The 230,686-nt window shown below is 45.5% G+C and carries 165 protein-coding genes, 2 tRNA genes, 10 pseudogenes and 1 riboswitch (2 of these 178 running past the window's edge); of the genes and pseudogenes, 106 read left to right on the forward strand and 71 right to left on the reverse strand.

All coding sequences use genetic code 11. From position 1 onward, the window contains the following. Positions 1-186 carry the beginning of a signal peptide peptidase SppA gene (gene sppA / locus NQ544_RS01665; protein WP_006846280.1) on the reverse strand. Its footprint begins 1,599 nt before the window's first position, so the window shows 186 of its 1,785 coding nt (coding positions 1-186); its start codon is at positions 184-186; the stop codon falls past the left edge of the window. Positions 187-437: 251 nt separating this feature from the next. Here sppA and NQ544_RS01670 point away from each other — a divergent pair, with 251 nt between their 5' ends. After that, positions 438-1,277, forward strand: a complete 840-nt coding sequence (locus tag NQ544_RS01670) for an alpha/beta hydrolase (RefSeq protein ID WP_006846282.1) — start codon at positions 438-440, stop codon at positions 1,275-1,277. 305 nt (positions 1,278-1,582) lie between these two features. Here NQ544_RS01670 and NQ544_RS01675 read toward each other — a convergent pair. From NQ544_RS01675 to NQ544_RS01685, 3 genes and pseudogenes are all read right to left on the reverse strand, one after another. Continuing rightward, positions 1,583-2,314, reverse strand: a pseudogene (locus tag NQ544_RS01675) (exopolysaccharide biosynthesis polyprenyl glycosylphosphotransferase); the annotation flags it as partial. A gap of 134 nt (positions 2,315-2,448) precedes the next feature. Then, positions 2,449-3,366 carry an IS982 family transposase gene (locus NQ544_RS01680; RefSeq protein ID WP_006848425.1) on the reverse strand — a complete coding sequence of 306 codons (918 nt, stop codon included), beginning with the start codon at positions 3,364-3,366 and terminating at the stop codon, positions 2,449-2,451. 78 nt (positions 3,367-3,444) lie between these two features. Then, positions 3,445-4,146: a Rossmann-fold NAD(P)-binding domain-containing protein gene (locus tag NQ544_RS01685; RefSeq protein ID WP_260113667.1), complete on the reverse strand. Its 702-nt coding sequence runs from the start codon at positions 4,144-4,146 to the stop codon at positions 3,445-3,447. Positions 4,147-4,632: 486 nt separating this feature from the next. Here NQ544_RS01685 and NQ544_RS01690 point away from each other — a divergent pair, with 486 nt between their 5' ends. From NQ544_RS01690 to NQ544_RS14050, 8 genes and pseudogenes are all read left to right on the forward strand, one after another. Then, the gene (locus NQ544_RS01690) at positions 4,633-5,976 is read left to right on the forward strand and encodes a sugar phosphate nucleotidyltransferase (RefSeq protein WP_153134065.1); all 1,344 of its coding nucleotides are present in this window, start codon (positions 4,633-4,635) and stop codon (positions 5,974-5,976) included. A 150-nt stretch (positions 5,977-6,126) separates the two neighbouring features. After that, entirely contained in the window at positions 6,127-6,399 is a 273-nt protein-coding gene (locus NQ544_RS01695; RefSeq protein ID WP_006846288.1) for a co-chaperone GroES, read from the forward strand. A 100-nt stretch (positions 6,400-6,499) separates the two neighbouring features. Continuing rightward, entirely contained in the window at positions 6,500-8,128 is a 1,629-nt protein-coding gene (gene groL / locus NQ544_RS01700; protein WP_006846289.1) for a chaperonin GroEL, read from the forward strand. A gap of 365 nt (positions 8,129-8,493) precedes the next feature. Further along, entirely contained in the window at positions 8,494-8,709 is a 216-nt protein-coding gene (locus NQ544_RS01705) for a hypothetical protein (protein WP_006846290.1), read from the forward strand. Continuing rightward, positions 8,693-10,234 carry a RapZ C-terminal domain-containing protein gene (locus NQ544_RS01710; RefSeq protein WP_040552670.1) on the forward strand — a complete coding sequence of 514 codons (1,542 nt, stop codon included), beginning with the start codon at positions 8,693-8,695 and terminating at the stop codon, positions 10,232-10,234. Before NQ544_RS01705 ends, NQ544_RS01710 begins: the two co-directional genes overlap by 17 nt. 79 nt (positions 10,235-10,313) lie before the next feature. Beyond that, entirely contained in the window at positions 10,314-11,063 is a 750-nt protein-coding gene (locus NQ544_RS01715; protein ID WP_006846292.1) for a nucleotidyltransferase family protein, read from the forward strand. A 74-nt stretch (positions 11,064-11,137) separates the two neighbouring features. Then, positions 11,138-12,383, forward strand: a pseudogene (guaA, locus tag NQ544_RS01720) (glutamine-hydrolyzing GMP synthase); the annotation flags it as partial. 98 nt (positions 12,384-12,481) lie between these two features. Then, a pseudogene (locus tag NQ544_RS14050) lies at positions 12,482-12,748 on the forward strand (GMP synthase (glutamine-hydrolyzing)); the annotation flags it as partial. A 45-nt stretch (positions 12,749-12,793) separates the two neighbouring features. Here NQ544_RS14050 and mscL read toward each other — a convergent pair. After that, positions 12,794-13,222 (reverse strand): large-conductance mechanosensitive channel protein MscL, encoded by a 429-nt coding sequence (mscL, locus tag NQ544_RS01725; RefSeq protein WP_006846294.1) that lies wholly within the window; start codon positions 13,220-13,222, stop codon positions 12,794-12,796. Between the two features lie 354 nt (positions 13,223-13,576). Here mscL and gap point away from each other — a divergent pair, with 354 nt between their 5' ends. The 3 genes from gap (at position 13,577) to NQ544_RS01740 (ending at position 16,746) form a co-directional block, all read left to right on the forward strand. Then, positions 13,577-14,608: a type I glyceraldehyde-3-phosphate dehydrogenase gene (gene gap, locus NQ544_RS01730; protein ID WP_006846296.1), complete on the forward strand. Its 1,032-nt coding sequence runs from the start codon at positions 13,577-13,579 to the stop codon at positions 14,606-14,608. Positions 14,609-14,753: 145 nt separating this feature from the next. Beyond that, positions 14,754-15,710: a tRNA (adenosine(37)-N6)-dimethylallyltransferase MiaA gene (gene miaA, locus NQ544_RS01735; protein WP_228023609.1), complete on the forward strand. Its 957-nt coding sequence runs from the start codon at positions 14,754-14,756 to the stop codon at positions 15,708-15,710. A gap of 106 nt (positions 15,711-15,816) precedes the next feature. Next, positions 15,817-16,746 carry a diacylglycerol/lipid kinase family protein gene (locus tag NQ544_RS01740; protein ID WP_006846298.1) on the forward strand — a complete coding sequence of 310 codons (930 nt, stop codon included), beginning with the start codon at positions 15,817-15,819 and terminating at the stop codon, positions 16,744-16,746. 77 nt (positions 16,747-16,823) lie between these two features. On the opposite strand, the gene NQ544_RS01745 is transcribed toward NQ544_RS01740, so the two are convergent. Then, positions 16,824-17,528 (reverse strand): Crp/Fnr family transcriptional regulator, encoded by a 705-nt coding sequence (locus NQ544_RS01745; RefSeq protein ID WP_006846299.1) that lies wholly within the window; start codon positions 17,526-17,528, stop codon positions 16,824-16,826. A 212-nt stretch (positions 17,529-17,740) separates the two neighbouring features. On the opposite strand from NQ544_RS01745, the gene NQ544_RS01750 reads away from it, so the two are divergent. The 3 genes from NQ544_RS01750 to NQ544_RS01760 all read left to right on the forward strand — a co-directional run bounded on the left by NQ544_RS01750 (position 17,741) and on the right by NQ544_RS01760 (position 22,490). Then, positions 17,741-19,684, forward strand: a complete 1,944-nt coding sequence (locus NQ544_RS01750; RefSeq protein ID WP_006846300.1) for a glycogen debranching enzyme N-terminal domain-containing protein — start codon at positions 17,741-17,743, stop codon at positions 19,682-19,684. An 18-nt stretch (positions 19,685-19,702) separates the two neighbouring features. Next, a complete protein-coding gene (locus NQ544_RS01755; RefSeq protein WP_006846301.1) occupies positions 19,703-20,971 on the forward strand; it encodes a glycosyltransferase family 4 protein in 1,269 nt (422 codons plus the stop codon). Positions 20,972-21,056: 85 nt separating this feature from the next. After that, complete coding sequence (locus NQ544_RS01760; RefSeq protein WP_006846302.1) at positions 21,057-22,490, forward strand: glycoside hydrolase family 57 protein; 1,434 nt, start codon at positions 21,057-21,059, stop codon at positions 22,488-22,490. A gap of 112 nt (positions 22,491-22,602) precedes the next feature. On the opposite strand, the gene NQ544_RS01765 is transcribed toward NQ544_RS01760, so the two are convergent. The 10 genes from NQ544_RS01765 to NQ544_RS01810 all read right to left on the reverse strand — a co-directional run bounded on the left by NQ544_RS01765 (position 22,603) and on the right by NQ544_RS01810 (position 48,134). Beyond that, the gene (locus NQ544_RS01765; protein WP_006846303.1) at positions 22,603-24,393 is read right to left on the reverse strand and encodes a glycoside hydrolase family 43 protein; all 1,791 of its coding nucleotides are present in this window, start codon (positions 24,391-24,393) and stop codon (positions 22,603-22,605) included. A gap of 21 nt (positions 24,394-24,414) precedes the next feature. After that, the gene (locus tag NQ544_RS01770; RefSeq protein WP_006846304.1) at positions 24,415-26,400 is read right to left on the reverse strand and encodes a glycoside hydrolase family 28 protein; all 1,986 of its coding nucleotides are present in this window, start codon (positions 26,398-26,400) and stop codon (positions 24,415-24,417) included. A 242-nt stretch (positions 26,401-26,642) separates the two neighbouring features. Next, positions 26,643-28,352 (reverse strand): RagB/SusD family nutrient uptake outer membrane protein, encoded by a 1,710-nt coding sequence (locus NQ544_RS01775; RefSeq protein ID WP_006846305.1) that lies wholly within the window; start codon positions 28,350-28,352, stop codon positions 26,643-26,645. Between the two features lie 24 nt (positions 28,353-28,376). Further along, the gene (locus NQ544_RS01780) at positions 28,377-31,652 is read right to left on the reverse strand and encodes a SusC/RagA family TonB-linked outer membrane protein (protein WP_006846306.1); all 3,276 of its coding nucleotides are present in this window, start codon (positions 31,650-31,652) and stop codon (positions 28,377-28,379) included. Between the two features lie 1,330 nt (positions 31,653-32,982). Then, positions 32,983-33,270, reverse strand: a complete 288-nt coding sequence (locus NQ544_RS01785; RefSeq protein WP_050758565.1) for a hypothetical protein — start codon at positions 33,268-33,270, stop codon at positions 32,983-32,985. A 221-nt stretch (positions 33,271-33,491) separates the two neighbouring features. After that, on the reverse strand, positions 33,492-35,090 hold the full coding sequence (locus NQ544_RS01790; RefSeq protein ID WP_006846308.1) for a DUF5123 domain-containing protein: 1,599 nt from the start codon (positions 35,088-35,090) through the stop codon (positions 33,492-33,494). Between the two features lie 64 nt (positions 35,091-35,154). After that, positions 35,155-37,092, reverse strand: a complete 1,938-nt coding sequence (locus NQ544_RS01795; protein ID WP_006846309.1) for a RagB/SusD family nutrient uptake outer membrane protein — start codon at positions 37,090-37,092, stop codon at positions 35,155-35,157. An 18-nt stretch (positions 37,093-37,110) separates the two neighbouring features. Then, complete coding sequence (locus NQ544_RS01800) at positions 37,111-40,347, reverse strand: SusC/RagA family TonB-linked outer membrane protein (protein WP_006846310.1); 3,237 nt, start codon at positions 40,345-40,347, stop codon at positions 37,111-37,113. Between the two features lie 431 nt (positions 40,348-40,778). Then, a complete protein-coding gene (locus NQ544_RS01805) occupies positions 40,779-44,171 on the reverse strand; it encodes an Ig-like domain-containing protein (RefSeq protein WP_006846312.1) in 3,393 nt (1,130 codons plus the stop codon). Between the two features lie 231 nt (positions 44,172-44,402). Further along, a complete protein-coding gene (locus NQ544_RS01810; RefSeq protein WP_050758566.1) occupies positions 44,403-48,134 on the reverse strand; it encodes a glycosyl hydrolase family 95 catalytic domain-containing protein in 3,732 nt (1,243 codons plus the stop codon). A gap of 161 nt (positions 48,135-48,295) precedes the next feature. On the opposite strand from NQ544_RS01810, the pseudogene NQ544_RS01815 reads away from it, so the two are divergent. Together NQ544_RS01815 and NQ544_RS01820 are read left to right on the forward strand one after the other, a co-directional pair. Beyond that, positions 48,296-48,625, forward strand: a pseudogene (locus tag NQ544_RS01815) (transposase); the annotation flags it as partial. A gap of 279 nt (positions 48,626-48,904) precedes the next feature. After that, entirely contained in the window at positions 48,905-49,606 is a 702-nt protein-coding gene (locus NQ544_RS01820) for a hypothetical protein (RefSeq protein ID WP_006846315.1), read from the forward strand. A 73-nt stretch (positions 49,607-49,679) separates the two neighbouring features. On the opposite strand, the gene NQ544_RS01825 is transcribed toward NQ544_RS01820, so the two are convergent. Then, positions 49,680-51,473: a pectate lyase gene (locus NQ544_RS01825; protein WP_040552676.1), complete on the reverse strand. Its 1,794-nt coding sequence runs from the start codon at positions 51,471-51,473 to the stop codon at positions 49,680-49,682. Positions 51,474-51,531: 58 nt separating this feature from the next. Continuing rightward, entirely contained in the window at positions 51,532-54,153 is a 2,622-nt protein-coding gene (locus NQ544_RS01830; RefSeq protein ID WP_006846317.1) for a glycoside hydrolase family 88 protein, read from the reverse strand. Between the two features lie 281 nt (positions 54,154-54,434). Here NQ544_RS01830 and NQ544_RS01835 point away from each other — a divergent pair, with 281 nt between their 5' ends. After that, positions 54,435-55,031, forward strand: coding sequence for a sigma-70 family RNA polymerase sigma factor (locus NQ544_RS01835; RefSeq protein ID WP_006846319.1), 597 nt, complete (start codon positions 54,435-54,437; stop codon positions 55,029-55,031). Here the strand turns inward: NQ544_RS01835 and rpe are convergent. Together rpe and NQ544_RS01845 are read right to left on the reverse strand one after the other, a co-directional pair. Continuing rightward, entirely contained in the window at positions 55,028-55,681 is a 654-nt protein-coding gene (rpe, locus tag NQ544_RS01840; protein ID WP_006846320.1) for a ribulose-phosphate 3-epimerase, read from the reverse strand. The genes NQ544_RS01835 and rpe overlap by 4 nt on opposite strands. A 13-nt stretch (positions 55,682-55,694) precedes the next feature. Next, positions 55,695-55,823 carry a hypothetical protein gene (locus NQ544_RS01845; protein ID WP_022120798.1) on the reverse strand — a complete coding sequence of 43 codons (129 nt, stop codon included), beginning with the start codon at positions 55,821-55,823 and terminating at the stop codon, positions 55,695-55,697. 568 nt (positions 55,824-56,391) lie between these two features. On the opposite strand from NQ544_RS01845, the gene trpD reads away from it, so the two are divergent. The 7 genes from trpD (at position 56,392) to NQ544_RS01880 (ending at position 63,342) form a co-directional block, all read left to right on the forward strand. Beyond that, positions 56,392-57,396, forward strand: coding sequence for an anthranilate phosphoribosyltransferase (trpD, locus tag NQ544_RS01850; protein WP_006846323.1), 1,005 nt, complete (start codon positions 56,392-56,394; stop codon positions 57,394-57,396). 148 nt (positions 57,397-57,544) lie between these two features. After that, positions 57,545-58,351 (forward strand): indole-3-glycerol phosphate synthase TrpC, encoded by an 807-nt coding sequence (gene trpC / locus NQ544_RS01855; protein WP_006846324.1) that lies wholly within the window; start codon positions 57,545-57,547, stop codon positions 58,349-58,351. Positions 58,352-58,479: 128 nt separating this feature from the next. Continuing rightward, a complete protein-coding gene (locus tag NQ544_RS01860; RefSeq protein ID WP_006846325.1) occupies positions 58,480-59,100 on the forward strand; it encodes a phosphoribosylanthranilate isomerase in 621 nt (206 codons plus the stop codon). 36 nt (positions 59,101-59,136) lie between these two features. Continuing rightward, positions 59,137-59,913, forward strand: a complete 777-nt coding sequence (trpA, locus tag NQ544_RS01865; RefSeq protein WP_006846326.1) for a tryptophan synthase subunit alpha — start codon at positions 59,137-59,139, stop codon at positions 59,911-59,913. Positions 59,914-59,990: 77 nt separating this feature from the next. Continuing rightward, positions 59,991-61,190, forward strand: coding sequence for a tryptophan synthase subunit beta (gene trpB / locus NQ544_RS01870; protein WP_006846327.1), 1,200 nt, complete (start codon positions 59,991-59,993; stop codon positions 61,188-61,190). Positions 61,191-61,300: 110 nt separating this feature from the next. Further along, on the forward strand, positions 61,301-62,737 hold the full coding sequence (locus NQ544_RS01875; RefSeq protein ID WP_006846328.1) for an anthranilate synthase component I family protein: 1,437 nt from the start codon (positions 61,301-61,303) through the stop codon (positions 62,735-62,737). A gap of 38 nt (positions 62,738-62,775) precedes the next feature. Continuing rightward, positions 62,776-63,342, forward strand: a complete 567-nt coding sequence (locus tag NQ544_RS01880; protein WP_006846329.1) for an anthranilate synthase component II — start codon at positions 62,776-62,778, stop codon at positions 63,340-63,342. 223 nt (positions 63,343-63,565) lie between these two features. Here NQ544_RS01880 and NQ544_RS01885 read toward each other — a convergent pair whose 3' ends face one another. Then, positions 63,566-64,546, reverse strand: a complete 981-nt coding sequence (locus tag NQ544_RS01885) for an ROK family protein (protein WP_006846330.1) — start codon at positions 64,544-64,546, stop codon at positions 63,566-63,568. 310 nt (positions 64,547-64,856) lie between these two features. On the opposite strand from NQ544_RS01885, the gene NQ544_RS01890 reads away from it, so the two are divergent. The 6 genes from NQ544_RS01890 (at position 64,857) to NQ544_RS01915 (ending at position 71,454) form a co-directional block, all read left to right on the forward strand. Further along, positions 64,857-65,534, forward strand: coding sequence for a LysE family translocator (locus tag NQ544_RS01890; protein WP_006846331.1), 678 nt, complete (start codon positions 64,857-64,859; stop codon positions 65,532-65,534). Between the two features lie 98 nt (positions 65,535-65,632). Further along, positions 65,633-66,187, forward strand: a complete 555-nt coding sequence (locus NQ544_RS01895; RefSeq protein WP_006846332.1) for a DUF4924 family protein — start codon at positions 65,633-65,635, stop codon at positions 66,185-66,187. A 65-nt stretch (positions 66,188-66,252) separates the two neighbouring features. After that, positions 66,253-67,839: a peptide chain release factor 3 gene (locus NQ544_RS01900; RefSeq protein WP_006846333.1), complete on the forward strand. Its 1,587-nt coding sequence runs from the start codon at positions 66,253-66,255 to the stop codon at positions 67,837-67,839. Between the two features lie 69 nt (positions 67,840-67,908). Next, entirely contained in the window at positions 67,909-69,669 is a 1,761-nt protein-coding gene (locus tag NQ544_RS01905; protein ID WP_228023740.1) for a chloride channel protein, read from the forward strand. Positions 69,670-69,749: 80 nt separating this feature from the next. Continuing rightward, positions 69,750-70,844, forward strand: coding sequence for a methionyl-tRNA formyltransferase (gene fmt, locus NQ544_RS01910; RefSeq protein ID WP_006846335.1), 1,095 nt, complete (start codon positions 69,750-69,752; stop codon positions 70,842-70,844). A 37-nt stretch (positions 70,845-70,881) separates the two neighbouring features. Further along, on the forward strand, positions 70,882-71,454 hold the full coding sequence (locus NQ544_RS01915) for an L-threonylcarbamoyladenylate synthase (RefSeq protein WP_006846336.1): 573 nt from the start codon (positions 70,882-70,884) through the stop codon (positions 71,452-71,454). Positions 71,455-71,648: 194 nt separating this feature from the next. Here the strand turns inward: NQ544_RS01915 and NQ544_RS01920 are convergent. The 9 genes from NQ544_RS01920 to rlmN all read right to left on the reverse strand — a co-directional run bounded on the left by NQ544_RS01920 (position 71,649) and on the right by rlmN (position 78,381). Continuing rightward, positions 71,649-71,724 (reverse strand) — tRNA-His (locus NQ544_RS01920). Between the two features lie 34 nt (positions 71,725-71,758). Next, positions 71,759-71,834 (reverse strand) — tRNA-His (locus NQ544_RS01925). A gap of 78 nt (positions 71,835-71,912) precedes the next feature. Then, positions 71,913-72,308 (reverse strand): preprotein translocase subunit SecG, encoded by a 396-nt coding sequence (gene secG / locus NQ544_RS01930; protein ID WP_006846337.1) that lies wholly within the window; start codon positions 72,306-72,308, stop codon positions 71,913-71,915. A gap of 36 nt (positions 72,309-72,344) precedes the next feature. Beyond that, positions 72,345-73,124 (reverse strand): DUF8458 domain-containing protein, encoded by a 780-nt coding sequence (locus NQ544_RS01935; RefSeq protein ID WP_022121009.1) that lies wholly within the window; start codon positions 73,122-73,124, stop codon positions 72,345-72,347. Between the two features lie 104 nt (positions 73,125-73,228). Further along, a complete protein-coding gene (locus tag NQ544_RS01940; protein WP_006846339.1) occupies positions 73,229-73,750 on the reverse strand; it encodes an LptE family protein in 522 nt (173 codons plus the stop codon). Next, positions 73,747-75,093 carry a sigma-54 interaction domain-containing protein gene (locus NQ544_RS01945; protein ID WP_006846340.1) on the reverse strand — a complete coding sequence of 449 codons (1,347 nt, stop codon included), beginning with the start codon at positions 75,091-75,093 and terminating at the stop codon, positions 73,747-73,749. Before NQ544_RS01945 ends, NQ544_RS01940 begins: the two co-directional genes overlap by 4 nt. 161 nt (positions 75,094-75,254) lie before the next feature. Continuing rightward, positions 75,255-76,352, reverse strand: a complete 1,098-nt coding sequence (locus NQ544_RS01950) for a PdxA family dehydrogenase (RefSeq protein WP_006846341.1) — start codon at positions 76,350-76,352, stop codon at positions 75,255-75,257. 8 nt (positions 76,353-76,360) lie between these two features. Beyond that, positions 76,361-77,296 carry a DUF4837 family protein gene (locus tag NQ544_RS01955; RefSeq protein WP_006846342.1) on the reverse strand — a complete coding sequence of 312 codons (936 nt, stop codon included), beginning with the start codon at positions 77,294-77,296 and terminating at the stop codon, positions 76,361-76,363. 17 nt (positions 77,297-77,313) lie between these two features. After that, a complete protein-coding gene (gene rlmN / locus NQ544_RS01960) occupies positions 77,314-78,381 on the reverse strand; it encodes a dual-specificity RNA methyltransferase RlmN (protein WP_006846343.1) in 1,068 nt (355 codons plus the stop codon). Between the two features lie 136 nt (positions 78,382-78,517). On the opposite strand from rlmN, the gene NQ544_RS01965 reads away from it, so the two are divergent. Further along, on the forward strand, positions 78,518-82,300 hold the full coding sequence (locus tag NQ544_RS01965; protein WP_006846344.1) for a DUF4922 domain-containing protein: 3,783 nt from the start codon (positions 78,518-78,520) through the stop codon (positions 82,298-82,300). 9 nt (positions 82,301-82,309) lie between these two features. Next, positions 82,310-83,635 (forward strand): MFS transporter, encoded by a 1,326-nt coding sequence (locus tag NQ544_RS01970; protein WP_006846345.1) that lies wholly within the window; start codon positions 82,310-82,312, stop codon positions 83,633-83,635. 53 nt (positions 83,636-83,688) lie between these two features. Here the strand turns inward: NQ544_RS01970 and NQ544_RS01975 are convergent, their stop codons facing one another. Continuing rightward, a complete protein-coding gene (locus tag NQ544_RS01975; RefSeq protein ID WP_006846346.1) occupies positions 83,689-84,102 on the reverse strand; it encodes a secondary thiamine-phosphate synthase enzyme YjbQ in 414 nt (137 codons plus the stop codon). Between the two features lie 43 nt (positions 84,103-84,145). Next, entirely contained in the window at positions 84,146-85,309 is a 1,164-nt protein-coding gene (locus tag NQ544_RS01980; protein WP_006846347.1) for an AAA family ATPase, read from the reverse strand. Between the two features lie 297 nt (positions 85,310-85,606). Continuing rightward, positions 85,607-85,718: riboswitch (SAM-I-IV-variant riboswitch) on the forward strand. Between NQ544_RS01980 and NQ544_RS01985 the strand changes: the two genes are divergently transcribed. Next, complete coding sequence (locus NQ544_RS01985; protein ID WP_006846349.1) at positions 85,718-85,999, forward strand: hypothetical protein; 282 nt, start codon at positions 85,718-85,720, stop codon at positions 85,997-85,999. (Overlaps the previous riboswitch by 1 nt.) A gap of 70 nt (positions 86,000-86,069) precedes the next feature. On the opposite strand, the gene NQ544_RS01990 is transcribed toward NQ544_RS01985, so the two are convergent. Together NQ544_RS01990 and NQ544_RS01995 are read right to left on the reverse strand one after the other, a co-directional pair. Continuing rightward, a complete protein-coding gene (locus NQ544_RS01990; protein WP_006846350.1) occupies positions 86,070-86,924 on the reverse strand; it encodes a TIGR02452 family protein in 855 nt (284 codons plus the stop codon). An 88-nt stretch (positions 86,925-87,012) separates the two neighbouring features. Then, complete coding sequence (locus NQ544_RS01995; RefSeq protein WP_006846351.1) at positions 87,013-87,186, reverse strand: hypothetical protein; 174 nt, start codon at positions 87,184-87,186, stop codon at positions 87,013-87,015. Between the two features lie 393 nt (positions 87,187-87,579). Here NQ544_RS01995 and NQ544_RS02000 point away from each other — a divergent pair, with 393 nt between their 5' ends. The 7 genes and pseudogenes from NQ544_RS02000 to NQ544_RS02025 all read left to right on the forward strand — a co-directional run bounded on the left by NQ544_RS02000 (position 87,580) and on the right by NQ544_RS02025 (position 99,466). Continuing rightward, positions 87,580-87,960 (forward strand): ISAon1 family transposase N-terminal region protein, encoded by a 381-nt coding sequence (locus NQ544_RS02000; RefSeq protein WP_006847878.1) that lies wholly within the window; start codon positions 87,580-87,582, stop codon positions 87,958-87,960. Continuing rightward, positions 87,926-88,972, forward strand: a pseudogene (locus NQ544_RS02005) (ISAon1 family transposase). Before NQ544_RS02000 ends, NQ544_RS02005 begins: the two are co-directional and overlap by 35 nt. Positions 88,973-88,989: 17 nt before the next feature. Then, a pseudogene (locus NQ544_RS14010) lies at positions 88,990-89,250 on the forward strand (DUF1016 N-terminal domain-containing protein); the annotation flags it as partial. Positions 89,251-89,349: 99 nt separating this feature from the next. After that, complete coding sequence (locus NQ544_RS14015; RefSeq protein WP_436286502.1) at positions 89,350-89,907, forward strand: PDDEXK nuclease domain-containing protein; 558 nt, start codon at positions 89,350-89,352, stop codon at positions 89,905-89,907. 477 nt (positions 89,908-90,384) lie between these two features. After that, on the forward strand, positions 90,385-93,285 hold the full coding sequence (locus tag NQ544_RS02015; RefSeq protein WP_006846412.1) for an SNF2-related protein: 2,901 nt from the start codon (positions 90,385-90,387) through the stop codon (positions 93,283-93,285). Between the two features lie 41 nt (positions 93,286-93,326). Then, positions 93,327-96,209 carry a DNA methyltransferase gene (locus tag NQ544_RS02020; RefSeq protein ID WP_006846413.1) on the forward strand — a complete coding sequence of 961 codons (2,883 nt, stop codon included), beginning with the start codon at positions 93,327-93,329 and terminating at the stop codon, positions 96,207-96,209. 8 nt (positions 96,210-96,217) lie between these two features. Next, entirely contained in the window at positions 96,218-99,466 is a 3,249-nt protein-coding gene (locus NQ544_RS02025) for a DEAD/DEAH box helicase family protein (RefSeq protein ID WP_006846414.1), read from the forward strand. A 134-nt stretch (positions 99,467-99,600) separates the two neighbouring features. On the opposite strand, the gene NQ544_RS02030 is transcribed toward NQ544_RS02025, so the two are convergent. Both NQ544_RS02030 and NQ544_RS02035 read right to left on the reverse strand, forming a co-directional pair. After that, on the reverse strand, positions 99,601-99,960 hold the full coding sequence (locus NQ544_RS02030) for a HepT-like ribonuclease domain-containing protein (RefSeq protein ID WP_006846415.1): 360 nt from the start codon (positions 99,958-99,960) through the stop codon (positions 99,601-99,603). Further along, a complete protein-coding gene (locus NQ544_RS02035) occupies positions 99,944-100,252 on the reverse strand; it encodes a nucleotidyltransferase family protein (RefSeq protein WP_006846416.1) in 309 nt (102 codons plus the stop codon). Before NQ544_RS02035 ends, NQ544_RS02030 begins: the two co-directional genes overlap by 17 nt. Positions 100,253-100,717: 465 nt before the next feature. Between NQ544_RS02035 and NQ544_RS02040 the strand changes: the two genes are divergently transcribed. After that, on the forward strand, positions 100,718-101,878 hold the full coding sequence (locus NQ544_RS02040; protein ID WP_040552695.1) for an MFS transporter: 1,161 nt from the start codon (positions 100,718-100,720) through the stop codon (positions 101,876-101,878). Positions 101,879-102,154: 276 nt separating this feature from the next. On the opposite strand, the gene feoB is transcribed toward NQ544_RS02040, so the two are convergent. From feoB to NQ544_RS02060, 4 genes are all read right to left on the reverse strand, one after another. Then, entirely contained in the window at positions 102,155-104,686 is a 2,532-nt protein-coding gene (gene feoB / locus NQ544_RS02045; RefSeq protein WP_006846419.1) for a ferrous iron transport protein B, read from the reverse strand. Positions 104,687-104,930: 244 nt separating this feature from the next. Then, entirely contained in the window at positions 104,931-108,269 is a 3,339-nt protein-coding gene (gene secA, locus NQ544_RS02050; protein WP_006846421.1) for a preprotein translocase subunit SecA, read from the reverse strand. Between the two features lie 223 nt (positions 108,270-108,492). Further along, positions 108,493-108,852: a hypothetical protein gene (locus tag NQ544_RS02055; protein ID WP_006846423.1), complete on the reverse strand. Its 360-nt coding sequence runs from the start codon at positions 108,850-108,852 to the stop codon at positions 108,493-108,495. 67 nt (positions 108,853-108,919) lie between these two features. Continuing rightward, positions 108,920-110,197, reverse strand: coding sequence for an Lnb N-terminal periplasmic domain-containing protein (locus NQ544_RS02060; protein WP_050758568.1), 1,278 nt, complete (start codon positions 110,195-110,197; stop codon positions 108,920-108,922). Positions 110,198-110,362: 165 nt separating this feature from the next. Here NQ544_RS02060 and bamG point away from each other — a divergent pair, with 165 nt between their 5' ends. The 4 genes from bamG (at position 110,363) to NQ544_RS02080 (ending at position 115,970) form a co-directional block, all read left to right on the forward strand. Continuing rightward, complete coding sequence (gene bamG, locus NQ544_RS02065) at positions 110,363-111,643, forward strand: BamG family beta-barrel-assembly machinery protein (RefSeq protein ID WP_006846425.1); 1,281 nt, start codon at positions 110,363-110,365, stop codon at positions 111,641-111,643. A 43-nt stretch (positions 111,644-111,686) separates the two neighbouring features. Next, a complete protein-coding gene (gene lptC / locus NQ544_RS02070) occupies positions 111,687-112,352 on the forward strand; it encodes an LPS export ABC transporter periplasmic protein LptC (protein ID WP_006846426.1) in 666 nt (221 codons plus the stop codon). Between the two features lie 19 nt (positions 112,353-112,371). Further along, the gene (locus NQ544_RS02075; RefSeq protein ID WP_006846427.1) at positions 112,372-113,643 is read left to right on the forward strand and encodes a hemolysin family protein; all 1,272 of its coding nucleotides are present in this window, start codon (positions 112,372-112,374) and stop codon (positions 113,641-113,643) included. A 176-nt stretch (positions 113,644-113,819) separates the two neighbouring features. Then, positions 113,820-115,970 carry a peptidylprolyl isomerase gene (locus NQ544_RS02080; RefSeq protein ID WP_006846428.1) on the forward strand — a complete coding sequence of 717 codons (2,151 nt, stop codon included), beginning with the start codon at positions 113,820-113,822 and terminating at the stop codon, positions 115,968-115,970. 121 nt (positions 115,971-116,091) lie between these two features. Here the strand turns inward: NQ544_RS02080 and NQ544_RS02085 are convergent, their stop codons facing one another. From NQ544_RS02085 to rfbA, 3 genes are all read right to left on the reverse strand, one after another. Next, a complete protein-coding gene (locus NQ544_RS02085; RefSeq protein ID WP_006846429.1) occupies positions 116,092-116,520 on the reverse strand; it encodes a BT0820 family HAD-type phosphatase in 429 nt (142 codons plus the stop codon). Positions 116,521-116,603: 83 nt separating this feature from the next. Then, a complete protein-coding gene (locus tag NQ544_RS02090) occupies positions 116,604-119,147 on the reverse strand; it encodes a GumC family protein (RefSeq protein WP_006846430.1) in 2,544 nt (847 codons plus the stop codon). Between the two features lie 64 nt (positions 119,148-119,211). After that, on the reverse strand, positions 119,212-120,087 hold the full coding sequence (rfbA, locus tag NQ544_RS02095) for a glucose-1-phosphate thymidylyltransferase RfbA (protein ID WP_006846431.1): 876 nt from the start codon (positions 120,085-120,087) through the stop codon (positions 119,212-119,214). 227 nt (positions 120,088-120,314) lie between these two features. On the opposite strand from rfbA, the gene NQ544_RS02100 reads away from it, so the two are divergent. The 5 genes from NQ544_RS02100 (at position 120,315) to NQ544_RS02120 (ending at position 124,043) form a co-directional block, all read left to right on the forward strand. Further along, complete coding sequence (locus NQ544_RS02100; protein WP_006846432.1) at positions 120,315-120,965, forward strand: DUF8491 family protein; 651 nt, start codon at positions 120,315-120,317, stop codon at positions 120,963-120,965. An 87-nt stretch (positions 120,966-121,052) separates the two neighbouring features. Then, complete coding sequence (locus tag NQ544_RS02105; RefSeq protein WP_006846433.1) at positions 121,053-121,346, forward strand: coiled-coil domain-containing protein; 294 nt, start codon at positions 121,053-121,055, stop codon at positions 121,344-121,346. An 11-nt stretch (positions 121,347-121,357) separates the two neighbouring features. Further along, positions 121,358-121,657 (forward strand): cell division protein ZapA, encoded by a 300-nt coding sequence (locus NQ544_RS02110; protein WP_006846434.1) that lies wholly within the window; start codon positions 121,358-121,360, stop codon positions 121,655-121,657. 34 nt (positions 121,658-121,691) lie between these two features. Further along, the gene (gene rny, locus NQ544_RS02115) at positions 121,692-123,227 is read left to right on the forward strand and encodes a ribonuclease Y (RefSeq protein WP_006846435.1); all 1,536 of its coding nucleotides are present in this window, start codon (positions 121,692-121,694) and stop codon (positions 123,225-123,227) included. 54 nt (positions 123,228-123,281) lie between these two features. Continuing rightward, the gene (locus NQ544_RS02120; RefSeq protein ID WP_006846436.1) at positions 123,282-124,043 is read left to right on the forward strand and encodes a tRNA 2-thiocytidine biosynthesis TtcA family protein; all 762 of its coding nucleotides are present in this window, start codon (positions 123,282-123,284) and stop codon (positions 124,041-124,043) included. 202 nt (positions 124,044-124,245) lie between these two features. Here NQ544_RS02120 and NQ544_RS02125 read toward each other — a convergent pair whose 3' ends face one another. Together NQ544_RS02125 and NQ544_RS02130 are read right to left on the reverse strand one after the other, a co-directional pair. Further along, positions 124,246-125,454: a cytochrome c biogenesis protein CcsA gene (locus NQ544_RS02125; protein WP_006846392.1), complete on the reverse strand. Its 1,209-nt coding sequence runs from the start codon at positions 125,452-125,454 to the stop codon at positions 124,246-124,248. Between the two features lie 41 nt (positions 125,455-125,495). After that, positions 125,496-125,810: a hypothetical protein gene (locus NQ544_RS02130; RefSeq protein ID WP_006846391.1), complete on the reverse strand. Its 315-nt coding sequence runs from the start codon at positions 125,808-125,810 to the stop codon at positions 125,496-125,498. A gap of 134 nt (positions 125,811-125,944) precedes the next feature. Between NQ544_RS02130 and NQ544_RS02135 the strand changes: the two genes are divergently transcribed. After that, positions 125,945-126,901: a LuxR C-terminal-related transcriptional regulator gene (locus NQ544_RS02135; protein WP_006846389.1), complete on the forward strand. Its 957-nt coding sequence runs from the start codon at positions 125,945-125,947 to the stop codon at positions 126,899-126,901. Between the two features lie 131 nt (positions 126,902-127,032). Here NQ544_RS02135 and NQ544_RS02140 read toward each other — a convergent pair whose 3' ends face one another. The 5 genes from NQ544_RS02140 to NQ544_RS02160 all read right to left on the reverse strand — a co-directional run bounded on the left by NQ544_RS02140 (position 127,033) and on the right by NQ544_RS02160 (position 133,269). Beyond that, positions 127,033-127,662, reverse strand: a complete 630-nt coding sequence (locus NQ544_RS02140) for a response regulator transcription factor (protein ID WP_006846388.1) — start codon at positions 127,660-127,662, stop codon at positions 127,033-127,035. A 53-nt stretch (positions 127,663-127,715) separates the two neighbouring features. Further along, positions 127,716-128,981, reverse strand: a complete 1,266-nt coding sequence (locus tag NQ544_RS02145; protein ID WP_040552494.1) for a phospholipase D-like domain-containing protein — start codon at positions 128,979-128,981, stop codon at positions 127,716-127,718. Positions 128,982-129,041: 60 nt separating this feature from the next. Continuing rightward, positions 129,042-130,022, reverse strand: coding sequence for a KpsF/GutQ family sugar-phosphate isomerase (locus tag NQ544_RS02150; RefSeq protein WP_006846386.1), 981 nt, complete (start codon positions 130,020-130,022; stop codon positions 129,042-129,044). Between the two features lie 61 nt (positions 130,023-130,083). Further along, positions 130,084-130,833, reverse strand: coding sequence for a 3-deoxy-8-phosphooctulonate synthase (kdsA, locus tag NQ544_RS02155; RefSeq protein ID WP_006846385.1), 750 nt, complete (start codon positions 130,831-130,833; stop codon positions 130,084-130,086). Between the two features lie 75 nt (positions 130,834-130,908). After that, the gene (locus tag NQ544_RS02160; protein ID WP_040552492.1) at positions 130,909-133,269 is read right to left on the reverse strand and encodes a mechanosensitive ion channel family protein; all 2,361 of its coding nucleotides are present in this window, start codon (positions 133,267-133,269) and stop codon (positions 130,909-130,911) included. A gap of 176 nt (positions 133,270-133,445) precedes the next feature. Between NQ544_RS02160 and NQ544_RS02165 the strand changes: the two genes are divergently transcribed. The 10 genes from NQ544_RS02165 (at position 133,446) to NQ544_RS02210 (ending at position 150,584) form a co-directional block, all read left to right on the forward strand. After that, positions 133,446-134,396 carry a hypothetical protein gene (locus NQ544_RS02165; RefSeq protein ID WP_006846383.1) on the forward strand — a complete coding sequence of 317 codons (951 nt, stop codon included), beginning with the start codon at positions 133,446-133,448 and terminating at the stop codon, positions 134,394-134,396. 289 nt (positions 134,397-134,685) lie between these two features. Further along, positions 134,686-137,850, forward strand: coding sequence for a SusC/RagA family TonB-linked outer membrane protein (locus NQ544_RS02170; protein WP_006846382.1), 3,165 nt, complete (start codon positions 134,686-134,688; stop codon positions 137,848-137,850). A 19-nt stretch (positions 137,851-137,869) separates the two neighbouring features. Further along, entirely contained in the window at positions 137,870-139,546 is a 1,677-nt protein-coding gene (locus tag NQ544_RS02175) for a RagB/SusD family nutrient uptake outer membrane protein (protein ID WP_006846381.1), read from the forward strand. A gap of 42 nt (positions 139,547-139,588) precedes the next feature. Next, complete coding sequence (locus tag NQ544_RS02180) at positions 139,589-141,622, forward strand: hypothetical protein (protein ID WP_006846380.1); 2,034 nt, start codon at positions 139,589-139,591, stop codon at positions 141,620-141,622. 18 nt (positions 141,623-141,640) lie between these two features. Then, positions 141,641-144,316, forward strand: a complete 2,676-nt coding sequence (locus NQ544_RS02185) for a hypothetical protein (RefSeq protein WP_006846379.1) — start codon at positions 141,641-141,643, stop codon at positions 144,314-144,316. A 74-nt stretch (positions 144,317-144,390) separates the two neighbouring features. Continuing rightward, the gene (locus tag NQ544_RS02190; protein ID WP_006846378.1) at positions 144,391-145,941 is read left to right on the forward strand and encodes a cellulase family glycosylhydrolase; all 1,551 of its coding nucleotides are present in this window, start codon (positions 144,391-144,393) and stop codon (positions 145,939-145,941) included. Between the two features lie 216 nt (positions 145,942-146,157). Next, positions 146,158-147,471, forward strand: a complete 1,314-nt coding sequence (locus NQ544_RS02195; RefSeq protein ID WP_006846377.1) for a glycoside hydrolase family 5 protein — start codon at positions 146,158-146,160, stop codon at positions 147,469-147,471. 141 nt (positions 147,472-147,612) lie between these two features. Continuing rightward, positions 147,613-148,899: a glycoside hydrolase 5 family protein gene (locus tag NQ544_RS02200; protein WP_006846376.1), complete on the forward strand. Its 1,287-nt coding sequence runs from the start codon at positions 147,613-147,615 to the stop codon at positions 148,897-148,899. Between the two features lie 318 nt (positions 148,900-149,217). Continuing rightward, entirely contained in the window at positions 149,218-149,853 is a 636-nt protein-coding gene (locus NQ544_RS02205) for an ATP-binding protein (protein ID WP_006846375.1), read from the forward strand. Further along, entirely contained in the window at positions 149,844-150,584 is a 741-nt protein-coding gene (locus NQ544_RS02210) for a DUF8612 domain-containing protein (protein ID WP_006846374.1), read from the forward strand. Before NQ544_RS02205 ends, NQ544_RS02210 begins: the two co-directional genes overlap by 10 nt. Positions 150,585-151,654: 1,070 nt before the next feature. On the opposite strand, the gene NQ544_RS02215 is transcribed toward NQ544_RS02210, so the two are convergent. Next, on the reverse strand, positions 151,655-153,343 hold the full coding sequence (locus tag NQ544_RS02215; RefSeq protein WP_228023607.1) for a transposase: 1,689 nt from the start codon (positions 153,341-153,343) through the stop codon (positions 151,655-151,657). 292 nt (positions 153,344-153,635) lie between these two features. Between NQ544_RS02215 and NQ544_RS02220 the strand changes: the two genes are divergently transcribed. Next, a complete protein-coding gene (locus NQ544_RS02220; protein WP_153134049.1) occupies positions 153,636-154,925 on the forward strand; it encodes a hypothetical protein in 1,290 nt (429 codons plus the stop codon). Between the two features lie 88 nt (positions 154,926-155,013). Here NQ544_RS02220 and NQ544_RS02225 read toward each other — a convergent pair whose 3' ends face one another. The 3 genes from NQ544_RS02225 to NQ544_RS02235 are packed head-to-tail and all read right to left on the reverse strand — an operon-like array spanning position 155,014 to position 157,871. After that, on the reverse strand, positions 155,014-156,078 hold the full coding sequence (locus NQ544_RS02225; RefSeq protein ID WP_006846370.1) for a hypothetical protein: 1,065 nt from the start codon (positions 156,076-156,078) through the stop codon (positions 155,014-155,016). Positions 156,079-156,084: 6 nt separating this feature from the next. After that, entirely contained in the window at positions 156,085-157,419 is a 1,335-nt protein-coding gene (locus NQ544_RS02230; RefSeq protein ID WP_006846369.1) for a glycoside hydrolase family 5 protein, read from the reverse strand. Further along, a complete protein-coding gene (locus NQ544_RS02235; protein ID WP_006846368.1) occupies positions 157,416-157,871 on the reverse strand; it encodes a T9SS type A sorting domain-containing protein in 456 nt (151 codons plus the stop codon). The genes NQ544_RS02230 and NQ544_RS02235 overlap by 4 nt, the downstream gene beginning before the upstream one ends. 271 nt (positions 157,872-158,142) lie before the next feature. Between NQ544_RS02235 and NQ544_RS02240 the strand changes: the two genes are divergently transcribed. The 17 genes from NQ544_RS02240 (at position 158,143) to NQ544_RS02320 (ending at position 176,653) form a co-directional block, all read left to right on the forward strand. Continuing rightward, on the forward strand, positions 158,143-159,486 hold the full coding sequence (locus tag NQ544_RS02240) for an MFS transporter (RefSeq protein WP_006846367.1): 1,344 nt from the start codon (positions 158,143-158,145) through the stop codon (positions 159,484-159,486). A 26-nt stretch (positions 159,487-159,512) separates the two neighbouring features. Further along, on the forward strand, positions 159,513-160,136 hold the full coding sequence (locus tag NQ544_RS02245; RefSeq protein ID WP_006846366.1) for a deoxynucleoside kinase: 624 nt from the start codon (positions 159,513-159,515) through the stop codon (positions 160,134-160,136). A 124-nt stretch (positions 160,137-160,260) separates the two neighbouring features. After that, positions 160,261-160,887, forward strand: a complete 627-nt coding sequence (locus NQ544_RS02250) for a deoxynucleoside kinase (protein ID WP_006846365.1) — start codon at positions 160,261-160,263, stop codon at positions 160,885-160,887. 1,177 nt (positions 160,888-162,064) lie between these two features. Continuing rightward, positions 162,065-162,415 (forward strand): NADH-quinone oxidoreductase subunit A, encoded by a 351-nt coding sequence (locus tag NQ544_RS02255; protein ID WP_006846362.1) that lies wholly within the window; start codon positions 162,065-162,067, stop codon positions 162,413-162,415. Next, positions 162,406-163,131 carry an NADH-quinone oxidoreductase subunit B gene (locus NQ544_RS02260; RefSeq protein ID WP_006846361.1) on the forward strand — a complete coding sequence of 242 codons (726 nt, stop codon included), beginning with the start codon at positions 162,406-162,408 and terminating at the stop codon, positions 163,129-163,131. The genes NQ544_RS02255 and NQ544_RS02260 overlap by 10 nt, the downstream gene beginning before the upstream one ends. A 19-nt stretch (positions 163,132-163,150) precedes the next feature. Beyond that, entirely contained in the window at positions 163,151-164,722 is a 1,572-nt protein-coding gene (locus tag NQ544_RS02265; protein WP_006846360.1) for an NADH-quinone oxidoreductase subunit D-related protein, read from the forward strand. 2 nt (positions 164,723-164,724) lie between these two features. Further along, complete coding sequence (gene nuoH / locus NQ544_RS02270; protein ID WP_006846359.1) at positions 164,725-165,810, forward strand: NADH-quinone oxidoreductase subunit NuoH; 1,086 nt, start codon at positions 164,725-164,727, stop codon at positions 165,808-165,810. A gap of 105 nt (positions 165,811-165,915) precedes the next feature. Further along, positions 165,916-166,446 carry a NuoI/complex I 23 kDa subunit family protein gene (locus NQ544_RS02275; RefSeq protein WP_006846358.1) on the forward strand — a complete coding sequence of 177 codons (531 nt, stop codon included), beginning with the start codon at positions 165,916-165,918 and terminating at the stop codon, positions 166,444-166,446. 15 nt (positions 166,447-166,461) lie between these two features. After that, complete coding sequence (locus NQ544_RS02280; protein ID WP_006846357.1) at positions 166,462-166,989, forward strand: NADH-quinone oxidoreductase subunit J family protein; 528 nt, start codon at positions 166,462-166,464, stop codon at positions 166,987-166,989. After that, positions 166,986-167,294: an NADH-quinone oxidoreductase subunit NuoK gene (nuoK, locus tag NQ544_RS02285; RefSeq protein WP_006846356.1), complete on the forward strand. Its 309-nt coding sequence runs from the start codon at positions 166,986-166,988 to the stop codon at positions 167,292-167,294. The genes NQ544_RS02280 and nuoK overlap by 4 nt, the downstream gene beginning before the upstream one ends. Positions 167,295-167,300: 6 nt before the next feature. After that, a complete protein-coding gene (nuoL, locus tag NQ544_RS02290; protein WP_006846355.1) occupies positions 167,301-169,256 on the forward strand; it encodes an NADH-quinone oxidoreductase subunit L in 1,956 nt (651 codons plus the stop codon). A gap of 33 nt (positions 169,257-169,289) precedes the next feature. Beyond that, positions 169,290-170,789 (forward strand): complex I subunit 4 family protein, encoded by a 1,500-nt coding sequence (locus NQ544_RS02295; RefSeq protein ID WP_006846354.1) that lies wholly within the window; start codon positions 169,290-169,292, stop codon positions 170,787-170,789. Positions 170,790-170,804: 15 nt separating this feature from the next. Continuing rightward, entirely contained in the window at positions 170,805-172,256 is a 1,452-nt protein-coding gene (locus tag NQ544_RS02300) for an NADH-quinone oxidoreductase subunit N (RefSeq protein ID WP_006846353.1), read from the forward strand. A 153-nt stretch (positions 172,257-172,409) separates the two neighbouring features. Next, the gene (locus tag NQ544_RS02305) at positions 172,410-172,595 is read left to right on the forward strand and encodes a DUF4250 domain-containing protein (protein WP_006847041.1); all 186 of its coding nucleotides are present in this window, start codon (positions 172,410-172,412) and stop codon (positions 172,593-172,595) included. Positions 172,596-172,772: 177 nt separating this feature from the next. Further along, positions 172,773-173,666 carry a YitT family protein gene (locus NQ544_RS02310; protein ID WP_006847040.1) on the forward strand — a complete coding sequence of 298 codons (894 nt, stop codon included), beginning with the start codon at positions 172,773-172,775 and terminating at the stop codon, positions 173,664-173,666. 211 nt (positions 173,667-173,877) lie between these two features. Beyond that, positions 173,878-175,635, forward strand: coding sequence for an ATP-binding protein (locus tag NQ544_RS02315; protein WP_006847039.1), 1,758 nt, complete (start codon positions 173,878-173,880; stop codon positions 175,633-175,635). An 868-nt stretch (positions 175,636-176,503) separates the two neighbouring features. Beyond that, entirely contained in the window at positions 176,504-176,653 is a 150-nt protein-coding gene (locus tag NQ544_RS02320; RefSeq protein WP_006847038.1) for a hypothetical protein, read from the forward strand. A 43-nt stretch (positions 176,654-176,696) separates the two neighbouring features. Here NQ544_RS02320 and NQ544_RS02325 read toward each other — a convergent pair whose 3' ends face one another. After that, complete coding sequence (locus NQ544_RS02325; RefSeq protein WP_006847037.1) at positions 176,697-176,840, reverse strand: hypothetical protein; 144 nt, start codon at positions 176,838-176,840, stop codon at positions 176,697-176,699. Positions 176,841-177,664: 824 nt separating this feature from the next. Between NQ544_RS02325 and NQ544_RS02330 the strand changes: the two genes are divergently transcribed. Genes NQ544_RS02330 through NQ544_RS02340 form a run of 3 tightly spaced genes read left to right on the forward strand, consistent with a single transcriptional unit; the run spans position 177,665 to position 180,429 of the window. Next, entirely contained in the window at positions 177,665-178,840 is a 1,176-nt protein-coding gene (locus NQ544_RS02330) for an adenine-specific methyltransferase EcoRI family protein (RefSeq protein ID WP_006847035.1), read from the forward strand. Positions 178,841-178,845: 5 nt separating this feature from the next. Then, positions 178,846-180,012, forward strand: a complete 1,167-nt coding sequence (locus tag NQ544_RS02335) for a GmrSD restriction endonuclease domain-containing protein (RefSeq protein ID WP_006847034.1) — start codon at positions 178,846-178,848, stop codon at positions 180,010-180,012. Between the two features lie 36 nt (positions 180,013-180,048). Beyond that, a complete protein-coding gene (locus NQ544_RS02340) occupies positions 180,049-180,429 on the forward strand; it encodes a DUF5640 domain-containing protein (RefSeq protein WP_006847033.1) in 381 nt (126 codons plus the stop codon). 346 nt (positions 180,430-180,775) lie between these two features. Here NQ544_RS02340 and NQ544_RS02345 read toward each other — a convergent pair whose 3' ends face one another. From NQ544_RS02345 to NQ544_RS02355, 3 genes and pseudogenes are all read right to left on the reverse strand, one after another. After that, the gene (locus NQ544_RS02345) at positions 180,776-180,991 is read right to left on the reverse strand and encodes a hypothetical protein (protein ID WP_006847032.1); all 216 of its coding nucleotides are present in this window, start codon (positions 180,989-180,991) and stop codon (positions 180,776-180,778) included. A gap of 112 nt (positions 180,992-181,103) precedes the next feature. Next, positions 181,104-183,944: an excinuclease ABC subunit UvrA gene (gene uvrA, locus NQ544_RS02350; protein WP_006847031.1), complete on the reverse strand. Its 2,841-nt coding sequence runs from the start codon at positions 183,942-183,944 to the stop codon at positions 181,104-181,106. 27 nt (positions 183,945-183,971) lie between these two features. Then, positions 183,972-184,280: pseudogene (locus NQ544_RS02355) on the reverse strand (T9SS C-terminal target domain-containing protein); the annotation flags it as partial. 239 nt (positions 184,281-184,519) lie between these two features. Here NQ544_RS02355 and NQ544_RS02360 point away from each other — a divergent pair. The 6 genes and pseudogenes from NQ544_RS02360 to NQ544_RS02385 all read left to right on the forward strand — a co-directional run bounded on the left by NQ544_RS02360 (position 184,520) and on the right by NQ544_RS02385 (position 190,125). Next, positions 184,520-185,914 carry a PBP1 and LysM peptidoglycan-binding domain-containing protein gene (locus NQ544_RS02360; RefSeq protein ID WP_040552656.1) on the forward strand — a complete coding sequence of 465 codons (1,395 nt, stop codon included), beginning with the start codon at positions 184,520-184,522 and terminating at the stop codon, positions 185,912-185,914. A 41-nt stretch (positions 185,915-185,955) separates the two neighbouring features. Continuing rightward, a complete protein-coding gene (locus tag NQ544_RS02365; protein ID WP_006847028.1) occupies positions 185,956-186,717 on the forward strand; it encodes a porin family protein in 762 nt (253 codons plus the stop codon). A 69-nt stretch (positions 186,718-186,786) separates the two neighbouring features. Next, positions 186,787-187,425: pseudogene (locus NQ544_RS02370) on the forward strand (MFS transporter); the annotation flags it as partial. A 108-nt stretch (positions 187,426-187,533) separates the two neighbouring features. Then, positions 187,534-188,451: an IS982 family transposase gene (locus tag NQ544_RS02375; protein ID WP_006848425.1), complete on the forward strand. Its 918-nt coding sequence runs from the start codon at positions 187,534-187,536 to the stop codon at positions 188,449-188,451. Positions 188,452-188,581: 130 nt separating this feature from the next. Then, a pseudogene (locus NQ544_RS02380) lies at positions 188,582-189,328 on the forward strand (MFS transporter); the annotation flags it as partial. A gap of 122 nt (positions 189,329-189,450) precedes the next feature. Continuing rightward, entirely contained in the window at positions 189,451-190,125 is a 675-nt protein-coding gene (locus NQ544_RS02385) for a hypothetical protein (protein WP_006847026.1), read from the forward strand. Between the two features lie 181 nt (positions 190,126-190,306). On the opposite strand, the gene NQ544_RS02390 is transcribed toward NQ544_RS02385, so the two are convergent. Continuing rightward, the gene (locus NQ544_RS02390) at positions 190,307-191,182 is read right to left on the reverse strand and encodes a sigma-70 family RNA polymerase sigma factor (protein ID WP_006847025.1); all 876 of its coding nucleotides are present in this window, start codon (positions 191,180-191,182) and stop codon (positions 190,307-190,309) included. Positions 191,183-191,484: 302 nt separating this feature from the next. Here NQ544_RS02390 and NQ544_RS02395 point away from each other — a divergent pair, with 302 nt between their 5' ends. Further along, complete coding sequence (locus NQ544_RS02395; protein ID WP_006847024.1) at positions 191,485-193,011, forward strand: peptide MFS transporter; 1,527 nt, start codon at positions 191,485-191,487, stop codon at positions 193,009-193,011. Between the two features lie 64 nt (positions 193,012-193,075). On the opposite strand, the gene dpp5 is transcribed toward NQ544_RS02395, so the two are convergent. Then, positions 193,076-195,238 (reverse strand): dipeptidyl-peptidase Dpp5, encoded by a 2,163-nt coding sequence (dpp5, locus tag NQ544_RS02400; RefSeq protein WP_006847023.1) that lies wholly within the window; start codon positions 195,236-195,238, stop codon positions 193,076-193,078. A gap of 53 nt (positions 195,239-195,291) precedes the next feature. Further along, complete coding sequence (locus tag NQ544_RS02405) at positions 195,292-196,575, reverse strand: O-acetylhomoserine aminocarboxypropyltransferase/cysteine synthase family protein (protein WP_040552816.1); 1,284 nt, start codon at positions 196,573-196,575, stop codon at positions 195,292-195,294. 198 nt (positions 196,576-196,773) lie between these two features. On the opposite strand from NQ544_RS02405, the gene NQ544_RS02410 reads away from it, so the two are divergent. After that, the gene (locus tag NQ544_RS02410) at positions 196,774-198,237 is read left to right on the forward strand and encodes a DUF1846 domain-containing protein (RefSeq protein WP_006847020.1); all 1,464 of its coding nucleotides are present in this window, start codon (positions 196,774-196,776) and stop codon (positions 198,235-198,237) included. Positions 198,238-198,328: 91 nt separating this feature from the next. On the opposite strand, the gene NQ544_RS02415 is transcribed toward NQ544_RS02410, so the two are convergent. From NQ544_RS02415 to pyrG, 4 genes are all read right to left on the reverse strand, one after another. Continuing rightward, on the reverse strand, positions 198,329-198,694 hold the full coding sequence (locus tag NQ544_RS02415; protein WP_006847019.1) for a HepT-like ribonuclease domain-containing protein: 366 nt from the start codon (positions 198,692-198,694) through the stop codon (positions 198,329-198,331). Then, positions 198,687-198,980, reverse strand: a complete 294-nt coding sequence (locus NQ544_RS02420) for a nucleotidyltransferase family protein (RefSeq protein WP_006847018.1) — start codon at positions 198,978-198,980, stop codon at positions 198,687-198,689. Before NQ544_RS02420 ends, NQ544_RS02415 begins: the two co-directional genes overlap by 8 nt. Positions 198,981-199,237: 257 nt before the next feature. Then, the gene (yidC, locus tag NQ544_RS02425) at positions 199,238-201,175 is read right to left on the reverse strand and encodes a membrane protein insertase YidC (protein WP_006847017.1); all 1,938 of its coding nucleotides are present in this window, start codon (positions 201,173-201,175) and stop codon (positions 199,238-199,240) included. Positions 201,176-201,230: 55 nt separating this feature from the next. Next, positions 201,231-202,835: a CTP synthase gene (gene pyrG, locus NQ544_RS02430; protein ID WP_006847016.1), complete on the reverse strand. Its 1,605-nt coding sequence runs from the start codon at positions 202,833-202,835 to the stop codon at positions 201,231-201,233. A 138-nt stretch (positions 202,836-202,973) separates the two neighbouring features. Here pyrG and NQ544_RS02435 point away from each other — a divergent pair, with 138 nt between their 5' ends. Both NQ544_RS02435 and ltrA read left to right on the forward strand, forming a co-directional pair. After that, positions 202,974-204,257, forward strand: coding sequence for a DUF3078 domain-containing protein (locus tag NQ544_RS02435; protein WP_006847015.1), 1,284 nt, complete (start codon positions 202,974-202,976; stop codon positions 204,255-204,257). A gap of 485 nt (positions 204,258-204,742) precedes the next feature. Next, positions 204,743-206,149: a group II intron reverse transcriptase/maturase gene (gene ltrA / locus NQ544_RS02440; RefSeq protein ID WP_228023605.1), complete on the forward strand. Its 1,407-nt coding sequence runs from the start codon at positions 204,743-204,745 to the stop codon at positions 206,147-206,149. Positions 206,150-206,245: 96 nt separating this feature from the next. Here ltrA and NQ544_RS02445 read toward each other — a convergent pair whose 3' ends face one another. Continuing rightward, on the reverse strand, positions 206,246-207,415 hold the full coding sequence (locus NQ544_RS02445; RefSeq protein WP_006847013.1) for a porin: 1,170 nt from the start codon (positions 207,413-207,415) through the stop codon (positions 206,246-206,248). A gap of 25 nt (positions 207,416-207,440) precedes the next feature. Continuing rightward, positions 207,441-208,892: a 23S rRNA (uracil(1939)-C(5))-methyltransferase RlmD gene (gene rlmD / locus NQ544_RS02450; protein WP_006847012.1), complete on the reverse strand. Its 1,452-nt coding sequence runs from the start codon at positions 208,890-208,892 to the stop codon at positions 207,441-207,443. Positions 208,893-209,798: 906 nt separating this feature from the next. On the opposite strand from rlmD, the gene ppdK reads away from it, so the two are divergent. Both ppdK and NQ544_RS02460 read left to right on the forward strand, forming a co-directional pair. Next, positions 209,799-212,519 carry a pyruvate, phosphate dikinase gene (gene ppdK, locus NQ544_RS02455; protein WP_006847010.1) on the forward strand — a complete coding sequence of 907 codons (2,721 nt, stop codon included), beginning with the start codon at positions 209,799-209,801 and terminating at the stop codon, positions 212,517-212,519. A 568-nt stretch (positions 212,520-213,087) separates the two neighbouring features. Beyond that, positions 213,088-213,735, forward strand: a complete 648-nt coding sequence (locus NQ544_RS02460; protein WP_006847007.1) for a DUF3256 family protein — start codon at positions 213,088-213,090, stop codon at positions 213,733-213,735. 206 nt (positions 213,736-213,941) lie between these two features. On the opposite strand, the gene NQ544_RS02465 is transcribed toward NQ544_RS02460, so the two are convergent. Together NQ544_RS02465 and NQ544_RS02470 are read right to left on the reverse strand one after the other, a co-directional pair. Continuing rightward, a complete protein-coding gene (locus tag NQ544_RS02465) occupies positions 213,942-214,514 on the reverse strand; it encodes a chromate transporter (protein ID WP_022121159.1) in 573 nt (190 codons plus the stop codon). A gap of 29 nt (positions 214,515-214,543) precedes the next feature. Continuing rightward, a complete protein-coding gene (locus NQ544_RS02470; RefSeq protein WP_006847005.1) occupies positions 214,544-215,071 on the reverse strand; it encodes a chromate transporter in 528 nt (175 codons plus the stop codon). A 173-nt stretch (positions 215,072-215,244) separates the two neighbouring features. Here NQ544_RS02470 and NQ544_RS02475 point away from each other — a divergent pair, with 173 nt between their 5' ends. The 7 genes and pseudogenes from NQ544_RS02475 to NQ544_RS02505 all read left to right on the forward strand — a co-directional run. Continuing rightward, positions 215,245-216,546 carry an MFS transporter gene (locus NQ544_RS02475; RefSeq protein WP_006847004.1) on the forward strand — a complete coding sequence of 434 codons (1,302 nt, stop codon included), beginning with the start codon at positions 215,245-215,247 and terminating at the stop codon, positions 216,544-216,546. 91 nt (positions 216,547-216,637) lie between these two features. Next, positions 216,638-217,201, forward strand: coding sequence for a UvrB/UvrC motif-containing protein (locus NQ544_RS02480; RefSeq protein ID WP_006847003.1), 564 nt, complete (start codon positions 216,638-216,640; stop codon positions 217,199-217,201). 60 nt (positions 217,202-217,261) lie between these two features. Further along, complete coding sequence (locus NQ544_RS02485; RefSeq protein ID WP_006847002.1) at positions 217,262-218,017, forward strand: 16S rRNA (uracil(1498)-N(3))-methyltransferase; 756 nt, start codon at positions 217,262-217,264, stop codon at positions 218,015-218,017. Positions 218,018-218,031: 14 nt separating this feature from the next. Beyond that, on the forward strand, positions 218,032-219,429 hold the full coding sequence (locus NQ544_RS02490) for a DUF4836 family protein (protein ID WP_006847001.1): 1,398 nt from the start codon (positions 218,032-218,034) through the stop codon (positions 219,427-219,429). A 140-nt stretch (positions 219,430-219,569) separates the two neighbouring features. After that, on the forward strand, positions 219,570-220,214 hold the full coding sequence (locus tag NQ544_RS02495; protein ID WP_006847000.1) for an ATP-binding cassette domain-containing protein: 645 nt from the start codon (positions 219,570-219,572) through the stop codon (positions 220,212-220,214). An 82-nt stretch (positions 220,215-220,296) separates the two neighbouring features. Continuing rightward, positions 220,297-221,496: a transporter gene (locus tag NQ544_RS02500; protein ID WP_006846999.1), complete on the forward strand. Its 1,200-nt coding sequence runs from the start codon at positions 220,297-220,299 to the stop codon at positions 221,494-221,496. A 140-nt stretch (positions 221,497-221,636) separates the two neighbouring features. After that, positions 221,637-221,981 (forward strand): annotated as a pseudogene (locus tag NQ544_RS02505) (TonB-dependent receptor); the annotation flags it as partial. 389 nt (positions 221,982-222,370) lie between these two features. Here NQ544_RS02505 and NQ544_RS02510 read toward each other — a convergent pair. Next, complete coding sequence (locus tag NQ544_RS02510) at positions 222,371-223,684, reverse strand: serine hydrolase domain-containing protein (RefSeq protein WP_006846997.1); 1,314 nt, start codon at positions 223,682-223,684, stop codon at positions 222,371-222,373. Positions 223,685-223,814: 130 nt separating this feature from the next. On the opposite strand from NQ544_RS02510, the gene NQ544_RS02515 reads away from it, so the two are divergent. Both NQ544_RS02515 and NQ544_RS02520 read left to right on the forward strand, forming a co-directional pair. Next, positions 223,815-224,948: a metallophosphoesterase gene (locus NQ544_RS02515; protein WP_006846995.1), complete on the forward strand. Its 1,134-nt coding sequence runs from the start codon at positions 223,815-223,817 to the stop codon at positions 224,946-224,948. Positions 224,949-225,209: 261 nt separating this feature from the next. Beyond that, complete coding sequence (locus tag NQ544_RS02520; protein WP_040552652.1) at positions 225,210-225,815, forward strand: epoxyqueuosine reductase QueH; 606 nt, start codon at positions 225,210-225,212, stop codon at positions 225,813-225,815. 128 nt (positions 225,816-225,943) lie between these two features. Here NQ544_RS02520 and NQ544_RS02525 read toward each other — a convergent pair whose 3' ends face one another. Beyond that, the gene (locus tag NQ544_RS02525) at positions 225,944-227,608 is read right to left on the reverse strand and encodes a formate--tetrahydrofolate ligase (RefSeq protein WP_006846993.1); all 1,665 of its coding nucleotides are present in this window, start codon (positions 227,606-227,608) and stop codon (positions 225,944-225,946) included. A 199-nt stretch (positions 227,609-227,807) separates the two neighbouring features. Between NQ544_RS02525 and NQ544_RS02530 the strand changes: the two genes are divergently transcribed. Both NQ544_RS02530 and pflB read left to right on the forward strand, forming a co-directional pair. Next, a complete protein-coding gene (locus tag NQ544_RS02530; protein WP_006846992.1) occupies positions 227,808-228,497 on the forward strand; it encodes a thiamine phosphate synthase in 690 nt (229 codons plus the stop codon). Positions 228,498-228,870: 373 nt separating this feature from the next. Beyond that, positions 228,871-230,686 carry the 5' portion of a formate C-acetyltransferase gene (gene pflB / locus NQ544_RS02535; protein WP_040552808.1) on the forward strand. The gene runs 431 nt beyond the window's last position, so only the first 1,816 of its 2,247 coding nucleotides appear in the window; it begins with the start codon at positions 228,871-228,873; its stop codon lies beyond the right edge, outside the window.

Genomic DNA, 230,686 nt, shown 5'->3' on the forward strand with positions numbered 1-230,686 from the left:
TTCAGTACGGTCTTCAATCTGTCCTTGTAGTTTCATCACCATCACCGAATTGTCTTTCAGTGCCGGTTTACTGTTGCTCGATGCCACCATTCCGATGATACAGATGAATCCCAGGATGGTCATGATCAGCCCGAAGGCAAACAGTCCTACGATAGTGGCTGCCACGTTCTTGAAAAAATCCTTCATTATTCTATGTCAATATTTTATAAGTGAGACTCCTAAATAAATGCCAGCGGCAGAAGAGAGATGTTTTCTCCGATTGCCGTTTACAGCAATTTTTCTGCAAATATAGCAAAAAAGAACCAATAATCAAAGCGATTGGAACAAAAACACCAAAAAAAGAAGAAAAAATAACATAGGGTTAACGAAAAATGCCTATCTTTGCATTATCTTAGCAAAACAGAATAAAGATATAAACAACATAATAAAAAAGAAAAATGAAAAAGACAATGATTTCTTTTCTTCTGATGCTGACAGCAATTACAGCATCAGCTCAATCTACCGCTCGTAAGTTCGTATTGAAGAACAGTAGCGACGGACAGAGTGAACTCACCTGTTATCTTCCTAAGAATCCTTCAGGAAGAGCTGTAGTAGATTGTCCTGGAGGTGGGTATTCTCATCTTGCAATGGACCATGAGGGACATCAGTGGGCAGAATATTTCAACAAACAGGGTATCGCTTTCTTCGTCTTGAAATACCGTATGCCTAACGGAAACCGCAATATTCCGTTGAGTGATGCCTATCAGGCGATGCGTACCGTTCGTGACAGTTCTGCAGTATGGAGAATAAATAAGGAAGATGTTGGTATTATGGGCTTTTCTGCCGGTGGACATTTAGCTTCTTCCGTAAGTACTCATGCTGAGGCGGCTGTGCGACCTGATTTCTCGATTCTTTTCTATCCGGTGATTTCAATGGATGAGCGTATCTCTCATAAGGGATCATGTGTGAATTTCTTGGGTGAAGAGCGTAATACCAATAAGAAACTGGTAGAAGAGTGGTCTAACGACAAGGCTGTTCGTCCTAATCTTACCCCTCGTGCCATCATACTGATGTCTTTTGATGATAAGGTTGTTCCTCCTGTAACCAATGGCGTAGCCTATTATTCTGCCATGAGCAAGGCGGGCAACGAGTGTACCATGCACATCTATCCGACTGCCGGACATGGATGGGGATTCCGTGATGCTGCCCATGGTTTCCCATATCACGACCAAATGTTGAATGACCTTACCTGTTGGCTCAACAGGCTTCCGTCTAAAAGTTATCTAAGTAATAAGTAAAGAGAATACCTAAAAAGAGGATGTATCATAAGTTGATGATACATCCTCTTCTTTTTGTTGAAAGAGCTAGGATATGTTGTTGGAAGAGCTAGGTTATGTTGCTGGAAGAGCTAGGATATGTTGTTGGAAGAGCTAGTATATGTTGTTGAGACAGTTAGTATCTCCGGTCGCACAACAGCTGTTGTGCGCTTGCATAACAGCTGATATGCGCATGCACAACAGCTGATGTGCATGTGGTGACCAACTGTTGTGCGCCAACTATTTTCCAAACTTATGGCACATCCTCTTTTTCTTTTTATAGACTCCTAATAAGCATTCTTGTCAGGGCAGATAATGCTCTTGGCAGTCATGAAGATAATCTTGATATCAAGCCAGAACGACCAGTTCTCTATATACCAGATATCACGGCGGATACGTTCCTCCATCTGCCAGAGCTCCTTAGTCTCACCACGGAACCCGGTAACCTGAGCCCAACCTGTGATACCCGGCTTGGAGAAGTGGCGAACCATATACTTATCTATCAGGCTTCCATACACCTCTGTATGATGCAGCATGTGAGGGCGCGGACCCACAATACTCATGTCTCCCTTAAGAACATTGAAGAATTGAGGAAACTCATCTATGTTCGTCTTTCTCATAAAGTTGCCGAAAGCAAATTTACGTGGGTCGTTCTTTGTTGCCTGTGCCTTGTCTGCATCCTTGTTCACATGCATGGAACGGAATTTAAGACAGTAGAAGGTATCACCATTCAGACCCGTTCTTGCCTGTTTGAAGAAAATTGGACCAGGACTCTGAATCTTGATGATGAGAGCTATGAATGGAATGAATGGTAGAACGCACAAACATGCAAGCCCGCTCACCACGATGTCGAAGCTACGCTTGATAATGCGGTTTGACGTGCTTGTCAGTGGTTCTATGCGGTTTGAATATACCGTCCTTCCCATGAAATTCTGGGCATCAAGATGCAATTTGTACTCACCAAACACACGTGGCAGGTAGTAGAAGTGTATCACATTCTTATCACAGAAGTGTATGATATACCTCAGTTCGGGATAACGAGCTCTATCTAAAGGCTTTATAATGTTTTTATATAAGGGACACAGAGGCTTGGCAACCATCTATATATCTTGGATGGTTGCTGAGACAAAATCCTCCTGTAAAATATGCAATGTTAGAAAAGACTCAGCTGTTTCGTATCTTCGATAACGTATCCAGTAAGTGCCTTGGGCTTGTTGTCAAAGAAACAGTATGCCCCTAATGCAGAAATAATATTTATGATGAAATTCGCAACAGACCTGTGACGTGAATGTACTATCTGAGCCGTATTTTTCAACAGGTCATTAATCGTTTCAATGATGTATCTTTTGCGTAGCATCATCTTGTCATAGAACGGCATTAGTTTGTTCTTCATGTTCACTCTCAGTCCTGTAACCAACTGGATTCCTTCCTCAAAAAGCGAATCGAAGAGTTTTTGCGAGATATAGCCTTTATCTGCAAACAGCTTGCCATACAGACGTTTAGCCAATACATCGAATACCGCTGGATCTTTGTCGCTAACGTTTGCACCAGTGAGAACAAAAGCAATTATCTCACCTCTATCATTACAAGCCAGATGTAGCTTGAACCCATGACACCATCCCATTGTTCCCTTTCCGTCTGTGGCAATGCCTTTGAACACTTTGTTGGCATAACGCCTGAGATTGTGGCATATTGGTATCATGGTTGAATCAACAAAGGTTATACCTGTACATCTGCCAAAAGCACGGAGATTCAGGAAGAACATGAGAGGGAAGAATACGCGACTTTCAAGTTCTACAAAACGGTTATAAGACACCGCATTTGGAAAATATGACTTCAAAGTTCCTCTAATAAAGAATAGGTAATAATGCTTGAAGTTTCGGAACGAGCCGAAATGGAAATACAGCAAAATCGTCATGATTTCACTATCAGATAAAGAGGCTTTACGTCGTCTGCGCTTTACTCCATCTTCACTCAAAAGCAATTTTCCTGCATTTTCAGCATCAAAAACTTTGTAAAATTCATCAATAATACAAAATAATTCTGTAACTTTGTCCTTGGTAATCTCCATAATGATATCTTTTTATGTTTGTAACTAATTGGATTTCAACTACAAAGATACAAAAAATATCGGAGATTACCAACTTTTTTAGGCACTATTTCTTATCCCGAACTGAGGTATGATATTGATGATCTCAGGATCTTTATGCGACAGGCAGCAGAAAACCTCGTCAATATTGGAAGGTTCACCATTGATGGTATCATTCATGGTAGAAGAGATAATCTCTTTGAGCTGTTTCATGTTTCCTATTCTTTTCAACCCTTCCGGATTATCAGTGATGTCTTCATCTGCATAATATCCTTTTACGATATAACCTGCCGAGGGATCTTCTGTCATCGTCTTGTACATCTCGCTCACGGCAGGATCGTTACCTACAAAGACGACGGTGCGTGAGTTGCGGCCCTTAGAGCGGAAATACTTTAGTAATTTGAGCTCGCAGAGTCGGCTTATGATGAGAGACAGATAGAATGTTATGCCGAAGATAATGCTAAAGGAGAACATCTTTCCCCCGTGACCGAGTAGTCTTGAGAAGGTAAAGAAACAGAATGTTGTTGCTGCAGCCAGATATAAAGTACGCCTTGTAACCTGCGGGAACCCGATCTTTCTGACATGAATGATGGTGGAATAGAAGTATTCGCCTAGGAACAAGGCAGCATTGGCAACAAAAAAGGTAATCTTTGTTGCTTTGTCGAAATACGCAGGTATGAGTTCTTGACCATATTGGGTATAGAACAACAGTACGATGTTGAGAATAACGAAATCGGCACCGGTCACCAGTCTCCTTATCATTTCATTTCCTTTATAATGCTTGTTCGTCATTTGCTTATGTTTTTTATACTCCTAGTTGTTTATATATCTTTTTAAGTTATTTGAGGTATGCTTAAACTGATATTTGGTCGCAAAGGTAATAATAATAGTTGAAAATCGGAAATAAATCAGCAAAAAAATATTGAAATAGACCAACTTGAACCAACTTGAACCAGCTTTTCTTGTTTTTAATCTGTTTAAATGATGTTTTTTCTTCCTTTTTACTTTCTTGCGCATATCTAGGTATTTTTATATGAATATCTAGGTATTTTTATATGAATAGGTAGTTTTTTTAGAAATTGCTTGGTGGTCTCAAAAGAAAAACGTACTTTTGCAGCCGGATTATCACGGATGATTCTTCTTTGAGACCTGTTGGTACTGGGAGTAAACTCCTGATGTGATGCAGTCTCTCACTGTTCATTTGTGAAATCTTAAGTATGAACAATAAACGATTTAGATAGTAATAATATGCAATTAATTTTATTATCGGGTGGCTCGGGTAAAAGGCTCTGGCCACTTAGCAATAATGCTAGAAGCAAACAGTTCTTGCCATTGCTCGAAAAGGAGAATGGGGAGATGGAAAGTATGGTTCAGCGCGTGGTACGTCAGGCTCAGGAAGCAAATCTGACTAACGATATTACGCTTGCTACAAACGCCAGCCAGCTGGATATCATCCAGAACCAGCTGGGAGAGCGGGTTTCTGTGGTTACCGAACCGGAGAGGCGTGATACTTTCCCTGCTATCGCTTTAGCTGCAAGTTACCTGAAACTGAAGAAAAAATGTGAGGATGATGAGGTTGTGGTTATTATGCCTTGTGATCCTTATACCGAGTTGGAATATTTCCATACCATAGCCCGTATGGTGGAATGTGTGGAGAAAAACGTCGCCGACCTCGTGCTGATGGGTATCAAACCTACTTATCCAAGTGCAAAATATGGTTATGTGGTTCCTTTTGCTGAAGGAGAGAAGTATCAGATGGTGAAGAGATTTACCGAGAAACCGGATGTGCCTACAGCAGAGAAACTCCTGGAGGAGGGTGCTTACTGGAATGGTGGTGTCTTCGCTTTCCGTTTGGGCTATATGATGCAGATTGTACGTAAGTATATGCAGAGTGGGAACTTTGAAGATACTCGTGCAAGATATAGCGAATTTCCAAAAATCTCTTTCGACTACGAGGTGGCGGAGAAGGCTGAATCGGTAGCTGTAGTACCGTTTAATGGTGAATGGAAGGACCTGGGTACCTGGAACACACTCACTGATGAGCTGCATCATGCCAGCATCGGTAATGCGGTGATGGGAAGTCATTGCGAGAATACGCATGTCATCAACGAGCTCCAGTTGCCTCTGTATGTGGATGGCTTGAAGGATGCTGTTGTTGCAGCGAGTCCTGATGGCATCTTCGTCTGTGCAAAGAAATATTCCGAGGACATCAAGAAGGCGGTAGAACATCTTACTCCGCGTCCGATGTATGAGGAAAGAAGGTGGGGTACTTATCGGGTGATTGACGATTCTGAGTATGCTGACGGCAATCATTCGCTCACCAAGAGTATTACCTTGAAGCCAGGTAAGAATATCAGTTATCAGCTTCATCACCATCGTTCAGAGGTGTGGACATTCGTAGAAGGTGATGGCATCTTTGTACTTGATGGTGAGGAGAAACATGTGAAGGCTGGTGATACCGTGGTGATTCCTCTGGAGCATTATCATGCCATCAAGGCGATTACACAGCTGACTTTCATCGAAGTACAGAATGGTAATCCGCTGGTTGAGGAGGATATTGAAAGATTCGATTATCAATGGAAAATGAAATAAAACACAAGTTTTTGTGATATATTGTCAGTATTTAAACGTGTCAAAGTGTCAGTATGGATGCTTTGGCACGTTTTTCGTATACTGGCGGAGTGACGGGTAGCAATACCTGTTGGCAAAATAAATGTATAACAATTAAAATATTATAGAATCATGAACATTAAACCATTAGCAGACAGAGTGCTGGTACTTCCTGCACCAGCTGAAGAAAAAGTAGGTGGAATTATTATCCCTGATACAGCAAAAGAGAAACCACAGCGTGGTAAGGTCGTTGCTACAGGTAAGGGTACGAAAGACGAAGAGATGATTCTCAAAGAAGGTGATACCGTACTCTATGGTAAGTACGCTGGCACAGAACTCGAATTCGATGGTACTAAATATATCATGATGCGTCAGAGCGATGTACTCGCTGTAGTAGAAGAGTAAGAATAAGTGAAGAGTGAAGAACGAAGAGTGAAGGATTCAATTGCTTTGTTTTAACTCAATATTCAACATTTAACATTCAACATTAAAAAGATAAAAGAAAATGGCTAAAGATATTAAATATAATATGGATGCCCGCGACCTCTTGAAGAAGGGTGTTGATCAGTTGGCAAATGCAGTAAAGGTAACTCTCGGTCCTAAGGGCCGCAACGTGGTAATCGAAAAGAAGTTTGGTGCTCCTCAGATTACTAAGGATGGTGTTACCGTGGCTAAGGAAGTAGAGTTGGAGAATAAATTCGAAAATACTGGTGCTCAGCTTGTTAAGAGCGTTGCCAGCAAGACTGGTGATGATGCCGGTGACGGTACAACAACTGCTACTATCCTGACTCAGGCTATCGTAACAGAGGGCTTGAAGAACGTTACTGCAGGTGCAAACCCAATGGACTTGAAGCGTGGTATCGACAAGGCTGTTGCTGCTGTTGTTGCCTTCATTAAGGAACATGCTGAGCAGGTAGACGACAACTACGATAAGATTGAGCAGGTGGCTACAGTTTCTGCCAACAACGATGCAGAGATTGGTAAGCTCTTGGCTGACGCTATGCGCAAGGTTTCTAAGGATGGTGTCATCACTATCGAGGAGAGCAAGAGCCGTGATACCAACATCGGTGTTGTTGAGGGTATGCAGTTTGACCGTGGTTATTTGAGCGGTTACTTCATGACTGATGCCGACAAGATGGAGTGTGTAATGGATAACCCATACATCCTTCTTTATGATAAGAAGATTTCTAACTTGAAGGAGTTCTTGCCAATTCTCCAGCCTGCTGCTGAGAGTGGTCGTCCTTTGTTGGTTATCGCTGAGGATGTTGATTCTGAGGCTTTGACTACTTTGGTAGTTAACCGTTTGCGTGGCGGTTTGAAGATTTGCGCTGTGAAGGCTCCAGGCTTCGGTGACCGTCGCAAGGCCATGTTGGAGGATATCGCAGTATTGACAGGCGGTGTTGTTATCTCTGAGGAGAAGGGCTTGAAGTTGGAGCAGGCAACTTTGGATATGCTGGGTTCAGCAGACAAGGTTACCGTCAACAAGGACAATACAACTATCGTTAATGGTCATGGCGAGAAGGCTAATATCCAGGATCGCGTAGCTCAGATCAAGAACGAAATTGAGAATACCAAGTCTTCATATGATAAGGAGAAACTTCAGGAGCGTCTGGCTAAGCTCGCCGGTGGTGTAGCTGTCCTTTATGTAGGTGCCAACTCTGAGGTTGAGATGAAGGAGAAGAAGGATCGTGTTGACGATGCACTCTGCGCTACCCGTGCTGCTATCGAGGAAGGTATCGTTGCTGGTGGTGGAACTACTTATATCCGTGCTCTCGAGGCATTGAAGGATATGAAGGGTGATAACGCTGACGAGACAACAGGTATCCGTATCGTAGAGCGTGCTATTGAGGAGCCTCTCCGTCAGATTGTTGCCAATGCCGGTGGCGAGGGTTCTGTAGTAGTAAATAAGGTACGCGAGGGCGAGGGTGACTTCGGTTACAATGCTCGCAAGGACGTTTACGAAGATATGCGTCAGGCTGGTATCGTAGATCCTGCCAAGGTAGAGCGTGTAGCTTTGGAGAATGCTGCTTCTATTGCAGGCTTGTTCCTGACAACAGAGTGTGTGTTGGTTGACAAACCAGAGCCTGCGCCAGCTGCACCAGCTGCAGCACCTGGTATGGGTGGCATGATGTAATTAGATGAATAATTTGAGCAAACAAAGCACATCGTAAGACTGCGAGTTTGCAAAGCGAAAATATCAAATAGGGGTGATTCTCAGCGAATTATCCCTATTTTTTTGTTTTTTTAGTCATAAAGATGCAAAAAATAGCAAAATTATTTGGTTCGAATAATCTTTTTTTGTAACTTTGCATCGTAAATAAAAGAAAGTATCATCCGAAGGGATGGCAAAGATATTTTTTTGATTTGTTTTAGTAGATTAGTTTTTAAGTAGTTTGTTTTTGGAAATCGGTTGTCGTGAGACATCCGATTTTTTTTTGTTTTTATTTTGTTTTCTCAATTTAATTGTGTAATTTTGCAGCATAATAGAAAATTCATAGCATGAACAATATTGATTGGAAAAAAGCAGTGGTCTTTCTGATTGTTATCGGAGGACTCATTTATATTACAAAGGCAGAGTTGGGAATGACTACTACAAACTCGTTCCTTACTACGCTGGGTATCTTATTGCTTCTCTTTATCGGAGATAACTTCGCACAGAAGATTGATGATGATCGGAAACGACGTAAACTGAATAATGATGGAAAAGCTGATTGATCTATATAAGAAATGGGCGGGTGAAGAACCGGCTGATGTCATAAAATTGGCAGGGCAGGGGAGTAACCGGCAGTATTTCCGTATCATTGGGCATGATGGTGATACGGTAATTGGTGTGATAGGAACCAGTCGTGATGAGGATCATGCCTTTGTATATCTGGCTCAGCATTTCCAGCTCAGACAGTTGCCTGTTCCCCAGATTCTGGCGGTGAGCGATGATGAACTCTGCTATCTTCAGACAGACCTTGGTGGTACTTCGCTTTTCGATGCCATCAAGGGCGGACGAGATGCGGGCGGACGTTACAATCAGAAAGAGAAGGAACTCCTTAAGAAAACCATTTGTGAACTTCCGAATATCCAGATTCGCGGTGCAAGAGGATTGGATTGGCAGAACTGCTATCCGCAGCCAGAATTCGATGTGGACAGTGTACTCTTCGACCTCAACTACTTCAAGTATTGTTTCCTGAAGCCTACCGATTTGGATTTTCACGAACTGAAGCTCGAAGCCAACTTCCGGCTTTTTGCCAAGGATCTGACATCAGAACCGATGGATTGTTTCCTTTATCGCGATTTTCAGGCGCGCAACATCATGCTGGATGATAAGGGAAATCCATACTTTATTGATTTTCAAGGTGGTAGGAAAGGACCGTTCTATTATGATCTCGCCTCATTCCTCTGGCAGGCATCTGCTAAGTATCCGTTCAAACTGCGCAGAGAACTGGTTTGGGAATACTACCAGTCATTGAAGCATTATACCGAGGTACCATCGGTGCGCCATTTTGTAAACCGGTTGAGTCTTTTTGTGCTCTTCCGTACCTTGCAGGTTTTGGGCGCCTACGGATTCCGCGGCTATTTCGAACGCAAGAAGCATTTCATCGACAGTATTCCGCCAGCTATCCAGAATCTGCGAGATCTTCTGAAGATGGGTGACAAGGTGTTCCCTTATCCTTATATGATGGATATGTTGAGAAGACTGACCGAATTGCCACAGTTCAAGGTGATAGAGAGTGTGGCGCTGAGTCGTGCAGACGGCTATAAGACTACCGACAACAATATCTATCGTGCGCATCCGCAGGACGGACCTGCCACCTATTCTAAATATGATGGTAAGGGACCGCTGGTGGTAAGAGTGTATAGTTTTTCTTTCCGTAAGGGCATTCCAGAGGATCCGTCGGGCAATGGTGGAGGTTATGTCTTCGACTGCAGAAGTACCCATAACCCTGGCAGATACGAGCCTTATAAGGAGTTGACGGGTCTGGATGAGCCTGTTATCCGATTCCTGGAGGATGATGGTGAGATATTGAAGTTCCTGGATCATGTCTATGCACTTGCCGACCATCATGTAAACCGCTACATACAGCGTGGTTTCACCTCTCTGATGTTCTGTTTCGGATGTACAGGCGGTCAGCATCGCAGTGTCTATTCTGCGCAGCATCTTGCCGAACATATTCACCGGAAGTTTGGTGTGGAAGTGCAAATCTGTCATCGTGAACAACAGATAGAGGAGGTTTTGCCTGCAAAATAAGAATAAATGGCGTGCAAATTTGGCTATCTCGCAAAAAGTTAGTAAATTTGCACGCACATTAAAATATAGCTATACAGCAATGATGCAAGCAATGATATTCGCAGCAGGTTTGGGCACTCGCCTTAAGCCACTTACCGACCGTATTCCGAAGGCATTGGTAAGTGTCGGTGGAGAACCTTTGCTCAAACGTGTCATCTTTCAGTTGAAGGATGCCGGTTTCACTCGCATTGTAGTGAACGTGCATCATTTCTCCAATCAAATCATCGATTATCTCAGAGAGAATGATAACTTCGGTATGGACATCCGTATCAGTGATGAGAGCGAAAAGCTGCTCGAAACGGGTGGAGGTATCCGGAAGGCATGGCCGCTCTTCAACCAGACAGAGCCTATTCTCATCCACAACGTGGATATTCTGAGTAATGTGGATCTGAAGAAGTTCTACCAGATGGAGAGTCAGGACATGATAGCAGCCCGACTGATGGTGAGCGAACGCAAGACCAAGCGCTATCTTCTCTTCGATGACAGCATGCGATTGGTAGGTTGGACGAATATTGAGACGGGCGAGGTAAAGAGTCCTTATCCAGATCTCAATCCTAAAGATTATAAGATGTATGCTTTCTCGGGCATCCACATGGTAGCCCCATTACTCTTCCCATTGATGGAGGAGGAACCGGACAAGTTCCCAATCATGGATTTCTATCTGAAACATTGCGACAAGGTGCGCATAGAGGGATATGTAAAGAACGACCTCAAGCTGATGGATGTGGGAAAGCAGGAGACGCTGAAAGAGGCGGAAGCATTCCTGAAATCGTTAGTTAATAGTTTATAGTTAATAGCGGCTATGCCGTATAGCAAGATTACTATAAACTATAAATTGTAAACTGTAAATTAAAATTAGATATTATGCAACAGAAGATTATTATTTTGGATTTCGGTTCACAGACCACACAGCTCATCGGCCGTCGTGTCCGTGAACTCGATACCTTCTGCGAGATCATGCCTTACAACAAGTTTCCAAAGGATGACCCATCTGTCATTGGTGTCATCTTGAGCGGTAGCCCTTATTCCGTTCATGATCCGGAAGCTTTCAAGGTAGATCTGAGCCAGTTTATTGGCCGTATTCCTGTACTCGGCATCTGCTACGGTGCTCAGTTCCTCTCTTACGCCCAGGGCGGTAAGGTGGAGGCTGCTGACAGCCGTGAGTATGGTCGTGCCAACTTGGAGCATTTCGATCAGGAGAATCCTTTGTTCAAGGGATTCATCGAGAACTCTCAGGTTTGGATGAGCCATGGTGATACCATCACTGCTATCCCTGATGATTACAAGTGCATCGCTTCTACTGCTAATGTGAAGTATGCTGCTTATGCTTCTACCAAACAGCCTGTATGGGCAGTACAGTTCCACCCAGAGGTGTTCCACTCTTTGCAGGGTACACAGCTCTTGAAGAACTTCGTGGTGGATATCTGCGGAAGTAAGCAGGACTGGAGTGCTGACTCTTTTGTTGAGACAACAGTTGCTGAGTTGAAGGAACAGTTGGGCGACGATAAGGTTATCCTCGGTCTTTCTGGCGGTGTTGACTCCAGTGTGGCTGCCGTTCTCCTGAACAAGGCTATCGGCAAGAACCTTACTTGTATCTTCGTTGACCACGGTATGCTCCGCAAGAACGAGTTCCGTGACGTGATGGAAGACTACAAGTGTTTGGGCTTGAATGTAATCGGCGTGGATGCATCAGAGAAGTTCTTTGCTGACCTGGCTGGTGTTACTGACCCTGAGAAGAAGCGTAAGATTATCGGTCGCGACTTCGTGGAGGTTTTCAATGCTGAGGCTAAAAAGCAGACTGGTGCCAAGTGGTTGGCTCAGGGTACCATCTATCCTGACCGTATCGAGAGCTTGAATATCACCGGTAAGGTGATCAAGAGTCATCACAACGTAGGTGGTCTTCCTAAGGAGATGAACCTTCAGTTGTGTGAGCCTTTGAAGTGGCTGTTCAAGGATGAGGTTCGCCGTGTAGGTCGCTCTATGGGTATGCCAGAGCACCTGATTACTCGTCACCCATTCCCAGGTCCTGGTTTGGCTGTCCGTATCTTGGGCGATATCACTCCTGAGAAGGTACGTATCCTTCAGGATGCTGACGATATCTATATCCGTGGCTTGCGTGAGTATAAGGTGAAGTTGAGTGGTGAGGAAGCTCGTCGCGTCCTGGCTGCCGGTGTTCCTGCTGACATGCAGAATGGCGAGATCGAGGTTTCTCTCTACGATCAGATCTGGCAGGCTGGTACAGTATTGCTTTCTACTGTCCGTTCAGTAGGTGTGATGGGTGATGAGCGTACATACGAGCACCCGGTTGCCTTGCGTGCTGTAACCAGTACTGATGCGATGACTGCTGACTGGGCACATCTTCCTTATGATTTCATGGCTAAGGTAAGTAATGAGATTATTAATAAGGTGAAGGGTGTAAACCGTGTATGTTATGACATCTCTTCAAAACCACCTTCGACAATTGAGTGGGAATAAACAGAATAAAAAAGTCGCCTTCAAAGAGGGCGACTTTTTTTATTCTTATTTCTGGTTCTTCAGGAGATCACGTATTTCCATGAGGAGTTTTTCTTCATTGCTTGGCTCCGGATCCTTAGGAGCTTCTGCCGGTTTTTCCTCTTCCTTCTTCTTGGAAATCTTGTTCACCACCTTGATGAGCATGAAGATACAGAAGGCAACGATGAGGAAGTCGAAACAGGTCTGGAGGAAGTTACCATAGTTGATGGTAGCCGCCTTCAGTTCCTCACCTCCTACATTGACGGTAGGGAGGGTGAATTTGAGGTCGGCGAAATTCACGCCGCCAATCAGCCATCCTATAGGAGGCATGATGACGTCATCAACAACAGAGCTTACGATTTTGCCAAAGGCACCACCGATGATAACACCGACAGCCATGTCGAGCACATTGCCACGCATGGCGAATTCCTTGAATTCATTCAAAAATTTACTCATACTTTTATCTTTTTAATTATAACTATAGTTTGATTGTTTTTCTTTTTCTCTTTTCTTATATATATAATAAGGTATAGAATGCTGAGTTTTTCCTTTGCTTTTTGCAATATGGAGTTGTCAGTATGGCATGTAAAGAGTGAAAATAATGCCAATATTAAAGCTCTACTATTCTTTTTTAACTTATTTAATACTCATTCTGGTTGCAAAGTTAGAAAAAAATTAGTAACTTTGCGCTCGAAAAGAAGAAAAAATGCTCTAAGGCGTAAAATTTTGAATGTTTCAGCATCGGATGAACGCTCGAAAGCAGTTAAAAAAGTAATTTTTATTAAACTTTTAATTTAAATATTAAGAACAATGATTAAGATTGGTATTAACGGATTTGGCCGTATCGGTCGTTTCGTATTCCGTTCTACAGTTGAGGCTGAGAACGCAAAGGAAGTACAGGTAGTAGCTATCAATGATTTGTGCCCTGTTGATTACATGGCTTACATGTTGAAGTATGATACAATGCACGGTCATTTCGACGGTACTATCGAGGCTGACGTTGAGAAGAGCGAGTTGATCGTTAACGGTAACCACATCCGTGTTACTGCTGAGCGTGATCCTGAGAACTTGAAGTGGGATGAGGTTGGTGCTGAGTACGTAGTTGAGTCTACAGGTCTCTTCCTCGCTTACGATAAGGCTGAGAAGCACTTGAAGGCTGGTGCTAAGTATGTAGTACTTTCTGCTCCTTCTAAGGCTGACGCTAACGGTAACCAGGCTGATATGTTCGTTTGCGGTGTTAACACAGACAAGTACAACGGTCAGAAGATCGTTTCTAACGCTTCTTGTACAACAAACTGCTTGGCTCCTATTGCTAAGGTATTGAACGATAACTTCGGTATCGAGACAGGTTTGATGACAACTGTTCACTCTACAACTGCTACACAGAAGACTGTTGACGGTCCATCTATGAAGGACTGGCGTGGTGGCCGTGCAGCTGCTGGCAACATCATCCCTTCTTCTACAGGTGCTGCTAAGGCTGTAGGTAAGGTTATCCCTGAGTTGAACGGTAAGTTGACAGGTATCTCTATGCGTGTTCCTACTTTGGACGTATCTGTTGTTGACTTGACAGTTAACTTGAAGAAGGCTGCTTCTAAGGAGGCTATCTGCGCTGCTATGAAGGCTGCTTCTGAGGGTGAGTTGAAGGGTGTACTCGGTTACACAGAGGATGCTGTTGTTTCTTCTGACTTCTTGGGTTGCGCTTTGACATCTATCTTCGACGCTAACGCAGGTGTTTACTTGACAGACAACTTCGTTAAGGTTGTTTCTTGGTATGACAACGAGATTGGTTACTCACACAAGGTTGTTGAGTTGATCAAGATCATGAAGAAGCACAACGGTTAATTCGTTGTCTCTTAACGATTAAGTATATGGCCGTCCAGCATTTTTTCAATGCTGGACGGCTTTTTGTTTTTATAAGTGAGAATTTCTTTTCATTTTATTTTGTTTTCTCAATAATTTCATTTAACTTTGCGGCATGAAATATTCGATGATAACCATATTGGGACCTACGGCGAGTGGTAAGACGAGTCTTGCTGCCGCTCTTGCAGCCAGGATCAATAGCCTGGGTGCCCATTTGTCGGGTACCCCTGCCAAGGGCGCTGAAATCATTAGTGCTGACAGCCGACAGGTATATCGCGGCATGGATATAGGTACGGGTAAGGATCTGGCTGACTATACCATCCATGGCAAGCAGATACCTTATCACCTCATTGACATCTGTGAGCCTGGTACGAAATATAATCTCTTTGAATATCAGCAGGATTTTTATGATGCCTATCAGGATATTCAGAAGAGAGGGGCATTTCCGATATTATGTGGAGGTACAGGACTCTATATTGAGTCGGTGCTGAAAGGTTATCATCTCTCACCTGTTCCGCAGAACCCGGAACTCCGTGAGTCATTGGCTCATAAGAGTTTAGAGGAACTTACGCTGATACTGAAAGAGCTGAAGGCGAAAACGGGTTCTAATATGCACAATCGCACAGACGTGGATACAGCACAGCGAGCTATCCGGGCGATAGAGATTGAAAGCTATAATCTGGAGCATCCGATGCCCGAACGTAAACTCCCTGCGGTTGATTCGCTGATTATCGGTGTCAGCATAGACCGGGACGCAAGAAGGGAGAAAATTTCACGGAGACTGAAACAGCGATTGAATGAGGGAATGGTAGATGAAATCAAGGGACTGCTAGATCGTGGTATTCCTGCCGAAAATCTCATCTATTATGGTTTGGAATATAAGTTTATTACAGAATATTTGATTGGTAAGACTTCATACGATGAGATGTATCGTGGTCTGGAACTAGCAATCCATCAGTTTGCCAAAAGGCAGATGACGTGGTTCAGAGGTATGGAGCGCAGAGGCTTTACTATCCATTGGGTAGATGCATTGCAGCCATTGGAGAAAAAGGTGGAGACGGTTTTGGAGCTGATGAGGAGCTAGGCTGCGGCCTGGAATCTGGCTAGGGCTGGCATCCGATGGAATCGGATGCAACGGTGGCTAGGCGGAAGTAATATTTCTACAACTTTCAAATTACAAAGAAGAGACAATGGTAAACGAGAATAAATGGGGGCTGCTTTATTGCCCTAGAGGAGGCTGGCGAAGTAACAAGCGCTGGGAAAAAATAGAGAAGGTGCTCAAGCAGCAGGGCGTGGATTACGACTTTGTGCAGAGCGAGAATCAGAAGAGCGTAGAAAGGCTCATCAGAATGTTTATCAACAATGGCTATAAGACCATTGTCATCGTTGGTGGAGATTCTGCGCTCAATGATGCCGTAAACTGTCTGATGCAGATAGATCCGAAAGAAAGAGAAGAGGTGGCACTGGGTGTTATTCCTAACGGACTGATGAACGACTTTGCCCACTTCTGGGGATTCAGCGACAGCGATATCGAGAAGACGGTGGCGTCGCTGAAAAAACGTCGTATCAGAAAGATTGACCTCGGTTGTATCCGCTATGTGAACAAGAAGGGGGAGAAATGCCGTCGCTATTTCCTCAACTGTATCAATATCGGATTCATCGCTGCCATTATGAACCTGAGACGAAAAACCCATCATATCTTCGGTTCACGTACCCTGTCGTTTCTCTGTTCCTTCATCCTGATGATATTGCAGCGTCTGGACTATAAGATGCATGTGAAAATCAATTCGGATGTTATCAAGCGTAGAGTGATGACGATGTGTATAGGCAATGGAACAGGATATGGACAGACTCCGAATGCTGTGCCATATAACGGACTGCTCGATGTGTCGGTGGTATCTCATCCTAAGACAACCCAGCTCTTCGAGGGAATCTATCTTTTTGTGAAAGGTAAGTTCCTCAACCATAAAAGTGTGCATCCTTACCGTACCCGAGAGGTAGAGGTGCTCGATGCCCAGCATGCCCTGATAGGTATTGATGGCAGATTGATGAATACACCGGTAGGCCCATTCCAGATTACTGTAATTCAGGAGGTTATCAACTTCCTGATACCCGTATGACCAGTATGCCCGTAATAAGGGAAATGTATCAAGAAAAACGTATAATGTAAAACATATAAATAAAAAATAGCAGAACTTTATCCGAGTTCTGCTATTTTTATGATTTCTTCTTCCTGTAAGATTTTGATTTTCCTTCCTTCAGTATTGATGAGTCCTTCTGCCGTAAAGGCTGAGAGCGTACGGATGGCATTGCTCGTTGTCATATTACAGAGATTTGCCAGATCTTCACGACTCAATCGGATGTCAAGAGTTTTTCCGTCTTTTTCTAACCCGTAAGAGTCTTTCAGAAATATCAGTCCCTCGGCAAGTCGGGCACGGATATGTTTCTGGGTGAGGTTCACGGTACGGTCGTCCGATTTACCTATTTCCACACTGAGATATTTGATAAAGAAGAAGCCGATGTTGAAACTCTTGGAGATCAGTTTCATGAGAACAGCCAGCGGGAACTGGGCAACGACGCAGTTTTCCAGCGACATGGCTGCCGTCTTGTATATCTCATCCGCAAAATAGGCTCTGAAACCAAAAAATTCAATCGGTTTGATAACACGGATAATCTGGCTCTTGCCACCGATACCTTCTTTGTATATCTTCACTTTTCCCGCTATGAGACATAGTGCACATTCAGGAGTGCCCTCGTTCTTGTAGATGATTTCGTTCTTCTTATACTTCTTGATTTCCAGATGTTCTTTCAGTAAATCGAACTGGTCATCAGTGATGCCTCCCCATAGCTTAGCAATCAGCATTGCTATATTTTCTTTATCGTATTTTTCTCTAGCTGCCATGTGTACAAATCTTTTAAACTGAAAACTGAGTGCAAAAGTAATGCTTTTTCTCGAAATAATCAAGCATTTTTGTCTAAAAATATGTTTTAAAACATAAAAAGGCAATTTTTTCTAAAAATGGCATACAAAAAACTTTGTTATACCACAAAAAAGTGTTACCTTTGAAAGCAATTAATTTAGTCAACAAAAATTTAGAACCTTAATGTAGATCTATGAGTTATCTAAAATTCGAAAAGGCCCTTATGACGAATCTTCAAGAGTCGTTGCCTAAGGAGTTGTTGAGGACAAATCGATCGGGTGCATATTCGTGCTCTACGATTGTAGACTGTAATACCCGCAAGTATCACGGATTACTTGTCGTGCCGGTTCCTGAACTGGACGATGAGAATCATGTGCTCTTGAGTTCGCTGGATGTTACGGTGATTCAGCATGGAGCAGAGTTTAACCTCGGCTTGCACAAGTACCAGGGCAACAACTACAGTCCGATGGGTCACAAGTACATTCGTGAGTTTGATTGTGATAAAGTGCCAACTACCCTTTATCGCGTAGGTGGTGTTATCCTGAAAAAGGAAGTTGTATTCCAGCATTATGAGAATCGCATTCTGATTCGCTATACGCTGGTAGACGGTCATTCGGCTACAACCCTTCGTTTCCGTCCTTTTCTGGCTTTCCGCAGTGTCCGTCAGTTTACTCATGAGAATGCTACCGCATCTCGTGATTATGCTGAGGTAGATCATGGCATCAAGACCTGTATGTATGCAGGTTATCCTGATCTCTACATGCAGTTCTCCAAGAAGAACGAGTTTAAATTCTGTCCAGATTGGTATCGAGGCGTGGAATATCCAAAGGAGCAGGAGAGAGGTTATGCTTCTAACGAAGACCTCTATGTTCCTGGCTATTTTGAAATGGATATCAAGAAAGGCGAAACCATCGTCTTTGCTGCTTCTACATCAGAAATCAAGGCGGTCAGCCTGAAGAAGCTCTTCGACAAGGAAGTGGATGAGCGTTCGCCTCGTGACAATTTCTTCCACTGTCTGGTCAATGCAGCTCATCAGTTCCATCGTCGTGAAAAGAACGATGACCGTTACATCCTGGCAGGTTACCCTTGGTTCAAGTGCAGAGCCCGCGATACATTCATCGCTCTTCCGGGTCTCACCCTCTCTATCGAGGAAGATGACTACTTCGAACTGGTGATGAAGACTGCCATGAAGGGATACTACGAGTTTATGGAAGGCAAGCCGGTCAGCGTTCATATTGCTGAGATAGAGCAGCCTGACGTGCCATTGTGGGCTATCTGGGCTTTGCAGCAGTATGCCAAGGAAACCAGCAAGGAAGAATGCTTCAAGAAGTATGGACAGTTTATCAAGGATGTTATCAACTTTATCCAGAATAACAAGCATCCGAACCTGAAGCTCGAAGAGAACGGATTGCTCTATACCGATGGTAAGGACAAGGCTGTTACCTGGATGAACTCTACTGCCAACGGCAGACCAGTGGTTCCACGTACCGGATATATCGTAGAGTTTAATGCTTTGTGGTATAACGCTTTGTGCTTCTGTGCTTCTCTCGCTGGAATAGTTGGCGAAGAAGACAGCCAGCAGAAACTCCTGGCTCAGGCTGATCAGACCAAGCAGGCATTCCTCGATACCTTCCTCAATGAATATGGCTATCTCTACGATTATGTTGATGGAAATATGATGGACTGGAGCGTTCGCCCGAACATGATATTTGCAGTGGCTTTCGACTATTCTCCATTGTCGCAAGACCAGAAGAAGCAGGTCCTTGATATCTGTACACGCGAACTCCTTACTCCTAAGGGATTGCGTTCACTCTCGCCAAAGAGTGGTGGATATAATCCTGTTTATGTAGGTCCGCAGACCCAGCGCGACTATGCTTACCATCAGGGTACGGCATGGCCTTGGCTCGGTGGCTTCTATATGGAGGCAAGTCTGAAACTCTATAAGCGTACCCGTTTGAGCTTTATCGAACGCCAGATGGTAGGTTATGAGAACGAAATGTCTTCCCACTGTCTCGGTACCATCAGCGAACTCTTCGATGGAAACCCTCCTTTCGCAGGTCGTGGTGCCATCTCTTTCGCCATGAATGTGGCTGAGATTCTGCGTGCGCTCGAGTTACTTGAAAAATATCAATATTAATAATAGGAGGACTGCTATATGAAAGTTTTAATGTTTGGATGGGAGTATCCTCCTCACGTATTTGGTGGTTTGGCAACTGCCAACTTTGGTATCTCCCAAGGACTTCATGCCCAGGGCGATGTTGATATCACATTGTGTCTGCCTCATCCTTTCGGTGATGAGGACCGCAGTGCCTGCAAGATTGTGGCAATGAACAGTGTGCCTATCGCCTGGCGAGATGTAAATCACGACTATGTGCAGCAGCGCGTAGGCAATATCATGAATCCGGACGATTATTTCCGCTACCGTGACCACATCTATGCCGATTTTAACTATATGCATGTAAATGACCTCGGCTGTATGGAATTTGCCGGTGGTTATCCGTCAAATCTTCATGACGAGATCAATAACTATAGCATCATTGCCGGAGTTGTAGCCCGTTCAGAAGAATTTGATATTATCCATGCTCACGACTGGCTTACATTCCCTGCCGGAATTCATGCCAAGCGCGTGAGTGGCAAACCACTGTGCATCCACGTTCATGCTACTGATTTCGACCGTAGCCGTGGAAAGGTGAACCCTACCGTTTATGCTATTGAGAAAGACGGTATGGATAATGCCGACTGCATCATGTGTGTATCCGAACTGACGCGCCAGACGGTGATTCACCAGTATCACCAGGATCCACGCAAGTGTTTCGCCATGCACAATGCCGTATACCCATTGAAGCAGGAGTGGCAGGATATTCCACGCCCAAATCATAAGGGCAAGGAGAAGGTAGTAACCTTCCTGGGACGTCTTACCATGCAGAAGGGACCTGAATATTTCGTAGAGGCTGCCAACATGGTATTGCACCGTACCCGCAATGTGCGTTTCTGTATGGCAGGTTCGGGCGATATGATGGATCAGATGATTTATCTCGCTGCCGAAAGAGGCATTGCCGACCGGTTCCACTTCCCTGGCTTTATGCGCGGCAAACAGGTTTACGAATGTCTGAAAGACAGTGATGTCTACGTGATGCCATCTGTGAGCGAGCCGTTCGGTATCTCACCTTTGGAAGCTATGCAGTGCGGCACACCAACCATTATCTCCAAGCAGAGTGGATGTGGAGAAATCCTGTCCAACTGTATCAAGGTAGACTACTGGGATATCCATGCCCTTGCCGATGCCATCTACAGCATCTGTCACAACGAGAGTCTTTTCGATTATCTCTCAGAGGAAGGCAAGAAAGAAGTAGACCAGATTACCTGGGAGAAAGTGGGTGCCCGCATCAAAGACCTGTACCTCAAGACCTTAGGGTGGAAGTAGGTTAAGTGAAGAGTGAAGAACGAAGAATGAATAATTTTGAGGCTTTACTCATCTTACAAGTTAAACGTTCAAATTTCAAATTTTTATGAAAACAATTTGTTTATATTTCGAGATACATCAGATTACCCATCTGAAACGCTACCGCTTCTTTGACATCGGTACCGACCATTATTACTATGATGACTACGAGAACGACCGTAGCATCAACGAGATTGCTGAGCGCTCTTATATGCCAGCCTTGAATGCCCTTCAGGAGATGATTGAAAAGAACGGCAAGTATTTCAAGGTAGCTTTCTCGCTTTCGGGTGTGGGTATGGAGCAGTTGGAACTTCATGCTCCTCAGGTACTGGAGAAGCTTCAGCAGCTCAACAATACGGGTTGTGTAGAGTTCCTGGCTGAGCCTTACTCTCACGGACTTGCTTCTCTGGTTAATGAGGCAAGTTTCAAGGATGAGGTGATGCGCCAGTGTACTAAGATTGAGGAATATTTCGGAAAGAAACCTACCGTATTGCGCAACTCTTCGCTCATCTACAGCGATGATATCGGTAACGATGTTGCCAACATGGGTTTCATTGGTATGCTCACCGAGGGTGCCAAGCACGTGCTCGGCTGGAAATCTCCTCACTATGTTTACCATTGCGCCCTGAACCCTAAGTTAAAGCTCCTGTTGCGCGATGTGAACCTGAGCGATGATATCTCTCTGCGCTTCAGCAACAGTGATTGGGACGGTTATCCACTCTTTGCCGACAACTATATGAACCAGATTGCTGCCTTCCCAGAGGAGGAGCAGGTTATCAATATCTTCATGGAGCTTTCTGCTCTTGGTATTGCCCAGCCTCTGTCAAGCAACATCCTCGAGTTTATGAAGGCTTTGCCTCAGTGTGCCAAGGACCGTGGCATCACCTTCTCTACACCTAGTGAAATCTGCAAGAAAATCAAGTCGGTAGGCGAGGTGAATGTGCCTGATACCTTGAGTTGGGTAGACGAGGAGCGTGATGTAAGTTCATGGTTGGGTAACCCGATGCAGCGTGAGGCTTTCAACAAGCTTTACAGTGTGGCAGACCGTGTACGTATCGCCAACGATCCACGTATAAATCAGGACTGGGATTACCTGCAGGCAAGTAACAACTTCCGCTTCATGACTACCAAGCCAAGCAATGTGGGTCTTGACAGAGGTATCTATTCAAGTCCTTTCGATGCTTTCACTAACTATATGAACATTCTTGGCGACTTCATCACCAGAGTAAACGACCTCTATCCAACTGATGTTGATAACGATCAGCTTGAAAGCCTGCTTACTACCATCAAGAATCAGGATGAAGAGCTTGAGATGAAGGACAAGGAGATTGTCCGTCTTCAGGCTAAGATTGAAAAGATAGAGAAGGAGGCAGAGAAGCAACATGGCGAGAAGCCTGCTAAGGCTGCTCCTGCCAAGAAGGCCGCAGCTAAGCCTGCAGCCAAGAAGGCTCCTGCCAAGAAAACAACAAAGGTAGAGCCTGCAGAAGAAAAGAAAGATTAAAATTTTTAGATTACTCATAATGATTAATCCCCCTCGCTGCATTGATTTGCAATGAGGGGGATTTTTTTGTTTCCCAAAATTTTCTCTGAAATAACGCGTTAGCTGGAAAGCGTTATTTTTCGAAATGAATCCAGTCTACGTCGAAGAAGGCAGCATCGTTCTTCTTGGCTGTGCGGGTGTTGAAGAAACCGAGCTTGGCACCAATCCACTTGCCTTCACGCACAGTGAAAGGATTGCCTATCTTGGTGAATTTCTTACCATCCAGACTGTAGCTCCATTCAGCGATAGCCTGTATCTGGTTGGCGATGCCTTCGCTATGAACCTTCACGCGGAGCCATACGTCCTGGGTGGCGATGCGGGAAGAAGGAATATCATCTACGGCATACTTCACGGTGTAAGGTTGAGGCTGCTTGCTGGTCTTGATGGCCACTTGCTTTACCACCTTCTCAGCCTTTCCCTTCTCAGCCTTCTCGCAGGTTACATATTGCAATACAACACCCTCTTCCTTGGTATCAACAAACTTGAGTGCCGCATAGTCCATGCCTTGCATAATCATGCCGGCGCTTTCGCCCAATACCTTATCATTTTCCTTGTAAGCCTCGGTGCGGTTAGGTATGAACTTCACCTTGGCAGTAGCAGTAAAGTTCTCGGTAGGGAGTTTCTGGAGCAGAAGGTTTGGCAAATCATACAGGTTCTTTACATCTTCAGCCTGCTGCACACCATAGAGACGCAACTTGGAGTTCTTGGCATCACAGAAGTACCAGTACTGACTGTAAGGACCGTTCCACTGCCATTGCAGACCTAAATCTACGCTGTTGAAATCATCCGATTCCTTAGGCTGGAAGTTACCGCTTGATGGCAGGTTTGGCTTCTTCCATTGCTGAACAGGGTCACCGCAGCCATCACCATCCTTGTCGTCACCGATAACGAGCCAGTCGTTCACCCATTTGGCTGGTTGCAGATGAACCACACGACCATAAGCGTGCTTATCCTGGAAGTGGAGAAACCAGTCTTCGCCGTTCTGGGTATCTACCCATGCACCCTGGTGAGGGCCGTTTACCTTCTTGTTCTTTCCCTGTGCCATACCCACATACTCCTCGTAAGGACCGTATGGATTCTTGGAACGCAGTTCTACCTGCCAGCCATACTTTACTCCGCCCGCAGGACTCATGATATAATAATATCCGTTGCGCTTGTAGAATTTGGTTCCCTCGATGGTTGGCTGGTCTTCATGGCCATCATATACGATGCGTGAAGGACCGATAACCTTGGTGCCGTCAGGTGACATCGGGGCTACGAAGAGTACCGACTTGATACCGGCTCTTGAACCGGCGCATCCATGCGAAAGATAAGCCTTGCCGTCTTCATCCCAGAGAGGGCAGCAGTCGATAAGACCTTTTCCCTTCATCACCCAGGTGATAGGTTCCCAAGGGCCGCGTGGATCTTGTGTCTTGGTCATGAAGAGTCCCTGGTCAGGATCGCCACAGTAGATATAGAACCATCCGTCATGATAGCGGATGGAGGGTGCCCATACGTAATTACCATGCTGAACCTTCTTGCGCCAATCCAGTTCGGTGCCCTGGTATTCAGGCAAAACCGGATAGTCATCGAGTAGGGCAGCGCCTATAATCTCCCAGTTTACCAGGTCGGTGCTGTGCAGAATCTGCAAGCCTGGGAAACACTGGAAGGAAGAGGAGGTCATATAGTAGTCATTGCCCACACGGCATACGTCAGGGTCTGAGTAGTCGGCGTCAATAACCGGGTTGCGGTACATTCCGTTCTTCAGGTTCGGATTCCATGTCTTGGATACCGCCTTCTGAGCATTCACGCTCAGTGCAGAGAGCGGAGAACTCAATGCGATGGTGGCGAGAATGCACAGGAGTGAATGCGATTTTATTTTCATTGTTACCGATGTTAAAATGAATTATTTAGCTACGTATTTCTTGTTGTTGTAGATATAGATACCTTTTTTGAGACCTTGCAGGTCTTCTGCCTTGGCATTGAGTTTCACCATGCGACCGCTGAGGTCGTAAATGTTGTTGTTGTTTACCTTGGCGATGGCAGCAATTGGCTGAATGCCTGTAGAAGTCTCTGTATAGAGAGTGAACTGCAAGATGCACTGCTTTACCTTTGGAGTGAAAGTAAGCGTGTGCTCTACAGGTGAATCAAACTCTACTGTATATTTTTTCAGACTTTTGTCTTTTGGAAAAACATAGGTAGAAGCATCATAGCTTGTGCCGTTAATCTCGCCGAGATAGGCATCTGCATCTGTGTAATTGTCTTTTCCCTCGATATCCATTTTGACAATCTTTATGCCGTCAGGAATGATGATGGTGTATTGATTTGCGCTATACTTGATATAGTTGGTACCAGAACCAGTATCGTATGTCTTTCCCTTCTCATTGCTGATAGCGAAGCCATTGTTGAAAGAACCGGCTGTCTTATCTGTCAAAGTCTTTGAGTTTAATGTGAAAGGACCCTTGGTATCAGTAACGGTTGAACCTGTAGACGTAGCATCACACTCGTCTGTCCAAGTAGAATCAAACTTCTTGAGCCAGATAGAACCGCTGCTGACGGTAATCTTAGAGTTGTTCTTGAACACGAGATTATCTACGAAGCGGATGTCGATGCCCTTTTTGGCTGAAATCTGCACGTTGTCGAGAGTCACGTTCTTGATATGGCTCTCAGGGCGGCCAATCAGGAAGATAGCGTTACCATCGCAAACATCTGTTGTCTTCACGTTCTGGAGCAGGATGCCATTGTAGGTTGGGGTAGTACTATCAAGAGCTCTGGCATTTGCCTTGTCTACGGCAGGATCGCTGTTGTAGTTCTTGTCGTAGTAGCAGTCGATAGAGAATGGGTTCTTCACCTTGGTCATGGTGAAGTTGGTGAACTTCCAGTCCTCCTCGCCACCGCCACGCAGTGTACCATTGCTATTGATACCCGTCTTCATGCGGATACCGGCAGTTGTGCCGTTCATGGTGATGTTGTCGAACCATACATGCTTGATGTTTTTGGTGAAACTACCGATAGAAGCACCATGTCCTGTACCAAAGTCGCAGTTCCAAACATGGATATACTGTGCATTGTCATCGCAAACTACGTTATCATCACCTGTACTGATGTTGCAGTTATAGATGTTCATGTGATGTCCCCAGATAGAGATACCGTCTGTGTTATGAGAAGGCTGTTCAGTCTTGGTTTCAGAAGAAGGGTTATAGATGGTTACATCATGAACAGTACCATTGCTGGCACCATTGCTGTTACTCAAGGTGATGTTGACACCCGGAGTATTCTGAACCTTGAGATTGCGAATCAGGAATCGGCTGCCTTTCTCGAATCGGATCATGGCTCCAGGATTGAAAGCCTCCTTGTTGTCGCGAGCCTTCCACCAGCGGGTACCCTGACCATCGATAATAGAAGTTTCACCTTCGCCCTCTATAACAATGTCGCTCTGGTTCTTGTTCTTGCAACCGATAAAGAGCGTTTTGTTGTTAGGTGCCTTACCATATTCAACGAGTTTCAGAGTTGCTCCTGCGCAAAGGTGGAGTACAGTCTTTGACTTGATGCTGAGTACCTCGGTCTTGCTTGTCATCTGGTCTGTACTACCAAACATCCATGTACCGGCAGGAATCACGACCATACCACCGGTAGAAGGCACAGCATCAAGTGCTTTTTGGATAGCCTTGGTGTTGTCTTCTGCCGTAGTAGAAGCACCATAATCCTTGATATTAAATGTGTTTGCCGAAGTGATGGTAGGCAACTGTGGTAGTTCTACGGCAGTCCATCCTTCAGGAGTGTTCTGTGCGTTCTGCTCGGCTGTGATACCAGCGAAAGTTTGTGCTTTAGTGAACATTGGCAGAGCCATGAGCGCAGCAAGCACGACTGACTTAATGATTGATTTCTTCATTTTTTCTTAGGTTTATCTATTTTATTATTTTCTTTTCTATAAGATTTTCTGCAAAGTTACGACATTTTTGCTTATCACATGCAGATTGTGAATAAAAAAGTACGAAAACGATTACGTATACCTTACCGATAGAACCAAAAGAAAGACCGTATCCATCAGGAATTATCTCCCTAGAATACGGTCTTAAACCTAATGATTAACGTATGTCCTGATAGGTTTTCTTTTCAACATAATGACTTTGATTAGTAACCAGGATTCTGGTCGGCTAATGTCAGTTGGTCATTGGCATCAATTGCAGCCTGTGGGATAGGGCGAAGAAGCTTCTTGCCGATATACTGGGCAGCCTTGTCTCCCATCTCATGGTTATACTTGGTGCAACGCTCTACCAGAGTCTGGGTTCTGCGAAGATCCATCCAACGAGCCTCATTACCGAAGTTCTCGCAGGCATTCTCATCAAGGATGTCATCGATAGAGATAGTTCCTGTAAGTGCAGAAAGACCAGCGCGCTGGTGAACCTCATTGAGTCGTGCCAATGCCTTAGGATTATCACCAGCCTTCAGATAAGCCTCAGCTGCTACGAGATACATCTCTGGCAAAGTGATGATATGGATGTCGCGATAGCAGGTGTTCTTCTCTGTCTTAGCAGTCTTGCTGTCGTCAAACTTCTTGCATGGACTGGAACCATATACCAGTTGCTGGTTATCGTAATATTCCATATCTCTGCCGTCCATATTCTGTGCTTCCTTGCTCTGTGAATCCATCGGAATGCGATAGGTGTTTGCTCTGTTTGCAGGATCTATAGCCTTCCATGCTTCAAAGTCGGCATCTGTTTCATACCATGCAGAATAGTATCGCGTTACTGGCTTACCTACCAGACTCTCACCATTCTTGTACCAGGTCCAGTAACCGGTATTTGCAGCATTTCCCTTGTTTATATCTGGCAATTCCTTCATGAAGGTAGCATCGTAACGCTGGTCTCCCTTCTTGAAACAATGCAAGGCATAGAGGGTTGGTACATAGCTGGAGGTTGTAGCCTTGATGTTATCCTCGTTTCCACCCAGATAGTTGCAGTAGTAACCGCTCCATTCTGTACCACCTGATGTTGTATTGTTGGCTGTAGCCAAATCATATTCCACATCCCAAAGGAACTCTTCGTTGTCATCGCCCGATCCGTCTGCCTTCCAGAGCTTGGCAAATGGGGTAGTCAGTCTTCTGCCTGCAATTACTTCATCGGCAAGAGCTGCTGCCTTGGAGAAGTATTCCTGCTTGTTGAGGTCCCATGCAGCAGAAAGGTAGGTCTTGGCAAGGATAGCCTTGGCTGTTTCCTGGCTGATTCTGCCGCCACCCTTGGTAGCTGTAGAAGCTTGGAGCACATTCTTGCTGATAACATCTTCGAGTTCGCTGATGATATAGGCATATACATCTGCAGCAGAAGACTTAGGATATCCTGTGTCTGCTGTGGTGAGGAAGTCCTTCATGATAGGGACACCACCGAAGTTGTTTACCAGAAGATAATACTCGTAGGCTGCCAATACACGGGCTTCGCCTACAAGCTGCCCCTTAGTCTTTTCATCAACTTGGGCTGTCTGTGCATAATATGACACAGAGTTGGCTGCACGTATACCTGAATAGAGGTAAGTATAGAGATTCTTGATATCCGTATTTTCTGGAGTCAAGGTCTCGTAAGTGTTCAATGCCTCGTTCATCTTGTTACGGGCATCGGCATACATGTCTGTACCTGCTGAGAAACAGCTAGTGAACAGAGGAGCTGCATAAACGTTTTGCAGATGCTGATAGGCATTATTGACGAGGTTGTTTAATCCCTCTTTTGTCGCAAAACTCTGTTTGGCAGTTACATTCGACTTGTTGCTGGCATCCAGGAAGTCGCTGCAACTTGTCATGGTTCCCATGCAGCAGGCCGCCAATGCTACGCTATATAATATCTTTTTCATAATTGTTTACTTCATTTAATGAGATTAGAACTTAAGATTTACACCAAACTGGTAGGTTACAGATGATGGACCGCCATTCTGCAGATTCTGTGATGCCCACTCTGGGTCGAAGCCCTTGTAGTTGGTGAAGCAGAATGGGTTCAGAACGTTTACATAAACACGGAGATTTCTTATACCTACCTTGTTTACTACGCTCTTAGGTAATGTGTAACCCAGGGTAATGTTCTTAACCTTGGTGAAAGAGGTCTTCTGATACTGGAAGCCTTCTCCCTTGGCTGAACCCTTGTCGCCGAAGTAACCACCAAAGGATGTATCGCTGTTGTTTGGATAAGGATACTTTCCGTAGTGGGTCTCTGTGGCGGTTGTAATCTCACCTGTTGCATGATCGATGATTGGTGCTCCCTTTGGTATGTAGTAATCCAGTTGCATGTGGGCATTACCACGGTCGCTAAACTTCATATACTTCTCATGGAAGTAGCTGCGTGACCAGAATCCGCTCTTTGTATAGAACATGATAGAGAAGTCGAAACCCTTGAAGTAAACATTGGTAGTGAAACTACCTGTCCAGCGAGGATCTGTGCAGCCATAAATCTGCTTATCGTTGTCGTCAATCTTACCGTCATCGTTCCAGTCGTTTACTGCCATCTGACCTTCATACCACTTATACTTAGTGCCATACTTCTCGTAGAATTCCTTCAGGGTATAGTGCTTGTCACCATTCATGGTGTGCATGGTTACACCCTTGTCGGTGATGACATCGGTATGGGTATAGTCACGGAGTACATTCAGTGGCTCGCCGATAAACCAATTGTTGGCTACCTCATCAACTTTACCATTACTCAACTCCTTAATCTTGTTCCAGTTGCGGGCGAAGTTTACATTCGCACTCCAGGAGAAGTCTTTCTTGTTGATGATGTTAAAGTTCAAACCGAGTTCAATACCTCTGTTCTGGACAGAACCTACATTGAAGGTTGAAGTCTTCTCACCAGTTTCGATAGGCACTGAACGTGACATAATCTGACCATCAGAAAGACGGTTGTAGAAGTCGGCTGTTACATTGATGCGGTTTTTCAGGAAACTCAGGTCGAGACCGAGGTCAAACTCTTTAACCTTCTCCCAGATGAGTTCTGTATTTATCAATCCGTTAGGATAATAACCCTGTACCTCTTTGCCGTCAATGGTTACATAAGATGGACCTGTAGCAGAAGCGATAGTTACATAGTCACCCACATTGTTGTTACCGGTAACACCGTATGAAAGACGGAGTTTAGCATTGTCTAACCAGTTGTTGAACTGCTTCATCCAAGCTTCATCTGAGATACGCCATGCTGCAGCTACAGAAGGGAACCAGCCCCATCGGTTGCCGTCTGCGAAGCGTGAACTGCCATCGGTACGGAGTGTAGCTGTAGCCATGTAACGGCCCTTATAAGAATAGTTGGCACGGAAAGCGAATGACTCCAGTGATGACTCAGTATAAGAACTTGAGAGCGTCTTGTCGCCGCTGGCTGTTCCCAGATTGTGGAATGTAGTGTGGTCGCTGGCGATACCCTTGCCTTCTTCGTACTGATATTCTGTGTTACTCTTGTACAGTGAGAACAGTGCCATGGCGCCAACGGTGTGGTCGCCAAATGTGCGGTTGTAGTCAAACTGGTTGTCCCACGTCCAGTCTACACGGGTTGTATTGGCAACAGAGCCGAAGTTGGTCTTGTTCTTCTGGTAGTAAGTTGAACCTACGTCGTTACCCTCGTTCAGACCTGTTGCATAGAAGATACCCTGGCGCTTGTGAGAGTAGTTTGGGGAGAAGGTGGTTGTAAACTTCAATCCCTTGATGATGTTGGCACGCAGGTAGAAGTTACCCATCAATCGGTACATCTTAGTCTCATTGGTATAGTTGCCGTCATTCAAATCGATGAGTGGGTTATATGTAGATGTAAACTGTGCATCTGAACCAAAGGCTGCCTTTGCTCCCGGGTTAGGAATCAGGTTGCCATCTGCATCTGTTGGAGAAACGAATGGGTTAAAATAGAATGCATTCACGTATGGAGAATAAGTACCATCAGTACATACATCCTGGGTGCGGCTCATTGACATGTTAGTAGAGAAACCTGCCTCGAATATCTTGGAGAGCTTGGCATCCATTGCTCCCTTGAAGTTAAAACGCTCATAGTCGTTGCCTTTGAATACGTTCTCTTCTCCCTGATAACCCATACCTACACGGTAGTTGATCTTATCTGTAGCACCGGCAGCACTGATAAAGTGGTTCTGCTGGGCGGCAGTGCGGGTAACCATCTTCTTCCAGTCGTAACCGTCGAAACTTGGATCCATCATCAGGTCATAAAGTTTGGAGTCTTTGTAGCTGGTTGCTCCCTTGCGGGCAAGGAAGGCAGAATTCAAGTCGGTATTCTTGATGATGTAGTGTGGATGTCCTTCGGCATCTACACCCTTGCGGCTAGAGCCATCGTAGCTCTTACCATCGAGCGTGGTATATCTGGCAAAACGATAATCCATAAACTCGTTGGCATCCATAAACTCAGGCATGCGCGCCAACTTCTTGATACCATAATATCCGTCATAAGAGATGGTTGCCTTCTGTGCCTTGTCTGCACCCTTGCTGCCCTTGGTGGTAATCATGATGACACCGGCAGAGGCACGGGAACCATAGATGGCGGTAGAAGATGCATCTTTCAATACATCGATGCGGTCGATATCATCAGGATTGAGGAAGTCCATGTTGTCGCAAACTACACCATCGATAACATACAATGGCTGTGCCTGCTTGTTGATAGAAGCCTGTCCACGAACCTGAATATTGAAGCCTGCACCTGCGCGGCTACCAGACTGGGTGATGTTGACACCAGGAACAGAACCCTGCAGAGACTCTGCAAGATTGGTAGTACCACGAGCGGCTATCTTTTCAGAGTTGACAGATGCAATAGAGCCGGTTACGTCGCGTTTACGCATAGTACCATAACCAACGACAACGACCTCGTCAAGAGCTGCATTGTCATCTTCAAGTACGATGTTCCATGTTTTCTGACTTCCTACTTTTACTTTCTTAGGCTTGCAGCCGATGTAGCTGAAAGTCAAGACCGTATTAGGGTCTGCGTTCTGAATGGTAAACTTACCGTCAAGGTCGGTGATGCCACCTGCCTTACCATTCTGGTCAGTAATGGTTACACCAATCATTGGGTCGCCATTAGCATCCTTAACGGTACCTTGGATTGTTTTCTGTGCAAAGGCGAGGAAACAAACCGAACTCAAGGTCAGTGCCATGCTGGCACGTTTCAGTTGTTGATACATAACGATGTTTGTTTTGTAGGTTATTATTAATCTTGTTAAGTTTCTCTGGTCTAATTGAACTTACTAGCGATTAGTTGTTGTCGTGTTTGATTCTCAATAGATCATAAGGAATCTTCGATTTTTGGTTATAATCTTAGATTTCTGCTACAAAGGTAATTAAAATTTTTAAATGTTGAATAAAATAAACGAAAAATCTAACGTAAACGTTTTCGGAAGTGTTGTTTCTACAATATAGCCTTTAATGGTGTTGATTCTGGCTTGCAAGTGAGGCTTATTTGATGGGGCAGGAGGTAGCCGGAATTACGTCACGACGTAGCATTTGCTGCGTCGCGACGCACTGGTTATTACGTCGGGACGCAGCAAATGCTACGTCGTGACGTAATTTCAGCAGCCCATGGTAAGCGGAGCCGCTTACCATGGGGCGTGGCAATAGGTGACAATAGGTGATAATAAAAATACCGCTTATTGCAACCCGTTATTCATTTATAATCAGAGAGTTATAGCACGAGTGGCAGATGTGACAACAAAATCGAAGAAAAAAAACGGTTCAATAAATTCGGGCTTTGAAGTAAGCTGATGAAACCATGCACTTCATAGCATGAGTTCTTACGTTTCATAGAGTCGCTACATACCGCTGTGCTGGCACCCAAATATGGCTGTGCTGGCTTGTAGATTCGACTGCGTTGGCTTGTAGATTCGACTGCGTTGGCTTGTAGATTCGACTGCGTTGGCTTGAAGAGGTGTATTCGTAGCTCGAATGAGGCACTTTATTTGATAGAATGTAGCGGCTGAGTTCGCTGAATGAAACGTCTCTTTGGGTTCAAGGAGACGTCTCTTTTAGTTTAAAGAGATAGTTTCTTAGGTTGAAGGAGACAGCTTCTCGAAGGTTGCCACTAGGCTCAGCAGCTCTGCCGAGCCTAGTCAGCAGCTTTGCCGACTGCAGTCAGCAGGTCTGCTGAGCCTAGTGACAACACCTTTTAATCGTACAACTACAACCCTTATAGTCGTACAACCATACACCCTATAGTTGTACGACCATACACCCTTTAGTTGTACAACTATAACCCTTTCAGTCGTACAACCATACACCCTATAGTTGTACGACCATAACCCATTTAGTTGTACAACTATAACCCTTTCAGTCGTACAACCATAACCTATTTAGTTGTACAACCATAAACGCAAGCCCGCCAGGCGTACTTTTTACGCCTAGCGGGCTTGCGTTTTTTTTACTTTCAGAACTTTCGCATGTGGTTCAAGAACGGGCTGAAGGCCCAAAAGCTTCTAGCCCAGAGCATGTGGGGCAAAATTTGCGAAAGTTTTGTTAATTTTATTGTTTCAATTTCTTAATCTCATCAATAGATAAGCCAGTTGATTTTGCAATGACGTCTATTGGAGTATTGTAGGTTAATAGGTTCAAAGCAATCTCTTTGCTTACCTTTTTGGCTTCTTTCTCCATAGCATGCTTATATACCGCATAATTGTCCCACATGACCATCATGCTGTTGTCGTATTTCTCCTGTTCCTCTTTGGTCAGAGTCTTGGAGTCGGCGATTTCTGCCAGTCTCTTGAATATCTTATGCTGAGCCTCGAAAGGCATTTTTTCCAAAGTCTCCATATGCTTCAAATTATAAATCCAACAATCTAAAAACGTAGTACACTCTTCCTTAGGTACTATCGCTGCAAAGATACGCTTTTTATTCGTAACTTCCAAGAAATTAGCTGTAAAAATGAGATAGAGAATAGGAGAAAGTAAAAAAAGGTGCAATGCCCGATTTTTGATGAGGACATTGCACCTTTAATTATATTAATTTATTTATCTGTCGGATGTAAGTACTATTACTGTACAATCCAACGTGGGTCACCGAAATTACCATACTTACTCTGGTATTTGTCTTTGATGGTGAAATCACCTGTTGAAGGTGATACCCAAAGATCTGCAGATGAAATATCTACAGGATCTCCAATATGCAACTTTGACTTCCAAGTGTATTCTTTGGTATAATATACATCAACGAATGGAGCGTTCTTGTAACTTGTTGCTGTTGCATCTGCCAACGCTGCACTCTGACCGATGAGGGTGTTGCTAAAGTTAGGAACAATATTGTTGTTCTTGTTGGTATCGATGAGATACTTGCCGCCCACAACTGCGTCATACAATGTACAGTGATCTACATTTACCTTTGTCATGCTGTTGGCTACAGCAATCATAGGACCTGCAGAGAGATTAGCGATGGTAGAGTTGGTGAGGTTTACTGTTTCCAACTGTGCCTCTGGAGCATCTTTACCTGCTGCCAACACACCATAAGAACCAATCTTATTGATTAAGCAGTTGTTGAAGTTGATGCTACCGATGGTAGGTTTTATTCCCTTCTGCAGACGGATGATACCACGGGTATTTTTGATATTACACTTGTCGAACTGAATAGAACCGATGTTATCGTTCGTGTTCAAGTTGAGGATGTAGTCTGCGCTGTTGTCCTTATTCTCCAAGTTGAGGTTGTAGAAACGGATGAGATCTTTCTCGCCCTCAATCTTGATTTCCTTTACCTTCCATATAGAAACGGCGCCAGATTCTCCCCAGAAGTATATGCTCTTGATGTTGGCAGGGATGATGAGTCCCTTCTGTTCGCCAGTATCAGAACTTGTCATCTGGTAAGTTGCATTCTTAGGCATTACAATGACAACCTTGTCTGATGTTGCTTCCTTCAAGATGGTACCCAGATCCTCGCCCTCGGCAAGAGTCATGACATCAAAGCCTTCAGGGTAAGCTTCTGTAGTCTTGAAAGAGTAAGTTCCTCTCAGGTTCTCCTTGTTCCACAACTTCACCTTGTATGAAGAGTTAGCCTTCAAGCCAGTGATAGTCAGCTTACCTGCTGCTACGGCCTCGGCAGTGAAGTCAACTTTGGTAGAATCTTCTGAACTCTTGTAATAGTAAACAGCATCGATGGTCTTGCCTGCAATGAAGCTTACGGTAGCAGTGCTTGATGTTACATCAACACCTGTGATAATCTGTTCAGCCTTGGTTTTGAACTTAAACTTATCCAAGTATCTCCAGTTAGAAGACTTTCCGTCTAAACTGCGGCCCTTTATACGGATGTAGTACTCTGTGTTTCCATCCAGATTGTAGATGCTGTCAGGAGTATCTACAAATGAAGAGTCAACAACGCTATGTTCGGTGCCGCCCATAGGAATATCGTTGTAGAGAGAGTCTGTACTGTACTCAACGATGTAATAGTCAGTGTTTGGCATCTTCTTGAAGCTCACCTCAGCACGGTCGTCCAGAGGAGTAACCGAAAGTTCGATAGAGTGGAACAAGCGGTCGTAGCTAGCGTCAACACTCCAGTCATTGTCATCGGTACAAGATGTCAATGAGGCAAATCCCAGGAGCATGAATGCTCCGGAGATTGCGCTTTTATTTATTTTAGATAAATTCATGATTATTCAAATTTTATCTTTGATTAGAATGGTTGATGAATTGCTTTTCTGTAGCAATCGCTTATTAATAACCATAAGAATTACTCAACTTGCCCTGTGAATCGGCGATACTTGATGTCGCAATAGGGAAGAGGTAGCGATTCTTTACAGTTGTATTGAGATATGAACTGATGAATGGCAGTTTGCCTTTCAGATTCTTCTGGTCTTTATCGGTTACCTCAGCGCCCCACCAGGTTACATACTCGTAATCGGCAGTATTTTCAGGAGCCTCATACCAGCATACAGAATTCATATCAATCTTTACATCTGTAGCAGTCTTGATGGTCTTGTAATAGAGTTTGGCAGGATACTCATTAATCTGAGCCTCATAGTCTGCCTTAAACTGGTCTATCTTCTTGCTCAGGAGGTTCCAGCGCTCCAACTCATATTTACGTACACACTCACCTGCAAACTCCCAGGCATTCTCGTCAACGATGGCATTGAAAAATGCATCCTTGTCAGAAGAAATGCCAGCTACGTATGCCTTGGCATCAGCCTTGTTGGCATCAGCGAATGCACGCTCATGTACCAAGCCTAGAGCGTCGCGGGCACTCAATCCGTTTACGCCGCCTGTAGTCGCGTCAGGATTGCCGTTAAGCTCATTCATTACTTCTGCATACATCAGGAGAACCTGTGAGTAGCGCAGGGTAATGAAGTTGATACCTGTACATACCTTTTCTGTACTTCCCAAGGCAGCCTGGCGCCATTCCTCGCTCATCTTACGGATATCCCACTTACCGCAGTAGATACCGAATGGTGAGTTCTTGTCGAATGACTCTTTCATTACGCCATCAGTCTCTTTCAGGGTGTAAGGAACACAGGTGATGTCACGACGCTGGTCCTTGTGGTCGTATGACCAGAAGAGAGGAGCTGTCATCTTAACCTTACCTGATGAGTTACCCTTCTTACCATAGCGTGAAGAAGATCCATTGATGCGGACACCGATGGTGTAGCCTAACTCACCACTTCTGTTAACACCCAGTGCTACCTCAAAGAGGTTCTCGTAGTACTTGTCATCAAGTTTGTTCTGGTTGATGAGATACCACTCGTTCTCATAGCTTGGGTTCAACTGGTGAATACCCTTGCTGATGATTTCATTGAGATGAGTCTGTGCCAACAGATAATACTTGGTACGCTCAGCTGCACCTGGACGCTGTGTAGGATAGGTTGGGTCGCTGTTCTCTGTAGCAGTCTCATATCCGTCTTTCTGACTTTCGCGGATAGCCCATCCAGCACGCTGCAAGGCAATCTGTGCGAGCAAGCCATGAGCATAGCCCTTGGTGATGCGCTCTGTGGTATATGAGTTCTCGCCTACCCAGCAAAGGTCTGGGATAGCTCGCTCCAACTCTACGATCATGCTGTCCATGATTTCATCACGGTCGGTCTTGCCTACGTAGATGTTGCTCAAGTCTGTCTTAGTTCCTTCCAACTTCATTGGCACGTCACCGAAGTTTCTTACCAGGTTGAAGTAGAGGAGTGCTCTTACTGTGATAGCCTCAGCACGGTAGCGATGCATCAGTTTGATGTTGCTCTTGGTTTCATTGCCACTCTGTGTGTCGAAGTTGTTTACGAGCTCGATTACATTGTTGCTGTATTCGATACCCTCGTAAAGCTTGTCCCAGGTGGTCTGAATCTTAGACCAGCTACCAGCTACCATGTTGAAGTTGCAGGCACCACGCTCACTGTTGGTCTGTGAAGTGGCAGATGCGTCCTGACCATCTATCAGCTCAATATCTGAGTTGGTACCGAGGGTGATACCCATCAACTGTCCGTAGATACCCTCTTCTGTCAGTTCACCGTATGCCTTGTTCAAAACAAGACTTGTATAGTATGGTGAAGTTGCTACCGCATCAGGAGTGTGCTCCGAGGGTGACTGCTGGTCGAGGAAGTCACTGCATGATGTTGTTGTACCGAGCAACAATCCGCTTATCAATAATGCTTTAAAAATATTCTTATTCTTCATTGTTATATCCTCCTTGAATTAGAATGAAACGTTCACACCAAATACGAATGAGCGGCTCTTTGGATAAGCTGCATAGTCGATACCTGGGCACATTGGATTCTTCTTAGAACTTGTATCTGTCTCTGGATCAGAGCCTGAATAGCCTGTGATGGTTAACAGGTTGTAGGCTGTTGCATAGAAACGTACATTGCTCAAATATACCTTCTTGATAAGGTTCTTTGGCAAGGTGTAGCCCAATGTCAATGTCTGCAAACGGAGGAACGAACCATCCTCTACAGCATAGTCTGTGATAGCCATTGTACCTGTTATACAAGGATTGAATATACTTGCGTTAGCATTGATTGCATTCAGGGTGTTATAGATGTTCTCGATACTACCATACTGAGCAATGACAGTTGAAGAAGGCTTTGTCAGATTGACACCTGTGGCTGGATCAACGCATGTATAGCGGTTGATGAAGTCGTTGTTCAGGTTATAGCCCTTGCGAGAACCCTGGTAGAAGCTAGATGCCAGCTTGGTACCATTCACAATCTTGTTGCCGAATGAGTAGTTGCAGAATACAGATGCATCGAAGCCATGGAAGGTTGCGTTGAAACCGAAACCACCTGTCCAAGGTGCGATGGTGTTACCCAAGCGCTGCTTGATAGCCTTGCCGTTCTCGTCTGCCTCCAACTTGATGGAACCTGGAGCCAATGTTCCACCGATGGTACCTACGGTATTTGCGATGCTGGCATCTGCCAACTCCCATGCATTACCATTCCACTTCAAGTCGCCTGTACCTGTCTCTGGGTTGTAAACAGTATAGAAACCGTTCATCTTGTAACCCCAAACCTCGCCGAGTCGGCCACCTTCTACGATTCGGAAGTTCTGGTTGTCATTGCAGAGAGAACCTGCCCACTTATACTCTTGGAATTCAGCCTGGCTGTTCAGCTTGTCAATTTTGTTGCGGTTGTAAGAGATGTTGCCAGTGAAACTGAATGTGAAGTCCTTCTTGTTGATGATGTCAGCATTGATGGTGAACTCGAAACCCTTGTTGGATGTCTGACCGAAGTTCTGATACTGATAAGCATATCCCGAAATAGATGGGATATTGGTCTGCATCAGCAAGTCCTTGGTTGTATTCCAGTAGAAGTCAAGGGTACCATTGATACGGCTGTTGAAGAAGCCGAAGTCGAGACCGAGGTCACGGGTGATGGTTGTCTCCCACTTCAAGTTTGGATTAGATAAAGTCTTGTGCTCCAGCATAGTAGAGAAATTGCCATCGAAGAATGGCAACTTTGCTGTTGCATCAGACAATGAATAGGTTGCATCAATCAAACCGCTCTTGATACGGTTGTTTCCTGCAGTACCGTAAGAGAGACGGAACTTCAAGTTTGACAACCAGCTGGCTGTACTCTTCATGAACTCCTCCTCGCTTACACGCCATGCGAAAGCTGCTGAAGGGAAGTAACCCCAACGGTTGCCTGCAGCAAACTTAGAAGATGCATCGGCACGGAGAGTAGCTGTGAAGAGATATTTCTCAGCGTAAGAATAGTTGATACGGCCGAAGTAAGACAAGAGGTTGTCCTTACGGCCGATGGTGTTAACGTTAGGGAGAGCTGTACCGGCAGCCTGGTTAGCCAAAGCTTCCTTGACACTGAAGGTGATAGGGAAGGCTACGGTTGTAGATGTGTAGCTCTCATCCTGTGATGACGACCACTCCTGACCTACGAGTACATTGAGTTTATCACCTCTCAGGAGGGCGTTCTTTGTATCGTATGTCAAGGTATTGGCATTACGCCAGTTCTTGTTGTCCTTGCGGATAATCTGTGTCTGTGGCTGACCTGAATAACCGAACTTAGAGTTGCGTGAAGCGTATGTACCCCAAGCCTGGTTTGTCTTCTCGTAGCTCCATGAATAACCGAATTCAGAACGGAAGGTGATGCCCTTGAATGGCTTCCAGTTCAAGCCGGCATTGTAGTTCTGACGGAAACGGCGCTGCTGCTTGTAGGTATCGTCCATACGCTGTGTAGGACTAGCCTCTGTGCTGTTTGAGCTTTCATCATCGTCATCGCCGCTGATGAACAAAGGATCTACTGGGCGGAATGTAACAGTCTTGGCTACGATAGAGTTAGAGGCGTTGCTCTCGTTGGTATCAGCACCTGAACCCAAACCGTTAATCTTGGTATAAGCCAAGCGGGCATTGAAGTCCAATGTCAACCACTTGTTCAACTTGCTGTTGAGCTTAGCGTTGATGTTGTCCTTGGTATAGTCAGAAGCCTTCATGATGCTCTTGTCATCAGTGCGGGCATAGCTGATGTTGTACTTGGTCTCCTTGGTACCACCGTTTACAGCTACGTTGTAAATCTGCTGCAAGCCAGTGCGGCCGAAGAGGTCGTCCTGCCAGTTGTTACCCTTTACAGACTTCCAGATCTCCATATCATCGTAGTCACCATACTCAGTGTTACCTACTTCATACTGATAGAGAGCGTAGTTGTAAGGATCCATAACCTTGGTCTCCTTGGCCATCTTCTTGAAACCTAAAGATGCACCAAAGCTTACCTGGGTCTTACCCTCCTTACCACTCTTGGTAGTAACGATGATAACACCATTGGCACCACGGGCACCATAGATAGCTGTTGAAGAGGCATCCTTCAACACGTCGATAGTCTCGATTTCGCTTGGAGCGATATCGCTGATAGAACTTACAGGGAAGCCGTCAACGATGTAGAGAGGTGAGTTGTCCTGCGAAAGAGAACCACCACCGCGCACGCGGATCTTGATGTCTGCATCAGGCGAACCTTCTGTAGTTGTGATGTTTACACCGGCAAGCTTACCAGTCATGGCCTCGCCCACGCTTGAGACAGGGATGTCAGCAAGCTCCTTGGAACCGATGGAAGCCACAGAACCGGTAAGGTCCTTCTTCTTCATCGTACCATAACCGATTACTACGACATCGTTGAGGGTGGTGTTGTCATCCTCAAGCTTTACATCGATTGATTCTTTACCTGCAACGCTTACTTCCTTAGCTTTCATACCAATGTATGAAATCTTCAGTTTCTTGCTCTTGCCTTTTAAGTTTACTGTGAAGTTACCGTCAATGTCGGTCACGCCACCATTGCCAGCTACACCTACCTCCATGACAGATGCGCCGATGATTGGCTCGCCCGTATTGTCAGTAACAACGCCTTTTACTGTTTGTGCAGATACACTTGTTACTACGAACATCAGTGCGCCCGCCAAAGCAATTTTCTTTTTTCTAAAATTACCAGACATACACTTTAGGTTTAGATAAAACTTATTCTAAATTACTAATTTTCTAATGTTTTTGAAATGTTTTTAAGTAAAAATCCAGTCCTGAGCAGTTGCTTTATCATGGCTGTTCCTCTTGGCTCCCGAAGGCTCCAGTGGGGCAACCTTGATGCATAGCGTTAGCTAAGTCTTGGTTTTCTTGATGCAAAAGTATATAAAAAATATGAGAATATAGGTATATTTTGAGAAAAAAAATACGTAAACGTTTACAGATTTTTGCGTAAATACTCTGTTTTTTACATTTCGATGGTCCGTTTTTCTCTGTTTTCATTTCTGCTGTTTCGGGTGTTGAGGGAACAAAAAAAGTGCAATATCCGGCACCCTTCTGAACGAGGATGGGGATATTGCACTCCGAATGTTATCTGTCAATCTATTTACTTAATGTCTCTGTTTCTTTACTTTACGATGACCTTGCTTGTCTTCTTGCTGCCATCTGCCAGGGTCTTAACTACGATGTTGATACCCTTCTGAAGATTTGAGAGCTGTGTGCCGTCGGCTGCATAGATGGCGGTCTTGATGACTGCTGCATCTGTAGCTGAGGCGATGTTGTGGATGCCGGTGCCCAGGACTGCTGCTGTTGCTTCGCTCAGTCCGCCCATCTCGTTGGCTGCACGAACACTCCATGTTGCTGAAGCATCATCTACGAGGTAGGTTGGTTTGATGGTGAAGTCAACTACCTTGCCGTTCTTGCATACTGCCCATAGAAGAGCGTAGTCGTTGTTGTCCCAAGCGAGGGTTGTACCGTTCAGCTTAACGTTGCTAGGTGCTGATGCCTGCTCGGTAGCTGCAGTTGGATCCCAGTCATCATCCTGACCCATTACTGTTTCAATGGTGTAGGTTGCAGCTTCCTCTGCTGCGAGGATAGGGTCTCCTGCTGTTTCATTACGACGGTTTACATAATTGTCACCATCCTTTGAATCGTAGGCATCGTAAACTTTCTTTCTGTCCTTGAGGTCTACTACGCTACCTGTTGATGTGTATGAGTTGTATTCAGCGAAACGCTTAGGGTAACCGCCACTCATCTCGTTCCATCCTGCTGCTGATGGGATAGCTTCCATCTTGGTGTCGATGTAGAGTGCAATAGGTGTGCCTTTGCCCCATGGACGTCCCAAGGTGTAGTTGCCGTTTAGGTCTTTTGCCGCAGTAGCATCCTTGATAGTACAGTCTTTGAAGATGTAGCCATACTTCTTAGGCTGAGAAGGAACTGCGAGATAGCCTCCCTTTTCACAGATCCAGAGTTCTACATTATTATAATATACATCACCCTTACCGCAGAGGTAGTCGGTACGACCACGAAGGATTCCGTCTTCGAAGTAGAATTTACCGTTCTGGTTGTTTGATACGTAGGTGTCCTGGTAAGCCCAGAGGTTTACGTTCTTACAGATGGTCTTGTTGCTCTGGTCGTTGAGTACGATGTCGCGACCTTTGGCATCACCCATACTGCTGTACATCTTCAGATCCTGGAAATAGGTGTTTGTTGCTCCCTTCTGCAAGCAGAGTACGTCACCCTTGCCGATACCTTCCAATACGTTGGCTGATTGGCCTGAGTTTGGAACGGTGTTGGTCAGTGAGGTGTTGTCCATGCCTTCACCAATGATTGATACGTTTGGCGTATTCATATAGGTGGTTGGGTTAGCATAACTCTTGCCGTCGCTACCTGTTACCTTACTCTTCTCGTCAGCAGGAATCTTGTAGTCGCCCTGCTTGATGAAGATGCGGAAACGCTTGCTAGTATCTGTACGCTTAGCTGCTGCATCAAGTGCTGCCTTGAAGTCGCCGTCGGTTGGTACGATGAAGTCGTAGAGTGCTTTGGTTACAGCTGGCTTGGTCTTGGTAGTGAAGTTCAGAACGATTGCCTGGTCTGTGGCATTGTCTGTCAGGTCGGCTACCGAACCTGCAGCGAGTTTGAAGGTATAAGCCGTAGCGTAGTTCAAGCCTTTGTATGCGAAGGTGATGGTCTTGCCTGATACAGTTCCTTCTATCTTTGCTGTTCCGAGAGTGGCTGCAGCGTTGTCGGTGAGTTTTACCTTCTCATCAAAAGTCAGTACAATCTTGCCGTTGGCAGATGCGTTGGTTGCGCCTTCTGTTGGTATGGTGCTTACGAGTACAGGGGCCTTGCCGTCGTTTACGAGCTGGGCAGTACCTGTGATGTAGATATTTGTGATAGCGATTCCGTCGTTGTCGCCTGTTGCTCCCTTGATGGAAGAAGTCTTGTCGGCAATCCAGCGGATGTATACTTCTGATTTGTTGTTTGCATCGGCTGGGAGAGTGAACTCGCCATCGGTCCAGGCTTTGGTTCCTGGCATCTTGATGGCGCCTACCTTGGTCCAGTCGGTGCCGTTGAGAGAGTATTCCACATTATATGTTTCGTATGCATTATAATTGTAGAGCATACTGCTCTTTACCTTGATATCGGTGAAGGCTGTTGCGTTGACCTTGGTCTGCCAATAGGTTTCGCCCAGTGCCTTGGTTTTCTTGGAGGTCCAGTTTACAGCTGCATTCTTTCCTTCGTAGCCGCCAGCACTGTTGCTCTTGTCGAGCCATGCGTATGTATTTCCGTCTGCATCGCGCAGGATGAGCTGGTCTACATCGTTGTCTTCTGCAGCGAAGTCTGCTGTACGACCTTCTCTTGCTGACTTATAGAAGTCCCAGCCTGCGATGAAGTCTTTTGCAGAATATGCAGCAGTGTATGATTGGTCGACATTCATCTTTATTTTGCGTTCTGCTCCTGTTTCACCATCATTCCAGTTGGTAAAGGTGAGGATGTCGTTGCTGCTGGCTGTGAGGGTTACTTCTGTTCCCTCTTCATACATATTCTTTCCGTTAACAACGGTTGGGGCAGGAGTTGCGCTTACCATATAATCGTTGGCACCACCTTCTACCTTGTAATCCAAAGCGTAGGTGTTTATCTTTTCAAAGTTTGCCTTCAATGCTGTGTTGGCAGAGATAGAGAAGGTATATTCTTCATCTGTAGATACTACCTTATTATTGGCATCTGTCCAGTTGACAAACTTGTAGCCGAAATTCTTTGTTGCAGTTACGGTGATTGGTGTTTCTGCATCAAATACTGTTCCTGCAGGAGATACCTTGACGGTTCCTGCTCCTACAGTTGATACAACAGCTGACAGTGTATACTGTTCTACCTGTTGAATGGTTCCGTTCAAGAGACCGTTGATGTGTACATCGGCAAAGCCTTGCTGCTTAGCAGCGCCAACGCCGACGGTGCAACTCAGCGTGAAGCCTTCAGCTGATGTCAGTTTGGCTTGCTGGTCGGCAGTGAGCTGGATGACGATGTGGTCGGTCAGGTTTTCATTTTTCGAAAACTTGTCAGTCTCTGTTGTCTTGTTATCTCTTAATGCAGTGAAATTACCCAAGTCTACAGAAGTTCCGTCGCTGAGTTTGGCGGTTACGGTTACTCCATTTTCTGCATCTGTACCGAATCGTTTTACGTAGGTACTGATAGAGGTTGGGGTAAATGTAAGTCCCTTGCTAGGTTTAACGGTCCATTCTACGGCTTTTGTTGTACCAACAGGACCGAAACCAGCCATGGCCATCATGTTTCCGTCTTTGTCTTTTGTAGTCTTGAGAGAATACTTCAAGTCACCGGTGTTTACGGAAACCAGACTGAAACCATTTTCTGGTGATTTAGTGTACTGCGTAGCGTAGTTGTCGTCATTAAACGGCCATGAAACGCTAGCTTCTTCGTTCTGGTAGGTTTGCGCATTTGCCACTACCATAACAAACAGGGCAATGAGTGAGAGCCCAAATCTGAGTAGATTCTTTTTCATTTGTTTGCCTTTTTAGGTTGTTGTACTTATTATTTTTATTCACTACCGTCCCGTTAAAGTGGACTAATCGTTCTTTGAAATCATTGAAATAAGTCTTTTATGAGCAGTTTCCATTGACGGACAAAACACCGCTCAGGGAACTGTTCGATAAGACTTATTCCAATGATGTCAAAGAGCAATTTGGTCCCCTCATTCCGGGGCTATTTGATTAATATTAAACTCGTCCCAATTTTAACGGGACTCTAATGATTTAACATATTTCTTTCCCTTAACGACAACTACGCCATGATAACCTTCTCCAACACGCTGACCGTTAAGATTATATATAGCATTATCTTTTTCAGATTCTCTGGAAAGACCTAATACCGGAACAATAGTAGCAAGGCCTCCAACAAGCGTTATCTCCTCACCTGCATTAGTTGGAATATCATAGAGATAAGTATCCGGAAGCGTAGTGGCAGGAATCTTACTTGCATCCTTGACTATAGGCTCCGGCATGCCGTAAGGCTGCATCAAAGAATTGGTATTATTGCCTTCTGCTACAGAAAGAGCTGTACCATCGGCATTTGTCAATGGTGTTGCAGTACGCAGACGTAAGTTTCCGCCGACAGTAGACTTCACTGCAAGCTTCTCTATCTTGCCGTCAACCCATTTCATATCTGTCACCACAAATCCGCCACGGGCACACAGTCCTTTCACTTCGCCACCGGCTTTCCATTCCGTAGGCAATGCAGGAAGAACATGCAAGAAGCCGGCATGTGACTGCACAAGCATCTCTGCTATAGCTGCAGTAGCTCCGAAGTTTCCGTCAATCTGGAATGGAGGATGGGCATCAAACATATTTGCATACGAGCCGCCGTCGGAAGAAGCGATTGTCACATTAGGGTCGAGCAGGACAAGCTGGTTCTTAAGAATCTTCATGGCATGGTCTCCATCAAGCATACGTGCCCACATGGCTTCCTTCCATCCCATCGACCATCCGCGGGCAGCATCGCCACGTCCGACAAGACTCTTGTGTACTGCCTGATAAAGTGTAGCGTTTTCGTATGGAGAAACCTGATTGCCAGGATAAGCGCCCCAGAGATGAGACAGATGACGATGAGACGAATTCTCTTTATCCCAGTCTTCCTGCCATTCCTGTACCTGTCCGTATTGACCAATCTTCCATGGAGTAATCTGTGCCTTCAGAGCATCAAGAGCATCTGCGAAATCCGCATCCTTATCAAGAGCACGAGCTGCAAGAGCTGTATTCTTCAACAAGTCATAGACCATCTCGTTATCCATGGCAACTCCTCCGAAAAGGGCAATGTTTGCAGTTTTACCGTCAGGCTTGGTATAAGAGCCTATACCAGGATGATTCTCCGGTGAGTTGCTCGGACAAACAACCATATACCCTGTATTCGGATCCTTCACAAGAAAATCCTGGAAGAATTCTGCCGCTCCCTTCATTATAGGATAGACCTCTGCAAGATATGTCTTGTCGCCAGAGAAGAGATAACGCTCCCAAAGGTGAGAGCAGAACCATGCGTTACATGTAGGCCATACTCCTACGGTGCCATTGTCTACCGCACCTGTCGTACGCCAAATATCTGTATTATGATGTAAAGCCCATCCACGTGCGCCATACATCTTCTTAGCTGTTTCCGCACCTGTAACACTTACATCCTTGACCATCTCGACAAACGGCTCATGGCATTCTGCAAGATTTGTGACTTCTGCAGGCCAGTAGTTCATCTCAACATTGATATTTGATGTGTATTTCGAATCCCAAGCCGGATACTGACGCGCATCAGGATTCCAGATGCCCTGCAGATTAGCTGGCTGTGTGCCTGGTTGTGAAGAAGATATGAGCAGGTAACGTCCAAACTGGAAGTAGTTGGCTGCCAACTGAGGATCAGAAGTCTTATGGAACTCCTTTATACGCTGTTCCGTGTTCTTGGACTCCTGTGTAGCATTACCTGCAAGAGTCAGGTCCACACGGTCAAACTGTGCCCTGTAGACAGATTCATGATCCGAAAGCGTTGTAACATAATCTTTCTTGCTGTTCTCGTAAGCTTCCAGATAGGCAAGAGCTGATGCACTTGCATCACCGCTTACATCATCATATTTCTTGAAATTAGTGGCTTGCGAAATAATGATTGTAGCGTATGTAGCACCTGTCACATTAAGACGCGGAGCATTTGTAGCGGCTCCCACTGTTCCCTGAGCATAGATATTGACATTGTCGTTTGTAATAGTGCCGTCAGTGTCCACAATACGCAGATAAGTACAAAGGTTGAGCTTGTTTTCCACATTCTCACACTTGTCACGTGCCGGTCCCATCGTTGCCTTGACAGTATGCTCGTCATAGAGGACGTTAGACGTGAGCTTCTCTATATTCGACTTATTACAACCGGCATAAGCCACATTGAAGTCGAGTTTACCTTTCTGGTCCGCTTCAAGACGCACCACTGTGACATTATCCTTGAAAGAAGTGAATACTGTACGCTTATACCCTACACCTTTCACATGATACTCCACATTGCTTGTTGCTGTATTCATATCAAGATAGCGAACATAGCCTTGTGCATCAACAGCATCCGAAGTCTGTGCACTTTCCATATCATCGAAACGCTGTCCCGGGAAGCCAAGCAAGACAACACCTGCTGCACGATAACTTGCTCCATGCGAGCCTTGCGACATCCAGTTCGTAACTGCAAGATTCTGTACCGAAGCATAATCTTTATTGAAGATGCCTTGCTGTACTTCTCTGAGTACTCCAAAAGCATTTGCATTATAGTTCGTGTTCGGTCCCTGGTCCCAGAATGTATCTTCGTTGAGCTGGAGCGTATCGCATGCGACACTACCGGAGTGCATAACACCAAGACGACCGTTTCCCAACGGTAGAGCTTCTTCCCAATAGCCTGCTGGCTTGTTGTACCACAAATGATTCTTGCTTTCTATTGTAGGAGCAGGTATCGGATTGGTATCGGCGGTGATGAAACTGAACGTCAAGGCTTTCGCAAGCACATTTCCAGAAAGGTCACTTACTGTATTTGCCGGTAGCTCAAAGTTATACTTCGCACTTTTGTCAAGAGCAGAATAGCTGAAACGAATTACATTGCCGTTTACTGTTGGAGCAAGCTTGACAACACTGTTTGTATTTGCATTCGTAAGCGTTGCCTCTGCCCCATCCGCCACATGCACACTCTCGTCAAAGTTCAAAGCAATGGTTCCTGTTGTCACGACATTATCCTCATTATCCTTTGGACGGCTTGATACGAATGCCGGTGCTTCATTGTCGTCAGCAAGCACCTTTACATATTTCAGATTGTAATTGCTATTCTTCGTGGCACTGACAATAAAGAGTCTCACTATGACATTCTCCTTATTGTCGGCATCAAGAGAGTAAACAGCATCATTATATTTATTCCAATGACTGCCGCTGACATAGTCATCAAGTGTTGTCCATGTCGTCCCTCCATCAACGGAATACGCCACACCAAAATGTGTGGAGCTACTTGAGCCGTCGCCTATAGCGAAATTAAGTTTCACGTTGTTCAGGTTTACAGTAGGGAAATTCACTTCGAAATATTGGTCATGTGTTGAGGCATCACCATAGTTTTCCTTTTGTGTAAATTTATCTATCGAAGCTGTGTTCAGACGCAAGACATAGCTGTCCTTACTTTGCTTTACCTCCCACTTACCGTCACTTGTCTTCAGCGAAAGCTTATAGTTGGTCCGTACTCCAGAACATGTGTTCGGCAGAAACACCGGTTGTTTACTTTTCCATGCGGTATTGCTTATCGCCTGCCATCCGCTGCCATCCGGAGTGTAGGTCACAACAGTTCCGCTGCTTGAGCTTTCCCATCCCTCTGAGAACACCCATGACGCAACAGCTGTCTGTTGCGCATGGCTGATAACAGGATTCGCAAAGGTAAAAGCCAAAAGCATCAGAGCCACATGGAATAAATGACTCATCATTCTTTTCATAATTTTACTTTTTAATTGTTTTTAGATTACACTACCGTCCCGTTAAAGTGGACTAATCGTTCTTTGAAATCGTTGAAAATAAGTCTTTTATGAGCAGTTTCTAGAGTCAACGGACTTGAATTCGTAACTTTGCAGCCAAATACACGGCTGCGTTGACAGCCCAGCAGATAGCCGACCTCTACAAGAACCGTTGGCAGATAGAGCTGTTCTTCAAGTGGCTCAAGCAGCACCTCAAGATCAAAAAGTTCTGGGGAACTACCGAGAACGCTGTCAGAATACAGATAGCGGCTGCTATTACTGCCTACTGCCTTGTGGCGATTGTCCAGCACGATATGAAGTTGAAACGCTCGGCCTACGAGGTCTTGCAAATCCTCAGCATATCATTGACGGACAAAACACCGCTCAGGGAACTGTTCGATAAGACTTATTCCAATGATGTCAAAGAGCAATTTGGTCCCCTCATTCCGGGGCTATTTGATTAATATTAAACTCGTCCCAATTTTAACGGGACACTAATGATTACATTTTTAAGTTTGTTGGTGCAAAAATACACTTATTATTTTTATTTAAGGTATTTTTGTTTCGGTTTCGGTGCAAAAGTTACGTAATCGTTTTCGTAGTTTTAGTTCATTTTGGTTCATGTTTTTCTGAGATTCTCAAAATGATTTATTATTTTTGCCACCGAAATAAACTAGCAAATGAATCAAACTAAAATAAAGTTATTCAACAACTATAATATATAAACTTAAAATAAAACGATTATGAAGAAATTCTTTACTCTTATTGCAGCCGTAGCTTTGGCTGCTAGTGTTAATGCTCAGGGAACTTATGCTGTGCAGGTAGGTGACAAGGTAAATGCTGGTGATAAGATTACGTCAGTAAAAAATGTCACTTTGACTTATATGGAGAATGCTGGTACTGCTTTTGCAGATGGTAAGGCTATCGGTAATTGGGCTGATGGTGATTTCGGTGCTTATGTTTGTGGTAAGAACAGCGGTAAGTTGGTTTCTGGTGCTGAGCCTACTGGCTGCGCTTACAAGTTTGAGACCACAAAAGCTGGTTCTTTAACAGTAGCAGTTCAATTGAATGCAACCAAGGGCTTCCATATCTTGGATGCAAATTTTGCAGAGGTAGCTCCTGCTTCTTATAATTTGCCTGCTGCTAAGGATGGTGCTTCTCAGGAGTTCACACTGAACGAGAAAAATGAAAATATTATTGCCGAAAAGTCTAATGGTATAGTAACCTTCAACGTTGCTGCTGGTGGTACATACTATGTGCTTGCTGCAGGTACTAAAATGGGCTTCTTTGGCTTTAAGTATACGATAGGCACTGGCACCGGCATCTCTTCAGTAAATGCTGCTGCAGCCAAGAAGAATGGTAAGACCTATAATATGGCTGGTCAGGAGGTTTCTTCTTCTGCAAAGGGCTTGATTATCAAGAACGGTAAGAAGTATGTAAAGTAACAGATTGTATAAATAGATAAAACAAAAGGGCATTCCCAAACATGGGGATGCCCTTTTTGTTTTATAAGAAGTTTTATTCCTTTATTACCTTATCCACTACGGTCTTTCCGTTCTTAAACAACATCTTGCGGACGTTGATTCCTTTTTGAGGAGCAGAAAGGAGGGTGCCGTTGAGGCTGTAATACTTTACTTCGGTTAATTCACTGGGATTGGAGGTGATGATCTGCGAGATGCCTGTAGGATTCTTCCATGCAGGATAGTATTCATCTACCTTGTTCTCTGCATCAGTATTGCCCTGCTTCATGATGTCCTCAACCAGTGAATTGGCGTAAACCTCAAGGTTGGTGTAGTACTCCTTGCTGTCAAGCGAGTAGGTGAGGGCATCTGAGGCATCGTTTGGATCTAAGCCGTTGGCAGTCTCCCATGCATCTGGAATGCCGTCCTTATCGGTGTCGAAGTCAGCAGGGCGAGTGCCCTTTCCGAAGTTTGCCTCGGTGTAGCCGTTTACATCTGATACCTTGTCGATGATGCCAGGTGAATTGGTGATGCTTCCCTTGTACTTGGCTGTACCAGTCTTTGCCTCTTCCATGTAACGTGCATCAATCTCATCGCGGTAGAGAGAGGCACCGCTGTATGCCAGTACTTTACTGAATGATTCGGCAGCAGAGTGGGTGGTAACCTCTCCTGTTGGAGCAGGAACGTCCATCTTAATCTTGACACAAGACTTGCCGCTGATGGTTACATGGGCAACATTGTCACCATAAAAGTTTTTTGCATCCGGACTGTAATATTCTCCGTTCAGGCTTGGAATGCCTTTGTCGTAGCTTATACCTTTCCAATCCTGATTCTTGGTAACAGAACCCTTGGTGGTTTCGGTGGTGTTTCCGTTGATGAAGTAACGGCTGGTCATGTCGTATAACTCAGGATGATTCTTGTCGGAATTACTACTGGTAGATAAGGTAACCAGGGTGATACGTTCCTGGCTGCCACGTTCCTTGCCTGTGCTTACATCTACCTTGAGACCATTCAGAGTTGTTCCTGTAAGTCCCTGGCTAGGTCCAGCCTTGTAGTAATTGTTCACGATGTTGATCTGTCCACCGCCCGGACCTCCGTAGCAGGTACCTTGCGCATTGTACATCACGCAGTTGCGGAAGTCTACGTTTTCTGCCTGCACGGTGTTCTTCCACTGGTAGGTATCGTAATCCTTGTTGCTGGTGTAGTCTGTCCATCCGTATCTTGCACCATTAAAACGTGGACCGCGGTTCATGAGATGACCTACGAAGTTGTGGTGGAAGCTGGCGAGCTTACCGCCCCAGATGCCTCCATAACCATGTGCTCCCTTAGAGTGACCCGGATTGGTGAGACTCTCGGCAACGGTACACCACTGCATGGTGAAATTGTTGTTGTCGTAGAATGAAGCTACCTCATCGATACTCCAGCTGAAGGAACAGTGGTCGAAGATGATGCCGGTCTTGTTGCGCTGCCAGGTAGCATCTGCACCGTCATTGATGTTCTTTTCCTCTCCGCGGCGTATGCGGAGGAAACGGATGATGTTGTTGTTGCCCGGTTGAACGGTGTAATATCTGAGGGTGATGCCCGGAGATGGGGCAGTCTGTCCGAGGATGGTGATGTTGTCACCTATCTTGAGATCAGACTTCAGGGCGATAACGCCAGCCACATCGAAGACAATGATTCTATTACCCGTTTTGACAGCCTCTCTGAAAGAACCAGTTCCGCTGTCATTGAGATTGGTTACGTGTACTACTTTTCCGCCTCTTCCGCCGGTTACGTATCTTCCGTGACCTTCTGCGCCCGGAAAGGCAGGAGCTTGTGCCAAAGCAGCAGCACTCATGAGTGCTGCTGCCATTGTTGTGAATATTTTCTTGTTATTCATTTTTAAAATGATGTATTCAAATCTTAGCAGTTTACTTATTCAGTCCCTGCATTTCCATTTCCAGACTAGCCCAGATGAAAGGACCTACGCCCTTGGCATCATTGTCGCGGATTGGCTCGCTCATGTAATAGTCGAAGCTGCCGTCGCGCTTGAAGTTTGGCTTCTTGACGTATGGACCAGGGCCAGGACCGAGTCCGCTGACAGCACAGCAGCGGGTAAGGCTGATGGTCTTGTCAGGATTTACCTGGATGAAGTTGTTCAGGATTCCCTCATAAGCCTTGATACCTGCTTCCTGATATTCCTTGCCGAGGTATCCCTTGCGGTAACCCTTGAGGAGAACATAGGCAAACATGCTTGAAGCGGTGCTCTCGAGGTAGTTGCGAGGATCCTTTACGTCCATTACATCGTACCATACCCCCGTCTTCTTATCCTGATATTTCACCACGCTCTTCATTGCCTTATTTAATAAGGTGATGATTTCGCCGCGGCGAGCATAATCTTCTGGAATGGCATCGAGGCATTCGGTCATTGCCATGACGTACCATCCGAGGGCTCTTGCCCAGGTATGCTGGCTCTTTCCGTCTTCCTTGTTTGCCCAGAACTGGCTGTGGGTCTCGTCCCATGCATGTTTCCAGAGTTGGGTCTTCTCATCGTAGGTACGCAGGTCGGTCTTCACAATCTGGTCTACCGCATCGTCGAGAATCTTCTTCGCCTTCTTTGGCTTGAGGTTCTGTACAGCGTAGTTGCAGTAGAAAGGCAGACCCATGAAGATGCCGTCGAGCCATACCTGGTTGGCGTAAATAGCCTTGTGCCAGTAAACGCCTTCCTTGGTGCGAGGCTGGTTCTGCAGCTGCTTGAAGAGCGTCTTCAGCGCCAGTTCGCTGCTCTTGCTAGGGAAGAGGTTGTGCATGCGGAGGATGAACTTCGCTGTGCGCACATTGTCGAGGTTGAAGTCCTCATATTTGTAGCCTGTGATGTTTCCCTTCTCGTCAATCATCTTGGCAGGATATTCTTTCAGGTAGTTGATGATTGCCTCGTTGTTGGCTTCGGCATCAGCTCCCTTGAAGGTGCTCTTTCCGCCTTTGTAATGGAGGTAGGTGTCGAGCATACCTTCCATCTCAATGCCCATTACGTAGCTCCACTTTGGCTTCTTGCTGAAGTCGAGCAGGTAAGACTGAGGCACGCGCTGCATCTCGCTGTGGGTGAGCCACTCTGAGTAGGTCTGGTAAGGACGGTCTTCCTTGTTGAGAACCAGTGAACCATTGATGATGAGGTTGTCGAACTTCACGTTTCTTGTCTTGCCGGTAACCTTGGTAGGCTGCTTGATGACACCGTCGAACTTACAGTTTTTTACATGGATGTCGTATACGTTTTCTACTTTGTTTCCACCGATGATGAGCACACCGTAGTTGCTCTTCTGGCAGGTAACATCTTCCATGCTCACGTTGCGCACGGTAGGTTCAAATCCGCGGTAGCAAGCCTCTCTTGGCTCATAGTCGAGGTTGATTTTGAGTACGGCTTCCTTACACTGTCCTACGGTAACCTTGCGCATGTGGATGTTCTGGATGAGTCCGCCGCGGCAGTTGTTGGTCTTGATGCGGAGGATGCGCTCCAGATGAGGAGAGTCCATCTCGCAGTTCTCGGCGTATACATTCTCGCATCCGCCTGAAATCTCAGAACCGATGACTACGCCACCGTGTCCGTCTTCCATGCGACAGTTGCGGATGATGATATTCTTAGATGGTTTGTTCCAAAGACGACCGTCGTTGTTTCGTCCGCTCTTGATGGCGATGCAGTCGTCGCCGGTGTGGAAGATACAGTTCTGAATGAGTACATTCTCGCATGCTTCAGGGTCGCATCCGTCTCCGTTAGGTCCTTCGTTCCAAACGGTTACGCCGTCTACCGTGATGTCCTTGCAGAGCAGAGGGTGCATCACCCAGAAAGGCGAATTGATCATCTTTACGTCCTTGATGAGAATGCGCTCAGAGCGTACGAAGTTGACGAGCTGAGGGCGGAGACCCTGTCCCATACCGAACTTGCGCTCATCGAAAGGCACACCGTTTTCTGCCATTTTCTGCAGTCTGGCGCGGGAGCCCATCTTCTGGTGTTCCTTGGTTACGCCCTCCTTGTATCCGAAGTAAGGATTGCCGTTCCACTGCCACCATGTATCATTGTTGCCGCCTCCGTCGATGGTACCTTTACCGGTAATGGCGATGTCGGAAACCTTGTAGGCGTAGATGCATGGAGAGTAGTTCCAGCATGCCAATCCTTCCCATGCGGTGCGAACTAGCGGATAGAGTTTTGGCTCAAAGGCAAACTGCAGTACGGCACCTTCTTCGAGGTTCAGTTCTACGAAGCTCTTCATCTCAATGGCTCCTGTGCGCCAGGTACCCTTCGGTATGACGATGGTACCGCCACCTTTCTTAGAGACGAGGGCGATGAGTTTGTTGATTGCCTTCTGGTTCTGTGCAGCCGAAGCGTTCTGCTTGGCTCCATAGGCAGAAATTACATACTTCTTGGTTGCCTGCTTGATATTAGGCAACTGTATGCTCTGTTCAATGCGCTGATATTCAGCATCGTTCCATCCGTCGGCCCAAGCGCAGGCTGGGATGAGAAGCAGAGCAACGAGTAAGGTCTTAAAGAATTTCTTCATTGTCTTTGTTCTAGTTTTATGATTATTTGTATTTATTTATTTGTATGAATCTGTTTATTCGTTTGTTTGTTTGGGTTTGATGTTTAACACATCGGTGCAAAGTTACGAATTTTATTTGGAAAACAGGTACTGGTAATGTTAAAATTAAATGTTTTTGCAAAAAAAAGTTTGGTGTTTTCAAAATAAATTGTTATCTTTGCAACGATATTTAACATTATTAACGCAATAAATACTGGGTAGCCTATTGGATAGACATTTACTTAATAAATAAGATTAAGAAAATGAGAAAACTCAATAATATGACAGACGAAGAGTTGGCCCTGGCTTATGTCGGGGGCGACAACAGAGCCTTTGACCTGTTGCTTTCACGCAACGAGGTGAAACTGTTCTCTTACATCCTTTTCGTGGTTCACGATGAGGATCTGGCGAATGATATCTTCCAGGAGACATTCGTGAAGGCAATCAGTCGTTTACATGCTGGCCAGTATTCCAGTTCGGGCAAATTTATTTCGTGGTTAATGCGCATAGCGCATAATGTCATCATCGACGGTTATCGCAGTCAGTGTGTGTTCCGCATGGTAGAACAGGGGAACGGTAATGATCTTTCCTGTCTGCAAGGCGAAGATTTTCAGGCAGACTGTGCTGAGCAGGAGATGGTACGCAAACAGGTGCTCCGTGATGTGAAGAAACTGGTAGACTTTCTGCCGGCTCCACAACGCGAAGTGGTTTATATGCGTTTTTATCAGCAGATGTCTTTCAAGGACATAGCCGAGTGTACCAATGTGAGCATCAATACGAGTCTGGGAAGAATGCGTTATGCGCTCCTTAACCTCCGCAAGATGGCTAAGGAGCACAATATCTATCTGAATCTTGATTAGTGGAGTTCTTTCAAGGCATGGATGGTAGCATAAGGGTCTGTGCTCTTGAATACATAACTTCCGCTTACCAGCACGTCTACTCCGGCTTTCACCAGTCTTGGAGCAGTTTCTGCCTGCACACCGCCATCTACCTCGATGAGTGCCTGGCTTCCGCTCTCTTTGATGAGCTGGCGCAGACGGCCTATCTTCTTGATGGTGTTCTCGATGAATTTCTGTCCGCCGAAGCCTGGGTTAACGCTCATCAAAAGTACCATGTCTACATCGCAGATGATGTCTTCCAGCACACATACCGGGGTAGAAGGGTTGAGGGTAACTCCTGCCTTCATGCCTGCTGCATGAATCTGCTGGATGGTGCGGTGCAGATGGGTGCAGGTCTCGTAGTGCACGTTCATCATCATGGCACCGAGCTTGGCAGTCTGCTCAATGTAATTTTCCGGGTGCTGTATCATAAAGTGGACGTCGAGGGGCTTGGTGCACACCTTGCTCACGGCTTCTATCACAGGGAAGCCGAACGAGATGTTGGGCACGAAGACACCATCCATCACATCGAGGTGGAGCCAGTCGGCCTCACTCTTGTTAATCATCTCTATATCACTCTTCAGGTCAATGAAGTTGGCTGAGAGCAATGAAGGGGATACCATTGTTTTCATCTTTCTTCTTCTTTTAGTTAGGATAGCACACCTTTAGCTTCCCATTTTGCACCATAGTATGATAGGAGTAGGCTATCTGCTTGATGAAGTAGATGGTCTGAGCCGAAGGTCTCATTTTCTTTGGTGTAAATACTTGCTTCATAGGCGTGAATCTTTTTATTTGAATAATACTTCTTGTTATTTGTTTTTAGAACGGGCATGTCTTGAGGATAAGTTTTCCTCTTTCCGTAACCTGTTCTCTAAATAAATAACGGCGTATTGGGAAATTTATTACATTCCGGCGAATTTTTTTTTCTTTCTCCCTATATATAATAATGTATAGTGGAGAAAACGTGAGACGAAAGTGGGGAAAAAGGGGCTCTGGATGATAAAATAGTGTTAAATCTCAAAATTTCTCGACAAAAAGTTTGTAGTTTAAAAGAAAAACTGTACTTTTGCAGTAGAAATGAAGAACGAAGGAGAATCTTTTCGTTAAAAAGAAAGAAATGTCTCGTTTTTGGTAGTAACAAACAATTAAAAGAAAAAGCAATATGAATACATTCGTATCTACATCATGGTGGTGGCGTAACTCAAGATTCCAGAAGTCGTGAGTCGAGACGCCGTATGTGGATGTGAACAACATAATATACTAGGGGCCTGCCGTAACTTACGACAGGCTCCTTTTCTTTTACAACGAAAAATAAAAACAAAAAATATAGGAGATATTAACTATGGAAATGAAGGACATTTTGAACAGAATGTTGAACCACGAGGAACTTTCCCGTGAGGAAACCCGAGACATCATTGTAGGAATCACCAAGAGTGAATTTCCTGAGGAACAGATTACAGCCCTGCTCACCGGTTTGCAGATGAGAGGCGTAACGGTAGATGAACTGCTCGGTTTCCGTGACGGAATTCTTGCCACAGGCGTGCCAGCCATCCTGGATTGCGACCGCTACATTGACGTGGTGGGAACCGGTGGCGACCGCAAGAACACCTTTAACATTTCTACTACTTCCTGCTTCGTTATTGCGGGTGCGGGTTACAAGGTGGCAAAGCACGGCAACTATGCGGCTACTTCGGTGAGCGGTGCCAGCAACGTCATCAAGAACCATGGTGTTCAGTTTACCGATGATATAGATAAGCTGAACCGCAGCATCAACGAGGCAGGCATCGTTTATCTTCATGCCCAGCTCTTCGCCAAGGCAATGAAGTTTGTAGGTCCTATCCGCAAGGTTTTGCAGTTTCCTACCGTGTTCAACTTGTTAGGTCCTCTTGTTAATCCTAGTCAGCCTAAGTGCCAGTTGCTGGGTGTTGCCAATCTCGACCAGATGCGCCTTTACAATCAGGTTTACCAGAAACTAGGCATTGATTTCGGCATTGTTAACAGCATCGACGGATATGATGAAATTTCACTCACCAGCGACTTCAAGGTAACCACCAACAACTATGAGAAGATCTTCAAGCCTCAGGATCTCGGTTTCGAGATAGCCAAACCGGAAGAGGTACGAGGCGGAGCAACCGAGGAAGAGGCTAAGGACATCTTTGATGCAGTGCTTGAAAACCGTGCCCTCCCAGCCCAGAAGAACATCGTTCTCGCCAATGCAGCCTTCGGCATCCAGGTGATGGAGAAGGGTCAGAAGAGCATTGAGGAATGCGTGGAGATAGCAAGAGAGAGCATTGACTCGGGTAAGGCGCTCGCTACCTTCAAGAAGTTCGTAGAGATCAACAGTTAAAGGTAAAAAGGGCTTTTAAAAGTAAAAAGGTAAAAGGGTAAAAAGGTAAAAAGAGCCTTAACCCCTTTTTCCCCCTTTGTCCCCCCGTTCCCAGCGATTCCATCGCTGGTCTCCCAAGTCTTTGTCTTAAATAAAAAAAAAGAAAAAAATGGCTGATATTTTAGAGGAAATTGTGGCTCATAAAAGAATCGAGATTGAGCAGCGCAAGCGCTTTATCCAGCCACGGCAGATGATAACCCTCACCGAGCAGAAAATGCAGGAAGATGGGGGAAAGGTGCCGGGCGGAAGCATGAAGGAGTCGTTGATGAACTCGGAGACGGGAATCATCGCTGAATTCAAGCGCAAATCGCCTTCCAAGGGCTGGATCAAACAGGAAGGTAAGCCGAGCATCATCCCGTTCGCCTACCAGCAGAACGGAGCCTCGGCGCTCAGCATCCTCACCGACATTGATTACTTCGGAGGATATGATGAGTATATTCAGGAGGCGCGCCATGTGGGCGTTACCCTACCTATCTTATATAAGAACTTCGTGGTAGAGGAATACCAGCTGCTGCAGGCGAGATACTGCGGAGCTTCTGCCGTGCTGCTCATTGCGGCCTGCCTGACCAAGGAGGAGTGTAAGCAACTCATGAACATGGCACACCAGCTGGGCATGGAGGTACTGCTCGAGATGCATAATGAGCGCGACTTCGAGTATGCTGAACTGGAACCGGATATGTACGGCATCAACAACCGAAATCTCGGAACCTTCTTTACGGATGTGGAGAACAGCTTCAGATTGGCAGAGAAACTTCCGAAGGATGTGTGCAGGGTGAGCGAGAGTGGCATCTCCAACCCGCAGACGGTTCTCCGGTTGAGAGAAGAAGGCGGCTTCAGAGGTTTCCTGATGGGCGAACAGTTCATGAAACAGACAGACCCGGGCGTAGCGCTTGCAGAATTTATTTCTAAATTATAGGATTGTTTGCTCCTAACGCCCTGAAAGGGCAGAAGCTCCTAGCCCAGGGCATCGCCCTGGGTATAAAGGCAATCAGCAAGGCGCCCTGTAAGGGCAAAAGCTTTAATGAAGAATAAACAATAAAGAAAATGTTAGTAAAGGTTTGTGGAATGCGTGAACCTGGTAATGTAAAGCAGGTTGCGCAACTCGGCGTTGATATGATGGGATTTATCTTCTATCCTAAGTCTCCACGGTATGCCAGTCATGTGGTGGCTCGCTCTGATGCTGACCGCAATGTGTGCCGAGTGGGAGTCTTCGTGAATGATTCCATTTCCAATATGTTGGATAAGATTCATTCATTCTCTCTGAATGCGGTGCAGATGCATGGAAGCGAGAGCAGGGAACTGTGTGAGCAGCTGCGTGCAGCAAAGGGGAATATGAAGATAATCAAAGCCATTAGTGTTTCCACTGCTGGGGACATTCAGAAATATAAGGAGTATGTAGGCGCTGTTGACTACTTCCTTTTCGACACCAAATGTAAGACGGTGGGCGGAAGTGGTCAGCAGTTTGACTGGCAGGTACTGGATGAATATGATGGCGATGTTCCATTCCTGTTGAGTGGCGGCATCGGTCCGGAAGATGCTTCCCGCATCCTGTCTTTCCATCATCCCCGATGCGTAGGAATCGACCTCAACTCCAGGTTTGAGATAGAACCGGGACTGAAGGATGTAGAGAAACTCAAGGAATTCCTTTTAAAGGTAAAAAGGTAAAAAAGTAAAAAGGTAAAAAATAAAAAAGTAAAAAAAATGAATAAGATAAATGCATTATTTGCAAACAATAAAGACCGCAAGCTTTTGAGCTTGTATTTCTGCGCCGGATGCCCAACTTTGGAAGGTACCGGAGATGTAATTAAGGCGATGGAGCGCAAGGGGATAGATATGATTGAGGTAGGAATCCCTTTCAGTGATCCGTTGGCTGATGGTCCTGTTATCCAGAGTGCCGGAACCGTGGCTCTGAAGAACGGAATGACGGTGAAGAAACTCTTCGCTCAGTTGAAGGAAATCAAGAATGAAGTGCAGCTTCCACTCGTGCTGATGGGATACCTGAACCCTATCATGCACTACGGCATTGAGGCTTTCTTCAAGAGCTGCGTAGAGAGCGGAGTGAGCGGTACCATCATCCCAGACCTTCCTTTTGATGATTATCTGAAGGTGGTGAACCCCATTGCCGACAAGTATGACATCCGTGTCATCATGATGATTACCCCTGAAACCAGTGAGGAGCGCATCCGTTTCATCGATGAGCATACCGATGGATTCATCTACATGGTCAGTTCGGCAAGTATCACGGGCGCCCAGAGCAGTTTCGGCGATGCCAAGCTGGCTTATTTCAACCACATCAACGGCATGAACCTGCGCAACCCACGCATGATTGGTTTCGGCATCAGCAACAAGCAGACCCTTACCAGTGCGCAGGATAATGCGGCGGGAGCCATCATCGGTAGCAAGTTTGTAACCCTGCTCAATGAAACCGGTGATCCGGATAAGGCTTTAGATGGGCTTTTTGAGTGCCTCGAAAAGTAGTTGATAGTTAACAGCGGCTTCGCTGTATAGCAGGCTTGCTCTATAAACTATAAATAATAAATTATAAACTAAGTATTATGTATCAAGTTGACGAAAAAGGATTTTTTGGAAAATTCGGAGGAGCGTATGTTCCTGAGATATTATATAAATGTGTAACCGAGTTGCAGCAGGCTTACAAGCCAATCATTGAGAGCGAGGAGTTCAAGAAGGAATACCGTGCGCTGCTGAAAGATTATGTGGGCCGTCCTTCACCTCTTTATTATGCCAAGCGCATGAGCGAGAAGTACGGATGCCAGCTCTATCTGAAGCGCGAGGACCTGAACCATACCGGTGCACACAAAATTAACAACACCATCGGTCAGATTCTCATGGCCAAGAAGATGGGCAAGACCCGCATCATTGCCGAAACCGGAGCCGGACAGCACGGTGTGGCTACAGCTACGGTATGCGCTCTGATGAACATGAAGTGTGAGATTTTCATGGGTGCCACCGATGTGGAACGCCAGCATACCAACGTAGAGCGTATGAAGATGCTGGGAGCCAAGGTGAACCCTGTGCGCACCGGCAACATGACGCTGAGCGATGCCTGCTCTGAGGCCATACGCGACTGGTGCTGCCACCCACAGGATACCTTCTACATCGTAGGTTCTACCATGGGTCCGCACCCTTATCCAGACATTGTTGCCAAGATGCAGAGCGTAATAAGCGAAGAACTGAAATGGCAGCTTGAGGAGAAGATAGGCCGCAACTATCCTGATTACCTCATCGCCTGCGTGGGTGGCGGAAGCAACGCTGCCGGAACCATCTACCACTACATTGATGATGACCGCGTGAAGATATATCTGGCTGAGGCTGCCGGACACGGAATAGATACCGATTATACCGCTGCCACCATGCACTGCGGCACAGAAGGCATCATCCACGGAGCACGCACCCTCGTGATGCAGACCGAGGACGGACAGATTGAGGAAGCCTTCACCATCAGTGCCGGTCTCGACTATCCGGGCATCGGCCCTATGCACGCCGACCTTGCCACATCGGGCAGGAGCCATGTGCTCGCCATTAAGGACGATGAGGCCATCTACGCCGGTTACGAGCTCACCCGCATGGAGGGCATCATTCCGGCTATTGAGAGTGCACACGCCGTGGCAGCCCTGAAGAAGATGAAGTTCAAGAAGGATGATGTGGTGGTGCTCACCGTATCAGGCCGTGGCGACAAGGATGTAGAAACCTATCTCGCGCACAAGGAAATGGCGGGAGAGTACGGAAATTTTTAAATAGTTAATAGTTTATAGTTAACAGAGACTGCGCCGTTGAGCACGATTGTTAAAGTGGTTCATGCTATAAACTGTAAGCTGTAAACTATATACAGTAAATTATAAATTAAATGAAGTTTAATTACAAGACAGTTACCCGCAAGATTCTCGCCGACCTCTATACGCCGGTGGGAGTCTACATGCGACTGAGAGATATTTATCCGCAGTCGGCTTTGATGGAGAGTTCCGACTATCATGGCTCCGAGAATTCGCGCTCCTTCATCGGTGTGCATCCGCTGGCAAGCATCGCCGTGAGTCATGGTGAGGTCATCAAGACCTATCCCGACGGAAGAGTAGAGAAAGAGCTGCTTCCTGCCTTCGGCGCCGGTCAGGGCGAGGAGTGCAAACTCGCCATCTCAAAGAGTATCAACGACTTCATCTCTTCCTTCCATGTAGAGGGCGAGAGCAAGGAGTTCTGCGGACTCTACGGATTCACCACCTTCAATGCGGTGAGATATTTTGAGAACATCCCTGTCAAGGATACTACCATGGAGAAGAATGATGCGCCCGATATCTATTACATCATGTATAAGGACATCATCGTCTTCGACCATTTCAACAACACCATGGAGCTCATTGCGCTCCAGGAAAGTGAAGATCCTCACTCTTCACTTCCAGAGCTCGACGAACTGCTCAAGGCGGTGAACAAGGCAAATGTGAAGCCTTACGATTTCCACCCGGTAGGCGATACCACCTCTACGCTCACCGATGAGGAGCACAAGGCGAATATACGCCGTTGCATACAGCACTGTTTGCGCGGAGATGTATTCCAGATTGTGGTGAGCCGCCGCTTCGTACAGAAATATGAGGGCGATGATTTCAAACTCTACCGTGCGTTGCGCAGCATCAACCCTTCGCCTTACCTCTTCTATTTCGACTTCGGCGGTTTCCGCATCTTCGGTTCTTCGCCTGAAACCCATAACCGCATCGTGGGCAACAAGGCGTTCATTGACCCGATTGCCGGAACCACCCGACGCACAGGAGATATGGAGCAGGACCGCAAGGCTGCCGAATTCCTGCGCAACGACCCGAAGGAGAATGCCGAGCACGTTATGCTGGTAGACCTGGCGCGCAATGATCTGAGCCGCAATTGTCATGGGGTGAAAGTAGATTTCTACAAGGACATGCAGTTCTACAGTCATGTTATCCATCTCGTGAGCCGTGTGAGTGGAGAGTTGGATGAGCATGCCGACCACATCAAGGAGTTTATTGATACCTTCCCTGCCGGCACGCTGAGCGGTGCGCCTAAGGTGAGAGCGATGCAGATTATATCAAAGCTGGAGCCTCACAACCGCGGTGCCTACGGAGGCTGTATCGGCTTCATCGGTCTGAACGGCGACCTGAATCAGGCCATCGTGATACGTACCTTCATTAGCCGAAACGGCGAGCTCTGGTTCCAGGCGGGTAGTGGAGTAGTGGCAAAGAGCAATGATGAGTATGAGCTAGAAGAGTGTAACAACAAGCTCGGTGCACTGACCAAGGCGATTCACATTGCAGAGAAGCTCTAATTTAACATTTAACACTTAACATTTAACATTGACAAAAGATGAAAGTAGTAATCATAGATAATTACGATTCCTTTACCTATAATCTTGCCCATCTGGTAAAGGAGTTGGGAGCTGCCGTTACGGTGTTCCGCAACGACCAGTTCCAGTTGCCGGAGCTGGAGCGCTTCGACAAGATCATTCTGAGTCCGGGTCCGGGCATTCCGTCGGAGGCGGGACTGCTGATGGATGTTATCCGCAAGTATGCAGGCCGCAAGCCGATGCTGGGCGTATGCCTGGGTCATCAGGCTATAGGCGAGGCGTTTGGAGCCAAGCTTACCAATCTTTCTGAGGTGTATCATGGAGTGGCAACCCCTTGCACCCAGTTTGGCAACGATGTTATTTTCGACGGGTTGGACAAGCGCATAGAGATTGGCAGATACCACTCTTGGGTGGTAGACCGCTCGGGATTCCCTGACTGCCTGGACGTTACGGCGGTAAGCGATGATGGTTGCATCATGGGTCTGAAGCATAAGAACTATGATATTCATGGTATCCAGTTTCATCCGGAAAGCGTGCTGACGCCAGACGGCAAGAAGATGGTGAAAAACTGGTTGGAAAAAGCTTAATGACCTTAATGACCAATGACCTTAATGACCACCATGACCGCATGGTGGTTATTGAGGTTTTTTGTTTTATGATAAGAAAAAGCAAAGCCTGACGCTCTCTCGAGTGCCAGGCTTTTCTGATAACCCTCGCTACATACCTCTCACGAGGTTTCACGAGAAATACTAACCTAAAACCAAATCATTTCCCATAAAGGAAAATGAAAGTATTTTTTTTATTAATCATTTACATATCCCAAGCCACTGCACTCGCACCGAGTACGGCAGCAGAACTGCCATCAAGGGTAGAAACAAGGAATTTAGCCTTACCCTTGAAGGTGCGGAGCACGTGCTCATCATAAGCCTTCTGGATAGGTTTCATGATGAGGTCGCCTGCCTTGGTCAGACCACCGAAGAAGACGAAAGCCTCTGGTGAAGAGAAGGCTGCGAAATCAGCACAAGCCTCACCGAGCATCTTGCCGGTAAACTCGTATACACGCAGTGCCAGCTTGTCGCCCTTGCCTGCAGCAACGCTCACATCATAAGATGTAATATCCTCAGGGTTCATCTCGCGGAGTAATGAAGGCTCATCGCTTTTCTCGAGGAACTCGCGTGCTGTGCGAGCCACACCAGTGGCAGAGCAGTAAGCTTCGAGACATCCTGTACGGCCACATCCGCAGATACGACCCTCTTTGCCACGTACCATGGTAACATGACCCAATTCGCCTGCGAATCCGTCGCAGCCGTAAACCATCTGTCCGTTGATGACGATACCAGAGCCAACGCCTGTACCGAGCGTAACGTCGATGAAGTTTTTCATGCCTCTTGCTACACCGTATGTCATCTCGCCGAGCGCAGCAGCGTTGGCATCATTGGTCATACCTACAGGCAAGCCGCCGAGGGCTTTGCTGAACAAGTCGGCCAATGGTACCACTCCGTCGTGTGCCCAAGGAAGATTTGGAGCGAATTCAATGGTTCCATTATAATAGTTTGCGTTTGGCGCACCGATACCCATTGCCTTAATCTTGTCAATGCCGCCTACCGTATCAATGATAGGCTGGAGAGCTTCTACGGCTGCCTTCACATAGTCTTCAACTTTTTCGTAACCGCCTGTCTTGATGGCAGTTGTTGCTTTGATTTCTCCGCGAGCATCTACGATGCCGAAAACAGAATTTGTACCGCCGAGGTCAAGGCCTATTACGTACGGTTTAAGTGTATTATCTGTCATGTTAATTATTTAAAATTAGTTAGAATTATTTTATTTCTCGGCAAAGATACTGAAAACTTTTGAATCTCGTTTATTTTTAAATATAAAAAATTTTAATTTTCTTTTTTTTCTGCTAGATGATTTGCTGTCCGAAGTTTCTCTGTTGCCCTAAATCCTGTTTATATTCATGCAGAACATCCGCGTAATCCTTGTAATCCATGCCCGAAAATATAAAAAACGGATATAAAATGAACTTTTAGGCGAAAAAATTGTGCTTTGTGCCCAAAATTTTGTAACTTTGCCGACTGTTAGAAATTGTAACGATACTAAGATGAATTTAGCATTTCCAATTGAGATAAACATCCTTGACTTCATTTTCAAAGGAATTGTCATCGGTGTTCTTGCCTCAGCCCCTATGGGTCCGGTAGGCATCCTTTGCATCCAGCGTACACTCAACAAGGGTCGCTGGTATGGGTTTGTAACAGGTGTGGGTGCCGCATTCAGCGACATTGTATATGCTTTGTTTACAGGCTTGGGCATGAGTTTTGTGATGGATTTTGTGAGTAACTCCGAGAACAAGTTTTATCTTCAGATTTTCGGCAGTCTGATGCTCCTCGTATTCGGAATCTACTGCTTCAAGAGCGATCCGATGAAGAACATGCACAAGTCGAGCAACAAGCAGGGTACCCTGATGCACAATGGCATCACGGCGTTCCTCGTAACACTCTCCAATCCGCTCATCGTGTTCCTCTTCATGGCCACCTTCGCGCAGTTTGCCTTCGTCGTACCGGATATGCCGGTAGAAATGGGAGTAGGGTATCTCAGCATCGTCTTCGGAGCCCTGCTGTGGTGGTTCGGACTCACCTGGCTCGTCGACAAGATTAGGAACAAGTTTGATACCAACGGCATCGTCATTATCAATAAGGTAATAGGCAGCGTGGTCATCATCTTCTCCATCATCGCTCTCTTCGGCACGATTTTTAATCTGTATCATCTGCCGGAATTTTAAAGAGTTTATAGTTAATAGTTTATTGTTTATAGGAGCTTTAGCCGCTTTAGAGTTTATAGTTAATAGGGCTTAAGCTCGTTTCTTCTTATACAGAAAAAATGTTTGTAGCACAAGAATTAAGAAAGAAAAGTATCGCAGAATACTTATTATATATGTGGCAGATTGAGGACATCATCCGAGCTTACGGATGCTCGCTGCCTGTCATCAAGAAAAATTATGTAGACCGGTTCGACTTTACACCTGAGCAGCGCGAGGAAGAACTCGACTGGTTTGGCAACCTGATTCGCATGATGAACGAGGAGGGAAAGCGCGAGGGAGGACACCTTAATATTAATAAGGTGATACTCAAGGACGTCATTGACCTGCACGGCATGCTGCTGCAGAGCACCAAGTTTCCTATCTACAATGCCGAATATTATAAGGTGCTGCCTTTCATCGTAGAGCTGCGCCAGCGGGGCGACAAGGATCTCAACGAGATTGAAACCTGCCTCGATGCCCTCTATGGTGTGATGATGCTGCGCCTGCAGAAGAAGGAAATTACGCCCGAAACCGAAAGGGCCATCAAGGAGATTACCGTCTTCATAGGTCTGCTCAGTGATTATTACATCAAAGACCGAACCGAGGGACTCAAGTTTGATGATGACGACATGTAGTGATTAGTTATTAGTGATTAGTTATTACTTTTTAAGAATATACATTATTATATATTTACAACAGGATGAACGAAATAGAAAGAAGAAGAACATTTGCCATTATCTCTCACCCGGATGCTGGTAAGACAACATTGACCGAGAAGTTTCTGCTTTTCGGTGGACAGATTCAGGTGGCAGGTGCCGTAAAAAATAACAAGATTCGCAAAACTGCGACTTCTGACTGGATGGATATTGAGAAACAGCGTGGTATCTCGGTCTCTACATCTGTAATGGAATTTGATTATCTCCCTGCCGGACAGGAGGGAGAACCTTATAAGGTGAATATCCTGGATACTCCAGGTCACCAGGACTTCTGCGAGGATACCTACCGCACACTTACAGCCGTAGATTCAGCCATCATCGTGGTTGACTCTGCCAAGGGTGTGGAGGCACAGACCCGCAAACTCATGGAGGTGTGCCGTATGAGAAATACCCCGGTAATCATCTTCATCAACAAGATGGACCGTGAGGGACGCGACCCGTTTGATGTGCTCGACGAGTTGGAAGAAGAGCTCAAAATCAAGGTTCGCCCGCTGAGTTGGCCTATTGGTCAGGGCGTCCGTTTCAAGGGCGTTTACAACATCTACGAGCATCAGCTGAACCTCTTTACCCCTAACAAACAGCGAGTTACCGAGAAGGTAGAGGTAGATATCCAAAGTTCAGAACTCGACGAGCGGGTTGGTGAACGTGAGGCTGCACAGCTGCGTGAGGAACTGGAACTGGTAGATGGTGTTTACCCTGAGTTTGAGGAAGAAACCTACCGTTCGGCCGAGGTAGCACCTGTGTTCTTCGGTTCGGCACTGAACAATTTTGGTGTTCAGGAACTCCTCGACTGTTTTGTTCATATTGCTCCATCTCCTAGACCCACCCAGGCAGAGGAGCGACTGGTGAAGCCTGAAGAACCTAAGTTCAGTGGTTTCATCTTCAAGATTACAGCCAATATTGATCCAAACCACCGCTCCTGCATCGCATTCTGTAAGATATGCTCGGGTAAGTTTGTGAGAAATCAGCCATATTACCACGTGCGCTTGGATAAGAACGTGCGTTTCTCTTCGCCTACCCAGTTCATGGCACAGCGCAAGAGTACCATTGACGAGGCTTATCCGGGTGACATTGTAGGTTTGCCAGACAACGGTATTTTCAAGATAGGAGATACGTTGACGGAGGGAGAGAAGATGCATTTTCGCGGTTTGCCAAGCTTCTCTCCACTCCTTTTCAAGTACATCGAGAATGATGACCCGATGAAGAGCAAGCAGTTCCAAAAGGGATTGGAGCAGCTCATGAATGAGGGTGTGGCGCAGCTCTTCGTCAACCAGTTCAACGGCCGCCGCATCGTGGGCACCGTGGGTCAGCTGCAGTTCGAGGTTATCCAGTACCGTCTGGAGAACGAGTACAACGCCAAGTGCCGTTGGGAGCCCGTGCATCTTCACAAGGCTTGCTGGATAGAGGCAGATGACGAGAAGGAACTCGAGAACTTCAAGAAGCGCAAGTACCAGTACATGGCCAAGGATATTGAGGGGCGCGATGTCTTTCTTGCCGATTCGGGCTACGTGTTGAGCATGGCGCAGCAGGATTTTGAACACATCAAGTTCCATTTCACATCGGAATTCTAAATCAATGTAAAAAAGATGGATGAAGAAATTCTAGATTACAACGAGCAGAAAGAGGGATGGGGCAGTAAGATGGTGGATTGGCAGAAAAAACATATTTCTGACCGCCAGATGACCCTTATCCTAGCTTTTATCATCGGCCTTCTGGCGTCGGTGGCAGGATATTTCCTGCACGGCATTGTGCACGAAATACAGTTGCTGCTCACTTCGGGATTCAACCAGAGCACCTACAATCTGCTCTTCCTGCTCTTCCCGATTGTGGGCATTTACCTCACCATGCTCTTTATTAAATATGTGGTCAGAGATAATATTTCCCACGGTATCACCCGTGTGCTTTACGCCATCTCTACCAAAAATTCCAAGCTCAAGGCCCATAACTGCTGGTCATCGGTGGTGGCATCAGGTATCACCATCGGTTTCGGTGGTTCCGTGGGAGCCGAGGCTCCTATTGTGCTCACGGGTTCGGCCATTGGCTCAAACCTGGGACAAATCTTCCGCATGGACAAGAAAACCATGATTCTGCTGGTGGGCTGTGGCGCCTCTGCAGCCATTGCTGGAATCTTTAAGGCGCCTATTGCCGGACTCGTGTTTACGCTTGAGGTGCTGATGGTAGACTTGAGCATGGCTTCCTTGCTGCCTATCCTTATCAGTTGTGTAACAGCTACTTGCTTTACCTACATCCTGATGGGCTCCAAGAGTCTTTTCGATTTTACGCTTACTAATCCGTGGGCGCTCGACCGCGTGCCTGCCTGCCTGTTATTGGGCATCTTTTGCGGTTTGGTGAGCCTTTATTTCATGCGCACCATGTCGGCATGCGAGGGCTTCTTTGCCAAGCTTTCGCCTTATCCATACGTAAAGCTGCTCTTTGGTGGACTGATTCTGAGTTCGCTCATCTTCCTCTTCCCTTCGCTCTACGGCGAGGGCTATTCGGCAGTCAACGTGCTGCTGAAAGGACAGAATGTGGAAGACTGGGGGCAGGTGATGAGTCGTTCGCTCTTCTACGGGCACAACCAGCTGCTCATCCTCTACATCGCCTTGGTAACCTTTACCAAGGTTTTTGCCACCTCGGCCACCAATGGTAGTGGCGGATGCGGTGGTACCTTTGCTCCTTCGCTCATCATTGGCGGTTTTGCCGGTTTCCTCTTTGCGCGTCTTTGGAATGTGAATCAGGTAGGTGTCTATGTTCCTGAGCAGAACTTTACACTGATGGGTATGGCGGGCCTCATTACGGGCGTGATGCATGCACCGCTTACGGGCATCTTCCTCATCGCCGAACTCACAGGCGGCTACCAGCTCTTCATGCCGCTGATGATAGTGTGCATCTCTTCGCTGCTCACCATCAGCATCTTTGAGAGTCACAGCATCTACGCCCTGCGTCTGGCTAGAGAGGGCAAGCTGCTCACCCACCATATTGACAAGGCTGCGCTCACCCTGCTGGGCATGCAGGATGTCATTGAGAAAGATTATCATCCGGTAGGTCCGGATCTGCCGATGAGCAAGCTGGTGAGTGAGATAAGTCGCAGTAACAACAACTTTCTGCCTGTTTTGGATCAGGCGGGTGTGCTGTTGGGAGTAATAGATATTACGAAGATTCGCCACATCATCTTCCGCACCGAACTGTATCAGCATTTCACTGTGCGTCAGCTGATGATGCAGCCTTCTGCAGTTCTTACCGAACATGACAGTATGGACGAGGTGATGCAGAAATTTGATAAAACCGATGCCGCCCAACTGCCAGTGGTTGATGTGGCAGGCGTACTGAAGGGTTACATCAGCCGTACTAGAATCTATTCCATGTACAGGCAGATTGTAGCGGATATGTCGGCAGAGTAGGAGTTTTAAGTGAAGAGTGAAGAACGAAGAGTGAAGAATTCAACGGCTTTGCTGGTTTTATTTTAAAATATTAGTGTTTTATGGAGAAGAAGGATTTGAGAATTGTTTTTATGGGAACACCAGAGTTTGCGGTGGAATCCCTCAAGCGCCTGGTAGAGGGCGGTTACAACGTGGTGGCTGTGGTTACGCAGCCTGATAAACCGGTGGGCAGACATCAGGATACGCTGCAACCTTCGCAGGTTAAGCAGTATGCCGTAGAGCATGGTTTACCGGTGCTGCAGCCTGTAAAGATGAAGGACCCTGACTTTGTGGAGCAGTTGCGTTCTTATCAGGCTGACTTGCAGGTGGTAGTTGCTTTCCGCATGCTGCCAGAGGTGGTTTGGGCGATGCCGAAATATGGTACATTTAATGTACATGCAGCCCTCCTTCCGCAGTATCGCGGTGCGGCGCCTATCAACTGGGCAGTGATTAATGGCGAGAAGGAGACGGGTGTTACCACCTTCTTCCTCGACCACGATATTGATACCGGTCGCATCATCCTGCAGAAACGTTTTCCTATTCCGGAGACGGCAAATGTGGAGTATGTTTATGACGGGTTGATGCATCTTGGTGCTGAATTGGCGCTGGAAACCATTGATGCGCTCATCGCTGCCGATGGCAATATCGGTTCCATTCCTCAGAGCGAAATGATAGGACAGGGTGCCGAACTTAAGCCGGCTCCGAAAATCTTCAAGGATACCTGCCGCATCGACTTCCACAAGCCTGCCAAGCAGGTGTATGATTTCATCCGCGGTCTTTCTCCATACCCTGGTGCATGGACTGAAATTAAGAAGAAGGAGACAGTAGTATTCTTTGACGATCCTAAGGGAGATGATGATTACGTGAGGTTCCCTGAGCCTACTGCTCATCCATCCCATAAGCAAAGTACACAGAAAATTCAGGTACTTAAGATTTTTTCTACCCATCTTTCATGTATGAAGCGTGGTGATGCGCCTGTGGGATCGCTCCGCGTTGAGGGGAAGTCGTTACAAGTAGCCTGCCTTGACGAATGGCTCATTATTCAGGAGTTGCAGCTCAGTGGCAAGAAACGCATGGATGCTTCTGCTTTTCTCAATGGTATGAAGGACATAGCTTATTATGAGTGTTTGAAGAAAGATGTTAATGACGATTTTTAAGATTCAAAAGATTTTTGATTTTTAGTTTTATAGTATTATGACTGTAGAAGAAGACATCAAGCATGCTGTAGAGTGCATGCGAAAGGGTGGAGTGATACTCTATCCTACAGATACCGTATGGGGCATAGGATGCGACGCCACCAACCCTGAAGCGGTAAAGAAAGTTTATGAAATAAAGAAACGTGACGATTCTAAGGCGCTTATCTGCCTGATAGATTCTGCTGACCGCATGGCGCGTTATTTCCGCAATGTGCCACAGGTAGCATGGGATTTCATCGATGCTGCCATGCCTGTAAAGCCTACTACGGTTATTCTTGATGATGCGAGTGGTGTGGCTAATAATTTGGTAGCAGAGGATGGAAGTCTGGCGATGCGTATAACCTATGAGCCTTTCTCCAAACAACTCTGTTACCGTTTTCAGAAGCCTATTGTAAGTACAAGTGCTAATGTGAGTGGTGAGCCTGCTGCACAGAATTATCGCGACATCTCCGAGGAAATCCTCAATGCTGTAGATTATGTTTGCTGGAGCCGCCGTCAGGAGCATAAACCTCATCAGCCTTCCAGCATCGTTAAGATTGCTAAGGATGGTGAAGTGAAAGTAATCAGATAAGTTTTCAATTCATCCTTATATGAATGCCTGCTAGAGGAATATTTTCTTCCCTTAGCAGGCTTTTTTGTAAGTTTTCAGTTTATAATATTTAAGAAGTACTATTGCAATTCGTTTATATGACAAAAAAGAATTTCCGCTCAATACGGATATATAACAAGAAACCCTGCAAGAAAGAATCTTGCAGGGTTTATCTTGGGTGGAAGGTGGGACTCGAACCCACGACATTCAGAACCACAATCTGACGCTCTAACCAACTGAACTACGTCCACCATATTGGTTATGTTTTGCTTTTTCAAAAATAGTTGGGTGGAAGGTGGGACTCGAACCCACGACATTCAGAACCACAATCTGACGCTCTAACCAACTGAACTACGTCCACCATATTCTTGTTAAGCGGGTGCAAAGGTACGAAAAAAAAATGGTTCTACCAAATTTTTTCGTACCTTTTTTCTTATTTTTTATTTTGCAGGGCTTGTTGGAACAACTGGAGCTGCCTTCTGGGCATCTGCACCAGCTGCAGGAACAGCCTTCTGAGCACCTGCTGCTGCATCCTTGCTAGCACCTGGCATAGCAGGAAGAGCGGTCTGCTCCTGAGTGGCTCCCTCCAAAACACTGCTTTCGCCAGCTGCCTGAGGGGCTACATAAGCACATGCCACGCTGATGACAACCAAGGCTGCAGCGAGGCCCCATGTTAATTTCTCAACAATGTCAGTGGTCTTGCGAACACCCATGATTGAGTTGGTTGAAGAGAAGTTACTTGCAAGTCCACCTCCCTTTGATTCCTGGATGAGCACGATGAAAATCATCAGGATAGCTACCAGGACGATTAATACTACTAATAATGTGTAAGCCATTTTTTAAAACTAGTTTTATTTATTTATTATTCTTCTTTATTTCTTCTTGCTGTTCAGCATCAGTTTCTCAAGGAATCTGAGCTGGTCAACATAATATCCGTTCTTGTCAGGATGCTGCTGATGCAGGCGGCTGATGATTTCGTAAGCCCTCTGATACTTGCCCTGCTTGATGTAGATGCGGGCGAGGGTTTCGGTGAATACACCGCTGTTTTCCTCTTCGCCATCCTTGCCGGAATCGGTCTGAAGTTCGGGAGTAAATTCTGGTTTGTAATCTTCGTCCTGCTGGATTTTAGGCAGTTTGAAACCGCCATCCTCCATAAAGTCGTCGATGAGACTCATGGTGCGCGAAGTATCTTCTGGCTCCTGCTGGTCTTCGGTCTCCATGAGATAAGCCACATAGTCTACAGCCGCGTCAGCAGGTGTAGGCTTACGTTTCTCCTTCTTCTCTTCTTCGTCTTCTTCCATAGGAATGGATCCCAGGAAGTGGTCAATGAGGTCGCTAGTACGGTCTCCGTGTTTTTCTGCTCCTATTCCTCTTACGCCTTGCTGTTTGTTGGATTCAGCCTCTTCAGGGGCGTTTTTTATCTGATAGTGGGCTGCCTCTACCATCTCAAAGATAATCTTACGGTCGGTGATGTAGATGGCTGCACGGCGCAGTTCTTCGTCGAAACTCGGGTCGTGGAGCAGGTACAGATTCTTCAACATCAGTAGGCGTGCCGTCTGATAATACGGATATAAGGCCAAGAGGGCGCGCAAGTCGTAGAGCGTCTCTCGGTTCATTTCCTCCGGGTGTTGTATCAATCTGCTTAATTCCACGATATTTTACTTTATTTTATTTTACTTTGAACATTGAGTTTTGAACTTTATAATCAGTAAAGCCGTTGAATTCTTCACTCTTCACTTTTCGTTCTTCACTTACTTTACCAGTTAGCTACCGTAGCGTTGAATATCTGGTCTACCAGGTCTTTGATAATCTGGGTTACCAGTTCTTCCTGCACCGAGGCAAGGCTCTGAGTGGTGTCGTAGGTCTTGGCAGATGTAAACTGCTTTTCGAAGTCCTCGGCATGGTTCTTGGTGTTGGTGAAACGTACGTTTACGGTGATACTGAGCTCGGTCTGTGCTGAGTATCCCTCAGAACTAACCGACTTGTTGCGCTGAGAATATTGGGTGATTTCGCCCTCTATCTTCAGGTCTCCGTTGCGTGACACCTGTATGAGCTGGGTGTTGCTGGCAAACTTATCCTTGAGTTCGTTGTTGAACATCGGACCCATCGGACCCCACACATACGAACTTCTGATAGGGAAGTCGGCTATCTGTATGGTCTTGGTTTTGGTGTAGTCGATGCTGGCACCGTTGAACTTGTAGCTCACGGAGCATGCTGCCATGACCGCCACCATCAGTGTGACTCCTATTATATATAGGTACGCGCGTATATGCTTCATAACTTATATTTGTTAATCTTTCTGTACAGAGTTCTGTCGGAGATTCCCAGTTCTTCTGCCGCTTTCTTGCGGTTTCCGTTGTTTCTCTCCAATGCCTTTTCTATCATCTGCTTGCTAAGGTCGCTGAGGTTCAGATTCTCGTTTTCTTCCTTGATCTCCTCTATCTCAGCATCCTCGGCTTCGGGTTTGTAAGTGCCCCTAATGCCTCTTGTAGCTATTTCCTGACGGATGTGTTGTAGCTCATCGAGATCGGTAATCGGAGGTACGGACGATACCGGAGAAACCGATGGAACGGATGATACGGCCGGAACCGGAGATACGGATGATACTGGAGCTACCTGGGTATTCGGCTGAACCGGAGAAACATATCCGCCTGTACCGCCCAACTGGCGTGCCTTATCGAGTTGCTTGCGCAGGCTGTTCATCTCTCGTCTCAGGTCGCTCACGTTGCCCCTCAGTTCGTAGAGAATCTTGTATAGCAGTTCGCGCTCGCTGGAGTAGCTATGGTCGTCCTTGCCATCCTTCTGTATGGTGGCGAGCTGTGTAGACTCCTCATCTCTCGGAATAAACTGAGTGAGAGTCTGTGCATCGATTTCTCTTTCTCGGCTCAGCACTGACATCTGTTCGGTAATGTTCTTGAGCTGTCTCACATTTCCCGGCCACTTGTATTTCAGCATGATCTGCTTGGCCTCATCTGAGAGTGAAATCTTAGGCAGACGGTATTTTTCGGCCATCTGCATGGCGAAGAGGCGGAAGAGCAGGAGGATGTCGTCGCCACGCTCTCTCAATGCAGGCATCTGTATCGGGATGGTGTTGAGGCGGTAGTAGAGGTCCTCGCGAAAGCGTCCTTCGCTCACAGCCTTGCGCATGTTTACGTTGGTGGCTGCCACGATGCGGACATCCGTTTTCCTTATCTCAGTTCCACCCACGCGGATGTATTCTCCCGTTTCGAGCACGCGCAGCAGTCTTGCCTGCGTCTGAATCGGGAGTTCGCCCACCTCGTCGAGGAAGATGGTACCCTTGTTGGCAATACCGAAGTATCCTTCGCTTTCGCCTATGGCTCCAGTGAAGGAACCCTTCTCATGTCCGAAGAGTTCGCTGTCAATGGTTCCCTCCGGAATGCTTCCACAGTTGATGGCGAAATATTTCTCTCTGCGGCGTGGCGAATTGTCGTGAATCACCCTTGGAATGATTTCCTTACCCACACCGCTCTCGCCAATGATGAGCACGGAGAGATCGGTCGGCGCTACCTGTAGGGCTACGTCGAGCGCATGGTTCAATCCGTCGCTGTTACCGACGATATTGTAGCGTTGTTTTATCTTTTGTAGTTCGGAAGTATCCATTTAGCTGCCAAAATTACTCATTTTTTCTGAATTATCTGCATTTTTTTTTAATTTTAACGTTCGGGAGGTCTGATTACAGGGCAGATTTGCCTTTTTTGCGTCATCTGCCCTCCCGAATCTTTCTTTATTCCGCTTTTTCTCGGGAATAGGGAATCTTTCTCTTATCCCTTTTTCTTAGGGATGGAGAATCTTACCTTCTCGCTCTCGTCACGCTTCTCGTGGTAGAGTTTAGGCAGTGGATTCTCGTAGGCCTCATCATAGTCTTCGCGGTTGCAGAAGGCATCCAGCGCCAAGTAGATGGCGTGGCGGAAGGAGATTGCATCGGCTTCGTTGCAGCCCGTGATGCTGTAGCTAGGAGTGGTGTTGGCGGCGGTGTGCACGAGTGGCAGGCCGGCAGTAAAGAGTACGCCATCCTCGGTGTAGAGAGAATGGAACGGGGTAGTAGCCTGATCATGATACATGGCCATGATGCCGTCGAACTCTACGAAATGGCCGTTGCCGAAGAACTCGTCAGTAGGGTAAGGACCAAAAGCTTGTATTTTCTGCTCGGCAAGCTGGTCAATGGCTGGGATGATGATGCTGGCTTCCTCTGGTCCGCAGCTCTCCTCACCGTTGTTGCTAGGATTCAGGGCGAGCACGGCGATGCGCGGGTTGGTAATCATGAAGTCTCGCTTCAGTGATGTGTGCATCTGCTTCACCTTCTCGATGATGAGCTCCTGGGTGATAGCTGTCGGCACGTCCTTGAGCGGAGTCTTTCCGGTTACGGATGCGATGCGAAGGTCGCCGCCGCAGAGGATGGAAAGGCCCTTGGCACCTTCGCCCAGGCAAGTTTCTATGTATTCCTTGTGACCCTTGAACTGGAAGCCCTCAAATTGTGCGTTCTGGTTGTTTACCGGTGCGGTAACGAGCACGTCGAAGAGTTCGTCGCGGTAGTCGGTCATGGCTCGGTCAAGTGCCTTGATGGCTGCCGTACCCGATTCCTGAGTAGGCATGCCCATGTCAACCTTTACCTCCTCGTCTACGGCTGGCAGGAGGTTGATTCTTCCGTCTTCAGCATCTTCTGCTTTCTGGATGATGGAGAACTGGGCAGGCAGATTCATCGCCTTGCGGTAATAAGCTGCCACTTTAGGCGAACCGTAGATGATAGGGGTACAATACTCCAACATCTCTGGCTCACTGAATGCCTTAAAAATGAGTTCGTATCCGATACCGTTGGTATCTCCGTGAGTGATGGCCACTCTAATCTTTTTGCTGTCCATTTATCGTTTTATTTTATAGTAGAAATCGCAGCTTCTAGCTGCTTGATTAATATTTTCTTTTTCATTTCGGGCGCATAGACGAAGCCGATGATGATGATTTCATCCCCCGTTTTTCTCAGGCGGATGCGCCTCATCACGTAGGGACCTCCCATGGCGTCGCCCTTCATCTCCCAGAGTCCTTTTTCTGAAAGGACCGGGATTATCATGTACATGCTGTCGGTTTCGCCGGGCATGTTTGTGCGGAGCATGCTGTCAATCTGCTGCTTCTCTTGAGCAGGAAAAGCATCAGAATTGGCTTTCCCTCTTCGTTCTTCCCTCTTCACTTTCATGAGGATGAGGTTCTTCATGCCCGAACTGGCGTTGTTTGAAATCCAGATGAAGTTCCCGGCCTTCTTGCTTGCTTGCATTTCGGCAGGGATGATCATGCTGATGCCGAAGTTCTTCTTTACCAGCTGCTGCATCTCGCGGTTCTGCTTGCTCGGGTTGGTGGAGATGATGGAGGCGAGGTGCTCCAGTTCAGTCTCATCTACGAACTGGCGCAGTTTCTCGGGGTTGAGTTTCTCTCTGAGTTGTTGCAGCGAGCGGGCAGAGATGCGGATGACGGTCTGCGGTGAAGCATTCTCGTTGCGGCTCAGCCTGACTGAGAATTCCGCTGCCGGGATGTTCACTACGATGCGAGTTCTTACGAGCAGGTAGCTGCCGTGGATCTTGCCCTTCTTAACCTGGATGAGCCGGCAGAGCGGTTCGGGTTGGGGCAGGGCAGGCACCTCTTCCGTCAGTATCTTCGTAACGATGCTGTCGGTATCTCCCTCGAGTACCACCTCGTAAGGCTGTCCTGTGCTCTTGGGCAGTTTTCTGTTTCTTCCTCCTCCCGGGCTGCAACTTGCCAGAAAAAGGAACAAAAGACAGCCGGCAAGTAGGATCTTTAAAGATTCTCTAACCATTTTTCCCCCACCTTTCCTTACTTATTCATCTTCTCTTCATCCTCGTGCTCACGGATTTCTCCGATTTTCTTCGAGGTGCTGAGCAGACCGCAGGCGGCGTAGATGTCTTGGCCGCGGCTGGCACGGATGGTGGTGAAGACACCATGCTGGGTGAGGTAATCACGGAACTGCTCCATCTTCTCATCATCCACACCTTGCAGAGGAATGTCTGGAATTTGGTGGAAACGGATCAGGTTGAAGCGGCAGTCAAGTCCCTTCACCAGTTTGATGATGGCCTTGGCATGCTGCATACTGTCGTTTACGCCCTTAAAGACGATGTATTCGAAACTCAGGCGGCGTTGATGAGAGAAATCATAGTTCCTCAGCAGTTCTACTACCTGCTCAATGCCCATGCCCCTTTCGGCAGGCATCAGTTCAGCGCGCTCAGAAGGGATAGGGTCGTGCATACTGATGGCCACATGGCAGTCGCTCTCTTCCAGGAACCGCTTCAGCTTGTTCTTCACGCCCACCGAACTTACCGTGATGCGCTTCGGGCTCCATGCCCAGCCGTAGTTGGCGGTGAGAATCTCTGTGGCGCGCAGCACATTGTCGAGATTATCCATCGGCTCGCCCTGGCCCATGAACACGATGTTGGTAAGCTTGTCCACCTCCGGCAGCGAGTAAACCTGGTTCAGAATGTCGCCTGCAGGCAAGCTGCCCTCAAACCCCTGCTTGCCGGTCTGGCAGAACAGGCAGTTCATCTTGCATCCCACCTGCGAAGAAACGCAAAGCGTGGCGCGGTCTTTGTCGGGGATGTAAACCGTCTCGACAAATTTGCCGCTCCGGGTAGGGAAGAGGTACTTGATGGTACCATCCACCGAATGTTGTGCATCGGAATATCCGAAGCATCCTATTTCGTATTCGGCAGCGAGTTTGGCACGGTTCGCCTTAGAGATGTTGGTCATCTCGTCAATGCTCTTCACATGCTGCTCATAGAGCCACTTCGCCATCTGCCCACCGGTGAAGGCGGGCATGCCTAAGTCCTTTGCCACCTGCTTCAATTCGGCAAGTGTAAGGCCCAAAAGATATTTTTTTTCATTATTCATACTGCAAAGATAGTGTTTTTTGCCGAAAAATTAGTATCTTTGCCACATATTTTAATATAATAAGATAAAATAAAGATAAAAAACACAGATTTAGCCCCCCGAAAAGGGCTGAAGTGAACAAAAATAACGTAAGAAAATGAGAGAAAAAATAGACCTTTTCTTGCCTTGCGAATACATCGACGATGCGCAGAATGCCTTGTCGGTGCTTCATGAGTACAAGACTGTACAGCATATCCACTTCCTGGTGAGTGCTGATTTTGCTGCTCATCATCAGGTGCCCGAAGGATGTACGTTTGTCATCACCGACCGCCTGGAAAGCAGTAACACCATTGCCAGCATCGCTGAAAATACAGATGCTGACTACGTGATGATCTGTACCCGCCACACCACCATAGGATGGGGAAACAACACGCTGGAGCGATTCCTCAGAGTGGCAGATGATACGGATGCCGTCATGGTTTACGCCGACCACTACAAGATGGTGGAAGGCAAAATGGAGAAACATCCGGTAATTGACTACCAGTCAGGTTCTTTGCGAGATGACTTCGACTTTGGAAGCCTCTGGTGCATCAAGGCACAGGCGCTGGCCGACTACATCGCCCAACCCGACCGCGAAGAGTATCAGTTTGCCGCCCTCTACGACCTCCGTCTCTATCTGAGCCGCGTGGGTGAAATCTTCCATCTCAACGAATTCCTCTATTCAGAAGCCGAACTCGACACTCGTAAGAGCGGCGAGAAGCAGTTTGACTATGTAAACCCGCGCAACCACGAGGTTCAGATTGAGATGGAAAAGGTATGCACCCAGCATCTGGGCAAGGTGGGCGCCCTGATAGACACCACCTTCTACCGCCAGCCCGACTTCGGTGAGCAGGATTTTGAATACGAGGCATCTGTCATCATCCCCGTCTTCAACCGCGAAAAGACGGTAGCTGATGCCGTGAAGAGTGCGCTGGGACAGAAGGCCAACTTCAAGTTTAACGTCATCGTGGTAAACAACCATTCTACCGACCGCACCGGCGAAATACTGGATGAACTTAAAGCCGACAACCTGATACAGATTGTGCCGGAGAGAACCGACCTGGGAATAGGCGGATGCTGGAACGAAGCCATCAACAGCAGTTTCTGCGGAAAGTTTGCCGTACAGCTTGACAGCGATGACCTCTATTCTTCACCAAAGACACTCCAGAAGATAGTAGATGCCTTCTACAAGCAGAAGGCAGCCATGATTATCGGCTCGTACCGCATGTGCGACTTCGACCTCAACACCCTGCCACCGGGACTGATAGACCACAAGGAGTGGACCGATGAAAACGGATGCAACAATGCACTGCGTATCAACGGATTGGGTGCTCCGCGCGCCTTCTTCACTCCGCTGGTCAGACAGATCCAGTTTCCTAACACCTCGTATGGTGAGGATTATGCGCTAGGCTTGGCATTTTCGCGCCGTTACCGCATCGGCAGAATCTACGACGAACTCTACCTCTGCCGCCGCTGGGGAGGTAACAGCGATGCAGCCCTCAGCGTAGAGAAGGTGAACGCCAACAACCTGTATAAGGACCGCCTGCGCACCATGGAACTGAAGGCACGCCAGCACCTGCTGCAGGGCAAGGCCGACATTATGGAAGACAGCAGCATCTCGCGTTTCTTCAACCGTCAGCTGGAGGTTTGGACCGATGCGCGCCACCGCTTCCGCGACCTCAAGCATGTAGAAACCCGTCAGTTCTCCGACCAGCTGAAACTGCAGTGGAACCCAGCCCGCATCGTAAGTACGGGCGCCAAGATAGATAAGAAAACCCTGGGCGAGCGCCCTTGTTTCCTTTGCGACAAGAACCGTCCTAAGGAACAGATGTCGAAGCAGATAGACGAGAAATTCCATCTTCTGGTGAATCCGTTCCCGATTCTGCCAGTCCACTTCACCATTCCGGCACGCAAGCATCAGCCTCAGCTCATCTACAAGAATTACGGCGAGATGCACCGCTTCATCAGTCTGCACAGCGACCTGATGGTGTTCTACAACGGTCCGAAGTGTGGTGCATCGGCTCCAGACCATCTTCATTTCCAGGCAGGAACCAACGGCATCCTTCCTCTTCAGACCAACTGGCAGCGTCTCTCCCGCAACCTGACCGACATCATCTCTCTCAATGATGAGGAGAAAATCTCAGTGGTTCGCGACTTCATCGTTCCCGCCTTCGTCATCATCTCGAAGAGTGCTGAGAGCGATGAGGCCCTCTTCCGCCGTCTCTACAAGGCAATGCCTCAGCGTGGCGACGAAACCGAACCGATGATGAACATCATCTCCTGGCGCAAGGGCGAGGAATTCATCAGCGTGGTCATTCCGAGAGAAAAGCACCGTCCGGAAGCCTATTTTGCCGAAGGCGACGCCCAGTTTGTGGTTTCACCGGGAGCACTGGATATGAGCGGACTCATCATCACCCCTCGTGAGGAAGATTTCCGAAAGCTGACCGAGGAGAAAGCCCTCTCGCTGCTGCAGGAATGTGGCGTTTCGGAAGAAAAGATGAACGCCATCATCGCCAAACTGAAAGCATCTAAGGATGCCGAGGATGCAGCCGAAGCCTCTTCCACCTTATATAATAAAGGTAAGCAGCCCGACGTAACGGTGGGCATCGTGAGTGCGCAGAAGATTCATTTCTCGCTCAACAAACCTTATCTTGCCAAGGGCGAAAAGGTGCTGGGCGAACAGGTGGTAGAATTCTCAGAAGGCGGTGTGCTCTGGAACGGCAACCAGTACAGCCAGCTCACCTTCCATCCGCAGAGTGCCGACGCCTCGTTTTCGCTGAGCGATGTAACCATCGGTGTCAATTTCCACTGGGAGCGCAAGGAAACCCAAACTTTCCTGGGCACGCTCCGCTTTGTGGTAGAATCGGATAAGATTGTGGCAATCAATGAGTTGCCTGTAGAGAAATATCTGGAGAGCGTCATCAGCAGTGAGATGAGTGCCACTTCGAGTCTCGAACTCCTGAAGGCGCACGCCGTCATCTCCCGTTCATGGCTCCTGGCACAGATGAAGAAGCGCCGAGAGGTGGCTGAGAACGGCAACAACTTCTTCTCCTTCACCAAGAAGGAAGATACGCTCATCCGCTGGTACGACCGCGAAGACCACACCCTCTTTGATGTATGTGCCGACGACCACTGCCAGCGCTACCAGGGCATCACCAAGGAAACATCGCCCCATGTAGCTGAAGCTATCCGCCAGACCAAGGGACAGATTCTGATGGACGGCGAAGAAATCTGCGATGCAAGATTCTCGAAATGCTGCGGCGGAATAACCGAGGAATTCCAGTATTGCTGGGAGGACACGCCGAAGACTTATCTCACGGCTGTTCGCGACATCGCCCTGGGCGTGGAACATACACTGCCTAATCTGACCAATGAGGAGGAGGCTGAGAAATGGATCCGCTTCAATCGGCCAGCTTTCTGCAACACGCAGGACAAGAAAATCCTGTCAGAAGTGCTCAACGACTATGATCAGGAAACCGTCAATTTCTACCGCTGGAAGGAAACGCTCAGCCAGGAGAAGTTGCAGCAGCTCATCGCCGACAAACTGAAGATGGACCTGGGTGCCATCCTTGACATGAAGGCCGTGGAGCGCGGAAAGAGTGGAAGAATCAGCAAACTCCAGCTCATCGGAACAGAGAAGACCTTTACCATCGGTAAGGAACTCGAAATCCGCCGTATGCTGAGCGACAGTCATCTGCTGAGTTCAGCCTTCGTGGTGGATAAATATGATAAGGATGAAATGGGAGTGCCTCAGCGTTTCGAACTCATCGGAGCCGGTTGGGGGCACGGAGTAGGCCTCTGCCAGATTGGTGCTGCCGTGATGGGCGAGCAGGGTTATCATTATGATGCTATCCTGCTGCACTACTATCAGGGTGCTGAAATTAAGAAACTTTATAAATAGTGATGTAAAATGGTAACAAAGAAAAACAGTCGGAGTCCATGGGCATGGATTCCGACCCTCTATTTTGCCGAAGGACTCCCCAACGTCATCGTAACCGCCCTCTCTGTGGTGATGTACATGCAGTTGGGGCTGACCGATGCTGAGGTGGGTCTCTATACCGGATGGCTCGCCCTTCCCTGGGTCATCAAGCCCTTGTGGAGTCCGTTCATAGATTTGCTGAAGACTAAGCGCTGGTGGGTGCTTACCATGCAGGCTCTCATCGGAGCTGCCCTTGCCGGCATCGCCTTCTCGCTGCCTACCGCCTTCTGGTTCCAGGCAACGATGTGCTTCTTCTTCCTCATCGCCTTCTGTAGTGCCACCTACGACATTTCGGCAGATGGTTTCTACATGATTGAGCTGGATGAACATACGCAGACTAAGTTTGTAGGCTTGCGAAATACCTTCTACCGCCTCGCCATCATTTTTGTGAATGGCTTTCTGGTGATGCTGGCAGGTGTGCTTCAGGTTCTCTTCCGCAACCAGATTCGCTTCTCATGGGCGCTTATCTTTTACGGACTGGCAGGTATCTTCATCGGTTTGTGGCTCTACCACAGCCACTTCATGCCGCGCCCGAAGGATGATGTGCAGACCGACCGAACGGTGGGTGAAGTGGCTCATGAACTGAAGAACATGTTCCGCACCTTCTTCGTGAAGTTCGGATTGGGGGAAACCGTCTGCGTGATGCTCTTTCTCTTGCTCTACCGATTCCCTGAAGCGCTTCTGAACACCATGACCAAGACATTCATCCTCCGTCCTAATTCGCAGGGTGGACTGGGCTTGTCACCTCAGGAATATGGTTTTGCCAACGGTACTGTGGGATTGATAGGTTTGTTGCTGGGTGGAATTCTTGGTGGTATTCTGGTGAGCAGGGATGGAATGAAGAAATGGCTCTGGCCTCTGGTTTGCGCCATCACCTTGCCTGATGTGGTTTACATCTATCTGAGTTATTCGCTCAACAGCAACCTCATCGTGGTTTCCAGCTGTCTTTTTGTAGAGCAGTTGGGTTATGGTCTGGGCTTCACGGTTCTTACCCTCTACATGCTGTTCTACAGTCAGGGAAAGTTCAAGACCTCCCATTATTCCATCTGTACGGGCATCTCCTATCTCGGATTAATGCTGCCGGGCATGGTTTCTGGATATCTGAAGGATATGGTAGGTTACCGTATGTTCTTCATCATCGTGATGGCATGTTGCGCCATCACTTTCCTGGTTACTGCTTTCCTGAAGATTGATCCTAATTTCGGAAAGAAAGAGGAGAAGGAAGAGGATGAAGCGGAATTGGACGCGATAGAATAAATGATGATGTTAACGTAAAAACGAGGATGTGCGAACATCCTCGTTTTTTATCTTTATTCCCCGATAATCGTTGCGATGAGGTGTCGGCTTCCGCCTCCCTCTCTGAATTCACAGAGGTAAATCCCCTGCCATGTTCCGAGGTTTAATCTGCCGTTGGTAATGGGAATGGTGAGCGATACACCCACCATGCTCGATTTGGCATGAGCCGACATATCCGTCGGTCCTTCATCCTGGTGCAGGTATCTTGGGTCGCCATCCGGAACCAGTCTTTCGAAGATACCCTTCAAGTCATGTCTCACATCCGGGTCGAAGTTCTCGTTCAGCGACAATCCGCAACTGGTATGTCTTACGAAGAGATTCAGAATCCCTGTCTTAGGCAGCGCTGGCAGGTTCCTCATCACCTCGTTGGTTACGAGGTGAAAGCCGCGAGGAAGCGGGCGCAATGAAAATTCTACTTGCTGTATCATATCATTCTTTGTTTTTATATTCTTATACTTCTATCTTTATACTTTATAATTCCTTCTTCAGCCATTCACCGAAGAACTTATCGTATAGTTCGTAAGTTCCATCCGTCTCCGTAACAAAATCTTTCTCCAATAATCCCTTGATACCACCTTGTACAAAACTGGCGGAAGGAAGATTGTGCTTCTTGATGAATGCCGATGACATGATGTTTTGAGCCTTGCCAGCGTTGCAGATGGCTAAGAGAAGTTCCTTTTGCTTGGCTGGCAACTGGAAAAGAAGGGCTTCATAGGCAAAAGCACTTTCGTCTATAATCGAGTTGAGCGCCAGTTCCATCATCTTATCATCAGCCAGTTCCCTCGTCTTGTCATCAGCCTTTTCCATCATCTTGTCATTAGCCTTTTCCGTGAGCGAGAAAATCTTATTGAGCATCCTTTGCAGATACCAGGTGATGCCGTCAAAACGGTCGTATATTCGATAAATGGTTTCTCGTTTGATATGCTTCTGTCTTTCCTCGAAAAGACGAGTAGCAAAGTCGGCATACACATCTCTATCAATAGCTTTCAGTGTTTTTATGGAGGTGCTCTGGTAGAAAGGACGGGCATGGCTCAAGAACATTTCCGACATCATATTGCGCTGAGATCCGGCAAAGATGAAACTGGCATTATGGCAGTGCTGGATGTAGGTGCGCAGTATGGCTTCCACATTAGCTTCTCTATAGCTGCTGATGGTTTGGAATTCATCAATGGCCACGATGCAAGGCTTATCTGCGCTCTCTAGATAAAGGAAAATTTCATCGAGCGTTGTGGTTGGACTGGTGATTTCTCCCAAATCTACTCCCCACGAAGGTACGCCATTCATATCGAAGCTGATGGATGAACGGAGTGAGTGGAGGCAGTTAAGAAAATGTTCCACTACTTTGGTGCCTTTAGGTTTCAGACTTTGCAGAATACTTCTGCCTAGTTCCTGAATGAAGTCGGCTAGGGTTTTCGTGGCATAAATATCTACAAGAAATGTATAGTATTTATCCTTGATGCCTTCCTGGGCATAGACGTGCTGCACCAACCCTGTCTTGCCGATTCTTCTAGGTGCAATCAGGGTGATATTATTGCCATTCTTGATTTCTCTTATCAAGTCGATGGTTTCCTTTTCTCTATCACAGAAGTAAGCGTCGGATATGTATCCTCGCAGAATAAACGGATTCTCTATCATTGTATATTATCTTCTTTATTGTCTTTGAATAGTCTTATATCTTTCTGATAATCATGGTGCAAAGATAATTATAATTTTATTATTATAATACTATTATAATGCAAATATAGGAAAGTTTAACCATTTAAGGGAATCTCCTTCAATCAAGTCGAGTATATCTCTTCTAATCAAGTCGGGTATTTTCTTGCTATTTGCTTCCCCGAAAATCTTCTTCTTTAGAAGAAGGAAAAAAAACAAGAAAAATAATCCCGAAAAAATTTGGTGGTTTTAGAATAATGATGTACTTTTGCAACCGAAATCAAGCATTAAGAGTTGCCCAGTTGTGGCACACCAACCGAGTTTCGCATAGAGATAACCACGGTGGTAAAAGAATGTGTAAGTGTTTAACAACTTAAAATAATTATCTTTATGAATCCAAATTCAGATTTAAAGAACAATGAGAATGTAATGGCAGCTAATGCCGAGTCTTCAACAATTAAGGCAGTTAATGCCGAGTCATCAACTGTTGATGCAGGTTATGCCGAGTCAAGAATTTCAGAGTATGCTGCCCGCTTTGCTGCATACAGCGATGAGCGCTTGAAGCAGACCATAGATCACGAGCGCAAGGTTCGTGGTTGGGGCAGCGAGCGCAGCTACTTCCTCGCCGCCCTGCGAGGAGAGTGTGAGAAACGAGGCATTGATTACTGCTAATCAAGCCCCATCTGTGTGAATCTGTGAATTGAAAATCGGCGGCCGAAGGGAAAGCCAAATCTGTGGGAGTTTATGACTTGAATTCCTCGATGAAGGGTTGCAGGTTTCCACCTCTTGGCGAGTTATGGTCTTCAAGGATGGCGAAGGCGATGAGCTTGTACTTGTCCATGAACTCCTTCTCGTCGATGACTTCGTGAAACAGTCTTGCGATATGTTTCGGAGGATTGTGGAAGGCACCGCAACCGAATGCACCTAGCACGATGCTGTCGTGTCCGTTCAGCAAACCGATACGCAGCATCGTCCTCATTTTGTTCTTTGTCAATGCGGCATCTTCTTCACAGATGTTCCCATCTCTATCTAAATCAGGATGATTGATGGCGGCTACTGCTACGAACGACATATAGTAAGGAGTATCGAGCAAGGCAAAGTTATCCTTGGCTCCAGCCCTGAATACGGTAGCGTCTGGCACATAGATGCCTCCGAATCTCACAGGCATCGGATATTGGAACTTGCTTTTCTCCAGACCGTAATCCTCGGCATATTCCGCATAACGATACATTGAGAGAAAGAGGTTGGTGCTGCGGAAGAGGCTCTCCTCCTGAGCCCGGCTTCCGTTCTTCACTCCACCGCCCGGGTTGCGACGGCTTGCCAGGTTGAGAACCACGGGATTGTATCCTTCCTGTTGCAACAGATGACCGCAATGAATGCTGTCGTCATTCTTCACGATAATCTTGGTGGAACCATCTGCAAGGGTAGGTATGTTTGAAGCATCCAGCGGTTTGGTATAGAATCTGCTTCCCTTCAGCATCTTCGTGTTGTCGGGCAGTTTCACTTCCTCCCCATTCTCAGATGTGTAATGTCCCTTCAGTACAATATCTATAGTTTGCTGATACACGTCAGCCAGTTGCCTTCTGTCGTTTATCATGATTTCTTCTGTTTTAAGCTAAGTATCTTTAAATACTTCATTAATCTTCTGCCAATAAGTCACAATACATGAGTTTGGTATTTCTTAATTATCTTAATCCTGATTTGCGTAACATTTCTCTCATTTTTATAATAAAGGGGTCTTTATTTCTATCCCTTTTCGATCTTGAAAGAAATGCTCTTTCGTTTGCTTCCATTTCCTCACGAAAGCGGATTGCATCTTCGCCATGTAAAGTAGGGATTGCTTTTATTGCTGTTGCCATATTTATGTCCTCCTATTAATCAATTTATTATATGTGCTGCAAAATTACAAGTTTTCTTTGTATTCTCCAAACTTTTATATATAAAAAATGTGGTATTCTCGATATTTCTTTGTAAATTTGCCCACATATAAGAATGTAATTTTTTGTATATGAAGAAAATGAATTTGAAATTATGTAACAATAGTGACAATCTGTTGGCTGATGCTCAAAGCATAATAGATTTCGCACGGCAAGAGGCATTCCGCTCTATCAATATTACGATGGTTCAACGCAATTGGTTGCTTGGCAAACGTATTAGCGAGGAAATCTTGGGGTCACTTGCAAAAGCGTGTGGATAGCATAGCACAATAAAAGCAAGCAGGTGTACGTTTATAGAGTAAACGTTAGAAGAAAATGGAACAGTATAGACTCTTAGCGGAATGCCTATTGCCAGCCCGCATGCTTGACTGGTTTGACTTGAAGACTGTACGTGTCGAGAAGAAAGGTGACACACAGGTGATTCACCTTTATCTCGATGAGAACGAGCAGAAACCTGACGACGGAGAAGACCTGCGCCCCAATGGATTTACACGCGAAAGTGTGTTTCACGACTTTCCGATTAGAGGTCAGGAAGTACTGCTTCACGTGCGCCGTCGCAGATGGCTTGATGCAGATGGTCACAACGTGATGACCGAATGCAATCTCATTCAGGAGTCCACCCGCTGCTCAACCGAGTTGGCGGATTTTTTAAAAGAAGCGTTTGGAGACGCGCCCTATAACGGCCCGTTCGTTTGAGGATGACTATCACATAGACGGTGATGAGTATGGCAGAGCCTACAAGGACCACCTAAGCGGCTATCGTGAATGGTCTGAACTAGGCCATGCTGACGAGTGGCTCATCTTCCCGGAGAACATAAGTCCTCACGTCAGCATAGATGAGACATGCTTGTCCACGGGAGAGGTATACACAATAGCCTCGAACAAGGATGCACATGGTCGCAAGGGATGCCTTATTGCTGTAGTCAAGGGCACTAAGGCAAAGGATGTCATAAAGGCATTGATGAAGATACCGTAAGCGTTGAGAATGAGCGTGGAAGAGGTTACTCTCGACTTCTCTGAGAGTATGCACAACATAGTAGAGACATGCTTTCCGAAGGCTATGCGTACGCTCGACCGGTTCCATCATCAGCAGTTTTGTCTTGAAGCCTTGCAAGAGGTACGCAGAGAGTATAGGCGTGAGCAGATGACACTTGATGCCAATGCTAGGGAAGAGCACCGTCTGATGATGCGCCAGCTGCAGGAGAACGATGGTCCATTTGTGGATGAGGAGGGCAATGCCATAAGGCGCAATGCAAGGTACTATCCCGAAAGACTTGAGAACGGAGAGACTCGTGCAGAACTCCTTGCACGCAGTAAGGGGCTACTTATGATGTCACCCGAGAAATGGACAGGCACACAGAAGGAACGTGCAGAAATACTGTTCCGTGAGTTTCCGGACATAAAGACGGCTTTCTCGCTTACCCACTCTCTTCGAATGATATTCTCGCAGAGGTGTACTAAGGAGCAAGGTGCTGTCAGCCTGCATTCATGGTACTCGAAGGTCGGTGATTTCGGCAACAAATCGTTCAATGATATTGCTGCCGCCATGTACGACCGTGAGGATGAGATCCTTAACTATTTTGTCAATCGCTCTACCAATGCATCAGCAGAATCCCTCAATGCAAAGATCAAGCATTTCAGAGCACAACTCAGAGGTATTATTGACCGTAAGTTCTTTCTCTTCAGACTAATGAAGATCTATGCCTAATCCACACACTTTTACTGGTGACCCAAATCTTGTTGGGGGAAAATCGTGCAGAATATGGGCGTGAAGTCATAAAGAATCTCTCGAAGGAGCTTACTAGTATATATGGTAAGGGATTTACTAAGAGTTATTTATATAACTTTACAAGATTCTATAAGACTTTCCCAAACATTTTCCAATCACCGATTGGAAAATCTGAGCTTCTTTCTTGGACCCATTACTGTCAGCTTCTGGATATAGATGATGAGGCTGCTCGTAATTGGTATGCCCACGAGGCATTTGTGGGGACTTGGAGTGTGAGAACGCTTCGTCGAAACATTGCTTCGCAATATTATTACCGTCTATTGCAATCGCAGAATAAAATTGTAGTGGAGAATGAGATGAAAGAAATTACTGCTCCTATGCAAAAGGACAAATTGGAATTTATCAAGAATCCAGTAGTGGCAGAATTTTTGGGACTTGCACCTAATTCTGATTTTTCAGAGTCGCAGTTGGAAGGAAGTATCATTACTCATCTTCAGAAGTTCATCATGGAAATGGGTAAAGGTTATGCCTTTGTTGCTCGCCAACAGCATATTCATACTGATATGGGAGATTTCTATATAGACCTTGTGTTTTATAACTATATCTTGAAATGCTTTTTGTTGATTGACTTGAAGACTACCCAGATATCTCATCAAGATGTTGGGCAGATGGATATGTATGTCAGAATGTATGATGAGTTGAAAAGAACGGATGGTGATAATCCGACGATAGGCTTGATTTTGTGTTCGAAGACAAGTGAGGATATGGCAAAGTATTCTATCTTGAAGGAGAATAAGCAATTGTTTCAAGCTAAGTATTTGACTTATCTGCCAACCGAAGAGCAGCTTCGACACGAAATAGAGCGGCAAAAAGAGATTTTTATGCAACAACAAGCCAATAAGGAGCAGGACTGATAATGTTGTAAATATAAAGATTCTCTTTTGATGCTTCAAGTAAAATTTACTCGGTAAAAGATATTTTGAGGTATTAAGTTGCATATTTCATTTATTTTTTGTAACTTTGCCCTCGAAAGGGGAGAGGTTGCCGCAGGTGGCTGCTCCCTTGTAACATAAGTTGAACAAATAAAATAGAATAATAAGAAACAGAAAGAATAAACTTTAGACATATAACATATTAATATACAAAGCGTTTACGATATTCGGAATACTCTCGAAATTTGGCGATTAACAGATGTATTTCCCAACAATAGAATAAGTGAATGCCTGCGCTATAGCGTGGGCTGAACTTATCTGTTGGGAGGGCCACGCCAAATGCCTGAGAGTATGATAAGTGAAGCTCACGCTTCTTTTGTATCATGCTCTCAGGTATTTTTTGCTTGTGGCTCGTACTTCCAGAATAAAGTTCAACGCTCATAGTTTTCTATAGCGACGATGAAACAGGAAATCCCTTATTCATCTGCGCAGCTCTTGTATTATGCCTGGCAGTTGTCACGCAATAGGGGCGGTGCAGATGATGATAAGTTGACGGGTGTCTTGTCGGAGGCACGTGTCGATCTGAACCCCCATCAGGTGATGGCGGCTCTTTTTGCATTCCAGTCTCCTTTCTCCAAAGGTGTTATCCTTGCCGACGAGGTGGGATTGGGAAAAACGATAGAGGCTGGTATTGTTATCAGCCAGTTTTGGGCTGAACGTAAGCGTCGTATCCTCATCGTTGCTCCAGCTACCCTTCGCCGACAGTGGAGCATGGAGCTGGAGGAAAAGTTCTTTCTGGATTCTTTTATTCTCGAAAAGAAAAAGGGGATTTCTTTGGACCATCTTTCCGATGGCAAGCAAATCTATATCTGCTCTTATCAGTTTGCTTCCAGACAAGCCGAAATCTTGTCGCGCACTCATTGGGACCTGGTGGTTTATGATGAGGCTCATAAACTACGCAACGTTTATAAGGCAACCCCTTCGATGGCTTCCCGTCTGAAATCCGCTTTTTCTGATAGTCATAAACTCCTCCTTACCGCCACTCCGCTTCAGAATAACATTGAGGAATTATATGGTCTGGTAAGTATCATCGATGACCATTACTTTGGTGACTTGAAGAGTTTCAAGGCTCAGTATTGCTATAGTAACAAAAACGATGATATTGCTTTTGGTGATCTTCGCAGGCGTCTTCGCCCCATCGTGCATCGCACGCTTCGCAAACAGGTTACGGAGTATGTAAAATATACTTCCCGTATCCCGATGGCGCAGGAATATTATCCTGCTGTTGAAGAGCAGAAACTCTATAATCAAATCAGCGAGTATCTTCGCCGTGATGATACTTACGGATTACCAACCAGTCAACGTCAGTTGATTACGCTGATATTCCGCAAACTCATGTCTTCCTCAACCTTTGCCATCGGCTATACGCTCAAAACGCTTATCGACCGTTTGCAGACCAAGATTGCTCCATATTCTGCCGATAAACCGCAAGGCTGGTATGGGGAAGATGGAAAAATAGCTATGGTTGCCGAAGATATGTTGGGCGATGATTGGGATGAATGGAATGAGCAGGATGAGAACGAACAGGAAGGAGAAATCCTTACTTCCGATGAGATAGAAGGTATCAAGGATGAAATCAAGGAACTCCAACGTCTATATGATCTTGCCAATAGTATCAGTAGTAATAAAAAAGGTGATTGCCTCTTGTCGGCACTCCATACCGGCTTTCAGAAGATGGAAGAGTTGGGAGCCAACCGCAAAGCATTGATATTCACGGAAAGTGCCCGTACCCAGCTCTATCTGAAACAGCTTTTAGAGGAGAATGGTTATATGGGCAAGATAGTCCTCTTCAATGGTTCCAACAATGATGAAACTTCCCGGAAGATATATAAGGCATGGAAAGAGCGGAATATAGGCACATCAGCCTTTACCCCTTCTTTGTCGGCAAACAAGCGCCAGGCTATTGTAGATTATTTCAGAGACGAAGCCGAAATCATGATTGCTACCGAGGCGGCATCCGAAGGTATCAACCTTCAGTTTTGTTCACTTATAGTGAATTATGATTTGCCGTGGAATCCTCAGCGGGTGGAACAGCGCATAGGTAGATGCCATCGTTATGGACAGAAGAATGATGTGGTGGTTTTCAACTTCATTAACAAGGCAAATGCAGCTGATGTGCGTGTGTTCCAACTGCTTTCTGAGAAATTCCATCTCTTTGATGGTGTCTTCGGTTCGAGTGATGAGGTGTTGGGTAGCATCGAGTCGGGGGTTGACTTCGAGAAGCGGATGCTCAACATCTATCAGCAGTGCCGTACTCCTGAAGAAATCAATGCTGCCTTCGACCTGATTCAGCAAGAGATGGATGCGAGTATCAAGGCAACGATGCAAGATACGCGCAAGCAACTGCTTGAAAACTTTGATGAGGATGTGGTGGGACTGCTGAAGATTCGCCAAGGCAAGGATATGGGAAATCTGAATAAGTTCCATCGCTGGCTTTGGACGATAACCATTGCTACGCTTGGTAAGGAGAATGTAGAAGTGGTAGATGAAACTAATCTCGTTTTTCGCTTGAAGCACAATCCTTATCCTGATGTGGCAGCAGAATGTGGCATGTATCAGATAACTACGCTGCAATCGCAATACATCAATTATCGTTTGTCGCATCCTTTGGCTCAAAAGGTCATTGCTTTGTGTAAGCAGAATGAGCAAAGTCTGCAGAATCTCCTCTTCGATTATAGCCTATATCGTTATAAGGTGGCAGATATAGAACAATGTGCTTATGAAAGTGGATGGCTACAGGCTCATCTTGTTTCTTTTATATCCGAAGGACAACAGGAACAGCACATTGTGCTGACGGCACTTGCGGAAGATGGAACGGCTTTAGGTCAGGAGTTTGCAGAAAAACTATTGAATGTTCCAACGATAAGTACCGGAAATGTTCGTGTGCAGGAGGAAGCAAGCCAGAAGCTGGCTTCCCTGTATGATAACCGGCGAGCAGCCTTGACCGTTCAGATAGAAGAACGAAACAAGGCTTTGCTTGATGCTGAAATCCATCATATCGAGAAATGGGCAGAAGACCAGCAGCTCACTTTGGAGAATGAACTGAAAGACATCAAGGCTAAAATCAAGGAGAAGAAAAGACTTTTGAGTCGTTCGGAGAATGCACAGCAAACATTGACCCTGGAAAAGGAATTGAATACCCTTACTCGTCAGCAGAAGCGTAAGCGAGCCGAAATCTTTAATCTGGAAGATGAGATAGAGGAGAAGCGAGACGGAATGATAGACAAAGTGAAGGCATTTATCCAGCAGCATATTACGGAAGAAGAACTCTTCTGCGTGCATTGGACTTTAAAGAAATGAAACGGAATCAAAGCAAAAATAATATAACTAAGAAATAAACAATGACACAATACGAACAGAAATTTAGAGATATACTTGCAGAAATACTGCAACTCGACCAAGCCGAACTCGACTTTGGTATATATCGCATTATGAATCAGAAGCGTAAGGATATCGAGGCGTTCTTGAACAATCGCCTTGTTCCTGAAGTTACAAAGATTTTGAAGGCTCAAACTGCTGCAGGAACTGATATTTCTGCCATGGAGAATGAGGTATTTTCTCATTTGGCTAAATTCTTTAGCCGTTATTATGAGGGTGGCGATTTTATCTCTAAACGTCGCTATAAGGACGATGCCTATGCCATTCCTTATAGCGGTGAGGAAGTGAAGTTGTATTGGGCAAATGCCGACCAGTATTACATCAAGACTTCTGAGTATTTCAAGAATTACTCGTTCGTGTTGCCGACCAGCCGTCGTAAGGTACACTTTGTTCTTCGTGATGCGGATACTGAGCAGAACAACAACAAGGCTGCCAACAATATGGAGCGCCGTTTCCAACTTTGTGAAGAGGACTGTATCGCAGAGGAAAATGATGAGTTAAATATTTTCTTTACTTATGAATTGATGCCGAAGACTACCAAGCAGGATGCACTTGTCAAGGATGCTGAGGCTAAGATTATTTCTTCGTTTACAGAAGGAAAATATGCTGACTTTGCGGAGTTGGTTAATGAAAAGATGCCAACAGAAAAGAATAAGGAACGCACTTTGCTGATGAAGCATCTGCAAGACTATACGGCAAAGAACAATTTTGATTATTTCATCCACAAAGACTTGGGCGTTTTCCTGCGTAGAGAACTTGATTTCTATATCAAAAATGAGGTGATGTTCTTGGATGATTTGGATGCCACTCATATCATGGAGCATTTGGCACAAGTGAAAGCCATCAAGTTGGTAGGAGAGAAGATTATCACCTTCCTTGCCCAGCTCGAAGACTTCCAAAAGAAGTTGTGGCTCAAGAAAAAGTTTGTAGTCGGTTGTGATTATTGTATCACACTCGACCGAATTCCTCGTACCCTTTACCCAGAGATTATTGCTAATGATGAGCAGCGTAAAGAATGGGTTCGCCTCTTTGCCATCGATGAAATCAAAGGGGATATGATGACCGAGGGCTATAGTGAGCCATTAACAGAAAAGTTCCTGGAAGACAATCCGTTCCTTGTGCTTGACACTAAGTTCTTTAGTGCCGAGTTCAAGCATAAACTTGTGGGAAGTATGGAGAAAGTAGATGAGGAGTGTAATGGATTGCTGATTAATAGTGAGAACTTCCAGGCTTTGGATTTGTTGCAGGAGAAGTATAGAGGAAAAATAGGTGCAGTTATTACCGATCCTCCATACAATACAGGTGGTGACGATTTCTTGTATAAAGACAATTACGCCGATTCCTCTTGGTTGTCTTTAATGTCAGAAAGATTAAAACTTTCATACTCTTTGATGCGAGATAACGCATGGATTTCTCTTAACATAAATGATATTGAATTATATAATTTAGTGAATATGATGTCAATGCAAGATTGGAGCAATATTAACCAAATTTGCGTAAAGATGTCGCATCTTAGTGGAATGAAGATGTCACATATTGACAAAAAAATACCAAAGATAAAAGAACAAATAGTTACTGCAACAAAAGGGAGTGAATCTACATTGAATCCTATATATGAACCTTGTAGTTGGGATGATGTTTTTAGTCGTTATGTATCTTGGATGGAATTTAATAATTCTGATAATCCTAAAGATTGGACAAAAACTACAGTCCGTGCAAAAGCTAAAGAGTTTGGAGTGGACTGTAATGATAAAGCTAGTTTTGACAAATTTAGAATAGATAATGCTTCTTGTATCTTTAGAACCGCTGTAGATGATGCTGTTGCAAATACCCCCAAAGATGGTTTAGTTAGAAGAATTACAACAGCGCAAGGACTGCAAAAATATATTCTAAATGGTGAAGATGTGTTGTTTGCCTCATCTTATATGAAACCTATTGAAGAGCATCTTATGCCAGTCCAACCTAAAGGAGATATTTGGACCGACATAGGTATTAACAATGTGCATAATGAGGGTGGAGTTCAACTTCCTAATGGAAAAAAGCCAGTTAAGTTATTTGAAAGATTAATTAAAATGCTTTCTAATGATGGCGATTATATTCTTGATATTTTTGCGGGATCTGCTACTATTGTTCATGCTTGTTTAAATTCAAAGTCTAGCCATAAGTATATAGCTATTCAAAGTGACTATTCATATTTTAATGAGAAGACGTTACGACGAGCAGAAAATGTTATCTATTCTTCTGAATGGAAATTAGACAAGCCTGTTTCCCGTAAAGGCATTTCTCAATGCTTCAAGTACATCCGTCTGGAGCAATATGAGGATACCCTAAATAATTTGCAGCCGAAGAACCAGCGACTCGACTTCGATAACGGGAATGGCAAGGGAGATTTCGAGGAAACCTATTTCCTCCGTTATATGCTCGATACTGAAACCAAGGGAGATCTCTTTAACCTGGAATGGTTTAAGAATCCGTTTGCCATGTCTATCAAGACAACCAAGGATAATGAGTTGGTAGATACCCATGTTGATATGGTGGAAACCTTCAACTACCTTATCGGTCTGAATGTAGAGACGCTCCGTTATCCTAAGGATGGCTACTGTGTGGTAGAGGGAACTACCCATATCGGCAACGAGCGAACCTTGGTGATTTGGCGAGATTGCGAGAAGGTGAGCAACGAAGACTTGAATGAATTCTTCCGTAAGCAAGCCTACTGCACCACAGACTCAGAGTTCGATAAGATTTATGTAAATGGTGATAATACATTACCGAATATCAAGACGGATGAGGAGCATTGGAAAGTAGTACTCATTGAGGAAGAATTTAAGAAGAGAATGTTTGAATAGGTCTTATTATGGCTAAGAAAATACAGAAGAAAGGAAAACTGCAGCAGGCACTGGTCCTGTTTCATTATATCTTGCAGCTGTTTGGCTGTAAGGACTTGGAGGCTTTGTCTCGTGACCTCAAGGATCCTGCATACGAAGGATTGAATGATGACCACGAGTCAAAACTCTATCATGAGCTTTGTCATAAGCTCTATGCTACAGGTCCTTTGTCCATAGAACAGTTGTACTTTTACGACCAGCATATCGTGAAGTTTACTGATGAGATTAACGAGAAGCGAAGTGAACCAATCAAGTGGAAGTACTTCCAGTATCTATCCCTCTTGTTCACGGAAATCTATCTCGACCAGTATTTCAGTAATCCGCAGGCTCTTTGCGACAACCTGAATCGTTTTCTGCATGATGACTTCAATCATCGTGCAGAAACCTGGCACGAGTTGCCCGACTTTACGGTTGATGACTTGAATAAGTTGGCTTATTGGAATGCTACCGGTTCGGGCAAGACTCTGCTGATGCATGTCAACATCAAGCAATATCAGGAGTATGCCAGGATTCATCATGCCAAGAAACTCAACCGCATCATCGTATTGACTCCGAATGAAGGATTGAGTCGTCAGCATTATGAAGAGTTGAAGGCTTCTAATATGGATGTTGCTATGTTCAGCAAGCAGGGTGTTGGTGGTTTGTTTCAAGGCAAGGCTGTAGAAATCATCGACATCAATAAATTGGCAGATAAGGATGGAGATAAAACTGTAGCTGTTGAGGCTTTCGAGGGCAACAACCTAGTATTGGTAGATGAAGGTCACAAAGGTTCCAGTGGTGATGTCTGGATGGGGTATCGCCAGAAGTTGACCGAGGAAGGCTTCTCTTTTGAGTATTCCGCTACCTTTGGTCAAGCCATTTCTGCAAAAAGTAATGCCAAAGACCGGAAGGCGATGTTCGACCAATATGGTAAGGCAACACTTTTTGATTATTCCTATCGTTATTTCTATGCCGATGGATATGGCAAGGATTATCGTATCATGAATATGAACGACTGGAATGATGATGATTTGCTCAATATGTATCTCACGGCATATTTGCTATGTCTTTATGAACAGACTAAAATCTATCAGAGTGATGTGCGGATTCATAACAGGTTTCTGGTGGAAAAGCCATTGGGAATATTTGTGGGAAGTAGCGTAAAGGCTGTGAGCAAGGAAAATAAGAATCAGGTATCGGATGTAACTCAGATACTCTTGTTCTTGCAGGATTTTATCCGGAATCGTACAGAGTTTTCAGGTTATATCCGTCGTTTGCTCAGTTCGGAAGATGGATTGAAAACAAAGAATGGTTATTCTGTATTTGGCAACTCTTTCCTGGCGCTTAAAGGTGGTTATCTCGTAGAAGATGACAAACAGAAGTTTGCCGAGAACATCTACGATGCTATCCTGCGGAATCTTTTCCACTCCAATATCCATGGTGCCCAACTTCATATCGATCTTCAAAAAGGAGGTTTTGAGGAGATTGGATTGAGAGTAGGAAGTACTAAGGATTATTTCGGGGTCATCAATGTGGGTGATGGTAAGGAATTGTTGAAACTCTTGCAGGATAAAGGATTCCTTTGCGAAACGAAAGCATTCGGAACTTCCAGCCTCTTCAATAATATCAATTCTCAAGATTCAACTGTCAACATCCTGATTGGTTCCAAGAAGTTTACTGAGGGATGGAGCAGTTGGCGAGTTTCCGTGATGGGTCTGATGAATGTGGGACGCAGCGAAGGTTCTGAGATTATTCAGCTTTTCGGTCGTGGTGTTCGTCTGAAGGGATACAGATATTCCCTGAAGCGAAGCAAGATGCTGGATGCCTGCTATCAGGACGAGATGATTCCAAAGAATTTGTCAACCATAGAGACTCTGAATATCTTTGGCGTGCGGGCTGATTATATGGAAGCCTTCAAGGCATATTTGGAGGATGAAGGTTTGCCAACCAATGAGATAGACTATGAGAAGATTGTCATTAAAACCATTAAGTCTGTTGATTTAGATGCTCTTCATCTTTCATTGCCGAAAGTCGTAGATGGCTATAACTTCAAGAAGTCTGCCGTGGTGGAACCTGCCGATGAAAGCCTGATGAAAAAGGTGAATGTAAAACTGGACAAATATCCAAAGGTGGATTTGTTGAGAAGCAAGAATGTTCAAACTGCTAATGCTGCAAGTCGCTATATAGGTATTTTGGGACAGGAGCATCTGAATTGGATAGACTGGACGGAAGTGTTCTTTGCCTTGCAGGGTATGAAGGCAGAGCGAGGTTGGTATAATCTGGAATTGCGATTGGAAGACTTGAAGTATCTGATGGCAAATCCTTCCTGGTACGAATTGTCAATTCCTGAAGACCGTTTGAACTTTCATGATTTTGGAAAGAATGTGGAGTTGTGGCAGGATGTTACAATCAGTCTGCTCCGTGGCTATATGGATATGGCTTACAAGAAGGCCAAGTCGAAGGAAGAGCAAAAGCATCTGAAGGAGACACGCGTTACCTATTATAATATAGGTATGCCTGATGAATATGAAATAGAGGTTCGTAACGACCTGCTTAATGTGATGAATCATTTGAAAACATTGCAGGAGCAGGTGGAGGCCAATGAATTTGGTAAAGACTTGGTTCTTGATCCTCCTTATTTCAAGGCTTTGAATGTGGAGGAACATCTGTATAAGCCTTTGGTCTTTCTTGCAGAGAAAAATACCAATGGTAATCGTCCTTATGTAGATGTTGTAACTGGTGAGCCAAAGTTGAAGGTGTCTCCTGTGGCATTAAACTTGGGAGAACAGAACTTTGTTACTTCTTTCCATGAATATTGTAAGGCTCGTCAAGACGATGTGCTGGCTGGTAAGCAGGTTTATCTGCTTCGCAATGAGAGTAAGAGGGGGTTGGGTTTCTTTGAAGCAAACAACTTCTATCCTGATTTTATCTTATGGATATTGGATGGAGAGAAGCAATATATCACCTTCATCGACCCGAAAGGTATTCGCAATCTTAAAGGATTGGAGGATGATAAGATTCAACTCTTCAAGTATTTACAGACAGAAGTGGCTTCTCAGTTGGGCAACGCTCATCTGATGTTGAACAGTTTCATTATCAGCAATACGCCAATGGAGCAGGTTGAGTTTTGGTTGAAGAATCCATTTGAAAAAGGTGAATTCCAAAAGAATCATGTGCTGTTTAAGGATGATAAAGGCTATCTGGAAACGATGGTTGATATGATTTTGCAGTATATGTAGGAAAAAGTTTTTCTATTTTATTGTCACATCTGCCACGCAGATTGTAAATAATTGATACACAGAAAGAAATGGGTGGCAATAAGACGTGTTCTTGTTGTCACCTATTGCCACCTATTGCCACGCCTTGTTCTTGCTTATTCTTCTGTAAACTTCTCAGAATCAAGAAGTTGCTTGATTTGCGGCATCAAAACAGGAATATCCTTCTCTATGATATTCCAAAGCTGTTTTGGTTTAATAGTATAGTATCCATGCACCAAAACATGCCTTAAACCTATCATTTGCTCCCAAGGAATCTCTGTATGTTTCGCTCGAAATTCCTTTGTAAGCATATAAGAGGCTTCACCTATGATTTCTGCTAACTTGACGAAACCATAAAAGATAATAGGATCGTCTTTAACTGCATCAAATGTGTACTTGTCTTTTGAGGCAAGTAAATCATTGCAAGCTTGGAGAATATGTTCAAGCCTTCCTTTGTCTTTAACTTTTTCTCTCATAAATCAATATTTTATCTCGGTTTGCTGATTTTGATGCAAAAGGAAGAAGACAGTCCTCTTCTATTAAATCTACAGGGCGCTTGATAATCTTTTTGAGATTTACCATGATTCCAGAGATATCGAACAGAGACATGGAGTCACTGTCTTGGTATCTTACCAACAAGTCAACATCGCTCTTCGGAGTTTCTTCACCACGAGAGCATGAACCAAACAGCCAAGCCTTTTCTATGGGCTGGCTAGCAAGATACTGCTGTATCTTGGGTATCATTTCTTGTACATTCTTGCTAAGCATAAGCGATACAGTTTGATTTATGTTGCAAATATAATCTTTTTTATCGGCTTTTCCAAACTTTTTATAAAAAAAGTGAACTTTTTAAGCCTTATTGCTAAGTAAAGGCAGAGTGTCTACTATTTCAGTTTTATGAAAGTGATGGTGTCTACCTTTCTAGTTTATAAAGTAAAAAGTGTCTACTGAAATCAGGAACAGTCACGATAAGGTAATGCCCGCTAGTGCCCAAGGCGTTGGGCAAATTTACCCAACTACCTTGGGCATCTTTGCTCATCGCCTTCTGGGCGAAGGCGGGTAGGGTTGGCATCGCCAGAGTGAGGGCAAGTGCGAAGGTATGGCAAAAAACTCAAACGGCGCAACATTTATTGTTCAAATATCAGTCTTTTTCTGTTTTTTTTTTGTAATTTTGCAGCCGCTAATAGAAAAGAGTATTTATAATAGGTATTATTATTAAGGATGACAGTCAGTTTGAGTAATTTAAGTGATTTGGCGCGCAAGCGAGTGGCGGTTGCGGCTTATTATTTTGTGCCGGGAGTGGTGTTTGCCAGTTGGGCAAGCCGTATTCCGGATGTAAAACAGATGTTGCATCTGAGCAACGGCCAGTTGGGAACGGTGCTTTTCGCCATTCCTATCGGCCAACTTCTGATGATGGCTTTCTCGGGTATCCTGGTGAGTAGATTTGGCAGCAAGAAGATGCTGGTTCTCTCTGAGGTGCTCTATGTCCTGGTTCTTTTCTGCATCGGTAGCAGTACTACGGTTTTTCATCTGATTTTGAGTCTTATTGCTTTCGGAATGATGGCGAATCTGATGAACATTGCCACCAATACGCAGGCATGTCTGGTAGAGAAGATGTATGGGCGCAACATCATGTCATCGTTTCATGGTCTGTGGAGTCTGGGTGGATTCTCCGGTGGTATCATCGGTGCCATCTTTGCCAACACTTTGCTCCCGATAGATGTCCACTTTGGAACTATCCTGGCTCTGAGTATTCTCATCATTGCTGTCGGTTTCCGCTTTCTGATTAATGATGCCATGGCGAAAGCAGAAGAGGAGGATGTTCCGAAGTTTTCTTTCAAGACCATCGACCCGATTCTGTTCCTTTTGGGACTGATGGGATTTGCAGGCATGTTCTGTGAAGGTACCGTTTACGATTGGAGTAGCGTATATTTTTCATCAGTAGTAAAACCCGATGAGGCTTTTATCCGTGCGGGCTATGTGGCTGGTATGGGTGCGATGACGTTGGGTAGATTCATGGCTGATGGGTTTGTTACGAAATACGGTCCAGCCAGAGTATTGAAGGTTTGTGGTGGTTTGATATTGGGCGGTTTGTGGCTGGCTGCTGCCTTGCCTTATCTCATTCCTGCCACCTTGGGTTTCCTGCTGGTAGGTTTCGGCATCTCTTCGTCGGTTCCTATCTGTTACAGTATCGCCGGAAAATTGGGAACCATCAAGGCGAGCATCGCCATTACCATCGTTTCGAGCATCAGTTTCTTCGGTTTCCTGGTAGGACCTCCGGTTATCGGATGGCTTGCTGAGGCTACCGGTCTCCGCATTGCCATCAGCATTGCCGCCTGCCTGGGTCTGATGATAGCATTTGTTGCCGCAAAGGTAGGAAAGAGATTATCCTGAATAAGGATACGGTTGATGTCTTCTAATGATATGATTGATGTCGTTCAGGTATATGACTGATAACGTTCTAGTATATGACAAAAGTCTTCCGAACAGTTACTTGTAGTCTTTCAGATATATAGAATAAGTCTTCTGGAGATATTATATAGTAAGCCGCACAACAGCTGATGTGCGCTTGCACAACAGGTGTTGTGCGAGCGTCGCTCAGGTGTTGTGCGGCTGTCGTTCAGGTGTTGTGCGCTCTCTTTGTTTGTTTTCTTAACGCAGACACCTTTATTAGATAAACAAACTTCCTATCTGGAAGACCAGGGCTGATACTACCCATGCCAATAGCGTGGTGTAGCCGGCGGCGAAGCCTGCCCATTTCCAACTGCCCGTCTCGCCCTTGATGGCGGCGATGGTGGCGATGCAAGGGAAGTAGAGCAATACAAAGAGGAGGAAACAGTAGGCGGTGAGCGTTGCCTTCGCTGCTGCCTCGGCATCGCTGTAACCGTAGGTCTTTTTCAGGTCGGAAGTCATCTGCTTCTTCAAGACTTCGTATTTTCCGTCTTCATCGTTGTAATCCTGATCATCAGAGAAACTGTCGTTGTTGCTGTAGAGCACGCCCATTGTTGAGGCTACAATCTCCTTGGCACCCACACCGGAAACCAAGCCCACATCCAGTTTCCAGTCGAAACCCTGTGGGGTGAAGATAGGCTCGATGGTCTTACCGATTCTGCCGATATAGCTCTGCTCCTGCTGTGCCTGGGTATCAAGTTCCTCATTGTGAGGGAAGTAGCCCAAAGCCCAGACGATGATACTTGCCACAAGGATGATACCACTCATCTTCTTCAAGTACTGCTTACCCTTTTCCCAGGTATGTCGGCCTATCGCCTTCCAGGTAGGGAAGCGGTAAGGAGGCAGCTCCATAACGAATGGGGTATCTTCGCCCTTCACCACGAAACTGGCAAAGATGCGGCTCAGAATAACGGCTAGGAAGATGCCGATGAGATAGAGCGATACCATGATGAGCGAACTGTATTGGATGGCAAAGAACGTTCCGATGACCATGATGTAGATTGGCAGACGAGCAGAACAGCTCATCAATGGCAGAATCAGCATCGTAATCAGACGCGAACGGTGACTCTCGATGGTTCTTGTTGCCATCACGGCAGGTACGTTACATCCGAATCCCATAATCAGCGGAATGAATGATTTGCCATGCAGACCCATCTTGTGCATCAGCTTGTCCATGATGAAGGCGGCACGAGCCATATATCCCGAATCCTCCATATAGGAGATGAAGAAATACAGAATCAGAATCTGTGGCAGGAACACGATCACGGCACCTACACCACCAATCACACCATCTACCAGCATATCCTTCACTGGTCCATCCGGCATCGTATTGCTGATGAACTCGCCCAGCCATGCCACGCCGTCCTCAATCCATCCCTTAGGAATCTCGCCCAGTACGAAGGTGGCTGAGAACATGATGAACAGCAGGAGGACGAAGATCGGGAAGCCTACATATTTATTGGTCAGGATGCTGTCGATGAGGTGGGTTACCTGATAGGTATCCTTTGCCTTGCCCGGTTCATAGCCTGCTTCCTGCAATGCGCCATGGATAAAACCGTATTTGGCATCCATGATGGCGGTTTCGCTATCCTCCTGGCTCTCTTCCTTCACACGTTTGGCTGCCTCATCACGGGCTGCGAAGATTTCCTTTGCAGAGTTCAGATGGCTTACGTATTCCTCAGCATGCTTATCATTCTCCAACAACTTGATGGAGAGGTATCGGGTAGAGTAGCGTTGGCGGATGGAATCATCTGCCTTCAGATATTTCTGGATATGCTCGATACCATGTTCTATCTCATGTCCGTGGTTGATGTGGATATGGCGATAATGAGCGCTGGAATCTTCCTTGCCTTCGTAGAGTTCGATGATGGTCTCGAAGAGCTTGTCCACGCCTCGGCCATTGGTGAAGACGGTAGGAATCATCGAGATACCGAAGAGTTCGCCCAGTTTGTCGTAGTCGATGTTATCGCCACGCTTCTCGGTTTCATCAAACATATTGAGGGCGCAGACCATGCGGATGTGCATATCTATCAACTGTGTGGTGAGATAGAGATTGCGCTCCAGGTTGCTGGTGTCGATGACGTTGATGACGATATCCGGCGTATGCTCGATGAGCTGCTTGCGCACATAGAGTTCTTCTGGCGAATAAGCCGAGAGGGAATAGGTACCCGGCAAATCTACCAGATTGAAGTGGTAGCCGTTGAAATCGGCTTCGCCCACCTTGGCATCCACGGTTACACCGCTATAGTTGCCTACGCGTTCGTGAGCACCCGAAGCAAAGTTGAAGAGGGAAGTCTTGCCGCAGTTTGGATTTCCCACCAGTGCCACGTTGATGACGCGGTGGAGTCTTTCTGCTTCCTGTTCAGCCAGGGCTTCGTTGCTGGCATTGTCTTTTCTTTCAGCCACGAGCATCTTGTCGCCGAGCGCCTGCTCGTCGCTATCGTTGGAATCTACTACTTTAGAGGCAATTACCTGTTGGCGGTCTTCTTCTTCCGCCTTACTGAGCTTTGCATCGTTCTTGGCTTCATCAATGGAAACCACCTCGATATGGTCGGCTTCGCTGTGTCGGAGAGACACCTCGTAACCCATAATCTTGTATTTCACTGGGTCCTGGAGTGGGGCGTTAAGGAGTACATCTACCTTCTTGCCCTTGATGAATCCCATCTCGATGACTCTCTTTCTGAAGCCACCGTGTCCTGATACCTTGACGATAACGGCGCTTTCACCTGTTTTAAGTTCTGATAATTTCATATATCTTTCCTTGTTTTAATCTTGTTCTTTTTTGGGGGCATGACCTCATGGTCAGCTCTTTTTTCTTTTCGACTGCAAATATACTAATAATTTTTTGCAACTTGGTAGCAATCATGTAGTTTTAAAACAAAAATACCTAGAAATGATGAGAGTATCATCAAATCTAGGTATTCTTATCATTATTTCTGATGGTGAATGTTCTTATACCTTATTATATATATAAGAGCATCATCATTTTCTGTGATTACAGGTTTCTGCCGTGGCAGTTCTTAAACTTCTTGCCGCTTCCGCATGGACATGGGTCGTTAGGACGTGGCATGCGCTCTGCACGGTAAGGAGTGCGGTTTACCTGTGCGCCCTCTCGGGTATCCTGGTTAGCAGCTGCCTCCTGTGCCTCACGCTCTGCATCCAAATCTACCTTGCTCTCTACATAGTTCTGCTGAGTGTGCTGCTCAGGAGCTGCCTCCTGAACTGGCTGCTCTTGCTCCATTACTGGAATCTGACCACGCATCAGGATACTTGCAATACGGTCGTACATGTCATTGATCATGGCATCCCAAACCTTGGCACTCTCCAACTTGAAGATGAGGAGAGGATCCTTCTGCTCGTAGCTTGCATTCTGTACAGAGTGCTTCAGTTCGTCGAGTTTGCGGAGGTTCTCCTTCCAGTCGTCATCGATAATCTGGAGAACAATGCTCTTCTCAAACTCCTTCACTACGTTCTTAGCCTCGCTCTCGTATGCCTCCTTGAGGTTGCAAGGAATATTGTACATGCGCTTGCCGTCTGTGATAGGCACCATGATGCGCTCGTATATAGCACCCTGGTTTTCGTATACCTGCTTGATGATAGGCAAAGCTGTAGCCTGGATGCGGTCTGTCTTACGCTTGAATGTAGCCATAGCCTCCTGGAAAGCACGCTCTGCCAAATCCTCACGTCTGCCGTTCTCATACTCATCCTCGTTGAATGGAATCTCCATAGCGAGAACTTTCAGGAACTCTTCCTTGGCACCGAAGAAGTCGTTGTTGTTAACGATGTTCAATACGCGGTCCCAGATGATGTTGGCAATATCCATACCGATACGCTCACCCATGAGGGCGTGGCGACGCTTCTCGTAGATAACGGTACGCTGACGGTTCATCACGTCATCATACTCCAAGAGGTGTTTACGGATACCGAAGTTGTTTTCCTCAACCTTGCGCTGAGCACGCTCGATACTCTTGCTGATCATTGGGCTCTCGATACGCTCGCCATCCTCGAAACCGAGACGGTCCATTACCTTGGCGATACGCTCAGAAGCGAACAGACGCATCAGCTTATCCTCCAATGATACATAGAATACAGAAGAACCTGGGTCACCCTGACGACCGGCACGACCACGGAGCTGACGGTCTACACGGCGGCTCTCATGACGTTCTGTACCGATGATGGCAAGACCACCTGCAGCCTTTACCTCAGGAGTCAGCTTGATATCGGTACCACGACCTGCCATGTTGGTAGCGATGGTTACGGCACCCTTACCGTTTACTGAGCGACCTGCCTCGGCTACAATCTGAGCCTCCTGCTGGTGCAACTTAGCGTTCAATACATTATGAGGAATGTTGCGCATCTTCAACATCTTGCTCAACAACTCAGAAATCTCGACAGATGTCGTACCTACCAAGACTGGGCGGCCAGCATTACGTGTTTCCTCGATTTCGTCGATAACTGCACGATATTTCTCGCGGGCAGTCTTGTATACGCGGTCATCCAAGTCCTTACGCTGGATAGGGCGGTTGGTTGGAATCTCAACAACATCGAGTTTGTAGATATCCCAGAACTCACCAGACTCTGTACTTGCTGTACCGGTCATACCTGCGAGTTTGTGGTACATACGGAAGTAGTTCTGAAGTGTGATGGTAGCAAAGGTCTGTGTAGCAGCCTCTACCTTTACGTGCTCCTTAGCTTCAATAGCCTGGTGCAAACCATCGCTCCAGCGACGGCCTTCCATGATACGTCCTGTCTGCTCATCCACAATCTTCACCTGTCCGTCCATGACAACATATTCGTCGTCCTTATTGAACATGGTGTAACCCTTCAGGAGCTGCTGCAAGGTGTGAACACGTTCGCTCTGTACACCATAGTGAGCCAGCATCTCGTCTTTCTTGTCAAGACGCTCCTGGTCGGTAAGGTCTGTACGTGCCTCGAGTTCACTCATTTCTGTTGTGATATCAGGCAATACGAAGAGTTCCTTGTCGTTTACCTGCTTAGCCAACCAGTCGGTTCCCTTATCGGTAAGGTCGGCAGAATTCAGTTTCTCGTCTACTACGAAGTACAATGGCTCAGTAGCCTTAGGCATCTCACGGTTGTTGTTTGCCATGTAGTACTCCTCGGTCTTCAGCAGACCAGCCTTGATACCTTCCTCAGAAAGATACTTGATCAATGGCTTGTTCTTAGGCAATGCCTTGTAAGAACGGAAGAGTGCGAGGAAGCCTTCATCAAGGAGTTCCTGATTCTTAGCTTTTGTACCTTCGTTAATCTTCTGCTTAGCCTCGGCGAGCAATTCTGTAGCCTGCTTGCGCTGTACCTCATAAAGTTTCTCAACCAATGGCTGATACTGCTCAAACATCTGGTCGTCGCCCTTTGGAATAGGACCAGAGATGATCAATGGGGTACGGGCATCATCAATCAACACTGAGTCGACCTCATCGACGATGGCGTAGTTGTGCTGGCGCTGTACCAGATCGGCTGGGTTGGTAGCCATGTTATCACGAAGATAATCGAAACCGAACTCGTTGTTGGTACCGAAGGTGATATCTGCCAGGTATGCCTTGCGGCGCTCGTCGGAATTAGGACGGTGCTTGTCGATACAATCTACAGAGAGACCGTGGAACATATAGAGAGGTCCCATCCACTCAGAGTCACGCTTAGCCAAATAGTCGTTCACGGTAACGACGTGAACACCATTGCCAGTCAAGGCATTCAGGAAGATAGGTGTTGTACCTACAAGGGTCTTACCCTCACCGGTAGCCATCTCGGCAATCTTACCCTGATGGAGAACAACACCACCGAAGAGCTGTACATCGTAGTGAATCATTTCCCACTTCATATCATTACCGCCGGCTGTCCAGTGGTTGTGATAGATAGCCTTGTCGCCATCGATGGTAACGAAGTCGTTAGCTGGATTAGAAGCCAGCTCGCGGTCGAAGTCGGTAGCAGTAACTATTGTTTCCTCGTTCTCAGCGAAACGGCGAGCAGTATCCTTAACGATAGCGAAAACCTGAGGCAAAACCTCGTTGAGGGCTTCCTCATACTTGTCGAGTGCTTCCTGCTCTAACTTGTCGATCTGGTTGAAGATACCTTCACGCTCATCGATAGGAGTGTCTTCAATTTTTGCCTTGAGTTCAGCAATCTTAGCCTTCTCTTCCTTGGCGTACTCCTGTACGTACTTCTGAAGTTCTTTTGTTTTTGCACGAAGTTCGTCATTGCTTAAGGCCTGCATCTTAGGATACTCTGCCTTGATCTTTTCTACGATTGGCTGGATCAACTTCATATCGCGAGTTGACTTGTTGCCAAACAATGACTGGAGAATTTTGTTAAAGTTCATTGTATATTTATTTTTTATTATTATTCGAAATATAGGAGTTAAAGAAGTTAAGGAGTTAAGACAAATGCTGCTCTGTCAGTCCTTTTTTCCTCTTCTGCTTTTTCCTGTTGTTTATTACTAGCTTGCAAATTTACTAAAAATATCTGTAAATCTGCAAGGAATTGCCAATTATTACCTGTTTTTATGGCAAATCTTCTGAGTTTAGCTTACAGAAAGCATAAAATCAGCAGTCTGGACCTCGAATAACAATACTCCCATACGGAACTTTGTATCTATGCTCCGTAGGGGAATCATAATAAATATGTGAATGAATGCCTGTCAGAATGTCAGAAGAATGGGCGGCAAGTGTTGCCGACAGGATAGGATGATGCGTTGCGATGCTCTCATCTTCTGATGCCGCTTTGATGGCTTTGAGCACGCAGAGAATGTCCTCCTCCAATGCCTTCGCCTCCGGTTGCTGGATGAATTCATCGTAGGATATATCCGTAAGCGCAAACTTCAGCGCCTGCTGATAAGTCTGCGCCTCCATGCCGGTTGCCGCCAGAACGACCAAAAGGGCTGTGATATATCTGTTTACCATCATTGTTGTTTATCTTCTTCTGTTCGGAAACAATGTTGTGCCAATCGTTTCCTTACGTATATTTTAATGTCTATTTATTCTTTCTGAATTTCTTTACGATATGCTTCTGCAAGCCATAATTGTTTGGACTTAAATCCATCATGGTCGACTTGACGCAGTATCTCGCTAGCAAAGTAAGTGCCAAAATACTCATACCCTCAGCATAGTTCTGCCATATCTGCATGAACAGGGCAATGAGCAGAAGCCATCCCAGGAGTTCGAAATACCAATACTGACGACCTGCTTTCATCCTCTTGACAGTTTTCCAGGCAAAGATGAGGTTGAGCGGATTCAGTATCAGAATCTGGAAATTTATCTGTACAGTAGGATGCTGCGAGAAGATCATGGTAAAGAGAATCAGTCCCGGTAATCCTGTCAGAACAAGCAGGATGGCATCAAACCACCAGTAGTTTTTCTTTTTTATACATTCTCTTACCGTTGTTCCTATGATGATGATTGCCAGGGCTATGGCTATCATTTGTGGTGTAACAGGAGCATCGTCTGTTATTTGTACCTGGGCTGGGATAATATCGGATGTTTCATCTACCAGAGTGATATAGCCGCTGGCACTTGTTGCATTGGTCTTGCCGTCTGAAGTCTGAGATGCATCAATAAAGTCGGTTCTTCCTTCTGTGGCAAAGTCTTTGCTCAGATTGTCTGGCAAGAATTCCCATTCTCTTTGTGTGATAGGGCGGTCTGCCTGACAACCCAAAAGAAGGTCATTGCCGAATCTTGCCCAGCGGTGCTGTCCGTTGAGCTTGTGAATCTCTTCCCTGTAGGTAGAAGCGGTAGGGATATCTTTAAAGTTGGTACTCTGGTTCCCAAGGTTGGAGAGAATCATCTCGCGTGCCCGGGTCGTACAGTTGTCATAGAAGAAATTGTAGCGGTATACGCGGTTCTCCGGCTGTGCATTCTTGTCGATGCTTCTCAGAATTCCCAGTTTCTCTGTACGGGAGAGGCGGAGGCGCTGCTGTCTTACCCATCTGCCTTCATGTGCATATTCGGCAATGAAGTCGCTCATCGGGTAGATGCCGATCTGATAATCGGTGAGTCCGAAAACAAAACGGAGTACGAAGCAACTTTGGTTAAAACTGAACATACCCCAGTTGACGGCAACATCCGTTCCCATAGCTTTGTTCTGGATGCGTAGAGCGGTATGTCCATAATACGACCACACCTCCTGACCTGGTCCGCAAGTCAGGAGAGAAATGTCAACAGAATCGAGCCACGCAGTAGCTTCTTCATTGACACGACTGTTCTGCACAGAAATATCAGAGTCCTTGTCTCTTGAAAAATCCTGTGCAGCCACTTCAGTAGTTAAATTGATTAAAATTACTGCTAAAATGGCACTAAAAATATGCTTAAAACGTTTCACGATGCAAAAATACCTTATTATTTTCAATTATCCTTCTTTTTTCTAGATTTTTTTTAATACTTTTGCACTCTGAATATAATTTTGAATGATTATTAAAGAATGAGAAAGCTTTTTTTAGCAACCCTTTTGTTGGGTTCCGCCCTTATGGTTAATGCCCAAAGTGGTACTAATTCGCCATACAGCCAGTATGGTCTTGGCATCTTGTCAGACCAGACTTCTGGTTTTAATCGCGGTATGAATGGAGTCGGTCTCGGCTTTCATGAGCATAATCAGGTAAACTATTTCAACCCTGCATCTTATGCTTCGATTGATTCGATGACTTTCATCCTTGATGCCGGTATCTCTGGTCAGGTGACAAATTTTGAAGAGAATGGTGTGAAGAAAAATGCCAACAACTCAAATTTTGAGTATGTTGTTGCAGGTTTCCGCTTGCTGCCACATGTAGGTATGAGCTTCGGTATCATTCCTTTTACCAATGTTGGCTATAATTATTCTGCATCAGAATGGGTGAATGCTGACAAGGAAGCTTACTATACTAATACTTATTCCGGCGATGGTGGTTTGCATCAGGCATACATCGGTGCGGGTTGGGAACCGGTCAAGGGCTTGGCCGTAGGTGCCAACTTCTCATATCTCTGGGGTAGTATAGACAGAAGTGTATCAAACAGCTACAGCAATTCTTATTACAAGACCCTCACCCGTTATTATTCTATGCAGGTGAACAGCTATAAGGTTGATTTCGGTGTACAGTATACCCATCAGTTCTCAAAGAAAGATTGGGCTACCGTAGGTGTTACTTTCTCACCAGGACATGGTCTGGGAGCTTCTGCTGATATGAAAATCATTTCTAATGATACCCAGAACGGTGTTACCGATACCACCGCTTACTCTATTGACAAGGCTTATAAATTGCCTACCATGATTGGTGCGGGTGTGATGTGGAATCATAACAACCAGTGGAAGGTTGGCTTTGATTACAGTCTGCAGAAGTGGGGTAGCTTGGGGTATCCTAGTTTCGATGGAACCAACTACGCCTTGAAAAATGGTATCTACAAGGATAGAAGCAAGTTCAATCTCGGTGCCCAGTATTGCTATGGAGAGCGAAGCCGTGCTTTCTTCAAGCGTGTTCAGTATCGTGTAGGTGCCAGCTACGCCACACCTTATTATAAGATGAATGGTGTTGATGGTCCGAAGGAAATCTCTGTAAGTGCCGGTTTCGGTATTCCTATCATGAACTCTTACAACAACCGCTCTATGCTGAATATCAGCGGTCAGTGGGTGAAGAGTTCGGCTAAGGATCTGATTAAGGAAAATTCTTTCCGTATCAATATCGGATTCACATTCAACGAGGATTGGTTTAAGAAGTGGAAGATGGATTAATCTTCCGCTTATATATAATAATGTATAGAATCTCTATATAATAATGTATAGAATAAAAGGCTCTTATGTTGTCGGTATCCTGATGTTCCTGATTTTGGCTAGTTGCCAAAACCAGGTAGAACATACTGCGCCCGCCATCCGTCCGCAAGACTCGGTGGCGATGATGACGTCGTATGGTGTAAATACATTGGTAAGCGACTCGGGAGTTATGAAATATCGCATCGTAACAGAACGGTGGGAGGTGAATACCAGTAAGAATCCATCTTTGTGGATCTTTGATAAGGGACTTTTGCTGGAGCAGTTTGATGAGAAATTCCATATTAATAGTTATATCCAGTGTGATACAGCTTATTATTATGATCAGCAGAAGATATGGAAACTTTATGGTAGGGTGAGCATCCTGACCAAGGATGGTTTGCGCTTTAACAGTGAGCAGCTTACCTGGGACCAGAATAAACACGAATTGTCAAGTAACGTGTTCAGCAAACTTGTTACTCCTGAAAGAACGCTACAGGGTTCTCATTTCTGGAGTGATGAAAAGATGACGCGCTATTATGTGAGCAATTCGAAGGGTAGCTTTGAAAAGGGAGACCTGACAGGAGGAGGTGGTGCTGCCGATACTTTGAGCAGCCAGCCTGATTCTGTCAAGAATAACTTCCGTCAGCCGGCTACACCAGTCAGAGCCACTACGATTCCTATCATGCACTAATTAAAAAGAAAAAGATATAATGAATGAACAGGTGGATATGAGTTTAGTCGTAGGCATTCTCATTTCAATGGTCTTCTCTGCATTCTTCAGTGGAATGGAGATTGCCTTCGTCTCTTCCAACCGTATGTTGGCGGAGATGGATAAGGAGAAAAACGGCCTTACGCAACGACTGTTATCTTTGTTTTATAATCATCCGAATGGCTTTGTCAGTACTATGCTCGTGGGCAACAATATAGCCCTTGTAGTTTATGGTATCCTGATAGCCCGTCTTTTCGACAATACGATTTTCGCAGGTTTTGATGCAGCCTTTACGGTGCCTGCAGATACCATTTTGTCTACGCTGATAGTACTCTTTACAGGTGAGTTTCTGCCAAAGACGCTTTTCAAGTCTAATCCGAACCGCTTGCTTTCTATCTTCAGTCCGGTAGCTTATCTGTGCTATGTGGTATTGTGGCCTATCAGCAAGTTCAGTACTTTCTTGAGTAAGTGCCTGCTGCGTCTGGTGGGGATGAAGATGGATACTGAGGGGGCGGATGAAGGCTTTTCTAAGGTAGACCTTGATTATCTTGTGCAGTCAAGTATCGATAACGCTACCAATGAAGATGAAATTAATGATGAGGTGAAGATATTCCAGAATGCCCTTGATTTCTCCGATACTAAAGTACGCGACTGTATGGTGCCCCGTACTGAGATTCAGGCTGTTGAAATGGATACTTCTCTCGAAGAACTGCAGCAGAAATTCATAGAGAGTGGTAATTCGAAAATCATCGTATATGAAGAGGATATAGACCATATTGCGGGATATATTCACAGTTCCGAACTGTTCCATCATCCTTCACGTTGGCAGGATCATATCCGTACACTTCCTTTTGTGCCTGAAACGATGCAGGCACAGAAACTGATGCAGACTTTTTTGCAGCAGAAGAAGTCTTTAGGTATCGTTGTAGATGAGTTTGGCGGTACCAGCGGTTTGGTGAGTCTGGAAGATATCGTTGAGGAAATCTTCGGTGATATAGAAGATGAGCACGATTCAGCCAAATATGTAGCTAAGAAAACCGATGATGGTGACTATCTCCTTTCTGCGCGACTGGAGATTGACAAGGTGAACGATATGTTTGGTCTTGAACTGCCGGAAAGTGATGAATATATGACCTTGGGTGGTTTGATTCTGCATGAATACCAGAGTTTTCCTAAACTCAATGAGGTGATCAAGTTTGATAACTTCGAGTTCAAGATTATCAAGTCAACATCCCGTAAAATAGAGCTTGTTAAACTCCACATCATCAAATAGCTGAGCGGGAAAAGGGAATTTGTTGCTTTTTTTGAGGTAATAGTCAAAAAAGATAGCAAAAAATTCCCTTTTCTCGTATTATTTTTGTATTTTTGCAGACAATTGGCTACTAGCATCAAAAGTGGTTCAATCTAAACTTAGGAAAAAATAAAAATAATAATAATAATTAAAACGTAATGGCAGCATTAGGAACAATTAGAAAAAGAGGCGTGATACTGGTTTGTATCATCAGTTTCGGCCTTTTCGCCTTTATTGCCGAGGAAGCTTTCCGCTCTTGCGATTCAGCAAAGAATAATGAGCGCCAGCAGATTGGTGAGGTTTTGGGCGAAAAAATCAGCGTGCAGGATTTCCAGAAGCTCGTTGATGAGTATTCAGAAGTTATTAAAATGCAACAGGGTCAGGAAAATCTTCCTGAAGAGCAGATGAATCAGGTGAAGGATATGGTATGGAATACCTACATCCAGAACCAGATTATCGCTAAGGAAGCTAGTAAGTTGGGTCTCACTGTGACCGACGCTGAGCTTCAGGACATCTTGAAGACAGGTACTAACCCTATGCTTCAGCAGACTCCTTTCGTTAATCAGCAGACAGGTCGTTTCGATGCATCTTCTCTCCAGAAGTTCTTGGCAGACTACAAGGCACAGAAGGCTAACCCATCTGCTAACGCACAGATGATGGATCAGTATACCAAGATTTACAACTACTGGTCATTCATCGAGAAGACTCTCCGCCAGCAGACTTTGGCTCAGAAGTATCAGGCTCTTCTCGCCGGTTGCTTCCTGTCAAACCCTGTAGAAGCAAAGATGGCTTTCAAGGAGGAGAATGAAGAGAGCCAGATTCAGTTGGCTGCTTTCCCATACTCTGATATCCAGGATGATAAGGTGAAGATTTCTGAAAGCGATCTGAAGGCTAAGTATGATGAGATTAAGGCACGCTTCAAGCAACCTGTTGAGAGCCGTGACATCAAGTTCGTTGATATCGAGGTTCAGGCTTCCAATGCAGACCGTGCTGCTCTTAACAAGGAATTTGCAGGTTATCACTCACAGTTGGCTGCTGCTGCAGATCCTACAGAGGTTGTACGTAAGTCAGCTTCTACTGTAGCATATCTTGGTATTCCTGTTTCAAAGGATGCTTTCCCACGTGATATCGCTGCACAGCTCGATTCTATGGCTGTAGGTTCTACTTCCGCTGTTAAGGCTAATGCCGGTGACAATACATTGAACATCGTTAAGTTGGTAGCTAAGCAGGAATTGCCAGATTCAGTACAGTATCGTGTTATCCAGGTTGCTGCTAACTCAGTAGCTGAGGCTAAGACTAAGGCAGATTCTATTCAGGGCGCTATTGCCGGTGGTGCTGATTTCGAGGCTATCGCTAAGAAGTATGGCCAGACTGGTGACAAGGCTTGGATGACTACCAAGCAGTATGAGTATGCCCAGTCTATGGATAAGGACAACAAGACATTCATCAATACATTGAATACTGCAGCAGTTAACTCTTTGAGCCAGCTTCAGCTGGGTCAGGGATATGTAGTTCTTCAGGTTCTTGACCGCAAGGCAATGGTCAGCAAGTATACTGCTGCCGTTATCAAGAAGCCTATCGACTTCTCTCAGGGTACTTACCGTACAGCTTACAACAAGTTCTCTAGCTTCGTAAGTGCAAATCCTAAGTCAGAGGATCTCTTGAAGAATGCAGCTAAGGAAGGTTACAAGGTTCAGGACTTGAAGGATATTACAACTTCTGTTCACTATGTAGCAAACATCCATTCTACTCGCGAGGCTTTGAAGTGGATCTTCGATAGCAAGGAGGGTGAGATTTCACCTCTCTATGAGTGTGGTGACAACAACCACCTGTTGGTTGTGGTTCTTGATAAGATTCATCATATCGGTTATCGTGATTTGAATGATGCAGTTGTCAAGGAGACTGTTAAGGCAGAGGTGCTCAAGGATAAGAAGGCTGAGATGATTGAGGCTAAGTTGAACGGTGTTAAGAACATCGCAGCTGCTAAGGCTAAGGGCGGTAAGGTTTCTTCTGTAAACCAGATTACTTTCGCAGCTCCTGTATTCATCGCAGCTACTGGCGCTAGCGAGCCAGCTCTCTCTGGTGCTGTTGCAGGTACTAAGAAGGGTGCTTTCTCTGCTCATGCTGTGAAGGGTAACGCTGGTGTTTATCTCTTCCAGGTTACTAACAAGGCTAATCGTCCTGTTAAGTTCGATGACAAGACATACCAGCAGAAGTGCCGTCAGAAGGCTATGCAGTATGCAGGTAACTTCATGAATGAGCTTTATCTCAACGCTCATGTAGTTGATAACCGCTACTTGTTCTTCTAATTTAGACTAGTAAATTCATTCCAATAAATAAAAAAGGTGTATTGCCAATGAGCAATACACCTTTTTTATTTATTGGGATATCTTTTATCGTATCTATTATGAAATCTTTTGGAGAAGCATTTTATCCGCGGCTCCACCAATGTTTCTTTTTGGGAGCTTCCTGCTGTTCGCCGAACTTCTGTTTCAGTACTCTGCGATAACTGGTATGGTTGGTGATAATCTGATAAATCTCCCCCCAGTCAGGCAAACCGCCGATACCTCGGTCGTCAATGAACCAGTCGGCTTTTAACTTGCGGGAGAAGTGGTTATTGTTCTCCAGACTCTCTTCAGGATAATCCTTGTTTACAGCCCAGAATTCAACTCCTCTTTCTCTACACCATTCTACTGCCTCGTCCAGGAGTTTTCCTTCGCGTACGCTCCATAGAATAAGCTTGTGGTGGTCTCTAATCAACATCTTTAATGTTTCTGTGGCGAAAGGTAGCTCTGTACCAATCTTCGGGTACTCGTGGGTTACGATTGTACCATCAAAATCTACTGCAATTGTTGCCATATAGTCTTAATGTTTTTAAAATCTAAAAGAGTCTTCCTATCTGGATAGAAAGACTCTTTTCTTTGTTGTATGTATGTTCTTAATTACTTCTTGATACTGTTGTCGTTGGCATTGCCATAGTGGCTGTTGCTATAGTTACCATAGCTGCCATACTGGCCGTAAGTTCCATATTTGCCATATTTGCCATATGATCCATAAGAACCATAGTTGCCATATTTACCATATTTGCCGTACTTACCAACACCATAATAGAAGCTGTGCTTCTTCTTAGAGAGATCGACGCCATTGAGTACTAAGCACATGTTAGGCAATTTCTTCTCTTCGTTCAGACCATTGATCATGCCGAAACTAGCCTTTGGAGTATAATCTGCTCGGCAGACGTATACACAGAGATTAGCCAGACGTCCTAGCTGCAAACTGTCGTTTACAAGACCTACAGGAGCTGTATCGAGGATAACATAGTCGTAATGTTCCTTCAACTGACTGATAATGTCGTCAAGGCTTGCTCTGGTTACTAACTCTCCTGGGTTAGGAGGAACAGGACCAGCCATAAGGAGGTCGAGTTTACTGTTGACACCCGAAGAGAGAATCTGTTTCTGAATGTCATCCCATGTATTATGGTCGTGTACAATCAGATTGGTGATACCATTATGGTGGTTGTCAATCTCGAAGAGCTCTGCCAGACGTGGCTTGCGGATATCCAGACCTACCATGATAACCTTCTTGCCCAGCAAGGCGAGCGAGATACCGATATTGGATGCCACGAAAGTTTTACCTTCACCTGATGTAGAAGAGGTAAACATCATCACCTTCTCACCTTCTTTCAGCATAAACTGAATATTGGTACGCAGGCCACGGAAAATCTCCTCCATCAGGTTGTTTACATTCTGGTGAACCACAATATCAGCCTTTCCTTCCTTCTTGGCAGCGTCGCTTGCTACAGGAATATCGGCAATGACAGGTATCTGAGTGAGTTTCATCACGTCTTCATGTCCCTCAATCTTGTACTTGAAGAATTCTCTCAGGAAGAGGATGCCGGCAGGGATTGCAATACCCAGTACCAGTGCTATCAGCATGATGATAGAACTCTTAGGGCTCACCTTTCCTTCCAATGAAGGAGCATCGATAACCTTACCCTTGTCTGCCGTTGCTGCTAGCGAAATGGAGTTTTCCTCACGTTTCTGAAGAAGCATCAGGTAAAGACCAGATTTTACTTCCTGCTGGCGACCAATCTGTGTAAGAACTCGCTCTTGCTCTGGCGAGTTACCTATTTGGCTGGCATACATGGCAGCTTGTTTGGCAATGCTGTTACGCTGGATTTCCATACCCAGCTTAGCCTGGCGCATGGCACGCTTGATAGATTTTGTAAGGTCATCCAACTGGGCTGATAATGGGGTAACAGTTGGAGAATTCTCACTGGCAGAATGCAACATCTGGTTGCGGTTCAGAGCTATCTTGTTGTATTCGTTAATCAACTCTGTTGAACTTTCATCAGTCAGACCTACGTTTGATGGGATAGGCTGATATCTGTTGCCAGGTTCGTTCATGTATTTGCCAAGCTCATTCAGAAGTTCAACCTGTGTGTTAGCCTCCTGGAGTTTCTGGGCGTATGTGTCTGAGTTAGCGATGGCAGCTGTTGCGTTGAGCTTCATCTCTACAACATTGTTACGCTTCTTGTAGCTTTCGAGCTGGCCTTCTGTATTGCCCAGTTCGTTGTTGATTTTCTCCAGACGCTGGTTGATGAACTGTTCTGTGCGGAAAGAAATTTCATTTTTGTCCTCGTTGGCCTGGCGGTTATAAACATTTACCAGAGTTCTCAGATAGTCGATGCTGCGCTGAGGATCTTCATCTTTCATCACCAGTTCGGCTATGGTTGTAGTCTTTGAAGTCTGGCTGACAGTCAGTGCTTTTGTATAGCCCTTAGCCGCCATTTCTGGTGACACGATAATCACCTTCAGGCTCTCACCGTCTTTTAATGCGTATTTGCCGTTCTGAGTGAAGTGGAGGGTTCCTACACGTGTATTGATGCTTGCTGGCAGACCAGCTAAAGTCTTTTCAATCTTTACAGGATCCTTCTGATAGGAAAAGGCATCTACAGGTATGTAGTATGAACCTGTTACCTGATACTGGCTGCCAGTTTTCTCTATAAGAAGCTTGATAGGAGCATTCAGCTTCTTGAGATGAGCCAGGTCTAAGTCAACGCTGACTTCCTGCTCTTTATAGACTAACTGATCCCTGAAGGTTCCTTTATGGTAATAGTTCACGTAGCATTTCATGTCTACTACAGTCTGGTTAGCCAAGTCTTGAGCCGAAAGAATTTCAATCTCATTGTCTATACCATTTGAGTTTGAAATAAAACCGAGGTTTGCAGCATTTTGAATCATGCTGTTACCCATTCCTCTGTTCTTTCTCTGGTCGTCATCCTTTATCAGTACCTTAGCGGTTGCCTGGTATTGCGGTCTTGCATGGCGTATGTAGAGATATCCCAATCCCAAACATACAATGAGTGATAGAACGAACCATTTCCAGTTGAGGATAAGAGTAGAATAAATCAGCTGGAAGTCAATAGATGACTTCTCTTCCTGCTCTTGATCACGTCCCAAATCAAAGTTCTTTGTTTCTTCCATTATTTTATATTCTATTGTGTTTACACCTTTTTATATTCGTATAAGATAAATGATAGAATCTGTGCTATCTGCTTGCCGCTAGTTCTTTCAGATACTGTCCATAACTGTTTTTGAGCATCGGTTGGGCAAGTTTCAGCAACTGTTCTTTGTCAATCCATCCTTGTTTGAATGCGATTTCTTCCAGACATGCTACTTTCAGACCCTGTCTCTTTTCTATGACTTCTATAAAGGTACTGGCTTCCGAAAGGCTATCGTGGGTACCGGTGTCTAGCCAGGCGAAACCGCGCTGTAAGGTTCTTACTTTCAGAGTCTTTTCTGTCAGATAGTGCTGGTTTACTGTTGTTATTTCCAACTCACCTCTTGCGCTAGGCTTGATGTTCTTTGCCACATGCACCACGCTGTTTGGGTAGAAATAGAGTCCTACAACCGCATAGTTGCTCTTAGGCATTTCCGGTTTTTCTTCTATGCTCAGGCAGTTGCCGTTTTCATCAAACTCTGCCACACCATATCTTTCCGGATCGTTAACATAATAGCCAAATACGCTTGCCAGTCCTTCTTCTGCAGCTTTTACGCTTTCCTTGAGTAAACCCGTAAAACCGGCTCCATAGAAAATGTTGTCACCCAAAACCAGACAGGCTGTATCATTACCGATAAACTTCTCGCCAATGATGAAGGCTTGAGCCAGACCATCGGGTGATGGCTGTTCTGCATATTCGAAGTGTACACCCAATTCGCTGCCGTCGCCTAACAGACGTTTGAAACCAGGCAAGTCGAATGGGGTAGATATAATCAAAATCTCCTTGATTCCTGCCAACATTAGCACGGAAACAGGGTAGTATATCATTGGCTTATCAAAAATTGGTATCAATTGCTTACTGATGCCTTTGGTAATAGGGTAAAGTCTTGTACCCGAACCTCCCGCTAATACGATTCCTTTCATATCTTCTCTATTTCTAATATAATAAAGTTGAATAGTCTTATCTTAAAAACGTGGCAAAGTTACTAAAAAAAGTTGAATGAGTGAAATCATAAGCCATAAAAATGCATTTTTTGATAAAAAAAGCACCTTTTTATATAAAAAACGTCGCTTTGATTTGGGTATTTACTGATTTTATTGTATTTTTGCAGAACAATTTAAATAGATATAGAAAATAAAATAATAAAGGAATGGGAATTTTTGCTAAACTATTCGGTCGTAAAGACGACGATAAAAAGGTAGGTGGAATGGAAGATTACATGACTTTGGTCCGTGTATACTTTCAGGCTGCACTTGCTTCTCAGTTAGGTATCACCAATTTGGCCATGTTGCCAGACTTGCGTGTCTTCAAGACAAGTCTGCATGTTCCGACGGTCAACAACCGTCTGGGTATTGGCGAAAAGGCTCAGGTGAAAAAAATGATGAAGAATATCTATGATACGGATGATGCCTTCTTCAAGGAAATAGATTCCAGTATCCGTAAGAACTGCCACAAACTGCAGGATGTCAATGTATATCTCATCCAGTTCCAGAACTTCACTCAGGATCTGATGATGCTGATGGGCAACTTGATGAAGTTTAAGCTCCGTTTGCCTAGCTTCATGAAGAATTCACTTTACAAGCTGACTGCTAAAACTGTAGAAGATATCTTCACTAAGAATGATTTCTCTGATGCCAGTGTGCTGAAAACCGTGCTTCAGTTGCGCCAGTTCAACAAGCGCTTGGCGTTCAGCCAGCAATGGGTAACCGACTTTACCTTCCAGGTATTGATGCTTGCCAAAAAAGAGCCACGTCCATCAGATGAAGACGTAGAAAAGGCAAAGCAGAAGATGGGAAAGTAACAAATGTTGCGCCCAAAATGAAAAAATTAGCAGAATATTTGTTTTATTCAAATAATTCTCTTAAATTTGTAGCCAAAAATAATAGTCATGAGTGCAAATGAGAAAACAATTAATACGTTTGCCACAAGAGTAAGGCAGATGATTCTCAAGTTTGACGAGGTCAAGCAGGAGAATACTGAACTCTATGCGATGGTGGATGAGCGCGATGCCAAAATCAAGGCATTGGAGGAAAAGTTGGCTCAAGCGCAGAGTGATTACGACAGCTTGAAGATGGCGAAGATGATGACGATTTCTGACAATGATATGGAAGCTACTCAGAAGCGCATCGCCAAGCTCATAAGAGATGTCAATAAGTGTATCACACTATTGGGTGAAAAGTAAAAATCGGAACGATGGCAGAACAAGAACAAGATAAATTACTCATACGATTACACGTCTATGATACAGATCTTTCGGTAAGAATACCTAGGGAAGACGAGGAGTATTATCGTAAATCAGCTAAGCTGATAGATGATATTGTAAACTCATATGCCAAGATTTTCAAAGGCAGAAAGAGCGATAAGGAAATCCTGTATATGGCGCTCATTGATGTGGCATTGAGATATGAGAAGGAATCGGATCGGAATGATACGAAACCTTATGATGATATTCTTGAGAAGCTTACCTCCGAGATTGAAGACGCTTTGAAATAAGAATATTAATAAACATATATATAATATAATATCAATGATAGTAACTATTATAGCAGCCTTGGTGGCACTTGTTATCGGCGGTGCTGCTGGGTATTTCATTTTCCGTTATGTCATTAAGGGAAAATATAATGAAATGATAGAAGCTGCCAACAAAGAGGCAGAAGTAGTAAAAGAGAAGAAACTTTTGGAAGTGAAGGAGAAATTCCTTAACAAGAAGGCGGAACTCGAAAAAGAAGTGCAGCAGCGTAATTCTCGCATCCAGCAGAATGAGAATAAGCTGAAACAGCGCGAGATTTCTCTCAATCAGCGTCAGGAAGACCTCGGTCGACGCAAGATGGAGATTGATCAGTATCAGCAGCGTGTTGACAACGAGAAGAAACTCTTGTCTGTCAAGCAGCAGGAACTTGATAAGATGCAGAAACAGGAGCAGGCTAAACTGGAAGAACTTTCTGGTCTGAGTGCTGAAGAGGCTAAGCAGAGATTGATTGAGAGTCTGAAAGATCAGGCTAAACTCGATGCTGCAAGCTATGTGAACGAAATTATGGATGATGCCAAACTCAATGCTAACCAGCAGGCTAAGAAGATTGTGATTCAGACAATCCAGCGTGTTGCTACAGAAACAGCCATTGAGAACTCTGTTAGCGTTTTCCATATTGATAATGATGAGGTGAAGGGACGTATTATTGGTCGTGAAGGCCGTAATATCCGTGCTCTGGAAGCAGCAACTGGTGTAGAAATCGTTGTGGATGATACTCCTGAGGCAATCGTTATCTCAGCCTTCGACCCTGTTCGTCGTGAGGTTTGCCGTCTGGCTCTCCATCAGTTGGTTGCTGACGGCCGTATCCATCCAGCCCGTATTGAGGAGGTGGTAGCCAAGGTGAAGAAGCAGTTGGATAATGAAATTATCGAAACTGGTAAGCGTACAGTTATCGACCTCGGTATTCATGGTCTGCACCCAGAGTTGATTCGTATCATCGGTAAGATGAAGTACCGTTCTTCTTATGGTCAGAACCTCTTGCAGCATGCCCGTGAAACCGCTAACCTCTGTGCGGTTATGGCTTCTGAATTGGGATTGAATCCTAAGAAGGCTAAACGTGCCGGTCTTTTGCACGATATTGGTAAGGTGCCTGATGAGGAGAGTGAATTGCCACACGCATTGTATGGTGCCAAGATTGCAGAGAGGTATAAGGAAAAACCTGATATCTGCAATGCCATTGGTGCTCACCATGATGAGATGGAGATGAACACATTATTGGCTCCTATCGTACAGGTTTGTGATGCTATCTCTGGTGCTCGTCCTGGTGCCCGTCGTGAGATTGTAGAGGCTTACATCAAGCGTTTGAATGATCTCGAAGCTATCGCCATGAGTTATCCTGGCGTAACCAAGACTTACGCTATCCAGGCAGGTCGTGAACTCCGTGTCATCGTGGGTGCGGATAAGATGAACGATGAAGAGAGCATCAAGCTTTCTGATGAAATCGCAACCAAGATTCAGAATGAGATGACTTATCCTGGTCAGGTTAAGATTACTGTAATTCGTGAAACCCGAAGCGTAGCTTACGCTAAGTAAGATAGAATTATATTTGAAGTTTAAATTGTCGTTTCTCTTCTGCAAGGTAGAGAGATGTATCTTGATAAAGCCGTACTCTGGAAAAAGGGTGCGGCTTTTCTTTTCCCTTTTCAGAATATGATGAAAGCAGAACAGAAAGTATTAAAGCGATTCAATAAAGGATGTGTTGACTATCATCTTTTGCAGGATGGGGACCGTATTCTTATTGCCTTGAGTGGAGGCAAGGATTCATTGGAACTTGTCCGTTTGCTGGCTCAGCGTGCCCGTATCTATAAACCTCATATCGAGGTGGAGGCGGCGCATATCATCATGGATAACATTCCTTACGAGACCGACCGTTCTTATCTGCAGGATTTCTGTGCAGAGAATGGTATCAAGCTCCATATCCTTCATAGTTCGTTTGATGAATCCACAGATCCCCGTAAGACCCGTTGCTTCCTCTGTGCCTGGAACCGACGTAAGACGCTCTTCGAGTTTGCGGTAAGCCACGGGTTCAATAAGATAGCTCTGGGACATCACATGGATGATATCCTCGTTACCCTGCTGATGAATATCACCTTCGAGGGTTCTCATTCCACCATGCAGCCCAGTCTTCCTTTAAAACATTATCCCCTCACCATCATCCGTCCGCTCTGTCTGGTACATGAGGCGGATATCCGGCAGGTAGCAGAAGAGTTGCATTTCACTAAGCAGAAGGCGTTGTGCCCTTACGAAGAGACTACCCGCCGTGCGGATATGCAAGCCGTCTTCCATCATTTGGAGCAGTTGAACCCAGAGGCGCGCTATAGTCTTTGGCGCTCTGTCTTTATGGAATAAAATACTGAACTTTCGCATATCAGGAAGTTAAAGGAGTTAAGGAAGTTAAGGAGTTAAGACGTATGTCTTGCAGCTTAAAAAACTACGCCAAAAAGACTGTTGTCTTAACTCCTCAGCGACCGTAGGGAGCGATAACTCCTTTAACTCCTTTAACTTCTGAGCTTGCGAAACTTGAATAAAATATAGTAGAAAAAGCAATTTTTTATGCATACGAGTGCATTCCGGTAAGGAAGTAATTTACTCCGAAGTAGGTCATGGCGATACTCAGGAAGGCTAGGGTGATGTAGATGTGATATACCAGCGGCTTGCGGAAGACCGGTAGACTCTGCGTATGCACTACTACGGCATAAATCATGAAGGTGATGAGTGCCCATGTTTCCTTGCTGTCCCAACTCCAGTAATTACCCCAACTCACGTTTGCCCAGATGGCACCAATGAAGATGTCGAATCCCATCGTGGTGAGGGCAGGGTAGAGGAAGAGGTGACTTAAATCTCGCATCCTCTCTTGGCGAGAACGCCAGCAGATGCCCAGGATACCACAGAGACAGGTGAGTATCAGAAGTACATAACTCATCCTGATGACGCTGACGTGTAGACAGAAGTAAGGACTGTTTAGTATCGGTGCATGCTCACCAGTCGAAAAATCGATGTGGCTGAAATGATAAATCAGGAAGATGAATCCTATACCTACAAGACTGAATATAACTATTAAAAGATTTCTAAACTGTTGATAGGAACGCTTGAGCAACTTCCTGTATCCCCCCTTCTTATCGAAGAGTATCCAAACTAACGAAGCGAAAAGTAGGAAATAACCACAATAGGTTACGGGAATACCAAACGGGTCGGAATTGATGGCTAGAACGCTTCCCATCCCATCCTCATCGTAGGATGCCTGATAGAACCGGTAGGAACCATGGGTATAGATTTTATTGAGCGATACCTTAGCCTCCTCCATCTCGTAATGATCCGTCACCAGAAACTGAGAGGAATAATCCCGCACAACATTTGTGCCCTCATACAGATGGATGTAAAACTTCTGAAGACTCAGGGTAAAAGGAAGTTTTTTCTGCTGGATTCCCTCTGCCGGATTGTTGGAAAAATAAATATCCGATGGTTCTCCGATGCGCAGATGCATCATTCCCTGTTTGCCGTTGACATGTGTGATGAAGGCACCTACAAGGATGATAACGAAGGAAAGATGGAGCGCCCAGGTAGAAACTGCCTTCACCTTCCGCTGGATGAGATAGAAAATGCCCAGGGCGGCTAGTGCTGCCCAAATCAGGATAAACCACCAGGCGCCATAATAGTGGACATGCGCATAATCCGTGCCTTCTGTTTTCTCTACAATGCTGGCAGCTGCCATGCATACGAGAATCAGTATGTAGAGAATGAATAATATCTTTTTAATCATTGTTCGTTTCGAAATCTTTCTAGTGTAATCTTGCTGCAAAATTACGTTATAATTCTGAGATAAGCAAACTTATCAAGATATTTTTTAGTCATATATTTTAAAACAGCCAGGTATCTGGATAAGGTACCTGGCTGCCCAACGATGTCCTCACTAGGGATGGCATCAATCAGACCTGTACCGCCAATGCCGATGGTAGATTCCAGGCGAACGGCATAGTTGCTAGGAACAGGATCGGTATTGCATGCCGACTGTGGAATGGTAATCTCAGGATAAATCAAATCAAACTTTTCGCCATCAGGGAACTGCATGGATGGTATCTCTTCTGTTTCCAACTTGTTGACGTGCTCCCAACTCATATTGATTTTGCTCTCATCGCATCCCCATTTTTAGGTATTGCGAGTTTTGAAACTTTTTTGTATATTTGCAACCGAAATAGAAACATTATGAATGTTCTTGATACAAGGATGTTTTCATTTAAGGATAAAGAAAGATGAAAAATCAGAAGATGTATGAAGCTGATGACAAGATGATCAGCATCATTAGAGACAATTATAACATTTTACAGAGCCTCGGCAGCTTCGGCATCAACCTGGGCTTTGGTGATAAAACTGTGCGCGAAGTTTGCGAAGAACAGCAGGTGGATACCTATACTTTCTTGGCTGTGGTCAATTATACCATCAATGGTTATAAAGAGTATGACAATGCCGACCGTTTGTCGTTACCGACCCTTTTGCATTATCTCAAGGCATCCCATGTCTATTATATTGATTTCCAGTTGCCTTTCATCCGTAAGGAACTCGTTGAGGCTTTGGATGAAACAGATAATCTGGCACGTCTTATCCTCAAACTTTATGATGATTATGCCCATAGTATAACCAATCATATGCGGTATGAAGAAAAGATGGTATTCCCTTATGTTCAGGCACTTATAGATGGTAATGCCAATGCAAGCTTTGATATAGAAACCTTCTCGAAGCACCATGCTCAGGTAGATATGAAGTTAAAGGAACTCAAGAGTATCATTATCAAGTATTTGCCTTCTGATGGCTTGCATAATAATCAGCTCAGCGCCACTCTTTATGATATATATAATAATGAGGAATGGCTGAAACATCATTCTGAGGTTGAGGAAGAAATCTTTATTCCTGCAGTAAGAAATGCAGAGCGTAAACTGAAGCAGAACGATGTGAGTGCCAAGATTTCGAGCATGATTAATCAGACTCCGATGAGTGACGAACAGTTGAGCGACCGTGAGAAAGATGTGATAGTTGCTTTGGTTCAGGGAATGACCAACAAGGAGATTGCTGACCACCTGTTTATCTCTATCAATACGGTTATTACGCATCGCAGAAACATCGCCCGAAAGCTTCAGATTCACTCTCCTGCAGGTCTTACAATTTATGCCATCGTGAACAATTTGGTTGATATTTCTTCTGTAAAGCTGTAGTTTATCTGTGGAATATCGTTTAAATAATGTTATTTTTCCTAAAATGATAGCGCCTTCCTCTCACATGAGGGGAAGGCGCTATCATTATATTTAGGTATGTGATGATTCTGCATCACTATTTATGGTGAAGGCTAGATCATATTGATGTCAACAAAACCATGCATCACAGCATAAATGGTGAGTGAAGACACACTTTTTAATCCCAATTTTTCCTGTATTTTCTTGCGATGGGTAATCACTGTAGTCAGTCCGATACAGAGTTGGTCGGCTATCTCTTTGTTGATTTTCCCTTGTGCTACCAGAGATAATACCTCTATTTCTCTATCCGACAGAACTTTTTCCTGAGTGACAGGGGGCATGGCAGGGATATGTTCGCCATGAGGATGACCGGAATGCTGCAGGTTGAGAAGATCTTTTATCAGGTATCCTTCTGGTACATTGACGCAGAGACAATGAAATTCTGCAAGTTGCGAATTGGGATCGTTGCTGGGTGTTAGAACGATCACGTGGCGGTTCCTGTTGCCCTGTGTGAAGAAGTAACGGTGTTCCAGTACAATGTGCATAGATACAAAGCTATGAACAAAGTGGTCTGGATTGTTTGCCTCGTACTGACGGAACGAACCGAAGGTCGAGATTTTCATCATGGGCATCACCGACTCAAGCAGTTGTCTGAGTCCCATTGCGGCGAGTGTATTACTCTCTACTATTGCCATTTCCGGCATCTGTTTGCCAGCCATGGCTTTCATCATTTCTTCATTCATCTCTGTTTATTTTATTTCTGCTAGTGAAGTTGGGTTATACTTATATCTTGTTTTTACAAGAATGGAGTGAGTACCTTTGCGGCAAACCATCCTTTGAATCTTTGCCAGCCTGTACGCCACTCTCTCCAGTTCTTCTCATTGAGTAAGAAACTGTCTTTCTTTTCCCCATCAAAGAGCTGTACCAGTTGTTGGGTAGTGCAAGAATCCACAATCACTGCATTCTCTTCATAGTCCCAGCGCAGGCTTCGGGCATTGAGATTGGCACTGCCAACGGTACAGAACTTGCCGTCTACCATGATAATCTTGGTATGGTGGAAGCCCCGTGTGTACATCCAAACATTGCATCCTGCCTTCATCAGTTTGTGGGCATTATAGAAACCGCAGTCAGGAGTCAGCGGAATATCGCTCTTGGTAGAGAGCATGATTTCTACTTTCACTCCTCTTTTCACAGCATTCTTCAATGCCTTTTTGAGTTTATGACTCAAGGTGAAGTAGGGGCTGATAATCTTGATGCTGTCCTGTGCATCATTGATGGCATTCACATAGAAATATCGGATGATATCCTTTGTAATATGCGGTTCGCGGTTGATGATGCCGACCATCTTTCTGTAGGCTGTTGCTGTTGTATCTGGCTTGAGATTCTCTACCAGATAATCCTTCTTCTTATATCTCCAGAACTCAGTGCTGTGCACATTCTGTCCGCTCACCTTATTCCACATTTTGAGGAATATCTTCTGCAGGGTATTCACCTCGCTTCCGTCGATGCGGCAGTGCATATCGTGCCATTCACCTACTACCTCAGTACCTTTTATATAATAGTCGGCAACGTTCATACCGCCTGTGTAGGCAATCTGTCCGTCAATGATTACAATTTTGCGGTGATCACGATTGAAAATTGCATGTACCCATGGAAACTTCAGGGGCTTATATTCATAAATCTCTATGCCGTTGGCACGGATTTTCTTGAGATGTCTCTTTCGCAGAGGCTTATTGTTGGAAGAGTTTCCGAAACCATCATATAAGGCTCTCACCTTCACACCCTCCTTGACTTTCTGAGCTAGCAGGTCGAAGAGGAGGGAGGCGATGCTGTCGTTGCGAAAGTTGAAGTATTCCAGATGTACACTATGTTTAGCCTGTCGGATTGCCTGGAACATATCATCAAACTTTTCCTGACCGTTCATCAGTAGGGTTACTGAATTATCGTGAGAAAAGCTGACACCTTTCCCACGAAGCTGATTTACGATCAGTGAATCGCTGGTCTGTGCGCTGCACAGCGAACAAGACAGCCATAATGTTGCTATTAATAAAAAATATCTCATCTTATCTATAACCGTGTTATCTATAAATCCGTGTAATCTGTGTTATCCGTGCCTAAAAAATTATACCATGCAGGCATAGTGATCTACAATGCCCTTCAGATGATTATCCTTGTCTACAACCAGTACCGTATGCACCTTATACTTGTGCATGATGCGCTGAATCTCCGAAATCTTCGTCTTCGGAGTTACCATTTTCGGAGTGGTGGTCATGATGTCGCTTACAGTCTTGTTGAAGAATTCAGCCTGCCATTTCTCCATGGCGCGTCGGATATCACCATCGGTAATAAGTCCGATAACGTGGTTGTCTTCATCCAATGAGATACCCAATCCCAGTTTGCCCTTGCTTACGTGGATGATAGCCTCGCCCAGGTGCATTTCCTTAGGAATGATAGGCATATCATCGCTGCGCATCACATCTTCTGCAGTGGTCAGCAGTCGTTTGCCTAATTCTCCACCAGGATGGAACTGTGCAAAGTCACGAGGCTTGAAGTGGCGTACCTGCATCAGGGCGATAGCCAGTGCATCACCCATAGCCAATGCTGCAGTAGTACTGCTGGTAGGGGCGAGGTTCAGCGGACAAGCCTCCTTCTTTACCTTTACGGTGATATGGTGGTTGGAGTATTTTGCCAGCAGGGAATCTGGATTTCCGGTGATGGAAATGATAGGAACATTCATGTGGAGTACCATCGGGATGAAACGGAGCAGTTCATCGGTCTGACCGCTGTTACTCAGTGCCAGAACCACATCCTTGTCGGTCATCACACCTAAATCGCCGTGATAGACATCCAGTGGATTGATGTAGAAGGCTGGTGTGCCTGTAGAGGCAAGTGTAGCGGCAATCTTGGCACCTACGTGTCCACTCTTGCCCACACCTGTTACGATAATCTTGCCTTGGCAATGATACATCATGTCTACTGCTTTCTCAAAGTTGTCGTCCAGATAAGGTATCTGGTCGAGGATGGCCTGCGCCTCGTCTCTAAGAGCCTGTTCGCCATAACCGCGAACAATCTTATCATCTATTTTGCTATTTTTATCGGTCATTTCTAAATCATTTGAATTGGCTTTCCCTTCGGACGCCGAACGTTGTTTCTTCGTTCTTCACTTACAGGAGTTCTTCTATAAGTGATTCCAACTTGTTTAATTCCAGCATATTGGCTGCATCGCTCTTGCCCTGGTCTGGGTCTGGATGTACTTCAAAGAAGTAGCCGGTAGCTCCGAAAGCTTTAGCCGCCTTTGCCATTGCTGGAACGAATTTACGGTCGCCTACGGTCTTGCCGTCACCTGCACTCGGGCGCTGAACGCTATGGGTACAGTCCATGATGACATTTGGCACAATCTCCTTCATGTCAGGGATGTTTCTGAAATCTACCACGAGATTGTTATAGCCGAAACAGTTGCCGCGTTCTGTGAGCCAAACTTCCTTGGCACCGCTCTCCAATGCTTTTTCTACAGGATATTTCATATCTCTTCCGCTCAGGAACTGTGCCTTCTTGATGTTGACGATTTTGCCAGTCTTGGCTGCAGAAACCAGAAGGTCGGTCTGACGGCAGAGGAAGGCTGGAATCTGGAGAATATCACATACTTCGCCTGCTGCTGAAGCCTGATAACTCTCATGAATATCTGTTGTAACCTGAAGGTTGTACTTCTCTCTGATATCTCCCAGCATCTGGAGTCCTTTCTCCAGTCCTGGACCACGGAAAGAGTGGATGCTGGTACGGTTGGCTTTGTCGAATGAAGCCTTGAATATGATTTGGGTTCCTAACTTTTTGTTGATGCGGACGAGTTCCTGAGCTACTGTTTCCAATAGTTCCATTGACTCGATGACGCAAGGACCTGCTATGAATGTTGCCATATTTTTTATAGTTTATAGTTTATAGTTTACAGTTAATAGGGAGTTAACCTGCTATTAACAGTAAACTACAAACTGTTAATTATTAACTTGTTTAATTGTAATTTCACGCTGTGGGAACGGAATCTCGATGTTGTGATCGTTGAGCGTATCGTAGATGCACTCCATGATGGTGGCATCATCGATGGCTTGGGTAAGCACGTTCACCCATACAACAATCTTGAGGGTGATGCAGCTGTCATCGAAACTCTTCAGTAACACCTTCACACCTTTGTCCTGATAGATACAGTCCAGTTTCATCAGGGCATCAATCAGAATCTGTTTCACTTCCTTCACATTGCTGCCATAAGCAATACCTACCTCCAGAATATCCAGCTCATAACCATGATTCTTGGTCATGTTCTTGTAGTTCTTCGAGAAGAGCTGCGAGTTCTGGAAGGCTATGACCGAACCGTCGGTAGCCTCCAGCATCGTAGAGGTATAACTGATACTGCTCACCTTACCACGGGTGCCGTCACAGATAATATAGTCACCCACCTTCACACGGCCCATCATCAGAGAGATGCCGTAGTAGATGTTCTCGAGAATATCCTTTGATGCAAAACCCAGACCGGTTGATAAACCGGCAAAGATAGCTAGCAGCCATGATTTACCAACCTGGAATACGTTCAGGGCTATCATCAGCCAGATACCCCAGATAATCACCTGCATCACGTTCTTGAACATCACAATCTTTGAAGCAGCCGACGCCGGGTCTGCCTTCTCGAAGTGATGACGCATGAAATCTACAGAAGTAATGTTGATGTAGTTGAACAGGAAGTACAGACAAGCTACCTCTGAAATACTGAGAAGCGATGCAGTGAAGTTGCTGGTCTTGATATAATCCTTGTTGAATATCTCCCATGTCGTATCACTCATGTTGAATACATCTGCAGCCCAATAGATAGAGATGATGAACGAGAGCACGCCTGAAATAGGGAGCAATACCTTGTAGATAAAGCGGTACAGCCATTTGTCGGTAATCGCCTTGTCAGCCAACTTCTTACGCTTGGCATATACGCTGAGCCATCCTTCGCAACAGGTGATGGTAAGCACGCAGGTAAGCTGCATGGTCCACCAGATGATAAACTGGACGGCAAGCAGTGTGAAACCTGTCCAGGCAAAAATGGTACTTACTCCGAATACGGCAAGCGATATGAATGCGTATGTCTTGTCGGTACGCAACACCTGATTGTGCTTTCTGCCAATCACATTCCACTGCCAGAGAGCGCAGAGCAGAAGGACTGGTGGAAAGATGAGATTTACAAGGCCGTTTGGTATCAGGATGATACGGAACACGATAACGATGAAACCTACCAGCATCAATGGCGAATAGATACGGAAGGTATTCTTGATCTTATCGTTGTCTACACGTAGCAGGATAGATACCAGAATGACGCCAACCAGCCAGGAATATTCTACCAGCAGCTGGCTTGCCATAATCACGAAGTTCTGGGTAACCGCCATTCTTATGATACCCAGGATGAATGCGAAGGTTACTACCGTCATCGCCATGATAAGGCATGGTCGTTTTGCCATAAAACTTTCCTTTCTGTTCTCGAACATACCATGCTTCATGAGTTGGGTAATCACGATGCGGATGGTAAAGAGATTGAGGAAGATGGAGATGAGTCCCCAGAAGATGATGATACTAAAGAGGATGAAGATGATACGTACATCCCATTGCGACATCATGCCCGGAACGGGCTTGTATTTCTCGGTTACAGACGTCTTCGCCTCCTTATAGTTCATGCTGAAGTTACGGAGTATGCGCAGATAGTTGTCGCCTCCATTATTGAAGATGCTGTTCTGGATATCTTCGTATCTGCGGTTGGCATAGTCGTTGAGTGCCTGTAACTTACGGTCGGTTCGGTCGTAAGCCTGCACATAGGCTTGCAACTGTTTCTGTTTCTCTACCAGCTGGCGGCGGATATTGACAGCCAGAGTCAGGTCAACGTTTCGGTTCACCTGTGCTTCTTCGCTGAGAAACATGGTGTTCATGCCGTAGAGATAGTTGATGAGCGAATCGAAACGAGCCACCTCAACATTGTTCTTCTTGATCATCTGGCGGAAAGGAACAGCCTTCGTCTTAAACTTCTTAAACTGCTCTGTAGCCTCATGACAGGCATACGTCATGTCGAAAATATACCCATTGCGCTGCGAATAGAGCATGATGGAGTTCTGGTCAGCCTGTTTCACAATACTGATGAGTTCCTGAATCACAGCCAACTGTTGAGCCTTGGCAGCTTGGTTCTGTTTCTCCAAGTCTATGTGATAGTTGGTCAATTCTGTACGCAGCATATAGAGCGTTGTGTCCAGGTTGGCTTCCTTGAGCACTGCGTTGCTTGGCAGCACGAATGCCACCATCAGCAGAATTATGATGTATAGTCTCTTCTTCATATTTAGTAAATTTGACTGCAAAGTTATTAATAATTCGTGAAAAAGCAAAGAGAAAATCGCCTTTTTTGATATATTAGCACCTTTACGTTCGATTTTTAGGGTTATCTTTTGCATTTTTCATATAAATTGATTACATTTGCAACGTCAAAGGATACGTTAATTAATCAGATAAGAATATGAAGATACTCATAGCAGATAGTGGCAGTACCAAGACCGATTGGGCTCTGGTTGATGAACAGGGTAACGTGATGGTTACCTCTAAGACGCAGGGCATCAGTCCGATTCATCAGAGTGATGCCGAGATATTGGATGTATTGTGTAAGGAACTTGTTCTGTCAGAGCAGCCTCAGGAGGTTTTCTTTTATGGCAGTGGAGTAACCGAGGCGATGAAGTCTCGCATGAAATCACTCTTGCAGCAGTCTTTTCCCGAAGCCAAGGTTGAGGCAGAAGGTGATATGCTGGGAGCAGCCCGTGCCCTCTTTGGCAAGAAACCGGGTATCGCTTGTATTTTGGGAACCGGTGCCAACAGTTGTCTTTACGATGGAGAGAAGATTGTGATGAACACGCCTCCGTTGGGATATATCCTGGGCGATGAGGGTAGTGGGGCAGTAATCGGCAAACTTTTCCTTAATGGTATCTTCAAGGGCACTTTGCCTGTATCGCTAAAGAATAAATATCTTGCCTGGTCGGGCTTGGATTATCCTACTATTATTAATAAGGTGTACAGACAGCCGCTTGCCAATCGCTTTCTGGCTTCCATCTGTCCTTTTATCTCAGAACAGATAGCAGAAGGTGAGAAACACGAGAACGGGACTGACGAACTGAATGAAGCGATGTCTCTCTATCGTATGATACTGGAGAGTTTCAATCAGTTCTACGCAAAGAATCTCACACCTTATATTAAATATGTCAAGGCGAGCACCGAGGATATTAGCCAGTTGGAGCCAGGCATGAAGGCATGGCATTCATCCTTGGAAGAAGAAATCCCGATGCTTGGTTTTGTTGGAAGCATAGCTCATTACTTTGAATCACCTTTGAGAAATGTGATGGAGGATGAGTTTCATCTCAAGATTTCCCAGATTTTGAAAGCCCCGATGCCGGGGTTGATAAAATATCATATTAATTAAACTATTTTTGCACCAAAATGTATTTTATGCTATATTTTGGTGCTTTTTCGTTAAAAAATGTAGGTTGCGCAACATTTTATACGTAATTGATTAACCAAAACATACCCCATTGTGTCTGTTTTTTATCTATCTTTGCCCCCGAAAAGTAAATGTAAACAACGATAAATCGAGGCAATCCTCATAACCGAGGCTTATACCTTATTTATATAAAGGCAATATTCGACCTATGTTACATAGGCCCTATATTACACCTAGAAGCAACAATTATTAATTTAAACCTAAAGTAATTATGAGAAAAACATCTCAGAAATTCTCGCAGAGCCACATGCTCTGCAAAGTTGCTCTGGTAGCCATCATGTTGGTGTTCCAGGCAATGTTAGGAATCGGAGCGGGTGTCCTCAATGCTCAGACGGTTAAGGGTACTGTCATCTCTGGCAGTGACAATGAACCATTGATTGGTGCAAGTGTCATGGTGCAGGGTACAAAGACGGGTGCCGTTACTGACCTGGATGGTAACTTTACCATTGAAGCAAAGAATGGACAAACACTCGAAGTTTCGTATCTGGGCTTTATCACCCAAAAGATTAAAGTTACAGGTTCGACAATCAACGTAACCTTAAATGAAGACAAGCAGTCACTTGATGAAGTTGTCGTAGTAGGTTACGGTGTTCAGAAGAAAAAGCTGGTGACGGGTGCTACCGTTCAGTTGAAGGGTGACGACATTGCCAAGCTTAACACCACCAACCCTCTTTCTGCCATGCAGGGACAGACACCTGGTGTTAACATCGTTTCTACTTCTGGTCAGCCAGGTGCAGCCATGAGTGTTACCATTCGTGGTTTGGGTACCGTAGGAAACTCTCAGCCTCTTTACTTGATTGATGGTGTGGGTGGTGATATCACAACCTTGAACCCTGCCGACATCGAGAGCATCGACGTATTGAAGGATGCTGCTTCTGCTGCTATCTATGGTGCACAGGCTGCCAATGGTGTAGTCCTTGTTACAACCAAGAGCGGTAAGGAAGGTTCTTCCAAAATTACATACGATGGATATGTAGGTTGGCAGACTCTGGGGCGCAAGTTTGAAATGCTCAATTCCAGCCAGTATATGCAGATTATGGATGAGGCTTTGCTGAATTCATATATGTCGCCTATCGACTGGACTTCTCTCAGTGCTATCCGTGATGCAAATGGTAATGTTTATAATACAGACTGGATTGACCAGGCTGTAGACAATGGTGCCTTGACCACTAGCCACAGTCTGGCTTTTACCGGTGGTAGCAAGACTTCAACTTATTCTATTTCTGGTGGTTATACCGGACAGGACGGTCTTATTGGCGGTTCTGACATTTCTTATTATAAAAGGTATAACCTTCGTGTCAATTCTGAACATAAGATGTGGAATGGATTGGTAACTATTGGTGAGCACGTAGGTTTTGTTTATAAGGATAGCCGTGGCATGGGTACCGGCAATATCTATAACAACAACCTCCGCAGTGCGTTCTCTACTTCTCCACTGGTTCCTGTTTATGACGCAGATGGTAACTATTATTCTACCGTTGATTCAGACTGGAACAAGAATGATGGTAACCCTTATGGTACCATGATGATGAATCGCTACAACCAGAGCAAGAGTACTTCGGTTGATGCGAATGTATATGTGCAGATTGAACCTGTCAAGAACTTGAAGTTCAAGACAGTATTCGGCTTGAACTATGGTGGTTCTAACTATCGTTCATTTACTCCTATTTACAAGTTTACTCCTCAGAGCGGTAATGGTATCACCAAGGTGAACCAGAGCAATGGCAATGGTACTTCTCTTGTCTGGACCAATACCCTGACTTACGATTTCGATATCAAGGAGCACCATATCAGTGCTTTGTTAGGTAGTGAGACTACTAAGTATGATGGTGAGTCAACAGGCAGTTATGGTGTTAACTTGACTGCTGGCTTTGATGACTGGGAGCATGCCTATGTAGAGAATACAGAGAAGGGACATGCTGACCGTAAGGTAAGTGGTGGTCCTTACGATGCTACCCGTGGTCAGTCTTTCTTCGCCCGTTTGGGTTGGTCTTGGAAGGATCGCTATATGGTGAATGCTACCATGCGTGCCGATGGTTCTTCTAAGTTTGCCAAGGGACATCGTTGGGGTTATTTCCCATCAGTTTCTGCCGGTTGGACTTTGACTGAGGAAGATTTCATGAAGTCTTCTGCTTCCTGGTTGGATTTCCTGAAGCTCCGTCTCTCTTGGGGTCAGGTTGGTAATGCTAATATCAACTGCTATCAGTATCTGGCTCCTGTTACCACATCAAATACCAACTACAACTTCGGTGCTACAGGTGGTACCGATGCTTGGGTGATGGGTGCTTATACAGAGCGTCTGGCTAATGAGAAGGTGAAGTGGGAGACTTCAGAGCAGTATAACGTTGGTTTGGATGCCCGTTTCCTCCGTCAGCGTCTTTCCTTGACTCTCGATGGTTATATCAAGAGCACTAAGGATTGGTTGGTTCAGGCTCCTATCCTGGCTACAGCTGGTACCGGTGGTCCTGTCATCAATGGTGGTGATGTGAAGAACAAGGGTATCGAGGTTGGACTTTCATGGAATGACCAGATTGGCAAGGACTTTGTTTATAGTGTAGGTGCCAACTTCGCTTATAACCACAATGAAGTAGGTAATATTCCTACATTGGATGGTATCATCCATGGTGCTACCAACCAGATTTATCAGAATGCTGAGGAATTCTATCGTGCGGAGAATGGTCATGCAATCGGTTACTTCTGGGGTTACAAGACTGCGGGACTCTTCCAGAACCAGAAGGAAATCAATGATTGGATAGCTGCCGGTAACGGTATTTATCAGGCAGATGTGAAGCCTGGTGATGTAAAGTATGTTGATGTGAATCATGATGGTGTTATCAATGCCAGCGATAAGGTTGACTTGGGAAATGGTCTTCCTAAGTATACTTTCGGTTTCAATTTCAGCCTGGCATGGAAGGGCTTTGACCTGAGTGCTAACTTCACAGGTGCAGCCGGTTTCCAGATTGCACAGTCTTACCGTGATCCTAGCTCATCTCAGGCTAACTACAGCCGCAGAATCTTGAAGCGCTGGACAGGTGAGGGGACAAGCAATGAGATTCCTCGTGTTACCTACGGAGATGTTGGTAACTGGTTGTTCTCAGACCTCTATTTGCAGGATGGTGACTATATCCGCTTGCAGAACCTTACCATGGGCTACGATTTCAAGAAGCTCATCTCTTGGAAGGGACTCTCTAAGATGCGCCTCTATTTCCAGGTGCAGAATCTCTTTACTTTGACCAAGTATGATGGTATGGATCCGGAAATCGGTTCATTCAACGGTACAGATGGTAACAGCAGCGATTCCTGGGTATCAGGAGTTGATATGGGTTACTATCCACATCCTCGTACTTTCATCGTTGGTTTAAATCTTGCATTCTAACTCTTAAACAGAAAGTAATATGAATAAGAAACATATATTGATGAGTGCCCTGATTCTCTCTTCCATGGCTTTGACGTCATGCGATGACTTCCTGGACACTTCATCTAAGACAAAGATGAATTCCGAGACTGCTTACAGCACACCGGCTGCAGCAGACATGGATCTTGTGGGCTGCTACGATGGATGGCAGCGTACATTGAGCGATGAAGGTGTCGGTATGTACCTGACGGCTGAGTTTGCCTCCGAGCAGGCTTTCGCAGGCTTGGGTCTTTCTGATGCCAAGAACAATAATGCCATCGACCAGTTTGATTTGACAGTTGCTCCATCATATACAGATCTCTTCAATACAGATTGGAAGAATTATTATCAGGCCATCTACCGTTGCAATCAGCTGATTCAGGCTGATGCTACCATCAAGTGGAATGGTGATACCAAGGCAGAAGGCCGTATCATGGGCGAGGCTCGTGCCCTTCGTGGCATCCTCTATTTCGATTTGGCCCGTTTGTTTGGTGATGTGCCTTTGTTGCTCGAACCTTCTGAGGCTAACATACCGCGTACTCCGGTGAAGGAAGTATATCAGTCTATCTTCGATGACTTGAAGTATGCCGCAGCCAATATTCCTGCCGATGCTTATCCTTTGAAGGACCGTGATTCCAATGATGGCCGCATCACCAAGTATGCTGCTGAGGCTTTGCTGGCTCGCGCATACCTTTATTATACGGGATATTACGGCGAGGAGCATCCTGCATGTTCCAAGGCTGAGGCTACTGCTGCCATCAATGATGTGGTAGAAAACGGTGGCTATGAGTTGGAGAAGAACTATGCCGATTTCTGGATGCCTTCCTGTACCAAGGATGCTTCTTCAACGGGTAACTATGCCTGGGAAACAACCTATGCCGGCAAGTGGTATGACGGAAAGACCTGGAAGGCAGGACAGGGTAGTCTCTCTAAGGAGATTGTCTTGAACCTGAAGCTGAACTCTACCCACGATTACAATGGCAATGGTGATGGTAATACCTTCTCGGTATATTTGGGTCCTCGCAACCGTTGTGCTACTGATATATGCATCGCCAGTGGTTGGGGAGCTTGCCCGGTTACTCCTTATTTCGTAGAGCAGTTTAGAAACGATCCTCGTTTCAATGCCTGTGTCTGGAGCTGCAAGGATGCCGGTTTTACAGCAGATGAGTCTGACTCTTATGAGTATACGGGTTATTATACCCGCAAGTATGCTCCAATGTGTTTTGCCGATGGTACTCGACAGGAAGTGGGCTTCCAGTTGGGTGAGCAGCATCAGAACATCACTTACTATCAGGATTATACCATCATGCGTTATGCTGATGTGCTCTTGATGCACTCTGAGCTGAATGGCACTGCCGATGGTCTGAACAAGGTACGTGCCCGTGTGGGTCTTGAACCAGAAGACTACAGTATTGAGAATATTCGCAAGGAGCGCGCCATCGAGTTGGCTTTCGAAGGTGTTCACTTCTGGGATTTGATGCGTTACGGCAAGGATGGTTCTTATGCAGCACAGGAAATTGCCAAGGCTCAGAATGGTGCCAAGGTAAAGAATGGTGGAGTGGAGGCAGCTACCAAGTTTGCTGTTGACAACTTTACCAGCAAGAAGGGTCTGATGCAGATTCCTAATACTCAGATTACGCTTTCCGGTAACGTTCTGACTCAGAATGCCGGATGGTAAAGTTGGGTAGGTAATATAATAAACATTTAATAATAAGAAGATATGAAAATACATAATCTTATATATACGCTTCTTGTTGCCATGGCAGTCTTCTTGTTGGCATCTTGCTCACCAGAAGATTTCGGATTTGGCAAGAATACATACTCTCCAGAAGATTTGGTGGAGGGTAAGGCTTATACGGTTACCATAGATGGTAACATCGTGAAGCTGGAATCCAAGATTCCTGATGCCACTCCGCTTTGGATAACTCCTGTGGGACGTAAGTCCCAGCAGGCTTTGGATGTAGAATTGCCTTTTGCCGGCGATTATGAGGTAACCTTTGGTGTGGAAACTCCTGGTGGTATCGTTTATGGCGAGCCTTATAAGTTGAGTCTTTCAAAGAACGACTTCTCTCTCTTGAACGATGACAAGTGGTTCCTCCTGGCAGATAAGAATTACAAGACGGGCGAGGCTTTCCCATCTGCCGAAACGCTCGCTGCCGGTGTCAGCAAAAAATGGTATCCTTGCGATGGTAATTACAATATCGGCCGTTGTACGAGTCCTGTGATGTATTGCTCTCCTTACGATCCTGACTACGACGGTAAAGGATATACTGCTGATGAAGAGGCAAATGCCGTTTATAAGGATATCCTCTTCGGTTCTGATAATTGGAAACCAAACTGGGATCCTGGCTTCCAGAGCTGGCTGATTCCAGAAACTGATCCTTACATGGATTCTTACATGACATTCAGCATGGATGCTAAGAATGGTTGTGTGGCTACCATGTATCGTGGTGAGTCGGGTGAGAAGGGTGCCAGCACAGGTAGCAACATGGTGGGCAAGTTCAATCTGGGATTGGGCGACAAGACCAAGCCTACCATCACTTTCAACGACTGCTATGCGATGCATAATATAGGTTTTGATGCAGTTTGCTCCAACTATACTCAGAACATTCAGATTGTTGAGTTGACTCCATACCTCCTTCAGTTGGTGACAAAACGTACCAATTCAGAGGGCAACTGGTATCTTGTATGGAACTTCGTTTCAGAGGATGTGATTGCTACCAAGGGTGCTTGCATTCCTAAGGCAGACCAGGAGCTGATTGAGACAGTGAAGCCAATTCTTCCTACTTTCGAGAATATCCATACCGACTTGTTCACTGCCGATATCAATGGTGACAAGTATGTTGGTAGCAAGATGACTTTCAATTTGGATTCTGAGACTCCTTATGATTTCTTGTGGTGGAATGGTTCTCCTAATGTGAAGGCGTGGGAGAGCGTAATCGGAGGTAAGTACAATACTACATGGGCTCCTGCTCTTGGCGACAAGGCAATCGATAACTTCGAGTTGACTATCAGTAAGGCTTCTGATGGCTCTTACAATTATGAATGTGGTGAGGTAGATGGTAAGGTGAAAATCACCGAGAATACCATGACCTTCGATAAGGAAATCTCTGTATTTGCTGTGGCAGGCGATAAGCGCACCATCGAATTGAAGGGCAAGAAGTTCTATATCCTTGGCAACTCTACCGATGATCAGTATCTCACTATCGGTATTCCTGAGACAACGGATGAGAATGGCTTGGTCAACTCCTATCTCGTAGCTAAGTTGGCTTACAAGAAGATTGCTACTGGTCCTGTTGGTCCTACCAAGGTGGCTATCGACAATTCCATCATCCACAACGAGGGTATCATGTGGGTTGAGAATGGTTGCCTCCGCATCGGCTTCCATCATTATGGTGAAACAGGCAAGGGACTCTTCAAGGATGTGAAGTCTGTGAAGCTGAAGAAGAACCAGACCATCACCGTTACCTTCAAGATTAAGGGTGGCGTGACATGGAGCAAGACTCCTAAGTGTGCTTTGATTGATAATAATATCAAGCAAACATGGGAACCAGGTGCATACGATCTTCCTGATGCTGTTGCAGTAGATACCAATGGCGGTGAGACTACTGTTTCACTTACCAATACCACCGGTTCTACACAGACCTTCACGGCAACATGTCTCGACCTGTCAATTCAGTTGGATGGTTTTGGCGACTACGGTGGCTCAACCGACAACATCGACATAGAGATTGTTTCCTGCACAATTCAATAACTTTAATAGCGCAAACTTATGAAGAATAAAATATTATACGGAATTATGGCCTTTGTCATGGGTATCTTCATGACAGGCTGTAGCGATGATGATTATTCTATCAGCAATACTCCACTGCTCACCGATGAGTCGGTGACCACAGGTTCTGCTGATGTGACCGTGACATCCGCTACATTCCATGGCACGGTAAAGGGACTCGAAGAGCAGAATGCCAGTGCCTATGCATTAGGCTTCTACTATGGTAAGAGCGAAGATAACTTGAGTGAGAAGGTAGCTGCTTCTGGAAGCAATGAGTTCCAAGCTACGGTTTCCGGTATGCCAGGTGATGTGGTTTACTATCAGGCTTATGTTACCTTGCAGGGTAGGGTAACCTACAAGGGTTCTGTGCAGAGTGCCATCATGACCGATGCCAAGGCTATTACCGGCGAACCGAAGGATTTGACAGCCAACTCTGTTATCCTGACCGGTAAGTTGGAGAAGGCTCCTCAGGAGGCTACCAGCGGTATCGTAATCTCTGGTGTCGAGGGCTCTGAGAAGGTGCGTGCCGGTGTTCGCATCGTGGCTGCCGGCATCAACGACAATTACGAAATCAAGGCAGAGGGTCTGTTGCCTAATACAACTTACCACTATACTGCCTATCTCGACCTCGGAAATGGTACTGTATATGGTGAAGACCGTACCTTCACTACTGCTCCAGCTGATTTCAATCCTGATACTGACCTCGTTGACTTGGGCCTTTCTACCAAGTGGGCTAAGTATAATGTAGGTGCTACTGATGAGAAGCAGCTGGGTGGTCTCTTCGGATTTGGTGATATGACCGGTTTCCAGACATCTATCAATCTGGACGATTATGCTTCTGCTGATATTTACAAGACCGACCGTGATGTAGCCAATAAGGTATATGGTTCATGGGTTACCATGCCAACCATCGATGAGTTTGAGGAACTTTTCACAGAGTGTAAGAAAGAATGGGTAGAGGATACCGAGAATCATGTAGCTGGTTACAAGTTTACCGGTCCTAATGGTAACTCTATCTTCTTGCCTGCAGCCGGTACCCGTACTCAGGGCAATGTTTCCGGCGAGGGTTTGAACGGTTACTATCTCTCTGGTTCAATCAATGCCACAGACAACAGATTTGCCATGGCATACAACTTCGACCAGAATGCTGCACGCCGTACTACCACTCCTGTTTATCAGGCATTGGCTATCCGTCCGGTTTCTGTAGCAAAGAATGTGAAGTTTGACAAGGCTAAGCTGATTGGTCAGACTTGGGAAATCGACCTCCGTCTGGATGGTTCTCACTATAAGTTTGATGGTCCTGTTTACTTCCTTGGTAAGGACGACAGTTGGGCTACCATTACTAATAATCAGCCTGTTGTAGGTAATGTTGGGTGCTGGGCTGCTGATTTCGCAAGCAACTCTTGGACAGTAGGTGGTGATGCCAAGAACTGCCAGGGTACTATGACCTTCAATGAGGATGGTACCGTTAAGGTTCATCAGTATGTGGCTGGTGCCGATGGTGCTGAGGGAACATTCCAGGATACCGAGGGAACCTATACCATTGATGAGAAAAACAAGACCGTGAAGTTGAGCATTGCTCCTTTGATACCTGCTAACTATATCGGTAATGTGAAGGAGACCAAGGATATGGATATCCGCATCTTGTCTTTGACTGATGAGACCATGCAGTTGGCTGTTACTCGTGCAAACGATAATCAGTATATGAGTATCAACTATGTACCAGGCGAGTTGAAGAATGGCTTTACTGCTAAGCTTACCTGCTACGGTGGTGATGATGAGAATACACCTGATGCCTGGAATTCTGCTACCGTTAATGTATTGGGTGGCGCTGCAGGCTTGAAGACTTACACCGTAACCTTCAATACCCAGTATCCTCGTACCAACGGTAAGGTTTATCTCCTCGAATTGGAGGGATACTCTGCTGCTTATCCTAAGGCACTGGTTCGCATCGATGCAATCAAGGCTGATGGTAACGACGTGAAGTTTGATGCCAACAAGTTCTTCTATGGCGACCTGGAAGGCAATGGCAACTACCGTGTAGAAATGGCTAACATCTGGGGATGTGGTCATAATGACAGCTGGGACGGTTTGAAGGATACTCCATTCCATAAGGATGGAGGCGAGACAAAGAATGAGACTGCGCTTGCATTCAACCATACTTTCGAGGTAACCTTTACCGTTGTTTCCAACACAAGTGATGGTACTGGTGTCTACACTCCTACATTCAATGCCGTTCGTGGCTGGGGTGAAGGTGAAGCTCAGTTGTTTGGATATAACGATGGCTCTACTTTGAAAGTTGTTAAGAGTGACAAGGGACAATACTCTCTCGAGAACAATCAGTTCGATATGACTTATGAAGGTTCGGGCTTTGAAGGTGGTACTATCATGACATTCGTTGAGATTGCTGACCTTTATGGTTTCTTCCCAGGCACACACAGTACTTTGGATGAGTTCTATCTTGACGGTAAGGCCGTTTCTTACGATAAGTCTAAGGTGGTTGACGCCAATGAAAATCCTAAGTATCGTTTGGAATTGTTTAATTGCTATGCTGCTACAAAGGATAATTGTGCATTTGGTGTCAAGGATGGTGATTTGATGCGAGAGCTGGGCTTTAATAAGTCTATGCGCGCTAAGTTTACAGTTCACAGTCTTTTCGCTGTCCCACAATGGTAATGGTTGATAAATAATAATACAGAGAATCCGATAGTTTTCAGAACATATCGGGTTCTCTCTAAAATGAAAAGAAAATGAAGAAATTCAAATATCTATATTTGTTGCTCTTGGGCATAGTCTGCGGATTGGCTTTCTCGGCTTGCTCTTACGAAGACGATGATTATGATGAGCCTAGCTTCAAGGTTCTCAACCCAGAGCTTTCATTTGACGGTACTGGCGGAGTGCAGACCATCAATGTTCAGGCAGATGCTCAGCCTACAGCTTCCGTGATAGAAGGTGCCGACTGGTGCTCTGTTGCTTATAAGGATCAGGCTGCCGGCACATACAATTTCGATGTAACCGTAGCCGCTTCTCAGGAAGATGAAGTAACTACTGCTACCGTCCGTATCATTCAGGGCTATAGCCGTAAGGATGTTACGATTACCCGTGCCAAGAAGGGGGCTGTTGTTACTCCTGATGTACCACCAGCTGATATGAACAAGACTGCCATGGAGGTGGCTCAGTTGATGTATCCAGGTTGGAACCTCGGTAACACCCTGGAAGGTGGCGACAGCAAGAATCTCTGGAAGAATGCTGGTATCGAAACAGAGACAGTCTGGCAGAATGCCAAGACCACTCAGGCTTTGATTGATGCAGTGAAGGCTGCTGGTTTCAAGAGTGTCCGTATTCCTTGTTCTTGGGTGATGGGACATATTACTGATGCTGAAAAATGCACCATCGACCCTGCTTGGATGAAGCGAGTAAAAGAGGTGGTTGATTACTGTATCAAGGATGGTCTCTATGTTATCATCAACCAGCATTGGGATGGTGGATGGATAGAGCACAATGGTATGACAGCCAATGCAGACATCAAGACTACCAAGGCTCAGCTCACTAAAATATGGACTCAGATTGCCGATAATTTCAAGACATATGATGAGCATCTTCTCTTTGCCGGCATGAATGAGCCAGGTGTAGGAGCAGGTGAAGGTGATATCATTGGTGTGGCTGATATGAGTAACCGTATTGCTGAATATGAGCAGACTTTCATCGAGGCGGTTCGTGCAACTGGTGGCAACAATGCCAAGAGAGTTCTGATAGTTCAGGGTCCTAATACCGATATCGATAAATTCGTAGCCAACAACTACATGTCTAAGATCCATGATTCTGCTACCGACCGATTGATGGTAGAGGTTCACTTCTATGATCCATATCAGTTTACTGATTTGAGTGAAGACAAGGATTGGGGCAAGTACTATCTCTATTGGGGCAAGAACAATACCAATGGTTCTGAGGCTGGTCGTACAGCTGATGCTAAATATAACGAGGATTATGTAGAGGCTCAGATGAAGAAGATGAAGACCAACTTCTTCGACAAGGGTTATCCAGTGTTGATTGGTGAGTTTGGTGCCAACCAGCGTTTGGCCATCGGTAAGGATGCTGTTCATGATGCATCAGTTAAGGACTATTACAAGGCTGTTGTAACTAGTGCTATCAATAATGGTTGTGTGCCAATGGCATGGGATACCAATGGTGGTCTTCCTAGCATGACCATCTTCAACCGTGCTGGTGCAAGTGTTAGCAATACTAATATGCTTGAGAGTATTACAGCCGGAGTTGCAGCAGCAAAGTGGCCTGCTAAATAAAAAACGAGATATTAAGTCTTTAGGTTTGATATAAAGTAGGTGTGGGCGCATATCAGGGGATTCTTTCTCTGATGTGCGTCCTTTTTTTGTGCAAATATCGTACATCCTAACATAATATACCTATCCTTTTATCAAAAGTATACATTCACGCTACTGTTTTTTCGCTATCTTTGCAACATGATAACTTCAAAACCCGATAATACGTTAGATTGATATATGAAGAAGATAGTTATGATTATATTGGCTGCTGCTCATTTCGCTTGGGCTGGCGCACAGGTTAAATCAATGGATGGTCGTATCTCGAAAATGAAACTCACGGCTACCGAACTGGCTCACTATATGGCTCCAGGAGTCAACCTGGGTAATACGATGGAGGCGTGCGACTGGAATGATGTCTTTACCAATCAGGCAGGACTGAAGTCAGAAACTTCATGGCAGAATGATAAGACTACTGAGAGCTATATCCGGAGTTTGAAACAGCAGGGATTCAACAGTCTTCGCATCCCTACATCCTGGGTGGCTGGGCATCTTACGGATAAGGAGAATATGACCATAGATCCTGTCTGGATGAAACGAATCAAGGAAATCGTAAACTATGGTCTCAATGCCGGTCTCTGTGTCATCATCAACGAACACTGGGATGGTGGATGGATGGAGCATGATGCCTTTACCAGTGGTGCGAATGTGACAGAATATAAGGAGATGTTCCGCAAGCTGTGGACGAATATAGCAAAGGAATTCAAGACGTATGACCAGCGGGTTCTCTTTGCTGCCCTCAACGAACCGGGAGTGGGAGGCGCCAGTCCGCAGGTTCAAGGCGACATGCTGGCTCCTGATAGTAAGGAGTTTGCCGATCGTCTCCTGGCATACGAACAGGTGTTTATCGATGCCGTCCGTGCTACCGGTGGTAATAATTCCAGCCGTGTGCTCATCGTACAGACTCCAAAGACCGAGATTGATTTGGCAGCCAAGGATTCTTACGACATCACCCGTCTGAAGGATAAGGTGAAGAACCGTCTGATGGCAGAGGTTCATTTCTACGATCCTTATATATTTACCCTGATGGACAAGGATGCCGATTGGGGCAAGGTGGCTCTTTATTGGAAAGGACATGCTCCTGCCGATGATCAGGGACGAACCGTAAACACCATCTGGTATAATAATAAGAATGTGGATGCCTACCAGCATATCACCAATCAGGTGATGAAGATGAAACAGAAGTTTGTAGATCTGGGCTATCCAGTAGTCATCGGTGAATATGGTGCCAACCGTAAGGATGCCTCTCTCTTCGGTGGTAATCAGGAGAAGCATAATGAGAGTATGATGGCATGGTATGGTGCTGTGACTGCCGAAATGATGAAGGCAGGACTTATCCCATACGTCTGGGATATCAATGTGCAGCCTCTTCCCCACATGACCATCTTCGACAGAAAGAAGCAGGTAGTTTCCGACTCCTATATATTTAAAGGTGTGATGCAGGGAGCAGCCGAAGGGATGGAAGATTACCTGAGAATCTATCCGAAACCTTAGAAAAATAGAGAAAAAGCAATAATAAATAAGCATAGTTTTGATTTATATGTAGAAAGGGCAAAAAAGTATCATGCTTTCTTGCCCTTATTTAGTATCTTTGCAGCCGAAAATGAATCTTTAAACTGTAAACTTAATAAATAAATGAAGAAGATATTTGTTTTTTTGATGATGGCATTGGCTACATGCAATATCTCTGCGAAGTCAAATTTTGTGCAGGTAAAGGACGGACATTTCGTTCGCGACGGTAAACCTTATTATTATGTAGGTACCAATTTCTGGTATGGTGCCATCCTCGGTTCAGAAGGACAGGGCGGCAACCGTGAGCGTCTCTGCAAGGAACTCGATAAGATGAAGGAGATGGGCTTTGACAACCTCCGCATCCTGGTGGGCTCTGATGGAAAGCGAGGAGTGAAGACCAAGGTTGAGCCGACGCTGCAGGAAGCTCCGGGCGTTTATAATGATACGATTCTTGCCGGTCTCGACTATCTGCTGATGGAGATGGGCAAACGCAAGATGCTGGCCGTGCTCTATCTGAACAATTCCTGGGAATGGAGTGGCGGTTATGGCTATTACCTGGAGCAGGCTGGTTTGGGCCAGGCTCCCCGTCCTAACGAAGATGGATATCCTGCCTTCATGAACTTCGTCGCCAAATATGCATCCTGCGAAAAGGCGCATCAGCTATTCTATGATTATGTGAAATTCATACTTACGAGAACCAACAGATATACAAAGAAAAAGTATAAGGACGACCCGGCTATCATGTCATGGCAGATAGGTAACGAGCCTCGAGCTTTCAGCAAAGAGCAGTTGCCTGCTTTCGAAAAGTGGCTGGGTGAAGCGGGCAAGCTGATCCGTTCGCTCGATAAGAATCATCTGATTTCTATCGGTAGCGAAGGTAAATGGGGATGTGAAGGTGAACTGAACTGCTGGGAGCGGATCTGTGCCGACAAGAATGTAGATTATTGCAACATTCATCTTTGGCCATACAACTGGAGTTGGGCGAGAAAAGACCATTTGCAGGAAGATTTGGGAATCTCCTGCAAGAACACCAAGGAGTATATTGATGAGCATCTTGAGGAATGCGGACGTATCAGGAAGCCATTGGTGATGGAGGAGTTCGGCTATCCTCGTGATGGTTTCTCTTTTTCAACTTCTTCTACAACAGAAGCACGTGATGGATATTATAAGTATGTGTTCAGTCTTGTTGGCGACAATGCTGCATCTGGCGGTTACTTTGCCGGTTGCAACTTCTGGGGATGGGGCGGCTTTGCCAATCCTAAGCATGAGCAGTGGCAGGTAGGTGATGACTACACCGGTGATCCTGCTCAGGAAGCGCAAGGTCTGAACTCCGTTTTTTCTACTGATAAATCTACATTGGATGTAGTAAAGACGCAGGTAGACAGAATGAAGAAGATTGGTAAGTTATAAGTTTAGTGAAATTGTTAGTTGTTTTAGGAGGGTGTGCCATCAGTTCATGGTGCACCCTCTTTTTTCTGGCTTTTTTCGTTGCCTGCTACAGCTAAGGCTCTGACTTTTTTATAATTTAACATCAAAAAACCTCTGACTTTTTTATAATTTAGCATCAAATAACCTCTGACTTTTTTATAAAAAAGCTTAATTGATTGGCTTTTATTCAGATAAAAGTGCTATCTTTGCATGAGATAAGCTGCACTCGGCAATCAGAAAGCAAGCTTTCATTGCGCTCGTTTGCATTATCTTTGCATTGAAAATCAATAATATAGAGATATGAAGTATCTGAAAAGACAAATAGATAAAGAGTTTGAAGCGTGGAAAAGTTCTGTAGAGCATAAACCATTGCTTGTGAGAGGAGCAAGGCAGGTAGGTAAGTCAAGTGCCATTAGACACTTGGGAGAGTCCTTTCCTTATTTCTTGGAAGTGAACTTTGAGCGTGATAAGACTGTCAAGGAATTCTTTGATGGCGATTTAAACGTGAAGTTTATTTCGGAGCAATTGTCGGCATATTTCAAAGTTCCCGTTATTCCTGGCAAAACCTTGTTGTTCTTAGATGAGATACAGGCATGCCCTAATGCCATCCATAGCTTGTGGTTTTTCAAGGAAGATTATCCTGAACTTCATGTAGTGGCGGCTGGATCGCTATTGGAATTTGCATTGAAGGATTTAGGTGCTTATGGAGTAGGGCGTATCCGCTCGATGTTTGTATATCCGATGTCTTTTGATGAATTCCTTTATGCTTTAGGTGATGATGGATTGGTAAGTATGAAACGGAATGCAACCTCTCAAAAGCCATTGATGAATGTCTTCTATGAGCGATTAGTGGAGAGGTTTCGTTCATTCTTGCTTATAGGTGGTATGCCTGCTGCTGTGGTAAGTACGTTGATACGAATAGTTATTTGGAAGTAGACTCTGTGCTTAGTGAGTTGAAGCAAACTTATATAGATGATTTCGTGAAATATAAAGCCAAGGTCAATCCTGTTTTGCTGCGTCAAACATTGTTTAGTGTGGCTCATCAAGTGGGGAGTAAATTCGTGTTTAGCCAAGTGGAAGGGGGATATACGACTGCGCAAGTCAAGAATGCTTTGGAGATGCTTAGAGATGCTGGTATCATTATACCTGTATGGCATACTGCGGCAAATGGCATTCCGCTTGGTGCAGAGATTAATCCGAAGTTTGTGAAGTATAATCTGATAGATCATGGCTTTCTCCTCAATCTGTTAGGAATAGGAGACTCTACTAATTCTATAGTGAAAGAACTATTGGTTGACAATGCTGCAGACTTAGTTGATAAGGGTAGTTTGACGGAGATGGTGGCAGGATTGGAATTACTAAAGTATATGTCGCCTAATGAGCGCCATGACTTATACTATTGGCAAAACTTGACTCGTGGAACCGTTTCGGAGGTTGATTATGTCTTGTCTCGTGGCATTGACATTGTTCCGATGGAAGTGAAGTCTGGTTTACGAGGTTCGATGGCGAGTCTTTATGTTTTTATGGAAAAAGAGCATATTAAGTATGCCATTCGCTGTTCTTTGGAGAACTTTGGGGAGTTTGTCAGCCCAAAAGGGAAGAAGATATTAGTCAATCCTCTTTATGCTATTTCTAACTTGTTTTCTTGTGGTGAAAGACTTCTGTAGGATTTTTTTTCGTAAAAGAATTGCCATATTGCCATATAAGCTGGTAACAGCCTGATTGTTAGTTGATACCGATATTGCAATAGCTTTTTAATTGCCATAATCTGCCATATATTGCCATAAAAATAGCGATACTTAGGTGTTTTTGGTGATTTTTAGCGGTGTTTTTGAGGCAAAAGGCAGGAGGCATTGAGCAAAAAGGCGTTTTTTCGGTTCAATGCCTATTGTTTTTGATGCTGTTTTTCCCGTATAATCTCCAATGCTGTTCCCGAAATTGCGTCCCGACGTAGCATCTGGTACGTCCCGACGTGATAACAGATGCGTCACGACGCAGCGCCAGATACGTCGCGATGTAATTTCGGATACATCCTGTCCAGATTCAAGTGAGCCTCATTTGAACTATCGCAAGTGTTTCAACAATGATATGCAGTATCTGGTAATATGTAGTGAGAATATTGTGAGGGATAACCCCAAATCGTGATGGATAGCGTGATGGATATTTCCGTTTTCGAAGTATCTATCACACTGTTTAAACGTCTGTATATTAGTATGTTAAGAAGCTTAGGAGTACAAATCGTGATGGATGATAGATGATTACATAAAACTTATTCACGAATACGGCTGCATCGGGTTATAAATATGGCTGCATCGGGTTATAAATATGGCTGCGTCGGGTAACGAATATGGCTGCATCGGGTTACGAATATGGCTGCGTCGGGTTACGAATATGGCTGCATCGGGTTACGAATATGACTGCATCGGGTTACGAATATGACTGCGTAGGCTAACGGAGACGTATCTGTAAGCTTATCGAGACGTCTGCATCAGCTAACAGAGACGTCTGAACTCGCTAACTGAACTACTTGAGTTGCTTGATTGAACCACTTGAGTTAGCTGACTGAACCACTTGAGTATTCTTCTTCATGTGCTTGCATGCAACCATAAAACTTTTTCAGCAACTTTTCCCGGAAGTATGGAAGAAGGCAGAGTTGAAGGCAAACATGAGACCAACACAGAAACGGCCTTCAGCCCGTACTTAAATCACATGCGAAAGTTTAGTTTATGAGCCCACTTTAAAAAGGAGCATATTTTGAATCCAGTCTGACCAGTGTGGTCATTCTGAGTGAAACATAGCAATCGGCTCCGCTGGTGAATATCTGTCGAGAAATCGCTTTGAAAGAGCCGAAAGCTTCTCTGATAGGCCCGAAAAGGGCAAATATCGATCTTTGAAATGTTGAAATCTGGAATATTACCATCCTTCGGAGGTTCATCCACATACATCTGCTATATGCATGCATACGATGTTTGAGCAAGCCCCTGTATCGGGTCTTGCCATTACGTGTATGAAAACTGTATTGGAACATGGCTGCTTCAACGTTATTCCGTTTATGCTGCTCCTCCAAAGGAAGGCTTTCTATCTGCTTCCTTAGCTGATAGGCTTTAATGTCTTTGTCTTCAAAGTAACGCCAACCGGTTTTGTTGTTCCATGGGATTCTCCAACGTTTTCTGGAGCCCTGCTTTGTGACGGCTTTGACGGCCTCATAGGTGTTGCCAGTAGCAATCTCCCTGACGGTCAGACCATCCTCGTCATGTGGTATCAGTTCCCATCTGCATCCACCTTGCATCTTGCCAGTCTTGAGCTGCATGGCATTGTGGTTCTTTGCAAACTCTCGATTGTCTGGACTTTGATAGGCACCATCTGCATACAGGTCTTCAATCGTAGAATCCGTGACACGTTCACTGTTTTCCACAGCCTCCTGAAGGAAATGGCAGTCTGCAAATACTGCAGTTTCAACCTGAACGGAAGTGATGATGTTAGGCTTGCCTTCCTCTACAGTCTCTGTGATGTTGGTCACATAGCCTTGCACCTTCTGGTCGTTCTTGGCACGATAGGTTGCATCAGGATCGTTAGGATTCTGAAGACTGTCTGCCTTTACCTCCTTCTTGTCTCGAAGTACAGCCTTTCCGTCCATTACGACATACTGTTCTTCAAACAGACGCAGAAGAAGATCATGTGCAGGAGAAGTAGCAGGAAAAACTGCCAGCATCTCCATGATGAAATTACCAATTCTGGCAAGATTGCTCTGAAGCGTATCAGAGTCAGAGCGGTAAACTGTCTTGGAGGAATCCTCTTTCAAGTATTCCTTTGCCCGCTCTTCCTGCTCTGGGGAGAGATGGGTAAGCGTGCATGTCTTGAGGAACTTGACCAGAGTTGTATGTATCAGTTCATAGCGAGACTGGCGAGCGATATTGCTACCGATAAGCTTACTGTCCATACGGACGCATTTGCCTGATATCTTGAGAAGGTGTACATGCTTGCCAGCAAGCTGCTCGAAGCAGAGCTGCATCAGGTCAATGCCAGTTCTTTCCTGATATTCGCAGATGCGGCGGCGAAACAGATAATAGGTATCTATTGATGGGGTTACATCAGTCAGAAGTTCCATGCCGAGAGCCTTTCTGGTAAGAAGGTCAAACTCGCACTTCTCAAACAGATCCTCGTCGCTGCAACCGAATCCCTCCTTCAAGACAGACATAGCCACGAGTATGCGGATGGAAGCATTTGGGCGGCCGCTCTTCTTGCCTTCAGGGAACAAAGGCTTGAATATCTCCTCATCAATCTTGGTTGTCACGAGGATATAGAACTGGTTATGCCATGCGTTGGGGTCAGAATACTTCTTTGAAGCACGACTTCCTAACTGCATTGAGGGAGCCGTGAATATATCTAACTGAGGATTCGGATCTGTCTTTTTAAACATAGTCATTCTTTTAATTGATGGTGTAAAGATACGAAAAATATTCCAGATAACAGCATAAAGCAGAGATTATTTTCGTGAAATATAAACATTTTAAACAGGCCTTACTTTTTAAAGTGGGCTCAGTTTATATAAATTGCATCAAATTCTAAAAAAATGGCATGTAGAAAGAATAGTATTGATAATGAGCAAGATAATATCATGTATTTCGCTACTTTTGTCGTATATTTGCCACCGAAAAGAACCAATAAACGTGTTGATTCTAAAAACAATATTTAAACCTATAAAATATATAAAGCTTATGAAAAAGTTATTTACTCTAGTGTTTGCAGCATGTGCAAGTCTTAGCGTTAGTGCAGTTGAGAAAGATTTAGTTACGACTCCAATAACCATTGAGGCAACTCAAGGTGAAGATGGTCTAAAATGGGCAGAAACTGAAGCTATTATTCTTGAGGCTTCTGATGTCGCAGTGAATGACTTCTTGAAGTTGACTGTTACAGATGCCGAGGCAGGTTCTGGTGAACAGAATGTTTTGCAGTTTAAAAAAGCAGATAGCAGTGATATGTATTATGGAAGTACATTTAATCCTGCTCCAAACTCAGTTGTCACGATACCAGTTACAAAGGAAATTTTGGCACAGATAACAGGCAAAGGCTTTAAACTCGGTGGTGCGGTTCAGCAGAAGAGTGGCTCTTGGCCTGCAGTACTTGGCAAGAAAATAACTGTTTCTAAAATATCAGTTTTGCCTGCTAGTGATTTTATGACATTGGATTTGTCTTCTGCAGGTAAGTCAACAACGGCTGCTTGGAGTGGAGTCACAATTCCAAGTGCTAATTTTAAGTTAGCTAAAGCTGGTGATGTCGTAGTAGTTACGACTACAGCCGAGGATGCAATTAGAAATGAAGGTAATTTCCAGTATAATATGGGTAAACTTCAGCTCAGTGGTTGGAATATCCCAATGTTCTTTGTTCAGACTTTGTCGGCAGCTGATATTGAAAAAATCAATTCAACCGAAAGCCCTCAGTGGTATTATCAGGGTGCAAAGTTCCCTGTTTCTGCTACGGTTATGTTGTATCGTCAGAAAACTGATTTACCTTCAAACAAAACTGTTATAAATGTAGAAGAGACAGCTTTAGGTGTTTGGGAAAATGGTGTTGTTTTGGCAAAGGAGAACTTTGCAAATGTACAAGCAGGTGATGAATTGCATATAGCTATTAAGGATTTTAAAGAGGTGAATAAGGAGGGCGAGTCTTGGACTCGTCGTGGTCAGATTCAGTTGGCTTCAGCTGGTGAGAACTGGCCGTCTGTGTCCACTACTATAGATGTCTTTGATGTATCAGAGGCGGTAGTTGTATTTGATGATAAGATTGTTGCTGCAGCTAAAGAGTTTGGTTTGGTAGTTAAGGGTGAGTGCTTGACAGTTGCAGGTGCAAATCTTTATACTAAGGCAGTTCCTACTGGCATCTCTGGCACTGTTGTAGCTCCAAAGGAAAACACTAATGCTCCGGTTTACAACCTCGTTGGTCAGCAGGTTAATGCATCTTATAAGGGTGTTGTAATCAAGAATGGTAAAAAGTATGTTCAGAAATAGTATAGAGTTATATTTTTAGTTTGTTGAAAAGAAAAGAGAGGGTATGTGAATGCCCTCTCTTTTTGATTTTATCCGTTTCGAACATTGTTTAATGTTCAAGATATAGTCCGTTTAGCTTTTCCAGGAAAACACAAACTTCATCATTTATCATTTCCATGAAACCATGAGTCTTCTTGTTCGATACACCTGGATATGGAGTATAGTAATGCTCCTCAATCGGTTCTCCCTGGTTTCTGCCAAACATCAGGTAAGCTAAGTGATGCTGCTTGAGTACTGTAAGCAATGTCTCTGAAAAAATACTGGAATCACCAATAGATTCTACTCCTGTTGTCAGTCCGAAGGCATTGTTGTGGTCTTGGGCAAAAGGCAGAGCCTGCTTCACAATCTCCTTGATGCTCTTCTGGTAGAGTGGGAGGTCGATGGCATTTTTGCTTTGCAGATATGTCACGTTGATCACATCAATCTTGTTGTCCGGATAGCGATCCATCAGATTCTTGCCCGGCTGGTAGGTTTCAGAATAACTATAAACTACATTCGTTACATCCTCGTCATCCAAGAGATCCTGTATCTTCTTGTAAAGACTGATATAGTCGTCTTTGCTGAGTTTACAGTACCATGTCTTACCGTCTATAGGAAGAAGATTGAGTACTACAGGTGCTTTGATACCATAACCATCTTGCAGTGTATCAAGATATTTGGCAACCTGTTTGGTATATTCCTCCAGCATATCATCATTGCCGTTATAATCAGGCATTGTCCAGTTCATGATGAGTAAGCCTCCCTTACGGAAGTGTTTCAGCACATCTTCCCTGATAGCCTTGAACGGAACGCCGTCTATGTTCTGTGATTTTCCATTTTCAATACCAGCCAACTCATATCCATTTGCTGCCGGTCTGTAACCGCAGAGAGTTTTCAAGTCGCATCGGTCGCTGTCACATTGCCAGCGGTTCCAGCCTATTCCGGTTAAGGTTCCATACATCTGGCCTATCAGCGTACCTTTGTTGGCATACGCCTTGATGTTGGTTTTCAGATTCTCTGTGCGGGTTGTGAGACCGCTCATGGCAATCTCGTCATACGATTTCTTTTTCTTCTCACCGCATGAAGAGAAAGCCAGGAGGGCCGCGAACATCAATATAATATATTTGATTCTCATAATTTGTTATTCATTATAAGCCTTTTTCATGGCTTCCACTACTGTAGGGAGTGTCCACTGAGGAACAGTTCTGTCTTTCTCAGTGAAGATGCTCATCCAGTAGAAAGTGGCTACGCCGTATGCCTTTGCCTGCTTCACGATGTCGGCAGCCTGGTCGGCAGCAGCCTGAATCTCGCTGGCAGAACTGGTTTTGCTGACACTCTTGCTTCCGTGAGTACCGTATTCGCCGATGATGCAAGGAATGCCCTTGCTGATGAACTTATTGTTCAGGCGGGTGAACATATTCTTGATTTCATTGCTGCAGGAAGCATCCCACTTGCCTTTCTGGGCAAACCAATCCCATGGAGCATAGGTGTGAACTTCTACTGCGATATGACCAACCACCTTGTCGGTAGGGATGACGAGGTTGTTCAATACGTCGTCACCATTAGCTGCAGCATAGGTATTGATGATGAGGTTGCGGGTCTCGTTGTTGCCACCGGTAGCACGTACTGCATTCACGAAACTCTGGGCATATTCATTCAAACCCTTATAGCTGCTTGCGCTCTTTGGTGCATTCCAGGTGTTGTCGGCATCAAGCATCTCGTTGTAACCTTCGAACACCAGGTGCTGGTCGTAGTTCTTGAAACGGGTGGCAATCTGGGTCCAGAGATATTCAAACTTCTCTTTGTTCTCCTTATAGTTGGCTTCATCAGCCTTGATCCAGTGCTTTACTTTCTCATCGTCTGCACCTGTATCATGGTGAACATTCAGGATGCAGTACATACCGTTATCAATGACGTAATTTACGATTTCCTGTATTCTGTTCATCCAGGCTTCATCCACGGTTCCGTCTTCCTTCATGTGCTGGAACCAGGTAACGGGGATGCGGACAGAATTAAAACCGTTCTTCTTCAGGAAATCTACCATCGGTTTGGTCGTTGGCTCCTGTCCCCAAGCTTTCTCGAAATCAGTAACCGAGTTGCTGCCCATGTTCAGCCACATGGCAACCGCATCTGTGCAGTTGCCGAAGTTGGTACCGATGCCCATGTTCTTCACTGCATTCACAGCACTTTCTTCCTTATAGTCTCCTTTATGAAAGACTGAAAATGTAATGTTTTCTATTTTATCGAGATTGTATGTCTGCCAGGCGCCTGTGTTCTCATAGCCTTTGGCGTATAACTCCAGTTTGTTTCCATTATGTTTGATGATGGATATATCTCCATTCTTATTTCCACCGGCAAGGCTCCATTCAGTAGTTTTTCCATCAGTTGTCTTGATGGTGAAGTTATCGCCTGCCTCCTGTGCCAGGAGCGCCAGCGGCATCAGAATCGTGATGAGTGAGAGTAATATCTTTTTCATTGTCTAGCTACTTTTATGGATTTGTTATTAATCTTGATGATGTAAACGCCATGTGTCAATGCATTGAGATTGATGATGGTCTTACCTTCTGCAGTTGTAGGAGAGAGTTTGATGGCTTTTCCATCCAGTGCGAAGGCATTTATCTTGTTGTTGGTACCATCCACGATGATACGGTCACCTTCGAAGGCAAACTTGTTGTTGGTTTCTACCTGCTTGATGCCTGTCGTTGTGCCATAAGTGAAGGTGGAAACCTTCCATAGTTCGTAACAGGCAGTAGTAGCTGTAGATTTTACAGTCATCTTATCATTTCCGAAGGTTACTTCTGGTAGAGTGCTCAGTGCAAACTCTATCTTGCTACCATCGTTGAATGATACAAACAGCGACTTGCCGTCTGTAGCTTTGGCTGAGATGCTGCTCAGAGCTATCAGTAAGGATAATGCTATTTTCTTCATATCGGGTTGATGTTTTGGTTTTAATTAAAAATGTGGCGCAGTTGATATAACTACGCCACAAATTTACGAATTATATTTCACATAAATGCGTTTTTTATGTTAAATATTCTAGCTTATGGAAAGATAGTAATCTTGGTAACAAGATTGTAGGGATTCGTTCTCCTCATCCGTATTATCAAATATAGATGGGGAGCGAATCCCTTTTTTAGTAATACTCAACATTCAACACTTAACATTCAACATTCAACATTTAACATTAAAAATAAAAACAATGGCTCGTTTAAAAGAAAAAATAGCTTATGCATTGGGTGATGCCGCTGCGGGTGGTATTGTATGGAAGGTGATGTCTATCGCTTTTCCTCTGTTTTTTACAAACGTCTTCGGACTCTCGTTTGCGGATGCAGCAGTACTGATGCTCGTAGCCCGCATGTTCGATGTGGTTACTGACCCGCTGATGGGTACTCTTGCCGACCGTACCCAGAGCCGTTTCGGTACCTACCGTCCTTGGCTCATCTATGGTGCCATTCCTTTCGGATTGATATTTGCCCTCTTGCTCTATACTCCAGACTTCGGTCCTGTGGGCAAGCGAATCTATGCTTACGCCCTCTATCTGCTGATGATGGCGGTATATACCATGGTGAATGTGCCTTACGGCTCATTGCTCGGTGTGATGACCGATGATGATGATGAGAAGAACCAGTTTTCTTCTTTCCGTATGGTGGGTGCTTATGCCATGGGATTCGTCACCCTGCTTTCTTTCCCTTATCTCCAGAAGATGGTAGGTGGAACAGCCGCACATCAGTATGCTGTCATTGGTGCCGTGCTCGGTATTATTGCAGCTGTGATGACATTGGCTTGCGGACTCCTTACCAAGGAACGTCTGAAGCCGAAGCGCGCTGAGAAGTTCTCTTTCCAGCAGTTTGCCGACCTCGTTCACAACAAGGCTTGGCTCTATATGACAGCCATCGCCGTGTGCACCAACTTCTTCAACGGATTCCGCTATGCAGTAGCTGGCTATATGTTTGATTACTGTCTGCATGGCAATGTAACCATCGAGGGATTGATTATCAACTATACCGTTTTCATGGCATTCGGTGAAGTAACCTGTATGATTTTCGGTGGTGTATCTCCTTGGTTCACCCGTCTGGTAGGCAGCAAGCGCATGGCATTCTTTTGGGCTGCAGCACTCTGTCTGGTTCTCTCGGTTGTCTTCTTCTTCATCCCGATGAATCCATCCTATATCTGGGTGATGATAGCCATCGTTATCCTTACCTCTATGGGTATCGGTATCTATTCGCCATTGATGTGGTCTATGTATGCCGATGTAGCCGACTACCATACCGAGCATTTCGGAACATCCGCTACAGGTCTTATCTTCTCTTCCGGTACGATGAGCCAGAAGTTTGGTACCGCCATTTCCGGTTCTCTCATCGCCCTCTTCCTGGGCTGGGCAGGTGCCAACATGATAACAGATAAGATGGGTAATACGATGATTGACCCAGCCAGTGTCACCGACTCTGTGCTTACGATGGTATGGTCATTGTTCTCACTCTTCCCAGCCGTCATCGCCTTCCTGCTGATGGTGCTTGCCTGGAAGTTCCCTATCCGCAAATAATTGTTTTAACATAACTAATAAAATAAATGTATATAGCAATAGCAGGAAATATCGGTAGTGGCAAAACAACACTCACCAAGATGCTGTCTAAACATTATGGATGGAAACAGTACTTGGAGCCCGTGGCTGAAAACCCCTATATCGATGACTATTACAAGGATATCTCGCGATGGGCACTCAATATGGAGGTGTTCTATCTGAAGCAGCGATTCAAGAATCTGCTGGAAATCCAACACAGTAAAGAGACGGTTATCCAGGACCGCACCATCTTTGAGGGTGTTTATGTCTTTGCGGCCAACAACCGGAAGATGGGCAACATGGACCAGCGCGACTACGAGACTTATATGGGGCTTTTCGAGTCTATGATGGAAGTGGTGGAGATGCCTGAACTGATGATATATCTCCGTTCTTCAGTTCCTCACCTCGTGAAGAATATCCAGAAGCGCGGTCGTGATTATGAGCAGAAGATGCCTCTGGGTTATCTGGAAGGTATCAACAATCTTTACGAAGATTTCATCATGAACAAGTATAAGGGCAAGGTGCTTATCGTAGAAGTTGATAATCTCGATTTCGAGCACAATCCCAAGCAGTTTGGTGAAATCGTAGATAAGATAGATGCCAAGCTCTTCGGGCTCTTTTCTGAAAGGTAAAAGGGTAAAAAGGTAAAAAAGTAAAAAGGTAAAAAGAACCTTCCCCCCTTTGCGCCCCCGTTCCTAGCGATTCCATCGCTAGTCCAATTCAACATTCAACATTCAACATTTAACATTGAAATAGATGCATATAGCAATAGCAGGAAATATAGGTAGCGGCAAGACAACATTAACCAAGATGCTTGCCAAGAGATATGGCTGGAAAGCTAATTTCGAGCCAGTAGATAATAATCCATATCTGGCTGATTATTACAAGGATATGGAACGTTGGTCGTTTAATCTTCAGATTTACTTCCTGAACAAGCGATTCCATGATGTTGTGGAGATTTCACGTTCAGAGCAGACCATCGTACAGGATAGAACCATCTTTGAGGATGCGCGTATCTTTGCGCCTAATCTTCATGATATCGGTATGATGAGCGACAGGGATTTCAAGAACTATACCGATCTCTTCGATCTGATGATCAGTCTGGTGAAACTCCCTGACCTGATGATATATATCAAGAGCAGCATTCCTACGCTCGTGAAGCATATCGAGAAGCGTGGCCGCGATTTCGAGAAGAGCATCCGCATCGATTATCTCCAGGGCTTGAACAAGCGTTATGAGGATTGGATCAAGGATTATAAAGGTCGCCTCATCATCATCGATGGTGATAATCTGGAGTTTGGAGAGAATCCGGAAGATTTCCGAAAGGTTACTGACCTGATAGATGCCGAGCTCTTCGGCCTGTTTGCTGAAAAGGGAGTTTAAAAGTAAAAAAGTAAAAAAGTAAAAAAGTAAAAGGGTAAAAAGGTAAAAAAGTAAAAAGGTAAAAAAGTAAAAAGGTAAAAAGAACCTTAACCCCCTTTCGTTTAGTTAATAATTTATAGTTAATAGTTGATAGGGCAGCCTAGCTCGACGGCGTTAGCCCCCTATAAACTATAAACTATCAACTATCAACTAAAAAAGCGCCCCCGTTCCTAGCGATTCCATCGCTAGTCCCCCAAGTCCTTATTATAAGGTAAAAAAGTAAAAAGGGCAACCCCGCTAGGCGTCAAAGGAGGAACGCCTGGCGGGGTTGCGTTTTATGGTTGTACAGCTAAAAGGTTTATGGTTGTACAGCTAAAAGGTTTATGGTTGTACAACTAAAGGGGTTATTGTTGTACAACTAAAAGGTTTATAGTTGTACGACTAAAAGGTGTATAGTTGTACGACTATAGGGTGTATAGTTGTACGACTATAAGGGTTATAGTTGTACGATTAAAAGGTGTTGTCACTAGGCTCGGCAGACCTGCTGACTGCAGTCGGCAGAGCTGCTGACTAGGCTCAGCAGCTCTGCTGAGCCTAGTGGCAACCTTCGAGAAGCAGTCTCCTAAAACTCGAGAAGCAGTCTCCTAAAACTAAAAGAGACGTCTATTTGAACCCAAAGAAACGTCTCCTTTTGCTTATTCAAACATCTGAATACGCTTATTCAATCATAATCTTCTGCTTATTCAAACATCTGAATACGCCAGCAGAACTATCTCCTTCCTCCGGAAGAACCGGATGCTTTGTAGAACTTACCTTTCTGGCGGGAGATGAAGATGCCGCCTTGGGCTGAAGTCTTATCTACTTGCTGGCCATTGAGATTATAGATAATCTCTTTCTCATCCTTTTTATGAAGGGTAGGAGAGACGATGAAAGTTGTGCCGGAAACAATGTCGAAGCGGATGAATTTTTGGGTAAAAATTCCTACCGTTCTGTTTCTTTTTTGCTACAAAATACGCTCGTTTTCTCTGTTTCCGAACCTTCGTTAATACTGTCTGTTAACTGATGAAATCAGGCAGTTTTTTGTATTTTTTTACTTTGGATGCAAATTAAACCAGAAAAAAATGTGCTCTTTCAGAAAAAAGTGTTACCTTTGCAACCGCTTAGAAGCATTTATATAAAATAACGTTATAACAAATTTATGAACTTTACACTATTTATCACCGTTTTGCTGACGGCTGTAACCTTGGTGGTGGCTGCTTATGTCATCGCGAAGTTAATCGGTCCTCGTTCATACAATCCGGTAAAGGGTGAACCTTTTGAGTGCGGTATTCCGACACGTGGCAGCTCATGGTTGCCATCACACATCGGCTACTATCTCTTCGCCATCCTTTTCCTGATGTTTGATATCGAGACAGTATTGCTTTACCCATGGGCAGTCGTAGTTAAGCAGTTTGGACCTATGGCTCTCGTGAGCATCGGGTTCTTCCTGTTGGTATTGGTATTTGGCCTTGCATACGCTTGGCGGAAAGGAGCATTGGAATGGAAGTAAACAAAAGAGCCTCTATCAAGAGTATTCCTTACGACGAGTTTAAGGACAATGATACCCTCGAAAAGATTGCGCAGGAGCTCAATGAGGGTGGTGCTAACGTGGTAGTCGGTTCGCTCGATGCTGCCATTAACTGGGGACGCAGTAACTCACTCTGGTCTTTGACCTTCGGTACTTCTTGCTGTGGTATCGAGTTCATGGCTGTAGGTTGTGCACGTTACGACTTCTCCCGTTTTGGTTTCGAGGTAACCCGTAACTCTCCACGTCAGGCTGACTTGATCATGTGTGCCGGTACTATTACCAATAAGATGGCACCAGTGTTCAAGCGTTTGTATGATGAAATGGCTGAGCCTAAGTATGTGGTAGCTGTGGGTGGATGTACCATCTCTGGTGGTCCGTTCAAGAAGAGCTACAATGTGGTTCGTGGTATCAGCGAGTTGGTTCCTGTGGATGTTTACATCCCTGGCTGTCCTCCACGCCCTGAGGCTATCCTTTATGGTATGATGCAGTTGCAGCGTAAGGTAAAGGTTGAGAAATTCTTCGGTGGTGCCAACCACAAGATGACTCAGGATGAGAAGGAGCTTTCTATGAGTAAGGGTGGTCTTCGCGGCTTGAGCAACGAGAACCTCTCTGACAGCGAGAAGCTCGGACACAAGGAGCCTATCATCGTGACTGAAGTACCTGAGGATTTCGACCCTCAGAAAGGTCTAACTGATTAATATAATAAGGTATAAGAACATGAAACTGAATAATATTGAATTGAGTTTTGATAATTTCGCCTCTGAAATGGCGAAGTTGAAGAACGAGAAGCATTTCGACTACCTTGTTACCATCATCGGTGAAGACTTCGGTGAGGAAGGTCTCGGATGTATCTATATTCTCGAGAATACTCAGACCAACGAGCGCTGCTCGGTAAAGACCATCGCCAAGAAGGTGGATGGCAGTGATGTGATTCCTACAGTTATTAACCTTTGGAAGGTAGCTGACCTCCTGGAGCGTGAGGTATTTGATTTCGTCGGCATCAAGTTCCTGGGGCACCCAGACATGCGTCGTCTCTTCCTCCGTACCGATTTCCAGGGCTATCCATTGCGCAAGGACTTCGATATGAGTCCTGAGGCAAACAAGTTCCCTTGCACCGATGAGCCAGAGGATGACTTCACCGTGGAGTATTCCTTGAGCGAGGATGGACATCTCGTTGCTACAGAGAAGCGTCGCTTTGATGAGAACGACTATGTTGTCAACATCGGTCCTAACCACCCATCTACCCACGGTGTGCTCCGATTGCAGACTGTTATTGATGGTGAGACCGTGAAGCGCATCTATCCACACCTCGGTTATATTCACCGTGGTATCGAGAAGATGTGGGAGAACATGACCTATCCACAGACCTTGGCATTGACCGACCGTCTGAACTATCTTTCTGCGATGATGCACCGCCACGCTTTGGTAGGCGTTATCGAAGAGGCTATGGGTATCGAACTCTCAGACCGCATCCGCTACATCCGTACCATCATGGATGAGTTGCAGCGTATCGACTCACACTTGTTGTACCTCGGCTGTACCGCACAGGACTTGGGTGCCTTGACCGCATTCCTTTACTGTATGCGCGACCGTGAGCACGTATTGAACGTGATGGAGGAGACAACCGGTGGCCGTCTGATTCAGAACTACTACCGTATCGGTGGTCTGCAGGCAGATATCGACCCTAACTTCGTTCAGAACGTGAAGACCCTCTGCAAGTATCTCCGTCCGATGATTCAGGAATACCTCGACGTATTCGGTGACAACGTGATTACTCACAACCGTCTCGAAGGTGTAGGTCCAATGAACCTTGAGGATTGTATCAACTATGCCGTAACCGGTCCTGCCGGTAGAGCATCAGGTTGGAAGAACGATACCCGCAAGCGTCATCCATACGATATGTACGACAAGGTAGAGTGGAAGGAAATCACCCTTACCGGTTGCGATTCAATGGATCGTTACTATGTACACATCCAGGAGTTGTATCAGAGCTTGGACATCATCGAGCAGCTGATCGACAACATTCCAGAGGGTGAGTACTACATCAAGCAGAAGCCAATCATCAAGGTTCCAGAGGGACAGTGGTACTTCTCTGTAGAGGGTGCCAGCGGCGAGTTTGGTGTATATCTCGACTCAAAGGGTGACAAGAGTCCATACCGTATGAAGATGCGTCCGATGGGTCTCTCACTCACAGGAGCCTTGGATCCAATGCTCCGTGGTCAGAAGATCGCCGACCTCATCACTACAGGTGCAGCAATCGATTTCGTAATCCCTGATATTGATAGATAATTATGTTTGATTTTAGTATAGTAACAACATTCATCGACAATCTGCTTCGCCAGACCTTGGGTTTGGGCGACTTCCTGTCGATTCTGATAGAGTGCGTGCTCGTGGGTATCTGCATTTTGACAGCATACGCCCTCATTGCTATCGTACTTATCTTCATGGAGCGTAAGGTGTGTGCCTACTTCCAGTGCCGTCTCGGCCCTATGCGTGTAGGTCCTTGGGGTATCTTCCAGGTATTCGCCGACGTGCTCAAGATGTTGATCAAGGAGATCTTCGCTGTAGATAGAGCCGACAAGCTGCTCTACTACATGGCACCATTCCTCGTGATCATTGCCTCTGTAGGTACTTTCTCATTCCTTCCATGGAACAAGGGAGCACATATTCTTGACTTCAACGTAGGTGTATTCCTCATCACAGCCGTAAGTTCTATCGGCGTGCTGGGTGTGTTCCTCGCAGGTTGGGCATCTAACAACAAGTACTCTGTGGTATCTGCCATGCGTGGTGCCGTACAGATGATTTCTTACGAGATGTCTCTCGGTCTCTGTCTGATTTCTGCAGTAGTTCTTACCGGAACCATGCAGGTAAGCGGTATCGTAGAGGCACAGACTGGTGCTTGGAACTGGTTGATTATCAAGGGTCATGTGCCAGCTATCCTGGCTTTCCTCGTATTCCTCGTAGCAGGTAATGCTGAGGCTAACCGTGGTCCTTTCGACTTGGCTGAGGCTGAGAGTGAGTTGACCGCTGGTTACCACACTGAGTATTCAGGTATGGGCTTCGGTTTCTACTACCTGGCAGAGTACCTCAACCTCTTCGTGATTTCTGGTATCGCTTCTACCGTATTCCTCGGTGGTTGGGCGCCATTGAACATCGGTATCGAGGGCTTCGACAATCTGATGAACCTTATTCCAGGTTTCATCTGGTTCTTCGGTAAGACCTTCGCCGTTGTATGGCTCCTGATGTGGGTACGTTGGACATTCCCACGTCTGCGTATCGACCAGATTCTGAAGTTGGAGTGGAAGTATCTGATGCCATTGTCACTGGTCATCCTGATCTTGATGACAGTATGCGTAGCATTCGGATTCCACGGATAATATTATTAAGGAGTTAAAGGAGTTAAAGAAGTTAAGGAGTTAAGACAATAGTTCTACAACTTGAAACTTCTGTTATTTCTTAACAAATAAACAAAAAATAAAAGTATGTCTAACAATTCATATTTCGGCGGTATTGCAGCGGGTTTGAAGACCCTCGCTATCGGTATGAAGACTACCATGAAGGAGTACTTCACACCAAAGAGCACAGAGCAGTATCCTGAGAACCGCAAGACTACACTCCACGTATCTCCACGTTTCCGTGGTCGTCTGGTCTTCGTTCGTGATGAGAACGAGGCTTACAAGTGTGTGGGTTGTACATTGTGTGAGAAGTCATGCCCTAACGATACCATCAAGATCGTAACCGAGATGGTGGAGGATCCAGAGACAGGCAAGAAGAAGCGCAAGCTGGTAGATTACCAGTACGACTTGGGCGACTGCATGTTCTGCGAACTCTGTGTGAACGCATGTAACTTCGGTGCAATCAAGTTTGTCAACGATTTCGAGAATGCAGTCTTCGACCGCAATAAGTTGGTGATGCACCTTGACAAGGAGGTTTATAAGGGCGGAAGCCTTCCTAACCTCATCGATGGTGGTGCCCCATTGGAAATCGGTAAGTTTAACACCAAGACTAAGTAAGGAGGACTTTAGACAATGATAACAGCAAATTTGTTTATGTTCGTCATCTTGGCAGTAGTCATTCTTGGCTCAGCCATCATGTGCGTGTTCACCAAGCGCATCATGCGTGCGGCAACCTTCCTGTTGTTCGTACTCTTCGGTGTAGCAGGCATGTTCTTCCTGCTCGACTATACTTATCTGGGTGCAGCTCAGATTTCTGTATATGCCGGTGGTATCACCATGCTTTATGTCTTCGCTATCCAGTTGGTATCAAAGCGTACTCTCCAGGGTCTTGTGGAGCATGTCAAGGGTAGCAGGATTGTAGGTCGCGCACTCGTCTGCCTCGTTGGTTTCGTAACCTTGGCAGTCATCGTGTTGAAGAATCACTTTATTGATATGGCTGCAACCGTAGCCGACACCGAGGTGCCAATGGACCAGGTAGGTTCTGCACTGGTAGGTGCTGACAAGTATGGCTATGTATTGCCATTCGAGTTTATCTCTGTATTCCTGTTGGCATGTATCATCGGTGGTATCTTAATCGCAAGAAAGGAGGATAAGAAATGATTCCAGTACAATATTTCTTCGTGCTCTCAGCACTCTTGTTCTTCATCGGAGTCTATGGCTTCTGTACACGCCGTAACCTCGTTGCCATGCTCATCTCCATCGAACTTGTATTGAATGCAGCCGACCTGAACTTCGCTGTGTTCAACCGCATCCTCTTCCCAGGACAGTTGGAAGGTTTCTTCTTCACATTGTTCTCTATCGGAGTAGCAGCAGCCGAGACAGCCGTAGCGCTCGCTATTATTATCAACGTTTACCGCAACTATCACAGTGACCAGGTGAACAGTATTGAAAACATGAAATTCTAAAAGACAATGGAATACAATTATGCATTTTTGATACTTCTTCTGCCATTCCTGAGCTTCCTGGTTCTGGGACTTGTGGGTATGAAGATGAAAAGACCGGTAGCAGCACTCATCGGTACCGTATTGATGGGCTGTGTATTCGCGATGTCTGTCTATACAGCATACGAGTACTTCTTTGCAGTGGGTCGCGATGCCTCAACAGGTATGTACCCAACTGTTACCGTATTTAATTTCACATGGTTGAAGTTTACTGAGTTGCTCACCTTCAACATCGGTTTCCGCCTGAGCCCAATCTCTGTATTGATGCTCATCGTGATTACCACCGTCAGCTTCATGGTTCACATCTACAGCTTCGGCTATATGGCAGAGCGCGATGAGAACTACAAGGTTGAGGAATACGAGAAGGGTATGCAGCGTTTCTACGCTTACCTGAGTCTCTTCACCATGTCAATGTTGGGCCTGGTAGTAGCTACCAACATCTTCCAGATGTATCTGTTCTGGGAGTTGGTGGGTGTCTGCTCATACCTGCTCATCGGTTTCTACTATCCAAAGCATGCTGCAGTTCATGCCAGCAAGAAGGCGTTCATCGTAACCCGTTTCGCTGACCTCTTCTTCCTCATCGGTATCCTGTTCTACAGCTTCTACGTAGGAACCTTCAACTACGACTTGAATGCTCAGCCAGAGCTCAACTCTGCTTTGGCAGGTGCAGCTTGGGTAATGCCAACAGCGTTGTTCCTCATGTTCATCGGTGGTGCCGGTAAGAGTGCGATGTTCCCATTGCACATCTGGTTGCCAGATGCGATGGAGGGTCCAACTCCTGTTTCTGCGTTGATCCACGCCGCTACCATGGTTGTAGCCGGTGTATATCAGGTAGCCAGCCTCTTCCCAATCTGGGTACAGTATGCTCCTGAGGCTCTTCACTATGTAGCTTACATTGCAGCCTTCACCGCATTCTATGCAGCAGCCGTAGCTTGCTGCCAGCGTGATATCAAGCGTGGTCTGGCTTTCTCTACTATCTCTCAGATTGCCTACATGCTCGTAGCGCTCGGCGTTTGCTTTGCAGTAGATAACCACCATGGTGGTTTGGGTTACATGGCTGGTATCTTCCACCTGTTTACCCACGCTATGTTCAAGGCATTGCTCTTCCTCTGCTCTGGTGCCATCATCGTCATCATCGGCAGTAACTTCAAGGATTACATGGGCGGTTTGCACAAGTATATGCCTATTACCAACATCTGCTTCCTCATCGGTTGCTTGGCGATTGCAGGTATTCCTCCATTCGCTGGTTTCTGGTCAAAGGATGAGATTATCTCAGCTTGCTTCCAGTTCTCTCCATTCATGGGCTGGTTCATGACAGTGGTTGCCGGTATGACAGCATTCTATATGTTCCGTCTCTACTATGTCATCTTCTGGGGACAGAGCTACTATGAGCTGGATCCAGAGAACCGTCGCAAGCCACAGGAGGTTCCTTTCGTGATGTGGGGTCCATTGGTATTCCTCGCCATCATCTCTTGCCTCTGCGGTCTGATTCCATTCGGTCACTTCGTATCTGCTACAGGTCAGAGCTACGATATCCATATCGACATGAGTGTGGCAACAACCTCTGTTATCGTTGCTATCATCGGTATCGGTCTGGCTACTTACATGTATGCTCCTAAGAAGACTCCATTGGCAGACGCTTTGGCTAAGAAGATGCCTAAGTTGCACAAGGCAGCCTTGAACCGTTTCTATATCGACGATGCTTGGCAGTTCTTCACCCACAAGATTGTCTTCGGTTGCTTCTCAAAGCCAATCGCATGGTTCGACCGTCGCGTTATCGATGGTACCTTCAACTTCATGGCTTGGGGTACACAGGAGGCAGGTGAAACCATCCGCCCTTGGCAGAGTGGTGATGTTCGCAGCTATGCTATCTGGTTCCTCACCGGTACCGTAGCATTGACATTGTGCCTGCTCGCACTTCTTTAATGAAAGTCTCACAATTAAGTAAATAGAAAAGAAATGAATTTAAGTATATTCGTCATAGTACCACTCCTGATGTTGCTCGGCCTCTGGTTGGCACGCAACGACAAGCAGGTTCGTGGTGTGATGGTAGCAGGTGCCAGCGTATTGCTCGGTCTCTCCATCTATTTGGTGTTTGCATTTCTCGAAGCTCGTGAGACAATGCCAGCCGACCAAGCTCCGATGCTCTTCACCTACTGTGTGCCTTGGTTTGAACCATTGCACATCAACTATTCACTCGGTGTGGATGGTATTTCAGTGGTGATGCTTCTCTTGACTTCTATCATCGTGTTCACCGGTACATTTGCTTCTTGGCAGATGGAACCAATGAAGAAAGAATACTTCCTCTGGTTCACACTCCTGAGCATCGGTGTATATGGCTTCTTCATCTCTATCGACATGTTCACCATGTTCATGTTCTATGAGGTTGCGCTGATTCCTATGTACCTCCTCATCGGTGTATGGGGTAGTGGTGCAAAGGAGTATTCAGCCATGAAGTTGACTTTGATGTTGATGGGTGGTTCAGCCCTTTTGGTTATCGGTATCCTGGGAATCTACTTCTACAGTGGTGCTCAGACCTTCGAAATCCTCGATATCGCTCACCATACCAATGGTGCTCATGCGATTCCAGAGAGCGTGCAGAACGTGTTCTTCCCATTGCTCTTCATCGGTTTCGGTATCCTCGGTGCGCTGTTCCCATTCCACACATGGTCTCCTGATGGTCACGCCAGTGCGCCAACAGCCGTATCTATGTTGCACGCCGGTGTATTGATGAAGCTTGGTGGTTACGGTTGCTTCCGTATCGCCATGTTCCTCTTGCCAGCTGCTACTCACGGCTTCTGGATCAAGGTGTTCCTCGTACTGACTACAATCTCTATCGTATATGGTGCTTTGTCAGCATGTGTACAGACCGACTTGAAGTACATCAACGCTTACTCATCAGTATCTCACTGTGGTATGGTGCTCTTCGCTCTCTGTATGATGACTGAGACAGCCGCTACTGGTGCAATCCTCCAGATGTTGTCTCACGGTTTGATGACCGCCCTCTTCTTCGCCGTTATCGGTATGATTTATCATCAGGCTGGTACACGTGACGTACGTTATCTGGGTGGTTTGATGAAGATCATTCCATTCCTCTCTGTAGGTTATGCAGTAGCTGGTTTGGCTAACCTCGGTTTGCCAGGTTTCTCAGGTTTCGTAGCCGAGATGACCATCTTCGTAGGTGCCTTCCAGAATGCAGATATGTTCCATCGTGTATGTACCATCATCGCATGTACCTCTATCGTAGTAACTGCGGTTTACATTCTGCGTTGTGTTGGTAAGATCCTTTATCAGAAGGTTCCTAATCCTAAGTTGGAGAAGCTTCACGATGCTACCTGGGACGAGCGTATCGCTGTAGCAGGTCTTATCGCCTGCGTTGCAGGTCTCGGTATGTTCCCACTCTGGGCAGAGGAGATTATCATGGACGCTGTCGGTCCTATCTTTAGTGTAATCATGTAATAAATATCAGAAGAAATGAATTACAGTCAATTTTTAAATATGATTCCAGAAGCTACCCTGATGGTAGTTCTGTTGATCACTTTCATTGCTGACTTCTGCAGTTCCAAGAGCGCAGACCGTAAGTGGTTCAATCCTCTGGTATGTCTCTTGATGGTGGCTCACATTGCCATCAATATCTTCCCAACAGAAGCCTCAGAGGCATTTGGCGGCATGTATACAACAGGTCCTGCTGCCGGTGTCTTGAAGACCATCCTGGCGCTGGGTACCCTCATCGTGATGGTACAGGCTAAGGAGTGGTTGAGCCGCAAGGACACAGCCTTCAAGGAGGGTGAGTTCTATATGCTGATTATCTCTACCTTGCTCGGTATGAACATGATGGTTAGTGCCAACCACTTCCTCCTGTTCTTCCTCGGTCTTGAAATGGCATCTGTGCCAATGGCTTGCCTGGTAGCATTCGATAAGTACCGTCACAATTCTGCTGAGGCAGGAGCTAAGTTCATCCTTACTGCTACTTTCTCAAGTGGCGTGATGATCTACGGTATCTCTCTGCTCTATGCTGCTTGTGGTACTTTGTACTTCGATGATGTAGCAAAGGTTATCTCTGCATCACCATTGACCATCGCCGGTATGGTATTCTTCTTCAGTGGTCTCGGTTTCAAGATTTCCTTGGTTCCTTTCCACTTCTGGACAGCCGATTCATATCAGGGTGCACCAACTACTGTTACAGGTTACTTGTCAGTAGTATCTAAGGGTGCTGCAGCGTTTACTCTCTGCGCCATCCTCATGAAGGTGTTCCAGCCAATGGTAGAGTACTGGACCGTATTGCTTTACATCGTGATTGTACTTTCTATCACTATCGCCAACCTGTTTGCCATCCGTCAGAGCGACCTGAAGCGTTTCATGGCATTCTCTTCTATCTCTCAGGCAGGTTACATCATGTTGGCAGTGGTAGGTAACTCAGCGATGAGCGTGAGCGCCCTGACTTACTATGTATTGATTTACGTAGTAGCCAACCTGAGCGTCTTCACCATCATCTCATCTATTGAGGAGCACAACAACGGTACAGTTCAGATGGACAGCTACAATGGTTTGTACAAAACCAACCCACGTCTGGCATTCCTGATGACCTTGGCATTGTTCTCATTGGGTGGTATTCCTCCATTCGCCGGTATGTTCTCGAAGTTCTTCGTGTTCATGGCAGCAGTTGGAACTCACGACATCCACACCACATTGGGAGCCTGGGCATACGGCGTAGTATTCATCGCGTTGGTAAACACAGTTATCAGCTTGTACTACTACCTGCTCATCGTGAAGGCTATGTTCATCAAGCACAGCGATAATCCGCTTCCTACTTTCCAGAGCGCATGCTCAACCAAGTTGGCGCTTGCAATCTGCACCGTAGGTATCGTAGCATTCGGTATTTGCTCATTCGTCTTCGACTGGATTTCAGTTGCAGTGAATGCGTAAATCATCAATAATTTATAAAAATCCCAGCAATCGGTAAAAGATTGCTGGGATTTTTTTTGGTATTGTCTGAATTTTGCAGTAATTTTGCACCCCGAAAGAGGCATGGTGCCTCAAGTAATCAATAATAAATATTAATTAATCAATATAAAAAGGATGGATAAGTTACCAATGAATGATGTTCCGATGCTCGTAAGCGCCATCAACTTCCTGCTTCGTGACCACGAGTTTGAAACACTCGATGAGATTTGTAATCACTTCAATGTGAACCGTGCGGCATTAGAAGCCCAAATGGCTACCCAAGGTTTTGAGTGGTCAGAGCAGCAGAAGAAATTCTGGTAGAACCCACACGCCCAGAAATGTATAGTCAGCACGCCCTGAACCAACGGTCACCGGCCGAAGGGAAAGGTAAAGGGCAGAAGCTCCTAGCCCAGGGCAACACCTTGGGTAAATATAATTGCATTTAAAAACGCCCTGTAAGGGCAAAAGCTTAAAAAAAATATAAATTATTAATTAATTATGACTCCTCCTCGACCCTTGTGGAAGTCTGTACAAGACTATGTTTTGATTGCGATAGGTATGATATCCTACGCTATTGGATGGAACGTGTTCCTCTTGCCAACCAATGTAACAGCAAGCGGACTTCCTGGTATCTCCAGTATTATCTATTGGGCAACCGGTTGCCCTGTGCAAATTCCGTATTTTATCGTCAACGCCACCTTATTAATATGTGCGTTCAAGATTTTGGGAGCAAAGTTCTGTGTCAAGACTGTTTATGCCGTTATAGTGGTAACCATCCTGACCTCATTCTTCTCCAGCCGTTTAGGTGATTTTCATCTTTTGGAAAACCAACCTTTATGGGCTGCTTTCCTGGGTGCCGTTTTCTGTGGCTGCGGAATCGGTCTCGGTTTCTCGGTTGGTGGAAGTACGGGTGGTACGGATATCATCGCAGCCATCGTCAACAAGTATCGCGACATTTCTCTAGGTAGAGTGATTATGATATGCGACATCTTCATCATCAGTTCCAGCTATCTGGTGGTACACGATTGGGAGAAGGTGTTATATGGTTATGTAGTTCTTTGCGTTCAGGCATTCTGCATCGACCAGGTGGTAAACAGCAGAAGACGAAGCGTACAGTTCTTTATCATTTCACAGAAGTATGAGGAGATAGGCAAGCGCATCAATGTAGATGCTGATAGGGGAGTAACGGTGGTGAATGCCAGCGGTTTTTATTCCGGTCAGGATGTGAAGATGCTTTTCGTGTTAGCCAAGCAGCGTCAGGCTCCTGCTATCTTCCGTCTTATCAGCGAGATTGATCCCCATGCCTTTGTCAGTCAGAGTGCCGTTATCGGTGTGTATGGTGAAGGTTTTGACAAGATTAAATATAAAAGCAAAAAAGAGCACGGAGTTTAATATTCCGTGCTTTTTTGTGTTATAACAAATGAGTCTCGGAAAAAATCACCATAGCCATCAAGTCAATTCAACTATTAGGAGGTTATATAGGGTTCATATTGCAAAAATAACCAATAATTTTTAGCAATACAAAGAAAAGACAGACAGATTCTTTGGCATATTCAGATAAATTTCTTATTTTTGCAAAGGTAAACTATAAAAAGGAGCAATCATGAATCAGAATATGAAACGTTTGCCTTACGGCATCAATGACTTTGAGGCTGTTATAGAGCAAAATCAATATTATGTGGATAAGACGATGTATTTGCCTTTGTTGGAAAACCAACCAAGCAACATCTTCTTCATTCGTCCACGTCGGTTCGGTAAGAGCATATTCCTGAGTATGCTCCATGCTTATTACGACTGTAGCAAGAAAGAGAAATTCCAAACTCTTTTCGGTGATTTATGGGTTGGTAAGCATCCTACTCCTTTGCAGGGAAAGTATCAGATTCTTCACCTTGATTTCTCGTATGTGGGTGGTGGTATCGAAAAGTTGGAGGAAAACTTCAATATGTATCTGCGTGTCAAATTGGACGGTTTCATGCGAGTTTACCAAGAGTTTTATCTGGCAGATTTTAAGGAGAGGTTCTTTAAGTCGGATTCTGGTACGGAGAAACTGGCTTTGCTTCAGGATGAGACTGCAGCCAAGGGCATTCCTCTCTATCTGATCATCGATGAATATGACAATTTCACCAATACCGTGCTCAATGAGCAGGGCGAGAATGTATATTGGGCAATCACCCATGCCGACGGCTTCTACCGTGATGTCTTCAAGAAGTTTAAGGGTATGTTTGAACGTATTTTCATCACAGGTGTCAGTCCTGTGACCTTGGATGATGTGACGAGTGGGTTCAATATTGGCTGGCATATCTCCACCAAGCCAGAGTTCAATCAGATGTTGGGCTTCTCTTTGGAGGAAGTGCGCAAGATGTTTGCTTATTACAAGGAAGTGGGAGGCATTCCTGCAGCAAGCGATATCGAGGCGATGATAGACGAGATGAAGCCTTGGTATGATAACTATTGTTTCTCAGAGGATGCTCTGCATACTCAGAGTAAAGTGTTCAATAGTGATATGGTCATCTATTATCTCCGAAATTATATAGATAGGGGGGAAGCTCCAAAGCAGATGATAGATCCAAACACGAAGACAGACTACAACAAGATGAAGAAACTTCTTCAGTTGGATAAGTTGGATGGCGACCGCAAAGGTGTTATCCGCACGATAGCTGAGACGGGGCAGATTGTGGCTCCTTTGACAGAAACCTTTTCTGCCTATAGGTTGACCGACCCTCAGATATTTACGAGTCTGCTGTTTTATTATGGTATGTTGACCATCAAGGGCACTCGTGGCGATAAGATGATATTGGGTATTCCAAACAATAATGTCCGTAAGCAGTACTATGGCTATTTGATGGACTTATATGAGGAAAGGTCATACGTAGATACCAACCAACTTACTGATTATTATTATGATATGGCGTATGAGGGTAAGTGGCGTGAAGGATTACAGTTTATGGCAGATGCCTATTCCAAGGTATCGTCAGTTCGTGACGGCATAGAATCGGAGCGCAATCTTCAAGGTTTCTTCATGGCATATCTAAATTTGAACAATTACTATTATACCGCACCGGAGCTAGAGTTGAACCATGGCTATTGTGATTTTTTCCTTTTGCCAAATCTTACTCATTATGCTACGAAGCATAGTTATATCCTGGAGCTGAAGGTGTTGTCAAAGAAAGATTACGAGTCAAAGCCAGAGGATGGCAAACTCTCTAAGGCAGAAGCCCAATGGCAGGAGGCTGAGGAACAAATCAAGCGATATGCCGTAGCTCCAAGGGTCGAGGCTCTGCGTCAAGGTACAACGCTCCATAAAATCATCATGCAGTTTGTTGCTGGCAAGTTGGTGAGGATAGAGGAGGTGGTATGTTGAGAGATGTAGAATAAATTTAGTGCTCAATGAGCACGGAGTTTAATATTCCGTGCTTTTTTTATGCATCAGGAAAAGTCAAGAGGGTGAATCATAAACTTATGACACACCCTCACTTTACCAAAAGAGCAAGTCTGGGTTCGGTAAGTCCAGTGGAAGGGTAGCAACTCAAGTAGTTCAGTCGAGCAACTCAAGTAGTTCAGTAAGACAATTCAAGTAGTTCAGTAAGCGAGTTCAGACGTCTCAGTTATCTGATGCAGACGTCTCGATAAGCTTACAGATACGTCTCCGTTAGCTTACGCAGTAATATCTGTAACCCGATGCAGTAATATCTGTAACCCGACGCAGTAATATCTGTGACCCGACGCAGTAATATCTGTGACCCGACGCAGCCATATTCGTAACCCGATGCAGTCATATCCGTAACCCGATGCAGTCATATCCGTAACACAGCGCAGCCACATTCGTAACCCAGCTCAGCCTTCATATGAACTAATTTTATGTAATCATCTATCATCCATCACGATTTGCATGTATCATACATTTTAATATGTTAATATACAGATACTTGAATAGCGTGATAGATACTTCAAAAACGGAAATATCCCTCACGCTATCCATCACGATTTGGGGTTATCCCTCACGATTTTCTCACTACACTCTACCAGATACTGTTTCTTTGCAGCCGTGTTGCTAAAATAAAATTTATCTGCATTTTATTAGGATAAAGATGCTTTAGTTTCAAAAATAATCCGTATCTTTGCAGTCGTATTCTTCCCGATAGTAGTTCTTGAATGCTTAATCTGGTAGAATGAAATTTAGAAAGAGCGGACATTTGGGATGCTCATAATTTAATAATGGAGGATTGGATATGAATAAATTAACAAGAGAAGAGGCGCTTAGACGTTGGAAATCTGCCAAGGCCACAAAGAAAGCCATGGTTGACAAGATGCAGAAGATGCTTTATGAAGACTACAAATTACGTACAGGCGAGGAGCCTGTGAGATTTAATGTCTTGTAATGAAAGAATTTGCGACATCTTTATAATCCATTTCATGTTGTTTTTATATTACCATCAACAATTGCAGCAAAGCCTTAAAGCCGCCCTTGTTCTTTTCTTCTTTGAAAACATTGAGAACTTTATCGATGAGTCCGCAGTAGTATTCAAAGGCCTCATCATAATTGAAGTATCTGAGATATGTAGTCATAATCTATGGGTTTAACGTCTTTTCTACAAAAATAATCTAAGATTAGCGCACGTATTTCAGAAATAATTATTGTTTTTACAATTGCATTCTACTGCAGAATGCCAATGACAGGAGGCTGAGGAACAAATCAATCGATATGACGCAGCTCCAAGGGTCGAGGCGCTACGTCAAGGTACAACGCTCCATAAAATCATCATGCAGTTTGTAGCAGGTAAGTTGGTGAGGATGGAGGAAGTGGTATCTTAGGAGAAGTAACCATCAAAAGTAACTATCAAGGCGATAGAGTAACCAACAAAAGTAACCATCAAGAAGATAAAGTAACTATCAAAAGTAACCATGAAGAAAATATGCTTTAAAATGTAGAATCCTGTCGGCATCATAGTCAGCAGGATTCTCTTATAAACTTCTTCTTTCTAATTGTGTCCCTCATATAACTTTTTGAAATATTTTTAGCTAAAAGTTTTGTTGTTAAAAATAAAACTTGTACCTTTGCATCGGGTATCGTTCTAGGATTAGTATGGTTCCCAAGACATTGTGGGTAAAAACAAAAGCATTCGCTATTATTTCGCGTTTAGCCAAGAGCGTAGGAAACTCAATTTGGAATAACAAGCACGGAAATAATATGTGATAGGTGGTTCGTATATATATGTAGCCTCCAGTCAATCCGATTAAGCAATGCAAACACGCTATAGGCGTGATGCATTCTTATGGATTGACTGGGGCTCCATTCCTACGCCGCCCCGTGCTAAACGCGATAAGAGGCATCACGCCCTTTTTGTGTTTTAGCGGATTGATAGTTGGGTGCGTAACAACTATCAATAATTATGGCAAATAGTACATTATCAAATGCTAAGGCTGCCAAAAAAGACGAGTTCTATACCATGTTTTATGATATAGAAACCGAAATGGAAGCCTATCTCGATTACAATCCAAATGTATTTCGTGGCAAGACGGTTCTTCTGCCTTGCGATGACCCGGAGTGGAGTAATTTCACTAAGTATTTTGCACAGAATTTTAAAGATTTGGGTTTGAAGAAACTCATCTCTACAAGTTATGCTCCAGAGAGTATGACTTATAAAAACGGCATACAGTTATCCCTGTTTGAAACTCAATCTGCCAAGTATGATAAGGATAAGACCAAAACACATGGAAAGATATTTGTACTTACTGAAGATTCCACAAGAGATAGAATGCCCAATCTTGATGATCTGCAATGGGATTATCTTGAGGGGGATGGAGATTTCAGAAGCGAAGAGGTCAAAAAACTTAGAGATGAAGCAGATATTATTATAACCAACCCTCCTTTTTCGCTATTCCGAGAGTTTTTGGCGTGGATTGTTGAAGCAAACAAACAGTTTATCATTATCGGCAATATCAATTGTGTAACCTACAAAGAAGTATTCCCTTTGATAAAAGACAACAAGGTTTGGATGGGATACTCTATTCATAGCGGTGACCGAGAGTTTGGTGTTCCTGATGAGTATCCATTAGAAGCTTCTGGAACAAGAATAGATGAAAATGGCAAGAAATACATTCGAGTAAAGGGGGTAAGATGGTACACGAACATCGATCATGGGCATCGTCATAGTGCCAAAAACTTTATGACAATGGCAGATAATATCAAATTTAGTAAGCATAAGGAGGTCCATGGAAGACCATATCTACACTTTGATAATTTCGATGCCATCGAAGTTCCTTATACTGATGCTATCCCTTGTGATTATGAGGGGATGATGGGAGTACCTATTTCTTTTCTTGATAAATATTGCCCTGAGCAATTCGAGATAATGGGTATTACTAAAACTTGGTTTGGTATGGCTAATAAGGTATATCCAAAGCAGATACAGGTTAGTAAAACTGGCATAAAGACTATAGTAACCAAACTAAATGACGGACCTGTAATAGAATTGGATGGTCCACTTGATGGTGAAGTCTATTATATTGTTGATGGCAAGTATTATACACAAGCTTATGCCCGAATATTAATCCGTAAAAAGTAACAACAATGGAAACAGAATTAAAAGAATATACAGTTAAAGAACTGTGCGAGGGTTTCACTTACAGCAAAGCTGACGGAAAAGGCTTATATGGTTTAGCTGGCAAGCTAACTATTCAGCCTGAGTATCAACGCAACTACCTCTATATAGAAAATGAGGGTGAGAAAGAAGTTGCCGTCATTGATTCCGTCATGAAAAAATATCCCTTGGGATTGTTGTACTTTAACAAGTTGCCTGATGGACGCTTGGAGGTTCTTGATGGTCAGCAACGTATCACAAGCCTTGGCAGATATTTGATTAACAAGTTCTCTTATATAAAAAGAGACAATCTGCCTTATAGATTCAAGGCATTGGATAAAGAAGAAAGAGAGCTTATAGAGAATACAAAGATGTTAGCTTACATCTGCGAGGGCACGGAGTCTGAAATCAAGGAGTGGTTTGAAATTATCAATATCGGTGGCATTCGACTCAACGAACAAGAAAAGTTGAACGCCATTTACTCGGGGCCTTTCGTCAGTGCAGCCCGAAAAGAATTCAGCAACAAGGAAGATCCACGTTTGCAAAAATGGGAATGCTACATTTCAGGTTCTGCCAATAGACAGGAAATTCTTCAGGAAGCCCTACGATGGGTGAGCAAAGGAAATATCAAAGACTACATGCAAGAACATCGCCGTGACGCAAACATCAATGAATTGAAAAACTATTTCGATGATGTTATTTCTTGGATAGACCAAACGTTCGATGAGGTTTATCCCAAGATGAAGGGGCTAAACTGGGGTGAACTATACGAACGATTCCATACCACTCCCTATAATCATATTGAGGTATCTCAAAAGGTGAAAGAGCTTTATAACGATCCATGCGTTCAAGATAAAAAGAACGTATTTGAATATGTGCTTGGCGGTTGTAAGGATACAAGACTTCTGAATGTCCGTGTCTTTGATGATAATACCAAACGCAGGGTTTATGATCGTCAGACGTCAGAAGCCAAAAAGAAGCATGAAAGCAATTGTCCTCTTTGTGCTTGTGGCGATGGTCCCAATAAGGATAAAATTTGGGCTTTGAAAGAGATGGAAGCCGACCATGTGAAGGCATGGGTTAACGGCGGAGCTACAGATGAGAGCAACTGTCAGATGCTCTGCAAGACGCATAACCGTTCGAAAGGCAACAGATAAAATGAAATGTTTAGTTTAAATTAAAATATCAAATTTATGAAAAAGTATTTATTTTTAATGTTGCTCCTGTTTATTGGAGCATTTGCAACGACAGCTTTCACAAGCTGCAGTTCTGACGATGATGATTCTAAGGTTCAAGATTTAAGTATTGTTGGTACCTGGAAAGATCAGTCTAGGACAAAGGATGCTGTATGGACCTTCAACAAAGATGGAAAAGGCTATTGTGAAGAGAAAATGTCAGCGATATCCTATAAAATTGCTTTCACATTTACCTTTGATGGTAATACACTGGCAATTTCTTCAAAAGGCAATGGAAAGACCTATAACCAAGCTTATAAAGTTATCATTAACAAAGTTAATTTGATTAAGGCAACAGGTGAAAATGGTGAAACTTTGTCCTTGGAGAAAATAAAATAAAGATTACTAACATTAAGTGTATATCTTTAAACGCGAATTCAACAAGCAAGTGTACTACCAGCTTATTCGCCAAAATCTCTCTCTTATGGATGAATTTTATTTCTTTGCAGAAAGAATGGCTTGCTGTTGTCATTTACAGGCTCATTTACAGGCTCATTTTGTATATGCAACGTTAATTTAACTGATGATAGTGCTGTATCGTTACCAAGCGTAGCGGTGTAATCGGTACCATGCTATCGTCATATTTTATATTGAAATAAAAATACCCCAACCCGCTTAAGAAAGTAGGTTGGGGTTATTTGTTGTGGTATCCAGCATAAAAGAAAAGCGTTAGTTTTCGCTTTTATCAGTAGCTCAGATTTTGAACCATATCCAAAGGTAGCTGGGTCGCTTTGGCTACCTGTTCTGTTGGAAGTCCCATAGCCAGCAAACGTTTAGCCGTTTCAATGTTGGCTTCAGTTCTACCTTCTATTCTACCTTCCCTTTTCGCCGTATCAATAGAGTTCTTGATATCCCGATATGCCATCTTGCTTGCTTCATATCGTTCTTCTACCTGTTTCATACGCTGTTTGTTTTATATCTTATGCAAAGATAAACTTAATATTTGTAACATCCAAACTTTTAGAGCGTTTTTTTTAATTTTCTTCTGCCACAGCCTTCGTTCCTATCCTGATTTATTCAGGTTTCCCTGATTTCTTCAGTAAAGGGGCGAGGAACTTGTAGGTATATCCCTTCTGCTGCTTCACCATTTCTTCTGGTGTTCCGGCAAAGAGGAGCTGACCGCCGCCTCGTCCACCTTCCGGACCCATGTCGATGAGCCAGTCGGCGAGTTTGATGACATCGAGATTGTGCTCGATGATAATGACCGTATTGCCACGGTCTACCAGTTTCTGGAGTACATCCATCAGGATGCGGATGTCTTCGAAATGCAGACCGGTAGTCGGTTCATCGAGAATATAGAGCGTCTTGCCCGTATCACGCTTCGAGAGTTCGGTAGCCAGTTTTACGCGCTGACTTTCACCGCCAGAGAGGGTAGTGGAACTCTGTCCTAACCTGATGTATCCGAGACCTACATTCTGTAATGCCTTGATCTTCTGCAGTATCTGAGGAACATTCTCGAAGAAATCTACCGCCTGGTTGATGGTCATGTCGAGAACATCGGCGATGCTCTTTCCCTTGTATCTTACCTCCAGCGTCTCGCGGTTGTAGCGTTTGCCGTGGCATACCTCACAAGGTACGTAGACATCCGGCAGGAAGTTCATTTCGATGGTCTTATATCCGTTACCCTTACATTCCTCGCATCTTCCACCTTTCACATTGAAGGAGAATCTGCCCGGCTTGTAACCGCGGATCTTTGCCTCGGGAAGTCCTACGAAGAGCGAGCGGATATCGCTGAACACGCCTGTGTAGGTTGCTGGATTGCTGCGAGGCGTCCTGCCTATAGGACTCTGGTCTACATTTACTACCTTGTCGATATTCTCGATACCCTCGATGCTCTCGTATGGCATCGGTTTCTTGAGCGAACGGTAGAAATGCTGCGAGAGGATAGGCTGGAGGGTCTCGTTGATGAGAGTGGATTTGCCTGAGCCGCTGACACCCGTTACGACAATGAGTTTGCCGAGTGGAAAATCAACATCCACCCCCTTGAGGTTGTTGCCCGTAGCTCCGTGAATGGTGATATGCTTGCCGTTGCCTTCTCTGCGGAGGGCAGGCACCTCAATAGCCATCTTGCCGTTGAGATACTGGGCGGTGATGGTATCGGTCTTGAGCATCTCCTGGGGAGTGCCCTGGAAGACAACTTCACCTCCCTTGCGTCCCGCCTTCGGACCGATATCTACTATCCAGTCGGCAGCCCGCATCATATCTTCATCGTGCTCCACCACAATAACGGTATTGCCCAGGTCGCGAAGTTCCTTCAGACTGTTGAGCAGACGTTCGTTGTCGCGCTGGTGCAGACCGATGCTCGGCTCATCGAGGATATAGAGCACGTTGACCAGCTGGCTACCAATCTGAGTAGCCAGACGGATGCGCTGGCTCTCGCCACCCGAGAGAGAAGCTGACTGGCGGTTGAGCGAGAGATAATTGAGTCCCACATCGAGGAGGAAGGTAACGCGTGAGCGCAACTCCTTGATGATTTCGTGAGCCACCTTCGCTTTCATCGAAGGCAGATGCTGTTCCACTTCTTCGAGCCAATCGCGCAGTTCATCGATGTCAAGACTGGCTACTTCGGATATATTCTTATCCCAGATTTTGAAAGAGAGCGATTCCTTTTTGAGTCGCAAACCATGGCATTCAGGACATTCGATGGTAGAGATAAACTGGTCGGCCCATTTCTTGCCCGCCGCACTCTCGTCATCCTCCATCACCTTCTGCAGGTAGTCGATGATGCCATCGTAGGCGCAGAAATAGTCGGTAGAGGTATGCACCTTTTCCTTTTCTATCTTCACATTTTCGAGTGAGCCATAGAGAATTTCCTGCATGGCATCGCCCGGAATCTCGCAGATAGGCGTCTTCAGGTTGAGGTCATACTTGCTGAGCAATGATTCTATCTGCCAGAAAATCATCTGGTTCTTGTATTTGCCGAGCGGAGCGATGCCGCCTTCATGGATGCTGAGTTTATCATCGGGAATTACCTTCTTGATATCAATCTGGTTCACCTTTCCCAGACCCTTGCAATGCGGACAGGCACCTTCGGGAGAGTTGAAGGAGAACATGTTAGGAGCTGGATCCTGGTAGGCGATACCCGTTACAGGGTCCATGAGACGCTTGGAGTATGTCTTGGCCTCCTTGGCACCTTTCTCAAGAACCATTACCATGCCGTCGCCCTGTTTCATAGCCGTAGCCACACTCTTGCGGATGCGTTCCTCATCTTCTTCCTTCACCACCAGTTTATCGACCACAGCTTCTATATTGTGGTTCTTGTAGCGGTCGGTTTTCATATTGGGAACGATTTCGAGGATGTTGCCGTCGAGTCGCACGTAGAGATACCCCTTTCTGCGCATGCTTTCGAAGAGTTCGCGGTAATGACCCTTGCGTTGGCGTACGAGGGGAGCGAGCAGGAAGATAGCCTTGCCCTTATAATCGCTGAGAATCATGTCGATGACCTGTTCCTCGGTATATTTCATCATCTCCTCGCCACTCTGGTAGCTGTAGGCAGTACCGGCGCGGGCATAGAGCAGACGGAGATAGTCGTAAATCTCGGTGGTAGTGCCCACGGTAGAGCGGGGATTCTTGTTGGTGGTTTTCTGTTCTATGCTGATGACCGGACTTAATCCCGTAATCTTATCAACATCCGGGCGTTCCATATTACCCAGGAAGTTGCGGGCATAGGCAGAGAATGTTTCGATATATCTGCGCTGACCTTCGGCAAAGATGGTGTCGAAGGCCAGTGAACTCTTGCCCGAACCCGAGAGTCCGGTAATCACGGTGAGGGAATCACGCGGAATCTCCACATCTATGTTCTTGAGGTTGTGGACCCGTGCGCCCCATACATTTATCTTTTCTTCTGAATTCATATTCCAATTCTGCTAATTGCTGTTTGCCTAATAGTTACTGTTCTGTTCTTCGGTATAACCTCTGAGCAGGTTGACATCACGTTTGATGTTATACACAACGCCATCTGCCCCCTTCGCCTTGACGAGACAGAAGTAGACACCCTCCTTGACCGGTTTTCCACGGTAGGTGCCATCCCATCCCGTGGCAGGGTCGGTCCATTCATAGAGTTTCTGTCCCCACCTATTATATATATAAGCGTGGAACTCCTCAATGTTCCGGTAACCATCCTTGGGCTTATAGATGTCGTTGATGCCATCGCCATTTGGAGAGAAGGCATTCGGCATGAGAAGAGAACTGACCTTGGTCGTCTCTTCTGTGTTGTCCTCCTCGTCGTCGTTGACTTCCTGAGCGTGTAATTGACACGTTAAAAGTGTCAACATGATGCAAAGTAATGCTATTTTTCGTCTCATTTCTAAAATAATTTGTGCAAAGATAATAAAAAGATGAGAGATATTGCGTCAGATGCAAGATTTTTTGTATTTTTGCAGATGAAAACATGAAATATTTGAAGATATCGTTAAAAAAATCTAGAGATATGAGACAAAAAATGAGATATTTCCTGCTGCTCGTTGGGCTTCTGCTCAGTGTCAGCATTAGCGCGCAGACTGTAAAATGGCGCGACATTTACACGGTTAAGAAGAAAGATACTATCTTTGGTATCGCCAACAAATACGGATTGAGCCTTCCTGAACTGATGGATGCCAATCCGGAGATGAAGCGTGAGGGATACATGTTGCAGAAGGGAGCTACGCTCTTTATTCCATACACCAAAGACCAGAAGAATCCTAATCAGGTGAACGGTCAGAAGTCGGGGAATGGGGCGACGGTTCAGCAAACTGCTACAGCTCCGGCAACCTCAAAGGCTGCTGTTGCCAGAAATGCAGTAAAGGTAGGCGTGATGTTACCTTTGCATAATGTTGATGGCGACGGCAAGCGAATGGTGGAGTATTACCGCGGTTTGCTGCTGGCTTGCGAAACCCTGAAGCAGCAGGGCGCCGATATAGATGTGCATGCCTGGAACGTTCCTATTGATGCTGATATCCGGAATACACTCTTGCAGGAGGGCGCTAACCAATGCGACATCATCTTTGGTCCACTTTATACCAAGCAGGTGGCTCCGCTGACCAACTTCTGCAAGACCTACGGCATCAAAATGGTGATTCCGTTCTCTATCAGCGGAGATGATGTAGAAAGAAACAAAGAGATTTTCCAGGTTTATCAGAGCGATGATGCGCTGAATGATGCGACCATCAAGGCATTCCTGAGCCGATTTACCAATGTGCATCCTATCTTTGTAGACTGCAATGATTCTACTTCGAGAAAGGGCAACTTTACGTTCGGTCTGCGCAAGGAACTGGAACGCAGGAAAATCAATTATAGCATCACCAATGTGAATTCAAGTGTCGAGCAGTTTGCCAAGGCTTTCATGCCTTCCAAGCAGAATGTGATCATCCTGAATACGGGACGTTCGCCACAGTTGACTCAGGTATTGAACAAGCTCGACGAATTTGATGCGAAGTATCCGGGTGCAGCCATCTCTCTCTTCGGCTATACCGAATGGCTGATGTATGCCAAGTATAATCTGGAAAGATTCTATAAGTATGATACTTATATCCCTTCCACCTTCTATTATAACCCGAACTCAGCACAGACCAAGGCGCTTGAGAGCCGTTATGAGCGATGGTTCCATCAGCCTATGATGGTGGCACAGCCAAGATTCGCCATCACCGGTTTCGATCACGGAATGTATCTGATTCAGGGCGTCAAGAGATATGGCAAGAACTTTACAGGTGAGCGCCAGCAGATGACTTACCAGCCGGTGCAGACTCCACTCCGTTTCGAGAAGACCAGTAGAGGAGGATACAAGAACAAGAGTTTCCAGTTGATTCACTATACCTTTAATCATCAGATAGAGGCGGTGAAGTACTAGTTTATAGTTTACAATTTATAGTTTACAATTTATAGTTGATAATGAATAGAAATATTGGGCTGCTGATTCTGATGCTCATCTTCGGAATTCCAGTTTCGGCACAGATAGGAGAGCATCGTAATGATTTCGCCATCGGTTTTAATGGGGGCTATATGATGAGTAGCGTAGGATTCATACCCGAGGTACAGCAGAAGCAGCACGGCGGACTAACGGGCGGTTTTTCGATGAGATATACCTGTGAGAAATATTTCAAGACCATCTGCTCTATCTATGCCGAAGTAAACTATGCGCAGGCAGGATGGGAAGAGGATATCCTGGATATGGAGAATAATCCGGTGATTATCACCGAAACCCAAGAGGCGATGGCTTACAAGCGTACCATCAACTATATTCAGGTGCCAATCTTTGCGCATCTGGCATGGGGTAGGGAGACAAGAGGACTGAATATCTTCGTGAATGCCGGTCCGCAGTTTGGCCTCTATCTGAGTGATTCGCAGAAGACCAACTTCTCGGTAGAGCACATGCCGGCAACCGACAATAACCGTGTAAGTCCGGTGGTGGCTCAGGATACGATGGCAGTCAAGAACAAGCTCGATTATGGTATCGCCCTGGGTCTGGGTGCTGAATACAGTATTCCGAAGGTGGGGCATTTCCTTGCCGAAGCCCGATACTACTATGGTCTGGGAAATATCTACGGTGCTTCTAAGCGTGATTATTTCGGAAAGAGTAACTACGGACAGATTGTTCTGAAACTCTCTTATCTCTTTGATATCACCAGAACGAAGAACGTTAGGAGAAAGTAGTTAATAGTTTACAGTTAATAGTTAAGAGAAAATAGTGATAATGAAATTATCATTTATGTTTTAAAGAAAATGAGTACAACAGAAAAAATGCAGATGAAATTGAGCGACTCTAAGTCAGCTCGCTGGACCGCCCTCCTCATCGTGAGTATCACGATGATGTTCGGTTACTTTTTTACAGATGTGATGTCTCCACTGGAGCCTCTCTTGACAGCAGCCAAGGGAGCAGAGAATGGTCTCGGACTCGGATGGAATTCGGATGAATACGGCTTCTTCTCTGGAGCTTACGGATACTTCAATGTGTTCCTCCTGCTCCTCTTCTTCGGTGGTCTTATCCTCGATAAGTTTGGCATCCGTTTCACTGGTATCCTCTCTACCGTCCTGATGTTTGGTGGAGCCTTGTTGAAGTGGTATGCTTTAGGTCATGAGTTTGACGGAATGGTTGCTGTACCATTCTTCGGTACTTACAGTACGCAGGTAGTGATAGCTGCTCTTGGCTTTGCCATCTATGGTGTAGGATGCGAGATATGCGGTATCACAGTGAGCAAGGTTATCGTGAAGTGGTTTACGGGCCATGAGTTGGCTCTGGCAATGGGTGTACAGGTAGCTACGGCTCGTTTGGGAACTGCTGCAGCCCTGAGTGCTTCTCTTCCTTTTGCCAAGGCAATGGGTGGAGTATCTGCTTCTGTTGCTTTGGGCGCTGTATTGCTACCTCAGTTCGGGATAAGAAATAGTGCCTAAAAAAGTTGGTAATCTCCGATATTTTTTGTATCTTTGTAGTTGAAATACAATTAGTTACAAACATAAAAAGATATCATTATGGAGATTACCAAGGACAAAGTTACAGAATTATTTTGTATTATTGATGAATTTTACAAAGTTTTTGATGCTGAAAATGCAGGAAAATTGCTTTTGAGTGAAGATGGAGTAAAGCGCAGACGACGTAAAGCCTCTTTATCTGATAGTGAAATCATGACGATTTTGCTGTATTTCCATTTCGGCTCATTCCGAAACTTCAAGCATTATTACCTATTCTTTATTAGAGGAACATTGAAGTCATATTTTCCAAATGCAGTGTCTTATAACCGTTTTGTAGAACTTGAAAGTCGCGTATTCTTCCCTCTCATGTTCTTCCTGAATCTCCGTGCTTTTGGCAGATGTACAGGTATAACCTTTGTTGATTCAACCATGATACCAATATGCCACAATCTCAGGCGTTATGCCAACAAAGTGTTCAAAGGCATTGCCACAGACGGAAAGGGAACAATGGGATGGTGTCATGGGTTCAAGCTACATCTGGCTTGTAATGATAGAGGTGAGATAATTGCTTTTGTTCTCACTGGTGCAAACGTTAGCGACAAAGATCCAGCGGTATTCGATGTATTGGCTAAACGTCTGTATGGCAAGCTGTTTGCAGATAAAGGCTATATCTCGCAAAAACTCTTCGATTCGCTTTTTGAGGAAGGCATCCAGTTGGTTACAGGACTGAGAGTGAACATGAAGAACAAACTAATGCCGTTCTATGACAAGATGATGCTACGCAAAAGATACATCATTGAAACGATTAATGACCTGTTGAAAAATACGGCTCAGATAGTACATTCACGTCACAGGTCTGTTGCGAATTTCATCATAAATATTATTTCTGCATTAGGGGCATACTGTTTCTTTGACAACAAGCCCAAGGCACTTACTGGATACGTTATCGAAGATACGAAACAGCTGAGTCTTTTCTAACATTGCATATTTTACAGGAGGATTTTGTCTCAGCAACCATCCAAGATATATAGATGGTTGCCAAGCCTCTGTGTCCCTTATATAAAAACATTATAAAGCCTTTAGATAGAGCTCGTTATCCCGAACTGAGGTATTGCTTTGCGCTGGTGTACTGGTTTATCTCGTTTATTGCGTGATGGACAAGAAGGAGGATGCTTCTGTGGCAGCTGTGGCTACTGGGCCGGAAGAAGGTTTCAAGTTCTCTGACTTGGGAGGTCTTTTCAAGACAATAGGTTTCTGGTATGTGGCTGTACTCTGTCTGATGTTCTATGCAGGCGTATTCCCATTCCTGAAGTTTGCTACCAAGCTGATGATTTTCAAGTATGGTGTGGATGCTAATTTGGCAGGTCTGATTCCTGCGATGTTGCCATTCGGTACCATCTTCCTCACACCGCTCTTCGGTAGTATATACGATAAGTATGGCAAGGGTGCTACGCTGATGATTATCGGCAGTTGCCTCCTGACCTTTGTGCACGTCATGTTTGCCCTTCCAATCAACTCATGGGTGCTTGCCATCGTGCTGATGCTCATCCTGGGCATCGCATTTGGACTGGTACCATCAGCCATGTGGCCATCTGTGCCAAAGATTATCCCAATGAAACTCTTAGGAACTGCATACGCCCTTATCTTCTACATCCAGAACATCGGACTGGCTCTCATTCCGGTATGGATTGGTAAGGTAAACCAGGCGAATACCGCAGCCGACGGCACCATCGACTATACCCAGACGATGACTATCTTTGCCGGTTTCGGAGTAATAGCCATCCTCATCGCTTTCCTCCTCTTGTGGGAAGACAAGAGAAAGGGATATGGATTGCAGAAGCCTAATGTGAAATAAGTGAAGAGCGAAGAACAAAGAGCAGATTGAGTGAAGAATAAAAAACGAAGAGTGTAGAATCCGTTTGCTCTTTGTTCTTCTAAATCTTTGAAAGTATAATTTTTAAAAGAAAGGAAATAACCATGAATGCGACACCTGAATCATTGATTAAGGACTATGCTGACCCGATAGAGCTGCAGGAGATTGACAAGTTTGTATGTTCAGAGATGGGCAGACAGATACACCGGTATATCAAGGGTATGTCGGGTACCAAGCAAGCTATGTTGAAATTTGAGGAAAGGCTAGCCAGCCTCTCTGTACCAGAGAAGGAGAAGGCGATAGCCAAGTATATTGATCTGAACAGAAAAGCATTGGATGGTCTTGACTTGAAGATGATTCTGGTCCGTTCGGTAGCCAACTATTGTGACACCTTCCAGTATATGCTGGATTTTGTCAACGATAAGCGCAAGATGTTTTTCTATTACCAGCGCATCAAGGCGAAATACATTCAGTATCATGAAGTATTTGAGCAGGATGGAAAGTTCGGTATGAAAGATCATCAAGGCAACATCTTACTCTCGCCAACTTATGATTTCTTGCGCACCTGCTACATTTATAATGATGACTTGAGCATCATGCCGGTAATAGCTGAGAAGAATGGCAAGATGGGACTGGTAATGCCGGATGGTAACGATACGGTAGTGGCGGATTTCCTTTACGACGAAATTTGCTTGCGTGATGAATATCCTTACTTCGAAGCATCCCGTGAAGGTATCAGTGGCTTGATTGATAAGTTTGGAAACTTTGTTAATAGTTAACAGTTAACAGTTTATAGTTAATAGAGAAAGGGCAATCAGATTGGGATGAACCAACTGATTGCCCCTTTTTACTTTCGTTGCTATGAGCAACTTGGTTTTATCTATTTTTCTCTCGTCTTCAAACCCTAGTGAAGAAAAGCAAAAGAATTCTTCACTCTTCGTTCTTCACTCTTCACTTAACTTATCCCAAGTACTTCATCAGGATTTTGATCTTACCGCTATCACGGAGCTTGATGATACTCTTTTCGCGAATTTGGCGAACACGCTCACGGGTAAGGTTGAACTCGCTACCGATTTCCTCCAAACCCTTCTCGTGGCAACCGATACCATAGCAGTAGCACAGAATCTTACGCTCACGGTCTTTCAATACAGAGTTGAGAACTCTGTCAAGCTCGCTCGCCATAGACTCGAAGTCAACACCCTTGTCGGTACGGCTGTCATCACCCGAAGCCATCACGTCGACCATCGCATTGTCATCATCATCGCTACCGAATGGAGCATCGATACTCATGTGGTGATTATCTGCCTTGATAGTCTGGTCGATTTTGCTTTCTTCCATCTTTGTGATTTGAGCGAGCTCAGCAACAGAAGGTTTGCGCTGGTTCTCCTGCTCAAACTTACTGATTTCTGCACTAATCTTACTCAATGCACCTACCTGGTTCAAAGGCAGGCGAACGATACGGCTCTGCTCGGCAATAGCCTGCAGGATACTCTGACGAATCCACCATACGGCGTATGAGATAAACTTAAAGCCGCGGGTCTCGTCAAACTTTTCAGCAGCCTTTACCAAACCGATGTTACCCTCGTCGATGAGGTCGGTCAGAGAAAGACCCTGGTGCTGATATTGCTTAGCAACAGATACAACGAATCGAAGGTTTGCTTTTACCAATTTCTCTTTGGCACGTTCTCCCTCACGACCGCCTTTGCGAATCTTCTGGGCAAGTTCGATTTCTTCATCGATAGAGACCATAGGCTCTCTACCAATCTCCACCAAGTACTTGTCGAGTGCTTCACTGGAACGGTTGGTTATACTCTTACTAATCTTAAGTTGTCTCATAAATATCCTTTTACCTTTCTATTTAGAATTTTTTGAAGTATTTTTGTGTATCCCGAAACCTCCTCTTGGTTTCGGGGTGCAAAGGTACGAAAAAAAATGCAATTACGTTGTAATATAAACGGATTTTTTTATTCTGATTTGTCTGTTTTTTAGAATTTTAGCCGGTTCCTAGTAGAAAAATGCTATGTGAAGTGCGCTTTTTGGTACAATAAGTTTGAAATATGGAATAATTTATGTATCTTTGCACAAAAATTGCGAGAAAAGAATGACTAAATAATAAAATTACAACAAAACAAAAAATTATGTTTGAGAATCAACCAAAAGGTCTGTGGGCCTTAGCTTTGGCAAACACGGGTGAGCGTTTCGGCTATTACACCATGCTTGCTGTGTTCTTGCTTTATTTGCAGGCCAACTTCGGTTTTGAAACCGGATTGGCAAGTACTATTTACTCTACATTCCTGATGATGGTTTATTTCCTTCCTATCATCGGAGGTATCGCAGCCGACAAGTTTGGCTTTGGACGTATGGTTACCACAGGTATCTTCATCATGTTCATCGGCTATCTTGTTCTCTCACTTCCTCTTGGCAAGGAAACCGTTGCCGTTGCTGCTATGGGTATTTCACTTATTCTCATCGCTTTGGGAACCGGTCTGTTCAAGGGTAATCTGCAGGTGATGGTAGGTCGTCTCTATGATGAGCCACAGTATGCCAGCAAACGTGATTCCGGTTTCTCACTCTTCTATATGGCTATCAACATCGGTGCTATGTTTGCTCCTACTGCTGCCATCAAGATTATGAAGTGGGCGCAGGAGAGCCTGAGCGTGTCGGTGGAAGATTCATACCACTTCGCTTTCGCCGTGGCTTGTGCTTCGCTGATTTTCAGTATCGCTATCTACTATGCCTTCAGCTTTACATACAAGCATGTTCTTGCTTCTGAGACCAAGAGTAAGGATGATAAGACTTCTGCCAAGGAGACAAAAGAACTTTCTAAGGCTGAGACCAAGGAACGCATCATCTGCCTCTGTCTCGTATTCGCTGTGGTTATCTTCTTCTGGATGGCTTTCCATCAGAACGGTAATACATTGACACTCTTTGCACGCGATTATACACAGAAGACTTCAGAGGGTCTGCAGTCAATGGCGTTCGATGTTACCAACCTCGTAGCCTGCATCTTCGTGGTTTACGGTTGTTTCGGTCTGGCACAGAGCAAGACTGGCAAGGGTAAGGGCATCTCTCTTGGTGTTATTGTTGCTGCCATCGCTTTCCTCTTCTACAAGTACAGCAACCTTGAAGGTGCCGTAGATGTTGAGGCTCCTATCTTCCAGCAGTTCAACCCATGTTATGTAGTGGCATTGACACCAGTGAGCGTTGCTTTGTTCTCATGGCTCCACAAGATTGGCAAGGAGCCTACATCGCCAGAGAAGATTGGTTTGGGTATGCTCGTTGCTGCTCTCGGTTTTGTATGGATGGCTGTAGGTTCTATGGGACTGGAGCTTCCTTTGACACAGGGCAATTCTGCTACAGAGGGTACACGTGTAAGTGCTAACCTCCTCATCTCTACATACCTCATCCTTACATTCGCAGAGCTTCTGCTTTCTCCAATCGGTATTTCATTTGTATCGAAGGTAGCTCCTCCAAAGTATGCTGGTTTGATGATGGGTCTCTGGTTTGGTGCAACAGCCATCGGTAACCAGTTGGTTATGATTCCTGGCATCATGTGGGGGCAGAACTTCAACCTCGTTGCCATCTGGGGTGTTCTCGCAGGTATCTGCCTGGTTTCAGCTCTCTTCATCTTCTCTATCATCAAGAAGTTGAACCGCGTAAGCTAAATCTTAGAATTATAACATATAAAAAAGGCTTGCTTCATTTTTCGAAGCAAGCCTTTTTTATATGTTATTTCTTCAACCACTTATCTAACCAGCCGAAGAAGGTGCGCTGCCAGAGCACGCCGTTCTGTGGCTTCAATACCCAGTGGTTCTCATCAGGATAGATGAGGAGCTCGGCTGGGATGCCACGCATGCGGGCTGCATTGAAGGCGCCCATGCCCTGGTTGGCATTGATACGGTAATCCTTTTCGCCGTGGATGCAGAGGATTGGAGTATCCCACTTGTCTACAAACTTATGAGGACTGTTCTCGTAAGTCTTCTTGGCGTTGGCACTCTGGTTCTTATTCCAGTAAGCATCCTCGTATTCCCAGTTAGAGAACCAAGCCTCCTCGGTATCGGTGTACATGCTCTCCAGGTTGAAAGCACCATCGTGAGAGAGGAAAGCCTTGAAACGCTTGTTGTGATGACCGGCGAGATAGTATACTGAGAAACCACCGAAGCTGGCACCTACACATCCCAGACGATCCTTGTCTACGTAAGGAAGATTGTTGGCAGCATCATCAATAGCTGAAAGATAATCGTTCATGCACTGGCCTGTCCAGTCGCCAGAAATCTCTTCGTTCCATGCGCTTCCGAAACCAGGGAGACCGCGGCGGTTTGGCAATACGACTACATAGCCGTTGGCTGCCATGATCTGGATGTTCCAGCGGTAGCTCCAGAACTGGCTTACCGGACTCTGAGGACCACCCTCGCAGAAGAGAAGGGTAGGGTACTTCTTGTTAGCATCGAAATTAGATGGCAACATAATCCATACCAGCATCTGCTTGCCGTCGGTAGTCTTTACCCAACGCTGCTCACACTTACCCAGATTCAACTGGTTCAGAATATGGTCGTTCTCGCGGGTAATCTGCTCTACCTTGGTACTCTTGGCATCCTTGCCTGGAGTTACGATGTAGATATCAGTAGGATGACTCATGCTAGCCTTGGTAGCGAGAAGCTTGTTGCCGTTGTTGGCAAGCGAGATGCTTCCGTAGTCAGCCCACTCGTTGGTAATCTGCTTTACTTCGCCCTTGAAGTTAGCCTGATAGAGGTTCAGGGTTCCGTGCCATACGCCGATGAAGCTGAGGCTCTTGTTGTCCTTGTTCCATACGAAGCCCTCTACGCTAGAGTCGAACTTCTCTGATACATAGTTCTTCTTGCCGGTAGCGAGTTCGTAAACACAGAGGCGGTTGCGGTCGCTCTCGTAGCCATCGCGAGCCATGCTCTGCCAAGCGATGTACTTGCCGTCAGCAGAGAACTGAGGGTTCACGTCGTAACCCGGATTGTTCTTCAGATTCTCAGGAGCGTTGACAGCCTGGTTCTTCATGCTCTTGGTAGCATCAATCTTAGGCTCTACATAGCCAGCCTCCTTGCAGAGGTTCTTTGTCTCGCGCGTACCTATATTATATAGGTAGATATCAGAGTCGGTAGAGATGGCATACTGAACGCCCTCTTTTTTGCGGCAGGTATAGGCGATGGTCTTGGAATCCGGACTCCATGCCAGCTGCTCGATGCCACCGAATGGAGCCATAGGGCACTCGAATGGTTCATCCTTCAGGATGTCTTCGCCGGCATTGATGGTACCGTCTTCAGCCACATCAGCCACGAAAGGATGGAGAAGGCTCTCTACGTAGTGATCCCAGTGGCGATAGTTCATATCAGTTACGAGACGGCCGGTAGCCAATGGAAGATCAGAAGGATTCTCCTTGATGGTTCCGTGGTAAGGGAGTTCCTTGATGAGGATTACCTTCTTGCCGTCAGGAGAGAAGCGGAAGCCCTGGATGCCCAACTTGTCGTTGGTGAGCTGCTTTCTGCCTGTACCGTCAGGGTTCATGCTCCAGAGCTGTCCGTCACGGATGAAGGCAATCTTCTGTCCGCCCTGAATCCAGGCAGCATCTGTTTCGCTCTTTGCATCGGTGGTCAATGCCTTCTGGTTCTTGCCGTTGGCATCCATGATGAAGAGCATCTGATGACCCTTGTTCTCCTTTACACTGTAGTAACCCACCTGGTACACCACCTGCTTGCCGTTAGGCGAAGCTTCGGCGCCACCGATACGTCCCATTGCCCAGAGAGCCTCAGGAGTCATCAGGTGGTTTTCTACCTTGATGTCATTTTTCTGAATCATAGTCTGTGCATCAGCAGCTGTGACCATCGTGAGAGCCACAGCAGCTAAAATCATAGCTTTAATCATGTTTCTAATTTTACTGTTATAATGTTGCTTTGTTGTTATGTATCCTATTTGTCTTAAATCTGATCCAAAGCCTGCTTGATATCATCGAGGATGTCTTCTACATCTTCGATACCTACAGAGAGGCGAATCAGATCTGGCGCAACACCTGCTTCCTTCAGCTGCTCTTCGCTGAGCTGGCGATGGGTGTGACTGGCTGGATGGAGCACACAGGTGCGGGCATCGGCTACATGGGTTACGATGTTGATCATGTCGAGAGAATCCATAAACTTGATGGCTGTCTCGCGGTCTCCCTTCAATCCGAAGGCAATAACACCGCAGGTGCCGTTTGGCATATACTTCTGGGCAAGCGCATGATACTCATCGCCCTCCAGACCGCTATAATGAACCCAAGCCACACGCTCATCGTTCTGCAGGAACTCTGCCACCTTCTGTGCATTTGCACAATGCTGGCGCATACGGAGGTGGAGACTCTGAAGACCGAGGTTGAGGATGAACGAATTCATTGGGGCAGGGATGCTGCCGAGATCGCGCATCAGCTGAGCTACGAGTTTGGTGGTGTAGCCCATCTTGCCGAAAGCCTTCACATAGGTCAGACCATGGTAGCTGTCATCCGGTGTGCAGAGACCTGGGAACTTATCAGCATGAGCCATCCAGTCGAAGTTGCCGCTGTCTACTACCACGCCACCTACCTGTGAAGCCGTACCATCCATATATTTGGTAGTACTGTGGGTAACGATGTCGGCACCCCATTCGAATGGGCGGCAGTTGATAGGCGTAGCGAAGGTGTTGTCAACGATGAGAGGCACCCCATTCTTGTGAGCAATGCGTGCAAACTTCTCGATGTCGAGTACTGCGCAGCCCGGGTTGCTGATGGTTTCGCCGAAAACAACCTTGGTGTTAGGGCGGAAAGCCTTCTGGATTTCTTCTTCGCTATCGTTCGGATTCACGAAAGTACACTCGATGCCGAGTTTCTTCAGGGTTACGCCGAAGAGATTGAAGGTACCACCATAAATCTCATTAGATGTAACGATATGGTCGCCCGCTTCGCAGATGTTGAACACAGCATAGAAGTTGGCAGCCTGACCGCTGCTGGTTAATACGGCTCCCACGCCACCTTCGAGTTCGGCAATCTTCTTAGCCACAACATCGTTGGTAGGGTTCTGGAGACGGGTATAGAAGTAGCCTTCCTTCTTCAGGTCGAAGAGCATAGCCATCTCGTCAGAGTTGTCATACTTGAAAGTAGTGCTTTGATAAATTGGCACTTCAATCGGTTCGCCGTTCTTTGGCTCATAGCCTCCCTGCACGCAGATAGAGGCGGTACGTAAATTCTTTTTCATTTGTCGGTTATGTTTTCTTTTAAACTTCATGTTTTTGCGATATGACATGTTATGCTGCCCATTGCAAGATGCAAAGATACGGCAAATCCTTGAGAATTAAGAATAATTTGCGTAAAACATTGTTCTATAGCCAGTTTTTTTTGTACTTTTGCAGTCAAATTTGCAAAATAATAGCGATATAGTTTTATTTAAAGTAGTATGAAGATAGGTTTCGATAACGAGAAGTATCTGAAGATTCAGTCAGAACACATCGAGGAGAGAATCTCACAGTTTGACGGAAAGCTTTACCTCGAATTGGGCGGTAAACTTTTTGACGATCATCATGCCAGCAGAGTTTTGCCGGGTTTCCAGCCTGACAGCAAACTGCGCATGTTCCAGAAAATCAGCGATAGCATCGAGATTGTTATCGTGATTAGTGCAGCCGATATAGAGAAGAACAAGAAGCGTGCCGACTTGGGCATTACTTACGATGAGGACGTGTTGCGCCTTCGTGGTGAGTTCCAAAACCGTGGTTTCATGGTGGGTTCTGTTGTCATCACTCATTATAATGGCCAGCCTGCCGCCATCGCCTTCAAACAGCGTCTGGAGCGCGAGGGCATCAAGACTTACTGCCATTATCTCATCGAGGGCTATCCTCACAACGTGAGTCTGATTGCCTCTGACGAGGGCTTCGGTCAGAACGATTATGTTGAAACAGAGCGTCCGCTGGTTATTGTTACTGCACCGGGTCCTGGCAGCGGTAAGATGGCGGTTTGCCTGAGTCAGCTTTATAATGAGAACAAGCGTGGCGTGCGTGCCGGTTATGCCAAGTTTGAGACATTCCCAGTGTGGAATCTCCCATTGAAGCATCCTGTGAACATCGCATACGAGGCTGCTACTGCCGATCTGAACGATGTGAATATGATTGACCCGTTCCATCTGGAGGCTTACAACAAGATAGCCATCAACTATAACCGTGATGTAGAGATTTATCCTGTGCTCAATGCGCTATTCGAGGGTATCTATGGTAGCAATCCATACAAGTCGCCTACGGATATGGGTGTGAACATGGTAGGTTTCTGTATCTCTGATGATGAGGCTTGCTGCGAGGCATCCAAGAATGAGATTGTCCGCCGTTACTATGCGGCTACCAACAAGATGGCGGCTGGTGCTTGCAATGATGATGAGATCAATAAGATTCAGATGCTCTTCAATCAGGCTAAGATTACTACTGATTACCGCAAGGTGACGGTAGCTGCCAAGAATCATAAGAAGGAGACGGGTCATACCTCTTCTGCCATTGAATTGGAGGATGGTACAATTATCTGCGGTCATAGCAGCGAGTTGCTGGGCTGTAGTGCCGCCTTGCTCCTGAATGTTACCAAGCAGTTGGCAGGTGTCGACCATGAATTGAAGCTGATTCCTCAGTCGATGATTGAGCCTATCCAGTATACCAAGGTGAATTATCTCGGTGGTCACAATCCTCGTCTTCATACGGATGAGGTTTTGGTAGCTCTTTCTGTTCTTTCAGAGAATGATGAGAACTGCAGGAAGGCATTGGAGCAGTTGCCTAAGCTTCGCGGCTGTCAGGCTCATAGCACCGTGATGCTGAGTGATGTAGACAAGAAGATCTTCAAGAAGCTCGGTGTGGATATCACCTGCGAGCCGGTATTGAAGAAGTAAATTAGCTTAAAATAAAATACCCCCGAAAAGGTATAATTAATAATGTTGTTAGATTAATTATACCTTTTCGGGGGTAATTCTTGAGTGCCAATTAATACTGATGAAGTAAATCTTCAATAATTATTTTCAATTCAGGCAATCCGTTTTTGATAGTATCATATACGATTGTTTCATCGACATTGGCATATTCGTGAGAAATCATATTTCTCATACCATATATTGCTTGCCATGGAATGTTGGGATAAGCTTCTAAAGGCTTTTCTTCTACTTTTAAAAGTTTACCCACGTGTTCACCAATAACTTGTAGTCTCATAACACAAGCATTGAAGGCCATATATTTTGTTGGTGAAAGCATGAAATCATCAGCTGATTTTACATCCTTGCTCCATTCTTGTATTAACTCGATGGATTCTTTAATTTCTTCGAGCTTGTCGTGGATGGTACTGCGATTATACATAAACGGCCTCCTGATTGATATTTGACTGCAATAAAGGGCGAAGCGATTTGCGGAAGCGAACTAAATCAACTTTGGTATTAAATAATTTGCTTAAAGCCTCATGTAAGTTGTGCATGAGCAAGAGAGTTGGCTTTTCTACTTCCACAACAATATCTATATCACTGTCTTCTGTATTTTCGCCTCGTGCAACCGAGCCGAAAATACCGAGTTTAGTGATTCCAAAGCTATCTCCAAACTGTTGTTTGAAGTTGGCCAATTTTTCTAAACATTCTTGTAATCTAACCATAACTTGTATCTTTAGTTGCTGCTATAAGGTGCACGAAGTGCCTTGCCTTTGGCTTTACATTTTAATAATTCCAGATAATGTTCCTCCTATTTGTTTATGTATCCGACTGCAAATGTAACTAAAAATAGTTACACTGCCAAGTATTTGGGGCTTTTTAACAATCTTTTCCTGGCTTTAAGTATGTAATCCTACAACAAAAGCGTAATGAACACCTTTGCCGGGTAATCCATTACGCTTTCATTTTTATCTGGTAATCTTTATTTTCCGAGATTATGCTTTTTCTCGTTCAGTTCTGCCTGCTTGCGTATCATCTCTTCCTGCTGCTTGCGCTGCATCTCCTGGAGAGCCTGCATTCTTGCCATCAGGCCGCTTGCCTTCTTAGGGTTGTTCTTGTTCTCCTGATAGCGCTTTTCAAGGATGGCGAGGAGTTTCTCGTCGTCGGTAGTCTTGCGCAGGGTCCACATGATGGCGGCACTGAAGAACAATGAGATGAAGTAGTAGAAGTTCAGACCGGCTGAGTAGTCATTGAACATGAAGAAGAACATCAATGGCATGAGATACATCATCCACTGCATCATCTTCATCTGCTCTGCCTGCTGACCTACCATCTGGTCGCGCTGCTGACGCATGGTCATCCAAGAGTACAACAGGTTAGCTACACAGAACAGGATACAGGTCAAACTCAAGTGGTCGCCAATCAGCCAGATGTTGGTGTTCCATTCGAAGATTGGGTCGAAGGTACTCAAGTCGTTCATCCACAAGAACTTCTCACCACGAAGCTGGATGGCATTAGGCACGAAGTTGAACATCGCAATCCAAACCGGCATCTGAATCAGCATAGGCAAGCAACCTGATAATGGGCTTACACCATACTTGGCATATTCTGCCATCATCGCCTGCTGCTTCTGCATCTGGTCCTCAGGCTTGTTATACTGAGCCGTAGCAGCTTCGAGTTTTGGTTTCAGCACGCGCATCTTGGCTGAACTCATGTAGCTCTTCTTTACCATAGGGTAGGTGATGAGCTTGAGGAGCAAGGTGATGAGAATCAATACGATACCCATTGGGAACACGTTGCTCAACCAGTCGAATACATAGAGTGTGAAGAAACGGTTGATCCAGCGGATGATAGGCCATCCCAGGTATACGAGCTTCTGGAATTCCAAGTCCTTGCCGAAGGTACTTTCCTTCTCGGTATTCTTCAGAATCTGGAAGTCGTTAGGACCGAAGTAGAACTCAAACTCAGATGCCTTCTTACCGGTTGGGTCGAAAGCTGTCTTCATCTTAGCCTGGAACTGCTTCAGATAGCCCGAACCCTTCTCCTGAGGGATAGAGGTCATGAAAGCATCCTTCTCGAAGTTATCCTTTGCTACAATGATGGCAGAGAAGAACTGGTTCTTGAAAGATACCCAGTCGATGGTTTCTTCTATCTTCTCGTCAATCTTCTCGCTACCTTCGTTGAGGTGGTCGGTACCGCCTTCTGCATTATGGTAGGTGAGGGTAGTGTAACGGTTTTCGAACATGAAACCACGTTCCTGCTGGCGTGCCTTGTCGCTCCAGTCAACATCCATTTTATTATAATTAGGTGAGAACAGATCCGCCATGCCATTTGCCTGAAGGCTCATGTGCAGCATGTAGTCATCGCCCAATGTATAAGTCAGGGTGAGCGTCTTGCCTTCACCAGCCACAGCGGTCATGGTGACAGACTTGTCGGTCACGTTGGATGGAGTGAAGTAGAGATCGCTGGTGATGATGTTGGCCTCCTTAGCCTCGAGCATGAACTTGAGGCTCTGGTCGTTACCGTCGAAGAGGGTTACGTCCTTGGCATCAGCCGAACCGTCTTTCACCTGCAGGTTGTGTCCCACATAGCCCTTGATGACAGCCTTCTCTACAGTAGCACCCTTGGTGTTGAGTGTTAATTCTACCTTCTCGTTTTTCAATACAATCTTCTTTGCCTGGCCTTTGAGTGCCGAATAGAAGAGGGCGGTTGAGTCTGCCTCAACCTTTGCTTTGGCATTAGTCTGGCGCTTAGCAGCGGCAGACTTGCTAGCCTTTTCCATCTCGGCATGTTTAGCCTTGGCGATGGAGTCCTGAACGAATGCCGCTCTCTGTTCTTCGGCAGATGGCTGGTTGTACCAGCTAAAGCCAATCAGCACTACGGCAATCAGGAGGAAACCGATAATGTTGTTCTTGTTCATTTTTAAAATTTGAAATTAAAGGAGTAAAGGGGATCACTCCTTTAACTCCTAATATTTACTTTTTGTTTTCTATTGCTGTCTTAACGAAATCCATGAAAAGTGGATGTGGTTTCAGTACCGTACTCTGGTATTCAGGATGATACTGTGTACCTACGTACCACTTCAAGCCTGGGATTTCTACGATTTCTACCAGGTCGCTCTCAGGGTTTCTGCCTACGCACATCATGCCGTTCTTCTCGAATTCCTGCTGGAACTCGTTGTTGAACTCATAGCGGTGGCGGTGGCGTTCCTGAATATGCTCCTTCTTATAGATATTGAACACGCGTGAAGCCTGTTTCAGCACACACTCGTAAGCGCCGAGACGCATGGTTCCACCCATATTTGATATGTTCTTTTGCTCCTCCATGATGTCGATGACATTGTGTGGAGTCTTCTCGTCCATCTCGCGTGAGTTGGCATCCTTGTAGCCCAATACGTTGCGGGCAAACTCGATGACCATCATCTGCATACCCAGGCAGATGCCGAAGGTAGGGATGTTGTGGGTGCGGGTATAGTGGGCGGCGATAATCTTGCCCTCGATGCCTCGCTGGCCGAAGCCTGGGCAGATGACGATACCGTCCTGTCCCTTCAGCTGTTCTGCCACGTTCTCTTCTGTGAGATATTCTGAGTTGATGAAGGTAATCTTCACCTTGTGGTCGTTGTAGGTGCCGGCATGCGAGAGACTCTCGCGGATACTCTTGTATGCATCCTGCAGGTCGTATTTGCCTACGAGACCGATGTTTACCACCTCTGTAGCCTTGTTTCTGCGGTCGAGGAATGTCTTCCAAGGACCCAGCGCAGGTTTCTCGCCGATAGGCTCGCCCATCTTGCGGAGGATGGCGGTGTCGAGGCCCTGGTTCTGCATGTTTACAGGCACCTCGTAGATGCTAGGAAGGTCTTCGCTCTGAATCACGCAGTCCAGGTCTACGTTACAGAAACTTGCTACCTTCTTCATGATTCCCTCTTCGAGATGCTTCTCGGTGCGGAGAATCAGGATATCTGGCTGAATACCTACGCTCTGCAGTTCCTTTACGGAGTGCTGGGTAGGCTTTGTCTTCAACTCGCCTGCTGCCTTCAGATAAGGCACATAGGTAAGGTGAACGTTGATGGCGTTCTTGCCCAGTTCCCATTTCAGCTGTCGGATAGCTTCCATGTAAGGGGCGCTCTCTATGTCGCCGATGGTTCCGCCAATCTCGGTAATCACGAAGTCATAGTGATACTTCTTGCCGAGCAGCTTCACGTTGCGCTTGATCTCGTCGGTGATGTGAGGCACCACCTGGATGGTTTTGCCGAGATAATCGCCACGACGCTCCTTGTCGATGACTGCCTTGTAGATACGACCAGTGGTGAGAGAATTCGCTTTCGTAGTTTGAATGCCGGTGAATCGCTCGTAGTGTCCGAGGTCGAGGTCGGTCTCCATACCATCTACCGTTACGTAGCACTCACCATGCTCATACGGGTTCAGCGTACCCGGGTCGATGTTGATGTATGGGTCAAACTTTTGGATAGTAATGTTGTAACCTCTTGCTTGAAGAAGTTTACCGATGGATGAAGATATGATTCCTTTACCCAAAGAAGAAACCACACCACCAGTTACGAAGATGTACTTTGTTTCAGCCACGATATTTATAATTTAAATTAGAATAATTTGGGTGCAAAGTTACGACATTTTTGTGAAATGAGCAAAAATATTTCTAATAAAGGGCATAGATTTATGAATTATTTATTACCTTTGTGCCCAAATTTATAAAATTAAGGTATGAAAATAAAATTTGGATTACTCGTTCTTGCGTTCCTTTCGGCTCTGACGCCTGTTTCTGCCCAGCGCAAATTGAAGAAGGTGGCGTCCGGAGAGGCATCGAAGAACAGGTTGGCTGAAATCTATGCAGACTCGCTCTTGATGTGCCGTCAGCGCATCGATTCCATGAAGATGGATTCCGGGGATAGCAGATATGCCCAGCTCTTTACGCCGCTCACCTTCTATCATGGACCCGCAGCCCGCATGTTGCGACTCAAGCCTCAGGATGGGGCGAAGGATTCGCTCGGAACGATGCTCGACCAGACGCTGATGGAGGTATATCTCAAGCGTCCCGACCTGGTGCTCAATACTGAGTCTCATCTCAAGGAGGTGGGAGCACCGCTGGCTGCGCAGAGCAAACCGAAGAAGAATCATCCTGACATCGTAGAGCAGGTGGCTCCGAAGGCGATTGAGGTGGATGCGGCGCCGATGGACATCGTCATCACCCGTCCTAACTTCTGGACCATAGGGGGCGATTATTATCTGCAGTTCCTGCAAAACTATGTTTCTGACAACTGGTATAAGGGTGGTGAGAGCAATTATTCGGTGCTCGGAAGAGTGACGATGTTTGCCAACTACAATAACAAGCAGAAGATAAAATGGGATAATAAGGTGGAGATGCGCCTGGGTTATCAGACTTCGAAGGGTGATACGGTTCATACGCTGAAAACGAGCGATGATATGATCCGATACACCGGAAAACTCGGTCTGCAGGCTTCCAGGAAGTGGTATTATACCATCCAGCTGATTGGCCAGACTCAGTTTACGCATGGTTACAAGAGTAATGACAAGACGGTTTATTCCGATTTCTTCTCGCCATTCAATCTGAACCTCTCTGTCGGTATGGATTATAATGTAGACTGGTTCAATCACCGCCTGAAGGGTAGTGCCCATCTGGCTCCTCTGGCTTTCAACTGGAAGTATGTGGGCAGAGCGTCGCTGGCTACGCGGTACGGACTGGATGAGGGGAAGCATGGCATGACCGATTACGGTTCTGAGTGTACCTTCGACCTGTCGTGGCAGATAGCGGATAATATCAAGTGGAAGACCCGTCTCTGGGGATACACCACTTACAAGCGTGCTGAAATAGAGTGGGAAAACACCATCACCTTCCAGTTTAACCGCTATATTTCTACCAACATCTTCCTCTATCCGCGTTTCGACGATGGTGTGAACCGCAAGGACGATGATAGCTATTGGCAGTTTAAGGAATTCATGTCAGTAGGATTCTCTTATTCGTTCTAGGATAAGGTGTTGACAGTAAACACAATAAAGGCTCGTTCCTGTAGCAGGAGCGAGCCTTTGTTGTAGTATGCTCGGCACGAGCATTGTCTAACGGGTGCAAGTCCCGAGTAAGCCCTAATAGCGGGAATTACATAGCCAAAGGCAAGGGTGTCCATCGTGAGGTGAAATCTGAAAGAAGCCGGAGGCAAACATCTGACCTAACGAACAGAAACTTCATACAAGGCATATGACCGTGGGTAAGGTTGCTACTCAAACCAAAGCCCTATAGCTATTCGGAACGGTCGGTGTAAATGAAGTGGGTATAAGATGGAAAGACAATGCTCTTATCCGAGGAGGTCTCACGGACGCTTCAAATAGTTTTTACGAAAGAAGCGGAGTAAAGCTTGCTGTGAGAAGTCAGCAGACGCCATAGTAGTGCAATACTCGATAACGTTGCGCGAAGGGCTGAACCTAACAATTAAACGATAGTAATTGAAACATACCTTATGAAGGAAAGAATGCAGAAAACATTATCCCAAGTTAATGGCTGCCCCCAAAGAGATAGGTCGGAAACCGAATGGTATGGGGGAGTGCAGACCTTCATGTGGATGTGTGAAGACAACATCGTGGAAGTACCATTCGACAAGGAACACCTTTTCGAGCAAATCCTTAGTCCTGCAAATCTCAACCGAGCCTACAAGGCTGTTGTGAGAAACAAAGGCTGTGGTGGTATCGACAAGATGTCGTGCGAGCAACTGCTCCCATGGCTCTTGACCAATAAGGATGAACTCATCCGTTCCTTGATGGACGGTTCTTACCGTCCGAACCCAGTGAAAAGGGTAGAAATACCCAAGGACAATGGCAAGATGCGCCTGTTGGGAATACCTACAGTAGTAGACCGTCTGGTGCAACAAGCCATCAACCAAGTACTGACTCCCATCTATGAGAACCAATTCTCCAAGACGAGCTACGGCTTCCGACTGAGAAGAGGATGCCATGACGCACTACGAGGAGCGCAAAGGATAATCAACGAAGGCTACATATATGTAGTAGACCTTGACCTTGAACGCTTCTTCGATACCGTGAGCCATAGCAAACTCATAGAAATTCTCAGCCGTACGATAAAAGACGGCAGAGTGGTCAGCCTTATACACAAATATCTCCGAAGTGGTGTAATGAACAAAGGCTTGTTTGAAGCGAGCGAGGAAGGAACTCCCCAAGGAGGACCGCTAAGTCCGTTGTTGAGTAACATCATGCTCAACGAATTGGATAAAGAACTTGAACGCAGAGGGCTTCCCTTTGTACGCTATGCAGATGACTCGATGATATTCTGTAAGTCCAAGAGGGCTGCAATGCGAGTGAAGGAGTCTATAACCCGATTTATAGAGAATACTCTATATCTCAAAGTCAACAAGGACAAGACCATAGTGTCGTATGTGCGCGGAGTGAAATATCTCGGCTACTCCTTTTATGTGATGAAAGGCAAATGCCAACTCACGGTGCATCCAAAGTCCAAAGCCAAGATGAAGTCACGGTTGAAAGAACTGACAAGTCGCAGCAACGGATGGGGATATGCCAAGAGAAAGCAAAAGCTGAAAGAATACATAAGAGGTTGGGTCGGCTATTATCACCTTGCTAATATGAAGCGTCTCTTGCTTGAAACGGACGAATGGCTAAGGCGTAGAATCCGCATGTGTATATGGAAAGCTTGGAAGAAAGCCAAGACAAAAGTGGCAAACCTCATCATATGTGGAATCAATAAATGCCAAGCATACGAATGGGGTAATACTCGCAAGGGCTATTGGCGAATAGCTGAAAGCCCTATTCTAAAAAGGGCGATAGATAACAATAAACTGCGCTCCGCAGGGTATGTTACTTTAATGGAGGTGTATCTCGAATGGTATCCAAAATAGGAACCGCCGTATGCGGAACCGCACGTACGGTGGTGTGAGAGGTCGGAAAACGAAAGTAGGAAGAAAACTGCTTCGTTTTCCTCCTACTCGATTCTGTTAGAATCGGAAGCAAACCTCGGCATCTGCCATGGAGTAATTATGCTTCGCGAGTGTCTTGTCGTTGATGAGCGCATACTCGGTAAGGATAGAGATTCGCTTGCCGATGTGGAAGTTCAAACCTGCCTCATACTGGGTTCTCTGCATGTTGCTCTTGCCGTTAGGCTGATACATGTCGTAACGTGCCTTCACGTCGATACGGCTGTTCTTTGGCAGCTGAGCCAATGGGGCGATAACCAATCCATATACACCCTGTGCCTTGTCGCCGATTTTTGCATTCAGATTGCAGTCCTTGGCGTTGGCATCATTGAAGTTGTTGATGCTCTTTGCGAATGCCTTTCCTGTGGAGTGGATATATTCGGAGCGAACGGTCCAGCCATTCTGCTTGTATTCGAATGAGAAGGCATAGCGGTTTTGGCTGAGCTTGCGAACGCCAGAGCGTTCCTGAATGTCGGCAGTATAGGAGGCATCATGCTCGTCGGTCCATGTTCCCTTTCTTGCATAAGAACCGGTCCATCCGAAGGCACCGATGCGCATGCCGCTTACAGGCATTACCCATACACCACCAATCACATTCTTCTGCTGGTCAACGTCCTTGGTATTGGTTCCCTGTCCGTTGAATACACCAATCTGATAGTGCAGCAGGTTTCTGCCGTTGGCATTCTTGAGGAAATCGCCCTGGAACTGAAGACCGATGTCACGACCGTTGGATGCATGTTCTCCGGCACGGTCGCTGAAACCGGCCAGCTTGCTCACGTTCTGTGAATATCCCATGAAGCCCTGGTCGATAGGGTGCATCGGATTCTCAAAGGTGAACGGGTTCTTGAACTGACCGATCTTCACCTTGAAGTATTCATATTTCTGCCATTCAGCAAACAGGTCCACCATTCTCGGACTGGAACCGAGGGTAGAGGTGTTGCCGTTGAACTGAATCTGAGTTTTCCAGTAGAAGTCGCCTGCTATGCGACCTTCGAGAGAGATACGCGCCATACGGATGTTGAATGAGTTGGATTCAGCATCTTTCTGTCCGCTGTACTGATACTGGGTCATTCCATAACCCGACAATTTCACGTTGCTCAACCATGATGGTATTTCGATGGTCTGCTTCTGCTGGGCGCTGGCTGAGACCGAAGCTACAGCCATGAGCGCCATGATGATGGTTTTCTTCATCTTGTTTCTATTTTGATTTCTAGGTTTATCTCTTTTCGAGCAATACCACGTTCTCTACGTGAGGGGTATGAGGGAACATATCCACCGGCTGTACGGCAGCTACCTTATACTCCGCATCCATCAGCTGCAGGTCGCGAGCCTGGGTTGCCGGGTTGCAGCTTACGTATACGATGCGCTTTGGTGCTGCATTCAGGATGACGTTTATTACGTCTGGGTGCATTCCGGCACGTGGTGGGTCGGTGATGATGACGTCAGGTCGACCGTGCTGTGCGATGAAATCGTTGGTCAGGATATCCTTCATGTCGCCTGCATAGAAGAGGGTGTTCTCGATGTTGTTCACCTGAGAATTCACCTTGGCATCCTCTATGGCCTCTGGCACGTACTCGATACCGATTACCTTCTTTGCCTTGTGAGCCACGAAGTTGGCGATGGTTCCGGTGCCGGTATAGAGGTCGTAAACCAGCTCATCTCCGGTAAGGTTGGCAAACTCGCGGGCCACGCAGTAGAGGTGGTAAGCCTGCTCGGTATTGGTCTGGTAGAAACTCTTCGGACCCACCTTGAACTTCAGGTCTTCCATCAGTTCGTAGATATGGTCATTGCCCTTGAAGAGGCTGAGCTCCAGGTCGTTGATGGTATCGTTTCCCTTCTGGTTGTCTACATACATGAGCGATGTAATCTGAGGAAACTTGTCAGCCACCTGCTGCATCAGCTCCAATGCTCTCTGCTCATCGCCCTCCTCATCGTAGTGGAACTGGAAGACGAGCATCCACTCTCCGGTGTTCGAATTACGGATCATCATGTTGCGGAGCAAACCGTGCTGCTCACGCAGGTCGTAGAAGGTATAGTCGTGAGAATCAGCATATTCGAAGACGAAGTTGCGGATCTCGTTGCAGAGGTCATCCATCAGCCAGCACTTCCTGATAGGATAAATCTTGTCGAAGGCTCCGGTGATATGGAAACCGATGGCGTTCTGGGCGTGGCGCTCCTTGAGCGATGTTACGGTATCATCCTCTTTCTGAGGGAGCTGAGCCAGTTCCTCGGCGGTGAACCATCGCTTGTTGCTGCATCCGAACTCTATCTTGTTGCGGTACTCCTGGGTCTTCACGCTGCCCATGATAGGGCGGAACTCAGGTAGTTCAATCTTTCCGATGCGGGTGAGCTGGTCTTCCACCTGCTTCTGCTTAGCCTTGATCTGCTCTTCGTAAGGCAGGTTCTGCCATTTGCATCCGCCGCAGATGCCGAAGTGCTCGCACATAGGCTCCTGTCGCACCTCGCTCTTCTTGATGAAGCGAACCACCTTGGCTTCGCAATACTTATGTTTCTTCTTTACTACCTGCAAGTCGACAACATCTCCTGGCACACAGAAAGGTACGAAGATGACCTGCTCATCTACGCGTGTGATGCACTTACCCTCGGCTGCTACTGCCTCGATGGTGATGTTCTCTAACAGAGGTAATGGTTTACGTTTTCTTGCCATAATAATGTTTTGTATTTTTTTATGGGTGCAAAGATACTGCAATTTTATGAGAAATGCAAGAGTTGTCCCAAATTATTTGCTTTTAAAGGTGAAAAGGCGTTTAAAGGTAAAAAAGTAAAAAGGTAAAGAGGTAAAAAGATTGCCGGACGATAACAAAAGTAACAAATGAAACAGGTAACTTCTGTGCTTGCAAAGGTGAAAAAGTCACTCGTCACTTGTCACTTTTATTCTTTTTTGTGTGTCGTATCATGGACCATAGGATAATATTAGAGAAATAATATTATATTTAATTTTCCATTATATTAATGTTCGCGCGCGTACATTAATTAATAATATATCTATAATATAATCTGTTTCTTATAAGCCTATTTCGTACCGATTTAACTGTTCGTGGCTTATCTGAAAAATGACAAAAAACAAAAAGTGACGAGTGACGAGTGACTTTATCACTTTTCGGGTATTGCTCTCTGTTACTTTTGTTACCTGTTATTTTTGTTACTTTTGTTATCGTCCGGCAATCTTTTTACCTCTTTACCCTTTTACTTTTTTACCCTTAAATTACGTCCCGACGTAGCGCTTGCTGCATCGCGACGCAATCTTTCGTACGTCCCGACGTGGCCATCGCTACGTCGGGACGCAGTTTCAGATGCATCGGGAGGGGGTAAAAAACACCGAAAATGCAGGCTGCAATTCCGAGAGACGCACTTTCAGATTCGTCAAATATCTTTCTATCGTATACGTGATTGTTAATTTTCTGCCCGTGTGTGCGTCAACAGTATAAAATGTAATCTAGGGATAGCAAAAAAGCGTATAAAAGTTTGGTAGTATCAAATAAAAATCGTATCTTTGCATTACAAATAATAATTAGCAACGTAAAACGAAATAAAATATATACCTATAACAATTATGAACGAAAAAAGAGTTTATACATTCGGAAACGGAAAAGCAGAAGGCAATGCCCAAATGCGAGAAGTACTTGGTGGTAAAGGCGCAAACCTTGCCGAAATGAACCTGATTGGTGTACCTGTTCCTCCAGGTTTCACCATTACAACAGACACTTGTAATGAATATTATGAAGTGGGTGAGGAAAAAATCAAAGAACTTCTTCAGGACGAAGTGATGGCTGCTGTGGCTCATACAGAGGCATTGATGAACAGCAAGTTCGGTTCTGTAGAGAATCCACTCCTCGTATCTGTACGCTCAGGTGCACGCGCATCTATGCCTGGTATGATGGATACCATCCTCAACCTCGGTTTGAATGACGAAGTAGCTGAGGGATTGGTCAAGAAGACCGGTAACCCTCATTTCGTTTACGATTCATATCGCCGTTTCGTACAGATGTACGGTGACGTCGTTATGGGATTGAAGCCTGTAAACAAGGAAGATATCGACCCATTTGAGGCTATCATCGAAAAGGTGAAGGAAGAGCAGGGCGTTACACTTGACAAGGACCTCTCTGTAGAGTCGCTCAAGAAGCTCGTTGAACTCTTCAAGGCTGCCATCAAGGAGCAGACAGGACAGGATTTCCCTACCAACCCAATCGATCAGCTCTGGGGCGCTATCTGCGCTGTGTTCCGTTCTTGGATGAACGAGCGTGCTATCCTCTACCGCAAGATGGAAGGTATTCCTGATGAGTGGGGTACTGCCGTATCTGTCATGGCGATGGTATTCGGTAACATGGGCGATACATCTGCTACAGGTGTTTGCTTCTCACGTGATGCTGGTAATGGTGAGAATCTCTTTAATGGTGAGTATCTTATCAATGCACAGGGTGAGGACGTGGTAGCCGGTATCCGTACTCCACAGCAGATTACAAAGATTGGTTCTCAGCGCTGGGCTGAGCGTGCAGGTATCTCTGAAGAGGAGCGTGCTGCCAAGTATCCTTCTATGGAAGAGGCTATGCCTGAACTCTATAAGGAACTCGACGCGCTGCAGGATAAGCTGGAGCACCACTATCACGATATGCAGGATATGGAGTTCACCGTACAGGAAGGCAAACTCTGGTTCCTCCAGACTCGTAATGGTAAGCGTACAGGTACAGCTATGGTGAAGATTGCCATGGATCTCCTCCACGAGGGTATGATTGATGAGAAGACTGCTATCCTGCGCTGTGAGCCTCAGAAGCTCGATGAACTTCTGCACCCAGTATTCGATAAGCTGGCTCTCTCTAAGGCTAAGGTCATCACACAGGGCCTCCCTGCATCTCCAGGTGCTGCCTGCGGTCAGATCGTATTCCATGCAGACGATGCTCAGGAGTGGCATGAGGACGGCAAGAAGGTGATCATGGTTCGTATCGAAACATCTCCAGAAGACCTCGCTGGTATGTCAGCTGCTGAGGGTATCCTTACCGCTCGTGGTGGTATGACTTCTCACGCTGCCGTTGTAGCCCGTGGTATGGGTAAGTGCTGTGTATCAGGCGCCGGCTCTATCAACGTAGATTACAAGACTAAGACTGTAGAGATTGATGGCGTAGTTTACAAGGAGGGTGATTATATCTCTCTGAACGGTACTACAGGTCAGGTTTACGCAGGACAGATTGAGACAAAGGCTGCAGAACTTTCAGGCGACTTCAAGGAGCTGATGGACCTCTGCGACAAATATACAAAGATGGAAATCCGTACCAATGCGGATACTCCACACGATGCTGAGGTAGCCCGTGCATTCGGCGCCAAGGGTATCGGTCTGACACGTACAGAGCACATGTTCTTCGATGATCAGAAGATTGTTGCTATGCGTGAGATGATTCTGGCAGACTCAGTTGAGGGTCGTGAGAAGGCACTTGCCAAGCTCCTCCCATATCAGAAGGCTGACTTCTACGGCATTCTCAAGGCAATGGATGGCTGTCACGTGAACATCCGCTTGCTCGACCCACCTCTCCACGAGTTCGTACCTCACGATTTGGCTGGTCAGGAGACCATGGCTAAGGAGATGGGCGTAAGCGTAGAGGAAATCAAGAAGCGTGTAAACTCTCTGGCAGAGAACAACCCTATGCTTGGTCATCGCGGTTGCCGTCTCGGTATCACATTCCCAGAGATTACAGCCATGCAGACCCGTGCCATCCTCGGTGCAGCTTGCGAGTTGAAGAAGGAAGGTTACAACCCATGTCCTGAAATCATGGTTCCGCTCATCGGTACCGTTCAGGAGCTCAAGCAGCAGAAGGCTATCATCCTCGCTACTTCTAAGGAGGTATTCGCTGAGTACGGCGTAGAGGTAGAATTTGAGATTGGTACCATGATTGAGATTCCTCGTGCTGCCCTTACAGCAGGTCAGATTGCAGAAGAGGCTCAGTACTTCTCATTCGGTACTAATGACTTGACACAGATGACCTTCGGTTACTCTCGTGACGACATCGCTTCCTTCCTCCCTGCATACATGGAGAAGAAGATCTTGAAGGTTGATCCATTCCAGGTTCTCGACCAGGAGGGTGTTGGTCAGCTCATCAAGATGGCAGTAGAGAATGGTCGTGCTACCCGTCCTAACCTGCGCACAGGTATCTGTGGTGAGCACGGTGGCGAGCCATCATCTGTTAAGTTCTGTGCTAAGGTTGGCATGAACTATGCTTCATGCTCTCCATTCCGCGTGCCAATCGCACGTTTGGCTGCGGCGCAGGCTGCTGTAGAGGAGTAAATCTCTTCTGAAAGAAGATTGTACGATTAATGATTAGATAATTAGAGGAAAGTGTTTCGTAATGAAGCGCTTTCCTCTTTTTCGTCTTTTTTAGGTTAAATTTCGAAAGAAAATGAGCAAATCATTTGCTGATTACATTTATTTTCCGTAATTTTGTCGGAAAATAGAGAAATATGGAAGGATTAGTCATGATTTATGCGACGATTTCCCGGCACGCCCTGAAAGGGCAGAAGCTCCTAGCCCAGGGCAACGCCCTGGGTAATAGTTGTATTAGCCCTACGCCCTGTAAGGGCAAAAGCTTTAAAATATAGCTGCTGTATAGAAGCTTTTGCCCTTACAGGGCGTTAGTACCATCTCTATATCGCATACCCAGGGTGTTGCCCTGGGCTAGGAGCTTCTGCCCTTTCAGGGCGTATGGGGCTTACTTGCGAAATTTAGTAAATAATTTAAAGGCTTCAAAAATGAATACATTGGCTTTAACTTTCGCAATATGCTTAGTTCCGGCTACGGCATTTTTGATTTGGCTCTTCACTCCTTGGGGAAAGAAATGGTCTAAGGAATTGTAGTAATGAAGAAGATAAAATATATATTATGTGCTTGCCTGATGATGGCAAGTATGGGCATGGAAGCCAAGTCTATGAAGGACTTGCTGGTTTCGATGCCCGATTCTGTTGTGCCATATCTCAACCACAACCTGCGGCTGGAATTTGCTGAGCTGCAGGAGATGGGAGTGAAGGCGGAAGTGAAGAATCTTTTAGGCGAAACGAGTGTGATGGATACGCTGACTGCTGATTTCGCTCAGTTGAGAACGAGTAAGAGCGCTACTTTGCAGATGAAGAAACTGCCATCGGCTAACGGCGATTCGCTGCTTTGCGTGGTGAAGACTTTTGCCGGAGTAGAGAAGGAGAGCGAACTCTATCTCTTTAATCAGGATTGGCAAGAGCAGGATGCCAGCAGGATTTTCGATGGGAAATCTTTGCAGCAACTGGCTTCCGGGCTTGTTGCCAAACCCGATACGATGAGCGAGGCTAAGTTTGAGGAACTCAAGGGGAAAATTGAACTCAAAATCGTGAGTGCCCTGCTCTTGCAACACGAAAACAGCCTCGTAGTGCGCTTGGCTTTACCTTTCGTGTCTGCTGACGACAAGAAGGCTGTAAATGCAATAAAAGTGCAAAGAAAATTTAATTGGAATGGTAAAACTTTTAAGGAGAGTTAAATTCTTGAAGTTTTTTGCTATAAACTATTGCAGGTTACAAGATTATTTGTACCTTTGCATCGTGTTTTTCATGGTATTAGATTATTAAGGTTAATAAAAGATTGGTTGTCGTGAGACAATCAATTTTTTTTTGTCCCTATCTGAAGGCATCAGCCCCTTGTCTTTCCCATCGGCTGGAGGCCGTTGGTTCAGGCCGCAGGCGATGTTTAGAAGATAACCATTCCGATGATACCGCAGATGAAAAGCAGCAGGATAGGGTTGGTCTTTCTGAATTTAGTGAAGTAGAAAGCAGCCAGAAACAGCACGATGCTTGCTCCGAAGACAAACGGATTGTCGGTTGGTGATCCGAAGTTCTCTTTATTCATCAGGAGAACAGCGGCAGCAGCTATCAGTCCGATGATGGCAGGGCGGAGTCCCGCAAAGATATCCTTTACGATTTTAGAATCCTTGTGCGTAATCAGATAGCGGCTGATGAGAATCATGATGATGAAAGGCAGCCACATGATGGAGAGCGAAGCCAATACCGAACCCAGACAGGCTGCCCAGGTAGGATAGCCGTCGTGAAGGCAGGCGGTATAACCTACGTAGGTGGCACAGTTGATGCCGATAGGTCCCGGTGTAGACTGGCTGATAGCCACAATATCCGTAAACTCAGCATTGGTAAGCCAATGGTTCTTCACTACCGTCTCGTTATGGATGAGCGAAAGCATCGCATATCCGCCACCAAAATTAAATGTACCAATCTTGGTAAATATCAGAAATAACTTTAGAAATAGCATAATCTCTATATTTTTACTTTTTTACCTTTTTACTTTTTTACCTTTCCATAAAGCCATCCCAGCACACCGGCTGCGATGATGATGTAGATAGGGGAGATACCGAAAGCTGCAATCAGCAGACAGCTAACAACGGGAATCCAGATGTTGTAGCGGTTGATGTTTGCCGTCTTTGCCATCTTGAAGCAAGGCGCAGCAATGAGCGCTACCACGGCAGGGCGCACACCCATGAAGAACTTACCCACCCAATAATTGTCCTTGAAATGCTGGAAGAACATGGCGATGATGAGAATGGCGATGATAGAAGGAAGGGCTATGCCAATGGCACCCACAATGCCTCCCCAGACTCCCTTCAGCTTATAGCCGATATGACTCGCCATGTCGATGGCGAAGATGCCCGGAGTGGTCTGAGCCACTACCATGATATCCATGAATTCCTGTTTGTTCATCCACTGGTTCTTGTCTACAAATTCCTGTTCCATGATCGGTATCATGGCGTAGCCTCCACCTAGCGTGAAAGCCCCGATTTTATTGCACGTGAGGAAAAATTTTACTAACATATCAGTTGCTTCTATATTATTTTTCTCTTATATCTGTTGAAATCGGCTGCAAAAATACACATAATTTGTTAAATATGCTAGCTTTCATGCGGATAATCTTCAAAATCGTGTGCTTTTTACCCGAAAATTTGTATCTTTGCAGCTAATATTTTATAATAAAAAGACATTAAACTATGAATCTGAAAGTACGCTTAGCGGTGATGAACTTTCTGGAGTTTGCAGTTTGGGGAGCTTATCTCACGTCTATGGGCAACTATCTCGGCAAGGCTGGGATGGGTGCCGAGATTTCCTGGTTCTATACCATCCAGGGAATCGTATCTATTTTTATGCCTACATTGATGGGTATTGTGGCAGATAAGTATATCCAGCCGCAACGTCTTTTGGGCTATTGTCACCTTTTGGCAGGAGCAGCCATGATAGGTCTGTTCGGTATGGGTCAGGCTAGTCAGACTCCTAATGAGGCAATGTTTATTGCCGTTTACACCTTCAGCGTGGCTTTCTATATGCCTACATTGGCATTGTCAAATACTTCGGCATTCAGTATATTGAAGAGCAACGGGCTCGACACCGTGAAGGCTTTTCCGCCAATCCGTGTGTTCGGAACCGTGGGCTTCATCCTCACGATGTGGATTGTGAACTGTGCTACCTGGGACAACGGTTCATTCTCGTTCCTGTTGAGCGAGAACGCCCATAAGTTCCAGTATACCCATTATCAGTTCCTGGTATCGGGTGTGCTCAGCATTCTTCTCTTCCTCTATTGCTTCTCATTGCCAGCCTGTCCTATCGTGAAGAAAGAGACAAAGAGCTGGGTAGAGACATGGGGTTTCGATGCCTTCAAACTCTTCAAGAGCCGCGAGATGGCGATGTTCTTCATCTTCTCTTGCATGCTCGGTATGAGTCTGCAGGTAACCAATGGCTATGCCACTCCGTTCATTACCAGTTTCAAGGGCGATCCTGCGATGCTCGATACTTTTGCAGCTAACAATGCTACGCTCCTGGTATCCATCTCTCAGGTGGCCGAGGCGCTCTGCATCCTTCTCATTCCGTTCTTCCTGAAGCGTTATGGAATCAAGGTTGTGATGCTCATCGCCATGATGGCATGGGTTTTGCGATTCGGTTTCTTCGGATTGGGCAATCCTGCATTCCCGGGTGTTACCTTCTTCATCCTCTCATGCATCGTTTACGGTGTAGCCTTCGACTTCTTCAATGTGTCGGGCGGTCTGTTTGTAGACCAGAAATGTGATGTGAAGGTAAGAGCATCGGCTCAGGGTCTGTTCATGCTGATGACCAACGGTCTGGGAGCATCTATCGGAACCATTCTCGCAGGTATGCTCATCAACCATTACTGCCACTGGACAGATGATGGCTACCTGATGGGTGACTGGAAAACCTGCTGGTTCATCTTTGCCGGTTATGCGCTCGTGGTAGCTGTAGCCTTTGCTGTCCTTTTCCGTCCGAAGAAAGAACAGAAATAAGGAAGAAAAAGGTCATACTCAACGCGAGAGTAAAAACAGAATGTTACGTAAGAATATAAATAAATAAATTTAAATAAAGAAAGGGTACATAATGATGTTGTACAAACTTAAACTCGCTGCCTGCTTTGGCATTCCGGAAGCTTTCGGGACATGTATTATTAGTTTGGTAGACGAATCCGAAAAAAGAGCTTTGTCTATTATGACTAATGAATATGTAGCAGAGCAGCTGAAGGCATGTAATTCGAAAACTTCTGATTTTAAAAATGATGTGATCTCTGTACTTTGGACACTATTTGACAGGCTCAATGTAGACGATTTCTATCTCGAATTCGATGCTACGCCAGAGAGGGGAGTATTTGCTACTCTTGTGAACAAAATCACAAATGAACGTATGAGCATCAAGACTGACCAGGCTGTGTTGTTGTCTGTGGCTGCGGATATAGAAATGTATACAACAGAGCTGGTTATAAAGGAAATTTCTACTCCTTTTAATAAAAATGATATGAGTTCGACTTCTTGTGCGGTACCTATTTCGGCTTTGCCAGACCAGATGCTCGAAAAAGCATTGGATAGTGCCATTAATGAAGAAGATTACGAAACAGCCTCAGCCATTCGTGATGAGATAGAGCGCCGCAAAGGCAAAAAAAGTGAATAATTAAAGGATATTCTTACGGAATAACAGAAAATTAAGAAGAAAAAGTAACAATAAGAGGAAATGAAAGAAGTTAGATTTTTCTATGTGCCAGATGCGGCTACACAGACAGAACTGCCTCAGGAGGAGGCTACTCATGCACTCAGGGTTTTGCGTATCCAGACGGGGGACGAATTGTTCCTGATGGATGGCAAGGGGGTGTTCTACCGTGCAGAAGTTTCGCTGGCTACCAACAAACGGTGCATCTATGAGGTGAAGGAGGTTATGCCGCAGCAGCCTGCCTGGCGCGGACATATTCACCTGGCCATCGCCCCGACAAAGATGATGGACCGCATTGAATGGATGGCAGAGAAGGCTACGGAAATCGGCTTCGATGAAATCTCTTTCCTCAACTGCAAGTTCTCTGAACGCAAGGTCATCCGCATAGACCGCATAGACAAAATTGTGGTTTCTGCCGTCAAGCAGAGCCACAAGGCCTGGAAACCTGTAGTCAACGAACTGCAGAACTTTAAAGATTTTATTACGGCTCCCCGCAATGGCAGAAAGTTTATCTGCCATTGTTATGAGGAGATAGAAAAGAAAGACTTTTTTGCCGAGATTTCCAAGTCATGTCCAGCTGATGATTCTGCCGGAGCAGCCCAGGAGGGTACTGATGACATCACCGTGCTGGTAGGACCTGAGGGCGATTTCTCTATCGATGAGGTGAGACTGGCCCTGGAAAACGGATATGAGAGTGTTTCGCTTGGCACCAGTCGCCTCCGTACGGAAACAGCAGGATTGGTGGCTGTCAACATGTGCCATCTGGCAAGAGCTTTATAATATTTACTAGTGTGATGAAAAGATTGTATAAGAGTTTGATGTTCATGTGCTTGGCTGTCGTATTGGGATTGCTGAGTTCATGCTCGGGCACTGACTATCTCAATGCCATTCCAAAGAAAAGTACTGCGCTCATCTCTGTTGACATGCAGCAGATGGCATCCGGCAAAAGCGATGAAGACAAGGTGGGAATGCTCAAGTCTCTGCTGCACGTTGAGGATGCATCGAAGTGTGGCATCGACATCTCAGAGAAGATTTTTCTCTTTGAGAGTGCTGATGGCAACCTCGGACTTTGTGCCAAGGTGAGCGATGAGGGCGATGTGGAAGACTGGCTTGCTTCGCTTGCCAAACAGCATATCGCTACAGAGGTGAAGGAGCGCAAAGGCTTTCATTTCTCTGTATTGAAAAATTCGTGGCTGGTCGGCTTTTCTGATCAGGCACTCCTCGTTATGGGACCAGTTGTAGCCGATGCGCAGGCCCAGCTCCAGCAGCAGATGGTGAAATATCTGAAGGCTGATGAGGACGAAGGTATTACCGCATCGCCTATGTTTGAACGTCTGGAAACCATCACTTCGCCTATGGCTATGGTGGCTCAGGCTCAGGCGCTGCCGGAGAAGTTCGTAGCTCCATTTACCCTTGGTACTCCTAAAGATACCGACCCTTCGCAGGTAGTGATTGCTGCTGAGATGGACGTGAAAGACGGTATTCTGCAGGTGAAGGGAGAAACCTTCTCCTTTAATAAAGAAATAGATGAGGCTCTGAAGAAGGCGGCTCAAACCTATCGTCCGATTAAAGGCAGCTACGTTAAGTCGATGCCTGCTGATGCCCTGGCGGGTATCTTCATGAACGTAAAGGGCGATCAGTTCCTGCCGATGATGCAGAGCAACCGCAGCCTTCAGACCCTACTGATGGGTATCAACCAGGCTATCGATATGGATAATATCATCCGTAGTGTGGATGGGGATATGGCTATCGTGTTGCCTTCGCTTACGGATAACAACATGCAGATGACGATGGCTGCTAAACTGTCGCATGCCAAGTGGTTGGGCGATGTTGATTATTGGAAGACTTCATGTCCGGCTGGTGCGAAGATTGCCAATTGGGGCAAGAATGCTTACTTCTATACCGATGGCAAGACTTCGTTCTATTTCGGTGTGACGGATGACAAGCAGTTCTTTAGCGGCAGCGACCAGCTGATGGCGCAATATGCCGTGAAACCAAGTAATCATCCGATAGATGCAAAGATTCAGAAACTCATCGTCGGTCAGAAACTGGCAATGGTCATCAATCTCGCCAAGAGTTCTGATAGTGACGGCTCGGGCAAGGATGATGCCATCTCTACCGTAACCGGTCTGCTCACCCCTGTCTTCGGAAATCTTACTTCGGTGGTCTATACTTTAAAGGTAAAAGGGTAAAAAGGTAAAAGGGTAAAAAGGTAAAAAGAACCTTACCCCCCTCCCTCTCTCTCTGCGCCCCCGTTCCTAGCGATTCTATCGCTAGTCCCCAAAAAGTCCTAATATTAAAGGTAAAAGATTAAACATTAAATATAAAAAAAGTGGAAAAGATTCAGCTTCATTCCGTTCTCCCACAGGTTTTTGCTCAGCGCAACGACCTGGATTCGGAGATATGGAAGCAGGATGTTACCTTCGAGAAAGGTCATCTTTATCTTATCGAGGCAGAGAGTGGCAGCGGAAAGAGTACTTTCTGCAGCTATGTGCTCGGCTATCGTCACGACTACAGCGGAAGCGTGATGTTCGATAATGATGTTACCGCCAACTACAAGGTGAAAGACTGGGTAGAGATGCGCAAAAAGCACATCAGCCATCTCTTTCAGGAACTCCGTCTCTTCCCTGAGCTTACTGCCCTGGAGAATGTAGAAATTAAGAACAAAATAACCGGATTCAAGACGCGTGAGCAGATTCTTAAATGGTTTGATATGCTCGGTATTGCTGATAAGGTAGATGCCCAAATCGGCAGAATGTCGTTCGGACAGCAGCAGCGTGTGGCAATGATGCGTGCGCTCTGTCAGCCTTTTGACTTCATTCTGGCTGATGAGCCTATCAGTCACCTAGACGACAACAATTCGCGCATCATGGCAGATATCATGATGACCGAAGCGAAGGAGCAGGGGGCTGGCGTCATCGTAACCAGTATCGGTAAGCACATGGACTTGCCCTACGAGCACGTGTTTAAACTTTAGTAAAGTTAATAGTTGACAGTTTATAGTTAATAGCAAGTTTGCCATAAACTGAAAATTATAAATTATAAATTCGAAATTTAAAATGAATCTCGTTTGGAAATTATTGCGTCAGCATATCAGCATACCTCAGTTTGCGGGCTTTGCCTTCGCCAATCTCTTCGGTATGCTCATCGTTCTTTTCGGCTTTCAGTTTTATAAAGACGTGCTGCCTGTCTTTACTCAGGAAGACAGTTTCATGAAAGCCGACTACCTCATCATGAGCAAGAAGATAGGTATGGGAAATACCATCAGCGGCCGTTCCAATACCTTCTCGGGTTCTGAAATCGATGAAATCGGCGACCAGAAGTTTGTAAAGAAGATAGGAAAATTCACCTCTACTGAATATAAGGTAGATGCACAGATGGGTGTAAACGGCGTGAACGTTCTGAACAGCGAACTCTTCTTCGAGAGTGTGCCTGACGGTTTTGTTGATGTGCCACTCAAGGACTGGAAATATACGCCGGGAACTCAGGAGGTGCCAATCATCCTCCCGCGTACCTATATTAATATGTATAACTTCGGTTTCGCCCAGAGTCATTCGCTCCCTAAAATCAGCGATGGACTGATGGGCATGATCGATTTCAATATCCAGATTCAGGCTGGTGGCAAGAAAGAGCAGTTTAAGGGAAAGGTAATCGGTTTCTCTTCGCGACTCAACACCATCCTCGTTCCACAGGCATTCATGGACTGGAGCAACCAGGAATTCGCTCCAAACCAGAAGAGCGATCCTAACCGCCTCATCGTAGAGGTAGGCAATCCGGGAGACGAGAACATCACCAAATACCTGGATGATAATGGTTATGAGGTAGAGACAGACAAGCTGGATGCAGAGAAGACTACCTATTTCCTTCGCATGATGGTATCGATGGTGATGATTATCGGTTTGGTTATCTCCGTTTTGAGCTTCTACATTCTGATGCTCAGCATCTATCTGCTGGTTCAGAAGAATTCTTCTAAGTTGGAGAATCTTCTTCTGATAGGTTACAGTCCGAACAATGTAGCAAAGCCATATCAGGTGCTCACCATTGCGCTTAACATCGTGGTACTCATCATCGCGTGGATCATCCTCTTCTTCCTCCGCGATTACTACATGGGCTTCATCGAAACCCTCTTCCCTGATATCGATGAGGGCACCATGCTTCCAGCCATCGCTCTAGGTCTGCTCCTGTTCCTGATTGTTTCTATCCTGAACATCGTAGCCATCCGTCGCAAGGTGATGAGCATCTGGCAGCGCAAGGAGTAAGAGTGCCTAGCCTCCGTTTCAGGCGATTCCATCGCCTGTCATAAAAGGTGAGTCCCCCGCTTTTAGCCCCGAAAAAAACTATAAGCAACCCCTCGCTATAAATAACAAATTAAAAGAAATCTGCGTTATTTGCTTAACGCAGATACAACAACTTCATGATTGATGGTGCGGCTAACAACGACGTGTTCGGTCTGGCTTCCAGCGGTAATAACGGCGGTCAGGCGGGTGCTCAGCCTGTATCTATGGAGACCATCGAGCAGATTCAGGTATCTGTAGCTCCTTTCGATGTGTGACAGAGCGGTTTCACAGGTGGTGCCATCAATGCCATCACCAAGAGCGGTACCAACAAGTTCCACGGTTCTGCCTATTACTATGGCTACAACCAGGACCTCATCGGTATCAAGTATCCTTATCTGGATGGAACGGGTTATGCGCCTAAGTATCAGGAGCAGACTCAGTACAACATGGGTGTCACCCTGGGTGGTGGTTTTTACCAGTTTACCGGTGCTTACGCTTACAAGAGCTATAGCGATTACTACAGCCGCTGGCGTGGCCAGGTTGGTTTGAAGTATACATTCTAAGGTATATACGAATCGAGTTTAACAAAGATTTTGTATAAACAATCAAAGGGTATGTAGAAAGTTTAGATAATGGTTGGCGCATAACAGTTGACTAACGCTTGCACAACAGGTGTTGTGCATGCGCATATCAGCTGTTATGCAAGCGCACAACAGCTGTTGTGCGACCGGAGATACTAACTATCTCAAAAACTTATGTTATATTTTCTAACAACATATATTATCTTTTCAGACAACATATCATTAATGTAAAAAGAGGGTGAATCATAAGTTAATGATTCACCCTCTTTTTGGTTTTATAAGAACAAGTCTTTCTTTGGCATGTTTGCCATATATTTCTTTCTCAGTTTCTCGAAGAAAGCCATTGTATCGTTAGAGAAACCATGGCCCTTCCAGGTGGATGTGTTCGTGATGAGAATCCAGCATTGGTTATCTGGATATTTCAAGACGATGGCTGATGTGCCAGCCAGCGAACCGGTACGAATCCATGGTTTGCTGCTCTTTGGTGTATAGTTCCAACCGATAGAGTATTGGTGGTCAGCCTGCTCGCGCGTCATAAACTCGATACTCTTCTTGCTGAGGATATCCTTGACATGTGGCAAACCATCGATGCTGGCTATGAAACGGCTCAGCTCGGCTGCCGAGCCACACCAGGCTCCTGCACCCGACAGGCGGGGAAGGTCGGTATCTCCATAGCATTTCTCTACCAGTCGTCCACTGTTGTTGTATTCATACACAGGGATGCTGCCCTGGTGCATGTAGTACTTCGTCTCGTTGGGGCGGCGGTCCTTTAGGTAAGTGCCGGCAATGTGCATGTCGTAGCAGCCGGCTGGGTGGAGCACATACTTCTGCATGAAGTTTTCATATTTCATTCCGCTCTTCTTTTCTATAATCATGGAGAGAATCATGTAGCCCAGATTACTGTAGCATTTGCCTTCGCCAGGAGTATAACCCAAGTGGCGCTTCAAGAGAATCTTGAGCAGGGTAGGGTGATCAGGTGGCGTTTTGAGATGGTTCTGCATCATGATGTAGCGGGTGGAAGATACCGGGTCGCCGGCATAATTGTTGAAACCTGCCTGATGGCGCAGCAACTGTTCTACGGTGATGTCGTAATATCGCTGGTCCTTGATACTGTTGTTGTAAACGGTATCGCGCAGGATTCCCTTTTCGCCAAACACCTTCTCGTTCAGCTTGAGTTTCTTCATCTCCTGCAACTTCATGATACCTACGGCTGTAATCAGTTTCGATACGGAGGCAAAGCGCATCAGCATGTTAGGCTCCATTCTGATGCCTCGCTCCTTATCCGCCATTCCGAATCCGCGGGCATATAGTAGCGAGTCGTTGCGGGTGACGACGAGTTGGGCTCCATTGATTTCCCATCTCTTGAGATACCTTTCTATTACCGAGTCCATCTCATGATATTCCTTCCCCTCTGTCAGGGCATTTGAGATGGAATCGTTGATATGAACCTTAGGGAGCGAATCTGCCGCCTTGTTCTTGTCTGATGCTGATGTACAGCGAGATACACAGCTGTGTGTAGTCCATCCTACGATTGCCGTAAAGGTAAGCAATATGATTGCTATGCGTTTTTTTCTTAGTCGTCGTGCCATTTTATTTAATTTTTCTATGTGCAAAGATAATGCAATCTCCTCAAATAACAAAACATTGAAAATATATTTAAATTTATTTTGTATTGTCTATGAATTATCGTACCTTTGTAGCCAGTTATAAAGAAAAACAATGAAGAAGGTATTAAAAAAGGTATTAAGATCCATATTCTATATAGTAGTCATGTCGGTTCTGGCATTCCTGCCCGACTTCTGGCTTTGGCATATCGGGGTGAGTGAGTGGCCTTTGCTGCTAGCCATCTTATGGTGGGTTCCCTCGTTGTTACTTGTTCTTGCCGAAGTGGGGTTGCAGTTGGGGTTCTTCCATAAGTTGTCAGTCCGTGTACTCTTTACTACCATACTTTTCTCGGCATTCCCTAAGGTTGTCTTCATCCTGTTCGATGCATTTCTTCCTTGGTTCTTTGCTCTGATTCCTGCTTTGGGTGTAATGGGGTGGTTTGCCTTCGGCTTTATAGAGGGTTGGAAGCGGTTGGAACTGAAACACATCACCTTTACCTCGCCCGATTTGCCACCTTATTTTGATGGTTACCGTCTGGTACAGATTACCGACTTTCATCTCGGTTCGTTTCCTCCCGGCAATGATTTCGTGCAGAAGGTGGTGGATGCGACCAACAATGAAGAACCCGATATGATTCTCTTTACGGGCGATCTGGTCAATAACCAAGCCAGCGAAGTGGAGCCTTATCTGGATACGCTGGGGCAACTTCATGCGTCAGATGGCATCTATTCTATCTGGGGAAATCATGATTATTGTGAATATGGCAACAATCATTCTATTGGCGCTTTGAAGAGAAACCGCCGTATGCTCTATGGTTATCAGGAAAGTCTGGGGTGGCATCAGCTGATGAACGAACATCATGTGGTGAGTCATGGTATGGCATCTATCGCTGTAATAGGCGTAGAGAATCCCGGTCAGCCTCCTTTCACCAATCGCAGTAATCTGAAGAAAGCGATGAAGGGGTTGAATCCTGATATGTTTAAAATCCTCTTGAGTCATGATCCTCACCATTGGCGCAGAGAAGTAGTTGGTAAGAAGATACAACTTACTCTGGCGGGACATACGCATGCCGGACAATTGAAAATAAGTAAATGGACGCCTGCCCGCATGGCTTTCAAAGAGTGGGGCGGAGCTTACCGCATTGGTGAGCAGATGCTCTATGTATCATCGGGTATTGGTGGTTCTTTCCCTTTCCGCCTAGGCGCATGGCCTGAACTGACAGTTATCACGCTGAAACGTGATTTATAGTTCTTTATGATAACGAAACTGGTGTTTAAGTGTTAAAATACAGTTAAATGTTAGCTGTTTGAACCATTGTGATGAAAAAAACGTGTTAAAAATTTGGTGGTTCGAATAAATATTGTACCTTTGCACTAGTTTTCGCATATATTTGGGCAAATGGGGGGTGTCGTGAGATTGTACTCCATTTGTTTTTTTGAAGCAAGGCGAAAATACTTCACATCAGAAGTAGCTGTTCACATTTTAATTTTACATTTAACATTGAAAACAATGAAGATTCCTGTAGAAGAACAATATAAATATGTAAAACTTACTCTCCCGGATGGAAGCAAGGCTGAAGGTCAGGCTGTCTTGTTGCATGCCTGTTGTGCACCTTGTTCGGCGGCTATCGTAGAATGTATGCTTCGTAATGGCATGAAGCCTACAGTATATTTCAGTAACAGTAATATCTATCCTCAGCAGGAGTATGATGTCCGTAAACATGAACTGAAACGATTTCTGGAAGCCCAGAATGTACCTTATGTAGAGGATGAGTATGATCATCAGGAGTGGCTTTCTGTTATTAGGGGTTTAGAGGATGAGCCCGAGCGTGGCAGCCGTTGTTCTGTCTGCTTTCAGTTCCGCCTCTCTCATGCAGCCAAGTATGCGCAGGAGCATGGATTTCACCTTCTTACTACCACGTTGGCATCTTCGCGCTGGAAGAATATCAGGCAGATAGATACTGCCGGTCATCTTGCCGTTGAGGCTTATCCTGATGTAGAATGGTGGGATATGAATTGGCGGAAGGGCGGTTTGCAGAATCGCCGAGGTGAACTCTTGAGAATCAATGAATTCTATAATCAGTTATATTGTGGTTGCGAATTCAGTATGAGATAAAGTGTTTTTTCTGCCCTGTGATATTTTAGGCACGGATTACACAGATTACACGGATTTATGACGCTCATGATAAATCCGTGTAATCTGTGTAATCCGTGCCTTTTCTATATTCTAGGCTAGATGCTTATTTATGAAAGTCCTGTAATCTCACCGTTTACTACATCAATGCGCTCAGCCTGTGGGCTCTTTGGTAAGCCCGGCATACGCATGATAGGACCAGCGATGACTACAATCATCTCTGCACCCATATTTACGGTGATGTCGCGAACGTGGAGCTCGAAACCTTCTGTAGGACCATATGCCTTGGCATCGGTAGAGAAACTGTACTGAGTCTTGGCAATACAGATAGGGAACTTTTCAGCACCCAGCTTCTTGATCTCTTCAATCATCGCCTTGGCAGAATCGCTCAAAGTCACGCTGCCTGCTCCGTAAAGATTGAATGCAACCTTTTCTATCTTCTCCTCAACGCTATCGTTATCATCGTAAGCAAAATAGAGAGGGGCTGACGGACGCTCATCAATGGTCTTCACTACGAGGTTGGCAAGTTCAATGGCACCGTTTCCGCCTTCGGCAAAGGCGCTGTTTACGGCGAAACCGCAACCCATCTCCTCGCAATGCTTGCGCAATACTTCAATTTCTTCATCTGTATCGGTTGCAAACTTATTGAATGCAATCACTACAGTCTGACCAAAGCTCTGCAGGTTCTTTACGTGCTTGTCGAGGTTCCAGTAACCGGCTTCCATTCCTGCGATGTTTGGCTTCTTGATATCTTCCTGAGCTACACCACCATGCATCTTCAACGCCTGGAGGGTAACAACGAGAACAGTGAGGTCTGGTTGCAAACCTGTCTTGCGGCATTTGATGTCATAGAATTTCTCTGCACCGAGATCTGCACCGAATCCTGCCTCTGTAATGGCATAGTCGCCATACTCAAGAGCAGCAGCTGTAGCCATGACGGAATTGCAGCCATGAGCAATGTTGGCAAAAGGACCGCAATGAACAAATGCCGGTGTACCCTCTGTTGTCTGAACCAGATTTGGCTTCAAAGCATCGAGAAGGAGAGCTACGATACTGCCACCTACACCCATATCCTTTACGGTAAATGGCTTGTCGTCCTCGGTGATGCCCAGGAGGATATTATCGATACGGCGACGAAGATCATCGATGCTTGTTGCGAAACACATGATAGCCATAATCTCAGAAGCTGGCGTAATATCGAAACCAGACTCAGTCTCGATGCCGTTCTTATCTCCTATACCGGTGATAATGCGGCGCAAACCTCTATCGTTCACATCCATGACGCGACGCCAGAGAATCTTCTTCAACTTGAAACCCTCTGCTTCGTGCTGGAAACGGTAATTGTCCAGAAGGGCAGAGATCATGTTGTTGGCCTCTGTAATGGCATGGAAATCGCCGGTGAAATGGAGATTAATCTTATCCATAGGCAAAACCTGGGCGTAACCGCCACCTGCAGCACCACCCTTCATGCCGAAGCAAGGACCCAGAGATGGTTCACGAAGAGCTACTACAGCCTTCTTGCCAATCTTCTGCATACCCAGGGCGAGACCTACAGATACCGTAGTCTTACCATTACCAGCCTTTGTAGGGCTGATAGCTGTAACAAGGATGAGATGGTGATTCTTAAACTTGTTGGTGTCAATCTTGTCCGTAGTAATCTTAGCGATGTAACGGCCGTAGTTTTCCACTTGGTCTTCATGGATTCCAAGTTCTGCTGCCACTTCATTGATAGGGCGCAATTTTACTGATTTAGCTATTTCAATATCTGTCAACATAAAAAGTAATGTTTTGTATTTTGAGTGCAAAGGTACGGAAAAGTATTCATATATTAAAATAAGAAAGTATAAAAAAACAAAATAAAAAAAAGGAAGACTTTCCCCATTTCCAAATGACGAAGTTTAAAAAAGGTAAATTGTAGGATTTTGTCGTGTGAATGTAGTACCTTTGCAAGCGAATTTATATTTTATAGTACGTATGAACAAGTCTTTAGCATTAGCTCATTTTCAGACGAGCTTTCAGTTTATCACGCATCAGAACGAGCGCTTCTCTTATCTCGAAGGAGCCTATCTGGCACTTATCGGAGGATGTGATTGGGTTCAGCTTCGCATGAAGGGGGCTACCGATGAAGAGGTTGAGCCTATAGCCCGTAAGTTGAAGTTGGCTTGTGAGGGTGCCGGTGCAACCTTTATCCTCGACGACCGTGTAGAACTGGTGAAGAAGTTACAGATAGATGGTGTACATCTGGGAAAGAATGATATGCCGGTTGATGAGGCCCGTAAGTTCCTGGGTGATGAATTCATTATCGGGGGAACAGCCAATACATTTGATGATATTCGTCGTTTGCATGAACAGGGGGCTGACTATATCGGTTGCGGTCCGTTCCGCTATACTACTACCAAGGAGAAACTCTCTCCGGTATTGGGTATAGAAGGTTATCGCCAGATTATTGAGCAGATGAGGGAGAATAAAATCTCTCTGCCTATGGTAGCCATCGGAGGTTTGACTCCAGACGATATAGATCCGCTTGCAGAATTGGGCATCGGTGTGGCAATGAGCGGTACCATCCTGAATGCGGAGAACCCTGTTACCATGACACGTCAGATTCATGACAAGTGTTTCGGATTATTCATCGAAAATCTCAATCATTTTTTTGAGAATCAGTAGAATGATACTCATAAATGATGATTTTTCATAGAAAAGAGAAGAAAGTTTCGGTTTTCTTCTCTTTTCTCATTTTATTGTTGTAACTTTGCACCCGCATTGCAAAACTGTTGCAAGGCTATTACAAATAATAGAATTTAAAAGACATGAAATTAATAGTGGGAATTAACTTAGGAAATATAGGAAAAACAGATGCTGTCGGAAAGAACGAGAACATCATGATATACGCACCTTCAGATAAAGGTGCTTAAAAACCCGGGCACAAACGTGTTCGGGCTTTTTTATTTTACTATATATAATAGGTGTAAAACCAACTCAAAATAGATAGTGTGTGCAAAATATATAATTATTAACTTTATAAAAAAGTATTAAAATGATGAAAACAGAATGGAGAGGTTTCAAAGGAAACATGTGGCAGAGTGAAGTGAATCTTCGTGATTTCATTCAGAACAACTACACTTGTTATGACGGCGATGAGTCGTTCCTTGCAGAACCAACTCAAGCAACTAACACCCTTTGGGGTATGTTGAAGGAACTCCAGAAGGAGGAGCGCGCCAAGGGTGGTGTGCTTGATATGGAAACAGAAATCGTTTCAGGATTGACAGCTTATGGTGCTGCTTATATCGGTGAAGGTACAAAGGATTTGGAGAAAGTGGTAGGTCTGCAGACTGATAAACCTCTGAAGCGTGCCTTCATGCCTTACGGTGGTATCAAGATGGCGGAGCAGGCTTGTACAACATATGGCTATCAGCCATCTGAGAAGCTCCACGAAATCTTCCACAAGTATTGCAAAACTCATAATGATGGCGTATTCGATGCTTATACTCCAGAGATGAAACTCGTGCGTCATAACCACATTCTTACTGGTCTTCCTGATACATACGGTCGTGGACGTATCGTAGGTGACTACCGTCGTGTGGCTCTCTATGGTATCGACTTCCTCATCGAGGAGAAGAAGAACGACCTCGCTAACATGGGCGACCGTGAGATGATCGACGACGTTATCCGTCTCCGTGAAGAGGTTGCTATGCAGATTAAGGCGCTCAAGGGCTTGAAGGAGATGGCTCAGTTGTATGGTTACGACATCTCTCAGCCTGCTAAGAACGCTCGTGAGGCTGTTCAGTGGTTGTACTTCGGTTACCTCGGAGCTGTAAAGACTCAGAATGGTGCTGCGATGTCTGTAGGTCGTATCTCTACATTCCTCGACATCTATATCCAGCGCGACTTGAACGAGGGTACTCTTACCGAGGATGAGGCTCAGGAACTCATCGACCACTTGGTCATGAAGTTCCGTATGGTTAAGTTCGCCCGTATCCCTTCTTACAATGAGCTCTTCACAGGCGACCCAGTTTGGGCTACTCTCGAAGTAGCTGGTATGGGTCAGGATGGCCGCTCAATGGTTACCAAGAACGACTTCCGTTTCCTCCACACATTGGAGAACATGGGTCCTTCACCAGAGCCAAACTTGACTGTACTCTATAGCTCTCGCTTACCAAAGGCATTCAAGCACTACGCTTCTCTCATCTCTGTAAAGACAAGCTCTATCCAGTATGAGAACGATGACGTAATGCGCCCAGTTTGGGGTGACGACTATAGCATCTGCTGCTGTGTATCTGCTACACAGACAGGTAAGGAGATGCAGTTCTTCGGTGCACGTGCCAACTTGGCTAAGTGCTTGACCTACGCTGTATCTGGCGGTGTTGATTCAAAGACACGCGAGCAGTGCGGTCCTAAGTATCGCGCCGTTGAGGGTGATGTATTGACATACGAGGAGTTCATGCCACGTTTCATGGATATGATGGACTGGTTGGCTGGCGTTTATGTGAAGACATTGAACCTCATCCACTACATGCACGATAAGTACTTCTACGAGGCAGCAGAGTTGGCGCTCATCGATACAGATGTTCGTCGTACTTTCGCTACTGGTATCGCTGGTTTCAGCCACGTGGTTGACTCTATCTCAGCTATCAAGTATGCCAAGGTTAACATCATCCGTGATGAGACTGGTTTCCCTCTCAGCTTCAAGACCGAGGGCGACTTCCCACGTTACGGTAACGATGATGAGCGTGCTGATGAGATTGCAGTATGGTTGCTCAAGACCTTCATGAACATGATCAAGAAGCATCATACATACCGCAATTCAGAGCCTACTACATCTATCCTGACTATCACATCAAATGTAGTATACGGTA

Origin of the sequence: Segatella copri DSM 18205 (genome assembly GCF_025151535.1) — a bacterium.
In the GTDB taxonomy this organism is placed as follows: Bacteria; Bacteroidota; Bacteroidia; order Bacteroidales; family Bacteroidaceae; genus Prevotella; species Prevotella copri.

Bases quoted from the DNA above. Each gene is read 5' to 3' on its own strand.
- NQ544_RS01775 (WP_006846305.1), bottom strand. From the start codon at position 28,352: ATGAAAAAGATATTATATAGCGTAGCATTGGCGGCCTGCTGCATGGGA.
- NQ544_RS02185 (WP_006846379.1), top strand. From the start codon at position 141,641: ATGAAGAATAAAATATTATACGGAATTATGGCCTTTGTCATGGGTATC.
- NQ544_RS01985 (WP_006846349.1), top strand. From the start codon at position 85,718: ATGAATCCAAATTCAGATTTAAAGAACAATGAGAATGTAATGGCAGCT.
- NQ544_RS01670 (WP_006846282.1), top strand. From the start codon at position 438: ATGAAAAAGACAATGATTTCTTTTCTTCTGATGCTGACAGCAATTACA.
- NQ544_RS02105 (WP_006846433.1), top strand. From the start codon at position 121,053: ATGAGTGCAAATGAGAAAACAATTAATACGTTTGCCACAAGAGTAAGG.
- NQ544_RS01710 (WP_040552670.1), top strand. From the start codon at position 8,693: ATGGAAAAGCTGATTGATCTATATAAGAAATGGGCGGGTGAAGAACCG.
- ppdK (WP_006847010.1), top strand. From the start codon at position 209,799: ATGAACGAAAAAAGAGTTTATACATTCGGAAACGGAAAAGCAGAAGGC.
- NQ544_RS01895 (WP_006846332.1), top strand. From the start codon at position 65,633: ATGTTTGTAGCACAAGAATTAAGAAAGAAAAGTATCGCAGAATACTTA.
- NQ544_RS02500 (WP_006846999.1), top strand. From the start codon at position 220,297: ATGAATCTCGTTTGGAAATTATTGCGTCAGCATATCAGCATACCTCAG.
- NQ544_RS02160 (WP_040552492.1), bottom strand. From the start codon at position 133,269: ATGAAGAAGAGACTATACATCATAATTCTGCTGATGGTGGCATTCGTG.
- NQ544_RS02055 (WP_006846423.1), bottom strand. From the start codon at position 108,852: ATGATGGTAAACAGATATATCACAGCCCTTTTGGTCGTTCTGGCGGCA.
- NQ544_RS02130 (WP_006846391.1), bottom strand. From the start codon at position 125,810: ATGAGTTGGGAGCACGTCAACAAGTTGGAAACAGAAGAGATACCATCC.
- NQ544_RS02165 (WP_006846383.1), top strand. From the start codon at position 133,446: ATGAAGATACTCATAGCAGATAGTGGCAGTACCAAGACCGATTGGGCT.
- NQ544_RS01685 (WP_260113667.1), bottom strand. From the start codon at position 4,146: ATGATAAGGAGACTGGTGACCGGTGCCGATTTCGTTATTCTCAACATC.
- NQ544_RS02485 (WP_006847002.1), top strand. From the start codon at position 217,262: ATGAAAGAAGTTAGATTTTTCTATGTGCCAGATGCGGCTACACAGACA.
- NQ544_RS02275 (WP_006846358.1), top strand. From the start codon at position 165,916: ATGTCTAACAATTCATATTTCGGCGGTATTGCAGCGGGTTTGAAGACC.
- NQ544_RS02315 (WP_006847039.1), top strand. From the start codon at position 173,878: ATGAATCAGAATATGAAACGTTTGCCTTACGGCATCAATGACTTTGAG.
- bamG (WP_006846425.1), top strand. From the start codon at position 110,363: ATGAGAAAGCTTTTTTTAGCAACCCTTTTGTTGGGTTCCGCCCTTATG.
- nuoL (WP_006846355.1), top strand. From the start codon at position 167,301: ATGGAATACAATTATGCATTTTTGATACTTCTTCTGCCATTCCTGAGC.
- NQ544_RS02075 (WP_006846427.1), top strand. From the start codon at position 112,372: ATGAATGAACAGGTGGATATGAGTTTAGTCGTAGGCATTCTCATTTCA.
- NQ544_RS01695 (WP_006846288.1), top strand. From the start codon at position 6,127: ATGAACATTAAACCATTAGCAGACAGAGTGCTGGTACTTCCTGCACCA.
- mscL (WP_006846294.1), bottom strand. From the start codon at position 13,222: ATGAGTAAATTTTTGAATGAATTCAAGGAATTCGCCATGCGTGGCAAT.
- NQ544_RS02530 (WP_006846992.1), top strand. From the start codon at position 227,808: ATGAACAAGTCTTTAGCATTAGCTCATTTTCAGACGAGCTTTCAGTTT.
- NQ544_RS02030 (WP_006846415.1), bottom strand. From the start codon at position 99,960: ATGAGAGAAAAAGTTAAAGACAAAGGAAGGCTTGAACATATTCTCCAA.
- NQ544_RS02145 (WP_040552494.1), bottom strand. From the start codon at position 128,981: ATGAGATATTTTTTATTAATAGCAACATTATGGCTGTCTTGTTCGCTG.
- NQ544_RS01860 (WP_006846325.1), top strand. From the start codon at position 58,480: ATGTTAGTAAAGGTTTGTGGAATGCGTGAACCTGGTAATGTAAAGCAG.
- NQ544_RS02410 (WP_006847020.1), top strand. From the start codon at position 196,774: ATGAAGATAGGTTTCGATAACGAGAAGTATCTGAAGATTCAGTCAGAA.
- NQ544_RS01950 (WP_006846341.1), bottom strand. From the start codon at position 76,352: ATGGACAGCAAAAAGATTAGAGTGGCCATCACTCACGGAGATACCAAC.
- NQ544_RS01970 (WP_006846345.1), top strand. From the start codon at position 82,310: ATGGTAACAAAGAAAAACAGTCGGAGTCCATGGGCATGGATTCCGACC.
- NQ544_RS02215 (WP_228023607.1), bottom strand. From the start codon at position 153,343: ATGACTATGTTTAAAAAGACAGATCCGAATCCTCAGTTAGATATATTC.
- NQ544_RS01740 (WP_006846298.1), top strand. From the start codon at position 15,817: ATGGTAAACGAGAATAAATGGGGGCTGCTTTATTGCCCTAGAGGAGGC.
- NQ544_RS02225 (WP_006846370.1), bottom strand. From the start codon at position 156,078: ATGAGAATCAAATATATTATATTGATGTTCGCGGCCCTCCTGGCTTTC.
- NQ544_RS02190 (WP_006846378.1), top strand. From the start codon at position 144,391: ATGAAGAAATTCAAATATCTATATTTGTTGCTCTTGGGCATAGTCTGC.
- NQ544_RS02150 (WP_006846386.1), bottom strand. From the start codon at position 130,022: ATGACCGATAAAAATAGCAAAATAGATGATAAGATTGTTCGCGGTTAT.
- NQ544_RS02445 (WP_006847013.1), bottom strand. From the start codon at position 207,415: ATGAAGAAAACCATCATCATGGCGCTCATGGCTGTAGCTTCGGTCTCA.
- NQ544_RS14015 (WP_436286502.1), top strand. From the start codon at position 89,350: ATGAAAGAAATTACTGCTCCTATGCAAAAGGACAAATTGGAATTTATC.
- NQ544_RS02025 (WP_006846414.1), top strand. From the start codon at position 96,218: ATGGCTAAGAAAATACAGAAGAAAGGAAAACTGCAGCAGGCACTGGTC.
- rny (WP_006846435.1), top strand. From the start codon at position 121,692: ATGATAGTAACTATTATAGCAGCCTTGGTGGCACTTGTTATCGGCGGT.
- NQ544_RS02395 (WP_006847024.1), top strand. From the start codon at position 191,485: ATGTTTGAGAATCAACCAAAAGGTCTGTGGGCCTTAGCTTTGGCAAAC.
- NQ544_RS01875 (WP_006846328.1), top strand. From the start codon at position 61,301: ATGAAGTTTAATTACAAGACAGTTACCCGCAAGATTCTCGCCGACCTC.
- NQ544_RS02420 (WP_006847018.1), bottom strand. From the start codon at position 198,980: ATGGTTAGATTACAAGAATGTTTAGAAAAATTGGCCAACTTCAAACAA.
- NQ544_RS02465 (WP_022121159.1), bottom strand. From the start codon at position 214,514: ATGCTATTTCTAAAGTTATTTCTGATATTTACCAAGATTGGTACATTT.
- NQ544_RS01955 (WP_006846342.1), bottom strand. From the start codon at position 77,296: ATGGTTAGAGAATCTTTAAAGATCCTACTTGCCGGCTGTCTTTTGTTC.
- NQ544_RS02080 (WP_006846428.1), top strand. From the start codon at position 113,820: ATGGCAGCATTAGGAACAATTAGAAAAAGAGGCGTGATACTGGTTTGT.
- NQ544_RS02110 (WP_006846434.1), top strand. From the start codon at position 121,358: ATGGCAGAACAAGAACAAGATAAATTACTCATACGATTACACGTCTAT.
- NQ544_RS01880 (WP_006846329.1), top strand. From the start codon at position 62,776: ATGAAAGTAGTAATCATAGATAATTACGATTCCTTTACCTATAATCTT.
- NQ544_RS01755 (WP_006846301.1), top strand. From the start codon at position 19,703: ATGAAAGTTTTAATGTTTGGATGGGAGTATCCTCCTCACGTATTTGGT.
- secG (WP_006846337.1), bottom strand. From the start codon at position 72,308: ATGGCTTACACATTATTAGTAGTATTAATCGTCCTGGTAGCTATCCTG.
- NQ544_RS01900 (WP_006846333.1), top strand. From the start codon at position 66,253: ATGAACGAAATAGAAAGAAGAAGAACATTTGCCATTATCTCTCACCCG.
- NQ544_RS01980 (WP_006846347.1), bottom strand. From the start codon at position 85,309: ATGATAGAGAATCCGTTTATTCTGCGAGGATACATATCCGACGCTTAC.
- NQ544_RS01835 (WP_006846319.1), top strand. From the start codon at position 54,435: ATGAGAAAACTCAATAATATGACAGACGAAGAGTTGGCCCTGGCTTAT.
- NQ544_RS02280 (WP_006846357.1), top strand. From the start codon at position 166,462: ATGATAACAGCAAATTTGTTTATGTTCGTCATCTTGGCAGTAGTCATT.
- NQ544_RS02245 (WP_006846366.1), top strand. From the start codon at position 159,513: ATGTATATAGCAATAGCAGGAAATATCGGTAGTGGCAAAACAACACTC.
- NQ544_RS01940 (WP_006846339.1), bottom strand. From the start codon at position 73,750: ATGAAGCATATACGCGCGTACCTATATATAATAGGAGTCACACTGATG.
- NQ544_RS02335 (WP_006847034.1), top strand. From the start codon at position 178,846: ATGGAAACAGAATTAAAAGAATATACAGTTAAAGAACTGTGCGAGGGT.
- NQ544_RS02250 (WP_006846365.1), top strand. From the start codon at position 160,261: ATGCATATAGCAATAGCAGGAAATATAGGTAGCGGCAAGACAACATTA.
- NQ544_RS02170 (WP_006846382.1), top strand. From the start codon at position 134,686: ATGAGAAAAACATCTCAGAAATTCTCGCAGAGCCACATGCTCTGCAAA.
- NQ544_RS02265 (WP_006846360.1), top strand. From the start codon at position 163,151: ATGAAACTGAATAATATTGAATTGAGTTTTGATAATTTCGCCTCTGAA.
- NQ544_RS02405 (WP_040552816.1), bottom strand. From the start codon at position 196,575: ATGAAAAAGAATTTACGTACCGCCTCTATCTGCGTGCAGGGAGGCTAT.
- NQ544_RS01765 (WP_006846303.1), bottom strand. From the start codon at position 24,393: ATGAAAATAAAATCGCATTCACTCCTGTGCATTCTCGCCACCATCGCA.
- fmt (WP_006846335.1), top strand. From the start codon at position 69,750: ATGGAGAAGAAGGATTTGAGAATTGTTTTTATGGGAACACCAGAGTTT.
- NQ544_RS02415 (WP_006847019.1), bottom strand. From the start codon at position 198,694: ATGTATAATCGCAGTACCATCCACGACAAGCTCGAAGAAATTAAAGAA.
- trpD (WP_006846323.1), top strand. From the start codon at position 56,392: ATGGAAATGAAGGACATTTTGAACAGAATGTTGAACCACGAGGAACTT.
- NQ544_RS01800 (WP_006846310.1), bottom strand. From the start codon at position 40,347: ATGTCTGGTAATTTTAGAAAAAAGAAAATTGCTTTGGCGGGCGCACTG.
- NQ544_RS02205 (WP_006846375.1), top strand. From the start codon at position 149,218: ATGAAGTATCTGAAAAGACAAATAGATAAAGAGTTTGAAGCGTGGAAA.
- NQ544_RS02360 (WP_040552656.1), top strand. From the start codon at position 184,520: ATGAGACAAAAAATGAGATATTTCCTGCTGCTCGTTGGGCTTCTGCTC.
- NQ544_RS02460 (WP_006847007.1), top strand. From the start codon at position 213,088: ATGAAGAAGATAAAATATATATTATGTGCTTGCCTGATGATGGCAAGT.
- NQ544_RS02480 (WP_006847003.1), top strand. From the start codon at position 216,638: ATGATGTTGTACAAACTTAAACTCGCTGCCTGCTTTGGCATTCCGGAA.
- NQ544_RS01745 (WP_006846299.1), bottom strand. From the start codon at position 17,528: ATGGCAGCTAGAGAAAAATACGATAAAGAAAATATAGCAATGCTGATT.
- NQ544_RS01810 (WP_050758566.1), bottom strand. From the start codon at position 48,134: ATGATGAGTCATTTATTCCATGTGGCTCTGATGCTTTTGGCTTTTACC.
- secA (WP_006846421.1), bottom strand. From the start codon at position 108,269: ATGAACTTTAACAAAATTCTCCAGTCATTGTTTGGCAACAAGTCAACT.
- NQ544_RS02435 (WP_006847015.1), top strand. From the start codon at position 202,974: ATGAAAATAAAATTTGGATTACTCGTTCTTGCGTTCCTTTCGGCTCTG.
- NQ544_RS02035 (WP_006846416.1), bottom strand. From the start codon at position 100,252: ATGCTTAGCAAGAATGTACAAGAAATGATACCCAAGATACAGCAGTAT.
- NQ544_RS01830 (WP_006846317.1), bottom strand. From the start codon at position 54,153: ATGAAGAAATTCTTTAAGACCTTACTCGTTGCTCTGCTTCTCATCCCA.
- NQ544_RS02525 (WP_006846993.1), bottom strand. From the start codon at position 227,608: ATGTTGACAGATATTGAAATAGCTAAATCAGTAAAATTGCGCCCTATC.
- trpC (WP_006846324.1), top strand. From the start codon at position 57,545: ATGGCTGATATTTTAGAGGAAATTGTGGCTCATAAAAGAATCGAGATT.
- NQ544_RS02195 (WP_006846377.1), top strand. From the start codon at position 146,158: ATGAAGAAGATAGTTATGATTATATTGGCTGCTGCTCATTTCGCTTGG.
- NQ544_RS02300 (WP_006846353.1), top strand. From the start codon at position 170,805: ATGAATTACAGTCAATTTTTAAATATGATTCCAGAAGCTACCCTGATG.
- NQ544_RS01990 (WP_006846350.1), bottom strand. From the start codon at position 86,924: ATGATAAACGACAGAAGGCAACTGGCTGACGTGTATCAGCAAACTATA.
- NQ544_RS02255 (WP_006846362.1), top strand. From the start codon at position 162,065: ATGAACTTTACACTATTTATCACCGTTTTGCTGACGGCTGTAACCTTG.
- NQ544_RS02175 (WP_006846381.1), top strand. From the start codon at position 137,870: ATGAATAAGAAACATATATTGATGAGTGCCCTGATTCTCTCTTCCATG.
- NQ544_RS02320 (WP_006847038.1), top strand. From the start codon at position 176,504: ATGAATAAATTAACAAGAGAAGAGGCGCTTAGACGTTGGAAATCTGCC.
- kdsA (WP_006846385.1), bottom strand. From the start codon at position 130,833: ATGGCAACATTCATAGCAGGTCCTTGCGTCATCGAGTCAATGGAACTA.
- NQ544_RS01820 (WP_006846315.1), top strand. From the start codon at position 48,905: ATGAAGAAATTCTTTACTCTTATTGCAGCCGTAGCTTTGGCTGCTAGT.
- feoB (WP_006846419.1), bottom strand. From the start codon at position 104,686: ATGAAATTATCAGAACTTAAAACAGGTGAAAGCGCCGTTATCGTCAAG.
- NQ544_RS01780 (WP_006846306.1), bottom strand. From the start codon at position 31,652: ATGTATCAACAACTGAAACGTGCCAGCATGGCACTGACCTTGAGTTCG.
- NQ544_RS01885 (WP_006846330.1), bottom strand. From the start codon at position 64,546: ATGACAGATAATACACTTAAACCGTACGTAATAGGCCTTGACCTCGGC.
- NQ544_RS02125 (WP_006846392.1), bottom strand. From the start codon at position 125,454: ATGATTAAAAAGATATTATTCATTCTCTACATACTGATTCTCGTATGC.
- NQ544_RS02135 (WP_006846389.1), top strand. From the start codon at position 125,945: ATGAAAAATCAGAAGATGTATGAAGCTGATGACAAGATGATCAGCATC.
- NQ544_RS02240 (WP_006846367.1), top strand. From the start codon at position 158,143: ATGGCTCGTTTAAAAGAAAAAATAGCTTATGCATTGGGTGATGCCGCT.
- NQ544_RS01795 (WP_006846309.1), bottom strand. From the start codon at position 37,092: ATGAAGAATAAGAATATTTTTAAAGCATTATTGATAAGCGGATTGTTG.
- NQ544_RS01905 (WP_228023740.1), top strand. From the start codon at position 67,909: ATGGTGGATTGGCAGAAAAAACATATTTCTGACCGCCAGATGACCCTT.
- NQ544_RS01975 (WP_006846346.1), bottom strand. From the start codon at position 84,102: ATGATACAGCAAGTAGAATTTTCATTGCGCCCGCTTCCTCGCGGCTTT.
- NQ544_RS02520 (WP_040552652.1), top strand. From the start codon at position 225,210: ATGAAGATTCCTGTAGAAGAACAATATAAATATGTAAAACTTACTCTC.
- rpe (WP_006846320.1), bottom strand. From the start codon at position 55,681: ATGAAAACAATGGTATCCCCTTCATTGCTCTCAGCCAACTTCATTGAC.
- NQ544_RS02100 (WP_006846432.1), top strand. From the start codon at position 120,315: ATGGGAATTTTTGCTAAACTATTCGGTCGTAAAGACGACGATAAAAAG.
- NQ544_RS02340 (WP_006847033.1), top strand. From the start codon at position 180,049: ATGAAAAAGTATTTATTTTTAATGTTGCTCCTGTTTATTGGAGCATTT.
- rlmD (WP_006847012.1), bottom strand. From the start codon at position 208,892: ATGGCAAGAAAACGTAAACCATTACCTCTGTTAGAGAACATCACCATC.
- NQ544_RS02020 (WP_006846413.1), top strand. From the start codon at position 93,327: ATGACACAATACGAACAGAAATTTAGAGATATACTTGCAGAAATACTG.
- NQ544_RS02390 (WP_006847025.1), bottom strand. From the start codon at position 191,182: ATGAGACAACTTAAGATTAGTAAGAGTATAACCAACCGTTCCAGTGAA.
- NQ544_RS02490 (WP_006847001.1), top strand. From the start codon at position 218,032: ATGAAAAGATTGTATAAGAGTTTGATGTTCATGTGCTTGGCTGTCGTA.
- NQ544_RS02000 (WP_006847878.1), top strand. From the start codon at position 87,580: ATGGAACAGTATAGACTCTTAGCGGAATGCCTATTGCCAGCCCGCATG.
- NQ544_RS01995 (WP_006846351.1), bottom strand. From the start codon at position 87,186: ATGGCAACAGCAATAAAAGCAATCCCTACTTTACATGGCGAAGATGCA.
- yidC (WP_006847017.1), bottom strand. From the start codon at position 201,175: ATGAACAAGAACAACATTATCGGTTTCCTCCTGATTGCCGTAGTGCTG.
- NQ544_RS02140 (WP_006846388.1), bottom strand. From the start codon at position 127,662: ATGAATGAAGAAATGATGAAAGCCATGGCTGGCAAACAGATGCCGGAA.
- rlmN (WP_006846343.1), bottom strand. From the start codon at position 78,381: ATGAATAATGAAAAAAAATATCTTTTGGGCCTTACACTTGCCGAATTG.
- NQ544_RS02375 (WP_006848425.1), top strand. From the start codon at position 187,534: ATGGAGATTACCAAGGACAAAGTTACAGAATTATTTTGTATTATTGAT.
- NQ544_RS02235 (WP_006846368.1), bottom strand. From the start codon at position 157,871: ATGAAGAAAATAGCATTATCCTTACTGATAGCTCTGAGCAGCATCTCA.
- NQ544_RS02295 (WP_006846354.1), top strand. From the start codon at position 169,290: ATGAATTTAAGTATATTCGTCATAGTACCACTCCTGATGTTGCTCGGC.
- NQ544_RS02305 (WP_006847041.1), top strand. From the start codon at position 172,410: ATGGATAAGTTACCAATGAATGATGTTCCGATGCTCGTAAGCGCCATC.
- NQ544_RS01785 (WP_050758565.1), bottom strand. From the start codon at position 33,270: ATGGAGACTTTGGAAAAAATGCCTTTCGAGGCTCAGCATAAGATATTC.
- NQ544_RS01915 (WP_006846336.1), top strand. From the start codon at position 70,882: ATGACTGTAGAAGAAGACATCAAGCATGCTGTAGAGTGCATGCGAAAG.
- groL (WP_006846289.1), top strand. From the start codon at position 6,500: ATGGCTAAAGATATTAAATATAATATGGATGCCCGCGACCTCTTGAAG.
- NQ544_RS02345 (WP_006847032.1), bottom strand. From the start codon at position 180,991: ATGAAACAGGTAGAAGAACGATATGAAGCAAGCAAGATGGCATATCGG.
- uvrA (WP_006847031.1), bottom strand. From the start codon at position 183,944: ATGAATTCAGAAGAAAAGATAAATGTATGGGGCGCACGGGTCCACAAC.
- gap (WP_006846296.1), top strand. From the start codon at position 13,577: ATGATTAAGATTGGTATTAACGGATTTGGCCGTATCGGTCGTTTCGTA.
- NQ544_RS01790 (WP_006846308.1), bottom strand. From the start codon at position 35,090: ATGAATTTATCTAAAATAAATAAAAGCGCAATCTCCGGAGCATTCATG.
- NQ544_RS01715 (WP_006846292.1), top strand. From the start codon at position 10,314: ATGATGCAAGCAATGATATTCGCAGCAGGTTTGGGCACTCGCCTTAAG.
- NQ544_RS01770 (WP_006846304.1), bottom strand. From the start codon at position 26,400: ATGAAGAAATCAATCATTAAGTCAGTCGTGCTTGCTGCGCTCATGGCT.
- NQ544_RS01805 (WP_006846312.1), bottom strand. From the start codon at position 44,171: ATGAAAAAGAATCTACTCAGATTTGGGCTCTCACTCATTGCCCTGTTT.
- NQ544_RS02200 (WP_006846376.1), top strand. From the start codon at position 147,613: ATGAAGAAGATATTTGTTTTTTTGATGATGGCATTGGCTACATGCAAT.
- ltrA (WP_228023605.1), top strand. From the start codon at position 204,743: ATGAAGGAAAGAATGCAGAAAACATTATCCCAAGTTAATGGCTGCCCC.
- NQ544_RS02325 (WP_006847037.1), bottom strand. From the start codon at position 176,840: ATGACTACATATCTCAGATACTTCAATTATGATGAGGCCTTTGAATAC.
- NQ544_RS01690 (WP_153134065.1), top strand. From the start codon at position 4,633: ATGCAATTAATTTTATTATCGGGTGGCTCGGGTAAAAGGCTCTGGCCA.
- NQ544_RS02230 (WP_006846369.1), bottom strand. From the start codon at position 157,419: ATGAAAAAGATATTACTCTCACTCATCACGATTCTGATGCCGCTGGCG.
- NQ544_RS01965 (WP_006846344.1), top strand. From the start codon at position 78,518: ATGAGAGAAAAAATAGACCTTTTCTTGCCTTGCGAATACATCGACGAT.
- lptC (WP_006846426.1), top strand. From the start codon at position 111,687: ATGTATAGAATAAAAGGCTCTTATGTTGTCGGTATCCTGATGTTCCTG.
- NQ544_RS02475 (WP_006847004.1), top strand. From the start codon at position 215,245: ATGAATCTGAAAGTACGCTTAGCGGTGATGAACTTTCTGGAGTTTGCA.
- NQ544_RS01680 (WP_006848425.1), bottom strand. From the start codon at position 3,366: ATGGAGATTACCAAGGACAAAGTTACAGAATTATTTTGTATTATTGAT.
- NQ544_RS02260 (WP_006846361.1), top strand. From the start codon at position 162,406: ATGGAAGTAAACAAAAGAGCCTCTATCAAGAGTATTCCTTACGACGAG.
- NQ544_RS02470 (WP_006847005.1), bottom strand. From the start codon at position 215,071: ATGTTAGTAAAATTTTTCCTCACGTGCAATAAAATCGGGGCTTTCACG.
- dpp5 (WP_006847023.1), bottom strand. From the start codon at position 195,238: ATGATTAAAGCTATGATTTTAGCTGCTGTGGCTCTCACGATGGTCACA.
- NQ544_RS01825 (WP_040552676.1), bottom strand. From the start codon at position 51,473: ATGGCAGCAGCACTCATGAGTGCTGCTGCTTTGGCACAAGCTCCTGCC.
- rfbA (WP_006846431.1), bottom strand. From the start codon at position 120,087: ATGAAAGGAATCGTATTAGCGGGAGGTTCGGGTACAAGACTTTACCCT.
- miaA (WP_228023609.1), top strand. From the start codon at position 14,754: ATGATAACCATATTGGGACCTACGGCGAGTGGTAAGACGAGTCTTGCT.
- NQ544_RS02385 (WP_006847026.1), top strand. From the start codon at position 189,451: ATGAATGCGACACCTGAATCATTGATTAAGGACTATGCTGACCCGATA.
- NQ544_RS02085 (WP_006846429.1), bottom strand. From the start codon at position 116,520: ATGGCAACAATTGCAGTAGATTTTGATGGTACAATCGTAACCCACGAG.
- NQ544_RS02330 (WP_006847035.1), top strand. From the start codon at position 177,665: ATGGCAAATAGTACATTATCAAATGCTAAGGCTGCCAAAAAAGACGAG.
- NQ544_RS02090 (WP_006846430.1), bottom strand. From the start codon at position 119,147: ATGGAAGAAACAAAGAACTTTGATTTGGGACGTGATCAAGAGCAGGAA.
- NQ544_RS02510 (WP_006846997.1), bottom strand. From the start codon at position 223,684: ATGGCACGACGACTAAGAAAAAAACGCATAGCAATCATATTGCTTACC.
- NQ544_RS01890 (WP_006846331.1), top strand. From the start codon at position 64,857: ATGAATTTAGCATTTCCAATTGAGATAAACATCCTTGACTTCATTTTC.
- NQ544_RS01705 (WP_006846290.1), top strand. From the start codon at position 8,494: ATGAACAATATTGATTGGAAAAAAGCAGTGGTCTTTCTGATTGTTATC.
- NQ544_RS02365 (WP_006847028.1), top strand. From the start codon at position 185,956: ATGAATAGAAATATTGGGCTGCTGATTCTGATGCTCATCTTCGGAATT.
- NQ544_RS02120 (WP_006846436.1), top strand. From the start codon at position 123,282: ATGTATCTTGATAAAGCCGTACTCTGGAAAAAGGGTGCGGCTTTTCTT.
- trpA (WP_006846326.1), top strand. From the start codon at position 59,137: ATGAATAAGATAAATGCATTATTTGCAAACAATAAAGACCGCAAGCTT.
- NQ544_RS02515 (WP_006846995.1), top strand. From the start codon at position 223,815: ATGAAGAAGGTATTAAAAAAGGTATTAAGATCCATATTCTATATAGTA.
- NQ544_RS02220 (WP_153134049.1), top strand. From the start codon at position 153,636: ATGAAAAAGTTATTTACTCTAGTGTTTGCAGCATGTGCAAGTCTTAGC.
- NQ544_RS02180 (WP_006846380.1), top strand. From the start codon at position 139,589: ATGAAAATACATAATCTTATATATACGCTTCTTGTTGCCATGGCAGTC.
- NQ544_RS01945 (WP_006846340.1), bottom strand. From the start codon at position 75,093: ATGGATACTTCCGAACTACAAAAGATAAAACAACGCTACAATATCGTC.
- nuoH (WP_006846359.1), top strand. From the start codon at position 164,725: ATGTTTGATTTTAGTATAGTAACAACATTCATCGACAATCTGCTTCGC.
- NQ544_RS02015 (WP_006846412.1), top strand. From the start codon at position 90,385: ATGAAACAGGAAATCCCTTATTCATCTGCGCAGCTCTTGTATTATGCC.
- NQ544_RS01845 (WP_022120798.1), bottom strand. From the start codon at position 55,823: ATGAAGCAAGTATTTACACCAAAGAAAATGAGACCTTCGGCTCAGACC.
- NQ544_RS02310 (WP_006847040.1), top strand. From the start codon at position 172,773: ATGACTCCTCCTCGACCCTTGTGGAAGTCTGTACAAGACTATGTTTTG.
- trpB (WP_006846327.1), top strand. From the start codon at position 59,991: ATGTATCAAGTTGACGAAAAAGGATTTTTTGGAAAATTCGGAGGAGCG.
- NQ544_RS01760 (WP_006846302.1), top strand. From the start codon at position 21,057: ATGAAAACAATTTGTTTATATTTCGAGATACATCAGATTACCCATCTG.
- NQ544_RS01750 (WP_006846300.1), top strand. From the start codon at position 17,741: ATGAGTTATCTAAAATTCGAAAAGGCCCTTATGACGAATCTTCAAGAG.
- nuoK (WP_006846356.1), top strand. From the start codon at position 166,986: ATGATTCCAGTACAATATTTCTTCGTGCTCTCAGCACTCTTGTTCTTC.